The sequence below is a fragment of the Bordetella genomosp. 6 genome, from assembly GCF_002119705.1.
In the GTDB taxonomy this organism is placed as follows: Bacteria; Pseudomonadota; Gammaproteobacteria; order Burkholderiales; family Burkholderiaceae_B; genus Bordetella; species Bordetella bronchiseptica_F.
This window is the reverse complement of record NZ_CP021107.1, coordinates 392542-618972: the sequence shown is the minus strand read 5'-3', so window position 1 is coordinate 618972 and position 226431 is coordinate 392542. Positions and strand designations below refer to the sequence as shown.

Sequence of the window (226431 nt, the reverse complement as noted above, 5' to 3'; positions counted from 1 at the left end):
CGTGGCCGGCGCCACCACGCGCACTTCGGGCACGCCCAGCGTGGTCAGGGCGTGGATGTCCGAGCGCGCCACCCGCGAATGCAGCACGTCGCCGACGATGGCCACCGTCAGCTGGTTGAAATCGCCCTTGTGGTGACGGATGGTGTACATGTCCAGCAAGGCCTGCGTGGGATGCGCGTGGCGGCCGTCGCCCGCGTTGATGACATGGACATGGGGCGCCACGTGCTGCGCGATCAGGTACGGCGCGCCGCTGGCGCCGTGGCGCACCACGAACAGGTCGGCCTGCATGGCCGACAGGTTGGCGATGGTATCGAGCAGGGATTCGCCCTTGGACGTGGACGACGCGGCGATGTTCAGGTTGACCACGTCGGCCGACAGGCGCTTGGCGGCGATCTCGAAGGTGGTGCGCGTGCGGGTGGAGTTCTCGAAGAACAGGTTGAACACGCTTTTGCCGTGCAGCAGGGGCAGCTTGGGGAATTCCTGCCCGGACGCCGGCACGAAGGTGGCGGCCAGGTCGAGGATCTGCTCGATGATGCGGCGCGGCAGGCCTTCGGTGGACAGCAGGTGGATCAGTTCGCCGTGGCGATTGAGTTGGGGATTGAGCATGGGCAGCGGCAGGTCAGGGCTGCGGCAGGGTATCCAGGTAACGTTGCAATATGACGGCCGCGGCGACCGCATCGTCGGCGGCATGCGTGCCCAGCAGCTGCTGGGCCTCCATGCTGGAGCCGCGCTCGTCGACCAGCTCGACCGCCAGGCCGAAGCGACCATGCAACTGGTTGGCGAAGCGGCGCGCCCGCGCGCTGGCGGGCTGCTCCTGTCCGTCCAGGGTCAGCGGCAGGCCCACCACGGCGCGCTGCGGCTGCCATTCCTGCAGCAGCTGGCCGATGCGGCCAAAGCGCGCCGCGCGCGTCTCCGAGAAAATGATCTCCAGCGGGCGCGCCTGGCGGGTCAGGGTATTGCCGATGGCAATGCCGATCTTCTTTTCGCCGAAATCGAACGCCAGCAGGGTTTCCTCAGGCATGGCCGGCGCCGCCCGCCAGCATCACCGGGTCGACGCCCAGCAGCTTGAGCGCGGCCGGGTAGCGGTCTTCGGGCGCGACATCGAAAATGATGTGCGAGTCGGCGCCCACGCTCAGCCATGAGTTCTGCGCCATTTCGCTTTCCAGCTGGCCGGCGCCCCAGCCGGCATAGCCCAGCGTCACCAGCATGCGGGCCGGGCCGTTGCCGTCGGCCACGGCCTGCAGCACGTCGCGCGAGGTGGTCAGGGCCAGCTCGCCGAGGTTGATGCTGGAGGTGTATTCGCCCGCCGGCGCGTGCAGCACGAAGCCGCGGTCGGTCTGCACCGGCCCGCCGAAAAACACCATTTCATCCTTGACCGGGCCGATCTCCAGCTTGAGATCGATGCGTTCGAACAGCGTCGCCAGCGTCAGGTCGGTCGGCCGGTTGATCACCAGGCCCAGCGCGCCGCGCCGGGTGTGCTCGCAGATGTAGATGACCGTGCCGGCCAGGCTTCCCTCGACCACGCCGGGCATGGCCAGCAGGAACTGATTGGAGAAATTGGTCGACAGCTCGTCGTCGTCCGGGATGTCGTCGGCGTCTGGGCGATGTGAGTCGGTCATGGCAGCCCCCTTGGTAGCGGGTGGTCGGGACAGTCGCGGCAAGCCGGCGAAGGCGGCCGCGGGCGCGGCCAGCACGGCCTGGCGTGCTCAGATTTCCATCAGTTCGAAATCTTCCTTGCGCGCTCCGCATTCCGGGCAGACCCAGTTAGGCGGAACGTCTTCCCAGCGGGTGCCGGGGGCAATTCCTTCATCGGGCAGGCCAGCCTCTTCGTCGTAGACCCAACCACAGATAAGACACATCCAAGTACGCATAGTTCTCTCTTGCACTGCCGCCGCTTGCTCCGACCTCCGGGGCAAGTCCGTCAAGCATCCATTAGAATGGGCACATCTTACCGAAACACAACCGGGAGCGTCTGAGCTAGCTCAAGATGCGGCCCGATTACCCCTTTTTCGCCGTCGTTCCTGTCTTGGACTCCGTTACGCCTCCCCTCGTTCTCATTATCGGCCCCGTGGATCCGTCCGGCGCCGATGGCCTGCCCGCCGACGCGGTCAGCTGTGCCCGCCTGGGCTGCCACGCCCTGGCCGCGGTCACCGCGTTGACCGTGCAGGACACGGCCGGCATCGAAGAAGTCCACCCGGTCGCTCCCGAATTGCTCGACGACCAGGCACGCTGCCTGCTGGAGGACATGTCGGTGCAGGCCATCAAGGTCGGCGCGCTGCTGTCGGCCGAGGCAGCCAGCGTGGCCGCGCAGATTGCCGCCGACTACAGCCATGTGCCGCTGGTGCTGCACCTGGGCCAGCGCACGCCGCTGCCGCAGGACGCCGCCGACCAGGACGACGCCGACGACCTGCTGGCCGCCACGCTGGAGCTGGTGCTGCCGCAGACCGACCTGGTCGTGGTCGAGCACGTGCGCCTGGCGCAGTGGCAGGCCGACGGCAGCATCGACACCAGCGGCGCCCCCTCGCCGGCCCACGCCTTGCTGGCCGGCGGCGCGCAATGGGCGCTGGTGCTGGGTTCGCCGGTGCGTCCCGGCCACCAGGCCAACATCCTGGTGGGACCGGACGGCCAGACCAGCACCTGGCCGTGGCAGGCGCCCCCCGACCGCAACGGCGACACGGGCGGCGTCGCCGCCATCGCCGCCGCCGCCATGCTGGCGCAGGGAATGGAAATGCCGCGCGCGGTGGAACAGGCCCTGGCGCATGCCGAACGCACCATCGCCGCCAGCTTCCTGCCCGGCATGGGGCGCCGCCTGCCCAACCGCGTGGCCCGGTCATGAAGACGCTGCGCTTTCCCGCCGGGCTGTATGGCATCACCCCCGAATGGGACGATACCGACCGGCTGCTGGCGGCCGTGCGCGCCGCGGCGGCCGGCGGCATGACGGCGCTGCAATTGCGGCGCAAGCTGGCCGACGAGCGCCTGCGCGCGGCGCAGGCGCGCGCGCTGGCGCAGCTGTGCCGCGAACTGGGCGTGGTGTTCCTGGTCAACGACCACTGGAAGCTGGCCCTGGACGTGGGCGCCGACGGCGCGCACCTGGGGCGCGACGACGCCGACCCGGCCACCGTGCGCGCCCAGGCGGGCGCCGGCCTGCTGCTGGGCGTGTCCTGCTACAACGACCTGCGGCGCGCCGACGCCCTGCTGGCCGCGGGGGCCGACTACGTCGCCTTCGGCACGGTATTCGCCTCGCCCACCAAGCCCGAGGCCGTGCACGCGCCGCTGCAAACCCTGACCGAGGCCCGCGGCCGGGTGCTGGCCTGCCCCGCGCCGCGCCCGGCGGTGGTCGCCATCGGCGGCATCACGCCGGCCAACGTGTCGCAAGTGGCCCAGGCCGGGGCCGATTCGGCCGCGGTCATCAGCGGCCTGTTCGAGGCGCCCGACATTCAGGCGGCCGCGCGCGCATGCGCCGCGGCCTTCTCCGTCAACCCCTAACCCTGCCGTATTCGCCATGTCCACCAACGCCGAACTCTTCGATCGCGCCTGCCGCAGCATTCCCGGCGGCGTCAATTCGCCCGTGCGCGCCTTCCGCTCCGTAGGCGGGACCCCGCGCTTCATCCAGCGCGCGCAAGGCCCTTACGTCTGGGACGCCGAGGGCAACCAGTACATCGACTATGTCGGTTCCTGGGGCCCGGCCATCCTGGGCCACGCGCACCCCGAAGTCGTGCGCGCCGTGCAGGAAGCGGCCGTCCACGGCCTGTCGTTCGGCGCGCCCACCGAAGCCGAGGTGGAGCTGACCGAAATGCTGATCGCCCGCCTGCCCTCGCTGGAGCAGGTGCGCCTGGTCAGCTCGGGCACCGAAGCCACCATGACGGCCATCCGCCTGGCGCGCGGCGCCACCGGCCGCCACAAGATCATCAAGTTCGAGGGCTGCTACCACGGCCACTCCGACAGTCTGCTGGTCAAGGCCGGCTCGGGCCTGCTGACTTTCGGCAACCCCAGCTCGGCCGGCGTGCCGCCGGAATTCGTCGCGCACACCCTGACCCTGGAATTCAACAACCTGGCCGCGGTGGACGCAGCATTCAGCCAGCACGGCGCCGAAATCGCCTGCGTGATCGTCGAGCCGGTGGCCGGCAACATGAACCTGATCAAGCCGGCCGAAGGCTTCCTGGCCGGCCTGCGCGAACTGTGCACCCGCCATGGCGCGGTACTGATCTTCGACGAGGTCATGACCGGTTTCCGCGTCGGACCGCAAGGCGTGCAGGGCCTGACCGGCGTGCGCCCGGACCTGACCACGCTGGCCAAGGTCATCGGCGGCGGCATGCCGGTGGGCGCCTTCGGCGGCCGCGCCGACCTGATGGCCCATATCGCCCCGCTGGGCGGCGTCTACCAGGCCGGCACGCTGTCGGGCAACCCGGTGGCGGTGGCCGCCGGCCTGGCGACCATGCGCCTGATCGGCGAGCCTGGGTTCTACGAACGCCTGTCGGCCCAGACCGCGCGCCTGGCCCAGGGGCTGCAGGAGCGCGCGCGCGCGGCCGGCGTGCCGTTCTCGGCCGACGCCATCGGCGGCATGTTCGGCCTGTACTTCGGCGACCGCGTGCCCGCCTCGTTCGCCGAAGTGTCGGCCTGCGACACCGAGGCTTTCAAGCGCTTCTTCCATGCCATGCTGGAGCGCGGCGTGCACTTCGCGCCGTCCGCCTTCGAGGCCGGTTTCGTTTCGGCCACGCACGATGACGCCGTCATCGACGCCACCCTGGAAGCCGCCGAGCAGGTGTTCGCCGCCCTGCGCGCCTGATCCCGCGCCACGGGCACGCCCCGGCCCATCGGATTGTTACGGTCCGATGGGCTTCGTTTTTTTGTCCTGGATCAAAAAAATCAGTGACATAGCGTGAAATCCAGGGAAACCCCGGCTCGATTGATTTCACGATCTATGGCTTAATATAACTCGATATTTCCACATATTACCCACCTATGAGATCGCCGACCGGCCCTGCCCCGATGCGCGGCAGCGGGCCGGATCCGGAGGAACAGACATGACCATCGCAAATGCGCTCCAGCTCGAGCTGGACGAGGCGACGTGCGTCCTATCGGCCGCCTATGCCCCGACTGGCGAGAACGACCCGCTGCCCACCTGGGACACGCTGGTGGCGGCCGTACAGGCGCGCGGATGGCCGGCCACGGTGCTCGACCAGATCAGCGCCATCGTGTTCATCGAGCAGTGCCGCGATACGGCCGGCCCGGTCGAGGCCTGCATCGGCGAAGTGCGCAACGGCGCGTTCGAGCTGGAAGTGGCCGAAGACCGCATGAGCGCGCGGCTGAGCCTGCGCCCGCCCAAGGGCGGCAAGCCGGTCGGCGAACCCGACCTGCTGGCCGGCCTGCAGGCGCACGGCATCGTGCATGGCCTCATCCCCGAGGCGCTGCGCCAGGCCCTGGAGCGCGGCGCCTGCGAGGACCTGGAGATTGCACGCGGCACCGCGCCCCAGGCGGGCGAGCCGGCGCGCTTCGAAAGCCTGCTGGATGCGCTGAAGACCCGCCTGAGCGAAGATGACGAGAACGCCATCATCGATTACCGCAACCTGGGCAACCTGACCCTGGTGTCGGCCGGCACGCCGCTGATGCGCCGTACCGCGGCGACCCCGGGCCAGCCGGGCACCGATGTGCTGGGCGGTCCGGTCGCGCCGCCGGCCGTGGCCGACCCGCCCTTCGCCCCCAAGCTCAATGGCGTGGAGATCGATCCGGAAGACCCCGGCCTGCTGCGCGCGGCCATCGCCGGCTCGCCCATGCTGGTGCAGCATGGCGTCACGGTCAATTCGCTGGTGGAAGTGCCCGCGGTGGACCTGAGCTCGGGCAACATCGATTTCGAAGGCACCCTGCGCGTCAAGGGCGACATCACCGCCGGCATGCACGTGCGGGTATCCGGCGATGTCGTGGTCAACGGCACCATCGAGGCGGCCCACGTCGAGGCCGGCGGCAACGTCACCGTCAACGGCGGCATCATCGGCAGCGCCGAAGGGGTCGCGGACAGCCGCGGCGGCAACCGCATGGCCCGCATCGCCAGCGGCGGGTCGGTCAAGGCGCGCTTCATCGACAACGCGGAAGTGCGCGCCGAGAAGAACGTGGCGGCCGAACGCGAGATCCGCCAGAGCACGGTGACCGCCGGCGAAACCATCACCGTCGGCCCGCCGGGCTCGCAGCAGGGCGTGATCACCGGCGGCACGGCGCATGCGTACAAATCGGTGCACGCCGGCACGCTGGGCTCGATGGCCGGCATTCCCACCGTGGTGCGCGCCGGCCTGAATCCGCACGCCAACGCCAAGCGCGCCGCGCTGGAGACGCGCACGCGCGAGCTGGAAGAGGAAAAGGGCAAGCTGGAAAAGCTGATCCTGTTCCTGCACAACAACCCGGCCAAGAACGTCAACAACATGAGCGAACGCGCCCGCCAGACGCACGCCAAGATCAGCGCCGACCTGGTGGACCTGCAGGCCGAGGACGCGCGCCTGGCCAAGGAGCTGCAGCCCCTGGAAACCGCCATGATCGTGGCCTCGCGGCGCTTCTTCGGCGGCGTGACGCTGCACCTGGGCGTGAAAGTGACCGAATTCCTGGAGGACCAGGTCGGCGGCAAGGCCGTGCTGGAACAGGGCGAGCTGGCGATCCGCTGACGGGACGGGCAGTGGGGTGCCTGCCCCCACGGGGACAGGCGCCCGAACCGCCGTGTCAGGGAATCACGGCGGTGACTTCGATTTCGACCTTGGCGCGGTCCTCGATCAGGTCGGCGACCTCTACCGCGGTCATCGCCGGGAAATGGCGGCCGATCAGCTCGCGGTAGTGCCGGCCGATTTCCGGATAGGACGCCACGTACTCCGCCTTGTTCTTGACGTACCAGGTCATGCGCACGATGTGCTGCGGCCCGGCGCCGCCCTCGGCCATGATGGCCAGGATGTTGACCAGGGTCTGGCGCACCTGCTCGGCGAAATCATCGGTCTCGAACTGCTGCTGGCCGTTCCAGCCTACCTGCCCGCCGATGAACACCAGCCGGGAGCCGACCGCCATCTCGGTCAGCGTGCCGTTCGAATAGCCTCGCGGCGCGAGCCAGTCCGGCGGTTGCAGAATTTTCATGTCATGGATCCTCGTGTAAAGACGTTATGCGTCCCGCGCCCGCGGCGACAGGAACGCCTGCATGCGGGCGCGCAGGTCATCGGGCAGCGGCGTCGAGCGCATGCTGCGCAGGTCCACCGTGACGATGGTCAGGTCGGCCGACAGCCGCAGGCGTTCGTCCGGCCCCAGAAACCGCACATCCGCGCGAAACGACGCTCCCCCGATGCGCCGCACGCTCAGCTCCTGCCGCAGGCGTTCGTGCCAGCGGCTGGGCGCGCTGAAATCGCACTGCACCGACGCCAGCGGCGTACCGATATGGCGCTCCACGTGCAGTGCATGAAACGGCAGGCCCATGCCCTTGTCGAACCATTCTTCGACAAAATCATTGATCATCTCGAAATAGCGCGGATAGAACACGATGCCGGCCGGGTCGCAATGCCGGAACCGCACCTCCACCTCGCTGACGAACGGCGCGGCCACTTCAACCCTCCGCCGCCATGCGGCGCAGCGCGAAACGCTGCAGCTTGCCCGTCTCGGTGCGCGGCAGCGCATCGACGAACTCGATGGCGCGCGGATACTTGTACGGCGCGATGTTGGCCTTGACGAAGGCCTGCAGCGCCGCCGCCAGCGCATCGTCCGGCTCGTAGCCGGGCTTGAGCACCACATAGGCCTTGACCAGCTGTCCCCGCTCGTCGTCCGGCGCGCCCACCACCCCGCACTCGGCCACCGCCTCGTGGCGCAGCAGCGCGTCCTCGACCTCCGGGCCGGCGATGTTGTAGCCCGCCGAGATGATCATGTCGTCGTTGCGCGCCTGGTAGAAGAAATAGCCGTCGTCGTCGCGCAGGAACGTGTCGCCCGGCAGGTTCCAGCCTTGCTGGACGAAGCGCTGCTGGCGCTCGTCGGCCAGGTAGCGGCAACCCGTGGGACCCTTGATGGCCAGCCGCCCCACCGTGCCGTTGGGCACCGGGCGCATCTGCTCGTCGACCACCTCGGCCACGTAGCCCGGCACCGCCTTGCCGATGGCGCCCTGGCGGACCTCCTCGGGCGGACTCGAGACGAACACATGGATCATCTCGGTGCCGCCGATGCCGTCGATCATCTCGATGCCGGTGGCCTGCCGCCACAGCTGGCGGGTGGCGTCGGGCAGGGCCTCGCCGGCCGACACGCTCTTGCGCAGCGACGAGATGTCGTACTTGGGCGCGAGCGCAGCCATCTGGCGATAGAAGGTCGGCGCGGTAAACGAGATGGTGGCGCGAAAATCGTGGATCAGCGCCAGCAGCGTGTCGGGGCTCAGCTTCTCGGCCAGCACGGCGCTGGCGCCCACGCGCAGCGGAAAGCACAGCAGTCCGCCCAGCCCGAAGGTGAAGGCAAGCGGCGGAGTGCCGCAGAAGATGTCGTCGGGCCCCGGCTTGATGACATGGCGCGGGAACAGGTCGCACATGGCCAGCACATCGCGATGGAAATGCATGCAGCCCTTGGGCGCGCCGGTGGTACCGCTGGTGAAGGCGATCAGGCACACGTCGTCGGAGGCCGTGTCGCAGGCCTGGAAATCCTCCGGCTTGGCCGCGGCCCGCGCGTCCAGCGCATCGGGCGCGTCATCGTTGAACAGCATGACCTGGCCCAGTCCGGGGCAATAGTGCTCGTGGCCCGGCGCGGCGCAGTGCAGCGCCTCGTCCTTGAGCCGGGCATCGCACAGCACGGCCTGCACCTGGGCCTTCTCGATGATCTGCCTGAGCTCCTTGGCGCGCAGCAGCGGCATGGTGGGTACGGTCACCATGCCGGCCTTGATGGCGCCCAGCCAGGCGGCGGCCATCATCGGGTTGTTGGGGCCGCGCAGCAGCAGCCGGTTGCCCGGCACCAGGCCCATGTCCTCCACCAGCACGCGGGCGATACGGTTGGTCAGCGCCTGCAGCTGGCCGTAGGTCATGGTCTCGGCCCCCTCGCCCTGCCGCCAGCGCAGCGCCACGCGTTCTCCATGGCCCTGACGCACCATGGCGTCGACCAGCTCGACGGCGCAATTGAAGCGCTTCGGATAGGCCACGTCGGGGCCGTCGAGCAGGAACTCGGGCCACTCGCTTTCGGGCGGCAGGTTGTCGCGCGCAAAGCTGTCCAGGTGTGCGGAGGGTTCCATGGTTGTTTCCCCTGTGTCGATGGTGTGGATCTCGCCGCGCTCAGGACTTGAGCAGTTCCCGGGCGATGATCAGTTTCTGCACTTCCGTGGCGCCCTCGTAGATGCGCAATGCCCGGATTTCGCGATAGAGGCGCTCAATCGTGGCGCCCGCCACCACGCCCGCGCCGCCGAACATCTGCAAGGCTCGGTCGATGACCGCCTGGGCCGATTCGGTGGCCGTCATCTTGGCCATGGCCGCCTCCCGCGTGGTGCGCGCCTCCTGCACGTCGCGCATCCATGCGGCGCGGTAGGTCAGCAGCGCCGAGGCATCGACGGCGGTCGCCATGTCGCCCAGCGCGGCCTGCGTCAGCTGCAGGTCGGCCAGGGTCTGGCCAAACATGCGGCGCCCGCGCGCCCGCGCCAGGCCCTCGTCCAGCGCCCTGCGCGCAAAACCCAGCGCGGCGGCAGCCACCGAAGCGCGGAAGATGTCCAGCGTCATCATGGCCAGCTTGAAGCCCTGCCCCGCCTCGCCCAGCCGCCGGGACGCCGGGACGCGGCAGTCGGCAAAGCGCAGCCGGGCCAGCGGATGCGGCGCGATCAGGTCGATGCGCTCGGCGATCTCCAGCCCCGGCGTGCCGGCATCGACCACGAACGCGCTGATGCCGCGCGCGCCGGGCGCCTCGCCGGTGCGCGCGAACACGCAATAGAAATCGGCGATGCCGCCGTTGGATATCCAGGTTTTCTCGCCATTGAGCACATAGCTGTCGCCGTCGGCGCGCGCCTCGCAGGCCAGCGCCGCCACGTCGGAACCCGCGTCGGGTTCGGACAGCGCGAAAGCGGCGATCGCCTCGCCGCGCGCCACGGGCGGCAGGTAGCGCTGACGCAGCGCATCGCTGCCCATCAGCGAAATCGCGCCGCTGCCCAGCCCCTGCATGGCGAACGCGAAATCGGCCAGCCCATCGTGGCGCGCCAGCGTTTCGCGCACGATGCACACCGCGCGCGAATCGACCTTGGGCAGGCGCCCGCCCCAGCTGCCTTGCGGCCCGGCCGGCACGGCGTATTGCAGCCAGCCGGCCTGGCCGAGGCTGCGCACCAACGCGCGGCAGGCGGCGTCGGTGTCGCGATGATCGATGGCCGCCAGCGCCGGTCCGCACCAGGCCTCCAGCTCGCGCGCCAGTTCGCGGTGAAGGGGATCGAAGAAGGGCCAGTCCTGCCAGGATAGATCGGGCATGCCTCAGTCTCCCTCGAACACCGGCTTGCGCTTGGCCACGAAGGCGTCATAGGCGCGGCGGAAATCCCGCGTCTGCATGCAGATGGCCTGCGCCTCGGCCTCGGCCTCGATGGCTTCGTCCACGCCCATGTTCCATTCCTGGTGCAGCAGCTTCTTGGTCACGCCATGCGCGAAGGTCGGACCGGCGGCCAGCTGTTCGGCCAGCGCCCGCGCCGCGCCCGGCAGCTCGGCCGGATCGTGCAGCGCATTGAAAAAGCCCCATTGCAGGCCCTCGTCGGCGTTCATGGCGCGGCCGGTGTACAGCAGCTCGCTGGCGCGGCCCTGGCCGATCATGCGCGGCAGCAGCGTGCAGGCCCCCATGTCGGCGCCGGCCAGCCCCACGCGCGTGAACAGGAAGGCGGTGCGCGCCGCCGGCGTGCCCAGCCGCATGTCCGAAGCCAGCGCCATCATCGCTCCGGCGCCGGCGCACACCCCGTCCACCGCCGCCACGATAGGCTGCGGGCAGGCCCGCATGGCCTTGACCAGGTCGCCCGTCATGCGGGTGAAGTCCAGCAGCTCGGGCATGCTCATGCGCGTCAACGGCCCGATGATCTCGTGCACGTCGCCGCCCGAACAGAAGTTGCCGCCCGCGCCGGTGAGCACCACCACCTTGATGTCGGTGGCGTAGACCAGACCGCGGAACAGGTCTCGCAGCTCGGCATACGAGTCGAACGTCAGCGGGTTCTTGCGTTCCGGCCGGTTCAGCGTGATGACGGCGATCTTGCCGTCGTCGGACACCTGCCACAGGAACGTGCGCGCGGCGTAGCCGGCGTACGGACGCTTGTGGTGCTTCATGGTGTGGACTTCCTCGGATTGCGTCATTTCGTCTCCGTTTTCGGGTTCTCAGCCAGTCATGACTTCGCCGCCATCGACGGCGATGGCCTGGCCATTGATGGATGCCGAGGCGGGCAAGGTCAGCCAGGCCACGGTTTCGGCGACTTCGTCGGGGCTGACCAGGCGTCCTTGCGGATTGCGTTCGGCCAGCGTGGCGCGCGCCTGGGCCTCGCTCAGGCCGGTCTTCTCCACGATGTTGGCCACCGCGCCGCGCACGATGTCGGTTTCGGTGTAGCCCGGGCAAACGGCGTTGACCGTGACGCCCTTGCGCGCCGTCTCCAGCGCCAGCGCGCGGGTCAGGCCCACCACGCCGTGCTTGGCGGCGCAGTAGGCGCTGACGTAGGCGTAGCCGATCAGGCCCGCGGTGCTTGCGACGTTGACCACCCTGCCCCAGCCGCCATCCAGCATCCCCGGCAGGGCCGCCTGGATGCAGTGGAACGTGCCGGTCAGGTTGACCGCCAGCATGTTGTGCCACAGCGCCTCGCCGGTGCGGTCGAAGCGCTGGCTGACCGCCTGGCCGGCGTTGTTGACCAGGATCGCGACCGGCCCCAGTTCGCGCGCGGCCTGCTCGAACGCCGCGCGCACCGAAGCGGCGTCGGCCACGTCGGCGCTGACGGTCTGCACCCGGCCGGCGCGCGCCAGCTGGTCGGCGGCGGCATCCAGGGCGCCGCCGTCGCGGCCCAGCAGGGTGACGCTGGCGCCGCGCGCCAGCAGCGCGCGGGCGCAGGCCAGCCCGATGCCGCGCGCGCCGCCGGTAACCAGGGCGTGTTTGCCGGCCAGCGCCTGTGTGGATGTGCTCATTTGATGTCCAGTTGCGCCAGCATCGCGGCGCGTTCGAAATTGGTTTCGAGCTGCCGCTTGCCGGCCACGTACTGGTCGGGCCAGCGCACGTCGCGGTAGCCCACGCGGGCCGCCTCGCGCAGCGTCCAGGCGGCATCGGCCAGGTGCGGGCGCGCCAGCGCGCACAGGTCGGCGCGGCCCGAGGCGATGATGCCGTTGGCGTGGTCGGCCTCGAAGATCGCGCCCACCGCGATGGTGGCGATGCCGGCCTCGTTGCGCACCCGGTCGGCGAACGGCGTCTGGTACATGCGGCCATACACCGGCTGCTGGTCGGGGCTGACCTGCCCCGACGAGCAATCGATCATGTCCGCGCCCGCGGCCTTGAAATGGCGGGCGATTTCGACCGCGTCGTCGGCGGTGATGCCGCCCTCGACCCAGTCGTGCGCCGAAATCCGCACCGACATGGGCAGGTCGGCCGGCCAAGCCTCGCGCACGGCGCGGAACACTTCGAGCGGATAGCGCAGGCGATTTTCCAGGCTGCCGCCATACTCGTCGCCGCGCTGGTTGGTCAGCGGCGAAATGAAGGACGACAGCAGGTAGCCGTGGGCGCAATGCAGTTCCAGCCAATCGAAACCGGCCTGGGCGGCGCGCCGGGCGGCGGCGGCGAAGTCGTCGCGCACGCGGTCCATGTCGGCGCGCGTCATGGCGCGCGGCGTCTGCGACACGCCGGGCAGGTACGGCAGCGCCGAGGCCGACAGCAGCGGCCAGTTGCCCTCGGGCAGTGGATGATCGATCTGCTGCCAGCCCAGCTGGGTCGAGCCCTTGCGGCCGGCATGGCCGAGCTGGATGCCGATGCGCGCGGCGCTGTTGCCGTGCACGAAATCGACGATGCGGCCGAACGCATCGGCCTGCTCGTCATTCCACAGACCCGGGCAGCCCGGGGTAATGCGCGCGTCGGGCGAGGTGCAGGTCATCTCGACCATCACCAGCCCGGCGCCGCCCAGGGCGCGCGCGCCCAGGTGCACCAGGTGGAATTCGCCGGGCACCCCGTCGACGCAGGAGTACATGGCCATGGGCGAGACCACGATGCGGTTGGCCAGCCGCACGCCGCGCGCCTGGAACGGCGTGAGCATGGGCAGCGGCGCCTGCGCGCCCGGCGCGGGCCCGGCCCCCGCCCGCTCGGCGATCCAGGCCTCGTATCCCTGCAGCCAGGCGGCATCGCGCAGCCGCAGGTTCTCGTGCGAGATGCGCTGCGAGCGGGTCAGCAGCGAATAGGCGAATTGCTCGGGCTCCAGATTGGCGTAGCGCTGCACGTTCTCGAACCATTCCGTCGAGTTGCGCGCCGCATTCTGGATTTTCAGCACTTCCACGCTGCGCACGTCTTCGTAGTGCTGCAGCGCGTCGCGCAGGTCGCCGCGCCGGCCGTCCAGGCAGCGCGCCAGCTCGATGGCGTCCTCCAGCGCCAGCTTGGTGCCCGAGCCGATCGAAAAGTGCGCCGTGTGGGCCGCGTCGCCCATCAGCACCACCGGCACGTCGCGTTCGCCGCGCGGCGTCTGCAGGCGGTTCCAGCGCACCCAGTGCGGGCAGATCACGCGCGGGAAGCGGATCCAGATGGCCGAGCCGCGCATGTGCCTGGCGTTGCTGATCAGGCGGTGGCCGTCCAGCCACGGCGCGAACAGCCGCTCGCAATAGGCGATGCCGTCTTCCTGGCTCATGCCCTCGATGCCGGCGGATTGCCAGGTTTCCTCGGGGGTTTCGACGATGAACGTGGACAGTCCGTCCTCGAAGCGGTAGGCATGGGCCTGGAACCAGCCGTGCTCATTCTGCACGAAGGCGAACGTGAAGGCGTCGAACACCTTGGTCGTGCCCAGCCAGACGAAGCGGCAACGGCGCTGGTCGATGTCGGGCTTGAAGGTGTCGGCGTAGCGGGTGCGCACCACGCTGTTGATGCCGTCGGCGGCGATGACCAGGTCGGCGTCGTAGTCGCGCGCCAGCGCCTGGTCGTCCTGCACGAAGGTCTCGAAAACCAGCTTGACGCCGACCTCCTCGCAGCGGGCCTGCAGGATGTTGAGCAAGCGCTTGCGGCCGATGCCGATGAAACCGTGGCCGCTGGTGCGGATGCTGCGATCCTTGTAGTGGATCTCGATGTCGTCCCAATGGTTGAACGCATCGCCGATGGTCTTGGCCGATACCGGGTCGGCCTGGCGCAGGTTGTCCATGGTGGCGTCGGAGAACACCACGCCCCAGCCGAAGGTGTCGTAAGGGCGGTTGCGCTCGATGACGGTCACTTCGTTGGCCGGATCCTGCAACTTCATCAGCAGGCCGAAATACAGGCCGGCGGGGCCACCGCCCAGGCAGACTATCTTCATCGCGTTACACGCTCCGTGGCAGGCGCCGCCCCGTCCCGCGCGGACGCGCCTGATATGTTCAACCCTTGATAGTTTAGGCTTGAAATATATACCCATGGGGCGGGCTTCGCAAGACGGGTTTCCCGCAGGGACGGGCCGTCCCCAAAAGCACTGCGCCGGGCAGGCCGGCGCAGGAAGGAAAACGGTCGGGCAACGCGGCCGCGCCTACACTCCCAGATAGCGTTCCCACAGGCCGCGATCGGCGTCCAGCGCGGCGGAATCGCCCTTCCAGACCACCTTGCCGCGCTCCAGGATGACATGGTGGTCGGCCAGGCTGAGCAGGCGTTCGACATATTTGTCGATGACCAGGATGGTCTGGCCGGCTTCGCGCAGCCGCGCCAGGCAGGCCCAGATTTCCTCGCGGATCCTGGGGGCCAGCCCCTCGGTCGCCTCGTCCAGGATCAGCAGCCGCGGGTTGGTCACCAGCGCGCGGCCGATGGCCAGCATCTGCTGCTCGCCGCCGGAGAGCTGGTTGCCCATGTTGCCGGCGCGCTCGCCCAGGCGCGGGAACAGCTCGAACACGCGCTGCGGCGTCCAGGGCTGGCCGATGGACGGATTGCGCGCCGCCACGAAGGCCGTCAGGTGCTCGCGCACCGTCAGGTTGGGAAAACACTGGCGCCCCTCCGGCACGATGGCCAGGCCGGCGCGCGCGATGCGGTCCGGGCTCCAGCCGCCGATCTCCTGGCCGGCGAACCGCACCGAGCCGGCGCGCAACGGCAGCTGCCCGAACAAGGTTCGCAACAGCGTGGTCTTGCCCATGCCGTTGCGGCCCAGCAGCGTCACCACCTGGCCGGCGCCGATCTCCAGGTCCACGCCGAACAGCACCTGGCTGGCGCCATACCCGCTTTGCGCGGCGTTCACTTTCAGCATCGGGCGCCCTCCAGCGCGGCGGTCTGCTCCTCGTCGCCGAGGTAGGCCTGGCGCACCTCCGGATTGGCGCGGATCTGCTCGGGCGTGCCGGTGGCGATCACCCGGCCGTACACCAGCACCGAGATGCGGTCGGCCAGCCGGAACACGGCCTGCATGTCGTGCTCGACCAGCAGCATGGCGGCCCGGCCGCGCAGCGTTTCGATCAGCTCGGTCAGGCGCAGGGTTTCGTCCGGCCCCATGCCCGCCATGGGCTCGTCCAGCAGCAGCACGCTGGGGCGGGCCGCCAGCGCCAGGGCGAACTCGACCTTGCGCTGTTCGCCGTGCGGCAGCGTGCCGGCCGGACGATGCAGCATGCCGGTGTCGATGGCGCACTGGCGCGCCAGTTCGTGGGCGGCATCGTAGAGTTCGCGCTCGGCCGCGCGCGGGCGCCAGAATCGGAAACTGCTGCCGGCGTGCGCCTGCACGGCCAGCAGCAGGTTGTCCAGCACGCTGAACGACTTGAAGATATTGGTGATCTGGTAGGAGCGCGACAATCCGGCGGCCACGCGCTGGTGCGCATTGAGCGCGGTGATGTCGCGCTCGCCCACTTTCAGGCTGCCGGCATCGGCCGGCAGCGTGCCCGACAGCAGGTGGATCAGCGTGGACTTGCCCGCGCCATTGGGGCCGATCAGGGCGTGGATCTCGCCCGGCGCCAGGGTGAGCGAAACGCAGTCGGTGGCCACCAGCGCGCCAAAGCGCCGCACCAGTCCGTCGGCCCGCAGCGCGGGGGAAGCAGCAGGCGCGTTCATGTTCCGGCCCTCGTCGAATCGGCGCCGGCGCGGCCGGCGAACCAGGGGCCCACCAGGCCCACCAGCCCGCGCGGCGCGCCCAGCACCACGCACAGCAGCAGCACGCCCAGCGGCAGGTGCCAGTACTCGGTCCATTGGCGCAACACTTCTTCCAGCACCAGCATGACCACGGCGCCGGCCACCCCGCCGTAACGCAGGCCGATGCCGCCGACCAGCACCATGATCAGCAGGTTGGCCGATTGCGTCCAGTGCATGAGACTGGGCGAGATGAACAGGTTGTGGTTGGCCAGCAGGGCGCCGGCCAGCCCGGCCACGGCGCCGCTGATGACGAACGCCGTCAGCTTGAGCCGGTACACCGGGTAGCCCAGCGCCTCCATGCGCGACTCGTTCTCGCGTATGCCCTGCAAGGCGGCGCCGAAGCGCGAACCGACCACGCGGCCGAATACCGCCATGAGCACGGCGAACAGGACCAGCACCAGGTAATAGAAAGTCAGGTCATTGGCCAGGTCCAGCCCGGGCAGCGTGGAATGGCCCGACAGGTTCAGGCCGTCCTCGCCGCCGTACTGGCGCAGCGAGATGAACACGTAATACACCATCTGGGCGAAGGCCAGGGTGATCATGATGAAGTACACGCCGCGCGTGCGCAGCGAGATCGCGCCGGTGACCCAGGCCAGCGCGCCGGCCAGCGCGATCGCCGCCGGCCAGGCCAGCAGCGCCGAGGTGATGCCGGCCGCCCCCAGGATGCCGACGGCGTAGGCGCCGGCGCCGAAGAAGGCCGCATGCCCCAGCGCCACCATGCCGCCGTAGCCCAGGATCAGGTTGAGGCTGGTGGCCGCCAGCGCGTAGATCAGTATGCGCCGCACGAACGAGATATAGAAATCCAGGCCCAGCGCCGGCGCAACCAGGGGAAACAGCGCCAGCGCGGCCAGCAGGGCCAGCGTCCACAGAGTCGATCTATGCATGGTTCACCCGCGCGCCGGAAACAGGCCGGCCGGCCGGAACACCAGCACTCCCGCCATCAGGACATAAATCGCGATGGCCGCCAGCGTCGGCCCGACGCTGGAAGCCACGGCGGGCGGAAACACCTGGCGCAGCAGCATGGGCAGGAAGGCCCGGCCGGCGGTGTCGACCATGCCGACCAGCAGCGCGCCCACGAAGGCCCCGCGAATCGAGCCGATGCCGCCGATGACGATGCACACCAGCACCAGGATCAGGATCTCCTCGCCCATGCCGATCTGCACCGCGGTCACCGGCCCCAGCAGCGCGCCGGCGACCGCGGCCAGCATCGCGCCCAGCACGAACACGCCCAGGAACAGCAGCGGCACGCGCACGCCCATCAGGGTCGCCATCTGGCGGTTGGAGGCGCCGGCGCGCACCAGCACCCCGGCGCGCGTACGCGTCACGAACCAGTACAGGCCGGCGGCGGCCGCCAGCCCGAACACGATGATCATCAGCCGGTAGGCCGGGTACAGCAGGTCGGGCAGCAGGCGCACCGGACCGGACAGGGCGGCCGGCATGTTGAGCATGACGGGCGCCGGCCCCCAGATCATCTTGACCAGGTCATTGGCGATCAGGATGATGGCGTAGGTGCCCAGCACCTGGGCCAGGTGGTCGCGCACCGCCAGCTTGCGGATCAGCGTGAGTTCGAGCACCACGCCCACCAGGCCGGTGGCCAGCGCGGCCACCAGCACCGCCGCCGTAAAGGACCCCGTGCGCTGCATGGTTTCGGCCGCGACATAGGCGCCGGCCATGTACAGCGAGCCGTGCGCCAGGTTCATGATGTCCATGATGCCGAACACCAGGGTCAGGCCGGCGGCAATCAGAAACAGCATCAACCCGAACTGCAGACCGTTCAGCAACTGCTCGACGATCAACGTAAACGTCATGAAACACTACCCCCGCGTCGCTCACGCCCGGACGGGCCGCCCGCGAGCCTGTTTGGCCGGCGGCGGCCGCCCGCGCGGCCGCCGCCCCGGCCTGTCCTAGAGTTTGCAGTCGCCGACGTAGACGTCCTGGTACTTGTCGAACACCTTGCCGGTCAGCTTGTTGGTGATGCGGCCGCTGCCGTCCTTCTCGACCACGCGCGCGTAATAGGCCTGGATCGGGTAGTGGTTCTTGCCGTAGGTGAAGCTGCCGCGCACCGACGGATAGTCGGCCTTCTCGAGCGCCTTGACGATGGCGTCGCGGTCGGAGGCCTTGCCGCCGGCCTGCTTGACCGCCGCGTCGATCGACATGATCACGTCATACGCCTGGGCGGCGTACACCGACGGATAGCGGCCGTTGTATTCCTTGCGGAAGGCCTCGACGAATTTCTTGTTCTGCGGAACGTCCAGGTCATGCGCCCACTGCGCCGTGTTGACCATGCCCAGCATCGGTTCGCCCACGGCCTGGATCACGTCCTCGTCGGCCGAGAAGCCCGGCCCCACCAGCGCGGTGCCCTGCGCCAGGCCGGTCGAGACGAATTGCTTGACGAAATTGATGCCCATGCCGCCCGGCAGGAAGATGTAGACCGCATCGGGCTTGGCGGCGCGGATCTGCGCCAGCTCGGCCGCGTAGTCGATCTGGCCCAGCTTGGTGTAGAGCTCCTCGGCCACGGCGGTCTTGTAGCCGCGCTTGAAGCCGGTCAGGGCGTCCTTGCCGGCCGGATAGTCCGGGGCCATGATGAACACCTTCTTGTAGCCGCGGTCGGCGGCCACCTTGCCGGCGGCCTCGTGGAAGGCGTCGTTCTGGTACGAGTTGCCGAACCAGAACTTGTTGCACTGCGCGCCCGCGTACTGGCTGGGGCCGGGGTTGTTCGACAGATAGGGAATCTTGGCGGCGAACAGCGCGGGCCCCACGGCCAGCGCCACGTTCGAGCCGATCGGGCCGGTGAAGAAATCGACCTTTTCGCGCTGGATGTAGCGCGTCACCAGCTGGCGCGCCTGGTCCGGGTTGCCGCCCATGTCGGTCTGCAGGAATTCGGCCTGCTGGCCGCCCAGCTTGCCGCCCAGTTCCTTGATGGCCAGGTTGAATCCATCGCGCGCCTCGGCGCCCAGCGCCGCGAACGGTCCGGAAATATCGTTGGCGATGCCGACCTTGATCGGATCGGCGTTGGCCAGGCCGGGCGCGAGCGCCAGGGCAGCCAGCAGGGAAGGGATGAGACGCATGGTGGAAGCTCCTTGCGCTTGGCGCGCGGCAGGTGTGTTCTTATGAGACGTTCGATTCGGATGCTTCAGTGCGCAGCCCGCCGCCGGCGCGACGCACGGACCCACAGCCCCGCGCGCCCGAGGCCGCCGCGAGAATTTGCGGCAAGGAACTGGCGTGCGTCATAGTTTAGGTTTAAAGTATTCCGCAAAACAAGTCTAGGGTTTTTCCCAATAAACCACGCCATGGCCGCCATTATCTACCGTCATTACGATCGCGCTGCGCTCGATGTGCAATACAACGCACGCGCGACAGTACCCGACATCCAGCCGATTCTCAAGCGCTATGCCGAGGCCAGCCAGCAGGCGCGCGACGCGCTGCCCTGCACGCTGGACGTCCCCTATGGCGACCATCCCGACGAACTGCTCGACATCTTCCCCGCCGACGGCGTGCGCGCCGCCCCGGTGCTGGTCTACATCCATGGCGGCTACTGGCGCGCGCTCAACAAGAGCGATTCGTGCAATATGGCGCCGGCCTTCACCCGCGCCGGCGCGCTGGTGGTGGCGGTCAACTACTCGCTGGCGCCGGCCGTCACCCTGGACCGCATCGTCGACCAGAACCGCCGCGCGCTGGCCTGGATACACCGCCATATCGCCGAGTACGGCGGCGACCCGGCCCGCATCACGATCTGCGGCAGTTCGGCCGGCGGGCACCTGGTGGGCGCGCTGCTGGCCGGCGGCTGGCACGGGCAATACGGCGCGCCCGAGGACATCGTGCACAGCGCCGCCCCGCTGTCGGGGCTGTTCGACCTGCGCCCGCTGGTGCACACCCATATCAACGAATGGATGCGCATGAGCCCGGCCGACGCCGAGCGCAACAGCCCCGCCCTGCACATGCCGCGGCGCGGCTGCCCCATCGTGGTCAGCTACGGCGAAACCGAGACCGACGAATTCAAGCGCCAGAGCGACGACTTCCTGCGCGACTGGCAGGCGCTCGGCTACCCGGGCCGCTATATCCCCATGCCCGGCACCAACCATTACGACATCGTGCTGACCCTGAACGAGCCCGCCAGCGCGCTGACGCAGGCGATCTTCGCGCTGATGGGCCTTGCGCCCCCGCCCACCCCCTCTATCCGCTGAGCCATGATCGACACTCCCGACCTGGAAACGCGCGCCGCGCCCGAGGACCATCACGCGCTGCGCCTGTGGCTGCGCATGCTGACCTGCTGCAACCTGATCGAATCGGAGATCCGCAGCCGGCTGCGCACCGAGTTCGACACCACGCTGCCGCGCTTCGACCTGATGGCGCAGCTGCAGCGCGCGCCCAAGGGCATGAAGATGGGCGAACTGTCGCGCCACATGATGGTCACCAACGGCAACATCACCGGCATCACCGACCAGCTCGAAAAGGAAGGACTGGTGGTGCGCACCAAGGTGGAAAGCGACCGGCGCAGTTCGGTGCTGAAATTGACGCCGCAGGGCAAGCGCACCTTCGCCCGCATGGCGCGCGCGCACGAAAGCTGGGTCACCGGCATGCTCGACGACCTGCCCGAGGCCAGCCGCCACGCCATGTACAAGGCGCTGGGCGAACTGAAACTGCAGGTGGTGGCCCATCGCGCGCTGGCCCAGCGCGACGGCGCCTCGTGACAGGCCGGCCACGCCGGCGCCGGCCCGGCGCATAATTCGACCATGATTCCCCTGTCCGTTCCTGGCGGCAATTTCTACCTGGCAATGGCGCTGTCGCTGTTCTGCCTGAGCACCCTGCTGACCTGGGCGGTCACGCTGGCCGCCAACCGCGGGGCGCGCCGCTGGCTGGCGGCGCACCGCCGCCTGGGCCCGGCGCTGATGGTGCTGCTGGCGCTGGCCGGCGCCGTCTTCCCCTACCAGCATTTCAGCCAATGGCGCCAGGCGCAGCGCGAGGCGCGCGAACTGGCCGCCCGGCGCGCCGTGCTGGAGGCCGCCCGCCGCGTCGATGGCATCGACATGCCGGCCGGCACCGAGCTGCGGCTGGCCGAACCGGGCCGGCTGGACAGCTTCCAGGACGCGGACTTCCCGGTCCCGGCGCGCGTGGCCGGGCTGCGCGTCACGCGCCTGGTTCGCCACGGCGCCGCCCCGGACGGCAGGCAAGGCTGGTCGGTCACGCTCGACGGCAACCAGCGCATCGATGGCTGGCTGTGCTCGCGCGGCCACCAGGTCGAATTGGCCGTGCGCGATGGCACGCCCGCCTTCGCCGGCTGCCACCTGGCCGCCGGCAACGAGGTCGGCGGCGCGGCCGTGCCGCCCGGCGCCTGGGTGGCGGCACGCCCGTCCGGCCCGTGGCTGCTGCGCACCGAAGGCAGCGACCCGCTGGACGTCGGCCAGTTGCCGCTGCTCAAAGTGGACATGACGCTCGACGCCCGGCTCCAGGTGGCCAGCTTCGAAGGGCTGCTGGCGCGCGAGCTGACCCTGGGCGAGATGACCTACCCCACCGGCACCCGGGTGGCCAGCGCGCCGGCCGGCCTGGCGCGGGCGCAGCCCGGCGACCTGCTGTTCAGCCCCTCGCGCGGGCGGGCCGCCCGGCGCGCGGCGGGCGCCGAAATCGTGGCCGGCAAGTCGGTGCTGCAGGCGCCCGACGGCACGGTGCGCGCGGTGCTGGCCAACCGCGACGCGGGCGTGCTGGATTTCGCCGCCGTGCGCATGGCTCCCTAGCAGTAGTGGGATAATAGCCAGCTTCAGACGCCGCCCAAGGCGCCACCCTGCCCTATGAGACGAAGTCATGGCCGTTAATCTGCAGATTCCCTCCGAATCCGAAATCCTTCCCGTCGCCGGTGTCGAGATCGGCGTGGCCGAAGCCGGCATCCGCAAGGCCGGCCGGCGCGACCTCACGGTGTTCCGCCTGGCGCCGGGCAGCACGGTGGCCGGCGTGTTCACGCGCAACCGCTTCCGCGCCGCGCCGGTGCAGGTCTGCGAAGCGCACCTGGCCCAGGGCGGCCCGATCCGCGCCCTGGTCATCAACACCGGCAACGCCAACGCCGGCACCGGCGCGCCCGGCCTGAAGAAGGCCCAGGACACCTGCGCGGCGCTGGGCAAGCTGCTGGACGTGCCCGCCGAACAGATCCTGCCGTTTTCCACCGGCGTGATCCTCGAACCGCTGCCGATGGACCGCCTGACCGCCGGCCTGCCGGCCGCGGTGGCAAGCCTGCGGGCCGACGGCTGGTACGACGCGGCCCACGGCATCATGACCACCGATACGCTGCCGAAGATCCATTCGCGCCGCGTGGACATCGGCGGCAAGACCGTCACCATCACCGGCATCAGCAAGGGCGCCGGCATGATCCGGCCCAACATGGCCACCATGCTGGGCTTTCTGGCCACCGACGCCGGCATCGCCCAGCCGCTGCTGCGCAAGCTGGCCATCGAGCTGGCCGACGTGTCGTTCAACCGCATCACGGTCGACGGCGACACCTCCACCAACGACTCGTTCATCCTGATCGCCACCGGCCAGGCCGGCGTGACGGTCGACAGCGCCGGCGACGCGGACTATGCGGCCCTGCGCGATGCGCTGGCCGCCGCCGCCACCGACCTGGCGCAGAAGATCGTGCGCGACGCCGAGGGCGCCACCAAGTTCATGACCATCCGCGTCGAGGAAGCCGGCAGTACCGAAGAGGCCCTCAAGGTGGCCTACGCGGTCGCGCACTCGCCGCTGGTCAAGACCGCCTTCTTCGCCTCCGACCCCAACCTGGGCCGTATCCTGGCGGCGATCGGCTATGCCGGCATCGACGACCTGGACGTCTCGCGGCTGCGCCTGTGGCTGGGCGACGTGCTGGTGGCCGTCGACGGCGGCCGCAACCCCGACTACCAGGAGGCCGACGGCCAGCGCGTCATGAAGCAGGCCGAAATCGTGGTGCGCATCGCGCTGGGCCGCGGCCAGGTGGCCGACACGGTATATACCTGCGACTTCTCGCACGAGTATGTCAGCATCAACGCCGATTACCGTTCCTGAACCGGAACACCCCGGCGCGCATGGCCGCGGCGCACGCCGCCCGGCCGCCGCGCGCCCGCAAGCCCCGTCTGCAGCGCGCGGCACCATCCCCGCCCGCGCGCCTGCCGGCCCACCGCGCCCTATCCCGCGGCGCGGTGCCGGCGTCATCGAGCAACCGTAAACGCGGCGTCCCGCCGGGCGCCGCCGCCAAGGAACCGCAGTGACCGCAACAGACCTCACCCCCCTCCTCGCCCGCGCCGAGCGCGTGCTGGCGCAACTGGAAGCCTGGCTGCCGCCGGCGCCGCCCGACATCGACTGGTCCGCCCACGCCTACCGCTGGCGCAAGCGCGGCTCGCGCGGCTGGCTGGACGCCGTGCGCCACGTGGCGCGCATCGAGCTCGACGACCTGCAGCACATCGAGCGCCAGAAAGACATCATCGACCGCAACACGCGCCAGTTCCTCGAATCCAAGCCGGCCAACAATGTGCTGATGACCGGCGCGCGCGGCACCGGCAAGAGTTCGCTGGTCAAGGCCATGCTGGCCGCCTACGGCGAGCGCGGCCTGCGCCTGATCGAAGTCGACAAGTCCGACCTGGGCGACCTGGCCGACATCGTCGAACTGGTGGCGGCGCGGCCCGAACGCTACATCGTGTTCTGCGACGACCTGTCGTTCGAGGAAGGCGAGGCCGGCTACAAGGCGCTGAAATCCGTGCTCGACGGCTCGGTCGCGGCCTCGGGCGACAACGTGCTGATCTACGCCACGTCGAACCGCCGCCACTTGATGCCGGAATACATGAGCGAGAACCTGGCCGCCAAGCACCAGCCCGACGGCGAGATCCACCCCGGCGAAACCGTCGAGGAGAAAATCTCGCTGTCCGAGCGCTTCGGCCTGTGGCTGTCGTTCTACCCGTTCAAGCAGGACGACTACCTGGACATCGTCTACCACTGGCTGCGCGAATTGAACTGCCCGGCCGACCAGATCGAGGCCTCGCGCACCGAGGCCTTGCAGTGGACGCTGGAACGCGGCTCGCGCTCCGGCCGGGTCGCCTATCAGTTCGCGCGCGACTGGGCCGCCCGCCATGTCTGAAAAAATCGTCGATGTCGCCGCGGGCCTGATCCTGCGCCCGGATGGCCAATTGCTGCTGGGGCAGCGCCCCGAGGGCAAGCCCTGGGCCGGCTGGTGGGAGCTGCCCGGCGGCAAGCTGGAGCCGGGCGAAACCGTGCTGCAGGCCCTGGCGCGCGAACTGCATGAAGAACTGGGCATCCGCGTGACCGAGGCGCACCCATGGGTGACCTATGTGCACGTCTACCCGCACACCACCGTGCGGCTGGCGTTCTGCCACGTCACCGGCTGGGAAGGCGAGCCACGGGGGCTGGAAAACCAGCGCCTGGAATGGGTCGACCCGGCGCGCGCGCACGAGGTCGGCGACCTGCTGCCGGCCACCCTGCCGCCGCTGCGCTGGCTGCAGTTGCCCACCGCCTACGCCATCGGCGCCATCGGCGCGCCGGCCGGGCTGGCCGATTTCACCGCGCGGCTTCAGGCTGCCCTGGAGGGCGGCCTGAAGCTGGTGCTGCTGCGCGAGCCCGACTGGCCGGGCGGCGCCGATGCCTCCTCGCTGCGCGAGGCCATGCAGGCCATCCTGGCGCAATGCCGCGCCGCCGGTGCGCGACTGCTGGTCAGCAGCCGCCATCCGCAGGCCTGGTGGAGCGAGGCCGACGGCGTGCACCTGACGGCGCGCGACGCGCAGGCGCTCAAGCAGCGCCCGGCGCTGCCCGAAGGCGCGCTGGTGGGCGTATCCGCCCACGGCCACGCCGAGATCGTGCACGCGCGCGACCTCGGCGCGGATTTCGCGGTGCTGGGCCCGGTGCTCGCCACCGCCAGCCACCCGGGGCAGGCGCCGCTGGGCTGGTCCGGCTTCGCGGCCGGCATCCGCGACGCCGGCCTGCCGGTCTACGCGCTGGGCGGCCAGTCGCCCGCCACCCTGGCCGAGGCGCGCCTGCACGGCGCGCACGGCATCGCCGGTATCCGCGGGCTGCTCTGACGCAAGAACGCTAGGGCGCGGACGGCGCGGACGGCTCGGTCGCCGCGCTGGCCGCCGCCTCGGCCGGCAGGCCCTGCCATCCGCCGCCTAGCGCCGCGATCAGCTGCACGCTGGCGTTGAGCCGGCTGCCCAGCAGGCTGATGGCGTTGCGCTCGGTATTGAGCGCGGTGGTCTCCAGCACCGCCACGCTCAGGTAGTCGATCAGCCCCTGCTCGTACTGGTTGCGCGCCAGGCGCAGCGATTCGCGCGCGGATTCGAGCGCGTTGCGCTGCACCTGCTGCTCGTGCTCCATCACGCGCAGCTGCACCAGGTAATCCTCCACCTCGCGCAGCGCCGTCAGCACGCTCTGCCGGTAGGCAGCCGCCTGCGCGTCATAGGCGGCGCGGGCCTGTTCGACGCGCGCCGAACGCGCCCCGCCGTCGAACAGCGTCATGGCCAGCGCCGGGCCGAGCGTCCAGAAGCGCGCCGGCGCGGTCAGCCACTCGGCGAACTGGCCGCTGCGAAAGCCGCCGGTGGCCGACAAGGTCAGGTCCGGGAACCAGGCCGCCTGCGCCACGCCGATCTGCGCATTGGCGGCGGCCGCGCGCCGCTCGGCGGCCGCCACGTCGGGCCGGCGCTCCAGCAGCTGCGACGGCAGGCCCGCCGGAATGTCCGGCAGTCGCTGCGCGAACGGCTGCGCCGGCAGGGCGAAGCGCGAGGGCGCCTGCCCCATCAGCACCGCGATGGCATGCTCGAACTGCCCGCGCTGCCAGTCCAGGTCGATGGATTGGGCCCGCGTGTTCTCCAGCTGGGTGCGCGCCACCGCCACGTCCGACTTGCCCACCACGCCAGCCTCGTAGCGATTCTGCGTCAGGCGCAGCGAGCGCTCGTAGGCCTGCACCGTGGCGTCGAGCAGGCGCTTCTGTTCGTCGAGCACGCGCAACTGCAGGTAGTTCTGCACCAGCGCGGCCTGCGCGCTCAGCCGGGTGGCGGCCAGGTCCGCGGCGCTGGCCTGCGCTTCGGCGCGGCTGGATTCGACCTCGCGGCGCACCCGGCCCCACACATCGATTTCCCAGCTGACCGACCCATTGAGCGAATATTGGTTGCCGACCGAGCTGCCGTTCGAGCCGGCGCCGCTGCCGCCGCCCGAGCCGGAACGCGTCACGTCGGCCCCCGCGCCGATGGTGGGGAAGAAGCCGGCGCGCGCGTTGCGCACCAGCGCCTGGGCCTGGCGATAATTGGCCTCGGCCTGCGCCACGGTGTAGTTGCCCTGGTTCAGTTGCCGCACCAGGCCGTCGAGCACCGGGTCGCCGTAGACCTGCCACCATTGCCCGCGCGCGCGCTCGTCGCCCGGTTGCGCGGGCGTCCAGCCCGGCTGCGGCGCGGCGGCCTCCTCCTTGTAGGCGGCGCCCACGTCGATGGCGGGGCGCTGGTAGTCGGGCCCGACCGCACAGCCGCCCAGCGCCGCGCACAAAGCCGCCGCGGCCAGCCGGCGGCGCGGCAAAACGGAGAATCGGAAACCAGGCATACGAATCATGGGCGGGTGGGATCAGGAGCGGACCGCGCCGCGCGCCGGCGCGCGGCCCACAGGCGGAAACGGTCCAGGTACAGGTACACCACCGGCGTGGTGTACAGGGTAAGGATCTGGCTGAGCACCAGGCCGCCCACGATGGTGATGCCCAGCGGCCGGCGCATCTCCACGCCCGGCCCGCTGGCCAGCATCAGCGGCAAGGCGCCGAAAATGGCCGCCATGGTCGTCATCATGATGGGACGGAAACGCGTCAGGCAGGCACGCAGGATCGCCGCGCGCGCGTCCAGGCCATCGCGCCGCTCGGCCTCGAGCGCGAAGTCGACCATCATGATGGCGTTCTTCTTGACGATGCCGATCAGCAGGAACACCCCGATCAACGCAATCAGGGTGAACTCGTGGCCGAGCAGCATCAGGGCCAGCAGGGCGCCGATACCCGCCGACGGCAGCGTGGACAGGATGGTCAGCGGGTGCACCAGGCTTTCGTACAGAATGCCCAGCACGATATACATCGTGACCAGCGCCGCCAGGATCAGCCACGGCTGGCGCGCCAGCGTCTTCTGCAATTCGGCCGCCGTGCCCTGGAAGCCCGCCTGGATCTGGTCCGACGGCAGGCCGATGCGGGCCACGGCCGCGTCGATCGCGGCGGTGGCCCGGTCCAGCGACACGCCGGGCGACAGGCTGAACGAAATCGTATCGGCCACGAACAGCCCCTGGTGGCTGACCGACAGGGGCGCGTTGGCCACCTTCAACTGCGCGAAGGCCGCCAGCGGCACGCGCTGGCCGTCGGCCGCGATCACGTGCACCTGCTTGAGCGATTCGATATCCTGCGCGAAGCGCGGATCCACGCCCATGACCACGTGGTACTGGTTCAGCGGCCCGTAGATGACCGAGACCTGGCGCTGGCTGAACGAATTGTTCAGCACCGCCGAAATGGTGGCCATGCTCACGCCCAGCCGCGTGGCGGCATCGCGGTCGATCACCAGGTCGATCTGGCGCCCCTTGTCCTCGACATCCGCGTCCACGTCGGTAATCTCGGGCAGCGCCGCCATGGCCCGCTGCACCCTGGGCATCCATTCGCGCAGCAGCGCCAGGTCGCCGGACATCAGCGTGTAGTCGTACGAGCCGGAACTCTGCCGCCCGCCGATGTGGATATCCTGCTGCGCCACCAGGAACATGCGCGCGCCCGGTTCGTTCTGCAGGCGTCCGCGCAGCCGGTTGATGACCGTGTCGGCGCTGACGCCGCGCTCGTCGAGCGGCTTGAGCTGGATCTGCATGAAGCTGGAATTGCTGCCGCCGCGGCCGCCCGCGTAGGCCGTCACGCTCTGCACCGCCGGGTCGGCCAGGATGACCTTGCGGAAGTACTCCAGCTTGGGCACCGTGGCCTGGAACGACGTGCCCTGGTCGCCGCGGAAGAACCCCAGCAGTTGGCCGGTGTCCTGCTGAGGAAAGAAGCCCTTGGGCACCACCATGTAGAGATACACGTTGAGCCCGATGGTGGCGGCCAGGATCAGCATCATCAGCCGCGCATGCGCCAGCGCCCAGCCCAGGCTGCGCTCGTAGCCGCCCTGCATGCCGCCGTACAGCCGCGTCCAGAGGCGCCCGGCGCGCCCGGGCGGGCGCGGCGAGGCCGGTTCGGCGCGCAGCAGGCGCGCGCACATCATGGGCGTGAGCGTCAGCGACACCACCAGCGACACCAGGATGGAGGCCGACAGGGTCACGGCGAACTCGCGGAACAGCCGCCCCGCCACGCCGCCCATCAGCAGGATGGGAATGAACACCGCCACCAGCGAGAGGCTCATCGACAGCACGGTGAAGCCCACCTCGCGCGAGCCGCGCAGCGCCGCGCGCATGGGCGTGGCGCCGCGCTCGATATGCCGCATGATGTTTTCCAGCACCACGATGGCGTCGTCGACCACGAACCCGGTGGCCACGATCAGGGCCATGAGCGAAATGGTGTTCAGCGTGTAGCCGCACAGATACATCACGCAGAAAGTGCCGATCAGCGATACCGGCACCGCCACGCTGGGAATGAAGGCGGCGCGCAGCCGGCGCAGGAACAGCAGCACCACCAGCACCACCAGGCCCACCGCGATGACCAGCGTCAGCTCGGCCTCGTGCAGCGAGGCGCGGATGCTGGGCGTGCGGTCCTGCGCCACGGTCAGGTCCACGTCGCCCGGCAGCAGGGCCGCCAGCTGGGGCAACTGGGCGCGCACCGCGTCGACGGTCTCGATGATGTTGGCGTCGGCCTGGCGCCGCACGATCATCAGGATGGCCTTGCGGTCGTTGTAGAAGCCGGTCTGGTACAGGTCCTCGACCGAGTCTTCCACGGTGGCCACGTCGGACAGGCGCACCGCCGCGCCGTCGCGCCAGGCCACGATGAGCGGCCGGTACTGCTCGGCGCGGTCGAGCTGGTCGCTGGCCATGACCTGCCAGTGGTACCGGTCGTTCTCCACCATGCCCTTGGGGCGGTTGGCGTTGGCGCTGGCCAGCGCCTGGCGCACCTCGTCGAGCGACACGCCGCGATTGGCCAGCGCGCCCGGGATGAGGTTGACGCGCACCGCCGGCAGCGAGCTGCCGCCCACCGTCACCTCGCCCACGCCGTTCACCTGGGCCAGTTTCTGCGCGACGATGGTCGAGGCCAGGTCGTACAGCTTGCCCTGGCCCAGCGTGGCCGAGGTCATGGCCAGCGTCATGATGGGCGCCGCCGACGGATTGGCCTTGTGGTACGTGGGGTTGCTGCGCAGGCTGGTGGGCAGCAGCGAGCGCGCCGCGTTGATGGCGGCCTGCACGTCGCGCGCCGCGCCATCGACGTCGCGGCTGAGGTCGAACTGCAGGGTGATGCGGGTCGACCCCTGCGAGCTGCGCGAGGTCATTTCGGTCACGCCTGCGATGCTGCCCAGCGAGCGCTCCAGCGGGGTGGCCACGCTGGAGGCCATGGTCTCGGGGCTGGCGCCGGGCAGGCTGGCCGACACCGAGATGGTCGGAATGTCCACCTGCGGCAAGGGCGCGACCGGCAGCAGGCGGTACGCCAGCAGTCCGGCCAGCACCACGCCCAGGCACAGCAGCGTGGTGGCCACCGGACGGACGATGAACGGCGCCGACAGAATCATGGCGTCTGCCGCGCGGCCGCGCCGGCGCCGCCGCGACGACGCGCCAGGCGGTCAAACATGAGGTAGATCACCGGCGTGGTGAACAGCGTCAGCACCTGGCTGACGAGCAGCCCGCCCACCATGACCAGCCCCAGGGGCTGGCGCAGCTCGGCGCCGGTGCCGGTCGAGAGCATCAGCGGCAGCGCGCCGAACAGGGCCGCCAGCGTCGTCATCAGGATGGGCCGAAAGCGCAGCAGCGCCGCCTCGTGGATGGCCTCGCGCGGCGCCATCCCGCGCTTGCGCTCGGCCTCCAGGGCGAAGTCGATCATCATGATGGCGTTCTTCTTGACGATGCCGATCAGCAGGATGATGCCGATGATGCCTATCATGTCCAGGTCGGTGCCGCTGATCAGCAGGGCCAGCAGCGCCCCCACCCCGGCCGAAGGCAGGGTGGACAGGATCGTGATCGGGTGGATATAGCTTTCGTACAGGATGCCCAGCACGATGTACATGGTGACCACCGCCGCCAGGATCAGCCACAGCGTGCTGTCGAGCGAATTCTGGAACGCCAGCGCCGCCCCCTGGAAGCGCGTGTCGATCGCCAGCGGCAGGCCGATCTCGGCCTGCACCGCCGAGATCGCCTCGACCGCGCCCGACAGCGAGGCCCCGGGCGCCAGATTGAACGACACCGTGGTCATGGGGAACTGGTCGAGCCGGTTGACCGCCAGCACCGTGCGCCCTTCGGAAATGCGCGCCACCGACGACAGCGGCACCTGCGCGCCGGAAGCCGTCGGCACATGGATATGGTCCAGCGACTGGGGCGATTGACGGAACTGCGGCAGCACCTCCAGCACCACCCGGTACTGGTTGGACTGCGTGAAGACGGTGGAGATCAGCCGCTGGCCGAACGCGTCGTAAAGCGCCTCGTCGATCACCGCGGCGGTGATGCCCAGCCGCGAGGCGGCGTCGCGGTCGATCTCGACCCAGGTCTGCAGGCCCTGGTCCTGCAGGTCGTAGGTGACGTCGGCAAGCTGCGGCACCTGGCGCAGCCGGTCCACCAGCTTGGGCGCCCACTCGCTGAGCACGGCCAGGTCGGGGTTGGACAGCGTCATCTGGTATTGCGTGCGGCTGACGCGGTCCTCGATGGTCAGGTCCTGCACCGGCTGCATGTACACCGTCAGGCCCAGGTCGGCCCCGCCATGCAGCGCGTCCTGCAGGCGCGCCATCACGGTCTTGAGGTCGCCGCTGCGCTCGCTCTGCGGCTTGAGGGCGATCTGCATGCGGCCGTTGTTCAGCGTGGGGTTGCTGCCGTCGACGCCGATGAACGAGGACACGGCGGCCACGTCGGGATCCTGCACGATGATGCGCGCAGCCTCCTGCTGGCGTTGCGACATGGCGGCGAACGAGATGGTCTGCGGCGCCTGCGTGATGGCCTGGATCAGCCCGCTGTCCTGTTGCGGGAAAAAGCCCTTGGGCACCACGATGTACAGCAGCACCGTCAGCGCGAAGGTGCCCAGCGCCACCAGCAGCGTCAGCGGCTGGTGGCGCAGCACCACCTGCAGCATGCGGTCGTAGCCGGCGATGACGCGGTCGATCAGCGCGCCGGTGGCCTGGTGGAAGCGCCCATGGCGCTGCTCGGACTCGGGCCGCAGCAGGCGCGCGCACATCATCGGCGTCAGCGTCAGCGACACCACCAGCGAAATCAGGATCGCCACGGCCAGCGTCACCGCGAACTCGCGGAACAGCCGCCCCACCACCTCGGTCATGAACAGCAGCGGAATCAGCACCGCGATCAGCGAGAAGGTCAGCGAAATCAGCGTGAAGCCGATCTGCGCCGCGCCCTTGAGCGCCGCCTGCAGGGGCGTCTCGCCCTCCTCCAGGTGGCGCGCGATGTTCTCGATCATGACGATGGCGTCGTCGACCACGAACCCGGTCGCGATGGTCAGCGCCATCAGCGTCAGGTTGTTGATGCTGAAGCCGGCCAGGTACATGATGCCGAAGGTGCCGATCAGCGACAGCGGCACCACCACGCTGGGAATCACGGTTGCCGTGAGGCTGCGCAGGAACAGGAAGGTGACCAGCACCACCAGCCCCACCGCCAGCAGCATCTCGAACTGCACGTCCGCCACCGAGTCGCGGATGGTCTGGGTGCGGTCGGCCACCACCACCAGGTCCAGCGTGGCCGGCATGGCGGCGCGCAGCTGCGGCAGCAAGGCATGGATGCGGTCCACCACGTCGATCACGTTGGCGCCGGGCTGGCGCTGCACGTTCAGCAGGATGGCGGGCTTGTCGCCCACCCAGGCGGCCTGCCGGATATCCTCGGCGCCCTGCACCGCGCGCGCCACGTCGGACAGGCGCAGCGGCGCATCGTTGCGGTAGGCGATGATCAGGTCGTTGTAGTCGGTGGGCGACTTCAGCTGGTCGTTGGCGTTGATGGTGGTGGAGCGCACCGGCCCGTCCAGGTTGCCCTTGGGCTGGTTGACGTTGGCGCCGACCACGGCCGTGCGCAGGTCCGCCAGGCTCAGGCCGGCCGAGGCCAGGGCCTGCGGATTGACCTGCACGCGCACCGCCGGGCGCTGCCCCCCCGCCACGCTGACCAGGCCCACGCCGGGAATCTGCGACAGCCGCTGGGCCATGCGCGTATCGACCAGGTCGCGCACCTGCGGCAGCGGCATGGTGGGCGAGGTCACCGCCAGGGTCAGCACGGCCGCGTCGGCCGGATTGACCTTGTTGTAGGTGGGCGGCACCGGCAGATCGTTGGGCAGCAGGTTGGAGGCCGCGTTGATGGCCGCCTGCACCTGCTGCTCGGCCACGTCCAGCGACAGGTCCAGGCTGAACTGCAGCGTGATGACCGACGCCCCGCCGGAACTGGTGGACGACATCTGGTTAAGGCCCGGCATCTGGCCGAACTGGCGCTCCAGCGGCGAAGTCACCAGCGACGTCATCACATCGGGGCTGGCGCCGGGATACAGCGTGACCACCTGGATGGTCGGGTAATCGACCTCGGGCAGCGCCGACACGGGCAGCAGCCGATAGGCGATCAGGCCGGCGATCAGGATCGCCACCATCGACAAGGCGGTGGCGACCGGCCGCAGGATGAACAGGCGCGACGGGCTCACGGCGTCCGCCTGGGCGCCCCGGTATTGACCGGCGCGGCCGCTTCCGGCGTGGTGCCGGTCACGATGTCTATCCTGGCGCCGGCGCGCAGCCGGTCCATGCCCTCGACCACGACCTTGTCGCCGGGCTGCAGGCCTTCGTTGACCGCGACCCAGTCGCCGTTGATCGCGCCCAGCTTGACCTGCCGCACCGCCACCGTGCCATCGGGCTGCGCCAGGAACACGAAGGCGCCGGCCGAGCCCTGCTGCACCGCCGCGTTGGGAATCGCGGTCATGCCGCTGCGCGTCTCGACATACAGGCGCACGTTGACGAACTGGTTGGGAAACAGCGCCTCCTCGGCGTTGTCGAAACGCGCCTTCAGCTTGACCGTGCCGGTGGCCACGTCGATCTGGTTGTCGACGGTCTCGAGCTGGCCGCTGGCGATGCGGCGCGTGTCGGCGCGGTCGTAGGCCTCCACCGGCAGCTGCCGCCCGGCGCGCAATTGCTGCAGCACCTCGGGCAGCTGGGTTTCGGGCAGCGTGAAGACCACGGCGATGGGCTGGGTCTGGGTGATCACCACCAGGCCATTGGCGTCGCCGCTGGAAATCAGGTTGCCCTGGTCCACCTGGCGCAGGCCCAGGCGGCCGGCGATGGGCGCGGTGATGCGCGAGAAATTCAATTGCAGCCGGGCGCTGTCCACGGCCGCCTGGTCGCTCTTGATGGTGCCCTCGTACTGGCGCACCAGCGCCGCCTGCGTGTCGAGCTGCTGGCGGGCGATCGAATCCTGCTTGTAGAGCGTCTGGTAGCGCTGCAAGTCGCGGCGCGCATTCTCCAGTTGCGCCAGATTCTGCTGCTGCTGGCCCTGCGCCTGCGCCAGCGCCACCTCGAAAGGCCGCGGATCGACCTGCGCCAGCAGGTCGCCGGCCTGGACGTGCTGGCCTTCCTGGAACGCCACCTTGACCAGTTCGCCATCGACGCGGCTGCGCACCGTCACGGTGTTGTAGGCGGTCACCGTGCCCAGCGCCCGCAGGACGATCTGGATATCCTGGGTGCGGGCTTCGCCCACGCGCACCGGCACCGCCATGTTCATCATCGAGGCCGGGCCGCCGCGCATGGCGCCGCGGCCGCCGGGCCGGCCCTGCTGTCCGCCCGTATCCTTTGGCCACAGCCACCAGGCCAGGGCCAGCACGGCCAGGACGGCGATCGCGGCTGCGATCAGGCGGCGGCGCCCCTGGCGGGCAGGCGGCGCAACGGAACGGCTTTCAGGCATGAGGTATCCGGCAAGACGGCAAGGAGCCGCTATTTTCCACCAGACCGGCGCAAACTGGCCGTTTTCCGGGCGCTGCTGAAATAGACCGCAACAGGATTCGGCGCCCGCGCGCCCGCGATCACGGGCTGCCCGGCCGGGACGGGGGCCATGCGGCCCGCGCCGGCTCGCGCCGGCGGGCGGTCAGGAGCTGCAGAGCGACATCTGGAACGCCACGTCGCGCGACACCTGCTGCGGCTTGACCTCGCCATCCTGGGTCGAGAAGCGTATCCAGACCATGTACTTGTTGGCGCTGATCTCGGGAAAGACGCCGAGGCTGGGCTCGACCCAGACGCGCAGCAGATGGTAGACCTTGCCGGCCAGCATCTGCTGGTAGCCGCCCTGCTCGGCCACGATATCGGCGCGCCGCCCGGATTCGCGCAGCAGCCGCAGCGCCATGGACAGGCCCGCATGCAGGGGCAGCAAGGGGGCCAGCCAGCCTTGCAGGTCGGCGCAGCGCACCGACTCGGGCTTGTTCTGCCAGGCATGGTAGGACGGCATGTCCACCTGCGTGGCGCCGCCCGGCACCGCCAGCCTGCCGCGCAGGCTGACCAGCCATTCGTTCTCGCGCAATGCCTGGCCGGTCTTGCCCTGCGCCGCCAGCGCCCCCACCACGCGCTCCATGTCGCGCAGCATGGCCTCCAGCGCATCCTGGGCCACGCCGGGATGATCGCGCAGCCCCACCAGGGCCATGCGCTGGCGCTCCAGGTCCTGCAGCACCGCGCCCTTGATGTCGGTGCGCTCGCAGGCATCGAGCAGGTCGAACAGCGAGGAGACGGCGATCTGGTGCAGCCGGGCGTCGCCCTCGCGCGCGAAGAAGAACAACCTGTCGAACAGGTACTCCAGACGCAGATAGGCCCGGATACGTTCGTTGAAAGGGTATTCGTACAGAATCACGCTTGCCACAGGCCCGTCGGTGATCGGCCCGCGGGCCGGGGTTATTCAGGGGTGCCGGCCGCCTTGCCGCCTGGCTGGCTGGCCGCGCCCGCCAGCGCGAGCCAGCGGTCGTGCAGAGTTCTTGCCCGCGCGCGCAAGGTATCGGGCGAAGTGGCGCCATCGTTGACGATGACATCGTCAGCGGCCTCCAGCCGGGTTGCCCGCGCAGCCTGTGCCGCCATGATACGCCTGATGGCCGGCTCCGTCAGCCCGCTGCGTTTCCGCACCCGGGCGATCTGCGTGGCCGGATCGCAATCGACCACGCAGATGCGGTCGACCCGGTCGCGCCAGCGGCCGGATTCGACCAGCAGGGGCACGACGAAAACCAGGTACAGGCCGCGCGCCCGCGCGGCGGCCTGCTCGGTGTGCCGGCCGATCAGCGGGTGCAGCACGGCTTCGAGGCGGCCGCGCGCCGCGGGTTCGCGAAACACCAGGTCGCGCATCCAGGCGCGATCCAGCGCGCCGTCGGCGGCCACCGCCTGCGGGCCGAACTCGCGCTCGATGGCCGGCATGGCCGCGCCGCCGGGCGCGGTCAGCGCATGCGAAATCTCGTCGGCGTCGATGACGCAGGCGCCCCATTCGGCCAGCATGTCGGCCACGCGGGACTTGCCCGAACCGATGCCGCCGGTCAATCCGATCTTGTACATGCCCATCCTCAATAGAACTGCAGCCAGGCGGGCCGGCCCGCCGCCAGCAGCATCAGGATACCGCCGACCGCCAGGTAAGGACCGAACGGCAGCGGCTGCCCGCTGCCGATCCGCCCGGCCAGCCGCAGGCTCCAGCCCACCAGCACGCCCGCCAGCGAGGCCCCCAGCAGCAACCACGGCAATGCTCCCAGCCCGAGCCAGGCGCCCAGCGCCGCCATCAGCTTGAAGTCGCCATGGCCCATGCCGTCGCGCCCGGTCAGCAGGCGGAAAAAATGGAAGATCACCCACAGGAACAGATAGCCCGCGGCCGCGCCCAGCACGGCCAGCGGCAGCGGCGCCAGCGCGCCGTCCAGGTTGACCAGCAGGCCGGCCCAGACCAGCGGCAAGGTCACGGCGTCGGGCAGCAGGCTGTGTTCCAGGTCGATCCAGGCCAGCGCCAGCAGCGCGCCGGTCAGGCCCATGGCGGCCAGCGCCATCGGCGTGGGCCCGAAGCGCCAGGCGCAGGCGGCAAACAGCACGGCCGCGGCCAGCTCGAGCATGGGATAGCGCAGCCCGATGGGCTGCCCGCAATGCCCGCAGCGGCCGCGCTGCAGCAACCAGCCGGCCAGCGGAACGGCGCGCCAGCCACGCAAGGCGGCCTGGCACGAAGGGCAGTGCCAGGCCGGCCGCCACAGGCCATAGCCGGATTCGGCGCCGCCGTCGTCCTCGCGCATGGCCATACGCCATTCGCGCTCCATCATGCGCGGCAGCCGATGCGCCACCACGCTGAGCCAGCTGCCGGCCGCCAACCCCAGCAGGGCGGCCAGCACCACGTTCAACGCCGGATCGAGCGGAAAGACATGCCACATGGCGCCAGGAAGAACACGGAAAGGAAGGACAAGGAGGGGACGCGGCGGACGCCCGGCACGCCCGGGACCGGAAGGGTCGGGCGGCAGCGCGATGCCGCAGGCGGCATTATTGCGGCGCGCCCCGATTTGCACAAACGCCGCACTTGCGCGCGCAAAGCCGCGGCAATGTATCGGATCTTCTCATAAGTGCGTAGAATCGCAGTTACAGAACAACCAACCGGACACGCTGCCATGTCTGCCCAACTCGATACGCCCGCGCTTCGTCTCAATACCCGTTTTGCGACCGGAATCGTACTGGCAGGCACCCTGGCGCTGGCCGGCTGCGCGCAACAGCGCAGCGCCGGCTATTACGACCCGCCCGGCGCCAGCACCATCACCGACGCCCAGTACCAGGGCCAGGCGGCCGGCTATCGCACGGTGGTGCACGCGCCGTCGCAACTGCAGATCGAGCTCAAGCCCAACCAGCCCGCGCGCCAGCAGAACGCCCAGGCCCAGGCGCAGGCCGGCCAGCAATCCACCGAGGACGGCACGGCCGTGCCCGAAGGCCAGGCGGCCCCGCAACCGCAGCCCGAAACGGCCAGCCCCAGCGCGCAGGCCATCATCCCGCAGGCGCAAACCTACCAGGGCACCTTCCCGTGCTTTGCCGCCGGCCTAGCTTGCGAAGCCCAGCGCGTCACGCTGACCCTGGCGCCCAACGGCCGCTGGCGCAGCCGCACCAACTACCTGGACAAGCAGCCCCAGGCCAGCGCTCCCGTGTCCGAGCAAGGCTGCTGGGACGCCACCCAGGAACGCCCGCCCCGCGTACTGCTGCTCGACGGCAGCGGCAACATGCGCGCCGAACTGGTCATGACCGCCAACAACGTGCTGCGCGTACGTTCGGTGGGCGGCCGCACCCCCAACCTGAACTACAACCTCACCCGCCAGCCCGACCTGGACGCCATCGCCGAGCTCGACAAGCAGGCCGCGCCCAAGTGCCCCTGATGCGGCGCTGATGCGCCGCCGGCAGGCCCGCCACGCGCGCAGCCCGCCCGCTGGCGGTGCGACCCACGGGTATCGAAACCCGCAGACTCAAGACTCCCTGGCCGGGGCAGCCCCCTGCCCCGCCACGGACGTGGCCGCGCGCCGGTGCGGGCACATGCGGCATGCCAGCTCGAACGCGTTGCGCACGCCCAGCTTGCGGAAGATGCGCGCGCGATGCGCTTCGGCGGTACGCCGGGAAATACCCAGATCGATGGCGATGACCTTGTTTGCCTTGCCCGCCGCCAGATAGGCGGCCACCTGGCGCTCGCGCGCCGTCAAGGCGGTTGGCGGCGGCCGAGCCCCGGCGCGGCCGCGAACCGGCGGCGCGATCGGATGGCAGAAGGATGCAACGGGTTGAGCCGACGGCGCGGATGAGGCGTTGCCAGGCATGGGGAGCATGGGACCTCCTTTGCAAACTACGATTGCAGTGCAGTCTGCCATGCCCGGCCTGTGCCGATAAGCTGTGAAATTTGACAGGATCGGCCGCGGCGGCGGCTCAGAACTCCAGGTTGTCGATCAGCCGCGTGGCGCCCAGCTTCGCGGCGGCCAGCGCCACCAGCGGCTCGCCGGCGCTCATCTCGGCCACGTCGGGAGCCTTCAGGTCGCGCTGGCGGCGCACCGCCACGTAGTCGACCTTCCAGCCGCGCTCGGCCAAGGCCTGCGCGGCCACCCGTTCGAGCGCGGCCGGGTCCTGCTCGCCGCCGGCGCGGCGCTGCGCGATGCCGCGCAGCGTCTCGTACAGCACCGGCGCCTCGGCGCGCTCGGCCTCCGACAGGTAGCGGTTGCGCGAGGACAGCGCCAGGCCGTCATCGGCGCGCACGGTCTCGTGGGCCAGGATTTCCACTGGCAACTGCAATTGCCGGCACATGTTGCGCACCACCATCAGCTGCTGGTAGTCCTTCTTGCCGAACACCGCCACGCGCGGCTGCACACAGGCCAGCAGCTTCATCACCACGGTGCACACGCCCGTGAAAAAGCCCGGGCGGAACTCGCCTTCCAGGATGTCGCCCAGGTCGTCGGGCGGCAGCACGCGGTAGTTCTGCGGCTCCGGGTACATCTCGCGCTCGTCGGGCGCGAACACCAGGTAGACGTCGCGGTCGCGCTCCATTTTCGCGACATCGTCGGGCAACGTGCGGGGATAGCGGTCGAAATCCTCGTTCGGGCCGAACTGCAGCCGGTTGACGAAAATACTGGTCACCACCGGGTCGCCATGCTGGCGCGCCAGCTTCATGAGCGCCAGGTGTCCCTCGTGCAGGTTGCCCATGGTGGGCACGAACGCCACGCGGTTCTGGCCGCGCAGCTGGTCCCGCAGGTCCTGGATGGTGTGTACGACTTTCAAGGGGATTCTCCGGAAGGGCCGGGTCGGAATGGGAGGTGGCCGGCCGCCTTACGCGGCGGCGGCCACGCTGGCGTAGGCCAGGCGCACGTAGATGGGCGCGTAGGGCTCGGCCTGGGTGATGTCGAGCAGGGATTCGCGGGCCAGTTCGAGCATGGCGATGAAGTGCACGACCACCACGGCCACCGGGGCGCCCTCGTTGATGCGTTCGAGGAACAGCTCGCCGAACTCCATGAAGCGCACGTCGTTCAGGCGCCTCAGGATGTGGGTCATGTGGTCGCGCACCGACAGCTGCTCGCGCGTGATGTGGTGGTGCTGGTTCAGGCGCGCCCGCTTCATGATGTCGACCCACGCGGCGCGCAGGTCGTCGACGCTGACGTCGGGCAGCATGCGCTCGACGCTGATCTCGGCCACCGCCTGGCTGCGCACGAAATCGCGCCCCAGCTGGGGCAGCGCGTCCAGCTTCTGCGCCGCCAGCTTCATCTGCTCGTACTCGAGCAGGCGCCGCACCAGTTCGGCGCGCGGGTCCTCGGGTTCTTCGCCGGTGTCCGATTTCTTGACCGGCAGCAGCATGCGCGACTTGATCTCGATCAGCATCGCGGCCATCAGCAGGTACTCGGCCGCCAGTTCGAGGTTGTGGACGCGGATCTGCTCGACATACGACAGGTATTGCCGCGTGACATCGGCCATCGGGATGTCGAGCACGTTGAAGTTCTGCTTGCGGATCAGGTAGAGCAGCAGGTCCAGCGGCCCCTCGAACGCCTCCAGGAACACTTCCAGCGCGTCGGGCGGAATGTAGAGGTCGGTGGGCAGCTGGAACAGCGGCTCGCCGTACAGGCGCGCGAACGCCACGCTGTCGACCACGTCGGGCGTGCTGTCCACCTGTGGCTCCACGAGCGCCGCCAGGTCGTCGCCGGAAATCGAGGCGTTATGTGCCATATGCGCCGCGCACGGGCCCGTGGGTATCAGTCGGCCTGATACACATAGGGCTTCTGCGGCACGCGGGCGGCGCGAAAGCCTTCGAGCAGCTCGGTGTTCTGCGCCTTGTCCCACAGGCGGGCGCGGCCTTCGCGCTGGCGCTGCTCGGTGTCCGGATGCGCGGTCTTGTATTCCTTGAGGAAGCGGGTGATCTCGGATTCGTAGTTTTTGGCCATGACAACAGCTTCAGCAGGTTTCAGATAGGGGGAGTTTACTTCAGGCGGGCCCCGGGCCGGCGTTACAATCGATTGACGCCCCTTGCGTCCCCCAGACATGTCCGCAGACCCCGCCACAGCCGCCGCGCCCCCTCCTCTCGCCGACCCGGATACCGCCCGCGCCGCCCGCATGATTCCCTTCATCGTGGGATGCGCGCTGTTCATGCAGATGCTGGACTCCACGGTGGTGGCCACCGCCCTGCCGGCCATGGCCGCGGCGCTGGGGTCCACGCCGGTGCGCCTGAACGTGGCGATCACGTCGTACCTGCTGGCGGTGGCCGTGTTCGTGCCCATCAGCGGCTGGGCCGCCGACCGATTCGGCGCGCGCCGCGTCCTCATCGCCGCCATCGCCCTGTTCACCCTCAGCTCGGTGGGTTGCGCGCTGTCGCAGAACCTGGGCCAGCTGGTGGTCGCGCGCATCGTCCAGGGCATGGCCGGCGCGATGATGGTGCCGGTGGGCCGCATCATCCTGCTGCGCACCGTGCCCAAGCAGGACTTGCTCAAGGCCATGTCGTTCCTGTCCATCCCGGCGCTGCTCGGCCCGGTGATCGGCCCGCCGGTCGGCGGTTTCATGGTCACGTACATGTCGTGGCACTGGATTTTCCTGATCAATATCCCGATCGGCATACTGGGCATCGCGCTGGTGCTGCGCTTCGTCAGCGAAATCCGCGAGGAGAACGCCCCCCGCCTGGACCTGCCCGGCTTCCTGCTGAGCGCCATCTGCCTGGCGGCGCTGGTCAGCGCCTTCGAGGCGCTGGGCCACGGGCTGCTGCCGCCGCTGGAGCTGGGCGCGCTGATCGCCGCCGGCCTGTTGTGCGGCGTGCTGTACGTATGGCATTCGCGGCGCGTCGAACACCCCATCCTGGACCTGTCGCTGCTGCGCACGCCAACCTTCGCCATTTCGGTGCTGGGCGGCAACCTGTGCCGCTTCGCGGTGGGCGCCGTGCCTTTCCTGCTGGCCATGCTGCTGCAGGTCGGCTTCGGCCTGTCGCCGTTCGCCGCCGGCATGATCACCTTCGCCAGCGCCGCCGGCGCGCTGCTGATGAAATTCGTGGCCACGCCCATCGTCACCCGCTACGGGTTTCGCCGCGTCCTGACGATCAACGCCATCCTCACCGGCCTGTTCATCGTCGCCTGCGCCGCCTTCACCCCCGTGACGCCGGCCTGGGTGATGATCGCCGTGCTGCTGGCCGGCGGTTTCTTCCGCTCGCTGCAATTCACGGCGGTAAATACGCTAACCTATGCCGATATCGGCCCCGAACGCATGAGCCGCGCCAGCAGCTTCGCCGCCATGGCGCAGCAGCTCGGCATCAGCCTGGGGGTCGGCGTGGCGGCCGTCACGCTCAACGTCAGCATGGCGGCGCGCGGCGCCGCCTCGCTGGCGATCGGCGACGTGGTGGTCGGCTTCATGGTGGTCGGCGCGCTGTGCATGCTTTCGGTGCTGTCGTTCCGCCGCCTGGCGCCCTCGGCCGGCGCCCAACTTCAGAACGTCAAGGCTCCCCGTGACGGCAAATGAATTCATCCTGGCGCTGGACCAGGGCACGACCAGCTCCCGCGCCATCGTGTTCGACCGCGCCGGCACCGTGCGCGGCATGGGGCAGCGCGAATTCCGCCAGCACTACCCGCGGCCGGGCTGGGTCGAGCACGACGCCGGCGAAATCTGGCAAAGCCAGCTCGAGGTCGCGCGCGAGGCGCTGCGCAACGCCGGCGCCAGCGCCGCCGACCTCGCCGCGCTGGGCATCACCAACCAGCGCGAGACCACCCTGATCTGGGAGCGGGCCACCGGCCGCCCGCTGGCCCGCGCCATCGTCTGGCAGGATCGCCGCACCGCGGCAATGTGCGAAAAGCTGCTGCATGACGGCCACGGCCGGATGCTGCAGGAGCGCACCGGCCTGGTCGTCGACGCGTACTTTTCCGGCACCAAGCTGGCCTGGCTGCTCGATCATGTGCCGGGCGCGCGCAAGATGGCCGAGCGCGGCGAACTGGCCTTCGGCACGATGGACACCTGGCTGGTCTGGCAGCTGACCGGCGGCGCCGTGCACAGCACCGACCCGAGCAACGCCTCGCGCACCATGCTGTTCGACCTGCATACCCAGGACTGGTCCGATGACATCCTGGCCCTTTTGAACATTCCGCGCGGCATATTGCCGCGCATCGCCCCCAGCAGCGCGCGCGTCGGCGAAACCCTGCCCGAGTGGCTGGGCGGCTCGATACCCATCGCCGGCGTGGCCGGCGACCAGCAGGCCGCCACGTTCGGCCAGGCCTGCTTCATGCCTGGCATGGCCAAGAACACCTACGGCACCGGCTGCTTCATGCTGATGAACGTGGGCGACGCGCCGGTGGCCTCGCGCCACAACCTGCTGTCCACCGTGGGCTGGAGCCTGCCGGCGGGCAACGCCAGCCACGTCACCTACATGGTGGAAGGCGGCGTGTTCATGGCCGGCGCGGCGGTGCAATGGCTGCGCGACGGCCTGGGCATCATCCAGCGCTCGGCCGACATCGAGGCCCTGGCGGGCAGCGTGGCCGATACCGACGACGTATTCATGGTGCCGGCCTTCGCCGGCCTGGGCGCGCCGCACTGGGATCCCTACGCGCGCGGCACGCTGGTGGGCATGACGCGCGGCACCACGCGCGCCCACATCGCGCGCGCCACGCTCGAATCGATCGCGCTGCAAAGCGCCGAACTGCTGTCGTGCATGAACGCCGACAGCGGCATCCCGCTGTCGGAGCTGCGCGTCGACGGCGGCGCGGCGCGCAACGACCTGCTGATGCAGATGCAGGCCGACCTGCTGGGCGTGCCGGTGGTGCGCCCGCGCGTGCCCGAATCCACCGCGCTGGGCGCGGCCGGCCTGGCGGGCCTGGCGGTCGGGTTCTGGTCGGACCTGGACGAGTTCGGCGCCCAATGGCAGGCCGAGCGCACCTTCGAGCCGGCCTGGCCGGCCGATGTGCGTGAAGCCCGCATGCAACGCTGGCGCCAGGCGGTGGAGCTGTCGAAGGGCTGGTCGCGCCCCGCCGCCAGCCGCGCCTGAAGCGCGGCGCCGGCGCCTCAGAAAGACGGCTTGACCACGGCCAGCAGCACGATCGCGGCGCTGGCGAAGAACACCACCGCGCCGCCCGCCGCCAGCCACGCCGGCGCGCCGGCGGCGGGGCTGGCCAGCTGGCGGCGCAGCACCAGGCTTTGCGCTCCATGCAGCACGGCCAGCAAGCCCACCAGGGCCAGCTTGACGCCCAGCCACGGCTGTCCGAACCACCCGGCCATCGAAGCCAGATAAAAGCCGCACCCCACCCCCACCGCCATGGCGGGAGCAATCAGCCACCGGTTGCAGCGCGCCAGGCCCTGCGCGAAACGGCCGGGCGCCTGGCCCGGGCGGACCGGAAACGCGGTGACCGAACTGAGCACCAGCAGCCCCAGCGTCCAGCCGGCCACGGCCACCACGTGCAAGATCTTGATCCAGGAATACAACATGGGTACGACGGCCGGGGCCCGCGGGCGCCCGGCCGGCCTTGCGGCATCAGTTCAGGCTGGCGCCCGAGATCTTGACGATTTCCTGGTATTTGGCCATTTCCTGCTTCACGAATGCGGCGAAGGCGTCGGCCGTCATGGGCTCGGCCTCCGACCCCATGGTCAGCAGGCGCTGGCGCACGTCGGGTAGGCGCATGGCGTCGGCATAGGCCTTGTTCAGCCTGGCCACCACGTCGGCGGGCGTGCCGCCGGTGGTGAACACGCCGAACCAGGTGCCCAGGTCAAAGCCCTTGACGCCGGCCTCCTCCACGGTGGGCACGTCGGCCAGCAGCGAGGAGCGCTTGGCGGTGGTCACGGCCAGCGCCTTGACCTTGCCGTCCTTGATCAGGGGCGCGGCGGCGGCCAGGTTGTCGAACATGAAGTCCGACTGGCCCGACAGCAGGGCCAGCTGGGCCGGCGCGGCGCCCTGGTAGGGGATGTGCTCGGCGGCGATGCCAGCGCGCGCCTTGAGCAGCTCGCCGGACAAGTGGCCGGCGCTGCCGTTGCCGCCCGAGCCGTAGTTCAGGCGGCCGGGGTTCTTCTTGGCATAGGCCAGCAGGTCGCCCAGGTTCTGGATGTTGTTCTTCTCGGCGAACTCGAGGTTCATGACCAGCACGTTGGGCACCGAGGCCACGATGGTGACCGGGGCGAAGTCCTTGACCGGATCATAGGGCAGGTTGGCGAACAGCCACGGGTTGATGGCATGCGTGGCGACCGCGCCCATCACCAGCGTATAGCCGTCCGGCGCGGCCTTGGCCACCAGGTCGGCGCCGATGTTGCCGCCCGCGCCCGAGCGGTTTTCGACGATGATGGGCTGGCCCAGGGATTCGCGCACTTTCTCGGCCAGCAGGCGGGCCATGGAATCGAGCGGGCCGCCGGGCGGGTAAGGCACCACGAAGCGCAGCGGCTTGGTGGGGAATGCGTCGCCCTGCGCAACGGCCGGAACCGTCCACGACAGGCCTGCCGCCACGGCCAGGGCCCCGCCCAGCAGGGCGCGGCGCGTGGCGGAAACGAACGAATGGGAGCGGGACATAAGCGGGTCTCCTGTGCTTTTTGGCGTCTGTGCGGCCCGTAGCATACTCCAGTGCCCCGCCGGGCGATCCGGCGGAAAGCCCGGCGCCCGCGCCGTTTTCCGCCGCTTTGGTCCGTCGCCTCAGTGCAGGATCTGGCTCAGGAACAGCTTGGTGCGTTCGTTCTGCGGATTGTCGAAGAACTCGTCGGGCGTGTTCTGCTCGATGATCTCGCCACGGTCCATGAAGATCACGCGGTTGGCCACCTTGCGGGCAAAACCCATCTCGTGCGTGACGCACAGCATGGTCATGCCGCTTTCCTGGGCCAGCCGCACCATCACGTCCAGCACTTCCTTGACCATCTCGGGGTCCAGCGCCGAAGTCGGCTCGTCGAACAGCATGATCTTGGGGTTCATGCACAGCGAGCGCGCGATGGCCACCCGCTGCTGCTGGCCGCCCGACAGTTGCCCCGGATACTTGGTGGCCTGCTCCGGGATGCGCACCCGCTCCAGGTACTTCATGGCGGTGGCCTCGGCCTCGGCGCGCGATTTCTTCAGCACCCAGGTCGGGCCCAGCGTCAGGTTCTCCAGCACGGTCAGGTGCGGGAACAGGTTGAAGTGCTGGAACACCATGCCGACATCGCGGCGGATCGCCTCGATGTGCTTGAGATCGTTGGTGAGCTCGGTGCCGTCGACGATGATGTGGCCCTGCTGATGCTCTTCCAGCCGGTTGATGCAGCGGATCATGGTGGACTTGCCCGAACCCGACGGGCCGCATACCACGATGCGTTCACCCGGCGCGACGTCCAGGTTGATATTGCGCAGCACGTGGAACTGGCCGTACCACTTGTTCACGTCCTGCATGCGAATGATGGCATCCGTCACGGATGTACTCCCTCAATGGCGCCGGCGCCCGTGCTTCGGGGCGCCGGCAAGTTGCTAGCGTTGATGGCCGGTCGCCAGGCGGTGCTCCAGCGCCTGGCTGTACTTGGACATCGAGAAGCAGAACACGAAGTAGATCAGGGCGATGAACACATAGGCCTCGACCCCGAAGCCGCGCCACGCGGCATCCGACAGCGCGGCCTTGGCGGCCAGCGTCAGGTCGAAGATGCCGATGATCACGACCAGCGACGTATCCTTGAACAACGCAATGAAGATGCTGACCAGCGGCGGGATGACGATCTTCAGCGCCTGCGGCAGGATCACCTTGCGCATCTGCTGCCAGTAGGTCAGCCCCAGCGAGTCCGCCCCTTCGTACTGCCCCTTGGGAATGGCCTGCAGGCCGCCGCGCACGGTCTCGGCGATATAGGCCGCCGCGAACATGATGATGGCGATCTGCGCCCGCAGCAGCTTGTCGATGGAGAAGCCCTCGGGCAGGAACAGCGGCAGCATCACCGACGACATGAACAGCAGGCTGATCAGCGGCACGCCGCGGATCAGCTCGATGTACACGACGCACAGCGCCTTGATGGCCGGCATGCGCGAGCGCCGGCCCAGGGCCAGCAGCACGCCGAACGGAAACGCCAGGGCGATGCCGAAGGTGGCCAGGATCAGGGTCAGCGGCAAACCGCCCCAGCGCGCGTTCTCGACGTAGGTCAGGCCCAGCACGCCGCCCCACATCAGCACCGCGACCGCGCTCAGGCCGACGATCCAGACCAGCGCCAGGCTGGGCTTCCAGAATCGGCGGATGCCGCTGCACACGATCACGGCGATCAGGATGACGGTGGCCAGCAGCGGCCGCCACTGCTCGTCGTACGGATAGGTGCCGAACAGGATCAGCCGGTGCTTCTCGACGATGAAGGCCCAGCAGGCCCCGCTCGACTGGCGGCATTCCTGCGCCGAGGTGGCGGTGAAATTGGCGCCGATCAGCGCCCATTCGACCAGCGCCGGCACGGCCATCAGCACCAGCCATGCCAGCAGCACGGTGGCCAGGATGCTCAGCGGCGAGGAGAACAGGCGGGTACGCAGCCAATGCCAGACGCCGGTCTGGCCGGACGGGGGAGGCAGCGCCTCGCCGGGGGTATGCGTAGTACTGCTCATGTCAACGCTCCACCAGCGCGATGCGCTTGTTGTACCAGTTCATGAATATCGAGATCGTCAGGCTGACCGTGAGGTAGGCCCCCATGATGATCAGGATGCCCTCGATGGCCTGGCCGGTCTGGTTGAGCGTGGTGTTGACCACCGAGACGATATCCGGGTAGCCGATGGCCACCGCCAGCGAACTATTCTTGGTCAGGTTGAGGTACTGGCTGGTCATCGGCGGGATGATGACGCGCAGCGCCTGCGGCAGCACCACCAGGCGCAGCACCTGGGCGCGGCGCAGTCCCAGCGACCCGGCGGCCTCCCATTGCCCCTGGTTGACCGCCTGGATGCCCGAGCGCACCACTTCGGCGACGAAGGCCGAGGTGTAGATCACCAGCCCGGCCAGCAGCGCCGCGAACTCGGGCGACATGTTCAGGCCGCCCTGGAAGTTGAAGCCCTTGAGCGCCGGCATGTCCAGCGCCAGCGAGGCGCCGCTGGCCAGCCAGCCCACGATGGGCAGCCCGATCAGCAGGGCAATGGCCGCGCGGCCCAGCGGGAATATCCGGCCGGTGGCTTCCTGGCGCTTGCGGCTCCAGTGGCCCAGCACGATGATGGCCACGATGGCCAGCGCCAGCCCGCCCAGCATCCAGTCCAGCGCGTTGCCTTCCAGGCTGGGTACGCGCACGCCGCGATTGGAGATGAACACGCCCGGCAAGGGGTTGTGCGCCTGGCGCGGCCCCGGCATGTTCTCGGTGATCAGCGCGTACCAGAAGAACAGTTGCAGCAGCAGCGGCACGTTGCGCATGACTTCGACATAGATCGAGGTCAGGCGCGCGACCAGCCAGTTCTTGGACAGCCGGCCGATGCCGATGAGGGTACCCAGCAGGGTGGCGAGCACGATGCCGATGACGGCGACGCGCAGCGTATTGAGCACGCCGACCAGGATTGCGCGGCCATACGTGTCTGAAGGGGAATAGGCGATGGGCGTCTCGCCTATCGCGAAACCGGCCTCGCGGTCGAGGAATCCGAAACCCGTGGCGATATTGCGCACCGACAGGTTGTGCAGCGTATTGGAAACCAGAAACCACGCCACCAGCGCAACCACGACCAGCGCGACGATCTGGTAGACCACGGCGCGCACGCCGGGATCATTCCAGTTGAGACGACGTCGCGGTGCCGGAATCGGGGCGTTTCGATTGGTAGTCGTCATAAATCAATCTACAGAGTCGGACGTTCGGCCGGCGCGGACGCGCCGGCCTGCCTTGCGCCCGCTCGCATGGACCGGGCCAGGGCGGCCCCATGGCCCCCTGGCCCGCCTCAGGAGCGGATCAGCGCACCGGCCAGCCGTACATCAGGCCACCCTGCTTGTACGAGGCATTCAGTCCACGTTCCAGCTTCATGGCGCTGCTCTTGCCGAGCGTGGCCTCGAAGCTCTCGCCATAGTTGCCGACCTGCTTGATGATGTTGAAGGCCCACTTGTCGTCCACGCCCAGGTTCTTGCCCATGCCCGGCGTCACGCCGAGAATGCGCTGGATGTTGGGGTTGGAGCTCTTGGCCATTTCGTCGACGTTCTTGGACGTGATGCCGTATTCCTCGGCCTCCAGCATGGCGTTGAGCGACCAGCGCACGACGTTGAACCACTGCTCGTCGCCCTGGCGCACCATCGGCCCGAGCGGCTCTTTCGAGAAATCCTCCGGCAGGATGATGTAGTTATCGGGCTTTTCGAGCGTGGTGCGCGTCGAGGCCAGCTGCGACTTGTCGGTCGTGAAGGCGTCGCAACGGCCCGCCGAGAAAGCGCGCACGATCTCGTCGTACTTGTCGATCACGACAGGCTTGAACTCGATCTTGTTGCCGCGGAACCAGTCGGCCAGGTTCAGCTCGGTGGTCGTGCCGGGCTGCACGCAGACGGTGGCGCCGTTGAGCTCCTTGGCGCTCTTGACGCCCAGTTCCTTGGACACCATGACGCCCTGGCTGTCATAGTAGTTGACGCCCACCCCGATCAGGCCCAGCGTCGTGTCGCGCGTCAGCGTGACGGTGGTGTTGCGGGTCAGCACGTCGACCTCGCCGGACTGCAGCGCGGTGAAGCGTTGCTGCGTATTGAGCGGCGTGACCTTGAACTTCGACGCATCGCCGAACATGGTGGCGGCGATGGCGCGGCACATGTCCACGTCCAGCCCTTTCCATTCACCCTTGCTGTCGGCGATCGAGAAACCCGGGATCCCGGTCGATACGCCGCATTGCACAAAGCCCTTCTTCTTCACGTTGTCGAACGTGGCGCCTGCGTGCGCGACCGACCCCGCGGCAAACAGGGCCGCGCCGGCAGCGGCCAGCTTGAGCATCTTCATGTGTTGATCTCCTGTTAGGACAACATCGAATACGCGAGGCCTCGTAGACCAACGCGCTTGGGCGGATGGTAGCGTTCGGATTAATTTGGGGACATGGGGGAAATCCCTTTTAGGGTAATTCACGAAAACGGGGACATCTGTTTGAGATGCGCGTCCCGTGCGCATGGGTAGGCGTCCATGCGGCGGCGCGCCATTTGCGGCGGCTATCTTGCAGGACGGCACGGGCGCCGGCGGTCGGGCCGGCGCGCCGGCAGGCCGGCCGCCTGTCGCGAATTGTCATCGCCGGGCGGGCGCGCGGGGTTACTATTGCGACTTCTTCCCATACCTCGCCATGATTGAATTCCAGCACGTCTTCAAATCTTACGGGCGCGGCCGAAATATCCTGGCCGACATCAACTTTCGCATCAGCGCTGGAGAGTTCGTCTTCGTGTCCGGGCCGTCGGGCGCCGGCAAGTCGACACTGCTCAAGCTGATCGGCGGCCTGGAGCCGCCGAGCCGCGGATCCATCCAGGTCAACAACCAGCGGCTGGACAAACTGCCCGGCCGGGCCCGGCCGTATCTGCGGCGCGCCGTGGGGGTGATCCTGCAGGACACGCACCTGCTGTATGACCGCAGCGCCTTCCAGAACGTCATGCTGCCCCTGGCGGTGACCGGCCAGGCGCCCGATTCGGCCGCCGCGCGCGCCCGGGCCGCCCTGGACAAGGTCGGCCTGGCCGGCAAGGAAGATCTCAACCCGATCGAACTGTCGGGCGGCGAACAGCAGCGCCTGGCGATCGCCCGCGCCATCGTCAACCGGCCGGCCATCCTGATTGCCGACGAACCGACCGCCAACCTCGACCATGACAACGCGCAGCGCATCATGAATGTGTTCCGCGACTTCAACCGCGTCGGCGTCACCACGCTGATCGCCTCGCACGACCAGGACCTGATGGCCCGCTACGCCACGCGCACGCTCAGCATCGAACACGGGCGCTTCCACGACACGCACGGAGGCCAAGCATGAAGGCCTGGCTGCGACAACACCGCTACGCGCTGGCGATCACCCTGCGCCGGCTGGCGGCCCAGCCGTTCTCGTCGCTGGCCAACCTGCTGGTCATGGCGCTGGCGCTGGCCCTGCCGCTGCTGGGCAGCGCCATCCTGGTTTCGGTCCAGCCCCTGGCGCGCCAGGTCTCGGTCACCCCCGAGCTGACCGTATTCATGCAGACCCAGGCCCCCGCCGCGGCGGCCGGCGCGGTGGCCGAGCGCATCGGCCGCGACTACGCCAGCCAGATCGCCGCGGTGCGGGTGGTGCCGCGCGACCAGGCGCTGGCGGCGCTGCGCGACAACCCGGCCTGGGAGCAGGCCCTGGCCGTGCTGCCCGGCAATCCGCTGCCCGACGCGGTGGTGGTGACCCTCGCCGACGGCGAGAACCTGGCCGGGCGCGCCGGCGCGCTGGCGCAGGATTGGGGCAAATGGGACGGCGTGGACCAGGTGCAGCTGGACAGCGCCTGGGTGCAGCGCCTGGAGGCGCTGCTGCGCTTTGCCCGCATCGGGCTGGCGTTCCTGGCGGCGTGCGTGGCGGTGGTGGTGCTGGCCACCGTGTTCAATACCGTGCGCATGCAGGCCATGACCCAGCGCGAGGAAATCGCCGTGGCGCGCCTGGTGGGAGCGACCGAATCCTTCGTGCGCCGCCCGTTCCTGTACCAGGGCGCCCTGACCGGCGCCGTATCGGCCCTGATCGCCATCGGCGCGGCGGCCCTGGCGCTGACCCCGCTCAACGACGCGCTGCTGGGGCTGGCGCGCAGCTACGGCGCCGAATTCGCCCTGCACCTGCCCGGCCTGCCCGTGCTGGCCGCGGCCGTCATCGCCGCCGGCGTGCTGGGCGCGCTGTCGGCGCGCTGGTCAGTGACCCGCAGTACGCGCTTTTAAGCCCCTTGTTCCGCCGAAAGCGGCTGCGCATTCCCGGGTAAAGTCCAGACTTGCCCGGGAAACCGGGCTCGCGCCTAAAAAGGGACACCCCCATCCGCGCGAACGCAAAAAATTCACTTGTATGTCGATTTTTTGCAAGGAATAATCACAATTTGAATAAAACTTCGGCGCGCCCGGCTTCGTGCCCGCCGGCCGAGCCCCTGCCCTACCATGCCTGCCCGACTTGATGCCCGCGCCACGCGCCGCTATTTCGATAGCGCGTTCGACAGTCCGGCCGTCAAAATCCTGCCGAACGAGTATTACGTCACGAACGGCGAGGACGTCATGCTGTCGACCGTGCTGGGTTCCTGCGTGGCGGCCTGTATCCACGATCCGGTGATCGGCGTGGGCGGCATGAACCACTTCATGCTGCCCGAAGGCGACATCCACTCGCCGGCCTCGGCCACCATGCGCTATGGCGCCTTTGCCATGGAAGTGCTGATCAACGAACTGCTCAAGGCCGGCGCGGTCCGCGAGCGCCTCGAAGCCAAGGTGTTCGGCGGCGGCGCGGTGCTCAGCGCCATGCAGCTGATGAATATCGGCGAGCGCAACGGCCAGTTCGTGCTGAACTACCTCAAGACCGAGGGCATCCCGGTGCGCGCCCAGGACCTGGGCGACGTCCACGCCCGGCGCATCAATTACTTCCCCCGCGACGGCCGCGTCATGGTGCGCAAGATGGCGCCGCACCACCAGAAGGCCGAGGCGTTGATCGCCCAGCGCGAAGCCGCGGCCGCCCGGACCGTCCAGGCCGAAACCCGCGCCGCCCCGCGCGTGGAGCGCTTTACACGTCCCGGCGGCATGCGCGTCGAGCGCTTCGACACGCCCAGGCGCCGCGATCCGGTGGGCGCGTAGCGCCCCCGCATGAGGGTGCCTGTCCCGGCGGGGACAGGCACCCTTGCCAGCCCCGCGCTGGCCACGGTCAGGCGGCGCGCACCCCGCCGCCGATCGGCACCACCGAGGCGCTGAATTCGCGCATCAGTTCGGCGCGGCGCACGTCGGCGCGCGCCATGGCCGCCTCCTTGATGTGGCCATAGCCGCGGATTTCCTCGGGCAGGCTGGCCAGCGCGACGGCGTGCTCCAGGTTGCCGCGGTTCAGCTTGGGCAGGATGGCGCCCAGCTGCTCGCGGTATTGCTCGATCAGCGCGCGCTCGGCGCGCCGCTCGGCCGTATGCCCGAACACATCGAATGCCGTCCCCCTCAGGAAGCGCAGGCGCGCCAGCACGCCGAACAGGCGCAGCGTGGCCGGGCCATAGCGGCGCTTGACCAGATGCCCTTCGCTGTCGCGCTTGGAGAACAGCGGCGGCGCGAGGTGGAAGTTCAGTTTCCAGTCGCCTTCGAACTGCGCGTCGATGCGCTTGAGGAACTCGCCGTCCGAGTACAGGCGCGCCACTTCGTACTCGTCCTTGTACGCCATCAGCTTGAAGTAATAGCGCGCCACCGCCTCGGCCAGCCGCGTGGTGCCGGTGGCGGCCTGCTCGGCCGCGGCCACCTGGTCTACCAGGTCCTGGTAGCGCCGAGCATAGGCTTCGTTCTGGTACTGCGCCAGGAACTCGCGGCGGATCCGCGCCAGCTCGCCCAGCTCGCCGGCCGGACGCTTGAAGTCCACCACGGCGCCCTGTCCGCGCTTGACTTCGACGATGCCTTCATCGCTTGCCGCCTGGCCCTTGCCGATCAGCGCCTGCACCTGCGCCAGGTCGTGGGCGGCGCGCCGCCCCCAGGCGAACGCGGCCAGGTTGTTCTCGACCTGCTGGCCGTTGAGTTCGATGGCGCGCTGCATGGCGGCCTCGCCCAGCGGCAGCCAGCCCTTCTGGTAGGCATAGCCCATCATCAGCGGGTTGGCGTAGATCGCGTCGCCCAGCAGGCCCACCGCCAGTTCGGCGGCGTCGATGGTGGCCACGTTGCCCGCCCCGCACGCCTTGGCCAGGTCGGCCTGCAGGTTGGAGCCTGGCAGGGTCCAGTCCGGGTCGTGGACGAAGGCGGCCGTGGGCGCCACGTCGCTGTTGAGCAGCGTATGCGTGCGGCCCGGGCGCATGCGGGCGATGGCCTCGGGGCTGGTGCCCACGACCAGGTCGCCGGCCAGCACCAGGTCGGCTTCGCCCATGGCCACGCGCGTATTGAGCAGCTCGCCCGGCGTGGGGGCCAGCACGACGTGCGAATACACCGCGCCCCCTTTCTGGGCCAGGCCCGCCATGTCCAGCACCGAACAGCCCTTGCCTTCCAGGTGCGCAGCCATGCCCAGCAACTGGCCGATGGTGACCACGCCGGTGCCGCCCACGCCGGCGATGAACACGCCGTAGTGGCCGGCCAGCCCGTCGGCGCGCGGCGCCGGCAGGCCCTGGTCGATGGCGTCGCGCTGCGCCAGCGCGCGCGGCTTGCGCAGGCGTCCGCCCTCGACCGTGACGAAACTGGGGCAGAAGCCCTTCAGGCAGGAATAGTCCTTGTTGCAGCTGGACTGGTTGATGGTGCGCTTGCGTCCGAACTCGGTTTCCAGCGGCTCGACCGACAGGCAGTGCGACTTCTCGGAACAATCGCCGCAGCCCTCGCAGACGCGCTCGTTGATGACCACGCGCAGCGCCGGGTCCGGATAGGCGTTGCGCTTGCGGCGGCGGCGTTTCTCGGTGGCGCAGGTCTGGTCGTAGACCAGCACCGACACGCCGGGATAGGCGCGCAGTTCCTTCATGACCGCGTCCAGTTCATCGCGGTGCCTGACCGGCACCCCCGGCGCCAGATCGGTGACGTGGCGGTACTTCTCCGGTTCGTCGGTGACGACGACGATCTTCTCGATCCCTTCGGCGGCCATCTGGCGCGTGATCATGGGCACGCTGATCGGACCGTCGACCGGCTGGCCGCCGGTCATGGCGACGGCGTCATTGAACAGGATCTTGTAGGTGATGGGCACCTTGGCCGCCACGGCGGCGCGGATCGCCAGCAGGCCCGAGTGGTAATAGGTGCCGTCGCCCAGGTTGGCGAATACGTGCTTTTCCTCGGTGAACGGCGCCTGGCCCACCCAGGGCACGCCCTCGCCGCCCATCTGGGTGAACACCTGGGTGTTGCGGCCCATCCAGGTCACCATGTAGTGACAGCCGATGCCGGCCATGCCGCGCGAGCCCTCGGGCACGCGGGTGGAGGTATTGTGCGGACAGCCCGAACAGAACCACGGCTTGCGGTCCACCACCAGGCGCGGGCGGGCCAACGCCTGCTCGCGTTCGGCAATGAAATCCAGGCGCGCCTGGATGCCGGCGCGCACGTCCTCGGGCAGCTCGAAGCGCAGCAGGCGCGCGCCGATGGCCTTGGCCACCATGGCGGGCGAGAACTCGTAGTGCGCCGGCAGCAGCCAATTGCCCTGCGGCACCGACCACTCGCCGCCGTCCTTGTCGTCGAACTTGCCCACCACCCGCGGGATCTTCTTGCCGGTGCCGATCCAGCTGAACAGCTCTTCCTTGAGCTGGTACTCGAGCACCTGGCGCTTTTCCTCGACCACCAGGATCTCGTCGAGATCCTCGGCGAACTGCTGCATGCCGGTGGCCTCCAGCGGCCACACCATGCCCACCTTGAACAGCCGCAGCCCGATGCGCCGGCAGATTTCCTCGCTCAGCCCCAGGTCGGCCAGCGCCTGGCGCGTATCCAGGTAGGCCTTGCCAGAGGTCATGATGCCGAAGCGCGCCTGCGCGTTGGGCACCTGCCACATTTCGCGGTTCAGGCGGTTGGCGCGGGCGTAGGCCAGCGCGGCGTACAGTTTATAGTCCAGCAGCCGCGCCTCCTGCTGCAGCGGCGTATCCGGCAGGCGGATGTTCAACCCGTCGGGCGGCAGCTGGAAATCCTCGGGCAGCACGATGCGCGTGCGCTCGGGGTCGACCTCGACCGAGGCGGACACCTCGACGATGTCGGTGATGCATTTCATGCCGACCCACACCCCGGCATAGCGGCTCATGGCCCAGCCATGCAGGCCGTAGTCCAGCACTTCCTGCACGCTGGCGGGAAACAGCGCCGGGATCATGCAGGCCTTGAGGATGTGGTCGCTCTGGTGCGGCAGCGTGGAGGACTTGGCCGGGTGGTCGTCGCCGGCCACCACCAGCACGCCGCCATGGCGCGAGGTGCCGGCCGCGTTGGCGTGCTTGAAGACGTCGCCGCAGCGGTCCACGCCCGGCCCCTTGCCGTACCACATGCCGAACACGCCGTCGTACTTGGCGCCCGGGAACAGGTTGACCTGCTGCGAGCCCCACACGGCGGTGGCGGCCAGGTCCTCGTTGATGCCGGGCTGGAATTCGATGTGGTGCTGCTTCAGGTACTTGGCGGCCTTCCACATGTTCTGGTCGACCCCGCCCAGCGGCGAACCCCGGTAGCCGGACACGAAGCCAGCCGTGTTCAGCCCGGCGCGCTCGTCGCGCACGCGCTGCATCATCGGCAGGCGCACCAGCGCATGGATGCCGCTCATCCAGGCGCGGCCGGTGGTCAGGGTGTATTTGTCGTCCAGATGTACGGACTCAAGCGCCGCGCGCTGCGCGGGCGTCAGAGGGGCATTCATGTCTACTCCATTTGTAAGGGGTGTCCGAACCAGCCACGCGCTCAAGCCCTTGTGAGGCAACGGCAACAGATCCGGGCGCGTCTACGCCTTTCTTCTTTTCCCTCTTTGTACCCGGCCCGACCCGTCCCCGCAATAGGGCAATGCGATAATGGCGCCCATGGACTTCGCCTCCCGCATCACGGCCTGGCAGGCCCGCCATGGCCGCCACGATCTGCCCTGGCAGAACACCCGCGACCCCTATCGCATCTGGCTCTCGGAAATCATGCTGCAGCAGACGCAGGTGGCGACGGTCATCCCGTATTACCTGCGCTTCCTGGAACGTTTTCCCGATGTGGCCGCCCTGGCGGCGGCGCGCCAGGAAGATGTCATGCCCTACTGGGCCGGCCTGGGCTACTACGCGCGCGCCCGCAACCTGCACCGCTGCGCGCAGGAAATCATGCAGCGCTGCGGCGGCCGCTTTCCGCCGCGCGCCGAAGAGATCGCCACCCTGCCCGGCATCGGCCGCTCCACGGCCGCGGCCATCGCCGCCTTTGCCTATGGCGAGCGCAGCCCCATCATGGACGGCAACGTCACGCGAGTCTTCACGCGCCACTTCGGCATCGAGGGCGACCCCGCCCGCCGCGCGGTCGAACAGCAGCTGTGGGCGCTGGCCGCGGCCCAGGTGCAGGCCGCGCCGGATCTGGACATGCCCGGCTACACGCAAGGGCTGATGGACCTGGGCGCGACGCTGTGCACGCGCGGCAAGCCGGCCTGCGAGCGCTGTCCGGTGGCGCGGTCCTGTATCGCGCGCCGCGACGGGCGCCAGGCCGAGCTGCCCACGCCCAAGGCGCGCAAGGCCATCCCCGAACGCAGCACGGCCATGCTGGTGCTGCACGGCCCGGACGGCATCCTGCTGCGCCTGCGCCCCGCGCCGGGCATCTGGGGCGGCCTGTGGAGCCTGCCCGAATGCGACCCGGCCCACGACCCGGGCGCGGCGGCCCGCGAACTGGGCCTGCAGGCCGAGGCGCCGGTCGAACTGGCCGCCTTCGCGCACACGTTCACCCACTACCGGCTGCACGTGCGGCCCTGGTACCTGACGGTGCGCGGCGCGGCGCTGCGCCAGGCGGCCACGCCCGAACGCTGGGTCAGCCCCGCCGAACTGCCCGCCACCGCGCTGCCCGCGCCGGTGCGCAAGCTGCTCGACGGCCTGCTGGCCGCCTTGCCCGCGCCGCCGCGCCAGGCGTAGCGCTGACGCGCCCTACGAGGGCAGCAGCATCACCAGCTTGAGCTCGGGGTGCGTGGCAAGCCTGAAGGTAATCTGCTGCAGGTCCTGGCGCCCGCTGCGCGGGTGCTGGAACTCGCGCAGGCCGCCCTCGCGCTCGACCACGGCGTGGCGCGTCCACCAGTGCGCGAAGACCGGGCTGGCGCGATTGAGCTCGTCGAGCAGCGCGACCACGTCGGCCTCGTCGAGGTGGGCGCCCGCGTCGGCGCGAAACTCGGCCACCACGCGGCGCGCGCGCTGGTCCCAATCGACCACCAGTTCGCGCGCGGCCGGGTCCAGGAAGATGTAGCGCAGCAGGTTGGGCTGCGCGTCGCGCAGCGGCCAGTCGTCGAACAGCTCGCGCATGGCGGCGTTGCTGGCCAGCACGTTCCAGGCGCGGTCCAGTGCGTAGGCCGGCGCGTCGATGGCATCGACGCAGGCCTGCAACGACACGGGCGCATCGCCGCCCTCGTCGCGCGGCTGCTGGGGGTCGGCGCATTCGGCCAGCTCGAACAGGTAGGCGCGCTCGGCGCGCGCCAGGTGCAGGACGTTGGCGATGCGCGCCCATACCGCGGGCGATACGGTGACCTCGCGGCCCTGCTCGATCCACGTGTACCAGGTGACGCTGATGTCAGACAGCTGCGCCACTTCTTCGCGCCGCAGGCCCGGCGTGCGGCGCCGCGAACCGGCCGGCAGCCCGGCCATCTGCGGCGTGATGCGGGCGCGCGCGGTACGCACGAATTCGCCCAGCGCCTGCCGGCGCCGGGCCGAGCCTTCGTGGGCGGCCAGATGGGTAGCACTGTTCATACCAGGATGAGCAATAGGCTTGTACGCGTATCGGAAGCCTTCTATCTTACTCGTGCCGCATCCGCGGCCCCTGCCTACCAAGGATTCCCATGTCAGCCACCCCCACCCACGACGCCGCCGTCGAACGCCAATTCAGCCCCCGCGCCAGCGCCTACCTGACCAGCGCCGTCCATGCCCAGGGCGAAGACCTGCAGCAGATGGCCGCCATCGCCCGCGAACACCCCGGCGCGCGGCTGCTGGACCTGGGCACCGGCGGCGGGCACGTCAGCTTCCATGTGGCGCCACATGTGGCCGAAGTGGTGGCCTATGACCTGTCGCAGTCCATGCTGGACGTGGTGGCCGGCGAAGCCGAGCGCCGCGGCCTGGCCAACCTGCGCACCTGTCGCGGCAAGGCCGAGGCGCTGCCGTTCGGCGACGGCGAATTCGACCTGGTGATGAGCCGCTACTCCACCCATCACTGGGAAGATCCGGGCCAGGCCCTGCGCGAAGCCCGCCGCGTGCTCAAGCCCGGCGGCATCGCGGTGTTCGCCGACGTCGTCAGCCCGGGCGAAGCCCTGCTCGACACCTGGCTGCAGACCATCGAAGTGCTGCGCGACACCTCGCACGTGCGCGACTATTCGGCCGCCGAATGGCTGCGCATGGCCGCCGAGGCCGGACTGGTCACGCAAGGCCTGACCGCGCGCCGGCTGCCGCTGGAATTCACCTCGTGGGTCGAGCGCATGCGCACGCCGCCCGAGCTGGTGGCGGCGCTGCGCGCCATGACGGACATCGCGCCGGCGCCGGTGCGCCGGCACTTCGCCATCCAGCCCGACGGCTCGTTCACCAGCGACACGCTGACGCTGGTGGCGGTGCGCCCGGCCTAGCACAGACCCGCGCCGGGCGGGCCTCGCTAGCCCAGGTTCGGCGCCAGGGTGCGGCGCACGTCCTCTTCGGCGCGGCCGCTGCGCGCCACGTAGTCGGCCAGCTGGTCGGCGCCGATGTTGCCCACGTTGAAATACTGCGACTCGGGGTGGCTGAAATAGAACCCCGAGACGCTGGAGGCCGGGAACATGGCGTAGCTGTCGGTCAGCTCCATGCCGACGTCCGCGGCGTCCAGCACGCGGAACAGGTCCGTCTTGACCACGTGCTCCGGGCAGGCCGGATAGCCGGGCGCCGGCCGGATGCCGCTGTACTTCTCGGCGATCAGCTCGTCGTTGGACAGCGCCTCGTCCGCCGCGTAGCCCCACAGGTCGCGGCGCACGCGCGCGTGCATGCATTCGGCGAACGCCTCGGCCAGCCGGTCGGCCAGCGACTTCAGCATGATGCTGGAATAGTCGTCCAGCGCCGCCTGGAACTCGGCCTCTTTCTTTTCGATGCCCAGGCCGGCGGTCACGGCGAACATGCCGATGTAGTCGACCAGGCCGCTGTCGCGCGGCGCGATGTAGTCGGCCAGGCACTTGTTGCTGACGCCTTCGCGCTTGACGCCCTGCTGGCGCAGGTTGCGATAGGTGAACAGCACTTCGCCGCGCGTCTCGTCCGCGTAGACCTCGATGTCCTCGTCATTGACGCGGTTGGCCGGATAGAAACCGACCACGCCGCTGGCGGTCAGCCAGCGCCCGTCGATGATGCGCTTGAGCATGGCCTGGCCTTCCTCGTAGACCTTGCGCGCCTGCTCGCCCACCACCTTGTCGTCCAGGATGGCGGGGAACGGGCCGAACAGGCTCCAGGTCTGGAAGAACGGCCCCCAGTCGATATAGCGCGCGATCTCGGCCAGGTCGTAGCTCTTGAAGGCGCGCCGGCCCAGGAACTTGGGGCGCGGCGGCTGGTAGCCTGACCAGTCGATCTGCGGGCGCGCCGCGCGCGCCTCGGCCAGCGACACCAGCGGCACCGCCTTGCGGTTGGCGTGGCGGCGGCGCACGTCCTCGTACTCCTGCGCCAGCTCCGCCAGATAGGCCGGCGCCTGGTCGGACATGAGGTTGGTCGCCACGCCGACCGAGCGGCTGGCGTCGGGCACGTAGATCACGGGGCCGTCGTAGTTGGGCGCGATCTTGACCGCCGTATGGACCCGGCTGGTGGTCGCCCCGCCTATCATCAGCGGCATGGCGCGTTCGCGGAAATAGGGGTCGCGCTGCATTTCGGAAGCCACGTAGGCCATCTCTTCGAGGCTGGGCGTGATCAGGCCCGACAGGCCGATCATGTCGGCGTTCTCGTCCTTGGCCTTCTGCAGGATCTGGGCGCACGGCACCATCACGCCCATGTTCACGACTTCGAAGTTATTGCACTGCAAGACCACCGACACGATGTTCTTGCCGATGTCGTGCACGTCGCCCTTGACGGTGGCGACGACAATCTTGCCCTTGGCGCGCACATCGCCGCCCGCCGCCGCGATCTGGCGCTTTTCCTCTTCGATGAAGGGAATCAGGTGCGCCACCGCCTGTTTCATCACGCGCGCCGACTTCACCACCTGCGGCAGGAACATCTTGCCCGCGCCGAACAGGTCGCCGACCACGTTCATGCCATCCATCAGCGGGCCTTCGATCACTTCGATGGTGCGCCCGCCGCGCGCGGCGACCTGCTGGCGCACTTCTTCGGTGTCCTCGACGATGAAAGTGGTGATGCCATGCACCAGGGCATGCGCCAGGCGCTGCTCGACCGCGCCGGTGCGCCAGGTCAGGTCTTCTTCCTTCTTCGCGCCCGAGCCCTTGACGGTCTCGGCGAACTGGACCAGCCGCTCGGTGGGCGAGCGCTCGTCGGACGGGTCGGCGCGGCCCACCGGCTCGGGGCGGTCCAGGATGACGTCCTCGACCAGGTCGCGCAGGTGCGGCGCCAGGTCGGCGTATACGCCCAGCTGGCCCGCGTTGACGATGCCCATCGTCAGCCCCGCCTCGATGGCGTAGTACAGGAAAACGGTATGGATCGCCTCGCGCATCGGCTCGTTGCCGCGGAACGAGAAGCTGACGTTCGAGATGCCGCCCGAAATGCGCGCGTGCGGCAGGTTCGCGCGGATCCAGCGCGCGCCTTCGATGAAATCGACGGCGTAGTGATTGTGCTCGTCGATGCCGGTGGCCACCGCGAACACGTTGGGATCGAAGATGATGTCCTCGGGCGGGAAGCCTTCTTCCTCGACCAGGATACGGTAGGCGCGGCCACAGATTTCCTTGCGGCGCTCCAGCGAGTCGGCCTGCCCCTGTTCGTCGAAGGCCATGACCACCATGGCCGCGCCATAGCGGCGGCACAGCCGCGCATGGTGGCGGAACGGCTCCTCGCCTTCCTTCATGGAAATCGAGTTGACCACGGCCTTGCCCTGCACGCACTTCAGGCCGGTCTCGATCACTTCCCACTTGGAGCTGTCGATCATCACCGGCACCCGCGCGATATCGGGCTCGGACGCGATCAGGTTGAGGAAGCGGTGCATGCAGGCCACCGAATCCAGCATCGCTTCGTCCATGTTGACGTCGATGATCTGGGCGCCGTTCTCGACCTGCTGGCGCGCCACGGCCAGCGCCTCGTCGTATTTCTCCTCGCGGACCAGGCGGGCGAACATCTTGCTGCCCGTCACGTTGGTGCGCTCGCCCACGTTGACGAACAGGGTCTCGTCGTCGATGTTGAGCGCCTCCAGGCCCGACAGGCGGGTCTTGACCGGCACCTCGGGCACCGCGCGCGGCGTCAGCGAGGCCACCTTGCCGGCGATGGCGCGGATGTGCTCGGGCGTGGTGCCGCAACAGCCGCCGGCCATGTTGACCAGCCCGGCCTGGGCGAACTCTTCCAGCAGGGCCGAGGTATCGGCCGGCGTTTCGTCAAAACCCGTCTCGGCCATGGGATTGGGCAGGCCGGCGTTGGGGTAGACGCACACGTAGGTGTCGCAGATCTTGGACAGCTCGGCCACGTACGGACGCATCAGCGCCGCGCCCAGCGCGCAGTTCAGGCCGATGGTGACCGGCCGCGCATGGCGCACCGAGTTCCAGAACGCCTCGACGGTCTGGCCGGACAGGATGCGGCCCGACGCGTCGGTCACGGTGCCCGAAATCATCACCGGCAGGCGCACGCCGCGCGCCTCGAACACTTCCTCGACGGCGAAGATGGCCGCCTTGGCATTGAGCGTATCGAAGATGGTTTCGATCAGGACGATGTCGATGCCGCCGTCGAGCAGGCCATTGAGCTGCTCGACATAGGCCGCGCGCAGCTCGTCGAAGGTGACGTTGCGCGCGCCCGGGTCGTTGACGTCGGGCGAGATGGACGCCGTCTTGGGCTGCGGCCCCAGCGCCCCGGCCACGAAGCGCGGATGCTCGGGCGTGCTGTAGGCGTCGCAGGCGGCGCGCGCCAGGCGGGCCGACTCCAGGTTCATCTCGTAGGCCAGCTCCGGCAGGTCGTAGTCGCCCTGGGCGATCGACGTGGCGCCGAAGGTGTTGGTCTCGATCACGTCGGCGCCGGCCTCGAGGTACTGCCGGTGGATTTCCGAGATCACGTCCGGGCGCACCAGCGACAGCAGTTCGTTGTCGCCCTTGAGATCCTTGTGGTGCTCGGCGAAGCGCTCGCCGCGGAAATCGGCCTCGCCCAGCTTGTAGCGCTGGATCATCGTGCCCATGGCACCGTCCAGGATCAGGATGCGCTGGTCCAGTTGGCGGACGAACTCGCCGCCATGCGTGTAGGCGGACAGCGGGAAGGGGATACGGGGATAAGGCACGGTTTGTCCTGGGATGGGCGCGCGGTGTGGCAAAAAGGCAAGAAACGACCCAAAAATCAAGCTGACATGGTAACAAAATGGGCATTTCCCTGCCCCGCGGTGATACAGTTCTGGCCCCGAACCGGTGCTTTCGGCAAGTACGCTTGCGCGGAAGGTAAACGGGAAACAGGAAGGCCCTGCCCAGCCTGTGCTGCCCCCGCAACGGTCCCCACGGCGCGCGACGCGCCGTGGCAGCCCGATACCGGCCGGTTCGACAGCGAGGATGCGCCGCCCGCGGCCATGCTCATTTTCGTGAACGACGTGCGGGGTCGCGCGTCACACTGAGAACCATCCGTCATGAAATCCCGTTCACTCCGGCGCTGCGCCGGTGTCCTGGCCTGTGTCGCTCCGTTGACCGGCCACGCCCAGACCGGCGCCACCGCCGGCCAACCCATCCCCGAACTCGATCCCGTCGTCGTCACCGCCGCGCGCTCGCCCCAGCTGCTCAGGAATGTGCTGGCCGACGCCAGCGTGATCGAGCGCGATACGCTGGCGCGCGCCGGCCAGTCCAGCCTGGCCGAAGTGCTGGCGCAGCAGCATGGCATCGAATTCGCCGACAGCGGCGGCCCGCAAAGCGTCACCAGCCTGTTCATGCGCGGGGCCAACAGCAACCAGACCCTGGTCCTGCTCAATGGCCAGCGCATCAACAACGCCAACGGCGGCGGCATTGCGCTGAACGCGCTGCCGCCGGAGGCCATCGAACGCATCGAGATCGTGCGCGGCGCGGCCAGCAGCCTGTACGGGGCCGACGCGATCGGCGGGGTGATCAACATCATTACCCGCGAGCCGGGCGACAAGCCGCTGTCGGCCTATGCCAACGCCGGCTACGGCACCTACGGCACCAGCCGCTACGACGCCGGCGTGTCGGGCGCGGCCGACGGCTTCAGCTACAGCCTGTCCACCGGCTATGGCCAGAGCCATGGCTTCAACGCCACCAACCGCCGCTCGTTCTCGTACAACCCGGACAAGGACAGCTACTACCAGAACTACGCCACCGGCACGCTGGGCTACGAATGGCGCCCCGAGCAGAAAGTGGTGGCGCAGGTCTACCGCAGCCGCGTCAACGGCGGCTACGACGCCTCGGCCTCGTACGACTACAACGACCGCTACATCCAGGACCTGCAGGCCTATTCGCTGGCCAGCGAAAACCGCCTGACCCGCTACTGGAAGAGCACGCTGCGCGCCGGCTACGTGGAAGACAGGAACGATTCGCGCGCCGAAGGCATGTTCGAAGACACCAATACGCGCTTCCGGACCCGCCAGATGCAGTACGTGTGGCAGAACGACTTCACGCTGGCCGCCGGCCAGACGCTGACGCTGGCCTACGAACACCTGGACCAGCGCGCCGACGGCCAGATGAGCACCCCCACCGGGATCGGCAACTACACCGAGACGCGGCGCCACGTGAACTCGTACACCGGCGTGTACCTGGGCGATTTCGGCCGCCACCACGTGCAGGCCAGCCTGCGCAACGACAACAACTCGCAGTTCGGCAGCCACACCACCGGCGGCCTGGCTTACGGGTTCGACCTGACGCCCAACCTGCGCGCCACCGTGGCCGCCAACACGGGCTTTCGGGCGCCGTCGTTCAACGACCTGTACACGCCGACCAGCGCGTTCGGCTATCGCGGCAACCCCGACCTCAAGCCGGAAGAGTCGCGCAACGCCGAGATCGGCCTGAAATACCAGGACGAGGACAGCGAACTGGGCTTGGTGTACTACCAGACGCGCGTCAAGAACCTGATCCAGGTGACCGACGACTTCAGCACGGTCGAGAACGTCGGGCGCGCCCGCCTGCAAGGCTTCACCATCAGCGGCGCGCACCGCTTCGGCAACACGCGCCTGCGCGCCAGCCTGGACCTGAGCAACCCGCGCAACGAAGACACCGGCAAGCAATTGCTGCGCCGCGCCCGCACGGTGCTGCGCGCCGGCGTCGACCATCGCTTCGACCGCCTGCTGGTGGGCGCCGAGTGGTACGCCTCGGACGAGCGCTACGACTACGGTGTCCCCGAGGAAAAGCGCCTGGGCGGCTACGGCCTGGTCAACCTGACCGCGGCCTACGACCTGAGCCGCAACATGCAGGTGCAGGTGCGCTGGAACAACGTGCTCGGCCAGCGCTACACCTTGGCCGACGGCTACAACACGGCCGGCTCGAACGCCTTCGTCAACCTGTCGTGGCGCATGTAGGCAGGCCCGCCATGTCCCCCGCCCGCCTCGCCCCGCGCCTGGCCGCCCTGACCGTGGCGGCGCTGACCGCGCTGGGCGCGGCCGGCGCCGCGCCCGTGCGGGTGGTCGACGACCAGCGGCGCACCGTCGAGCTGGCCCAGCCGGCGCGCCGCGCCATCGTGCTGGCGCCGCATGCCGCGGAACTGGTCTACGCGGCCGGCGCCGGCGACCGCCTGGTCGGCGCGGTGCGCGGCACCGACTACCCGCCCGCGGCGCGCCAGCTGCCCAGCGTGGGCGACGCCATGCAGCCGGACCCCGAACGCATCGCCGTCCTGCGACCCGACCTGCTGATCGGCTGGCAACCAGCCGCCGGCGCGGCGCTGGCCCCGATCGCGGCCCGCCTGGGCGCGGCGCTGTACTACAGCGATCCGCGCACCCTGGCCGATATCCCGGCCGCCATCGAGCAGCTGGGACGGCTGTTCGGCACCGAAGCGCAGGCCGACGCCGGCGCGGCCGCCCTGCGCGCGCGCCTGGCGGCCCTGGCCGCGCGCTACGCCGGCAAGGCGCCGGTGCGGGTGTTCGTGCAGGCGGGCACCGACCCGCTGTTCACGCTCAACGACCAGAGCATCGTCGGCGACGTGCTGCGCCTGTGCGGCGGCGTGAACGTCTACGGCCAGGCGCCCATCCTGGCGCCCCAGGTCACGCTGGAAGGCGTGCTGGCCGCGCGCCCGGACGCCATCGTGGCCGGCGTGGACGGGAGCGCCGACGCGGCCGCCACCCTGCGGGCCTGGCAGGCCGCCGGCGTGCCGGCCGCCCTGCGCGGCCATCTCTATGGCATCGATGCCGACAGCCTGTATCGCCCCACCGCCCGCCTGATCGACGCCGCCGAGCAGCTGTGCGCGCGCCTGGACGAGGCGCGCGGCTAGCGCCCGCGCCGCCGGCCAGCCCCGGGGTGCTTTATCATTGGCCCTACCGCCGCAAACATTCTTGCGGACGCGCGCCTGCGCGCCCGCCCACCGAAGCATCGCCATGACCACTGAAGACACCCTCACCATCGCCGGCCGCGTCTACCAATCGCGCCTGCTGGTCGGCACCGGCAAATACCAGGATTTCGCGCAGACGCGCGCCGCGCTGGACGCCAGCGGCACCCAGATCGTCACTGTCGCCATCCGCCGCACCAATATCGGCCAGAATCCGGACGAGCCGAGCCTGCTCGACTTCGTGCCGCCGTCGCAGTTCACGCTGCTGCCCAACACCGCCGGCTGCTACAGCGCCGACGACGCGGTGCGCACGCTGCGCCTAGCCCGCGAGCTGCTCGACGGCCACGACCTGGTCAAGCTGGAGGTGCTGGGCGACCCGCAGAACCTGTTTCCCAACATGCCGGAAACCCTGAAAGCCACCAAGACGCTGGTCGACGACGGCTTCAAGGTCATGGTGTATTGCACCGACGACCCCATCCAGTGCCGCATGCTGGAAGACCTGGGCGCGGTCGCGGTGATGCCGCTGGCCTCGCTGATCGGCTCGGGCATGGGCATCCTGAACCCCTGGAACCTGCGCCTGATCATCGACCAGAGCAGCGTGCCGGTGCTGGTCGACGCCGGCGTGGGCACCGCCTCGGACGCCGCCATCGCCATGGAGCTGGGCTGCGACGGCGTGCTCATGAACACCGCCATCGCCGGCGCCCGCGATCCGGTGCTGATGGCCAGCGCCATGCGCAAGGCGGTCGAGGGCGGCCGCGAGGCCTACCTGGCCGGCCGCGTGCCGCGCAAGCTGTACAGCGCGGCCCCCAGCTCGCCCACCGAAGGCCTGATCGCCGCAGTCAAATGAGCCACCCCACCTCTTCGGCGGCGCCGCGCGGCGAGCGCCGGATCCCCCACGCGCTGAGCATCGCCGGCGTCGACCCGTCCGGCGGCGCCGGCGTGCTGGCCGACGTCAAGGCCATGAGCGCCCTGGGCGCCTACGGCTGCGCCGTCATCGCGGCCATGACCGCGCAGAATACCCAGGGCGTGACCGGCATCTCGCCGGTGCCGGCCGAGTTCGTCGGCCTGCAGATCGACACGCTGTTCGCCGACGTGCCCATCGACGCCGTCAAGCTGGGCATGCTGGGCCAGGAGGCCGTCACCCTGGTGGTGGCCGAAAAGCTGGCGCGCTGGAAGCCCGCGCACCTCGTGCTCGACCCGGTCATGGTGGCCAAGAGCGGCGACCTGCTGCTGGAGCGCCGCGCCGTGGGCGCGCTGCGCGAGACGCTGGTGCCGCTGGCCACGCTGCTCACGCCCAACCTGCCCGAGGCCGGCGTGCTGCTGGACGAACGGCCGGTCGAGACACTGAAGGAAATGCGGCGCGTCGCCGAGCGGCTGCGCAACCGCATGACCCACGCGGGCCAGCGCTGGGTCATGGTCAAGGGCGGCCACCTGCCCGGCAGCGAGACCATAGACCTGCTGCACGACGGCGACCGCATGATCGAACTGCCGGGCCACCGCATCGAAACGCCCAATACGCACGGCACGGGCTGCACCCTGTCGGCCGCCCTGGCGGCCCTGCTGCCCCAGTGCCAGGACGTGCCCGAGGCGGCCCGCCGGGCCAAGGCCTACCTGACCGAAGCCATCCGCCAGGCCGACCGCCTGCAGGTCGGCGGCGGCCACGGGCCGGTGCATCATTTCCATGCTTGGTGGTAGTGCCGGCCGAATCGGTACAATGGTCTGTTGACTCCCCTCTATTTGGTTTCCGATTTTCCGTCATGAATGCTTCGACCCTGCCCGACGTAGAACAAGCCCGATTCAACATGGTGGAACAGCAAATCCGCCCCTGGGACGTGCTCGACCCCAAGGTGCTGGACGCCCTGTTCGCCGTGCGCCGGGAGTTGTTCGTTCCGCCGGCGCTACGCGCCCTGGCCTTCTCCGACCTCGAAATCCCGCTTGAAATCAACGCGGCCAACACGCGCCAGAACATGCTGGCCCCCAAGATCGAGGCGCGCCTGGCCCAGGAGCTGCTGCTGCAGCCGACCGACTGTGTGCTGGAGATCGGCACCGGCTCGGGCTACCAGGCCGCCCTGCTGGCGTACCTCGCCCAGCAGGTGACCACGGTCGAAATCGACAGCCGCCTGGCCACCTTCGCCCAGCAGAACCTGCAGGTCAACAATGTGACCGACGTCAAGGTCGAAACGGGCGACGGCCGCAATGGCTGGGGCTCGACCGAATACGACGCGATCCTGGTCACCGGTTCGGTTCCGGTGGTGCCCGACGCCCTGAAATACCAGTTGCGCGTCGGCGGCCGGCTGGTCGTCATCGTCGGCCAGGCGCCCATCATGACCGCCTACCGCATCACGCGCACCACGGCCGCCAGCTTCGAGACCGTCTCGCTGTTCGAGACCGTCATCAAGCCGCTGCGCGGCACCACCGTATCCCAGTTCAAATTCTGAACCATGCGTATCGGGCGGGTTGCGGCGTTGCTTACCTTGGCCTGCGCCGCGAACGCCAGCGCGCAGGACCTGATGCAGGCCTGGCGGGCCGGCCTGTCCAACGATCCGCAATTCGCCGCGGCGCGCGCCGCCTACCGGGCGGGCCAGGAAAAGCTGCCGCAAGCCCGCGCCGGACTGCTGCCTGCCCTCTCGGGCGAAGCCGGCGGCCTGTATAACGAAAGCCGCACCACCCACGGCCTGGGCGTGTCGCACAGCGGCGGGCGCGGCACCTGGGACCTGGTCCTGACCCAGCCGCTGTTCGACTGGTCGCGCTGGCAGCGCTTCGAGCAATCCAAGCTGGTCGTGGCCGACGTCGAAGTGCAGTTGCAGCAGGCCTTCCAGGACCTGATGCTGCGCGTGGCCGATGCCTATTTCGGCATCCTCACCGCCCAGGACGCGCTGGCCGCCACCGAGGCCGAGAAGGCCGCCGTCGCCGAACAGCTGGCCGCCGCCAAGCGCACCTTCGAGCTGGGCAACGCGACCATCACCGACACCTACGAAGCCCAGGCGCGCTACGACCTGGTCGTGGCCGAGGAGCTGCGGCAACAGAACGACCTGCAGACCCAGCGCGACGCGCTGTCGCGCATCATGGGCGAGGCGCCCGGCGCGCTGGCCGAACTGCCGCCAGGCATACCGCTGCCGGCGCCGCAGCCGGCGCGCCTGAACGACTGGTCCACGCAGGCCGAGGCCTCGGGGCTGGACGTGCTGCGCGCGCAGCTGCAGACCCGCATCGCCAGCCACGAAATCCAGATCGCCCGCAGCGGCCACATGCCCACCCTCAATCTGCGCGCCAGCAGCGGCAGCGCGACCGATGGCGTACTGCAGGGCACCGGGCCGGGCCGCCCGATCGAGAACACCGTCGGCGTGACATTGTCGATCCCGCTGTATGCCGGCGGCGGTATCTCCTCTCAGGTAACAGAAAAAGTCCAACTGGAACAAAAGGCCCGCCACGACTTCGAGAACGCGCGGCGCCAGGCCGTGCAATCGGCGCGCCTGTACTACAACGGCGTCTTGACCGGGCTGGCGCGCGTGCGCGCGCTGGAAGCGGGCGAGAAATCCAGCCGGGCCGCCGTCCAGGCCAACCAGACCGGCTACGAGCTGGGGGTGCGCATCAACCTGGACGTGCTCAACGCGCAGCAGCAGCTGTACGCCACCCAGCGCGACCTGGCGCAGGCGCGCTACGGCGCCCTGCTCGACAGCCTGCGCCTGAAAGCGGTAAGCGGCATCCTCTCCGAAACCGACCTGGACGCGGTCAACCGCCTGCTCCGGCTGCCACGCAACTGAACCGGCGCGCCCGCAAGAAGGCGCTCAGCCCTGGCGGATCTTGCCCAGCAGCGCGGTGGTGGAACGCTGGAAATCGAACGGAATCGCCACCGCCCGGCCGCCCCAGCTCTTGACCAGGGCCGTCTCCGGCAGGGTATCCATGTCGTAGTCGCCGCCCTTGACGATCAGGTCGGGACGCAGCTCGCCGATGAGTTCCTGCGGCGTGTCCTCGTGAAAGGAAGTGACCGCATCGACGCAGCCCAATGCCGCCAGCAGCGCGGCGCGGTCTTCCACCTGGTTGAGCGGCCGGTCGCTGCCCTTGCCCAGGCGCCGCACGGACTCGTCCGTATTGACCGCCACCACCAGGGTCGCGCCCAACTGGGCGGCCTGGTCCAGATAGGTGACGTGGCCGCGGTGCAGGATATCGAACACGCCGTTGGTGAACACCAGCGGACGCGGCAGACGGCCGGCGGCCACGGCGGCAACCAGCTCGGCGCGCGACAGGATCTTGGATTCGAAACGGGCGGAAGACATGAAAGGAATTGTACTCGGGAGCCTGTCCCCGCATGGGGACTGGCTCCCGCTGACTTCTCGGGCGCCTGTCCCCGCATGGCAACCGGCTCCCGCTGACTTCTGACGTCTCGCGTGCCTGTCCCCGCTGGGACAGGCACACCGCTCTACGCCATGAGCGGTTGACGACCAAGACGGCATATCCGCGAGACAGGCGCCGCTTACGCCCCGGCCAGCACCAGCCCTTCCTGCGGGGCCAGCACGCGGCCGGTCTGCTCCTTGCGGTATCGGTTCAGGTCCTTGACGCTGTCGAACTGGCGATCGAGCAGCTTGGACAGGATGTGCAGGATGCGGGTGGCGACCTTGCCCTCCCAGATGCCGTCGAAACGGATCTGGGTGTCGAGCCAGTGCTCCAGCCAGCCCGGCTCGGGCAGGCGCGACTGCACCGTGTCGTTGGGGAACAGGGCCTTGTTGACGTGCAGGTTGGTCGGATGCATGGCCTGCGCGGTGCGGCTGGCCGAAGCCATCAGCACGCCGATCTTGGCGAACGACTGGCGGGCCTGCAGGCTGGTCTGGTCGCCACGGTCGTGCAGCGCGCGCCGCATGTACTGCAGGTAGGCGCCCGCATGGCGCGCCTCGTCCTTGGCGACCGTGCGGTAGATCGCCTTGATCACCGGCTCGGTGTGCCAGTCGGCGGCGCAGCGGTACCAGTGGTTCAGCCGGATCTCGCCGCAGAAGTGCAGCATCAGCGTCTCCAGCTCCGGCGCCGGATCGAACTCGAAACGGACCTTGTGCAGTTCCTCTTCGGTCGGCATCAGTTCCGGCCGGAAGCGGCGCAGGTACTCCATCAGGACCAGCGAGTGCTTCTGCTCTTCGAAAAACCAGACCGACATGAACGCGCAGAAATCGCTGTCGCCGCGGTTGTCGCGCAGGAACATCTCGGTGGCCGGCAAGGCCGCCCACTCGGTGATGGCGTTCATCTTGATGGTGTGGGCTTGCTCGTCGGACAGCTTGCTGCCGTCGAAGTCGTCCCATGGGATATCGGACGCCATATTCCAGCGCACCGCTTCCATGGTTTTGAAGAGTTCAGGGTAAAGCATAGTCGGCCCTTGTTCAGAATTCCCGCTTGGGGCTCATAGGATGGTGAAAATCGGTTCGGGTCGGCCACGGACCGGGCGAGTTCTAGTAGTTATCGCCGGTTAGCGCGAAGCTGTAATGACAGTTCGGTGACGAAACCATGACAGGAGGACTCAAATCATGATGCGCTACCGGTTCAAGGCCCACAGGGCCACGGCCACCGCCACGGCCAGCACCGCGGTCAGGGCGGCCGTCAGGCGATTGCCCTGCTCCTGGGCGCGGCGCAGGCGGTTCATCTCGGCCAGCAGGTGCGGCGTCAGGTTGGGGCGGCTGAGATGCTCATGCACCAGGCGCGGCAGCGATGGCAGCATCTGCGACCATTGGCCGGCCTCCTTGGCCAGGCTCTGGCGCAGCCCGGTCAGGCCGATGCGCTGCCGCATCCAGTGCTCGAGATAGGGCTTGGCGGTTTTCCAGAGATCCAGGTTGGGATCGAGCTGGCGCCCCAGGCCTTCGACGTTGAGCAGGGTTTTCTGCAACAGCACCAGCTGCGGCTGGATCTCGACGTTGAAGCGGCGCGAAGTCTGGAACAGCCGCAGCAGCACCTGGCCCAGCGAGATCTCCGCCAGCGGACGGTCGAAATAGGGTTCGCACACCGCGCGCACCGCGCCTTCGAGCTCTTCCTCGCGGGTTTCGGGCGGCACCCAGCCCGACTCGATGTGCAGCTGGGCCACGCGGCGATAGTCGCGGTGGAAAAAGGCCAGGAAATTCTGCGCCAGGTAGTTCTTGTCGAACTCGGACAATGAACCCACGATGCCGAAGTCCAGCGCGATGTAGCTGCCCAGCGTCTGCGGCGCATCGGACACGTAGATATTGCCCGGGTGCATGTCGGCGTGGAAGAACCCGTCGGTGAAGACCTGGGTGAAGAAAATTTCCACCCCGCTGCGCGCCAGTGTGGGGATATCGATGCCGGCGGCGCGCAGTCGGTCGACCTGGCCGACCGGGATGCCGTACATGCGCTGCATGGTGAACACGGTGCTGGCGGTGTACTCCCATACCACCTCGGGAACGATCAGCATCTCGCCGCGGCCCGACTCCGGGCCGAAGTTGCGCCGCAACTGGCTGCAATTGGACGCTTCGCGCACCAGGTCGAGTTCGTCGTGCAGGTATTTGTCGAACTCGGCCACCACCTCGCGCGGCTTCAGCCGCCGGCCGTCGGCGCCCAGGCGCTCGATCACGCCGGCCACCACGCGCAGCAGCGCCAGGTCCTTTTCGATGACGTTGAGCATGCCCGGACGCAGCACCTTGACCGCCACCTCGCGGCCGTCGTGCAGCACGGCGAAGTGCACCTGGGCGATCGAGGCCGAGGCCACCGGGTCGACCTCGAACTGCGCGAACAGCTGCGCCGGCGGCGCGCCCAGCGCCGCCTCGATGCTGGCTGCCGCCTGCGCCGACGGAAACGGCGGCACGCGGTCCTGCAGCAGCGCCAGCTCGTTGGCGATATCGGCCGGAATCAGGTCGCGGCGCGTCGACAGCACCTGCCCGAACTTGACGAAGATGGGCCCGAGCGACTCCAGCGCCATGCGCAGCCGCACGCCGCGCGGCGCGCGCGGCCGGGTACCCAGCCGCATGATCCGCAGCAGGCACGTGGCCAGCGGATGGTTCAGGCTCGACAGCACCAGCTCGTCGAGCCCATACCGCAGGGAAACCAGCATGATGCGCAGCAGGCGCAGGAACGTCAGCATGGCGTTCATGCGCCCCGCCTTGCGTCCAGGCGGGCCAGGCGCGCTTCCAGCGCCGCCGCCGAACGCGCCAGCGCGTCGCTGTCGGCGCCGAACCGAGCCAGGTCCAGGCGCCATTGCTCCCATTGCGGCCGGCCCACCAGCACCGCGCTTTCCTCGGCCAGGTATTCGGACACGTTGCGGGCCAGCCGGCCGCCGGCCTCGCGGGCGCCGCCCGCCAGCGCGCGCACGCCGCCCAGCAGGCGCGCCGCCGGGATGTCGCCGACCACGCGGGCCAGCTCGTCCTCGGCGTCCCAGCGCAGGTCGCGGGCCAGGTCGGCCACCACCTGCGCCAGCGCCGCATCGCCCGAAATATGTGTCAGCTCGGCGAAATCGGCGCGTCCGTCGCCAGGCAGCAGGCGCGCCAGGCTGAAGGACTCGGCCGCCGACAGCGTGACGTTCGGCACCACCGCAGAATCGGCCTCCTGCAGCCGTCCCTCGCTATCGATGGTCAGCGACAGCGCGAACCCGCCCAGCGCGAACCGCACGGTCTTGCCGGCGTGGCGCGCCAGCCGGTCGCGCGCCCAGGATTCGCGTTCGAGCAACGCGTTCAGCGCGCGCGCGGCGATCCTCGGCAAGGTGGGCAGGGCAGCAAAAGGCAGCATGGAATCGACAGGCGCGGACCACCCGCGGGGTGTCCGCAGCAACAAAGACAAAAGCGCAGTGTAACGGGTTCAAAAGCACCGTGTGCCGGCCGGCCATTGATGCCGCGCAAGACCGGTCCATAAGCGAACCGGCCCTGGTGGGCCGGTTCACGGTGCGGCCCGGCCGTCGGGCCAGGGCGCGGGGCCGGTTCGCGCGGGAACCGGCCCTGGCCATCCCGCCGTGGCGGTCAGCTGGCGTGTTCGACCGGAATCTGCTGGATGCCTGCCAGCAGCCAGCCGCCGTCGGCCGGCTTGAACAGGTTCCAGACTTCCTCGAAGCGGAATGCCTCGGTGCCCGGGGCTTCGCGCAGCATGCCGGAGAAGCGCACGCTGGCCAGGTGGCCATCGGAAACCGTCTCGATGCCGAGCAGCTCGGCGTTGAGCAGCACCACTTCGGTCTTGTTGGCGGCGGCGCCGCGCGCTTCCAGTTGCGGCTTGAGCTCGCTGATCAGGTCGTCGGTCAGGAAGTCGCGCAGGCTTTCCACCTCGCCGCTGTCCCAGATGCCCTGGATGCGCACGAACTGGTCCTTGGCTTGCTGCAGGAAGCGCGGCGTGTCGAAATCACCCGGGATGAACCAGTTGCCGTCCTCGCCGGCCTTGGGCAGCGCGGCGGGCGCCGCGGCTGCGACCGGCGCCGCGGCGGGTTGCTGGGCGGGCGCCGGGTTCAGGCTTTCGCGCCACATGGGCTGCTGCGACGGCTGGCCGGGACGGCTGCCGCCGGCCGCGCCGTAGGCGCCCTGCATGGCCTGGCGCGGCGCGCCGCCGCGCAGGCGGCGCACGATGAAGATGACGGCGAACACCACCAGGGCGATCAGCAGCATGCTGGCCATGAACTCGGCAAACGCGCCGGACAGGCCCAGGTGCGACAGCAGCGCGGCCAGGCCCAGGCCGGCGGCGATGCCGGCGATGGGGCCGAGCCAGCGCGACATGCCGCTCTTGGCGGCGGTGCCCGCGGCAGCGGTGCCCGCGGCGGCGGTAGCCGGACGGGCGGCGCTGGTGGCGCCGGCGGTGGTGCCCGTCCCGGCGGCCGGCGGCGTTACCGCCTGGCGTTGCTGGGTGATATTGGTGGATTGGCGGCCAAAGCTGGAGCCGCCGCCCATGCGGCGGGCCTCCGCGTCAAACGACGCGCCCACCATCGCCGTGCCGGCGACGGCGACCAGCGCCATGGCGCAAAATCGGGAAAAACGGGATCGGGACATGCTTTTGTGCTCCTCGCGTACGCGCCGTCGCCCCCCCGCGGGAGCGGCTGGAAAGGCCCCGGTTGGGGCCAGCGCGGCAAACCTTACAGACAACTGAACAATCTAAGCATAACGGACAAGCCGGCACGCCACAAGTTCCCCGTGGCGCCGCATGGGATGTGCGTTTCAGCCCAGCCGCACGCCTTCGTGCAGGGCGGCCACGCCGGCCGTCAGATTGAAGTATTGGACGCGGTCCAGCCCGGCATCGCGCAGCATGCCGGCCAGGGTTTCCTGGTCGGGGTGCATGCGGATCGATTCGGCCAGGTAACGGTAGCTGGCCTCGTCGTTGGCGACTTTCTTGCCCATCCACGGCAGCACATTGAAGGAATACCAGTCGTAGGCCGGCGCCAGGGGCTTGGCCACGCGCGAGAACTCCAGCACCAGCAGCTTGCCGCCCGGCTTGAGCACCCGGGTCATTTCGGCCAGGGCGCGATCCTTGTGGGTCATGTTGCGCAGGCCGAAGGCCACGCTGACCCGGTCGAAATACTGCGACGGGAACGGCAGGCGCTCGGCGTCGCAGACCGCGGCGGGCACCAGCATGCCGCTGTCGGTCAGGCGATCGCGGCCCACGCGCAGCATGGATTCGTTGATATCGGTCAGCCAGACTTCGCCGGTGGGGCCGGCGCGCTTGGCGAAGGCGCGCGCCAGGTCGCCCGTGCCGCCGGCGATGTCCAGCACCTTCATGCCAGGCCGGACCGCGGCGCGACCGATCGTGAAAGCCTTCCAGACGCGATGCAGGCCGGCCGACATGAGGTCGTTCATGACGTCGTAGCGCGAGGCGACCGAATGGAATACTTCGGCGACCTTGCGCGCCTTGTCGGCCTCGGGCACGGACTGGAAGCCGAAATGCGTGGATTGCTCGCCCTGCGGCGCCGATTCGGGCTGGGAATGAGGAGTTTGCATGGTGAAGTCCCGGTATATGGTCCAATGGTAGCCGATCGGAAGCGGCCCGCCGCCGTGGACGGCCCGGCCCGGATATGGCCACGGTCACATACGTGAAATATTGCGGCCATACTATCGCAATGTTCGCGCCGCGCCGGCGCATGCCGCGTATCCACTGCCTACCATGTCCAGCACCATTCTTGTCGTTGAAGACGAACCCGCCATCCAGGAACTGATCGCCGTGAACCTTTCGTTCGCGGGCCACAAGGTCCTGCGCGCGTTCGACGCCGAGCAGGCCCAGACCCTGATCCGCGCCGAGTTGCCCGACCTCATCCTGCTCGACTGGATGCTGCCCGGGGCCTCGGGCCTGTCGCTGGCCCGCAAGCTGCGCGACGAAGAGCGCACCCGCGCCGTCCCGGTCATCATGCTGACGGCCAAGGGCGCCGAACAGGACAAGGTCGACGGCCTGGAAGCGGGCGCCGACGACTACATCACCAAGCCCTTCTCGCCCAAGGAGCTGATGGCGCGCATCAAGGCGGTGCTGCGCCGCCGCGCCCCGCAGCTGACCGACGACATCATCGACGTCGCCGGGCTGAAGCTGGACCCGGTCACCCACCGCCTGTCCGGCCACAGCCAGTCGCTGTCCATCGGACCGACCGAGTTCCGCCTGCTGCACTTCTTCATGACCCACCCGGAGCGGGTGTTTTCCCGCTCGCAGCTGCTCGACCAGGTGTGGGGCGACCACGTGTTCGTGGAAGAGCGCACGGTGGACGTCCATATCCGCCGCCTGCGCAAGGCGCTGGAACCCAGCGGCCATGACGTGCACGTCGAGACGGTGCGCGGCAGCGGCTACCGGTTTACAGCCCAGGTGCCGGCGCGCTAAAAAACCGCACGATGATCTGGCTGCGCACCCTTTTCATGATCGCCTTCTGGGCGGTCACGGCCCTGCTCGCCCAATGGCTGATCGGCGATCCGGCCGGCTGGCTGCTGTTCGGCGCGGCCATGGCGGTCATGCTGCTGTGGCGCAGCTGGCGCCTGCATCTGGTTTCGCGCTGGGCCCATGACCCCGACTCGGCGCCGCCGGCGGCCGTCGGCCCCTGGGACGACATCCTGGCGCCGCTGTATCGCTACACGCGGGCGCGCGCGCGCGAGCTGGCCGAAACGCGCGAAACCATGCAGAGCATGCTGGCCGCCGCCCAGGCGCTGCCCGACGGCGTGGTCACGCTCAACGAAGACTTCCAGATCGACTGGGCCAACCGCATGGCGCGGCGCCACCTGGGCCTGCGCCTGCCGGCCGACCGCGGCCACAACCTGCTGAACCTGCTGCGCGCGCCCGAGTTCGTCGCCTATGCGCATCGCGGACACTGGCCGGAACCCATCCTGGTGCGCCTGAGCCTGAACGGCCAGGAGCGGGTCATGATGATCCAGCTGGCCGGCTACGCCAGCAACCAGCGCCTGCTGATTTCCCGCGATGTGACCCAGATCGAGCGCCTGGAAACCACCCGGCGCGACTTCGTCGCCAACGTCTCGCACGAGCTGCGCACCCCGCTGACGGTGCTGGCCGGCTTCCTGGAGACGCTGCGCGAACTGCCGGCCGAGGCGCTGCCCGCCGAGCAGCGCGACCAGTACATGGCCATGATGCACGAGCAGGCCCGGCGCATGCAGGCCATCGTGGAAGACCTGCTGACCCTGTCCACGCTCGAATCCTCGCCCGAGGCCGACCCGCTGGCGGTCGATGTCGGCGCGCTGCTGCGGACCGCGCGCCAGCAGGTCGAGGCGCTGTCGAACGGCCGGCATGCGTTCGAGTGGGATATCGAGGAAGGGCTGGATGTGCTGGGCAGCGGCACCGAGCTGGCTTCGGCCCTGTCCAACCTGCTGACCAACGCGGTGCGCTACACCCCCGACGGCGGGCGCATCGCCGTGCGCTGGCGACGCGGCGCCGATGGCGAGGCGCTCTACAGCGTGCAGGACACCGGCATCGGCATTCCGGCGCGCCATCTTCCGCGCCTGACCGAACGCTTCTACCGGGTCGACCGGGGCCGCTCGCGCGCGGCCGGCGGCACCGGCCTGGGCCTGGCCATCACCAAGCACATTGCCATGCGCCACGACGCCGACCTGCTGATAGACAGCGAGCCCGGCAAGGGCAGCACCTTCACGCTGCGCTTTCCGGCCGAGCGCGTGACCGGCGACGACCCGGCCCGCTGAGGCGGCGGACGATCCAGCGCATAATGCAGGATCCCGACATCCTGCATCCGCCCCCATGCGCATCCTCGTTATCGAAGACGAGCCCAAGCTGGCCGACTACCTGCACAAGGGCCTGTCCGAGCAAAGCCATATCGTCGACGTCGCGCGCGACGGCATCAACGGCCGCCACCTGGCGCTCGAAGGCGACTACGAACTGGTCATCCTCGACGTGATGCTGCCCGACATCGACGGCTTCGCGGTCCTGGCGGCGCTGCGCGCGGCCGCGCGCAACACGCCGGTGCTGATGCTGACCGCGCGCGACCGGGTCGAGGACCGCGTGCGCGGGCTGGAAGGCGGCGCCGACGACTACCTGGTCAAGCCGTTCGCGTTTTCCGAGCTCCTGGCGCGCGTACACGCGCTGCAGCGGCGCGGGCGCAGCCAGGAGTCCACCCTGCTGCGCCTGGCCGACCTGGAGCTGGACCTGGCCAGCCGCAAGGCGCAGCGCGCCGGACGCCGCCTGGACCTGACCGCCAAGGAATTCTCGCTGCTGGCGCTGCTGCTGCGCCGCCAGGGCCAGGTCCTGTCGCGCACCACGCTGGCCGAGCAGGTCTGGGACATGAACTTCGACAGCGACACCAACGTGATCGACGTCGCCATCCGCCGGCTGCGCGGCAAGCTGGACGACCCCTACGAGGCCAAGCTGCTGCATACCGTGCGCGGCATGGGCTACGTGCTGGAATCGCGTTCGCCATGAGGCTGCGCGCGCCATCGATGCAGCGGCGGCTGACGCTGTGGCTGGGCGTCATCGCCCTGCTGGCCTCCAGCATGGCCGGGGCGCTGCTGTTCTGGACGCTGAAGCAGGAAGTGCAGCGGCAGGAGATCACCGAGGCGCGCGGCAAGGCCGAACTCATCGAGCACCTGGTGGGCATGCAGTCCCATACGCCGCAGGCGCTCAGCGACATGCTCGACGGCATCCAGGCCGGCCATGGCCACCTGGGCATCTGGATCACCAGCCCGGACGGCACGCTGCGCTATGGCAACGCCGCGCCCGAGGTGCTGAGCGCCACGGGCGGCGACGAAGTGCTGCTGCGCAACGCCGACGACACCCGCATGCGCGGCGTGCGATTGACGCTGCCGGGCCCGCCCGAGGCCGGCGCCACGCTGACGGTGGCGGTCAACACCCTGGCCAACGCGCGCTTCCTCTATGCCTATGGCACGGCGTTGCTGCTGATCTGCGCGCTGTGGATCGGCGCCACCGTGGTGCTGGCCGCCTGGGCCGTGCGCCGCACGCTGGCGCCGGTGCGGCGGCTTTCCGGCCAGGCGGCCAGCATCCAGCCCGAGCACCTGGACGTGCGCCTGCCGGTCATGGGCATCGACCGCGAGCTGAGCGACCTGGTGGCCTCGTTCAACCGCACCCTGGACCGCCTGCAGGAGGCGTACCAGCAGATGGAGGGCTTCAACGCCGACGTCGCGCACGAGCTGCGCACGCCCCTGGCCACCCTGATCAACGGCGCCCAGGTCACGCTGTCGTCGCCCCGCTCGGAAGAGGAGCTGCGCGAAGCGCTGACCTCCCATCTCGAAGAGCTCGAAGACCTCAAGACGCTGGTCAACGACATGCTGTTTTTGGCGCGCGCCGACCGCGGCGAGCAGGCCGCCGACCTGGCGCCGGCGCGGCTCGAACAGGAAGCCCTGCGCGTGGCGGAGTATTTCGAAGCCACGCTGGAGGCGCAGGCGCTGCAGGTGGCGGTGCAAGGCAGTGCCACCTGCGCCGCCAACCCCGGGCTGGTGCGCCGCGCCCTGGCCAACCTGCTGGCCAACGCGATACGCGCCACGCCGCGCGGCGCCACCATTACCGTGCGCTGCGCCGCCCTGCCCGACGGCGCGGCGCGCCTGACGGTGCACAACCCGGGTCCGCCCATCCCGGCCGCGGACCTGCCGCGCATCTTCGACCGCTTCTTCCGCAGCGGCGGCGCCCGGCCGCCGCGCGGCGAAGGCCACGGCCTGGGCCTGGCCATCGTGCGCGCCATCGCGCGCATGCACAACGGCGGCGTGACGGCGGCCAGCGGCCCGGCGGGCACCGAGATCGGCTTCTCCCTCGGGGCGCGCTCCGCGCAAGATGACAAACGCGTAATCCGGGCGACAGACTGAGGTCAGCCCCGCCCTGCTATCGTCGGCCCGACTTTCGCGCCCCCGCACGCGTGCTACGCTTGGCCGGCGCGTTCCCGCCCCTTGAACTTCCCGTACACAGGCTTTCATGTCCCACGTATCCACGCTTCGCCGCGCCCTGCTGGGGGCCTTGCTCCTGGCGCCGGCCGCGGCCCTGGCCAACACATCGATCCCCATCGAAGTCTGGCGCACGCCCACCTGCGGCTGCTGTGAAGACTGGCTGCAGCACTTGCGCGACAACGGCTTCGAAGTCCGCGCCCACATGGTCGACGACACCGCGCCGGTACGCAGCCAGGCCGGCATGCCGGCCAGGTATGGCTCGTGCCACACCGCGCGCGTGCAGGGCTATACCGTCGAAGGCCATGTACCGGCGGCCGACATCCGTCGCCTGCTGCGCGACAAGCCGCGCGCCGTGGGACTAACCGCGCCGGGCATGCCGATCGGCTCGCCCGGCATGGACGGCCCGGCCTACGGCGGGCGGCGCGACGCCTACGATGTGCTGCTGGTGCAGCCGGACGGCTCGGCCCGGGTGTTCCAGGCGTACCGCTGACGCGCGTTTCGCCACAACGGCGCAATGGGCACTGCCCGGGCGCCGCCCGATCTGGTCCACAATGAGGGAGTTTCCAACCCTCGTTGTACAGGCACACCAACATGGCCCAGATTGTTCTGTTCGAGAATATCCACCCCAGCGCCCGCGCCGTCTTCAGCGCGGCCGGCTATACCGACATCGCCGCCCACGCGGCGGCGCTGCCGCCGGGTGAGCTGCGCGAGGCCCTGCGCGGCGCCGAGGTGGTGGGTATCCGATCGCGCACGCATCTGGACGCCGACCTGCTGGCTGCCAATCCGGACCTGCGCGTGGTGGGGTGCTTTTGCATCGGCACCAACCAGGTCGACCTGGACGCCGCCATGATGCGCGGGGTGCCCGTCTTCAACGCGCCGTTCTCCAATACCCGCTCGGTAGCCGAGCTGGTGCTGGGCGAAGCCATCCTGCTGCTGCGCCGGATCCCCGAAAAGAACGCCCGCGTCCACCTGGGGCATTGGGACAAGAGCGCCGCCGGCGCCTACGAGGCCCGCGGCAAGACGCTGGGCATCGTCGGCTACGGCAACATCGGCTCGCAGATCAGCACCCTGGCCGAGGCCATCGGCATGCGCGTGGTGTTCTTCGACGTCGAGGCCAAGCTGCCGCTGGGCAACGCGCGCGCCGCCGCCTCGCTGGTCGAGCTGCTGGAGCAGGCCGACGTCGTCACCCTGCACGTGCCCGGCGGCAAGTCCACCCAGAACATCGTCAACGCCGACACCCTGGCGCGCATGAAGCGCGGCGCCATTCTCATCAACGCCTCGCGCGGCACGGTGGTCGACATCCAGGCGCTGCACGGCGCGCTGGCCAGCGGCCACCTGGCCGGCGCGGCCCTGGACGTGTTTCCCACCGAGCCCAAGAGCGCCGACGAGCCCCTGGCCAGCCCGCTGATCGGCATGCCCAACGTCCTGCTCACCCCGCACATCGGCGGCAGCACGCAGGAATCCCAGGAAAACATCGGCCGCGAAGTGGCCGAGAAACTGGTGCGCTTCCTGCAGGCGGGCACCACCAAGAGCGCCGTCAACTTCCCCGAGCTGTCGTACCAGGCGCCCGTGGGCGGCTCGCGCATCATCCACGTGCACCGCAACGCTCCCGGCGCGCTGGGCGCGCTGGACAACCTGATGGCCCAGCACGGCCTGAACATCGTCAGCCAGAGCCTGCAGACCAAGGGCCAGATCGGCTACGCCGTCACCGACGTCGACGGCGACGTCACCGACACCGTCCTCGCCGACCTGCGCAGCCACCCGGTCACCGTGAGGTGCGAAAAGCTGTAACCCCTGGCGCCAGTCCCCGAACGGGGACTGGCACCAGCTGACTTCTCGGTGCCTTGTATCTTTCCTCCGGTGGTGATTAGCTATCACCACCGCGCGCCGATGACCGCGAGTTGGTGCCCAAAGCGAGGACTTTGTGGGACAGATAGCGGCTCGGTTGCGCACTGCTGGGCCGGCGAAACACTGGACGGTATCGTAGGGCGAGGACCCTGTATGTACAAGGCAAGTGGGCGCAGTGGCTGACAGCAGTTTGTTATCTGCAGGAGGCCAAGTCCATGTTTTTTATAGGTATTGATGTATCGAAGGCTAAGCTGGATTGCACGTTGCTGACGGCTCAGTCTGATAAGCGTAAGACCAAGGTGGCGGCCAACAGCGCCGCGGGCGTGAAGGCCCTGCTGGCGTGGTGCGCCAAACACGGCGCACAGCCAGCGCAGTTGCACGCCATCCTGGAGCCCACGGGGCTGTATCACGAGCAAGCGGCCACGGCGCTGCACGATGCCCAGGTCCGGGTCTCTTTGGTCAATCCCGCCCAGGCTCGGGACTTTGCCAAGGCCTTGGCGATGCGCTCCAAAAATGATGCGCTCGACAGCTACGTTCTGGCACGCTATGGACAGACGCTGAGCCCGGCGCTGTGGCACCCGGCGCCCTTGCATGCGCGCCAACTGCGCGCCTTGTTGACGCGACGCGAGGCGCTGGGCAAGGATCTGCTGCGTGAGCTCAATCGCAAGGAGAAGAGCCAGTTCAGCCCTTCGGCGCCCTTGGTCGATGGCTCCATCGACAAGGCCATCGCGTTTCTGCGCGAACAGCTCAAACAGATCGAGCGGGCGATCGAGCAGCACATCGACAACCACCCCGATCTCAAGCAAGACCGCGAGCTGCTGAACTCCATCCCCGCCGTCGGGCCTCAGGCCGGCAACGCCATCCTGGCCGTCATGCACAATCGGCGTATCGACTCCGCCCAGAGCCTGGCCGCCTACCTCGGGATTGTCCCCGTGCAGCGCCAATCCGGCAGCAGCCTGAACGGCCGCGCACGCCTGTCCAAAGCCGGCCCGGCCCAGGTGCGCGCCACGTTGTACATGGCGGCCCTGGTGGGCACCCGCCACAACCCCCACATCCGTGCTCTCTACCAGCGTCTGCTCAAAGCGGGAAAAAGCAAAAAGGCCGCGCTGGGCGCGGCCATGAGAAAACTGGTGCATCTGTGCTTCGGGGTCCTCAAAAACCGCATCCCCTATCAGCCCAATTACGCCATGAACGCTTGACGGCCAAGACGGTATCTGTCCCCGAAGGGGGACTGGCACCGCCGAATCTACGCCTCCCCGAAACTCACCGCCGCCCGCAGGCATTGCGCCAACCGTTGCGCCAGCGGCGACTGCCCCAGCGGCTGGCGCACGATGATGCCGATTTCGCGGGCAAAGCGGACCTGGTCGTCCAGTTCGAGCAGGCGCAGCCCGCGCGCATCCAGGTGCCGCGTATGCGGCAGCAGGGCCACGCCCAGTCCGTGGCGCACCAGGTTGGCGATGGCGTCGATTTCGTCGAGTTCGATGGCTTCGCGCACATCCAGCCGGTGCCGCTTCAGGAACATGTCCACCAGCCGGCCGCCGAACGAGGCGCGGTCATAGCGGATGAAGGGCTGGCCGGCCAACAGGTCGCGCCAGGGCGCGTCCGGCGCCGCCTCGGGCACGGCCAGCACCATGGGCTCGCGCAGCAGGGGCTGCCATTCCAGCTCCGGCGGCAGCGCGAAGGGCGGCCGGATCAGTACCGCCAGGTCGACTTCGCCGGCGTCGACGTGGCCCAGCAGCGTAAGCGACACACCCGGCACGATGCGCACGCGCACATCCGGGTGTTCGGCGCGCAGGGCCGCCAGGGCCCGCACCAGCAGATCCTGCTGCACCGACGCAATCGCGCCCACGCGCAACAGGCCGCTGACCCGGCCGGCGCCGGCCATCCCCACCACGCGGTCGGCCATGGCGACCAGCGCCTCGGCCTGCGGCAGCAGGCTGCGGCCATGATGGTTCAAGGTGGCCGACTTGCCGGTCCGTTCGAACAGCGCCACGCCCAGGTGTTCTTCCAGGCGCTTGATCTGCGCGCTGACGGCCGACTGGGTCAGGCCGAGCTGGCGCCCGGCCCCCGTGAAGGTGCCGCCGCGCGCCACGGCGATGAAGGTTTTGAATTCGCGGATCACGATCGATTTTATTGATGCTCAGCCCGAATATTTATCGTTTTTCTATCACAAAAACAACTAATACACTATGCCCTGAATCTTCAATGCCATCAGGAGCCCTGCATGTCCGCCCCGTCCCCCATTCCTCCGTTCCACCTCGCCTTCCCGGTTCGCGACCTGGCCGAGGCCCGTGATTTCTATGGCGCCTTGCTGGGCTGTCCGGAAGGGCGCAGCTCGCCCGAGTGGATCGACTTCGATTTCTACGGCCACCAGATCGTGGCCCACCTGGCGCCCCAGGAATGCGGCTCGGCCGCCACCAACGCGGTGGACGCGCACAACGTGCCGGTGCGCCATTTCGGCGCGGTGCTGTCCATGGGCCAGTGGGAAGCCCTGGCCGGCAAGCTGACCGATGCCGGCACCGAATTCGTGATCGAACCCTATATCCGCTTCAAGGGCGAGGTGGGCGAGCAGGCCACCATGTTCTTCCTCGATCCGTCGGGCAATGCACTGGAATTCAAGGCCTTCAAGAACATAGAATCCCTGTTTGCCAAGTAACTTCCTTCGCAGCAGGTATTGCCGTTGACCGAATCGCCCCCGCCTCCTTCATCGGCGCCCGCCGGCTGGCGCATCCTGCCGCAGGGCGACCGGTGCCTGATCGTGTGGTTCGGCGACCGGATCGACGCCGGCATCGGCCGCGCCTGCCTGGCGGCGGCCGGCCTGCTGCGCGCCGCCGGCCTGGCGGGCGTGACCGACGTGGTGCCCTCGTTCGCGGCGGTGGCGGTGCACTATCGCCCCGGCCCGGACGGCGCGCCCGACCATGCCACGCTGGCGGCGCGGGTTGAAAGCCTGCTGGCCGGCGGCATCCCGGTCGACGACAGCGCCGGCCGGGAAATGGAAATCCCCGTGTGCTACGGCGGCGAGCATGGCCCCGATCTCGAAGAGGCCGCGCGCGCCGCGGGCCTGACGCCCGAAGCGCTGGTCGCGCTGCATGGCGCGCCCGGCAGCATGGTCTACATGCTGGGCTTCGCGCCCGGCCATTCCTATATCGGCGTGCACGACGCGCGCCTGGACCTGCCGCGCCGCGCCACGCCGCGCACGGCGGTGCCGGCCGGCTCGGTCGCCATCGCCAACCGGCAGACCGTCATCTATCCCGCGCGCCTGCCCGGCGGCTGGAACATCATCGGCGCCACGCCGCTGAACCTGTTCGACCCGGCCCGCGAACCCGCCGCGCTGCTGCAACCCGGCGACCGCATCCGCTTCGTGCCGGTCGACGCCGCCGAGTTCGATCGCCTGCGGGAGGCGCAATGAGCCTGGCCGTCATCAAGCCCGGCATGCTGTCGACCTTCCAGGACGGCGGCCGCCACGGCTACCAGCACCAGGGCATTCCGGTGGCCGGCGCCATGGACGCCCGCGCGCACCGGCTGGCCAACCTGCTGGCCGGCAACGCCGCCGACACCGCCACGCTGGAGATCACCGTGGCCGGCCCCACGCTGCGCTTCGAGGCGCCGGCCTGCGTGGCGCTGGGCGGCGCCGACCTCGGCGCCACGCTCGGCGGCCTGCCCGCGCCCGTGCTGCGCCCGCTGGTGGCGCGCGCCGGCGACGAGCTGTCCTTCGCCCGGCCCGGCCAGGGCGCGCGCGCCTACCTGGCGGTGCACGGCGGCTACGACCTGCCCATGGTCATGGGCAGCCAGAGCACCTACCTGCGCAGCGCCTTCGGCGGCCACCACGGACGCGCCCTGGCCAGGGGCGACCAGGTAAGCCTGCGCCGGCCCCTGGCCAACGACGCGGCGCGCCTGGACGAGCTGGCGCAGCAGCTGTGGCAACTGCGCTTCTATCTTCCCGCCACCCTGAGCAGCCCGCCGCGCGACGTGCTGCGCATATTGCCCGGCCCCCACTGGGAGGCCTTCGACGCCGCCTCGCGCCAGGCCTTGCTGGACCAGCCTTTTCGCATCGGTGCGCAATCCGACCGCATGGGCTATCGTCTGGAAGGGCCGCGGCTGCGGCTGTCCGAGCCGCGCGAGATGCTGTCGGAGGCCACCTGCTTCGGCACCGTGCAGGTGCCGGCCGACGGCGCGCCCATCGTGCTGATGGCCGACCGCCAGACCACCGGCGGCTATCCCAAGCTGGCGCAGGTCGCCACGGTGGACCTGCCGTCGCTGGCGCAGGCCATGCCGGGGCAGGCGCTGCGCTTTGCACTCATGGAGCTTGAGCAGGCGCAACGGCTGGACGCGGCCCGCGAAGCCGCCTTCGCCCAATTGACCGATCAACTCGACGCCTTGCGCGGCCTGCTGCGCGACTTCCAGGAGCCCACGCCATGAATCCCGCCATCGACCTGAACTGCGACATGGGCGAAAGCTACGGCGCCTGGCGCATGGGCAACGACGAAGCCGTGCTGCGGTTCGTCACCTCGGCCAATATTGCCTGTGGCTTTCATGGCGGCGACCCCTCCACCATGCGCCAGACCGTCGCCGCGGCGCTGGCCCATGGGGTGGCGCTGGGCGCCCACCCCAGCCTGCCGGACCTGGCCGGCTTCGGGCGCCGCGCCATGCAGATCACCCCGCAGGAAGCCTACGACCTGGTGGTGTACCAGGTCGGCGCGCTGGCCGGCGTGGCCGCTTCGCAAGGCGCGCGCCTGCACCACGTCAAGGCGCACGGCGCGCTCTACAACATGGCGGCCAGGGATGCGGCGCTGGCGCGCGCGATCTGCCAGGCGGTGCGCGATGTCGACAGCGACCTGGTGCTGTACGGACTGGCCGGCAGCGCCTTGATCGACGCCGCCCGCGCCAGCGGCCTGCGCGCGGCGCAGGAAGTGTTCGCCGACCGGACCTACCAGGCCGACGGCCAGTTGACGCCGCGCAGCCAGCCCGACGCCATGATCACCGACCTCGACCAGGCCGTCGCCCAGGTGCTGGGGATGGTGCGCGACGGCAGCGTGCGCACCCCGGGCGGGCAGACCGTGGCGCTGCAGGCCGACACGCTGTGCATCCACGGCGACCAGCCCGATGCGCCGGCTTTCGCCCGCGGCATCCGCCAGGCGCTCGAGCGCAACGGCATCGCCATCCAGGCGGCGTAAGGCCGCCGCGCGCAGCGCCGTCATGCGTACGGCAGGACCGAGGTCATCTCCAGCAGGGCGGGGCCGACCTCGTTTTCCAGCTGGCCGGGCTTGACGAACTGCGCGCCGAGCACGCAGTTGAATACATAAAGCTCGCCGCCGGACGACGGCCGGTAAGGCACGCCGACCGTCGCGACGTCCGGCCGGTATTCGCCATGCGAATAACAGAACCCGTGCCGGCCCCAGAACTGGATCATCTCCAGCGCCGATTCGCCCCAGCGCTCCCAGTGCTCGGGGGTCTTCACGCGGATCTGGTTGAACAGCGTATTGCGCTCGTCCGCGCTGCACGCGGCGAGATAGGCGCGGCCGTTGGACGTGGCGATGATGGGATGCGACATGCCGATGTCGGAGTAGCGCTGCGCGCGCAGTGAGCGCGACCGGCTGGTCTCCACATAGACCATGCTCAGGCGCTCCCGCATGCACAGCGACACCGAGCAGCCCAATCGTTCCGCCAGTTCGCGCATCGGCGAGCGCACGACCTGCCGCAGCGCGATATTGGCCAGCAGCGGATAGGACAGCGTGAGAACGGCGTTGCCCAGCTGGAACTTGCCGGACACAGGATCGACCTTGAGATAGCCCAGTTCGATCAGCGTGTAGGTATAGCGCGACACCGTCGGCTTGGACAGCCCCGACAGCTCGGACAACTGGCGGTTGCTCAGGATCGCCGCCTCCGGCGTGAAGCACCTGAGCAGTTGCAGGCCATGGGCCAGCGTGCTGGCGAATTGCCGGTCCCGCGCGGGGCGGCTTGCTTTCGGCGCGCTCATTTTCGTCTCCTGTGCCGCCCCGGATGTTCCGCATGTCAAAACAGTGTGCAGCATAGCAAGGTTTGTCGCCCATTCTAAACAGGCCGGATTAGCATTCGGGCCTTCGAGGAGACAAACCATGAAAACATTCAGCTTGCTGCGCCGTATCGCCACGATTGCACTGCTCATGGCGGCCTCGTCGGCGCAGGCCGATACCTTCCCCAGCCGGCCGATCCGGCTGATCGTACCCTTCGGCCCCGGAGGCATCACGGACCTCATCGCACGCCAGGCCGCGCTGGGCATGGCGGAGAAACTGGGGCAGCCGGTCATCATCGAGAACAAGCCCAGCGCCGGCCACATCGTGGCCATGCAGACGGTGGCCCAGGCCGCGCCCGACGGCTACACGATACTGCTGGGCTCGAACACCGGCTTTACGGTCGCCCCGCACATGTACAAGAACCTGCCCTTCCGGATCGACACGCTGCAGCCGATCGCGCCAATCAACACGGCGCCCACCGTGCTGCTGGCCAGGCCGGACTTCCCCGCCAACAACCTGACCGAGCTGATCAAGTACATCAAGGACAACCCCGGCAAGCTGAACTATGGCTCGTTCGGCATCGGCACCAGCGCGCATCTGGGCATGGAGATCATGAAAAGCGACCTGGGCCTGAACATCATGCACATTCCCTACCGCGGCGATGCGCAAGGCCTGCTGGCGCTGAAGGCCAAGGAAGTGGACATCGCCTATATCACGCTGTTCTCGGCCCAGGCGCGCATCCGGGCCGGCGAATTCAAGGCGCTGGGCGTGCTGCAGAACGACCGCCTCTCGGCCTTTCCCGACATCCAGACCACCGTCGAGGTCGGCTCGAAGAACTCGGGCATGCCGGTCTGGATCGCCTTCTTCGCCCCGCCCGGCACGCCCGACGCGGTCATGCGCAAACTGGAAAGCGCCACGCGCTCGGCCAGCACCGCGCCCGCGTTCGTGGAATTCCTGCACAACAACGGCGTGGAGCCCTGGAATCCATCGAACCAGGAGCTGATGCGCTTCATCCAGGACCAGCTGACCCGGTCCGGGCCCATCATCCAGGAAATCGGCCTGCAGCCCCAATAGGGCGACCGCGACCGCGCGACGGCCCGGCCGGGCCGTCCCACCCCCACACAACAGGACAAGATTATGCGAGTCATCATCGCAGGATGCGGTATTGGCGGCGCCGCGCTGGCCGCCGCCCTGGAAAAGTTCAAGATCGACCACATCGTGCTGGAACAGGCGCCCCGCCTCGAAGAGGTCGGCGCGGGCGTACAGCTCAGCCCCAACGGCGTGGCCGTGCTGCAGCACCTGGGCGTGCACGAAGCATTGAGCAAGGTCGCCTTCGAACCGCGCGAGCTGCTCTACCGCGACTGGCAATCGGGCAAGGTGCTGATGCGCAACCCGTTGATGCCGACCATCAAGGAGCACTTCGGCGCGCCCTACTACCACGCGCACCGGGCCGACCTGCTCGGCGTGCTCACCGAGCGCCTGGATCCGGCCAAGCTGCGGCTGGGCTGCAGGATCGTCGACATCGAACAGGACGCGCGGCACGTAACCGCCACGCTCGCCGACGGCACCCGGATACAGGGCGACATCCTGGTCGGCGCCGACGGCATCCACTCGCTGGTGCGCGGCCGCTACTTCCAGGCCGACCAACCCCAGGCCTCCGGCTGCATCGCCTGGCGCGGCATCGTCGACGCGGACGCCGCCCGGCACCTGGACATCTCGCCCAGCGCCCATCTCTGGCTCGGGCCCGAGCGCAGCGCCGTCATCTACTACGTCTCGGGCGGGCGCAAGATCAACTGGATCTGCATCGGCAGCCGTCCGGGGGACCGCAAGGAGTCCTGGTCGGCCACCACCACCGTGGACGAGGTGCTGCGCGAGTATGCCGGCTGGAACGAGCAGGTCACCGGGCTCATTCGCTTGACCGACAAGCCCTTCGTCACCGCGCTGTACGACCGCGCGCCGCTGGACTCGTGGATCAACGGCCGCATCGCGCTGCTGGGCGACTCCGCCCACGCCATGCTGCCCTACCACGCCCAAGGAGCGGTGCAGAGCATGGAGGACGCCTGGGTGCTGGCCCGCACCCTGCAGCAGTGCGGCGGCGATATCGCGTCCGCGCTCGAGCGCTACCAGTCCTTGCGCAAGGAGCGCACGGCCCGCGTGCAGGCCCAATCGCAACTGGCGGAAAAGCGCTTTCACATGAGCGACCCCGAGCAGGTCGCGCGGCGCAACCAGAAGTTCCTCCACTACGACGCCCAGTATCAGGGCACCTTCCTGCCGCAACAGGAATGGCTGTTCGGATACGACGCCGACAAGGCGGCCCTGGGCACCGACGACGCCTGGCGCGCCCTGCGCGCCTGGTAACCCGACACACGAGAGCAACCATGAACAACTCCGACTCTTTCGAACTCATCGAGTACCATGCGGCCGACGGCGTCGCGCGCATCGCCCACAACCGCCCGCAGGCCCGCAACGCGGAAAGCCAGGGCTTGCTCGAAGAACTGGACCGCGCGCTCGGCCTGGCCGTGCGCGACGCCTCGGTCAAGGCCATCGTCATCTCCGGCAAGGGCGACCACTTCTCGGCGGGGCACGACCTCAAGGAGGCCGCGGCCAAGCGCAGCAACTTCACGGTGGAGCAGCGCTGGGAATTCGAGGAGCGCTACTACCTCGGCTACGCGATGCACATCTACGACTGCCCCAAACCGACGATCGCGCAGGTAAGCGGCGCATGCATCGCGGGCGGATTCATGGTGGCCAACATGTGTGACCTCATCGTCGCCTCCGATGACGCGTTCTTCTCCGACCCGGTCTGCCAGACGCTCGCGACCGCGGCGGTCGAGGTCATGATCCACCCGTGGGTCATGGGGGCGCGCAAGGCCAAGGAATTCCTGTTCCTGGGCGAACGCATGAGCGCGCGGGAAGCGCTGGCCATCGGCATGGTCAACAAGGTCGTCGCGCGCGCCGACCTCCAGGCCGAAACCGACCGCATGGCGCAGCGCATCGCCGCGTGCGACCCGTTCGCGCTGCGCCTGGTCAAGCGCTCGATCAACCGCGGCCTGGAAATGCAGGGGTTGCGCAGCGCCATCGACGCGCATTTCGACACGCACCAGCTCAGCCATCTGTCGGAAGGCTTCAACCGCGCGCGTGCCCAGGGCCTGGGCAATGCCATCCAGGCGGCCGCCGCCGGCAGCCGCTGACGGCCATGGCGTCCGCACAGCTCGAAACGCTCCTGGCCCAGGTCCGGCGACTGTACGCCGGCTGGGACCAGGACGCGGACATCGCGCGGATACGGCGCGACTGGGACGCTTTCTTCGGCGCCGTGCATCTGCCCGCGCGCGTCACGCCGGTCGATGCCGGCGGTGTCCCGTGCCATTGGATAGAAGCCCCGGAATCGAGCCGCGATCGCGTGATCGTGTTCATCCATGGCGGGGGCTACCAGATCGGCTCGCACCGCTCGCACCACAACCTGATGGCGCGGCTGTCGGGTCGTTCCGGCCGGGCGGTGCTGAGCATCGGGTACCGCCTGGCGCCGCAGGCGCGCTGTCCGGCCGCGCTGGAGGACGTCGACGCGGCCCATGCCTGGCTGGCCGGCCAGGGCTGGGCCGCGCGGCAGACCGCCCTGTGCGGCGACTCCGCCGGCGGCGCGCTGGCCGTGCTGCTGCTGGCGCGGCTGCGCGAGCGCGGCGCCGCGTTGCCGGCCGCATGCGCCGTGATGTCGCCATGGATAGACCTGCAGGCCCGGGGCGAGAGCTACGCCGCCAACGCGGCGTCCGATCCCATCGCCAACCGCGCCACCGTGCTGCGCATGGCGCGCGCCTACCTCGGCCGCGACGGCGATCCCGAGGCGCCCGCCATCTCGGCGCAGCACGCCGACCTGCGCGGACTGCCGCCGCTGCTCGTGCAGGCCGGCTCGGCCGAGGCGCTGCTCGACGACGCGCGGGCGCTGGCGGCGCGCGCCGCCGCAAGCGGCGTCGCGGTACGCCTGAGCGTATGGCAGGACATGCCGCACGTGTTCCAGCTTTTCGCCGCGCGCCTGGATGCCGCCGACGCCGCCATCGCGGAACTGGCGGATTTCATCAATCACCCATTGCGCGCCGTCCGCGGCGACGCCGAGCCCCATCATGAAACAAGCACTTGAGCACATCAAGGTCGTGGACCTTACCCGCGTCCTGGCCGGCCCCTGGGCCACGCAGATCCTCGCCGACATGGGCGCCCGCGTCATCAAGATCGAACGCCCCGGCGCGGGCGACGACCTGCGCGGCTGGGGGCCGCCGTTCCTGAAGAACGCGGACGGCGAGGAAACCACCGACGCCGCGTACTTCCTCAGCACCAACCGCGGCAAGCAGTCCGTGACGCTGGACATCTCCAGCGCCGAAGGGCAGGAGATCGTCCGCCAACTCGCCAAGGACGCCGACGTGCTGGTCGAGAACTACAAGGTCGGCACGCTGGCGCGCTTCGGCCTGGACTACGAGTCGCTGCGCAAGATCAATCCACGGCTCGTCTATTGCTCGGTCACCGGCTTCGGCCAGACCGGCCCGCACGCCCACCTGCCCGGCTACGACTACATCTTCCAGGGCATGGGCGGCCTGATGAGCATCACCGGCCTGCCCGACGCCGAGCCCGGCGGCGGCCCGCTCAAGACCGGCATCCCGATCACCGATGTCGTCACGGGCATCTACGCCTCGACGGCGATCCTGGGCGCGCTGGAGCACCGCAACCTCAGCGGCGAGGGACAGGCCATCGACATCTCGCTGCTCGACTGCCTGGTGAACGTCACCGGCTGCGCCGTCATGAATTACTTCCTGTCGGGCAAGATACCGGAAAGACTGGGCAACACGCACTCCAACATGGTTCCGTACCAGGTGTTCCGCTGCAAGGAAGGCGACGTGATCGTGGCGGTGGGCAACGACACCCAGTTCGTGACCTTCGCCGGATTGATCGGCATGCCCCAGCTTGCCACGGACAGCCGCTTCTCGACCATGGCGCAGCGCAGCCGCAACCGCGAAACGCTGATTCCCATCATCGCCCAGGCCATGCTGGCGCGCCCCATGCAGGAGTGGGTGTCCCTGCTCGAAGCCGCCAACGTGCCGTGCGGTCCCATCAACAATCTGCAGCAGGTGTTCGAAGACGCGCAGGTGCGGCACCGCGGCCTGAAGCTGTCGCTGCCCCATGGCTCGGGGGTGGACGCGCCCGGGGTCGCCAGCCCGATCCGCTACTCGGCCACGCCCATCGCCTATGGCAGGGCCGCGCCCTGCCTGGGGGAACATACGGAAGAGGTGCTGCAGACGGAACTCGGCATGGCGCCGGCGGCGATCGGCGCGCTGCGCGCGCGCGGCATCGTGTGATGCCCGCGCCGGCCGTGGCGCGCGCGCCTCTCGCACCGGCATGCTGCGCATGCGCTGGGCGTTCCGAGGATGTCCTGAGAGAGGGAAAGCCTACGCGACGCGCAGGCGGCCGTCGCCCGGCTCGTCGCCGGCGTCGCCCGCCCATTGCTCGTAGGCGCTGAGGATGCGCGGCAGCATTTCGCGCACCAGCGCGTGCGCCTGCCGGGCCGCGCCGGCCAGATCGCGCTGCGCCAGCGCCGGGACGATGCCGCGGTGGTACTGGTCCGCGGGCGTGGCCGCCAGCGTGCGGCGCACCAGGTTGTAGCGCAGCGGCTCGACCTGTTCGTATAGGCGGCTCAAGGTGTCGGCAAGCGGAACATTGCCGGTGAAGCGCGCGCTGGCCAGGTAGAAGTCGCGCAGCGCGCCGATATAGCCGCGCACGTCTTCGCCGGCCTGCGCCTGCGCGATGCGCGCCTCGTGCCGGCGCAGGTCATCGAGCAGGGGCGAGAGGTCGGCGGCCTCCGACAATTGCATAATGCTGTAAGCCTCCAGTTCGGCGTACAGCATGTAGACCTGCCGGATCTCGGTCTGGCTGTAGCGGCGGATGCGGAAACCCTTGCGCTGCAGGTGCACCACCAGCCCGCCGCGCTCGAGCAGGCGCAAGGCCTCGCGAATCGGGCTGCGGCTGGTGCCGAAGCGCTGTTCGAGATCCTGTTCGCGCAGGGGCTGGCCCGGCCTGAAGGTGCCGTCGACGATGAGTTCCCGTATCTGCTCTTTCAGGAAGTACGGGATCGTGGCGGGCGCTTTGACGTCCAATCTGAATTCCTTGGCCGTGGGGCGCCGGAGTTTGCAATTATAAGAAGATACTAGATAAACATTGAAACATAAATAGCGCAATGCGGCGCCCTGGATCCGTCCCGCGGGGCCGTGGCCCCGCGGGATCGCGGCGTCAGACCAGCACGCGCTCGATGCCGCCCGTGTTGGCGCGGCGCACGTAATCCTCCATCCAGGTTTCACCCAGGATGTGACGCGCCATCTCGACGACGATGTAGTCGGCGTCCATGCCGGTCTCGCCTTCATAGCGCGACAGGCCTTGCAGGCACGACGGGCACGAAGTCAGGACCTTGACGTCGCCGCTGAAGCCGTCGGCGCGCATGGCGGCCTGGCCACGGTCCAGTTCTTCCTGCTTGCGGAAACGCACCTGGGTCGACACGTCGGGGCGGCTCACCGCCAGGGTGCCCGACTCGCCGCAGCAGCGGTCGCTCTTCTGGGCGCCCTCGCCCACCAGCGAACGCACGGTCTTCATCGGATCCTGCAGCTTCATGGGGGTATGGCAGGGGTCGTGATACATGTAGCGCACGCCCTGCACGCCATCCAGCTTGATGCCTTTCTCCAGCAGGTACTCGTGGATGTCGATCAGGCGGCAGCCGGGGAATATCTTCTCGAATTCATAGCCGGCCAACTGGTCGTAACAGGTACCGCAGCTGACCACCACCGTCTTGATATCCAGGTAGTTCAGCGTATTGGAGACACGGTGAAACAGCACCCGGTTGTCGGTGATGATCTGCTCGGCCTTGTCCGTCATGCCGTTGCCGCGCTGCGGATAGCCGCAGCACAGGTAGCCCGGCGGCAGCACGGTCTGCACCCCGGCATGCCACAGCATGGCCTGGGTGGCCAGGCCCACCTGGGAGAACAGCCGCTCCGAGCCGCAACCCGGGAAGTAGAACACCGCCTCGGTATCGGCCGTGGTCGTCTTGGGGTCGCGGATGATCGGGACGTAGTTGGCGTCCTCGATATCCAGCAGCTTGCGCGCGGTCTGCTTGGGCAGCCCGCCCGGCATCTTGCGGTTGACGAAGTGCACCACCTGTTCGCGCAGCGGCGCGCGCCCGACCGTGGCCGGCGGATGCGCGGCCTGCTTGCGCGAGACGCTGGCCAGCAGGTCGTGCGCGGCGCGCTGCACCTTGTAGCCCACGCCCACCATGGCCTTGCGCGTCGCGTTGATCGCGGCCGGATCCTTGGCGTTCAGGAAGAACATGGCCGCGGCCGTGCCCGGGTTGAACGATTTGCGGCCCATGCGGCGCAAGAGCGCGCGCATGTTCATCGACACATCGCCGAAATCGATGTCCACCGGACAGGGCGTATAGCACTTGTGGCACACCGTGCAGTGGTCCGCCACGTCCTCGAATTCTTCCCAATGCTTCAGGCTGATGCCGCGGCGCGTCTGTTCTTCGTACAGGAAGGCCTCGACCAGCAGCGAGGTGGCGAGGATCTTGTTGCGCGGCGAATACAGCAGGTTGGCGCGCGGCACGTGGGTCGCGCACACCGGCTTGCACTTGCCGCAGCGCAGGCAATCCTTGACCGAATCGGCGATCGCGCCGATGTCGCTCTGCTGCATGATGAGCGACTCGTGCCCCATCAGGTTGAAGCTGGGCGTCCAGGCATGGCGCAGGTCAGCGCCCGGCATCAGCTTGCCGGCGTTGAAGTGGCCGTTGGGGTCGACGCGCCGCTTGTATTCCTGGAACGGCGCCAGCTCGGCCTCGGTCAGGAACTCGTACTTGGTCAGGCCGATGCCGTGTTCGCCGGAAATCACGCCATCCAGGTCGCGCGCGATCTGCATGATGCGCTCGACCGCCTGGTTGGCTTCGCGCAGCATGCCGTAGTCGTCCGAGTTGACCGGAATATTGGTGTGCACGTTGCCATCGCCGGCGTGCATGTGCAGCGCCACGAACACGCGGCTCTTGAGCACGCGGGCGTGGACGGCGACCAGCCCATCGAGGATCAGCTTGCCGGCGTTGCCCGAGAATATCCCCTGCAGCGCCGGCAGCACCTCGGTCTTCCACGAGATGCGCACCGTGTGGTCCTGCACCACGTCGAAGACGCGGGCCTGCGGCTGCGCCTGCACGCGCCCGGCCAGCGCCTCGCGCTGGGCGGCCATGTCCAGGCCATCGAGTTCGGGCAGCGCCTGGGCCAGCGGCAGGTCCAGGTTGTCCAGCAGCCATTGCCAGCGCCGGCGCGTGCGCGCCAGATGCTCGATGGCCTGGCGCGTGCGCTCGGCCAGCACCTCGGCGCGGGTCAGCGCGACATCCTCGGCGTCTTCCACCTTGCCCATGGGCAGCGGCTCGGCCAGATAGGCGTCCAGCTCGTCGAGCAGGCGCAGCTTGTTGCGCGTGGACAGCTCGATGTTGATGCGTTCGATGTGATCGGTGTACTCGCCCATCCGATCCAGCGGAATCACCACGTCCTCGTTGATCTTGAAGGCGTTGGTGTGGCGGGCGATGGCAGCCGTGCGCGAACGGTCCAGCCAGAATTTCTTGCGCGCCTCGGCGCTGACGGCCACGAAGCCTTCGCCGTGGCGCGTATTGGCCAGGCGCACCACTTCGCTGGCGGCGGTGGCCACCGCGTCCTCGTCGTCGCCGACGATGTCGCCGATCAGCACCATCTTGGGCAGCATGGCGCGCTTGCTCTTGGTGGCATAGCCCACCGCGCGCAGGTAGCGTTCGTCCAGGTGCTCCAGGCCGGCCAGGATGGCGCCGCGCGCCTTGCCCTCGCCGTCCAGGTAGCCCTTGACCTCGACGATGGACGGGATGGCGTCGCGCGCCTGCCCGAAGAACTCCATGCAGACCGTGCGCGTATGGCGCGGCATGCGGTGCAGCACCCAGCGCGCCGACGTGATCAGGCCGTCACAGCCTTCCTTCTGCACGCCCGGCAGGCCTGCCAGGAATTTGTCGGTCACGTCCTTGCCCAGGCCGGCCTTGCGGAACTTGCGTCCCTCGATATCCAGGCGCTCGGTACGCAGCAGCTTCTCGCCGGGCTTGCCGGCGCCGTCGAACCATTTCAGTTCGAAGCTGGCCACGTCGACGTCGTGGATCTTGCCCAGGTTATGCGCCAGCCGGGTCACTTCCAGCCAGTTGCCGTCCGGATCCACCATGCGCCACCAGGCCAGGTTGTCCAGCGCGGTGCCCCACAGCACGGCCTTCTTGCCGCCCGCGTTCATGGCGATGTTGCCGCCCACGCAGGACGCCTCGGCCGAGGTCGGATCGACGGCGAACACGAAGCCGGCGCGCTCGGCGGCCTCGGCCACCCGCTTGGTGACCACGCCGGCGCCGGCGTGGATCACCGCGGCCGGCTCGGTCAGGCCCGGCAGCACACAGGACTCGACCTCGCCCAGGGTCTCGAATTTCTCGGTATTGATGACGGCCGACTTCCAGGTCAGCGGGATCGCGCCGCCCGTGTAGCCCGTACCGCCGCCGCGCGGCACGATGGTCAGGCCCAGCTCGATACAGGCGCGCACCAGCGCGGCGATCTCGTCCTCGGAGTCGGGCGTGAGCACCACGAACGGGTATTCGACCCGCCAGTCGGTGGCGTCGGTAACGTGCGATACGCGCGACAGGCCATCGAACTTGATGTTGTCGCGCGCGGTGATGCGGCCCAGCACCCGCTGCGCCTGGCGGCGCAACTGCGCGGTCTGGTCGAACTGGCCCTCGAACGCGGCCACCGCCGAACGGGCGCGCGCCAGCAGCTCGACCACCTTGGCATCGCGGCGCGGATCATGGCCAGCCTCGGTCACGGCGGCCGGCTCGCGGCGCTTGTCGATCTCGCCCAGGCGGTGGTGCAGCGCCTCGATCAGCAGCTTGCGGCGCTTGGGGTTGTCGAGTAGGTCATCCTGCAGGTAGGGATTGCGCCGTACCACCCAGATATCGCCCAGCACCTCGTACAGCATGCGCGCCGAACGGCCGGTGCGGCGCTCGCCGCGCAGGTCGCTGACCAGCTGCCAGGCGTCTTCGCCCAACAGGCGGCTGACGATCTCACGGTCGGAGAACGACGTGTAGTTGTACGGGATTTCGCGCAAACGCGCGCCGGGTGCGGGCGGTATCGCCGCGGTCAGGATTTGGCTGGCGAGGGGGGCGTTCATGGAAGCAACAAGAGGGGCCCTTAAAGAGCCATTTTAAGACATTGGCAACTCAATCTCCCGAATACCCCCACATCTACGCGCAAAACCGCGCCAGATATGGGCCGGAAGGCCGATGGCGCATTGTTACATATGGAATTCCGGCAGCGCCCAGAGCAAGGCGCCGGTCAGCAGCGCATAGCGCAGAAACTTGCCAATGGCCATGTAGGCCACGCAGGGCCAGAAGCTGAGCCGCAGCCAGCCGGCCACCGCGCACAGCGGGTCGCCCACCGCAGGCAGCCAGGACAGCAGCAGCGCCGGCGGCCCCATCCGGTGCAGCCAGATTCGCGCGCGCGCGTTCCAGCGCCCGCCCAGGCGCGACTGGAAGCCGTCCTGCCGCTCGTGGGGGTGGCGGGCGCGCCAGCGCTCGACGGCGCGGTGGGCCCACAGCCCCATGTAGTAGCTGATGGCCCCGCCAGCCGTATTGCCGACGGTCGCCACCAGCACGGTAGGCCAGAACATATCGGGCGCCAGCTTGACGAATCCGTACACCGCCGCCTCCGACCCCAGCGGCAACAGGGTGGCCGACAGCAGGCTGACGAGGAAAACCGCGCTCAGGCCGACCTTGGGCAGGGCCAGGAGAGCAAGCAGCCAGTGGACGGCATCGAGCAGGCTTTGTTCCATGATGGCCGGTAGTGTAGGGCCAGCCGGCCGGAATGTCCCTGTGGTAATCTGCCCGACGCCTTTTTTCCCGCGCCGCCTTCCCGCCATGTCCACCGACTACCTCAAACGCATCCTGACCTCCAAGGTCTACGACGTCGCCGTCGAATCGCCGCTGGAGCGCGCGCCGCTGCTGTCGCAGCGCATCGCGAACAACGTGCTGCTCAAGCGCGAGGACACCCAGGCGGTCTTCAGCTTCAAGCTGCGCGGCGCCTACAACAAGATGGCCAACCTGACGCCGGCGGCGCGCGGCCGCGGCGTGATCGCGGCCTCGGCGGGCAACCATGCCCAGGGCGTGGCCCTGGCGGCCACCAAGCTGGGCTGCCGCGCCGTCATCGTCATGCCCACCACCAGCCCGCAGGTCAAGGTGGACGCCGTGCGCCGGCTCGGCGGCGAGGTCGTGCTGGCCGGCGACAGCTTCACCGACGCCTACGAACACGCGCAGCAGCTGGAAAAAAGCGAAAAGCTGACCTTCGTGCATCCCTTCGACGATCCCGACGTGATCGCCGGCCAGGGCACGATCGGCATGGAAATCCTGCGCCAGCATCCGGGCGAGATCGAGGCGATCTTCGTGGCCATCGGCGGCGGCGGCCTGATCGCCGGCGTGGCCGCCTACATCAAGCAGCTGCGGCCGGAAATCAAGATCATCGGCGTGCAGACCGAAGACTCCGACGCCATGGTCCGCAGCGTGCGCGCCGGCCGGCGCGTGCAGCTCAGCGATGTCGGCCTGTTCTCGGACGGCACGGCCGTCAAGCTGGTGGGCGCCGAAACCTTCCGGCTGGCGCGCCAGTACGTGGACGATTTCGTGGTGGTCAATACCGACGCGATCTGCGCGGCCATCAAGGACGTGTTCCAGGACACCCGCAGCGTGCTGGAGCCCGCCGGCGCCATGGCGGTGGCCGGCGCCAAGCAGTACGCGGCCGAGCACAAGCTCAAGGGCAAGACCCTGGTCGCGGTGGCATGCGGCGCCAACATGAATTTCGACCGGCTGCGCTTCGTTGCCGAGCGCGCCGAAGTGGGCGAAATGCGCGAAGCGGTGTTCGCCGTCACCATGCCCGAGCAGCGCGGCAGCTTCCGCCGCTTCTGCGAGCTGGTCGGCAACCGCAGCGTCACCGAGTTCAACTACCGCATCTCCGATGCCGAGCGTGCGCACGTCTTCGTGGGCGTGCAGGTCTCCACGCCGGCCGAGCCCGAAAAGATCGCCGCCAACTTCCGCCGGCACGGCTTCGACACCCTGGACCTGACGCACGACGAACTGGCCAAGACGCACCTGCGCCACATGGTCGGCGGACATTCGGCGCTGGCGCGCAACGAACTGCTCTACCGCTTCGAGTTTCCCGAGCGCCCGGGCGCGCTGATGCGCTTTCTCAATGCCATGAACCCGGACTGGAACATCAGCCTGTTCCACTACCGCAACCAGGGCGCCGACTACGGCAACATCCTGATCGGGATCCAGGTTCCGCCCACCGACAAGAAACTGTTCAGGAGCTTCGTCGCCGAACTGGGCTACCCGCACTGGAACGAAACGGACAACCCGGCGTACAAGCTGTTCCTGTAGGCCTGGGGAAGGGGGTGCCTGCCCCCGGACGGGAGCTGACATCCGCGGCGAGGTGTGCCTGTCCCCACTGGGACAGGCACACCGCTCTACGCCATGAACGGTTGACTGCCAAGGCGGTGCCTGTCCCCGCAGGGACAGGCACCAAAAATTCGAAGTTTGCGGGAGCCAGTCCCCTTCGGGGACAGGCTCCCGAGTATCAGAATCTATGCCTGATCCCCATCGCCACGGCCGTGTCCTTGGCGTCGCGCTGGAATGCATAGTTCTTGCCGTACGAGGCGTAGGCGTACAGGTTGGTGCGCTTGGTGAAATCGTACGTGTAGCCCAGGCTGTAGACGTTGAACGTGGCGTCGTCGCCGGTCAGCTTGTCATTGTTGGGCGTGGCGCGCTGCCATGAGCCGAACACCGCCGAGCGGCCCAGCGGAACGGTGGCGCCGATCATGTACGAATTGGCGCGAAAACCGTCGGCCAGCATGAACGAGCTCAGCTTGTTGAACCCGTCGGGCGTGCTGCCCATGTTCTGGCCCACGAACCAGCCGTCGCGCGTCTGGCCGAAGGCCGCGGCCAGCTTGACCACTTCGAAATCGTAGGTGCCGCCGATGGCGTACTGCTGCACCCGCGCATCGGACTTGCCGCCGGGGCGGTCGTCGTTGGGATTGAAGCGGTCGTACGTCAGGGCGAGGTTGACCGGACCGTTCAGGTACTGCAGGCCGGTGGTCAGCACGCGGTTGTTCCCGGCGGTGGCGAAATTGCTGTCGTCGTCCAGCGTGTCGTCCGCGTTGAACGAGTAGCCGACGCCGAACTTGAAACCATCCAGGCTGGGCGTCTGGTACAGCACCATGTTGTCCAGGCGCATGGTGTTGGCGGCGCTGAACGTCGTACCCATGTTCGCCGAGTTGTAGCTCACCGAGAACGGATCGATCGAGCCGAAGAACTTCGAGGCCAGGTTGGTCTGGCGGCCGAATTCCAGGCGGCCCCACGAATCGCTGTCCAGGCCCACGGTGGCCTGGCGGCCGAACAGCCGGCCGCTTTGCAGCGAGTTGCCGTTGAGCGGGCCGAAGCCGGCCTCCAGGTTGAACACGGCGCGCAGGCCGTCGCCCAGGTCTTCGCTGCCGCGCAGCCCGAAGCGCGAGCCGCTGCTGACGCCTTGCACCGTGCCGATGCGGCTTTGCGATTGGCCCTTGAACTTGACCTGTTCATAGCCGAGGCCGGCATCGATGAGGCCATACAGCGTCACCGAGTCGGCCGCCTGCGCGGCGCCGGCGAAACCCGTCGCCAGCGCCACGGCCAGTAGTGTTTTTTTCATAGCAGTTCCCTACGGATGGCAAGAAAGACATGCGCTTCGCACGAAGCACCGCCAACAGTGTCCGGCCTGCACCCGAGCGGAGAAACCCCTACTTCGGGGAACACTTTCCCATCAGTGGAAGAATGGACCGGAAAGGCAGCCGCGGCCGCCGGCCCTTGCCCTGCCCTGCGCGGGCGCGGCGGGACGTCGCGCCTTACTTGGCGGGCGGGTAGTCGAGTTCGCCGAAGGTGACTTCGCCGGCGGCCTTGGCGGCGGCCAGCTCGGCGCGCACCTGTTCGCGCGTCTTGCCGGCGGCGGGCGCGGCAGCGGGAGCGGGATAGTCCAGCTCGCCGAACGTTACCTGTCCGGCGGCCTTGGCCGCTTGCAGTTCGGCCGCGACGTCGGCGCGGCTCTTGCCGGCGGCGGGCTCGGCGGCGGGCGGGTAGTCCAGCTCGCCGAACGTCACCTGCCCGGCAGCCTTGGCGGCAGCCAGTTCGGCGCGAACCTGTTCGCGGGTCTTGCCATCGGCGTGGGCGGCGGACATGCCCGCAAGCGTAACGGAAACCATGAGTGCAGTGGCCAGGGCGTGGCGTTTCATCGACTTCTCCAATCTTAAATGTTGTTCAGTGCCGTGTGGGGCAATGTGTCAACGCAATGACGACCGGAGAAGTATCAGCGCTTCGAGCCTAAGTAAAAACCCTTATTTTGGCGAACTTCATTCCATGGACGGGATAATGATTAAGCAAGATGTATGTTCGCACCAATTATCATGGCGGGACTCGCGCCGCGCGCATGCGATGGGCAAGCCCACCCGCCGGCGGCATAAGAACAGAGGTCCAAGATGGATATCCAGCTCAACGATATCGCGCTCTTCGTTGAAGTGGCCAAGCGCAAGAATTTCAGCCACGCGGCCGAAGCCCTCAACATCCCCACCTCCACGCTGTCGCGCCGCGTCAGCGAGCTGGAGCGCGGCCTGGGCATGCGCCTGCTCAACCGCAGCACCCGTCGCATCGACCTGACCGAAGCCGGCGCCCTGTATTTCGAGCGCTGCCGCCATATCGTCGAGGAAGCGCGCGTGGCGCACGAGCAATTGCAGGACATGGCCGCCCAGCCCAAGGGGCGGCTGCGCATTTCGCTGCCCACCAGCCTGGCGCAACTGTTCCTCACCGACGTGATACCGGAATTCCGCAGCCTGTATCCCGACATCGAATGCGACTTCGACCTCAGCATGCGTCCGGTCGACCCCATCAGCAATCCGTTCGACCTGGTGCTGCGCTTCGGGCAGCAGCCCGACTCCAGCCTGGTCGCGCGCCAGATCGTGCTGATGACCCAGCACCTGTACGCCGCCCCGCAATACCTGGCCCTGCATGGCGAACCGCGCGTGCCGGCCGACCTGGGGCATCACGAATGCCTGCGCCCCTCCATGAGCGACGCGTTCTCGTACTGGGTGCTGCAATCGGGCGACAAGGTCGAGCGGGTGCAGGTGTCGGGCCGGCTGGCGGCCAACAACATCGGCATGCTGGGCCGGCTGGCTGGCCAGGGCCTGGGCATCACGCCGCTGGTCATGAGCGACAGCATGACACGCGCCATCAGGCAGGCAGGCCTGGTGCGCGTGCTGCCCGACTGGGCACTGACGCCGATCCCCTTGTTCGCGCTGATGCCTTCGCGCATGGTGCCCGCCAAGACACGGGCCTTCCTGGATTTCATCCAGCCGCGCCTGAACGCGGCCTGAGGCGGCGCGCGCTCAGTCGCCTTCCTGGTACTGGCACACGGTGTACAGCGGCGTGCCCGTGGCCGTGATCTGGGCCGAGCCGCCCAGGTAAGGCAGGTCAATGATGGCCGCGGCCTCGACCACGTTGGCGCCCAGGCGCTGCAGCAGCTTGATGGCCGCCAGCATGGTGCCGCCGGTGGCGATCAGGTCGTCGACCAGCAGCACGCGCTGCCCGGTGCGCACCGAATCGGTATGCATCTCGACCGCGGCGTTGCCGTATTCCAGCGAATATTCTTCGGCCACGGTGCGGTACGGCAGCTTGCCCTTCTTGCGCACCGGCACGAAGCCGAGGTTCAGTTCGTGCGCCAGCACCGCGCCCACGATGAAGCCGCGCGCATCGACGCCGGCCACCAGATCGAGGCGCTGGCGCATGTAGCGATAGACGAACAGGTCGATCAGGACACGGAACGTGCGCGGATCCTGCAGCACGGGCGTGATGTCGCGAAACGTCACGCCGGGCGTGGGCCAGTCGGGGACGCTGCGGATGGTGCGCCGGACCAGTTCGGCGTAATCGGTCTGCATGGTGAACGTCCCAGGAAACAAAAGCAAGGCGAACTATAACCGCGCGCCGATGCTTAGGCCAGTCACATGGGCGCGGCGCGCCGCAGCCGGCCCGCTTGCAGCGTGTACACCATATCGACCGTGCCCGGCGGCAGGCGGGCATGGGTGGCGAGCACCACGGTACGTCCCTGCGTGGCGCGCGCCAGGTCCGCCAGCAGTTCGGCCTCGGTGGCCGCGTCCAGGCCCGCGGTGGGCTCGTCCAGCAGGATGGCCGACGCGCCGGTCAGCAAGGCGCGGGCCAGGCAAAGGCGGCGCGCCTGGCCGGCCGACAGGCCCGCGCCGGTCTCGCCTATCCACGTATCGAGTCCTTGCGGCAGGCCGCGCACCACGTCGCCCAGGCGCGCCGCGTCCAGCGCGCGCCACAGCGCCGCGTCGTCGGCCTGCGCGTCGCCGATCAGCAGGTTGGTGCGCACCGTGCCGAGAAACAATGGCGCATCCTGCGACAGCAAGGCCACGCGGCGATGCAGCTCGGCCTGCGCGCACTCGCGCACATCGCAGCCGGCGTAGCGTACGGCGCCGCGCTGCGGATCCTCCAGGCGCAGCAACAGTTGCAGCACGGTCGACTTGCCGGCGCCGCTGGCGCCGACGATGGCCACGCGTTGCCCGGGCGCCACGCGCAGGCAGGCGCCGTCGAGCACCGGATGCGCCGCGGCATCGGGCACGGGATAGGCGAATGTCACGTCCTCCAGCGCCAGCTCGCCGACGGGCGGCAATGCGCGCGGCGCGGCCGGATCGCGCAGGTCGGGTTCGCGCGCGGCGATCTCACCGATGCGCGCGGCGGCGGCCACCGCCGCCCCCAGGCGCGACACGCCGCGCATGACCGGGCCGGCCACTTCGAAGATGCCGATCGTCGCCAGCAGCAACCCCGCCAGCAAAGGGCCGCCCAGTTCGCCCGCCGCCAGTCCGTCCAGCCCGAACCACAGCACGGCCAGCACCGCCGCGCCCGCGGCAACCTGCACCAGCCACTGACCGCGCGCGGCGATGCGCACCTGCGCGGCGCGCGCCCGGGCCGACTGTTCGCACGCGTCGGCGAACTGCGCGCGCGCCTGGGCGCCGGCGTGCAGGGCCGCGATGTCGGCATGGCCTTCGACCGCGTCCAGCGTGGCCGCGCGCAAGGCCGCCGCGCTGTCCTGCACCGCCGCGCCGGGCCGGCGGCCGGCGCGCGCCAGCCACCAGGGCGCCACGGCGCAGGACAGCAGCAAGGCCGCGGCCGCCACCAGCGCGGCGGCCGGAATCCAGGCCCCCATGACCGCCGTCAGGATGGCGCCGCCGGCCAGCGCCACCGCGATCGGCGCCAGCACGAACAGGAACACCGTATCCAGCGCGTCGACATCGCTGGTCAACCGCGCCACCAGGTCGCCGCCGCGGTAGCGGGCCAGCTGGCGCGGCGTCAGGCGCACCAGCGAGCGGAACACCGAGGCCCGCAGATCGGCCAGCAGGCGCAGCGTGGCGGCATGGCCGGCCACCCGCTCGCCGTAGCGCGAGCCGATGCGGATGAAGGAGAGGCCGCGCACCAGCGACGACGGCACGAACAGATTGAACACCGCGCCCGCGCCCGCCAGCGCCGCCCCGGTAAGAAACCAGCCCGACACCCCGAGCAGGCCCACGCCCGCCGCCACGGTCAGCAGCGACAGCGCCAGGGCCAGGGCCAGCGCGCCCTTGCGGCGCGCGTACAGGCGGAACAGTAAACGCCACAGACTCATGCCGGCTGCAACTCCCGCAGGCGGCCCTGCTCCAGCGCCCACTGCCGCGGCAGGCGCCGCGCCACGGCGTCGGCATGCGTGGCCAGCAGCAAGGTGCGCCCCCGCGCGAAGTCCAGGATCTCGTCGAGCACGCGCGCCTGCGTCGCCGCGTCCAGGTGGGCGGCAGGCTCGTCCAGCAGGATCAGCCCGGGGTCGCGCAGGAACAGGCGCGCCAGCGCCACGCGCTGCGCCTGGCCTCCCGACAGGCCGTGGCCGCGGCTGCCCAGCGGCGTATCCAGGCCGCGCGGCAAGGCCTGCGCGAACTCCATGACGCAGGCGCGGCGCGCCGCCTCCTCGACTTGCGCGGCGCTGGCGCCGGGCCGCGCCAGGCGGATGTTGTCGGCGATCGAGCCAGCGTACAGATAGGGCTTTTGGCCGATCAGCACCACGCGTTCGCGCAGCGCGGCTTCGTTCCAGTCGGCCAACGGCATGCCGTCCAGCGCGATGGCGCCGGCGCCGTCGCGCAAGCGCGCCAGCAACTCCAGCAAGGTCGTCTTGCCGGCGCCGCTGGCGCCGCGCAATGCGACGTGCGCGCCGGCGTCCAGCTGCAGGGCGGCCTCGCGCAGCACCGGCGCGGATCGGCCCGGCTGCGTCACGGTCAGGCCGCTCGCGGCCAGGCGCGCCGCGCCGCGCCCCGCGGCCGGCGCATGAGCCGGCGGCGCGGCCGCCGCCTCGGGCGTGGGCAGGCCGTCGAAGGTGCGCGCGATCTGCGCCACCGCGGCGCGCGCGGCCGCCCGGTCGTGGTAATGGGCGGCGAATTGGCGCAGCGGCCCGTATACCTCGGGCGCCAGCAACAGGCAGAAGAACCCGCCCTGCAAGGTCAGCACCGATGCCCGCACGTCGAGAAAGCCCAGGTAGGTCAGGCCGATGTAGACCGCCACGCCGGCCACGCCCAGCGCCGCGAAGAACTCCAGCACGGCCGAGGACAGGAAGGCGATGCGCAGCACCGCCATCGTGCGCTGGCGCAAGGCGTCGCTGGCCGCCACGACCGACTGCGCCTCGGCCTCGGCGCGGCCATACAGCTTCAGCGTGGCCAGGCCGCGCAAGCGGTCGGCGAAGAAACCCGACAGCCGCGCAAAGGCCTGCAGGTGGCGGCGGCTGGCCGCCTCCGCCCCCCACCCCACCAGCGCCATGAACAGGGGGATCAGCGGCGCGGTCACCAGCAGCAGCAGGCCGGCGATCACATCGACCGGCAGCACCACGACCGCGAAGGCGACCGGCAGCACCGCCGCCGCGCCCATGGCGGGCAGGTACTTGGCGAAGTAGGCATCCAGCGCCTCGACCTGTTCGACCATGGCGCTGGCCAGTTCGCCCGAGGCGCGCTGGCGCGACCATTGGGGGCCCATGGCCAGCAGGCGCGCGAACAGCGCCTCGCGCACCTGGCGCTTGATGCGCTCGGCCGCCGCGGCGCCGGCGCGCTCGCCCAGCCAGGCCAGCGCGGCGCGTGCCAGCATGAGGGCGGCGATCGCGACAATGGGGGTGGCCAGCTCGGCGCGTGGCGCGCCCTGCACGATGGCCTGGTCCAGCACGCGGGCCAGCAGCCAGGCCTGGATGACCAGCAGCACGCCGCCGACCAGCGGAGCGGCGGCGGCCACCGCCAGCGGCACGCGCGCCGCGCGCGCCCTCACCGCCAGCCAGCGCGAATGCTCGCGGGGCGGCTTGTTCAGCGCGGCGGCGGGATCATGCTCGATACCGGAAGCGCCGCTCACTCGTCAGCCGGCGTCTTGTAGGGATCGTGCGCATGGCCTTCGCGCAGCTCGAACCACATCGCATTCAGGATGCCGAACGCACACGCCAGGCTCAGGCCAAGAATCCAAGAGAAATACCACATGACTGGCTCCTGATCAGTACGAGTTGGGCGTGCCGTCCACCGAATCCTCGGTGACCTTGCCCCGCATGACGCGATACACCCAGGCCGTATAGACCGTGATGATCGGCAGGAAGAACGCCACCGCCAGCAGCATGATCCACAGCGTCAGCAGGCTGGACGACCCGTCCCAGACCGTCAGCCCGGCGCCGGGCCGGCTCGACGACGGCATGATGAACGGAAACAGCGCGAAGCCGACCGTGAGGATGATGCCGGTGATCGACGCCGACGAGGCGAGAAAGGCGAGGACGTTGGCGCGCGCGCTGAGCAGCAGGCAGGCCAGCAACGCGCCGCCCACGCCCAGCGCCGGGGCGATCCAGGTCAACGGCCATTTCTCGTAGTTGGCCATCCAGCCGCCGGCCTGCACCTCCACGGTCTTGAGCATGGGATTGGACGGCGCATGCATGTCCACCGCGCTGGTGATCACGTGCCCGTCCAGGCCATACGCCACCCAGAAGCCGCCCGCCACGAACAGCGCGGCCGTGGCCAGCGCCGCCAGGCGGCCCCAGTTGCGCGCGCGCGAGGACACCGGGTCATGCGTGCGCCAGGCCAGCAGCACGCCGCCATGCATCACCATCATCGCCACGCTGACCAGGCCGGCCAGCAGCGCGAACGGCTTGAAGAGCTGGTAGAAATGGCCTTCGTATTCGGGCCGCAGCGTCGCCGCGTCGAAGCCGAACGGCACGCCGAGGATGATGTTGCCCATCGCCACGCCGAACACCAGCGCGGCCACCACGCCGCAGAAGCACAGCACCGCGTCCCAGCGGCTGCGCCAGCGCGTGCCCTCCATCTTGCTGCGGTACTTGAAGCCCACCGGCCGCAGGATCAGGGCGACCAGCACCAGCATCATGGCCAGGTAGAAACCCGAGAACGACGCCGCGTACAGCAAGGGCCAGGCCGCGAAGATCGCCCCGCCGGCGGTAATCAGCCAGACCTGGTTGCCTTCCCATACCGGGCCGACCACGTTGAGCACCACGCGCCGCTCGACATCGGTCTTGGCGACCAGCGGCAAGAGCGCCGCCACGCCCAGGTCGAAGCCGTCCATCACGGCGAAACCGATCAGCAGCGCGCCCAGCAGCAGCCACCAGAGCACGCGCAGGGTGGCATAGTCGAAAGGAATCAAGCTATCCATGTGCGTTCTCCCCCATCAATACGCATCGACGGCCGCCTGGACCGGATCGGCGCGCCGGCCGGCCGGCTCGCTCGCCTCGCCTTTCGGCCCGGCCTTGACGGCATGCAGCATCACCTTGACGCCGATCACCAGCAGCACCGTATAGAGCACCAGGAAGATGGCCAGGCTGATCGCCAGGTCCGTGATGGTCAGGCCGGATGCCGCGTAGTAGGTCGGCAGCACGCCCTCGATCACCCAGGGCTGGCGGCCATACTCGGCCACGAACCAGCCGCTCTCGATCGCCACCCATGGCAGCGGCAGGCTCCACAACGCCACCTTGAGCAGGCCGGGCCGGCTGTCGAGCCGCCCGCGCGAAGCCAGCCAGAACGCCACGCCGAAGAACAGGATCAGGTAGAAGCCCACCGCCACCATGACGCGGAACGCCCAGAACAGCGGCGCCACGTTCGGCACCGTGTCGAGCGCCGCCTGCGCGATCTGCTCGTCGGTGGCCTTGGACAGGTCGGGCTGGTAGCGCTTGACCAGCAGGGCGTAGCCCAGGTCCGGCCAGGTGCGCTCGAACAGCATGCGCGCGTCGACATCCTTGGGATTGGCACGCACGCGCTGCAGCGCCTCGTAGGCGGTGATGCCCTCGCGGATGCGCACCTCCGCGCGCCGCACCAGGTCGTCGATGCCCAGCAGCGGCGTGGTCAGCGAGCGCGTGCCGATCAGCCCCATGACGTATGGAATGGAAATCGCGAACTCGTTCCTGCGCTCTTCCTGGTTGGGAATGGCGATCAGGTTGAACGAGGCCGGCGCCGGCTCCGTATGCCACATGGCCTCGATGGCCGCGATCTTCATCTTCTGGTGTTCGGTGGTGAGGTAACCGCTTTCGTCGCCCAGCACCACCACCGACAGCGCCGACGCCAGGCCGAAGCTGGCCGCCACCGCCATCGAACGCTTGGCCAGGTCGACGTGGCGGCCCTTGAGCAGGTACCAGGCGCTGATCGACATCACGAACATCGCGCCCGCCACGTAGCCGGCGCTGACCGTGTGCACGAACTTGGCCTGCGCCACCGGGTTGAGCAGCACGGCGGCGAAGTCGGTCATTTCCATGCGCATGGTGTCCGGATTGAACATCGCGCCCACCGGGTTCTGCATCCAGCCGTTGGCGATCAGGATCCAGAGCGCCGAAAAGTTGGTGCCGAACGCCACCAGCCAGGTCACCACCAGGTGGCCGACCTTGGACAGGCGGTTCCAGCCGAAGAAGAACAGGCCGACGAAGGTGGCTTCGAGGAAGAACGCCATCAGGCCCTCGAGCGCCAGCGGCGCGCCGAAGATGTCGCCGACGTAATGGCTGTAGTAGGACCAGTTCATGCCGAACTGGAACTCCATGACCACACCGGTGGCCACGCCCAGGGCGAAGTTGATGCCGAACAGCGTGCCCCAGAACATCGTCATCCGCTTCCAGATCTGGCGGCCGGTCATGACGTACACGCTTTCCATGATGGCCAGGATGAACGACAGGCCGAGCGTGAGGGGAACGAACAGGAAGTGGTATAGCGCGGTCGCGGCAAACTGGAATCGCGACAGGTTGACGACATCGAGGTCAATCATGGGGACGCTCCCAGACGGTGGGCCGGCCCGGACAGCCGACATGGCCTCCCGGCTCGCTCGCAGGCCATGATAAGGGCGTTACGTACAACTTCATAGGGATGATCCTCAACAAACAACAGCCAGATTCAATCCTTGCCGCGCAGTTTGCCGGCAAAACCCAGCACTTTCTGCACTTTTGAACCCAGTTTCATGAGGTTCTGCAGCGTTTCGGGCGGCAGGCGCTGCACCTCGTCGAACCATCCCGTGGACAGCTCGATCAGCTCCAGCATCTCGTGCATGCGCTGCTGCGCATAGGCTTGCGCCTCGTCGGCGGGCCGCTCCAGCAAGGTGTCGCGCAACAGTGTGAGGGTGGGATCGATTTCGCGCTTGCGCTTCTCTTCCATCAAGATGCGGAAGATTTCCCAAACATCCTTGGGAGTCTCGAAATAATCGCGCCGGTCGCCGACCTGATGCACCAGCTTGACTAGCCGCCACGATTGCAGCTCCTTCAGGCCCATGCTGACGTTGGAACGCGAAAAGCCCAGCGCCTCGGCGATATCGTCGGCATGCAGGGCCTTGGGCGACAGGAACAGCAGGGCATAGATCTGCCCCACGGTGCGGTTTACGCCCCAGCGGCTACCCATTTCGCCAAAATGCAGCACGAACCGTTCGGTTTGGGGAGAAAGCGCCACGACAATATTTGTTACCCTGATTTCAGAAATTCCTGAAATTATCGAACGTCATGAAAGAAAAGGCAAGACCGTGGCGGCGGCCTTGCCGGTCCGTCGCGCAAATGAAAACGCCGCCTGACGGCGGCGTTTGCCTGCGCAGGCGGTCTTCAGGCGCCTACGCGCACGCGCACGGCCTGCGACACGCGCGCCGCCTTGGCCCGCGCCTGGTCCACGTCGTCGGCCACGGCCAGCCCCACGCCCATGCGGCGCTTGGCGTAAGCCTCGGGCTTGCCGAACAGGCGGATGTCGGTGCCGGGCTCGGCCAGCGCCTGCGCCACGCCCTCGAAGACCACGCCGCGGGCATCGACCCCGCCGTAGATGACGCTGCTTGCGCCCGGCTGGCGCAGGCGCGTGTCCACCGGCAGGCCCAGCAGCGCGCGCGCATGCAGCTCGAATTCGTTCTGCACCTGGGAAATCAGGGTGACCATGCCGGTATCGTGCGGACGCGGGCTGACTTCGGAGAACCAGACCTGGTCGCCAGCGACGAACAGCTCCACCCCGAAAATGCCCAGGCCGCCCAGGTCGCCGGTCACGGCCAGGGCGATCTCGCGCGAGCGCTGCAGCGCGGCCGGCGACATGGGATGGGGCTGCCAGCTCTCGACATAGTCGCCATCCACCTGGCGATGGCCGATGGGTTCGCAGAACTGCGTCACGATCTTCCCGTCGGCGCCGCGGGCGCGCACCGTCAGCAGGGTGATCTCGTAGTCGAACTCGATGAAACCCTCGACGATCACGCGCCCGGCGCCCACGCGCCCGCCCTCCTGGGCGTAGCGCCACGCGGCGGCGACGTCATCGGCCGAGCGGATGACCGACTGGCCCTTGCCCGACGATGACATGACCGGCTTGATCACGCAGGGATAGCCGATGCCGCCGTCGATGGCCTCGCGCAGCGCCTGCTCGGTATCGACGAAACGGTAGGGCGAGGTGGGCAGGCCCAGGGTCTCGGCGGCCAGCCGGCGGATGCCTTCGCGGTTCATGGTCAGGTGGGCGGCGCGGGCGGTGGGCGTGACGCGCACGGCGCCTTCGTCCTCCAGCGCGACCAGCAGGTCGGTGGCGATGGCCTCGATTTCGGGCACGACCACATGCGGGCGCTCCTGCTCGATGACCCGCCGCAGCGCCTGCGGATCGGTCATGGAGACGACGTGGGCGCGATGCGCCACCTGGTGGCCCGGCGCGTCGGCGTAGCGGTCGACCGCGATGACCTCCACCCCCAGGCGCTGCAGGGCGATCACCACCTCCTTGCCAAGTTCGCCGGCGCCCAGCAACATGACGCGGGTAGCCGTTGGAGACAGCGGGGTGCCGAGAACCGGCGCGGGAAAGGTGGACATGACGACGGGCCTGCCTGAAAGGAAAAAGGGCGCAAAAAGGAGCCGCCAGCATGCCATAGGGGCCCGGACCCGGCAACTTGACGCAGTGCGATTAAAATCCGCCCCATGAGCGCTCATCCCGACCCTACGCCCGAGGCCATTCTCGCCTCGGCACGCCGCACGCTGCAGACCGAGGCGCAAGCCATTGCCGACCTCGCCGCCCGGCTCGACGACAGCTTCGTGCAGGTCGTCGGCATGCTGCTGGCCTGCCGCGGACGCGTCGTGGTCAGCGGCATAGGCAAGACCGGGCACATTGCCCGCAAGCTGGCCGCCACCCTCGCCTCCACCGGCACGCCGGCCTTTTTCGTGCACGCCGCCGAAGCGATCCATGGCGATCTGGGGATGATCACCCGCGACGACGTCCTGATCGCGATTTCCTACTCCGGCACCGGCCAGGAGCTGCTGACCATCCTGCCGGTGGTGCGCCGCATGGGCGCGGGGCTGATCGCCATTACGGGCAACGCCGAATCCGAGCTGGCCCGCCTGGCCGACGTGCACCTGGACGCCAGCGTGTCCCAGGAGGCCTGCCCGCTCAACCTGGCGCCCACCGCCAGCACCACGGCGGCGCTGGCCCTGGGCGACGCCCTGGCGGTCGCCTGCCTGGAGGCGCGCGGCTTCGGCCGCGAGGATTTCGCCCGCTCCCACCCTGGCGGGGCCCTGGGCCGCCGCCTGCTCACCCATGTGCGCGACGTGATGCGGCACGGGCCGGCGCTGCCCATCGTCGCCGAAGACGCCCCCCTGCCCCGCGCGCTCGAGGAAATCTCGGCCAAGGGCATGGGCATGACGGCGGTCGTCGATGCGCGGCGCAAGCCCGTGGGCATCTTCACCGACGGCGACCTGCGCCGCCTGATCGAGCGGGTCGGCGACATCCGCAGCCTGACGGTGGCCGACGGCATGACCCGCGCTCCGCGTACCATCGGGCCTGACGCGCTGGCCGCCGAGGCCGCGCAGCAAATGGACGACCGCCGCCTGAACCAGATGCTGGTGGTGGACACCGCCGGCGTGCTGATCGGCGCCCTGCATACTCACGACCTGATGGCAGCCAAAGTAGTATGACCAAGAACTCTACCGTTTCCGTGCCGCACCCCGCCGAAGCCCTGGTGCTCGCCCGCATCCCCGCCTCGGTGCGCGAACGCGCCGCCGCCGTGCGCCTGATGGTCTTCGACGTCGACGGCGTGCTGACCGATGGCGGCCTCTACTACGGCGAGCACGGCGAAATGTTCAAGCGTTTCCACGCGCTGGACGGGCACGGCCTGCGGCTGCTGATGGAAGGCGGCCTGAAAGTGGCCCTGATCACCGGCCGCTCCGGCCCCATCGCCGACCGGCGCGCCGCCGAGCTGGGCATCGCCGAAGTCCTGCAGGGCGTACGCGACAAGGGCGGCGCCCTGAGTGAACTTGCCCAGCGCGTGGGCGTCCAACTCAATCAGACCGGCTATATGGGCGACGACATCATCGACCTGCCGGCCATGCAGCGCGCCGGCTTCGCCGCCAGCGTCGCCAATGCGCCGGGCTACGTGGCGCAGGCCGCCCACTGGGTATCCAGCCAGCCGGGCGGCCAGGGCGCGGCGCGCGAATGCTGCGACCTGCTGCTTGCCGCCCAGGGCCGCCTGGGCGCCTTCCTGGGCACGCCGGCCCTGCTCGGGCCCGGCGCCATCCAGTAACCGTTATCAGGCATGAAAGAACGCTTTCCCTCGCTGATCGCCTTGTTCCTGCTGCTGGCGCTGGTCGTCGGCACGTGGTGGGCGGCCGACTATGCGCAACGCGCCGTCCAGGTCGATCCGCCGCGCCGGATGACGCACGAGATGGACTCGTGGGCGCGCAATTTCGTCATGCTGCGCACCGACGTCCAGGGCCGCCCGATCAACCGCCTGGAAGGCGTCTATGTCGAGCACTTCCCCGACGACGACTCCTACCACGTGACCACGCCGCGCGCCATCGGCCAGCAGGCCGGCAACCCGATCACCATCGGGGTATCGAAAACCGCCATCATGGAACAGGGCGGCCAGCGCATCGTCATGAACGGCGACGCGCACGTGCACCGGCAGCCCGACGCCCGCAACGAGACGCTGGACGTACGCAGCCAGCAGCTGATCCTGCTGCCCGACGAAGACGTGGTGTTCACCGACCTGCCCGCCCAGGTCAACAAGGGCAACTCCCGCATGAACGGCACCGGCATGCATTACAACAACAAGACCCGGCAATTGCGCGTGTCGGCGGCAGCCGACGTCGAAATTGCAGGAACCGAGGGGCGCAAGCGGCAATCCACCGAGACGCCCGCCAACTCCAACCAGAACAAACCATGACCCACCAGAGGCTTTCCCTTGCCCCGCTGCGGTTGTGCAGCATCCTGCTGCTGGCCGCGGCCGGCGCCGCGCAGGCGCAGTCGCAATCCGGCCAGGCCGCGCCGGCCGAAGAGCCGAGCACGCTGATCCTCTCGGACACGCTGCATTACGACGACATCAAGCGCCAGAGCATCTTCACGGGCAACGTCGTGCTCACGCGCGGCCTGATGACGCTGACCTCGGACAAGCTGGAAGTCAACGAGGACGCCGCGGGCAACCAGTTCGGGGTCGCCACGGCCGACAAGGGCAAGATCGTCACCATCCGCCAGGATCGCCCTGAGACCTTCGAGCTGATCGAGGGCAAGGGCCTGCGCGCCGAATACGAAAGCAGCAAGAGCCAGTTCGACCTGATCGGCCAGGCCATCGTCACGCGCTATATCTGTGGCAAACCGTTCGATACGATTCGCGGCGACCGGGTGCGCTACAACGAGAAGACCGGCATCTACCAGGCGCAGGGCGGCCCGAACTCGTCGGCCGCGGGCGGACGCGTGCGCTCGCTGGCCGAACCGCGCGCCAAGGCCGACGCCGCGATCGCGGAATGCCGCGCCAAGAAGCAAGCGCCCAGGAAGCCGCAGTGAGCCGCGCCCCCCTCTCCTATCACGTTGCACGATGACCGACTCCCAAGCCACTCTGTCCACCGCCACCGCTGCCGGCGCCGCCGGCAGCCTGCGCGCCACCGGGCTGCGCAAGACCTACAACGGCCGCACCGTGGTGCAGGATGTCTCGCTGTCGGTGGTCAGCGGCGAGGTGGTGGGCCTGCTCGGGCCCAACGGCGCAGGCAAGACCACCAGCTTCTACATGATCGTCGGCCTGGTTCCGGCCGACGCCGGCCGCATCGAGATCGACGGCTCGAACATCACGTCCATGCCGATCCACAAGCGGGCGCGCATGGGCCTGTCGTACCTGCCCCAGGACGCCTCGGTGTTCCGCCGCCTGACGGTGGAGCAGAACATCCGCGCCGTGCTGGAGCTGCAGCTCGGCCCCAACGGCAAGCCGCTGCCCGAGGCCAGGATCCGCGACAACCTCGAGGCCCTGCTCGAGGAACTGCAGATCGGCCATATCCGCGCCAACACCGCCATTTCGCTGTCCGGCGGCGAACGCCGCCGGGTCGAGATCGCGCGCGCCCTGGCCACCAGCCCGCGCTTCATCCTGCTGGACGAACCCTTCGCCGGCGTCGACCCGATCGCCGTGATCGAGATCCAGCGCATCGTGCGCTTCCTGAAGGGCCGCGGCATCGGCGTGCTGATCACCGACCACAACGTGCGCGAAACCCTGGGCATCTGCGACCGCGCCTACATCATCAGCGAAGGCAAGGTCCTCACCGATGGGCACCCCGACGAGATCGTCGGCGACCCGGCCGTGCGCCGCGTCTATCTGGGCGAGCATTTCCGCATGTAAGCGGGGGCTGCGCCCCGCCTTCTCGGGGAAAGCCCTAGGCCCTTCGCGCGCCCCTCCGGGGCCGCCATCAAACGTACACAATCTTGCGCTAGCGCAACTTGAATTGGCCAATAGAGTCTATACACTAGTACTCAAGGATCCCGCACGCGGATCCACTTGCCCTACAGGAGGACGCCCCCCAATTACCCGCGCTCATGCGCACCCTTTTTTTCTCTTTTCGGAAGGAGAGCAGACTATGAACCTGAGCATCTGCGGTCGTCACCTCGACGTCACCCCGGCAATCCGGGAATATGTCATGAACAAGCTGGCGCGAGTGCTGCGGCATTTCGATCATGTTATCGATACCCAGGTCATGCTTTCGGTAGAGCCCCTGCGGCACAAGGCCGAAATCACCATGCGTCTGCGCGGCAAGGATATCCATTGCGAAGCCGTCGACGAGAACCTCTATGCAGCCATCGATCTACTGGTCGACAAAATAGACCGCCAGGTCATCAAGCACAAAGACAAGGTTCAGAGCCACTCCGCCGAGTCCGCAAAGCGACAAGCCGCTGCGCTGGCCGCGCAGCAACCGTAGTCCCGCGCCTTGCGAACGCTCGTAGCGTGAGCCTGCCCCCATCGTGATCCGGACCACCGGATCCACTCGCGACCGATGTCCCAGGAAGTACTCCGCGGGACATCGGCAAGCAAATCCCCCCCACCTGTCCCCCAATTGCTCTTCGTCATGCCGCGTTGCATGCGTGCGCCCGCCCTGCCACAATCGCCCGGTTCGGACTATGCTTGCGCAGTCCCTGCAAGGCAGGAAAGGCAACGATTTTTTGCACTGCGACATATAACCATATAATGACCCGCATGAATCACTTGTCGCGCATCCTACCCGCCGGCAATGTCGTGCTCGACATGCTCGCCACGAGCAAGAAACGGGCGTTCGAACAGGCCGGCCTACTTTTTGAAAACCATCACGGATTGGCCCGCTCGGTCGTGTTCGATAGCCTCTTCTCGCGTGAGCGGCTGGGCTCGACAGCGCTGGGCCAGGGCGTCGCCGTGCCGCATGGCCGGGTCAAGGGCCTGGACCAGGCGCTGGCCGCGTTCATACGCCTGGCCCAGCCCATCCCCTTCGACGCGCCCGACGGCCAGCCGGTTTCCATGCTGCTCTGTCTGCTCGTTCCCGAAGCCGCCACGCAGCAGCACCTGGACATCCTGGCCGAACTGGCCCAGCTCATGTCCAACAAGCCGCTGCGCGAAGCGCTGGCCAGCGAAACCGATCCGGCCGCGGTGCACCGCATGCTGACCACCGGCCAACTCTGACGCCACGCGAAACTTGCCATGCTTACGGTCCAGGAACTGGTCGACGACAACGCCGACAAAATCCCCTTCAGCTGGATCGCCGGCCATGACGCCGCCGACCGGGCCATTCCCGACGACGGCATGGCCGCCGCCGACCTGGTGGGCCACCTGAACCTGATCCACCCCTCCCGCATCCAGGTGTTCGGCCAGGAAGAACTGGCGTACTACACGCGTTTCGACCTGCGCCGCCGCATGCACCACATGGACGAGCTGCTGATCGGCGGCGTGCCGGCCATCCTGCTGGCCGACGGCCTGACGCCGCCGCAAGACCTGGTCGACCAATGCGCGCAGCACCAGGTGCCGCTGCTGTCCACGCCCGTGGCGGCGGCGCAGCTGATCGACCTGCTGCGTATCTACCTGGGCAAGAAGCTGGCGCCCACCACGACCGTGCATGGCGTCTTCCTCGACGTGCTGGGCCTGGGCGTGCTGATCACCGGCGAATCGGGCCTGGGCAAGAGCGAACTGGCGCTGGAGCTGATTTCGCGCGGCCACGGCCTGGTGGCCGACGATGCGGTCGAACTCTCGCGCACCGCCCCTGGCGTGATCGAGGGCCATTGCCCGCAACTGCTGCAGAACCTGCTGGAAGTACGCGGCCTGGGCCTGCTCGACATCCGCACCATCTTCGGCGAGACCTCGGTGCGCCGCAAGATGCGCCTGAAACTGATCGTGCACCTGGTGCGGGCCACCGCGCAGGACAAGTTCGAGCGCCTGCCGCTGCAGGACATCACCCAGGACATGCTCGGCCTGCCGATCCGCAAAGTCATGCTGCAAGTGGCGGCCGGCCGCAATCTGGCCGTACTGGTCGAAGCCGCCGTGCGCAATACCATCCTCAAGCTGCGCGGCATCGACACGCTGGGCGAATTCATGGAACGCCAGGCCATGGCGATCCTGCAAAGCAGCAAGTAACACCACGGTGCCTGTCCCCGCAAGGGGGGACTGGCACCCGCCCCAGGGCATCGAACCCCGCCCTACCGCCCCGCTCCGCTCTCCCGCGTGCGCTTCACATCCTGCGGCGTGACCGCGCCAGCCTGGTTGCCCCAACTGTTGCGCACGTACGAAACCAGCATGGCGATGTCGTTGTCCGGCAGCGCCTGCGCGAACGGCGGCATGCCATGCGGGCGCGGGTTGGCCGCGGTCGCCGGCGCGAAGCCGCCATCGAGCACCATGCGTATCACGTTGGCCGGTTCGGCCGCGATGACGCTGGGGTTGCCGGCCAGCGCGGGCCAGGCGGGGAAACTGCCCTTGCCATCGGCCTGGTGGCACTGCGCGCAACTCTTGCTGTACATCTTCCCGCCCAGTTCCATCACGGTCGCGGACGGGGCGCCGCGCCTGGCGGGCGGCTGCGCCGCGGCCGGCAAGGACTTGAGGTAGGCGCCGATGGCCAGCGCGTCGTCGTCGCTGAGATATTGCGTGCTGCCCAGCACCACTTCGGCCATGGGCCCGGCCACGGTCGAATGCGGCGCGATGCCGGTCGTCAGCAACGCGGCGATATCCTGCGCGCTCCAGTCGCCCAGGCCGGTGCCCGGCTGGCCGGTCAACGGCGGCGCGTACCAGCCCAGCCCGTCGATCATGCCCCCGCCCAGCGCCTCGGCGGCGCGGGTGGCCCCCAGGCTGTTGCGCGGCGTATGGCAGGCCGCGCAATGGCCCAGCCCTTCGGTCAGGTAGCGCCCGCGATTCCACTGCAGCGACTGCCCGGGATCGGGCTGCGGCCCACCCGGCTCGAAGTACAGCGCCCGCCACGCCGCCAGCAGCAGGCGCTGGTCGTACGGCGACTCGAGCGCGTGCGGCCGGCTCGGCTGGCGCACCGGTTCGACCGTGCGCAGGAAGGCGTACAGCGCATCGGCGTCGGCGCGCGTCATGCGGGTGTACTCGGTGTACGGGAAGGCCGGATACAGCAGCCGCCCGTCGGGGCCTTTGCCGTTGTGCAGCGCCTGCCAGAAATCGTCGGCGCTCCAGCCGCCGATGCCGGTCTCGGCGTCGGGCGTGATGTTCGGCCCGTACAGGGTGCCGAACGGCGTGGGGATGGGCGTGCCGCCCGCGTAGGCCTGCCCGCCGCGCGCGGTGTGGCAGGCCATGCAATTGCCCGCTCGCGCCAGGTAGCGCCCTTGCTCGACCAGTTCGTCGGCCGATCCGGTGGCCGGCGCGGCCTGCGGGCCGGCGGGCACGTGGTCGCGGGTGCCCAGCCAATACAGGGTGGCGGCGGCGGCCAGCAGGGCCAGGATGATAACGACGAGGACGCGCTTGACGATCTTCATGGCCGCCTCCTCAATGCCCCGCCTGGCTGCCGCACTCCAGCGGCAGCGCCAGCGAGCCGGCCGGTTGCGGCGTGTACGGATGCCCCACCGGCTGCCCCGCCAGCCAGGCCGACACCGCGCCGATATCCTCGGGCGTCAGCTTGAGCGAGACCTGCGCCATGCAGTCGGGCGCGGCGGCGCGCCGCAGGCCGTTCTGCCAGCTGCCGATCTGCGCCACGAGGTAATCGCGCGGCAGGCCGAGCAGGCCCGGGATGGCCGGCGCGACGCCGGCCAGCGATGCGCCATGGCAGGACGCACAGGACGGGATGTCGCGGGCCGGGTCGCCTTCGCGCACCAGCAGGCGGCCGCGCTCGACCAGGGCGGCCGAGGCTTCGATGCGCGCCGGCGCCGGATAGGGCACGTCCTGCCCGGCGAAGTACGCCGCCATCTCGCGCAGGTACGCATCGGGCAGGCCGTCGAGCAGATGCTCCATGGGCGGATACTGGCGCCGGGCGTCGCGAAAGTTCAGCAACTGGTGGTAAAGATAATCCTGCGGCTTGCCGGCCAGGCGCGGATAGTAGCCGTCGGGGCCGGCGCGGCCCTGCTCGCCATGGCAGGCCGTACAGGCGGCAACCCGGGCGGCCATGGTGTCGGGCCGCAGCACGGCCTCGCCCTGGGCCGCGGCCTGGGACATCGCCAGCATGCCGGCGGCCGCGGCCAGCGCGCCACACGCGGCGCGCCAGGCTCGCATTGCAATACGCAAATCGGATTTGAAGGCTAACATCGGACTGTCGAAGTTGACGCGGGCCCGGCCCGCCGGAACGTCGGCCGCTTGGCCGCCTGCCAGGATACCCGCCCGCCCGCCATCGGGACAGGCGCAGATCCGGCAGCCGAGACCATAGCAGATGCCGGCTGGCGCGCACGGGCGATCGAATTCCATGCCACAATCACAGCCATGTTGAGAGTCGTCCTTATTACCGGCATTTCCGGCTCCGGCAAGTCGGTCGCCCTGCGCCTGCTCGAAGATGCGGGGTTCACCTGCATCGACAACCTGCCGGTGCGCTTTCTGGCCGAATTCATCGCCAATGCCCGCGATGACGCCATGGAACGGGTCGCCGTCGCCATCGACGTGCGCTCACCCGGCGAACTGGCCGAACTGCCCGATGTCATCACCGCCTCGCGCGCCATGGGCACCAGCCTGAGCGTGATCTTCCTCGACGCCAACACCGATACGCTGGTGCAGCGCTATTCCGAGTCGCGGCGCCGCCATCCGCTGACCGACCGGCTGGCGCGCGGCGGCAAGACCCCGTCGCTGGCCGAGTGCATCGCGCTGGAGCGCGAGCTGATGGCGCCGCTGCGCGACCAGGAACATGTCATCGACACCTCGGATCTCACGCCGGGCCAGTTGCGCGCCTGGATCCGCGACCTCATCCAGGCCGACCGGCCGCCGCTGGTGCTGACCTTCGAATCGTTCGCCTACAAGCGCGGCGTGCCCAGCGACGCGGACCTGATGTTCGACGTGCGCTGCCTGCCCAACCCCTACTACGATCGCACCCTGCGCCCCCTGACCGGCCGCGACGAGCCGGTGGCCACCTGGCTGGGAGGCTTCGATATCGTGACCCAGATGATCGACGATATCGCCGCCTTCATCCGCCGCTGGCTGCCCCAGTACACGCAGGACACGCGCAACTACCTTACCGTCGCCATCGGCTGCACGGGCGGCCAGCACCGCTCGGTGTACGTGGTCGAGCAGCTCGCGCGGCGCTTCTCCGACCACGACCCGCTGCTGGTGCGCCACCGCACCCAACTGCCCGACGACCCCGCATGATCCGTTCGCGTCCGCTTGCCCTCCTGTCGACACTGCTGCTGGCGCTGGCCATCGCAGGCTGCTCCACGCCGGGCAAGAAACGCGGCGGCTACTACAAGGACGACGGCCCCGACGCCAACCCGCCGTCCAACCTCGACAACATACCCGACGCGACGCCGCGCCTCGAACCGCTGGCCAGCGGCCCGAACCGGCCCTATGTGGTGTTCGGCAAGCGCTATGTGCCCGACACCAGCGAACGCCCGTTCCGACAGCAGGGCCTTGCCTCCTGGTACGGCAAGAAGTTCCATGGCAACTCGACCTCCAACGGCGAGTCGTATGACATGTACGCCATGACGGCGGCGCATCCGACGATGCCGATTCCCAGCTACGCGCGCGTCACCAGCAAGCTCAATGGGCGCACGGTCATCGTGCGGATCAACGATCGCGGGCCGTTCCACAGCGACCGCATCATGGACCTGTCCTATGTGGCGGCCCACAAGCTGGGCATCATCGGCCCGGGCAGCGGGCCCGTCACGGTCGAGCGCATCCTGCCCGCCGAGATCCTCGCCATGAATGGCGGCACGCCGGCGCCGCGGCCCGGGTCCGCCCCGGCAAGCGGGGCGCTGCCCATTGCCGCGCCCAGCGCGGCCGCCGCCGTCGAACTGCCCGCGGCGACGCAACTCGCCTCGAACGCGCCAACGCCGACGCCACCGCGCCCGGCCACGGGCGCGGATAGCGGCGGCATCTACCTGCAACTGGGCGCCTTCAGCCAGCCAGCCAACGCCGAATCGCTGGTCAGCCGCATCAACGGGCAACTGGATCCGGCCAGCGGCATTCCGCCGGCGGTGGTCGAACAGGCCAACAACCTGTATCGCGTACGCATCGGCCCCTACGCCACGCGCGAGGCGGCGCTGGGCGCGGTACAGCCGGTGGCCGACCGCACCGGCATCCTGCCCAGCCTGAGCGCCACGCCCTAGACGGCGCCGAAAGGCAGTTCCATCTGCGTGGTGGAAACGCGGCGCGCACGCGCGGCGCGGCTCAGGTAGCGGTGCCCCTCATGGGCCAGCAGCGCCTGCTTGCGCGGCAACCCGCCGCCGAAACCCGTCAGCGATGTGTCATGGCCAATGATGCGGTGGCAGGGAATCAGGATGGAAATCGGATTCCTGCCCACCGCGCCGGCCACGGCGCGGGCCGCCTTGGGCCGGCCGACGCGCCGCGCCAGTTCGCCATAGCTGATGGTCGCGCCGAAGGGCAGCTCCAGCAGCGCCTGCCAGACCTGGCGCTGGAATGGCGTGCCCTCGGGCTGCATGGCCACCTCGAATTCGCGCCGCTGGCCCGCGAACCATTGCTCCAGCTCGGCGGCCGCCTGCCGCAACGCCGGATGCGCGGCGTCCAGCGTCCAGCCCGCGGCGGCCGGGCAATCGCGCTGGTCGACGAACCAGGCGCCGCACAGCGCCTGCGCGCGCGCGGCCAGCCGCATCGGCCCAAGCGGCGTATCGGTGTCGCAGTAGAGGATATCCGTGGCCTGTTCGCTGGGCGGATTCATGCCTGCTCCTTGCGCGCCAGCGCCCGTGCGTACAGCACATCGCGCGCCAGCCCGGTCACCTTGGCCGCCACCCGCGCGGCATCGCGCACCGACAGCGACTCCAGCAACGCATCGAGCAGCGCATCGGTGCGCGGATCGGCCGGATCGGCTTCGTCGTCCTGGGCGCCCGGCGCCTGGTGCACGATCAGCACGAACTCGCCCTGGCCACGGTGCGCGTCGGCGGCCAGCCAGTCCGCCGCCTCGCCCAGCGGCAGCGTGGCGATCTCCTCGAAGCGCTTGGTCAGCTCGCGGGCCACGGTCAACAGCCGGGCCGGGCCGCCGGCCTCGCGCAGGTCGGCCAGCGTGGCGGCCAGCCGATGCGGCGACTCGAACATCACCACCGGCGCCGGCAGCGCGCACCACTGGCGCAGCCAGCGCTGGCGCGCCACGGCCTTGGCGGGCGGGAAACCGGCGAACGCGAACGCGGGATTCTCGTCCGAGGTCGCCCCGCTGCCCATCAGCGCCGCGATCACGGCGCTGGGGCCGGGCACCGGCACCACGGCATGGCCGGCCTCGCGTACCGCGCGCACGATGCGCGCGCCCGGATCGCTGACCGCCGGCGCGCCGGCATCGGACACCAGCGCCACGCGCTGGCCCTGGGCAAGCCGTTCGCAGATCGCCTGGGCGGCGCTGGCCTCGTTGTGGCGATGCGCCGCCATCAGCGGCGTGGTCACGCCCCAGGCGTCCAGCAGCGTGCGGCTGGCGCGCGTATCTTCGGCCGCGATCACATCGGCGCGCACCAGCGCCTGCCACGCGCGCAGGCCCAGGTCGCCCAGGTTGCCGATGGGCGTGGCGATCACGTACAAGGTAGCCGCCGGCCAGTGCTGCGCGGCCACCCGGTCGGCCACCCGGCTCCAGGCGTCGCCCGGGGCCGGCGATAGGACATCTTGATTCATTGCATGGTGCTGCGACGGTGAAAACTGTGCCAGTGTAGCCCTGCCCCGCCCCTTGCGACGACCGCCATGACCGACACCGCCACCCGCCTGGCCTTCGAGCGCGCCGCCCAGGCCCAGCGCCGCCTGCGCCACCGCCCGCCGCCCCCGCCGCGCACCGGCGCCGGCGGCTCGCCCACGCAGCGCCGCGGGCAGGCGCACGAAAGCGCCGCCCTGCGCTGGCTGGCCACGCAGGGTCTGCGGCCGCTGGCGCGCAACCTGCGCTGCCGCGCCGGCGAGATCGACCTCGCCATGCGCGACGGCGGGGTGCTGGTACTGGTCGAAGTGCGGGCGCGCGCCCACGCCGGCTATGGCGGCGCGGCGGCCAGCGTGGGCGCGTCCAAGCAGGGCCGCCTGGCGCGCGCGGCGGCCCTGCTGCTGCCCGGACTGCTGCGCCGCCACTGGCCCGGCGCGCCGCCGCCGGTGCGCTTTGATGTCGTGGCCTTCGAGGCGGGTCGTCCGCGCTGGCTGCGCGGGGCCTTCTGGCTGGCCGAGCACGGCCCGGCGCGGAGGCGCCGCGGGCAGGATACGGAGGGCTGGCGCGTGAGATAATGCGCGCCATGGATATGACCTCTCGCATGACGTCGCACTTTCGCGATGCGATGGCGCTCTGCGAACAAAGCGCGGATGCGCTGGCCGCCCCCCTGGCGGCCGCGGTAGACCTGCTTTTCGCAGCCCTGGCCAACAATGGCAGGATTCTGGCGTGCGGCAACGGCGGCTCGGCCGCCGATGCCCAGCATTTCATCGCCGAACTGGTGGGGCGCTTCGAGCGCGAACGCCTGCCCCTGGCCGGCATCGCCCTCAATACCGACACCTCCATCATGACGGCGGTGGGCAACGACTACGGCTTCGACGAGATCTTCGAGCGGCAGGTCCATGCGCTGGGCCAGCCCGGCGACGTGCTGGTGGCGATCTCGACCAGCGGCAATTCGCCCAATGTGGTGCGCGCCATGGAAACCGCGCGCGAACGCGAAATGCATGTCATCGCGCTGACCGGCAAGGGCGGCGGGGTCATGGGGGAACTCATCACCCCGCACGACGTCCATCTCTGTGTGCCGCACGACCGCACCATGCGCATCCAGGAAGTCCATATCATCTTGCTGCACGCCCTGTGCGATGGCATAGACGCCCTTCTACTAGGAGACACCGAATGATGCCCGACGCCAAAACCGCCGCCCGCCCCCTGCTGCTGGCCGCCGCCCTCTCGGCCGCGGCGCTCACGCTGTCGGCCTGCGCCCCGCTGGTCATCGGCGGCGCGGCGGCCACCACCGCGGTCGTCGTCACCGACCGGCGCACCTCCGGCGTCCAGCTCGAAGACCAGAACATCGCCTTCAAGGCCGAAAGCCAGATCGCGCAGAAACTGGGCAATACCGCCCGCGTCAATGCCATGGTCTACGGCGGCCACGTGCTGCTGACGGGCGACGCCCCGACCGAAGAGGCCAAGGCGCAGGCCACCTCCATCGCCCAGTCGATCGAGAACGTCAAGGCGGTCACCAACCAGTTGACGGTCGGCCCGGCGGCCGATTTCAGCACTCGCTCCAACGACACCTGGCTGACCTCCAAGGTCAAGACGGCCCTGATCAACACCAAGTACGTGCCTTCCGGCACCATTTCGGTGACGACCTCGCGCGGCGTGGTCTACCTGATGGGCAAGGTCACCCAGGCCGAGGGCGACTACGCCGCCAACGCGGCCGCGGGCGTGGGCGGCGTGGTCCGGGTCGTCAAACTGTTCGAAACCATCAGCCGCGAAGAGGCGATCCGCCTGTCGGGTTCGGGAACCAAATCCGGCGAGGGCTCGTCTGATGGTACGGCCCCGCAGAAGGCGCCGATCGAATCGGGCGCCGCACCCGCGGGCGGCGGCAGCAGCGGCGTCGAAGCCATACCCATCAAATGAAGAAAATCGCGCTAGTCCTGATCATTGCGGTGGCCGCCGGCATTGGCGGCTGGTTCATGTGGCGTCCGGCCCAGACCGCGCCGGATGTCGCCTTCACCACGCTCGAAGGCCAGAAAATCACCATGCAGGACCTGCGCGGCAAGGTCGTGCTGGTGAAGTTCTGGGCCACCAGTTGCGTCACCTGCGTCAAGCAGATGCCCGACAACATCGCCAACTACAACCAGTACCACCCGCAGGGCTACGAGACCATCGCGGTCGCGATGAACTACGATCCGCCCAATTACGTGCTGAACTTCGCGCAAACGCGCAAGCTGCCCTTCCCTGTGGCCCTGGACACCAGCGGCGAGCTGGCGCAGGCGTTCGGCAACGTCCGCCTCACGCCCACCGCCTTCCTCATCGACAAGCACGGCCAGATCATCAAGCGCTACCTGGGCGAGTACGACAAGGCCGAATTCCAGGCCACGGTGCAGAAGGCGCTGGCCGGGTAAGCGCCGGGGCATTGGTGCCTGTCCCCGCGGGGACAGATACCGTCTTGGCAGTCAACCATTCATGGCGTAGAGCGGTGTGCCTGTCCCAGTGGGGACAGGCACACGCTGCCGCAGATGTCAGTCCCCATGCGGGGACAGGCACCCAAAGGATCAGAAGGCCGGGACGACCGCGCCCTTGTACTTCTCGATGATGAACTTGCGCACCGCTTCCGAGTGCAGGGCGTTGACCAGCTTCTTCACCGCCGGGGCGTCCTTGTTGTCGGGGCGGGCCGCGACCAGGTTGGCGTAGGGCGAGTCGGCGCCTTCGATGAACAGGGCGTCGCGCGTGGGCACCAGGCCCGCTTCCAGCGCGTAGTTGGTGTTGATCAGCGCGAGATCCAGGTCATCGAGCGAACGCGGCAGCATGGCGGCCTCCAGTTCGCGGAACTTCAGCTTCTTCGGGTTCTCGGCGATGTCGATCGGCGTGGCGACGATGTTGGCCGGATCCTTCAGCTTGAGCAGCCCCTGCTTCTGCAGCAGCAGCAAGGCGCGCCCGCTGTTGGACGGGTCGTTCGGGATGGCGATGGTCGCGCCGTCCTTGAGTTCTGCCAAGCTCTTGATTTTCTTGGAATAACCGCCGAAGGGCTCGACGTGGACCAGGCCCACCGACACCAGATCGGTCTTGCGGTCCTTGTTGAAGGTGTCCAGGTACGGCTGGTGCTGGAAGAAATTGGCGTCGAGCTGCTTGTCGGCCAGCTGCAGATTGGGCTGGACGTAGTCGGTGAACACCTTGATGTCCAGCTCCACGCCTTCCTTGGCCAGGACCGGCTTGACGACCTCGAGGATCTCGGCGTGCGGCACCTGGGTGGCGCCAACGACCAGTTTTTCCGCCTGGGCGGCGCCGCCGGCCAGCAGGAGGGCCGACGCCAGCAGGGCCGACCGGACAAAGTTGATACGCATATGTAGCCTCTTGATGGGTGGTTCGCGGGCCTCGGCCCCGGCCGGATGCCGGCCTGGCGCGCGGAAAACGGCGCCGCCGTTGCAAAAACGCCCCCAAATGTACCTGAATGAAGCCTATTTGTCGGGCATATGGACATGGGTTGGCCGCATAAGCCCGCAGCGAATACTACAATCGGCCGTATGCTTGGCGCTGCCCCCGTGGCCTGGCGCCTGGCTGTCCTTTCATCCCACTTTTATATTCAGTCCGTATATTTGTTGCCATGACCGACACCCCCGACCCTGCCGCCGTCCTGTCTCCCGCTGTCAAGGCGGCCGTGCTCTCCGAAGCCCTGCCGTATATCCGACGATTCCACGGCAAGACCATCGTGGTGAAGTACGGCGGCAACGCGATGACGGAAGAACGGTTGCAGCGCAGCTTCGCCCACGACGTGGTGCTGCTCAAGCTGGTCGGCCTGAACCCGGTGGTGGTGCATGGCGGCGGTCCGCAGATCGACGACGCGCTGCGCCGCATCGGCAAGCAGGGCACCTTCGTGCAAGGCATGCGCGTGACCGACGCCGAGACCATGGAAGTGGTCGAGTGGGTGCTGGGCGGCCAGGTCCAGCAGGATATCGTCATGATGATCAACGAGGTCGGCGGCAAGGCCGTCGGCCTGACCGGCAAGGATGGCATGCTCATCCAGGCCACCAAGAAGCTGATGGTCAACAAGGACGACCCGAGCCAGCCGCTGGACATCGGGTTCGTCGGCGACATCACGCGCGTCGAGCCGGCGGTGGTCAAGGCCCTGCAGGATGACCAGTTCATCCCGGTGATCTCCCCGATCGGCTACGGCGAGGACGGCACCGCGTACAACATCAACGCCGACGTGGTCGCCGGCAAGATGGCCGAGGTGCTGGGCGCCGAGAAGCTGCTGATGATGACCAACACGCCGGGCGTGCTGGACAAGGGCGGCAAGCTGCTGCGCAGCCTGTCGGCCCAGACCATCGACGAGCTGTTCGCCGACGGCACGATCTCGGGCGGCATGCTGCCCAAGATCTCGTCGTCGCTGGACGCGGCCAAGAATGGCGTGAATTCGGTGCATATCGTCGACGGCCGCGTGCCGCACTGCCTGTTGCTGGAAATCCTCACCGACCAGGGCGTGGGCACGATGATCAGCTCGCATTGATGCTGGCGCGCCGGTATCTGCTGCGGCCGGCGGCGCGCCTGCGCCGCTCGCGCCGCATCGCCACGGCCGCGCCCGAGCGCCTGTGGCTGTTCGACCTCGACAACACGCTGCACGACACCTCGCACGCCATCTTCCCGCTCATCGACCGCGGCATGACCGAGGCGGTGGCCGAGACGCTGGCCGTGGACGAAGCCACCGCCAACCGGCTGCGCGCCGAGTACTGGCGGCGCTATGGCGCCACCGTCATCGGCCTGGTGCGCCACCATGGCGTGGACGCCGACGCGTTCCTGCATCGCAGCCACAACTTCGAGGTCGCGCCGCTGGTGCGCGCCGAGACCGCCCTGGCCGACAAGCTGCGCCGGCTGCCGGGCCGCAAGGTGCTGCTGACCAACGCGCCGCAGCACTACGCCCGCGCGGTGCTGCGCCACCTGGGGCTGCTGCGGCAGTTCGACAGCATCTGGGCCATCGAACAGATGCGCATGCACGGCCAGTTCCGGCCCAAGCCGTCCGATGCCCTGCTGCGCTACGTGCTGGCGCGCGAGGGCGTGCCGGCGGCGCGCGCCGTGCTGATCGAGGACACGCTGGACAACCTGCGCAGCGCGCGGCGCGTCGGCCTGCGCACCGTGCACGTGTTCCATCCGGGCACCCCGTTTGCCCGCGGCCATCGCCAACGCCCTGGCTATGTGGACTTGCGGGTAAACTCGGTCAGTGATTTGCTGTTGCGTCGTCGCCCGCTGCGCGGCTGACGACGGGTTCCCTACTCCACCTCCTGTCAGCCTGCCCCTAGGCCCTTCCATGGCGAGCAAACCCGGCGAGAGAAAGACCCAGATCCTGCATACGCTTGCGGAGATGCTCGAACAGCCGCACGCGGCACGCATCACCACCTCGGCCCTGGCCGCGCGCATGCAGGTCTCCGAGGCCGCCCTGTACCGCCATTTCGCCAGCAAGGCGCAGATGTTCGAAGGGCTGATCGAGTTCATCGAAACCAGCATCTTCACGGTGGTCAACCAGATCGCCGTCTCCGAACCCTACGGCATGGGCCAGGCGCGCAAGACCGTTTCCATGCTGCTGGCGTTCGCCGAGCGCAACCGCGGCATCACGCGCGTACTGACCGGCGACGCGCTGGTGACCGAGGACAACCGGCTGCAGGAGCGCATCAACCACATCAACGACCGCATCGAGGCCTCCCTCAAGCAGTGCCTGCGGGTCGCGGTGTCCGATGGCGCGCTGCCCGCCGACGCCAATATCGCGGCCCATGCCAGCCTGCTGACGCACCTGGTGCTGGGCCGCTGGCTGCGCTATGCGCAAAGCGGCTGGCGCGTCGCTCCCACCACCCACCTGGAGGAGCATCTGCGGCTGGCGCTGGGCTGAGTCGCGGCTTACACGGCCTTCGGCGCAATCGCGCGACGACGCCGGCCATGCCCCAAGGCGCAGTGGCTTGCCCCCGGCAAGGGGCGGCCAGCATAATGCCAACGGCACGTCGCCACAAGCGCAACAAAACGTTGCCTTGATGCACATCAATACGGGTTTTCCGCAGTTCTGTCACGATTGTTGCGTAAATCTGACCTCAACCGGAGAAGCAAATGACCGCGCCAGCCGCTGTCCCTGCCCCGCAATCCCCCCCGAAAGTCAAGATACCGATAGGCCTGATCGCCGGCATCGTCGCCATGGTGGCGGTGCTGCTGCTTCCGCTGCCGGCCGAGCTGCCGCCGGCCGGCCACCGCATGCTGGCCATCCTGGCCTTCGCGGTGGTGGTGTGGATTACCGAGGCCGTCTCGTACGAAGCCAGCGCCATCATGATCACCACCCTGATGGCGTTCCTGCTGGGCACCGCGCCCAGCGTCAAGAACCCCGAGGTGCTGTACGGCACCTCGGCGGCCATCAGCATGGCGCTGACCGGGTTCTCCAACTCGGCGCTGGCGCTGGTCACCGGCGCCCTGTTCATCGCCGCCGCCATGACTTTCACCGGGCTGGACAAGCGCATCGCCCTGGTGACGCTGGCCCGGGTGGGCACCAGCACGCGGCGCATCCTGCTCGGCGCCATCGCGGTCACCATCGTGCTCAGCCTGGTCGTGCCCAGCGCCACCGCGCGCAGCGCCGCCGTGGTGCCCATCATGCTGGGCGTGATCGCCGCCTTCGGCGTGGACAAGCGCTCCAACATCGCCGCCGGCATCATGATCATCGTGGCCCAGGCCACCAGCATCTGGAACGTCGGCATCCAGACCGCCGCGGCGCAGAACCTGCTGACCGTTGGCTTCATGGACAAGATGCTGGGCGAGCGCGTGGCATGGTCCGACTGGCTGATCGCCGGCGTGCCCTGGTCGCTGCTGATGTCCGCGGTGCTGGTCGTCGTGGTGCTCAAGCTGCTGCCGCCCGAAAGCGATGCCATCGCCGGCGGCAAGGAGGCCGTCGAAGCCTCGCTGCGCGAACTCGGTCCCATGACCTCGGCGCAGAAACGCCTGATGCTGGTCTCGATCATGCTGCTGCTGTTCTGGTCCACCGAGGGCAAGCTGCACAGGTTCGACACGACCTCCACCACCTACTTCGGCCTGGTGCTGCTGATGCTGCCGCGCTTTGGCGTCATGACCTGGAAAGACGTGCAGACGCGCATTCCGTGGGGCACGGTGATCGTGTTCGGCGTGGGCATCAGCCTGGGCACGGCCCTGCTGACCACCCAGGCCGGCCAGTGGCTGGGCGCCCAGGTCGTGGCGCACACCGGCCTGGACCACCTCGGCCCCCTCGGGATCTTCGCCATCCTGTCGGCCTTCCTGATCCTCATCCACCTCGGCTTTGCCAGCGCCACCGCGCTGACCTCGGCGATGCTGCCCATCCTCATCGCGGTGCTGCAGACGCTGCCGGGCGATTTCAACCGCCTGGGCATGACCATGCTGCTCGGCTTCGTGGTGAGCTACGGCTTCATCCTGCCGATCAACGCGCCGCAGAACATGGTGGCCCTGGGCACCGAAACCTTCACCGCCAAGCAGTTCGCCAAGGTCGGCATCCTGCTGACCATCGTGGGCTACCTGCTGATGCTGCTGATGAGCGTCACGTACTGGCGCTGGCTGGGCTGGATGTAAGGAGCGCGCCATGAAACTCCCGATTGCCCAGGCCATCGCGTTCGGCCAGCGCCTGCTGACCGCCCAGGGGGTGCCGGACGACATCGCCCGCGACGTCGCCGAGCACCTGGTCGAATCGGACCGGGTCGGCTACACCAGCCACGGCCTGTCCATCCTGCCCAATTACCGCCGCGTGCTGGCCGAGGGCTTCGTCAAGGCCGACGGCCGCGCCAAGCTGCTCAACGACCGCGGCGCCATGCTGGCCTTCGACGGCGACAACGGCTTCGGCCAGCACGTCGGCAAGGCGGTCATGCAACAGGCCATCGAGCGGGCCCGCCAGTACGGCCAGTGCATCGTCACGCTGCGCCGCACGCACCACCTGGGGCGCATGGGCTACTACGGCGAAATGGCCGCCGAGGCCGGGCTGATCCTGCTGGCGTTCACCAACGTCGTCAACCGCCCGCCCACGGTGGCGCCCTACGGCGGCGCGCAGGCCTGCCTGACCACCAACCCGCTGTGCTTCGCCGGCCCGCTGCCGGGCGGCCGCCCGCCGTTCCTGGTGGACATGGCCACCAGCTCGATCGCGGTCAACAAGGCGCGCGTGCTGGCGGCCAAGGGCGAGCCGGCCCCCGACGGCGCGCTGATCGACGCGCAGGGCAACCCGACCAGCGACCCGAACGCGCTGTTCGCCGACCCGCCCGGCGCGCTGCTGCCGTTCGGCGGCCACAAGGGCTACGCCATGGGCCTGGTCGCCGAACTGCTGGCGGGCGTGCTGTCGGGCGGCGGCACCATCCAGCCGGAACATCCCCGCAATGGCGTGGCGACCAACAACATGTTCGCCATCCTGCTGGACCCGCAAGTGGACTTCAACGCCGACTGGCGCACCCAGGAAGTCGGCGCCTTCATCGACTACCTGCATGCATGTCCGCCGCAACCCGGCGTGGACCGCGTGCAGTATCCGGGCGAATATGAGGCGATGAACCGCGCGCGCCATGCCGAGGCCATCGAGTTCGAAGGCGCCATCTGGGACAGCCTGGCCAGGCTGGCGCAGGACCTGGGCGTAACCGACGCCCTGCCGGGCGCCTGAGGCCGCGCCCCGGCCGCCGGCTCAGGCCGGCGCGGGGCGGCGGCGGCTGATGCTCATGAGGATGCCGCAGGCAATGCCCATGGTCAGCAAGGCGGTGCCGCCATAGCTCATGAACGGCAGCGGCACCCCCACCACCGGCAGGATGCCGGTCACCATGCCGACGTTCACGAACACATAGATGAACATCATCATCGTGATGGCGCCGGCCAGCAGGCGGCCGAACTGCGACGTGGCCCGCGCGGCGATCGCCAGGCCGCGCGCCATGAACAGGCCATACAGCACCAGCAGCGCCACCCCGCCGTACAGGCCGAACTCCTCGGCGTACACGGCGAAAATGAAGTCGGTGGTGCGCTCGGGGATGAAATCCAGGTGGGTCTGCGTACCCTGCATGTAGCCCTTGCCGTACAGCCCCCCCGACCCCACCGCGATCATGGACTGGATCGTATGGAAGCCCTTGCCCAGCGGATCCGAACTGGGGTTGAGCAGGGTGCAGACGCGGTGCTTCTGGTAGTCGTGCAGCACCACCCAGTCGACCTCCGGCTCGCACAGCTGGTCTTCGTAGTAGATCAGCGTGCCGATGGCGATGATGCCGGCCAGCAGGCAGGGCACCAGCAGCTTGAACGACAGGCCCGCGAAGTAGATGACGAAGAATCCCGCGCCGAACACCAGCAGCGCGGTGCCCAGGTCGGGCTGCAGCACGATCAGGACGAAAGGCGCGGCCAGCATTGCGGCGGCCACGAAGAAATCGCGTATCCGCACTGCCCCGTCGTGGCGCTGGAAATACCAGGCCAGCATCATGGGCACGGCGATCTTCATCATCTCGGACGGCTGGATGCGCGTGACGCCCAGGTTGAGCCAGCGCGTCGCGCCCTTGCTGGTCTCGCCGAAGAACTCGACCCCCAGCAGCAGGATCACGCCCAGCACATAGAAGGGCAATGCCAGCTTCATCAGCGTATTGGGCGGCACCAGCGCCATCGCCCACATGGCCGCGAAGGCGATCAGGAAATTGCGCGACTGCTCGGCGAAACGCCAGTCGGTGCTGCCCACCGCCGAATGCATGACGGTCAGCCCCAGCAGGGTGAACAGGATCAGGATCAGCAACAGCGGCCAGTCGAAGGCGGTGAACACGCGTAGCAGGATCAGGCCCAAGCGTTTCATTGGCGGCGCTCCTGCATGGGACCATCGGTGGCGCCCAGTTCCAGGGCGGCGGCCTCGGGCTCGGCGGCGACCGGCTTGGCGCCGGCCCGCACCACCGACGGCGCGTCGGCCCGGCCGAGCCAATTGTCGAACAGGGTGCGCGCGATGGGCGCCGCGGCGCTGGCCCCCCAGCCGGCGTTCTCCACGATCAGGGCCACGGCGATGCGCGGCTGCTCGACCGGCGCGAACCCCATGAACAAGGCGTGGTCGCGCAGGCGCTCGTCGATGGCGCTGGCGCGATACTGCCCGCCGCGCAGGCTGAATACCTGCGCGGTGCCGGTCTTGCCGGCGGCCTGGTAGGGCGCGCCGGCGAAAGCGCGCCGCGCCGTGCCGGCGCGCACCACGTCGGCCATGGCGCGCTTGATCACGTCGACGTTCTCCTGCTTGAGGGCGATGCGGTAGTCGGGCGCGATCTCGGTCGGATTGACCGAACCCGAGCGCGAGTCGCGAATGGCGTGCACCAGGTGCGGCCGCCGGTACAGGCCGCTGTTGGCCAGGGTCGAGGTGGCCTGGGCCAATTGCAGCAAGGTGAACGAGTTGTAGCCCTGTCCGACCGCCACGGAAATCGTTTCGCCGGCATACCAACGCTGGCGATCGCGGTCCTTGTAGGCCTTGCGCTTCCACTCGGTGGACGGCAGCACGCCGGCCTTCTCGCCTTCCAGGTCGATGCCGGTGATCTGCCCGAAACCGAACTGCTTGGAAAAATCGTGCAGCGCGTTCACGCCGATCTCGGGGCCGAGCGAATAGAAATAGGTATCGGACGACACCACGATGGCGCGGTGCATGTCCGTCATGCCATAGGCGGCGCCGCCGGCGTTGCGGAACTTCTGGCCGCCGAACTCGAAATAGCCCGGGTCGGGCATGCGGTCGGTGGCGCGCCGCTTGCCCAGCTCCAGCGCGGCCAGGGCCACGAACGGCTTGTAGGTCGAGCCGATGGGATAAGTGCCGTACAGCGGCCGGTTGATCAGCGGATGGTCGGGCGACTCGTTCAGGCGGCGCCAATTCTCGACATCGATGCCGTCGACGAACAGGTTGGGGTCGAACGAGGGCTGCGAAACGAACGCCAGCACTTCGCCGGTGTCGGGATCGAGCGCCACCAGCGCGCCGCGCCGCCCCTCGAAGGCCTGCTCCGCCAGCTTCTGCAGCTCCAGGTCGATCGACAGCATGATGTCCGAGCCCGGCACCGGGTCGATGCGGCGCAAGGTGCGCATGGGGCGTCCGCCGGCCGTGACTTCGACCTCCTCCAGGCCGGTGCGGCCATGCAAGGCGGCTTCCCAGGTTTTCTCTATGCCCTTCTTGCCGATGACGTCGGTGCCGCGGTAATTGCCCAGCTGGCCGGCCTTGTCCAGCTCTTCGATGTCGTTCTCGGCGATCCGGCCGATGAAGCCGACCACGTGCGCCGCGGCCTCGCCCTGCGGATACTCGCGCACCCAGCGAGCGCGCAATTCGACGCCCGGAAACTCGAACGAATGCGCCGAGAACCAGGCGGCCTCGGTGTCGTTGAGATTGTTGCGCAGCTGTAGGCTGGCGTAGCGGCTGGATTCGCCGACCCGGCGCTTGAAGCGGCGCTGGTCGGACGGACTGATGTACACGACCCGCGCCAGGCGGTCGAACAGCTGGTCCAGGTTGCCGGCCTGGGCCGGCACGACCTCCAGGGTATAGGTGCGATAGTTGCGCGCCAGCACTTCTCCGTTGCGGTCCAGGATCTCGCCGCGCCGCGGCGGGATGGGCACGACAGCGATACGGTTCCTGTCCGCCCGCTCGGAGAAACCCTCGTAGCGGTCGACCTGCAGGTACCAGAACCGGCCCGCCAGCACGCCGAAGCAGGCCAGCGCGAACAGGCCGCCCACCCACGCGCGCAGGCGAAAGCGCTGCTTCTGCTGCTGGCCGGTTTTCTTGAATTCGAACATGCGCCCGCCCGGATCAGACGGCGGAAGATTCGACGTCGTCGTAGCGTCGCTGCGGCATGTGCAGCACCCAGCCGGCCAGCGGCCAGATGGCGGCGGTCAGGCCGACGCTCACGGCCCATTGCCAACCCGGCCACTTGCCCGCCAGCCAGGCCAGGATGATCTGCGTGACCAGCTGGGCCACGAAGAACACGGGCAGCATATGCATGGCCTGGCTCCAGAGGTCGAAGCGCTGCAGGCGGCGGTGCAGCGCGATCGCCCCATAGGCCGTCAGGGTGTAGGACAGCGCGTGGCCGCCCAGCAGGCCGGCGTCGTGGACGTCGAGCAGCAGCCCGAACACGAAGGCGGTCAGCAGGCCCACGCGGCGCGGCTCGTGCACGCACCAGAAGGCGATGACCAGCACCAGCACGTCGGGCGAGCCCGGCCATTGCCGCCAGGGCAGCAGCGACAGCAGCCAGACCAGCAGCACCGTGCCCCACACGAAGACGCCGTGCGCGGGGCGCGCCAGGCGTTCGGGTTCGACGTTGCTGGGCGTGCCCAGCTTGCGTCGAGCCGGGACGGAAACCTTAGTCCGTTCCATCGACATCGGCCTCCTGGCGGTTGGATTCGGCCTGGTCCACATCGACCTGCAGGACCAGGAAATGGCGGTAGCGCTCGGGATGCGCCAACGGCTCGCCCAGGGCGCGCGCGAAGCCTGAAGCGGTATCGCGCTCGACCGAAGCGACCTTGGCCACCGGCAGCCCGGCCGGGAACAGCCCCCCCACGCCGCTGGTGACTATGGTATCGCCAACCTTGATGTCGGCGTTGGCAGCCAGATAGCGCACCTCGATCACGCCGGGGGTATTGGCGCCGAAGGCGATCAGCCGCAGGCCGTTGCGCAGCACCTGCACCGGAATCGACACGCGCTCGTCGGTGACCAGGGCGGCTTCGGCGGTCATGGGGGTGACGCGCACGATCTGGCCGACCACGCCGCCCTCGTCGATGACCGGCATGCCGGGCGCCAGGCCCGACTTGGCGCCCTTGTTGAATACCAGGCGCTGGTGAAACGCGTTGGGCGGCTCGTACAGCACCTCGACCACCACCGCCGACTGCGCGACCGTGTCGGTCACGCCCAGCAGGCGCCGCAACTGGGCGTTCTCGGCGGCCAGCTGCGCCGCGTGCGTGGCCACCTGCGCCAGCTCGATGCGCTGACGCTGCAGGGCTTCATTCTCGCTGCGGATGAGGCTGGCGGCGTTGATCCATTCATCGACCTGCTGCACCAGGTCGCGCGGCGCCATGACGGCGCGCTGGAAGGGATACAGCGCCACCGAGACGGCGCGCCGCACCGGTTCGAGCACGCGCAGCTGGGAATCCACGATCAACAGGGCCAGCGCCAGGATGACCAGCACGGCCAGCCGCACCTCGGCCGGCGGGCCGCGCCGAAACAGCGGAGGGGTCGCTTGTCGTTGCATGGATAATCAGCCCGGGCCTGCCGGCCCGCAGCTGCTTCGCGGGCCGGGCCGGCCTGCTGCGTGCAGGCCGCCGGGCCGCGAGACAGGCTCAGTCGTTGATGAAGATGGCGCCGAGTTTCTCAAGATGCTCAAGCGCTTCGCCGCAGCCGCGCACCACGCAGGTCAAGGGGTCGTCCGCCACCACCACCGGCAGGCCGGTTTCTTCCTGCAGCAGGCGATCCAGGTCGCGCAGCAGCGCGCCACCGCCGGTCAGGGCGATGCCCTTGTCGGTGATGTCGGCGCCCAGCTCGGGCGGCGTCTGTTCGAGCGCGATCTTGACGGCCGAGACGATCTGGTTGAGCGGATCGGTAAGCGATTCGAGGATCTCGTTGGACGAGACCGTGAAGCTGCGCGGCACGCCTTCGGCCAGGTTGCGGCCCTTGACCTCGATTTCGCGCACTTCGGAGCCGGGGAACGCCGAGCCGATTTCCTTCTTGATGAGTTCGGCGGTGGGCTCGCCGATCAGCATGCCGTAATTGCGGCGGATGTAGTTGACGATGGCCTCGTCGAACTTGTCGCCGCCGACGCGGACCGACCCCTTGTACACCATGCCGCCCAGCGAGATGACGGCCACTTCGGTCGTGCCGCCGCCGATGTCGACCACCATGGAGCCGCTGGCGTCCGAGACGGCCAGGCCGGCGCCGATGGCCGCGGCCATGGGCTCTTCGATAAGGTAGACGTGGGAGGCGCCGGCGCCCAGCGCCGACTCGCGGATGGCGCGCCGCTCGACCTGGGTCGAGCCGCACGGCACGCAGACGATGATGCGCGGGCTGGGAGCCAGCATATTGCGCGGGTGCACCATGCGGATGAACTGCTTGAGCATCTGCTCGGTGACGGTGAAGTCGGCGATCACGCCATCCTTCATGGGGCGGATGGCTTCGATGTTGCCGGGAACGCGGCCCAGCATCTGCTTGGCCTCGTGGCCGACGGCCTGGATGATTTTCTTGCCATTGGGCCCGCCTTCGTGGCGGATGGCGACGACCGAGGGTTCATCCAGCACGATGCCCTTGCCGCGGACGTAGATCAGCGTATTGGCGGTACCGAGGTCGATCGCCATATCGCTGGAAAAGTAACTGCGCAGGAATCCGAACATGGGAGCTCAGCTAGATTCAGGAGTGGGGAGGCATGCTGCGGGAACGCCGACGCCGCCTCGACTGACAGGAGGCTGGCCCGACCGCAACGATTAAACCGTGAATCATAACTTATAATTTCCCCGGAAATAGCGCATAAATGCGGCCTATTCAAGCTTTGTAACGCCTTCGGCCTGTGCATACTGCCAGGTTCCCTTCCTCCGCTACGCCCTCGATTTTTTCCGGTATTCCCCATGGCGCTCAACGAACAAGACGTGGCCCGCATCGCCCGGCTGGCCCGCATCGAACTGACCCCCGACCAGCGTGGCCGGGCCCAGGCCGAACTCAACGGCATCCTGCACCTCATCGAGCGCTTGCAGGCGGTCGATACGCAGGGCGTCGAGCCGCTCGCGCACCCCTTGTCGGCCCACGAGGACATCACCCTGCGCCTGCGCGAGGACGCCGTCAGCGAGCAGGCCACCGAGGCGCGCCGCGCCGAACTGCTGGCCAACGCCCCCGAATCGGCCGACGGCCTGTTCCTGGTCCCGAAAGTAATCGAATAGTCATGACCCAATCCGCCCTGCATACCGAATTCGGCGGCATCGCCGCCCTGCGCGACGCCCTGGCCCAACGCCGGGTCAGCGCGGTCGAGCTGGCGCAAAGCGGCCTGGAGGCCGCCCAGGCCGCCAGCGGCCTGAACGCCTTCCTGCACATCGACCCCGACCTCACGCTGGCGCAGGCCCGCGCCGCCGACGCCGCCCTGGCCGCCGGCACGGCCGGCCCGCTGGCGGGCATCCCCATCGCCCACAAGGACGCCTTCGTCACCCGCGGCTGGCGCACCACCGCCGGCAGCAAGATGCTGGCCGGCTATGCCAGCCCGTTCGACGCCACCGTGGTCGAGCGCCTGGCCGAAGCCGGCGCGGTGTCGCTGGGCAAGCTGAACTGCGACGAGTTCGCCATGGGCTCCGGCAACGAAAACTCGGCCTACGGCCCGGTGCGCAACCCCTGGGACGCCCAGGCGGTGCCCGGCGGCTCGTCGGGCGGCTCGGCCGCCGCGGTGGCCGCCCGCCTGGTGGCCGCGGCCACCGGCACCGACACCGGCGGCTCGGTGCGCCAGCCTGCCGCCCTGTGCGGCGTCAGCGGCATCAAGCCCACCTACGGCACGGTGTCGCGCTACGGCATGATCGCCTTCGGCTCCAGCCTGGACCAGGCCGGCCCGCTGGCGCCCAGCAGCCGCGACCTGCTTGAACTGCTGGACGTCATGACCGGCTTCGATCCGCGCGACGCCACCAGCCTGCAGGCCTGCGACGGCCAGGCCAACGAAAGCGGCCGCGTGCGCCGCGGCTACGACGCCGCCCAGGCCGGCTACGACGCGGCCGGCAGCCAGCCGCTCGAGGGCCTGCGCATCGGCGTGCCCCAGGAATACTTCGGCGCGGGCCTGGCCCCCGACGTGGCCGCCGCGGTCGAGGCCGCCCTGGCGCAGTTCGAACAGCTGGGCGCGGTGCGCGTGCCCGTGTCGCTGCCGCGCACCGAGCTGGCCATCCCCGCCTACTACGTCATCGCGCCCGCCGAGGCCTCGAGCAACCTGGCGCGCTACGACGGCGTGCGCTACGGTCACCGCGCCGCCCAGTATGGCGATCTCAACGAGATGATCAGCCGCTCGCGCGCCGAAGGCTTCGGCGACGAGGTCAAGCGCCGCATCCTGATCGGCACCTACGTGCTGTCGCACGGCTACTACGACGCCTACTACCTGCAGGCGCAGCGCCTGCGCCGCCTGATCGCGCAGGACTTCCAGCGCGCCTTCGCCGGCCAGTGCGATGTCATCATGGGGCCGGTGTCGCCCACCGTCGCCAAGAACATCGGCGACAACCGCGACGACCCGACCGCCGACTGGCTGGCCGACGTCTACACGCTGGGCGTCAGCCTGGCCGGCCTGCCGGCCATGTCCGTGCCCTGCGGTTTCGGCGGCCCGGACGGCCGCCGGCCCGTCGGGCTGCAGATCATCGGCAATTACTTCGACGAAGGCCGCTTGCTGGCCTTGGCCGACCGCTATCAACAAGTCACCGACTGGCACCAGCGCGCGCCGGTCCAGCAGGACGCCTGACCATGAACTGGGAAATCGTCATCGGCCTGGAAACGCACACCCAGCTTTCCACCGACTCCAAGATCTTTTCGGGTAGCAGCACGCGCTTTGGCGCCGCCCCCAACACGCAGGCCAACGCGGTCGACCTGGCGCTGCCCGGCAGCCTGCCGGTCATGAACCGCGGCGCCGCCGAACGCGCCATCCTGTTCGGCCTGGCCGTCGGCGGCAAGGTCGCGCCGCGCTCGGTCTTCGCCCGCAAGAACTACTTCTACCCCGACCTGCCCAAGGGCTACCAGATCAGCCAGTACGAGCTGCCGGTGGTCGAGGGCGGCACGATCTCGTTTTTCGTCGGCGAGGAAGAAAAAACCGTCAACCTGACGCGCGCCCACCTGGAAGAGGACGCCGGCAAGTCGCTGCACGACGAATTCAGCCTGGCCAGCGGCGCGCCGGCCAGCGGCATCGACCTCAACCGTGCCGGCACCCCCTTGCTGGAAATCGTCACCGAGCCCGAAATGCGCTCGGCCGCCGAGGCCGTGGCCTATGCGCGCGCCCTGCACAGCCTGGTGGTCTGGCTGGGCATCTGCGACGGCAACATGCAGGAAGGCTCCTTCCGCTGCGACGCCAACGTCTCGGTGCGCCCGGTGGGCCAGAAGGAATTCGGCACCCGCACCGAAATCAAGAACGTCAACTCGTTCCGCTTCCTGGAGCGCGCCATCCTGTTCGAGGCGCGTCGCCAGATCGAGCTGATCGAGGATGGCGGCACCGTGGTGCAGGAAACCCGCCTGTACGACGCCGACCGCGACGAAACCCGCAGCATGCGCAGCAAGGAAGACGCGCACGACTACCGCTACTTCCCGGACCCCGACCTGCCGCCGCTGGTCATCGGCCAGGACTGGGTCGACGCGGTGCGCGCCGGCATGCCCGAACTGCCGGCCGCCCAGCGCGCCCGCTTCGAGGCCGACTACGGGCTGCCCGCCTACGATGCCGCCCAGTTGACCGTCAGCCGCGCCATGGCCGGCTACTTCGAGGCGGTGGCGCGCGCCCTGCCGGCCGGCCAGGCCAAGCTGGCCGCCAACTGGATCATGGGCGAAGTGGCGGCCACCCTGAACCGCGAAGAGAAGGACATCGACGCCGCGCCCGTATCGGCGGCCGCCCTGGCGGGCCTGATCAACCGCATCATCGACGGCACGATTTCCAACAAGATCGCCCGCGACGTATTCGCCGCCATGTGGGCGGGCGAGAACGGCGGCGACGCGGACGCCATCATCGAAGCGCGCGGCCTCAAGCAGATCAGCGACAGCGGCGCCATCGGCGCGATGATCGACGAAGTCCTGGCGGCCAACCCCGCCATCGTCGAGGAATACCGGGCCGGCAAGCAGAAAGCGTTCAACTCGCTGGTCGGCCAGATCATGAAGGCCGCCAAGGGCAAGGCCAACCCGCAGCAGGTCAACGAACTGCTGAAGGAAAAACTGGGCTGACCCCTCGGGAGCCTGTCCCCGCGGGAACAGGCTCCCACCCCTACACCCCGTACTTGCTCCGGTACGCCTGCACCGCCTCGCGGTGCTGGGCGAATTGGGCGTCGTCCTGCAGCAGGGTCATGATGTCGGCCAGGGAGGCGATGCTGACCACCGGGACACCGTAGGTGCGCGCCACGTCCTGCACGGCGGAATGCGGCGACAGGGCGTCGTCGGGGCCGGCGCGTTCCATGCGGTCCAGGGCGATCAGCACCGCGGCGGGCTCGGCGCCGGCGGCGCGGATGATCTCGACCGATTCGCGCACCGAGGTGCCGGCGGTGATGACGTCGTCGATGATGACGACCTTGCCCGTCAGCGGCGCGCCCACCAGGGTGCCGCCTTCGCCATGGTCCTTGGCTTCCTTGCGGTTGAACGCGAACGGCACGTCGCGCCCGGCCATGGCGGCGTGCCCGGCCAGCGCCACCGACGTGGCGGTAGCCAGCGGGATACCCTTGTAGGCCGGGCCGAACAGCATATCGAACGCCACGCCGGAATCGAGCAACGCCTGCGCGTAGAAGCCGGCCAGCGCGCCGACCGAGCGGCCCGAGTTGAACAGGCCGGCATTGAAGAAATAAGGACTGATACGGCCGGACTTGACCTTGAAGCTGCCGAAACGCAGCACGCCCTCGTCGAGGGCAAAACGGACAAAATCAGCGGCAGTGGAGGCGGAGGCGGACATACGTGCGATGGGCGAAATGGCAAACCCCGCCATTATCCGCGAATCGGCCTGGCGGCGCAGCGGCGCCGCGCCTCGGTTAAAGTTTCATTCTTGCGCCGGCCCGCAAGGGGCCGCGATGACCGATTCAGGAGCCAGCCTTGCTGCGTATCACCTCGCTCAACCTCAACGGTATCCGTTCCGCCTTCCGCAAGGGCCTGCAGCCCTGGATGACCGCCCACAACGCCGATGTGCTGTGCCTGCAGGAGATCAAGGTCTCGCATGACGACCTGACCGACGACCTGCGTCACCCGCCCGGCTATACGGGCCACTTCCACCACGCCGAGAAAAAGGGCTACAGCGGCGTGGGCATGTACCTGCGCGCCAGCGCCGAGCGCGTGGTGGCCGGCTTCGATTGCGAGGAGTTCGACGCGGAAGGCCGCATCCTGCGCGCCGACTGGAAGGACCTGTCGGTCATCAGCGCCTACCTGCCCTCGGGTTCGAGCGGCGACGAGCGCCAGCAGGCCAAGTACCGCTTCCTGGACCAGTTCGGCCCGTGGCTGGACGGCCTGATGGCCGAGCACAGGAAGACCGGACGCGAATTCGTCATCTGCGGCGACTGGAACATCGCCCACAAGGAAATCGACCTGAAGAACTGGAAGGGCAACCAGAAGAACTCGGGCTTCCTGCCCGAAGAGCGCGCCTGGCTGACCGAAGTCTTCGACCGGCGCGGTTTCGTCGACGTCTTCCGCAAGCTGGACGAGCGGGCCGACCAGTACACCTGGTGGAGCAATCGCGGCCAGGCCTGGGCCAAGAACGTAGGGTGGCGCATCGACTACCAGATCGCCACCCCCGGCATTGCCGAACGCGCGCGCGCCACTTCCATCTACAAGGACGAGCGGTTTTCCGACCACGCCCCGTTGACGGTGGACTACGACATCGCGCTGTAACACGGTTGTGATGCGTAAAGGCCTCAAAAAATAAAGGGGACGCATAAAGGCGAAAATTTCTTCGCCGGCCAGGGCGGAGCCCGCAATGCGCATGCTGCGACGCCGCAAATAGTCATCCCGCCCTGGCGACTGGCGCGGAAAATAAATGGGGACATAACTTAAAAGCCCCATTTCATGCGCTTCTCCGAGAATTCCGGCCTGCGGATGCCGGGATGCGGGCCATTCCTCGCAATAATACGTCCCCAATAATATGGCCTGGTGGCAAGCCGCGCCAGCACTGGCTTTGCGCCCGATTTCGACTTTTCGTCTGACGAATTTTGGCCCACAATTGCGCACCAAAAGTGTGCAACCGCGCACCACTTTCTTACGCTTTTGCACCGCAACACAACGCGCTGCACCATCGCCATGCATTGCCAGGAGGCAGTATCTTGAAATTGCAGAGTCTGGACGACTTCCTGCGCCGGGTTGCCGCGCGCGATCCGCAACAAGCCGAGTTCATGCAGGCAGTCCAAGAGGTCATGCTGAGCCTCTGGCCCTTCATCGAGAAGCACCCGCACTACGCCGAACACGCCCTGCTGGAGCGCCTGGTCGAGCCCGAACGCGTGATCCAGTTCCGCGTCTGCTGGACCGATGACCAGGGCCGGGCCCAGGTCAACCGCGCCTTCCGCATCCAGCACAGCTCGGCCATCGGCCCCTTCAAGGGCGGCATGCGCTTCCACCCGACGGTCAATCTGTCGGTGCTGAAGTTCCTGGCTTTCGAACAAACCCTGAAGAACGCCCTGACCACCCTGCCCATGGGCGGCGGCAAGGGCGGCTCCGACTTCGACCCCAAGGGCAAGTCGGACGCCGAGGTGATGCGTTTCTGCCAGGCGCTGATGCTGGAACTGCACCGCCACCTGGGCCCGGACACCGACGTGCCCGCGGGCGATATCGGCGTGGGCGCGCGCGAGGTCGGCTTCATGGCCGGCATGATGAAAAAGCTGTCGAACTCGGCGGCCAGCGTATTCACCGGCAAGGGCCTGTGCTTCGGCGGCAGCCTGATCCGCCCGGAAGCCACCGGCTACGGCACGGTCTACTTCGCGCAGGAAATGCTGCAACGCGCCGGCCTGTCGTTCGACGGCATGCGCGTGTCGGTGTCGGGCTCGGGCAACGTGGCCCAGTACGCGATCGAGAAAGCCATGGCGCTGGGCGCCAAGGTCATCACGATCTCGGACTCGTGCGGCACGGTCATCGACGAGGCCGGCTTCACGCACGAGAAGCTGCTGGCCCTGATGCACATCAAGAATGACCTGCGCGGCCGCCTGGACGCCTACGCCAGCCAGTTCGGCCTGCGCTACGAAGCCGGCGTGCGCCCGTGGCACGTGCCGGTGGATGTCGCCCTGCCGTGCGCGACCCAGAACGAGCTGGACGAAAACGACGCCCGCACGCTGATCCGCAATGGCGTGAAGTGCGTGGCCGAAGGCGCCAACATGCCCGCCACCCTGGAGGCCGCCAAGGCTTTCATCGCGGCCGAAGTGCTGTACGCGCCGGGCAAGGCCAGCAACGCCGGCGGCGTCGCGGTGTCGGGCCTGGAAATGAGCCAGAACTCGGCCCGCCTGCCCTGGACGCGCGAGCAGGTCGACGCGCGGCTGCATGCCATCATGCGCGACATCCACGAAAACTGCGTGCGCCATGGCCACGGCGCGGGCAACTACGTCAACTATGTGGATGGCGCCAACATCGCCGGCTTCGTCAAGGTCGCCGACGCCATGCGCCAGCAAGGCCTGTACTGATGCGAGGCGGCGCCGCCGCGCCCCGGCGCGGCGGCATCAATGCCAGTCGCCGCGGTATACGAACTTCGGCATCTGCCAATTGAACCGCAGCGCCAGCAGGCGAAACGCCAGCCCGACGACCAGCGCGACAGGCACCGATACGCTGGCGGACACGCCCTGGCCGTACATGGCCAGGTACAGGCCGCCGGTCACGGCCGAAACGCTGGCGTAGAGTTCGCTGCGAAACAGCAGCGGAATATCGTTGCACAGCACGTCGCGCAATACACCTCCGGCGCACCCGGTGATCATGCCGCTGACCAGCACGATGGTCAGCGGCATTTCCATTTGCTGGGCCACCTGGCAGCCGATGACGGTGAACGCCACCAGGCCGACGGCGTCCAGCAGCAGGAACAGGCTGCGCAGGCGCCGCAGCGCGCGCGCCCCCAGCGCCGTCAGCAGCGCGGCGCCGGCGGTCATCCACAGGTATTCGGGATGGGCCACCCAGCTCAGCGGATAATGGCCCAGCAGCACGTCGCGCAGCGACCCGCCGCCCAATGCGGTGACACAGGCGATCACGCAGACGCCGACCCAATCCATGTCGCGCCGGCCGGCGGCCAGCGCCGCCGTCATGGCCTCGGCCACGATGGCCACCAGGTAGAGCGAGTACAACAGCAGGACGGACGGATCTGGCGGCATGGCGGCGGCGCGGACGAAAAAATGGACAACGCTGGCATTGTATTGACAACGCCGCCGGCCGGATGGCCCGTACGGCCCGCTTGACTGCGATCAAGGCGGCCGGCGCGGCTTTGCGGGACAATGGACGCTCCATCCCGCCGGCACGCCCCGTGCGGGAACCAGGCCTCGACCACGACCAGGAGACGCCGCATGCAAGCCCAGACCGCCCCCATCCTGCTTGCCACCGACCTGAGCGCGCGCAGCGACCGCGCGCTGGACCGGGCCCTGATGCTCGCCGCGCAGGCGCAGACCAGCCTGGTCGCGCTGCACATCATGGAACCCACCAATACGCCGCTGACCACGCCGGTGTGGCGCCGGCTGAGCGCCGACCACAAGCAGCTGGCCGAACGCCGGCTGGCCGAGGACCTGGCCGATGCCCCCGTGCCGACCTCGGCGGTGGTGCGCAGCGGCGAAACCGTCCCGCTGATCCGCGAGACGGCCGAGCACTTCGGCTGCTCGCTGATCGTGACCGGCATCGCGCGCGAATCCACCCTCAGCCGCCTGCTGCTGGGCACCACGGTAGAGCGCCTGGCGCGCCAGGCCAGCCAGCCCGTGCTGGTGGTCAAGGCGCGGCCGCGCAAGCCGTACCGCGACGTGGTCGTGGCGACCGACTTCTCCGAGGGCTCGCGGCAGGCCCTGGTGGCCGCCCTGCAGGTGGCCGGCGACGCCCCGCTGACCCTGTTCCACGCCTATGACGTCCCGTTCGGCAAGGATGCGCCCGAAGACGCGGTGGTGCGCAGTTTCTACAACGACGCCGCCCAGAAGGCGCGCGCCTTCCTGGACGGCACGCCGGAACTGGCCGGACGCCCCGCGCCCGAGCTGGTGCTGGAAAGCGGCCAGCCCGAGACACTGCTGTCGGAATACGTGTTCAACCGCCGCTGCGACCTGGTGGTGACCGGCACGCACGGCCTGACCGGCATCCTGCGCACCGCCATCGGCAGCGTGGCCGAGAAACTGCTCGAAGCCCTGCCCTGCGACGTGCTGATCGTGCGGCAGTCCGGCTCGGACGGCGGCTGACCCGGGCAGGGGCGCCTGTCCCGCAGGGACAGGCGCCTATCCGCCGGCGTCCGCCGCGAAGCGCCGGAACTCCTCCTGCAGGAACTCCACCGCCACGCGCACCTTGGCCGAATTCTCCAGCCGCGACGGATAGACGGCCCAGATGTTGGCGTCCTGGCGCCACTGCGCCAGCAGGGGCACGAGCAGCCCGTCGCGCAGCAGCGGCGCGACGTCCCAGTGCGAGCGCAGCACGATGCCGCGTCCGTCCACCGCCCAGCGCACGGCGATCTCGCCGTTGTTGGCCGACAGCGGCCCGGTTACCTTGATGGCGCGGCTTTCGGCGCCGGCGCGCAGCGTCCAGACCCCGAACGGGTGATCGCGCTCCTTGATGACCAGGCAATCGTGGCCAGCCAGCTCCTCGGGCGTGCGAGGCGCCCCCCGGCGCGCCAGGTAGTCCGGCGCGGCGCACAGCAGGCGGTGATTGTCCGCCAGCCGCCGCGCGATCAGGTGAGGGGCGATATCGTCGCCCACCCGCACATCCAGGTCGAACCCCTCGCTGGCCACGTCGACCAGGCGGTCGAACACTTCCAGCCGCACCTGCAGCGCGGGAAAGCGCTCGACCAGGCGCGAGAGCATCGGGCCCACCACGTTGCGCCCGAAGCCGAAACTGCAGCTGACGCGCAGCAGGCCGCGCGGCACGGCGCGGGTGGCGGCCACCTCCTGCATGAGCTGGTCCACGTCGTCGAGCACCCGCTGCGCCCACAGGAAGACCCGCTCGCCTTCGCGCGTGACGCTGACCCTGCGGGTGGTACGGTGCAGCAGGCGCACGCCCAGCACGCCTTCCAGCACCCGCAGGCGCTTGCTGACGTAGGCGGTGGACACGCGCAGCTCCTCGGCCGCCGCGGCAAAGCTGGACAGGCGCGCCACGTGCAGGAATACGCGCAGGTCTTCGTTGGCCGGGATATTGTTCACGATTCGTTGACGATCAATTCACAATCAACTCATTGTAGTCATTCCGTCAACACCGGAAAATAGTAGGTATCGTTTTTTCCGTCGGAGCCCGCTCATGTCTTCCCAACGTACCTATCGCATCGCAGCCATCGCCGGGGACGGCATCGGGCGCGAAGTCATGCCCGAAGGACTGCGCGTGGTGCGCGCGGCCGCGCGCCGCTTCGGCCTGGACCTGGAAATCGTCGCCTTCGACTGGGCCCACTGCGACTACTACCGCGAGCATGGACAGATGATGCCCGACGACTGGAAAGCCCAGCTGTCCGGCATGGACGCGATCTACTTCGGCGCGGTGGGCTGGCCCGAAACCGTGCCCGACCACGTGTCGCTGTGGGGCTCGCTGCTGAAGTTCCGCCGCGAATTCGACCAATACATCAATCTGCGGCCGGTACGCCTGTTCGAGGGCGTGCCCTGCCCCCTGGCCGGCCGCCGGCCCGGCGACATCGACTACCTGGTGGTGCGCGAGAACACCGAGGGCGAGTACACGTCGGCGGGCGGCGTCATCTACGAAGGCACCGAGCGCGAAATCGTCATCCAGGAATCGGTGTACTCGCGCTATGGCGCCGACCGCGTGCTGCACTACGCCTACGCGCTGGCCGACAGCCGCCCACGGCGGCGCCTGACGGTCGCCACCAAATCGAACGGCATCGCCATCAGCATGCCGTGGTGGGACAAGCGCGCCGACGCCGTCGGCCAGCAATATCCCGGCGTGGCGGTGGACAAGCAGCACATCGACATCCTGTCGGCGCGCTTCGTGCTGCAGCCGGACCGCTTCGACGTGGTGGTGGCCTCCAACCTGTTCGGCGACATTCTCTCGGACCTGGGCCCGGCCACCACCGGCACCATCGGCCTGGCGCCCTCGGCCAACCTCAATCCCGAACGCAGGTTTCCGTCGCTGTTCGAGCCGGTGCACGGCTCGGCGCCGGACATCTACGGCCAGAACATCGCCAATCCGGTCGCCATGATCTGGTCCGGCGCCCTGATGCTGGACTTCCTGACCGAAGGCGCCGGCGCCGGGCGCGCCGCGCACGATGCCATCGTGGCGGCCATCGAACAGGTGCTGGCGCACGGGCCGCGCACGCGCGACCTGGGCGGCGCCGCCTCGACCGATGCCATGGGCGAGGCCATCGCCGCCCGGCTGGCCGGCTGAGGCCAGGCCGGCCGTGCGCGCCCGCGGCTAGGCGCCCACCAGCGCCGCCCGCGCGGCATCCACGGGGGCATCCCCTTCCATGATGACGATGCCGCCCTTGCCCGCCGCGGCCGTGGCGTGCGGCCCCGCCGGCTGGCGCAACGGCGCGATCATGGTGCCGGCGGCCTTGCCGTCCGCGCCGGTGCGGAAACTGGCCACCGGCGTCTTGACGCCGTTCAGATAGACGTTGTAGACGGTCCCGGATTTCAGGCCGAACAGGTTGACCTCCAGGGCGTCGACCAGACCCAGGTTGCGCAACACGACGAACCCGCGTCCTTGCTTGCCTACCGGCTTGAGCGCGATGTTGACCGGATCGCCATTGACGCGCGGCACGAGGTTCTGGTCGCCCTTGCCTTGCGCGACCACGCCCGACACGAAAGCCAGGGCCTGCGGCGCCTGGCCCACGGGCACGCGCTTGACGACCTTGTTGGTCGCCGTATCGATGACATCGAGCGCATCGCCGTTCTCCAGGCCGACGTAGACGCGGCTGCCGTCATCGGACGTCCAGATGCCGTGCGGCAACGCGCCGGTGGGAATGGTGGCGACCAGCTTGGCGGGCTTGCCGGTGGTGTACACCTTGACCGCGTTCTCCCCGCCGATGGTGACGTACGCATAGGTCTGGCCGGCCACCGGCGCGAAGGCGATGTGGTTGGTGATGAAGCCGGTGTCCATCACGCCGGTGACCTGCAGCGACTTCGTGTCGATGCGCGTCACCTTGCCCACATCCTTGTGGGTCATCCATATCTCGCTGTGGTCCGGCGTGATCTGCAGGAAGGGCGAAAACGGGCTGACGACGTCGATCTTCTTGATGATCTTGTGCGACTTGACGTCGATCACGTCCACCGACGGCGTGAAGCTGGACACCACGAAAGCCAGCTTGCCGTCCGGGTGGAAGATCACCATGCCCGGCCCCAGGTTGGTCTGGATGCGGCCGGTCTCCTTGAAGGTCTGGGGGTCGATGACGGAGATATAGTCTTCGCCGCGCACCACGACCCAGGCCTCCTTGCCGTCCATGGTGAAGAATCCTTCGTGCGGCGAACGTCCCAGGTAGGTGACGCCCTTGACCTTGTTGGTGGCCGTATCGATGAAGGTCGCCGAATTCGAGCCGTTGGAGACGACCAGCAAGGTCTTGTGGTCGGGCGAAAAGCCCATGCCATGCACGTTGATCTGGCCCTTGTACAGCGGCGAGAGCAGTTCCGGCCGTGCGTTGCCAAGGCGGATCTGGCCAAGCAGCGTATTGGTGGACGGGTCGACCACCGAGACTGTGTTGCTGTTCTGGTCGGCGGTATAGACGCGGTCGTGCGCGCTGGGCAGCGACCAGGCGGCGCCCGCGTGCAGGGTCAGCGCCGCCAGGGCGTAGAGGGGATAGGCTTTCTTCATGCGGATTTCACCTGTTTGCGTGTGCGGAATGGAAAGCCCCGGGGATGCAAGAACCCGACGGGCTGGGAGGCCTATTTGCCGGCCGCGGCGGCGTGGCGGTCCAGCCATGCCTGCATGACGCGGATTTCGTTCTGCTGCTCCGTGATGATCCCCAGCGCCAGGTTGCGCACCTCGGGATCCTCGGTGTAGAGCAGGACCGCCTTGGCCATGTCCACCGCGCCCTGGTGGTGCGGCATCATCATGGTCATGAAGTCATGGTTGGCCTCGCCGTTCATGGGCGCGCGCAGCATGCCCTCGTCCATGACCGCCATGGCGTCGTCCATCAACGCCGGAAATGGCTTGGCGGTGCTGGCGACAAAGACTGCGGGCGGCGCGGATGGGTCCGCGCCATGGTGGCCGCCGTGCGCGCTGGCGTACCCGCCGGCCAGGCACAGCAGCAGCGCGGCCACGGTGCGGCCGGCGCGCGCGGGAAACGGGCCTTTCAACGTGAGTTGCATGAACGTGCTCCAGAAAAAAAACGCGAAGGATCAAGCCTGGCGATCGCGCGCCGAAGGCCGCGATCCCTGTCCATCGTAGGGATGCCGCGCTATCGGCAGCATGGCTTTTGCATGACATTTGCGTCATGAACCGCGGGCATCGAATTGCTAACATGAACGCTCATCGGCGGAGCGTGCTATGGCTATCCTCGTCATCGAAGACGACCTCAAGACTGGCGACTACCTGAAGAAGGGCCTGCTGGAATCGGGCTATTCCGTGGATCTCGCCCGCAATGGCGTCGACGGCCTGTACCGGCTGCGCGAGCAGCGCTACGACGTGCTGGTTCTCGATGTCATGCTGCCGGGCAAGGACGGCTGGCAGGTCATCGAAGAGGTACGCAAGGACTCCGACGTGCCGGTCATCTTCCTGACCGCGCGCGACCATGTCGCCGACCGCATCAAGGGCCTGCGGCTGGGCGCCGATGACTACCTGGTCAAGCCGTTCTCGTTCGCCGAGCTGGTGCTGCGCATCCAGACGATGCTGCGCCGCGGGGCGGCGCGCGCGGCCGAGACGCTCCAGGTCGCCGACCTGCGGCTGGACCCGGTGCGGCGCAAGGTAAGCCGCGGCGGCGCCAACATCGTCCTCACCAACAAGGAGTTCATGCTCCTGCACCTGCTCATCAGAAGGCATGGCGAGGCCCTGTCGCGCACCATCATCGCCTCCGAAGTCTGGGACATGAACTTCGACAGCGACACCAACGTGGTGGACGTGGCCATCAAGCGCCTGCGCGCCAAGGTCGACGCGCCCTTTCCGCGCAAGCTGATCCAGACGGTGCGCGGCATCGGCTATGCCCTGGCGGAGCAGCCTTGAAGCGCTGGCCGCTGGATTCGCTCACGGTACGCACCGCGCTGTCGTTCGCCGTGGTGTCCTGCCTGGTCGTGTCCGGGCTGGGCCTGTACCTGTATTCCTCCGTCAGGCAGGCGCTGGAAACGCGCGCGGACTACACCCTGGTCGGCCGGGTCGAGCGCTTTCGCAACATGCTGCACGACCTGTACAACATCCGGCAGATGGAGCAGCGTCCCGCGCTGTTCGAGAGCATGCTCGGCAACGAGCGGGACGTGCGCATCTTCCGCCGCCTGGGCGAAGCCCCTTTCATCGCCGTCAATCCCGACGGCATGGTCCCGCCGCCGATGACGCCGGTGCCGGTGGGCCGGGATATCACCATCGAGTCGCTGCACAGCGGGGAGCGCCCGGACGGCGTGCGGGTGCGATGGGTGTCGGCCCTGGCGGAGATCGGCGAGGATGGCGGCACGGTCGAAGTCACGGCCGCCTACGTGATGAAGCAGGAGTCGAACATGCTGTCGGCATACCTGCTGCGCGTGGTCGTCGCCATCGTCCTGACCATCCTGCTGACGGCGTTGATCGGCTTCGCGCTGCTGGTTCGCGGGTTCAGGCCGCTGGCGGCGATGAGCGCCCGCGCCACCGAGATCTCGCCGGCCAACCTGGCCGCGCGCCTGCCGGAGCGCGACGCGCCGGCGGAGCTGCGCGGCCTGGCGCGCAAGTTCAACGCCATGCTGGACCGCCTGCAAGCGGGCTACGAACACCTGTCGCAATTCTCGGCCGATCTCGCGCACGAGATCCGCACGCCGGTCAATGTGCTGATGGGGCAGACCCAGGTCGCCTTGCGCCAGCCGCGCGGCACCGAGGAATACGAGCTGTTGCTGGAGTCCAATCTGGAGGAGCTGGGCCGCCTGGCGCATATCGTCGAGAACATCCTGTTCCTGTCGCGCGCCAACCACGACGGCGCGGCCGTCGAGTACGCCTGGCTGGCGCAATCGGCCGAACTGGAGAAGATTGCCGAATACTTCGAAGGGCTGGCGCAGGAACGCGGCATGCGCTTTGCCATCGAGGCCAGCGGCCGATGCCGGGCCAATCCCATCATGTGGCGGCGCGCCGTCAACAACCTGGTGGTCAACGCCGTGCGCTACGGGCATCCGGGCAGCTGCATCCTGCTTGGCGCCAGCGCCGATGCCAACGGCGCGACGGTCGTGGTGGAGAACGTGGGCGCGCCGGTCTCGCAGGAGGAGGCCAACCGGATGTTCGGCCGCTTCTACCGCAGCGACAGATCCCGCACCGCCAGCACGGAATCGAACGGCCTGGGCCTGGCCATCGTCAGCGCCATCATGGGCATGCATGGCGGCAGCGCCAGCGCCACCGCGCTCGACGACGGACGCATCCGCTTTACGCTACGTTTTCCGCCGGGCCCGGCCGCCACCGGCTGAAGCCGGCGCCGCCTCGGATTCGCGCAGCAAGGTCCAGAGGCGGTCGATGGCATCCGGATAATTCGAATGCGTATTGCGGTACAGGCCCAGTTGCAGCGTCACGGGCTGCAGGTACTCCTCGCGCGCCTCGAGCATGACCAGCGCGCCGGCCTTCACTTCCCGCTCGACCAGGCTCAATGGCAGCCAGGCCATGCCCAGCCCCGCCAGGACCATCTCCTTGACCCCGGCGAGAAACACCGATTCGTGGACGATCTCGACCTTGCAGTGCTGCAGCAGCGCCGTGAACGACTGCTCGTACATGACCCGCCCCAGGAAGCTGTCGGGCGGAAACGCCAGCAGGCTCAGCGGCTTGCCGCGCCGCGGGGCATGCAAGGCCCGGCCATTCCTGGCAGGCGCGCTCAAGGGCACCAGGACCTCCTGGCCTGCCGGCAGGCGCAAGGACGCGGGCACCAGCCGGTACAGCGCATCGTTCCTCTCCTCCATGCACAACAGCAGGTCGGCCTCGCCGCGCAGGAACAGCGCCACGCAATCGTCGCGGTTCTCCGAGCGCACGCTGAACTCGATGCGCGGACTGTCCTGCTCGCCGAGCAGGGTCAACAGGGCTGGCAGCCGCGACATGGTCAGGGAGTGCTGGGTCGCCAGCACGAGGCGCGCCAGGCCGTTCTGCTCGGATTGCATGCGCGTGCGCAGCTGGGCCATGTCGCGCAGCAGCATGCGAAAGCCCGGGATGTGGCGCTGCGCGACAGGCGTCAGGCGCAGCGTGGGACTGCGCCTGTCTATCAGCTCCAGGCCCAGCCAGCCTTCCAGCTGCTGTATGCGGCGCGAGAAGGCCGGCTGCGTGACGTTGCGCAGTGCCGCGGCCCGGGAGAACGTCCCCGCGTCGACCAGGGTCAGGAAGTCTTCTATCCACAGTTGTTTCATCGCATGGCCTTTCGTGTGCGCCGACCCGTTATGCAAAAAAAGTATGCGGCGCTAAGAACATAGCATTGGGCAGCGCGGCGGGCCCATGCCTAAGATGATCAGCACTGTTCGTCCCGCACTGTCCATCCCGGAGCCAAAGATGCTACATCTTGCCAAGTTTCCCCGCATAAAACTCGGGCACTTCCCCACCCCGCTCGAATTCATGCCCAACCTGACCCGCCACCTGGGCGGACCGAACCTCTACATCAAGCGCGACGACTGCACCGGCCTGGCCACTGGCGGCAACAAGACGCGCAAACTGGAGTTCCTGGTGGCCCAGGCGGTTGCGCAAGGGGCGGATACGCTGATCACCCAGGGCGCCGTCCAGTCCAACCACGCGCGCCAGACCGCCGCGGCCGCCGCGCGCGTCGGCATGAAGTGCAAGATCCTCCTGGAAGAACGCGTCCCGCATCCCGACGATGACTACTCCCATTCCGGCAACGTCATGCTCGACGGCCTGATGGACGGCGAGATCGTCGCGCGCCTGCCCGCCGGCACCGACATGCAGCAGGCCATGGAAGACCTGGCCCGCGAACTGGCCGGGCGCGGCAGCAAGCCCTACGTCATCGCCGGCGGCGGTTCGACCCCGGTCGGCGCGCTGGGATACGTGGCCTGCGCGCAGGAACTGCTGCACCAGTCCTTCGAAACCGGGCTGCGCATCGACCATGTCGTGCACGCGACCGGCAGCGCCGGCACGCAGGCCGGGCTGGTGGTCGGGCTGCGCGCGGGCAACAGCGGCGTTCCGGTCTACGGCATCAGCGTGCGGGCGCCCAAGCCCAAGCAGGAAGAGAACGTCTGGAAGCTGGTGCAGTCCACGGTCGATTACATGGGCCTGCCCGCCAGCGCGGTGGAACGCGCCGACGTGGTGGCCAATTCCGACTACGTCGGCGAGGGATATGGCATCTCCACCGACGCGATGATCGAAGCGGTGCACATGACCGCCGCACTGGAAGCCATCCTGCTGGACCCCGTCTACTCGGGCAAAGGCATGGCCGGCCTGATCGGGCTGATCCGATCGGGTCATTTCAAGCAGGGCGAGAACGTAGTGTTCGTTCACACGGGAGGCGCAGTAGGCCTGTTCGGTTACCGCCGCGCATTCGAAGGCCTGCCTCCATTGGCCGCCTAGGCTGTCCGCCCGGACAGCCTGGCATTCAACACAGGGGCGCCATCTCCTGATCGCGGCCGGCAGAGCCGCAGGCGCCTCACAGGAGACAAGAAAATGAAGATACGTACGGTATTTCTTGCCGCGCTCGTCGGCGTCGCGGCAACCGCGCCTGTCCATGCCGAGGGCCGCCTCGACAAGATAAAGTCCTCGGGCACCATCACCATCGGGCATCGCGACGCCTCCATCCCGTTTTCATACCTGGACGACAAGCAGAAGCCGATCGGCTACTCGATGGAAATCTGCGAAAAGGCGGTCGACGCCATCAAGACCAAGCTGGGCATGGCGCAGATCAAGGTCAACCTGGTGCCGGTGACCTCGTCGACGCGCATCCCGCTGGTGGCCAACGGCACCGTGGACCTGGTCTGCGGCTCCGCCACCAATACCGTGGAGCGCCAGCAGCAGGTCGCGTTCGCGCCGACCACCTTCGTAACCGCGACGCGCTTCGCGGCCAAGAAATCGTCCAACCTCAAGAAGCTGGAAGACATGAAGGGCAAGACCGTGGTCTCCACGGCCGGCACCAGCAATATCCGCTGGCTGACGCAGGCCAACGAAAGCGATGGCCTGGACATGCGCATCATCCCCACCAAGGACCACCCCGCCGCCATGCTGACGGTCGCCAACGGCCGGGCCGCCGCGTTCTTCATGGACGATGTGCTGCTGGCAGGGCTGGTCGCGACCGAGCGCAAGCCGGACGAGTGGATGATCAGCGAGGACACCTACACGGTGGAGCCTTACGCGCTGATCCTGCCCAAGGATGATCCCGCGTTCAAGAAGGTGGTCGACGACACCGTGACCGGCATGATGCGCGATGGCAGCCTGGCAAAGCTGTACAAGAAGTGGTTCGAATCGCCGATTCCGCCGCGCAACGTCAACCTGCACCTGCCGATGAGCGCGGCGCTGCAGCGCGTCATCGCGAATCCGACCGATTCGGCGGACCCCGCCAACTATCGTTGAGCGCGGACCCGCGCACGGCGCGAGCGCGGGCCGGGGCCAGCCCCGCGACCCGCGCTCCCGGACGCGGCGAACGCGGCATTTGCCGCGTTCGCCGCGTCCGCCGTGCCGTCCCGCCTGCGCAGCCAGGATACAACCATGAACTACAACTGGAATTGGCATATTTTCCTTGAAATGTCGCCGACCGGCGGCATCTACCTGGGCACGCTGCTGACCGGCATGGCGTGGACGCTCGGCACCGCGGCGCTGGCCTGGATCCTGGCGCTGAGCATCGGCGTACTGGTCGGCGTGGCCCGCACGACACGGATGAAATGGGCCCGCGTCCTGGGCGCCGCCTACGTCGAGTTCTTCCGCAACATTCCGCTGCTGGTGCAGATGTTCCTCTGGTACTTCGTCGTGCCCGAGATCCTGCCGGTGCGGCTTGGCGATGCGATCAAGAGCATCCCGCCGCCATGGGGCATCTTCATCCCGGCGGTCCTGTGCCTGGGCTTCTACACCTCGTCGCGGGTAGCCGAGCAGGTGCGCGCCGGCATCGAGTCGCGTCCCGCCGGCCAGCGCATGGCGGCCACCGCGCTGGGCATGCGGCCAAGCCAGGTGTACCGGTACGTGCTGCTGCCCACCTCGTTTCGCATCATCCTCCCGCCGTTGACCTCCGAACTGCTCAACCTCATCAAGAACACCTCGGTGGCATTCACCATCGGCCTGCTGGAGCTGGTCGGCGCGGCCCGCTCGATGCAGGAATTCAGCTTTCAGGTTTTCGAGGCCTTCGCCGGCGCGACGCTTTGCTACTTCCTGCTCAACCTGATCGTGCTGCGCGCAATGCGATACATTGAAACGCGACTGGCCGTGCCGGGCTTCATGGGCCCTGCCTCCGTCACCACAAAACTGGCTCCGACATGAACGAATTCGACTTCGACGTCATAGGACGCTCTCTGGGATACCTGTTCCGCGACGGCATGGTGTTCACGCTCAAGCTGACGTTCCTGTCCACGGCCATGGGGCTGGCGCTGGGAACCCTGCTGGCGATGTGCCGCCTGTCGGGCATCAAACCGCTGAGCGCGGTCGCCGCCGCGTACGTGAACGGGCTGCGCGCCCTGCCGCTGATCCTGGTCATCTTCTGGTTCTACTTCCTGGTGCCCTACATAGGCGGCTGGCTGACCGGCGCCGGCAGGCCGCTGCAGGTGGGCGGCTTCACCTCGGCCCTCATTACCTTCACCCTGTTCGAGGCGGCGTATTTCTGCGAAATCATGCGCGCGGGCATCCAGTCCATTCCGCGCGGCCAGACTTCGGCCGCCTACGCCATCGGGCTCAATTACTGGCAGACGATGGCCTATGTGGTCCTGCCCCAGGCGCTGCGCAACATGGCGCCGGTCCTGCTCACCCAGACCATTGTGCTGTTCCAGGACACGTCGCTGGTCTATGTGCTGTCCCTGACCGACTTCCTGGGAGCGGGCATCAACGTCGCCCAGCGCGACAACCGGCTGGTCGAGATGTACCTCTTCGTCGCGGCGGTGTACTTCGTCATGAGCTTCGCGGCATCGCGATTCGTGCACTACCTGCAGCAACGCAACACTATGGCCGCGTAAGCGCGGCGCGGAACAGGACGTCCCATGATAGAAATCAAGAATGTCAGCAAGTGGTATGGCGCGACGCAGGTGCTCAATGACTGCGTAACCAGCGTGGCCAGCGGCGAAGTCGTGGTCGTCTGCGGCCCTTCGGGCTCGGGCAAATCGACGCTCATCAAGACCGTCAACGGGCTGGAAGTCTTCCAGAAGGGCGAGATCACCGTCGACGGCGTTTCGGTGGGCGCGCCCGATACCGACCTGCCCCGCTTGCGCACCCGCATCGGCATGGTGTTCCAGGGGTTCGAGCTGTTTCCCCATCTTTCGGTCATGCGGAACCTGATGCTGGCCCAGGTGAAAGTGCTCAAGCGTTCCGAGGACGAGGCGCGCGCGCACGCCGTCGCCTTGCTCGAACGCGTCGGCCTGCAGGCGCACCAGCACAAGTATCCCGGCCAGCTGTCCGGCGGGCAGCAGCAGCGGGTCGCCATCGCCCGCGCGCTGGCCATGCAGCCCATCGCCATGCTGTTCGACGAGCCCACCTCGGCCCTGGACCCGGAAATGGTCAACGAAGTGCTCGACGTGATGATCGACCTGGCGCGCGAGGGCATGACCATGATGGTGGTGACGCACGAAATGGGGTTTGCCCGCAAGGTCGCCGACCGCGTCATCTTCATGGACGCCGGCAGCATCGTCGAAGACTGCCGCAATGAAGACTTCTTCCAGAACATGGAGCAACGCTCCGCGCGGGCGCGGCAGTTCCTGTCGAAGATCATTTCCCACTGACCGCCATGACTAGCGACGACGACAAGCAATTCGAGGGGCGCTTCCTGGGCGTGCTGGGCGGCATGGGGCCGATGGCCGGCGCCAGCTTCATGCAACGGCTGGTGGCGCTGACCGAGGCCGCCTGCGACCAGCAGCATGTGCCGGCCATCCTGTGGAACGACCCGCGCGTGCCGGACCGGCCCGCCGGGCAAGCCGGACTGGGCGCCGACCCGCTGCCCTGGATGCGCCACGGCATGCGGCGGCTGGAGCAGGCCGGCGCCGCGGCGATCGCCATCCCCTGCAATACCGCTCACGTCTGGTATCCGCAACTGGCGCAAGCAGCGGCCGTGCCCGTCCTGCATATCGTGCAGGCGGTGCTGGACGATCTGCGGCGCCAGGGCATCCATGCGGGCCGCATCGGCCTGCTGGCCACCGCCACGACGCTGCGCCTGGGCCTGTACCAGCACGAAATGCAGGCGCAAGGCTACGAACCGGTCGTGCCGCCTGCCGGGCTGATAGATGGCCTGTGCGCGCAATCGATACGCCTGGTCAAGCAGAACCTGCTGCCGCAGGCATTGCCGCCGGCGCTGGCGTGCGTCGACAGCCTGCGCGCCATGGGCGTGGACGCCATCGTGCTGGGGTGCACGGAGTTGCCGCTGGCGCTGCCGCACGCGTTGCGCGCGGAACTGGGCGTCGCGATGACCGACTCGATCGACGCGCTGGCGCTGGCCGGACTGGCCTGGTATCGGGGCGGCGGCTGAAGGTCCGCCCGCCGGACTGCCGGGCGGGGCGCGCTCGCGGGCGCCCCGCCGCCGCATCAGAAGATGTGGCGAATCCCCACCGCGGCGCCGATCTGCTTGTCGTCGCCCTGGATTTCGCCGGTGGCGGCGTCCTTGACCTTGTTGTAGTCGATGGTACCGTATACCTGCGTGCGCTTGGACAGCGCGTACTCGGCCACGCCGACCAGCGCGTAGCGCTTGCCCTTGTCGCCTTCCTCGACCAGGTTCTTGCTGGTGTCGTAGTACGCGGCGCCCGTCAACGCCCAGCGCGGCGTGGCCTGCCAGGTCACGCCGGCGAAGTAGCCGTTGTCCTTGCGCTCCAGGCCGTTGTCCGGCAGGCTGGTATTGCCCATCACGGCATTGACGAAGCCGGTTTCATCGCGGCCGTTGAAGTAGCCGATGAATACCTTGGCGGTTTCGAACTTGTACGAGGCGTTGAGGTTCCAGACGCGCTGTTCGTAGTCGGAGTTGCTGGCCGAGTGCGTCAGCATGTAGCCGCCGCCGATCGAGAACGGGCCGGTCGTATAGGCCAGCGTGCCGCCATACTGTTCGCCCAGCTTGTGGTCCTCGAAGCTGTCGCTGAACGCATACGACAGGATCACGTCGAACCCGGCCAGCTTGTCGTTGCGATAGCGCACCGAGTTGGAGCTGCGCGCGCGCGACATGGCCACCGGCAGCCACGAATTCTGCGCATAGTTGCCGACGGTCAGCGGATCGTAGGAGTCGGCCAGGATCGTGAACAGGGGCGTGTCCTGGCGACCCAGCGAGATCGCGCCGATCTCGCCGCCGTCCAGGCCGACGTAGGCGTGGCGGTTGAAGAAGCTGTCGGGATCGGAGCGCTCGCCGTTCTGGACGTTGAACCCGCTTTCCAGGCGGAAGAAGGCCTTCATGCCATCGCCCAGGTCTTCCACGCCGCGCAGGCCCCAGCGGCTGTTGGAGATGGCGCCGTTTTCCATCGACACGCGGCTGTTGCCGTTCTCGTTGCCCGTGCTCAGGTAGCGGACGCTGACATCGGCAATGCCGTACAGCGTGACGCTGGTTTCGGCCTGGGCCGCGCCCACGAACATGCCTGCCAGCGCGACGGCTGGGATCAGTCGCTTCATTTTCAGTCTCCTCTTTTTCGGACGTGAGTTGCCCGAATTGTTATCAGTACCGCCACTGCGGGCGGCTTGCGCGGGTAGCGCAAGGCCGTAACCTTAGCACCATCGCGACGCTCAGCGCGCGGTTTGGGCGTCCAGCTCGTCGATAACGTTGCGCCGCAGCCGCAGCAACCATAACCCGGGCAGCGCGATGAGGACGGTGACGATGAAAAAGCCCGGCCAATCCAGCCACTCGACCAGCACCGGCGTCAGCGGCCCGGCCAGGTAGGTGCGGCCCACCGCGGCCAGCGCCGACAGCAGCGCGAACTGCGTGGCCGAGAACTGCTGGCGGCACATCGCCATCAGCAGCGCCACGAAGGAGGCCGTGCCCAGGCCGCCGCACAGGTTCTCGACGCCGACCGCCAGGCCCATCAGGTAGAGGTTCTTGGGGCTGACGGCGATCAGCCAGTAGCCCAGGTTGGACACCGCCTGCAGCAGGCCGAACGCCATCAGCGAGCGGTACAGCCCCCAGCGGGTCATGATGGAGCCGCCGGCCAGCGCGCCGACGATGGTGGCGGCCAGGCCCAGCACCTTGTTGACGGTGCCGACCTCGGTGGCGCTGAAGCCGGCGCCGCGCAGCAGGAACGTGGTGGACAGCGCGCCGGCGAAGGCGTCGCCCAGCTTGTACAGGACGATCAGCAGCAGCATGTCGATGGCGCCGCGCCGGCTGAAGAACTCGCGAAAGGGTTCGATCACCGCCGCGCCGAGGTCGCGCGGCGGGTTGGCGGGCCGCTCGGGTTCGGGCGCCCATAGCGTGCCCAGCGCGCACGCCAGCATCAGCCCGCCCATCAGCACGTAGGTGTTGCCCCAGCCCAGCCAGCGATCGGCCACGATGAGCGCCAGGCCGCCGGAGACGATCATCGCCAGCCGGTAGCCCATGACCCGCATCGCGGCCCCGGCGCCGCGCTCTTCCTGGCGCAGCACATCGGTGCTGTAGGCGTCGAAGGCGATGTCCTGCGACGCCGACAGGAAGGCCACCAGCACCGCCATCAGGGCCAGCGGCAGCAGGGCCGAGCCCGGCGACAGCATGCCCATCACCATGATGGCGGCGGCCAGCAGCACCTGGGTCAGCAGCATCCAGCCGCGGCGCCGCCCCAGGAACGGCGGCACGTAGCGGTCGATGAGCGGGGCCCAGAGGAACTTCAGCGTATAGGCGGTGCCGGCCAGCGTCAGGAAGCCGATGCTCTGCAACGAGACGTTCTCGACCGTGGCCCACGCCTGCAGGGTGCCGCTGCTCAGCGCCAGCGGCAGGCCGCTGGCAAAGCCCAGCACCAGCAGCGGGGCCACGCGGCGGTTGGTATAGACCTTGGTGGTTTCGGTCGCGGCGGTAATGGCGGATCTCCCGTGGAACGACCGGTAGGCGCGCCGGTCCTGCTAGCGGATAGTAGCAATCCGCGCCGGCATCCGGATGTCAGGACGCAGCGAAACGATACAGTGCCAATGTGCTGCGCCAACTGGGGAATACGCGAATTTCCCGGCCCTCGTTGAACGTGGCGCGCTGCAGGATGCGTAGGCCCAGGGTGCCGGCCAAGTCCTCGAAATCACGCAGCGTGCAGAGGTGGATGTTGGGCGTGTTGTACCACTGGTACGGCATCTGGCCGGTCACGGGCATGCGGCCGCGCAGGATCGACCAGCCGTGCGGCCAGTACCCGAAGTTGGGAAACGACACCACGCCATGGCGCGCCACCCGCGCCATTTCGCGCAGGATGTGCTCGGTGCGGTGCATCGACTGCAGGGTCTGCGACAGCACCACGGTGTCGAACTGCTGGTCGTCGAACAGCGCCAGGCCGTCCTCCAGGTTCTGCTGGATGACCTCGACGCCGCGCTGCACGCAGGCGATCACGTAGTTGTCGTCGATCTCGACGCCGGCGCCGCGCACCTGGCGGTGATCGCGCAGGTACGCCAGCAGCGCGCCGTCGCCGCACCCCAGGTCCAGCACGCGCGAGCCGGGTTCGATCCAGGCGGCGATGCGCGCCAGGTCGGGCCGCAGGGCGGCGGGTTCGAAACGGGCCGAAACGGGGCTCATGCGGGATTTCCCTCCGGCGCGACGGCGCCGTTCAGGCCCAGTTCGCGCGCAATCCGTTCGTAGTAGCCGCGCACCACCGCGTGATAGCGCGCATCGTCCAGCAGGAAGGCGTCGTGGCCGTGCGGCGCGTCGATCTCGGCATAGGTGACCGGGCTGCCGTTCTTGAGCAGCGCGCGCACCATTTCGCGCGAACGCTCGGGCGGGAAGCGCCAGTCGGTCGAGAACGACACCAGCAGGAAGTCGGCCGTGGCCGGCGCCAGCGCGCGCGCCAGGTCGCCGCCGGTGGCGCGCGCCGGGTCGAAATAATCCAGCGCGCGGGTAATCAGCAAATAGGTATTGGCGTCGAAATAGCGCGAGAACTTCTCGCCCTGGTAGCGCAGGTAGGACTCGACCTCGAATTCGACGTCGTAGCCATAGCGATAGGCGCCGTCGGCGGCCGGCTCGCGGCGCGTGCGGCCGAATTTCTCGGCCATGTCGTCGTCGGACAGGTAGGTGATATGGCCGATCATGCGGGCCACCGACAGGCCGCGCCCCGGCACCGTCCCGTGCGCGTAGTAGTCGCCGCCGTGGAAATCAGGGTCGGTGATGATGGCGCGCCGCGCCACCTCGTTGAAACCGATGTTCTGCGCCGACAGGCGCGGCGTGCTGGCGACCACCACGCAATTGGCCACCCGCTGCGGGCAGGTGATGGCCCAGCTCAGGGCCTGCATGCCGCCCAGCGAACCGCCCATGACCGCGGCGAAGCGCTCGATGCCGAAATGGTCCGCCACGCGCGCCTGGGCGCGCACCCAGTCCTCCACGGTCAGGACCGGGAACGCGGCGCCCCAGGGGCGGCCGGTGGCCGGATTGATGCTGGCCGGCCCGGTCGAGCCGAAGCACGAGCCCAGGTTGTTGACGCCGATGACGAAGTAACGATTGGTGTCGACCGGCTTGCCGGGCCCCACCATGTTGTCCCACCAGCCGACATCCTTGGGATTGTCGGCGGACACGCCGGCCACGTGGTGCGAGGCATTGAGCGCGTGGCAGACCAGGACGGCGTTGGTGCGCTGCGCGTTGAGCGTGCCGTAGGTCTCGACGGCCAGCTCGTAGCCGTCGAGGGTCTGGCCGCTGGCCAGCGGCAGCGGCTCGTCGAAACGCAGGAATACGGGGGCAACGATGCCGGCGGAGCCAACGGCCGAGGGCGTGGCGGCGGCAGGGACGGCGGCCGTGGCAGGCAGCGCCGGATTCAGGACAGGACTGGTCATTCAGACCTCTTTAGCTGGATTTATAAGAGGCGCCCGCAAGCGGATCAGGCAAATCGGCGCCGAACAATGTGCGCAATTCTAGCACTGGCCGGAATCCGATGTTCGTGGCAGCATCGATATCTGCGATGCCTGCCGCGACGCGGCGTGTTTCCGGGACCTTCCGATGGCCCATATCTACCTGGACGAACTGCAGCACCTGGCCGCCGCCGCGCTGGCGGCGGCGGGCGCCAACCCCGAGATGGCCGAGAGCACGGCGCGCGCCCTGGTGCACGCCGACAGCCAGGGCCTGGTGGCGCAAGGCGTGGCGCGCGTGCCCGGTTACGCCGCCCACCTGCGCACAGGGCGCGCCAAGGGCGCCGCCCGCCCCAGGCTGGCGCGCGAGCACGGCGGCACGGCGCTGATAGACGCGGGCTCGGGCCTGGCCTATCCGGCCTGCGCCCTGGCGGCCGCGCAGGCCACCGAGCGGGCGCGCCAGCACGGCGTGGCGTTCGTGGCGGTGGTCAACAGCCATCATTTCGGCGCCGCCGCCTACCACCTGGAGGCCATCGCCGCCGCCGGCATGGTGGGCCTGGCCGTCGGCAACTCCCCGGCGGCCATGCCGGCCTGGGGCGGCCGGCGTCCGCTGCTGGGCACCAACCCGGTCGCCGCGGCCTTCCCGCGCCGCCGCGCCGCCCCGCTGGAAATCGACCTGACGCCGGCCGAAGCAACGCGCGGCCAGCTGATGATCGCCGCGCGCGACGGCGATCCCATTCCGGAAGGCTGGGCGCTGGATGCCGAAGGCCGGCCCACCACCGACCCGCGCGCCGGCCTGGCCGGCACCATACTGCCCGCCGCGGGCGCCAAGGGAACCATGCTGGCGCTGATCATCGAGCTGCTGGTGTGCAGTCTCTCCGGCGCGCAGTTCGGCTTCGAGACCGAATCGCTGTTCGACGACGAGGGCGGGCCGGCGCGGCTGGGCCAGGCCTTCCTGGCCATCGACCCGGCGGCGCTGGCCGGCACCGACACCTACCTGGAACGCGTGGAAACCCTCATCGAGGCCATGCTCCACGACGATGGCGTGCGCCTGCCCGGCGAACGCCGTACCGCGCTGCGCAAGCTGGCGCTGCAGCATGGCGTGGACATTCCCGACACGCTGCTGGCGCAATTGCGCGGCATGTGCGGCGCGGGCTGAGCCCTACTGGCGCGTGAACCACAGCAGGGCCGGCGCCAGCAGCAGGAACACCACGGTCGACACCAGCACCGCGCCCGCGGCGATATCGCCGACGTCGGTATAACGGCGCGCATACATGTAGCTGACCACGGCGCAGGGCATGGCCATCTGCAGGGCCAGGGCCCCGGCCAGCAAATCCGGCAGGCCGAGCAGCCACACCACCGCGTAGCCCGCCGCCAGTCCGACCGCCAGACGCAGCCCGGCCACCACCGCGCCGGCGCGCATGCCGTTGGCGGGAATCAGCGCCAGCGCGTGGCCCAGGCTCAGCAGCATCAGCGGCACCGTCACCGCCCCCAGCATGCGGCTGGTCGCGACCAGCCAGTCCGGCACCGGGATGTCCAGGGCGCGCAGGCTCACGGCGGCCACCGAAGCCAGCAGGACGGGGCTCTTCCAGCTGCCGGGCGTATTGGCGCCGGGCAGCATGCGCACGGCGATCGTGTGCGTCACGAATGAGTTGACCGCGAAGAACGCCACCGCCGCCGACAGCCCGGCGTCGCCGAATGCCAGCTGCGACACCGGCAGGCCGAGATTGCCGGCGTTGGGCACGAAGGCGGTGGGCAGCAAGGTGCGCACCGGCAGGCCGAACAGCCGCAGCAGGCCGGCGCACGCCAGCGCGCAGGCCAGCAGCGCCAGCAGCGAGGCGCCGGCGATGGCGAGCAGCGCGCGGTCGTCCAGTTGCGTGGTGACGAAGGTATGGAACACCAGCGCGGGGGTGGTCACCGTGGTGACCAGCATGGTGATGAACGTACCGCCGAAAGGGTACTCGCGCTTGGCCCAGTAGGCGCCGATTCCCGCGCACGCCAGCAGGGGCAGCAGCAGCACGACGGCGGACCAGTAGAACTGTACGACGGCAAGCATGGACGACGCTGGGCCTATTCAGGAATGGATAAGCGGCCTGATGCCGCCACGAATCGAGACTTGGCATGCCGGCGCGGCGCGCCGCATGATGGCCGGCCGCCCCTCATGGGCAGAGACGGGGTCCGTCATGCCGCAACGCACCATCCTCACCCCGCGCGAGCTGGACTGCCTGCACTGGTCGGCGCTGGGCAAGACCAGCTGGGAAACCGCCCGCATCCTGGGCATCGCCGCGCGCACGGTCGATTTCCACCTGGCCAATGCCTGCGCCAAGCTGGCTGTCGCCAACCGGCGCGCCGCGGTCGCCCGCGCCGTGCAATGCGGGCTGCTGCCCGCACTCACCGCCGCAGCTCCACCGCGCCGATGAATTCGCGCGCCCGCTCGGCGGGCAAGGTCTGGCGGGTGCCGGCGGCCACCGCCTCGATCAGCATGTCGTCGGTCACCCACACCCGCGCCAGCAGCCAGTCGTCGCGCTCGCCCGGCGGGGCATGGATTTCGATGTCGGCGCCCGGCGCCGGCAGCGGGTCGGGCGGCTGGGCTCCCAGGTTGGCGTACAGCGAGCGCGCCAGCGCCTCGCCCAGCGCACGCCGGCGCGCCGGGTCGGCCGCCACCTCGGGCGGCAGCGGCGCGTGGCCGATGGCGAATACCGCCTGCTCGACCCGCGCGGAGGTCAGCGAAAACCGCAACGGCACCTCGGCCAGGGCCAGATCGCGGGTGTCGGTCTGCACCCGGCCGGGGAAAGCCGCGCGCACGCGGCCATCGGCCACGTCGATCTCGCGCCAGTTGTAACTGGGCGAACAGGCGGCCAGCAGCAGCGCTGCGCAGCCGGCCTGCCACAGGATGCGCACGCGTTTCTTGAGCATGAAACGAAACAGCGTTGAAATCATGGGTGTATGGGTTCGCTATCGACCTGCAGAGGCCTGAAATTGTCGCCGATTTCATTTACGCCCGCCGCGGACGGCATCCGCCTGGCCAATTACGCCTGGCCAGCGGCCCCGGACGTGGCCGCGCCGCTGCCCGGCCCGGGCATGCCCAGCATATACCTGCTGCATGGGCTGAGCGAGCACGCCGGCCGCTACGAGCGCCTGGCCGGCTGGCTGGCCGCGCGCGGCTGGCGGGTGGGCGCGCACGATCACCGTGGCCACGGCCTGTCGGGCGGCCCCCCGGCCGGCCTGGCCCGGCCCGACGACCTGGTGCGCGACGCCACGCAGCGGCTGCTGGACTGGACCCGCGACTGCGGACGCCCGCCCATCCTGCTGGGCCACAGCCTGGGCGCGCTGGTGGCGGTGCGGGTGGCGCAACGGCAATGGGCGCCGCTGGCCGGCCTGGTGCTCAGTTCGCCGCCGTTTCGCCTGCGCATCCCGGCCTGGTCGCGCCCGGCGCTGACCTGGCTGGCGCGCCGCCAGCCCGAGCTGCGCGTGCCGCACGGGCTGGCACCGGCCTGCATTTCGCATGACCGCGCGGTCGTGGCCGCCTACCGGGCCGACCCGCTGGTGCGGCGCTGCATCACCGGGCGGCTGGCCCTGTTCATCGACCAGGCCAGCCAGGCCGCCCTGCGCGACGCGCCGCTGCTGCCATGCCGCACCCTGCTCCAGGTGGCCGGCGCCGACCGCATCGTCGCCCCGCAAGGCAGCCGCGCCTTCGCCGAGGCGGCGCCGCCCGCCCTGCTGACGCTGCGCTGGTATCCGGACGCCTGGCACGAGATTTTCAACGAAACGCCGGCCATCGCCGCCCCGGTCTATGCCGACCTGGACCGCTGGCTGGCCGGCGCCGCGACATCTTTATCCCGGGCCCCGATCAGGGCTACCTCGGCACGGACGGCCATCACCCCGTAAAATCCGCGATCCACCCGGAAAAAAGAAACGCCCGTGACCGATACCGCTGCCCAACGCCACCACCGCCTGCAAGCCCATGCCGACCTGCTGACGCAGACCCTGCGCGGCATCGAGAAGGAAGGCCTGCGCGTGGACCACCAGGGCGTGCTGGCCCGCACCGCCCACCCTGCCGGGCTGGGCGCGGCGCTGACCAACGAACACGTCACCACCGACTACTCGGAAGCGCTGCTCGAACTCATCACCGGCACCCATACCGACGTCGACAGCCTGCTGGGCGAACTGCGCGACATCCATCGCTACGTCTACGGCGTGCTCGAGGGCGAATACATCTGGAACCAGTCGATGCCGGCCACGCTGCCGCCCGAGGCCGACATCCCCATCGCCTGGTACGGCACCTCGAATACCGGCATGCTCAAGCACGTGTACCGGCGCGGCCTGGCCGAACGCTACGGCAAGACCATGCAATGCATCGCCGGGGTGCACTACAACTTCTCGCTGCCCGACGCGCTGTGGGACGTGCTCCAACCCGATGCGCCGACGCCGCAGGCGCGCCGCTCGCGCGGCTACATCTCGCTGATCCGCAACTTCACCCGCTATTCCTGGCTGCTGATGTACCTGTTCGGCTCGGCGCCGGCGCTGGCGCGCGAGTTCATGCGCGGACGCGACCACCTGCTCGAAACGCTCGACCCCTCCACGCTGTACCTGCCCTACGCCACCAGCCTGCGCATGAGCGACCTGGGCTACCAGAACAAGGCGCAGTCGCGCCTGAAGCTGTGCTACAACGACCTCGACACGTTCCTGGGCCGCCTCTACGAAGCGGTCACCGAACCCTGGCCGGCCTACCAGGCCATCGGCACGCGGCGCGACGGCCAGTGGATCCAGCTCAACACCAATGTGCTGCAGATCGAGAACGAGTACTACTCCAGCATTCGCCCCAAGCGCGCCACCGGCCGCTGCGAGCGCCCCATCACGGCCCTGGCCGAGCGCGGCGTGCAGTATGTCGAAGTGCGCTGCCTGGACATCGACCCGCTGGCGCCCGAAGGCATTTCCGCCGAAACCGCGCGCTTCGTCGATGCCTTCCTGCTGTTCTGTGCCACCTCGGACAGCCCGTTCTTTCCGGACAACGGCTACTGCCAGCGCAGCGCCGACAACTTCGCCGTCGTCGTCAAGGAGGGCCGCAAGCCGGGCCTGATGCTGGACCGCGAGGGCCAGGCCGTCAGCGTGCCGCAGTGGGGCCACGAGCTGCTCGACCAGATCGCGCCCTACGCCGCCCTGTACGACCAGGCGCTGGGCGGCGATGCCTACGCCGCTGCGCTGGCCGCCCAGCGCGCCAAGCTGGACCAGCCCGACCTGACCCCGTCGGCCCGGGTGCTGGCCGCCCTGCGCGAGGGCAACGTATCGTTTCACGACTATTCGCTGGACCTCAGCCGCCGCCACGCCGACGCGCTGCGCGCCCAGCCGCTGCCGGCCGAACGGACGCAGGCCTACACCGAGGCGGCGCGCCAGTCCGTCGCCGAGCAATTGCGCCTGGAGCAGTCCGATACGGTCGATTTCGACACCTACGTGGCGCATTACCACGCGGCCTTGAAAAACCCGCTGCCTTCGACGGCGTCCTGACAGGCGTATCGTTATGGCTGGGCCGGCGCCGCACGCCGGCCCGGCACCTTCCTACCGGAGGCACTATGTTTCGCCTTGCATTCCTGTTCGCGGCCGCCGCGCTGGCGACCGGCGCCGCCGCGGCCGAACCGGCGGTCCGCACGGTCGAGTCGGTCGACCTGGCCCGCTATGCCGGCAAATGGTACGAGATCGCCCACTTGCCCATGTTCTTCCAGCGCCAGTGCGTGGGCGACACCACCGCCGAATACACGCAGAACGCCGACGGCTCGCTGGCGGTGAACAACCGCTGCCGCACCAAGGACGGCAGCATCGACGCGGCCTCGGGCACCGCCACCGTGGTCGAGGGCAGCGGCAACGCCAAGCTGGAAGTCTCGTTCTTCAAGCCCTTCAAGGGCGCGTACTGGATCATCGGGCTGGATCCCGACTATCGCTGGGCGGTGGTCGGCTCGCCCGACCGCGACAACCTGTGGATCCTGTCGCGCAGGACGCAACTTGCGCCAGCCGACCTGCAGGATGCCCTGGCGGTAGCCAAGGCGCAGGGCTACGCGCTCGACGAGCTGCGCTACACCCCGCAACAGCGCTAGGCCCGCCGGCCATCCTCGCGCGGACCCGCCGCGTAGTCGCGGGCCAGCCGCACCACCGTCACGCCCGGCTTGAGCTGGCGCAAGGACGGCATGATCAGCGTACAGCGGTCATAGGGCGTGACGATGGGCCGGCCATCGGCCCAGCCGATCGGCGTTCCCGCCTGCTCCAGCGTTTCCAGGCCCTGCCAGGCCTGCGCGAAGCGCAGATCCATCGACGGTGCGACCACCGCGTCGGTCACCTCGAGCACGCGCTGCCCCGCCGCGGGCGGCGCCAGCCACCCGGCCGGCAGGTCGCCGGCATCGACCGCACCGGCCGCCAGCAACAGGCGGCCCATCATGTCGCGCGCCACCTCGCGTGCCGCCGGCTCGCCGTGGAAACCGCATTCGATCAGCAGCGCGCAGGCGTCGGCGCCGGGATCGCCGAAACGGCCGAAATCGCGCATGCGCACGCCGTCCTTGTGGCCGGCGTCGACCACGACATGGCGCGGCGCGCCCAACTGGCGCGCCAGCGCGATGTTGCGCGGCAGGACGCCGGTCAGCAACAAGGGTTCGCCCGGCTCGTGCATCGAGTGCAGATCCAGCAGCCAGTCGGCCCGCCTCACCCAGGGCGCGAGCGCCAGCGCGCGCCGGCGTTCGCGCGTGCGCGGCTGCGCCAGGCGCGCCTCGCTCCAGACGCGGTTCATGTCTTCGTCGACGAAGCGCGCGGCGTCATGGCGGGCCGCGTCGAAGGTATCGAAGGCGTCAAGATTGCACAACGCCAGCGTCAGGCTGCCGCGGCGCGGCCGCAGTCCCGCCGCCAGCGCGTCCTTCAGCGCCCAGGCGCCGCACAGTTCATTGCCATGGACCAGCGCCGAGACCATGACGGCGCGGCCCGGCCGGCCGGAATCGAAGTGCCAGACGCCGGGCGTGCCGGTGTTGCCGACGCGCTCGGCGGAAAGATCGGGAACGGAAAGCTGGAACTGCATGGACGGTGACCGCGGGATCAATGGTTGGATTATTGGGCTTCGATCCTGGCGGCCTGCACCAGGGCGCCGTACTTGCGGGTCTCGGCCTGCTGGAACTGCGCCGGATCGAGGCCGGGCTGGGCCAGTTCGCCGCCGGCTTCCTGCATCTTGCGGCGGAACTCCTCCGACTTCAGCACGTCGGCCAGGGAGGCCCGCAATGCGTCGGCCACCGGCGCCGGCAAACCGGCCGGCCCGTAGAGGGCGAACCAGACGCTGATGTCCACGCCCTCGAAGCCCGGGGTTTCAGCCAGCGCGGGGATGTCGGGCGCCACCGGCGAGCGCTTTTTCTCGGTCACGCCCAGCGCCACGACCTTGTCCGAACGCACCTGCGGCAGCCCGGACGACAGCACCAGCATGCCGTAATCGAGCTGGCCGCTCATCAGGTCGGTCACCAGCGGCGCCACGCCGCGGTACGGCACGTGCTCGGCGCGGGTCCGGGTCGACTGGTTGACCATTTCGCCGGCCAGGTGCAGCGTGGTGCCTACGCCGGACGAACCGTAATTGAACGAACCGGGCGCCGCGCCGCGCAGCGTGCGCAGGTAATCGGCGGCATTGTTCACACCGGCGCTCTTCGAGGCGGCCAGCAGCATGGGCTGCGAGGCGATCACGCCCAGCGCGGTGAAATCCTTGGCGCCGTCGTACTTGACCGCCTTGTTGATCATGCCGGCGATCACCATCTCGTTGGTCGAGCCCAGCAGGAGGGTATAGCCATCGGCCTGCGCGCGCGCCACGCGTTGCGCGCCAATGGTGCCGCCCGCGCCGCCGACGTTCTCGACCACCACGCTCTGGCCGGTCTGGCGCGCCAGCGCCTCGCCGAACAGGCGGGCGGTCAGGTCGACGCTGCCGCCGGCCGGATAGCCGACGATCAGCGAGATGGGGCGGTCGGGATAGCCAGCGGCGACGGCCGAAAGGGGCGCGGCCAGGGCCGTGCCGATACACAGGGCGGCCAGCGCGCCGCGCAATGCATGCGATTTCATGTTTTTCCCTTGAGGTATCGACGGACCGTGGCCCGCCGCTTGTTATGAATGACTGCGCGCCATCATTCTGCGGGGCCGGCATGGCGACCCATGTGCCGAAGCGGCACATGGCCGTGCCAATACGGTTCGCGGTTCGGCAGGCCAGGCTAGCGGCCGCGCTGGGTGCACTCCCAGACCGCCTCGGCCAGTGCCGACAGGCGGGTGCGCGGCCGGTACAGGCGTACCTCGAAGGCGATTTCCTCGGCCCGCCCGCCCAGCGCGGCCAGGGCGCCGCGCCGGCAATCGCCGGCCACCATCGACCAGGGCAGCCAGGCGATGCCCAGCCCCTTCTGCGCCATGCCGTGCGCGGCATCGAGGGAATCGCAGCGCACGAACGGCGCCAGCGCATAGGGAAAGGTCTCGAGCCGGTCGCCGGCGATGCGCGCCATGGCCAGTCCGCCCGAATACGTGATCAGCGGCGCGGCCGGCCCGCCTTCGCTCAGGGTGTGGCGCGGGCGGCCGCGCGCATCGGCCTGGCACACCGGCACCAGCTTGTCGATGCCCAGCGTCATGTAGCGGAACCGCCCCGGCGTCAGTTGCACCGACAGCGCCGGATGCTCATAGCAGCACACCAGGTCGACACGGCCCTGCTCCAGCAGCGCCGCCATCTCCTGCATCACGCCGGTGGACAGCTCCACCTGCGCGCCGTCGCCCAGCAGGCGCGCGGGGCGCTGGCGCAGCCGCGCTATCCAGTCGGCCACCAGGGTGCGCGCCAGGCTGCGGCCGGTGCCGATGCGCAAGACGCGCTCTTCCTGGCGGCCGGCGCTGCGCAACTGTTCGCGCACCCGGTCCACCTGCTCGACGACCTGGCCGGCCGCCTGCAGCAAAGCCTCGCCCTGCGCGGTCAGCGCCACCGGCGTGCGGCCGCGCTCGACCAGCGGCGCGCCGGCCCAGGCCTCCAGCGCGCGGATGCGCCGCCCGAAGGCCGGATGCGTGACGTGGCGCAATTCGGCCGCGCGCACGAAGCTGCCGGTCTGCGCCAGCGCGATCAAGTCTTCGAAGAGTTTCAGGTCGGACATGGAAAACCGCCGCACAAGTCGCCGCGCCGATACAATCGGCCTCTGATCCGGCACCACGCCGGGCCCATCGCGCAGCCGAGTGCTCTTGTAGCATGCGAAGCGCGCGCCAACCCCTTACGGAGACATCATGAGCGTGCCCACCGCCGCCAAACGCATCACCACCCGCCAATTGCGCATGCGCACGCCGGACGAGCCCATCGTGGCGCTGACCGCCTACACGGCCCCCATGGCCGGCCTGCTGGATGCGCATTGCGACCTGCTGCTGGTGGGCGATTCGCTGGGCATGGTCATCTACGGCATGGAAACCACCCTGCCGGTCACCGTGGACATGATGATCCAGCATGGCCGCGCCGTGATGCGCGGCTCGCAGCGCGCCTGCGTGGCGGTGGACATGCCTTTCGGCAGCTACCAGGAAGACGAGCGCCAGGCGTATCGCAACGCCGCGCGCATCATGGCCGAGACCGGCGCCAGTTGCGTCAAGCTGGAGGGCGGCGCGGAAATGGCCTCGACCGTAGCCTTCCTGGTCGAACGCGGCATTCCCGTGATGGGCCACGTCGGGCTCAAGCCCCAATCGGTGCACGGCCATGGCGGCTTCCGTACCGTCGGCCGCGGCGCCGAGGCCGAGCAGGTCATGGCCGACGCGCAGGCCATCGCCGCCGCGGGCGCCTTTACGGTCGTCATAGAAGGCACGCTCGAACCCGTGGCGCGCGCCATCACCGAGGCCTTGCCCGTGCCCACCATCGGCATCGGCGCCTCGCCCGCCTGCGGCGGACAGATCCTGGTGTCGGACGACGTGCTGGGCCTGTTCTCGGACTTCACGCCGCGCTTTGTCAAGCGCTACGCGGAGCTGGGCCCCATCATCGAACAGGCCGCCGCGGCCTACGCCAGCGAAGTGCGCGCGCGCACCTTTCCGGCGCCGGAGCACTGCACCGGCATGCCGGCGCCCGACGGCCGCCCGGCCTGAGGCCGCGCACAGGAACCGGCCGCCGTCGCGCGGCTGGCCGGCTCCTCGGGCCGCTCGGACTCCTGCGCACGGCCAAACGGCCAGCGCTGCGGCCTGACGGGAGGCGTGGCGGGAGGTTGATCGGTCATTGCTCAATCCATTGCTATAGATGGGCCGAGCATAGCCGCTATGCGGTGCCATGATTGTCAACAATTGCCAATGATGTGCGCGGATCCTGCAAACCCGCCCGCCGCGCGCCGTAGGATTTTCGCCACAGGCGAACCGGGCCACGGGCCGCGCCCGGCAAGCCGTCCCGCGTGCTACGCGCCGGCGCGGCGCGCCCGCGATAGCAAGACAATATGACAGCGCCATGCGCGCATTGCCCTGGTGAGTGGAAATGTCAATTCGCGCGCGCCGTAACACTCCGGTACATGTAGCGCTCCTAGACTTCGCCGGGTCCACGTTCCAGCACGAACCGTGCGGGACGTGCGTCGGACCTTCTGCAGAAATTTGGGAGCATCACAATGAAGAAAACCTTGCTTGCCGTCGCCCTGGCCAGCGGATTCGCGGGCACGGCGCAAGCCGCCGCCACCAGCGTCACGCTGTATGGCCTGATCGACTCGGGCATCGGCTATGAACAGGTCAAGGGACCCGACGGCTTCAAGCAAAGCCATGTCGGCGCGACCAGCGGCGTCAGCAGCGGCTCGCGTTGGGGCCTGAAAGGCGCCGAAGACCTCGGTGACGGCCTGCAGGCCGTATTCACCCTCGAGGCCGGCTTCAACAACCAGACCGGCAACTCCGAACAAAGCGGCCGCCTGTTCGGCCGCCAGGCCACCGTCGGCCTGTCCAGCAGCTCCTGGGGCAAGCTGGAGTTCGGCCGCCAGACCAACATGGCGTCCAAATACCTGGCTGACATCAGCCCGTTCAGCACCGACTACGGCATGGCCGGCATCGGCAGCACGTTCGGCTCGGCCAAGTCGCTGCGCCTGGACAACATGGTGATGTACCAGTCGCCCGACTTCAGCGGCTTCCGGTTCGGCCTGGGCTATTCGTTCAACGCCGACACCACCAAGGGCGACAACTTCAGCACCAGCGACAATCCGCGCGTGGTGACCGCCGGCGCGAAGTACGCCTCCGGCCCGCTGACCCTGGTCGCCACCTACGATCGCCTCAGCCCCAACCACGCCGCCACCAATGGCGAATCGCAAAGCGTGCAGGAATACGCGCTGGGCGGCATGTACGATTTCGAGGTCGTGAAACTGCACGCGGCGTGGGGCCAGACGTTCGACGGCTGGTTCTCCGGCTATTCGATGGGCACCAACCCCAGCTTCGCCGGCTACAGCAAGCTGCCTTCGCTGGCCTACAAGGACGGCGCCAAGGTCGACTCCCTGATGCTGGGCGCGACCGTGCCGTTGGGCAAGACCAAGGTGTTCGGCTCGTGGCAGCGCGCCGATCCGAAGAACGACAAGCTGACCGGCGGCGACAAGACCTACAACATCTTCGCCCTGGGCGCCACCTATGACCTGAGCAAGCGCACCAACGTATACGCCTATGCCGCCTACGGCGACAACTACGCGTTCCATGACGAGGTGCGCAACACCGCCGTGGCCGTGGGCCTGCGTCACCGGTTCTAAGCCGTTGCATGATGGGCTGGCCCCCCGGGGCCGGCCCCGCGAGGCATGCGAGTCCAGCGTCCTGACGGGTGGTTTTCCCTCTCCGTTATCCCTCCGCGACGGCCTGGACCCGCTGCCGCCCGCCATGCCCCGCTAGGCGAGCCCGCCGGCCTCGCCGGGGCGCGGACAGGTACTGGCCCGCACCATCAGCTGCGGCGCCAGTCGCTCGGACTCCGGGCGCCCTCCCTTGATACGCTCGAGCAGCAGCTCCATGCTGCGATAGCCCATGGCGTGCATGGGCGAACGGATCGTGGTCAGGCTGATCGGCAGCTCGGCGGCCAGCGGCGTGTCGTTAAAGCCCACGATGGCCACATCGTGCCCCGCACGCAGGCCGCGATCGCGCACCGCGCCCATCAGGCCGATGGCCAGGAAGTCGTTGACGGCGAACACCGCCGAGGGCTTGCGGGCGTTGCGAAACAGCTTCTCGCCGGCCAGCCGGCCGGCCCGCGTATCGAACGGTCCGTGCAGTATCCATTTGGCCGGGATGTCCACCCCCTGCTCGCGGCAATAGGCGATGAAGCCCGCGCTGCGGTCGCAGCCGGTGCTGGCGTATTGCTCGCCGGCCAGCACGGCGATGTCGCGGTGGCCCAGCGCCAGCAGGTGCTCGGCCGCCATGCGGCCGCCGGCCACGTCGTCGCAGGTCACGGCGCAATGCGTGCCGAGATGCCGGCTGACCAGCACCATGGGCACGCCGCGCCGGGCGATTTCGTCCAGGAACCGGGTATCGTCGCGGCGCGCATCGGCGAAGATCAGGCCCTCGACCCGGCGGTCCAGCGCCATCTCGCCCAGTTGCCGCTGGCGTGGCGGCGCGTCGCCGGTATTGGCCACGAACGTCAGGTAGCGCGAGTCGGCCGCCGCCGCGTCGATGCCCTCGTAGATCGTGGCCACGACCAGGTCGGACAGCTGCGGCACCAGCACGCTGACCGTGCGCGTTTTCTGGGTGCGCAGGCCGATGGCGTGCGGATTGGGTCGGTAGTTGAGCTGCCGCGCCAGTTCGCGGATGCGCTCGACCGTCTCGGGCGCGGCGGCGTTGCGCGCGTCGTCGTCGGTGCCATTGAGCACGCGCGAGACGGTCGACACATGCACCTTCAGCTGCTGCGCCAGCGAACGCAAAGTGACCGGGGACTGCTTACCTTTCATGTGGCCTTCCTTTTGCGCGCATCATAGCAACATTCCCGTTTTACCCAAACGTTCGGGTAAATACTGAATTGCCAGCCGACGCGCGTGCCCCTACAGTTGCTACCCAAACGTTTGGGTAGAGATCCGTATGGACCATTTTCTGCAGCAACTGATCTACGGCCTGTCCGTTGGCAGCACCTATGCCATGATCGCCCTGGCGATCACGCTGGTGTTCCGGGGCATGGACATCATCAACTTCGCGCAAGGCGAAATCTTCATGGTGGGGGCATTCCTGGGCTACGTCTTCCACGTGGACCTGGGGCTGTCGATGTGGCTGGCCTTTCCGCTGGCCATCGCCTCGGCGCTGGTGTTCGGCTCGTTCCTCGAACGGGTCTTCATGCGGCGGCTGGAAAACAGCAACCAGCTTTCGCTGTTCATGATGACCGTGGCCCTGTTCATCCTGCTGCGCAGCGTCGCGCAGCTGATCTTCGGCTCGTCGGCGTACCGCTTTCCGCCGCTGAGCGAACATGCGGCATCGATCGGCTCGGTACGCATCAGCGACCAGTACCTGATCGTCATCGGCATGACGCTGCTCATCATGCTGCTGCTGTACCTGCTGTTCACCCGCACGCCGCTGGGCCTGTCGGTGCGGGCGGTCGCGCAGGACAAGACCACCGCCCGCATGATGGGCATCAACGTTTCGCGCATCAACAACTTCACGGTGGCGCTGTGCTCGGCGCTGGGCGCGGCGGCGGGCATCGTCTACGCGCCGATCGCGGTGCTGTCGTTCGACATGGGCAACCTGATCATGCTCAAGGGCTTCACCGCCGCGCTGCTGGGCGGGCTGGGCCTGCTGTCGGGCGCGGTGCTGGGCGGAATCATGCTGGGCGTGATCGAGCAGTTCGGCACGCTGTTGATCAACTCCGCCTACAAGGATCTGGTCTCGTTCTCGATCCTGCTGCTCATCATCCTGGTCAAGCCCAACGGCATCCTGGGCAAGAAGCAGATCAAGAAAGTCTAAGCAGAACCAGCCAGAAGGACACCGCATCATGTTTCGTCGCAAATATGGGACCGCGCTTTGCGCGCTGCTCCTCATCGCATTGCCGGCCCTGCTCAACGACCCGTTCATCACCCACCTGGGCGTGCGGGCGGCCACCTACGCCATCGTGGTCATGGGCCTGACCCTGTTCGCCGGCTATACCGGCCAGATCTCGCTGGGGCATGCCGCCTTCTTCGGGCTGGCCGCCTATCTGTCGGGCATGATGGCCAAGGCCGGCGTGCCCTACCTGGTATCGGTGCCAGTCGCCACGGCCGCGGTCGGCCTGCTGGGCTGCCTGGTCGGCATGCTGGTGCTGCGCACCAGCGGCCACTACCTGGCGCTGGCCAGCATCGCAGTCGCGGTCATCGTGCAGGTCATCATCAAGAACAGCACGATCACCGGCGGGCCCTCCGGGCTGACGGCCGTGCCTGCGCCGGATTTCTTCGGCTGGTCGCTCACCAGCGACCTGGGCTATTACTACTACGTGCTGCTGTGCATGTTCGCCGGCTTCGTCATCCTGCGCCGGGTCATCGACTCGCGTACCGGCGACGCCCTGCAGGCCATCGCCAACAACGAGCTGGCGGCCCAGTCGCTGGGCATCCCGGTGTTCCGCTACAAGGTGCTGTCGTTCACCATCAGCACCCTGTTCGCGGCCTTCGCCGGCACCCTGTTCGTGCACTACGATGGCTTCATCGACCCGGACAGGCTGGGCATCCACGTCTCCGTCCTGTTCCTGATCATGACCTTCGTGGGCGGCATCGGCAACATCTACGGCTCGGTGATCGGCGCCTTCGCGCTGACCATCATCGAGGAGTACGCCCAGGAATTCGGCCAATACAACATCCTGGTCTACGGCCTGCTGCTGGCGCTGGTGATCCTGTTCCTGCCCAAGGGACTGGTGGATCTGCCCAACAAGCTCAAATCCCTGCGCGCGAGGTAAGCATGCTTTCCGTCAACAACGTGACCCTTTCGTTCGGCGGCGTCCAGGCGCTCTCCGACGTATCGTTCACCATGCAGGCCAATGTCATCCATGGCCTGATCGGCCCCAACGGCGCGGGCAAGACCTCGCTGTTCAACGTGGTCAGCGGCATCTACACGCCGACCGCGGGTTCGATCCGCTTCGACGGCAAGGAAATCAGCCGCCTGAAGCTGCACCAGATCAACCGCCTGGGCGTGGCGCGCACGTTCCAGAACATCATGGTGTTCCCCGACCTGACGCTGGCCGAGAACGTGATGATCGGCCGCCAGGACCGCACCCGCGCCGGGGTGCTGGCCTCCATCCTGCGCACCCCGGGCGAGCGCGCCGAACGCCGCGCCACCCGCGAGCGCGCGATCGAGCTGCTGTCGTACGTGGGGCTGGCGGGCAAGGCCGACGAACTGGCCTCCAACCTGCCCTATGGCGAACAGCGCCAGCTGGACATCGCGCGCGCGCTGGCCACCGACCCCAGGATCCTGCTGCTGGACGAACCGGCGGCGGGCCTGAACCTGCAGGAGCGCATCGCCCTGCGCAAGCTGATCCTCAAGCTGCACGAGCTGGGCTACACCATCGTGCTCATCGAGCACGACATCAAGCTGGTCATGGGCCTGTGCGAGCACATCGTGGTGCTGGAATACGGGCACAAGATCGCCGACGGCACGCCGCAGGAGGTACAGCGCGACGAAAAAGTGATAGCCGCCTATCTGGGCGCGGGAGCGCAGCATGCTTAAGATCGACCGCATCGACACCTATTACGGCCGCGTGCAGGCGCTCAAGCAGTGCAGCCTGGACGTCGCCGCCGGCGAGTTCGTCACCCTGCTGGGCGCCAACGGCGCGGGCAAGAGCACGCTGCTCAAGTCCATCCTCGGCCTGCAGCCGGTGCGCGGCGGCGCCATCGAGTTCATGGGCGAGCGCATCGACCGCCAGGCGCCCGACGCCATCATCCGCAAGGGCATCAGCATCGTCCCGGAGGGACGGCGCGTGTTCCCGGAGTTCACCGTGGCCGAGAACCTGGTCATCGGCGCACGGGCGCGCCGCTCCACCCACCACGAAATCCAGCAGGACATCGAACGCATCCTGGCGCAGTTCCCGCGCCTGAAAGAGCGCTACCGGCAGAAGGCCGGCACCATGAGCGGCGGCGAGCAGCAGATGGTGGCGATCGGACGCGCGCTGATGGGCCGCCCCAAGCTGCTGCTGCTGGACGAGCCGTCGCTTGGCCTGGCGCCGCTGGTGGTGGCCGAATTGATGGACAAGCTGCGCGAGATCCACGCCGCCGGCGCCACCATCCTGCTGGTCGAGCAGAACGTCACGCTGGCGCTGCAGACGGCCCAGCGCGGCTACCTGCTGGAGACTGGCCAGATCGTCGGCTCGGACGACACCCAAGCCCTGCTGCACAGCGACCTCGTGCGCAAGACCTATCTCGGCATGGACGGCTGATACGCGCCACGCCACTTTCGCCGATGCACGGCATCCCCCCCTTCCCGACTAGAGAGACATCATGATTGCATTCGCTCCCCGCACCCTGGCCGCCGCGTCGATCGCGGCGACCGTCGCCCTGGCCGGCTGCGGCCAGAAGGAAGAACAGGCCGCGGCCGGCGCCACGCCGCTGCGCATCGGCATCATCGAATCCGTGACCGGCCCGGCCGCCTCGTACGGCGACGCCCACAACAAGGGCACCCGCCTGGCCGTCGAGGAGATCAACAAGGCCGGCGGCTTCAACGGCGTCCCGCTCGAAGTGCACGGCGAGGACGACAAGAGCGACCCGGCCACCGGCATCAACGCCGCCAAGAAGCTGATCACCCAGCGCAAGGTCGACGCCATCGTCGGCTCGGCCGCCAGCCTGGTCACCATCGCCTTCTCGAAGGAGAACGAGAAATACAAGGTGCCGCTGGTCAATGGCATGGCCGGCTCGCCCACCATCACCGAGCAGGGCTTCCAGTACACCTGGCGCATCAAGATTACCGACAACCAGCTCGATACCAAGGCGATCGAGCACTACGTGCAGAACAAGAACGCGCGCAAGGTAGCCTTCCTGGCCGAGAACTCGGACTACGGCAAGCCGCCCACCAAGGCAGCCGCCGACCGCGCCCGGGAACTGGGCGCCGAAGTCGTAGCCTACGAGGAATACAACCGCGGCGAAACCGACTTCAAGGCCCAGTTGACGAACATCCGCGACCGCGCCCCCGACGTGCTGTTCGTGCACGGCTACTACACGGAAGGCTCGATCATCGCGCGCCAGATCCGCGAACTGGGGCTGAAGACGCAGCTCATCGTCAACGAAGGCCAGGGCGTGCCCAAGTTCCAGGAACTGGCTGGCGCCGCGGCCGAGGGCGCGGTGTTCCCCACCACCTGGCTGCCGGGCCTGAGCGACGCGCGCTCCAAGCAGTTCGAAACCGCCTACCAGGCGCGCTACAACAGCCTGCCCGGCGCGTTCGACGCCGGCTCGTACGAAGCCGTCTATACCGTGGTGGAGGCCGCGCGCAAGGGCGGCGGCACCAAGCCCGAACAGATCCAGGCCGGACTGGCCCAGCTGCAGGGCTTCGAGACCCTGCTCGGGCCGGTGCGCTTCGACAAGAAGAACCAGAACGACGGCTCGATCCGCCTGGCCCGCTTCAACAACGGCAAGATCGAACCGCTGCAGTAAACCGCGGCGTCCGCCGGCCCGGCCGGCGGACGCAGTCCGCGCCTTGCCTTGCGCCTTACCCGTCTTTCATCAAAATGCTGACCATTGCTGCCCTCGCGTCCGCCTACCGCGCGCGCCAGACCACCCCTTCCGCCACCCTGCGCGACCTGCTGGACCGGATAGCCGCCTCGCCGCTGAACTGTTTCATCAGCGTCGACCCTGAAACCGTCATGCGGCAGGCGGCCGACGCGGACGCCGCCTTCGCCGGCGGCGCCGCCACGGGCGCGCTGCATGGCATCCCCGTGGCCGTCAAGGATCTGATCGACGTCGCCGGCATGCCCACCACCATGGGTTCGCAGCAGTACGCGAACCAGGCAAGCGCCGAACGCGACGCGCCGGTCGTCGCCCGGCTGCGCGCCGAGGGCGCGATCATCGTGGGCAAGGCCAACACCCACGAGTTCGCCTATGGCCCCACCGGCGATCGCTCGTACTTCGGCGCGGTATGCAACCCGCGCAACCCGGCCCACATGACCGGCGGCTCCAGCAGCGGCTCGGCCGCGGCGCTGGGCGCCGGGCTGTGCGCCGCCGCCCTGGGCACCGACACCAGCGCCTCCATCCGCCTGCCGGCCGCGCTGTGCGGCGTGGTGGGCCTCAAGCCCACCTATGACCTGCTGCCGCGCGCCGGCGCCTTCGACCTGAGCCAGACGCTGGACCACGTCGGCCCGATGAGCACCACCGTGCGCGACAACGCCGTGCTGCTGGACGCGCTGGCCGGGCAGCCGGCGCACAGCTACGCGCGCCTGGTTGGCCAATCGGTGCGCGGCCGCACCGTGGGCCTGGCCACCGGGTTCTACCTCGACTATCTGGATGCGCCGGTGCGCCAGGCGCTGGAACAGGCGCAGGAGGCCTTCCGCCAGGCCGGCGCCCGGGTGGTGCCCATCGAAATCGCCCAGGTGCAGGCCATCTACGACGCCCAGCAGCTGGTGCTCAAGACCGAAGCCTATGCGCGCCACCTGCGGGCGCTGACGAGCAACGCGCCCTACCAGGACGAAGTGCGCGCGCGCCTGCTGACCGGCGCCGGCGTGCTGGCGGTCGACTACCTGCAGGCCATGGCGATGCGCGCCGTGGCGCGCCAGGCCTTCGACGAGGCGCTGGCGCAGGTCGATGTGCTGCTATGCCCCACCTGCGGCCTCACCGCCCCGCTGCGCGACCAGCGCACCACCGTGCTCGATGGCCAGGAATACTCCACCACCTGGCTGCTGACCCGCCTGACCGCGCCGACCAACCTGTCCGGCCACCCCAGCCTGTCGGTGCCATTCGGCGCCGACGGCCAGGGGCTGCCCATCAGCATGCAACTGATCGGCCGGCACCTGGACGAGGCCGTGCTGTACCAGTTCGGCCAGGCGCTCGAAGACGCCGCCTGAGGCGCGGCGGCATGCCGGCCCGCGCCGCCGCCCGGCTCAGCCGGCGTCGGGCGCGGCCCAAAGATTGGGCGTCATGGCGTTCGAATAGCCCGACACGAACGCCTTGCTCGCCCCGGTTTGCGGGTCATAGACGCTGCGCCGTATGCGGCCGATATTGCCGCCGTACAAGTGGATGCTGATCGACACCCGGTCGTCGTAGGCATTGCTGACCTGGTGGATATCGCCGATCGACGGCGACACACAGGCCACGTCGCCGGGGCGCAGCACCTTGCCCGGGCCTTCCGGCGCCAGCCGGCCATCGGCGTCGCGCCGGAACGGCTGGTCGGTCTCGGCGCCTCGCAGCATGCCGATCACGCCCCATACCGTGTGGTCGTGCACCGGCGTCTTCTGGCCCGGCCCCCACACGAAACTGACCAGCGAGTAGCGGTCGCGCGGGTCGCCGTACAGCAGATACTGCCGGTAGTACTCGGGATGCGGCTGCGCCATTTCATCGGGCAGCCAGTCATCGTGGGCCACCAGGTCCGCGATCAGCTGCCGCGCCTGCGCCAGGATGGCGCCCTCCTGCAGGCCGGTGCGTTCGACCAGCTGGTCTAGCGCCGCCACGGTGTTGAGCAATCTCGCCTCGGACATGAGCCCCTCCTGTCGGTCTCTTCATTCGAGCACATCGCCCGTGCGGCGTCACCGTGCCCGACAAATACCAAAATATAGGATTTATATTCTGTATATAAGGAAAATAATAAGGAACAGCCTGGTCGGCCGTCAACGGATAAGGCCATCTCTCAACGTATTTCTGGCGTTCCTGGCGAAACCGCCATATTTCCTATTATTTGGGATTCAAATTTCATAATTTGATTTATAAGCCGGCTCTCTGTATTCTGTGCGCGACAGCCCCGGCAGACGAACGCGCGCCGGATCGGCGCTTGCGCTGCAAAGGCATACGACATATGGACAAAACCCTGCTCAAGGGCCTCACGGTCCTCGAAGCCATCAGCCGGCTCGACGGCGCCACGCCCACGCTGGACCAGATCGCCGAAGAAATCGGCCTCACCCGCAGCAATACGCATCGCACCCTGCAGACGCTGGCGCATGCCGGCTATGTGCGGCGCGACCCCGCCACGGGCTCGTACCAGTGCACGCTGAAGCTGTTCGAGCTGGGCGCACGCCAGCTGGCCAGCCTGGACGCGCGCAAACTGGCCCCGCCGTTCATGGGCGAACTGGCCAGGCTGACCAACGAAACCGTGCATCTGTCGGTGCTCGACGGGCTCGACGTGGTCTATGTCGACAAACTGGACAGCCCGCAGCCCCTGCTGGCCTATTCGACCGTGGGCGGCCGGGCCCCGGCCTACGCGGTGGCCACCGGCAAGGCCCTGCTTGCCTGCCAGACGGCCGACTATCTCGACCACTATGGCGCGGCCATCCAGCGGCACACCGAAAACACCCACGTCTCGCTGCTCGCCCTCAAGCAGGAGCTGGCCGACGTGAACCGCATCGGCTACGCCATCAACCGCGGCGAGTGGCGCCAGGGCATCGGCGGCATCGCCGCGCCGATTTTCAATGGGCTGGACAAGGCCGTGGCGGCGCTGGGCATCTCCGGCCCGCTCGAGCGGCTGACGAACCAGAAAATGCGTGAATACGCGCCGCTGGTGCAACAGGCGGCGCGGCAGTTGTCGGCGCACATGGGTTACCGCGGCGGCTATTTCGGCGGCGTCGCCTGAAGCACCAGGAGAAAGAATGAACCAGGAATCCACCCTCGCGGGCGTACGCGTCATCGAAATCTGCAACGTGGCCGCCGGCCCGTTCTGCGGCATGCTGCTGGCCGACATGGGCGCCGACGTCATCAAGATCGAGCCGCCCGGCACCGGCGACACCTTGCGCAGCTGGGCGCCGATCACCGATGGCTACAGCGAGAACTTCGCCTCGCTGAACCGCAACAAGCGCTCGGTCACACTGAACCTGAAGAACGAGGCCGAACGCGACGCGGCCATCGAACTCATCGCCAGCGCCGACGTGCTGATCGAGAACAACCGCCCCGGCGTCATGGAGCGCCTGGGGCTGGGGTACGAAGCGATGCGCGCGCGCAATCCGCGCCTGGTCTATTGTTCGGTATCGGCGTACGGCCAGAGCGGCCCGCGCAGCCAGGAAGGCGGCTTCGACCTCACGCTGCAGGCCATGAGCGGGCTGATGAGCGTCACCGGCGAAGAAGGCGGCGCCCCCGTGAAGTGCGGCGTGCCCGTCTGCGACTTCACCGCCGGCCTGTATGCCGCCTTCGCCATCGCCGCCGCCCTGCGCCGCGTGCAGGCCGACGGCCAGGGCACGCACATCGACGTCTCCATGCTCGGCGCCACGCTGGGCATCGCCGCCCTGCAGACGTCCCAGTATTTCGGCACGGGCGTGGATCCGGTCAAGCTGGGCTCGGCGCACCCGCGCAACGCCCCGTACCAGGTATTCCGCTGCAAGAACGGCTACTTCGGCATGGCCGCCGGCAACAACTCGCTATGGAAAGCGGTCTGCAAGGTCCTCGAACGCGACGACCTGCACGCCGACCCGCGCTTTGCCAACCCCACCGACCGCGCCGAACACCAGGTCGCCCTGCGCGACATCCTGGAGGCCATCTTCGCGGAACACGACTCCCATGCCTGGCTGGAGCGCTTCCGCCAGGCCGGCGTGCCGTGCGCCCCCATCAACAACTACTCCGAAGTGCTGGCCGACCCGCAGGTCGAACACATGGATTGGGTGCAGGATCTCGAACTGCCCAACGGCGTGCGCACCCGCACGTTCGTCTCGCCAGTGCGCTTTGACGCGCGCACGGCCGGCGTCATGCGCCGCCCGCCGGCCCTGGGCGAGCACAACGACGAGATCCTGGCGGGCCTGGCGCCGCGCCAGGCGGGTTGAGCGCCATGTCAGCCCCCGGCCCCCTGACCATCACGCGGCAGCCCACAGCCTGGACTTTCACGCTGTCGCGCCCCGAAAAACGCAACGCGCTGTCGGCCGAACTGGTCGAGGCGCTCATCGACGGCGTGGATGCCGCCCACCGCGAACAAGTGCCGCTGCTGGTGTTCGCCGGCGCCGGCAGGAACTTCAGCGCCGGGTTCGACTTCACCGGCTACGAAGCACAGAGCGAGGGCGACCTGTTGCTGCGCATGGTGCGCATCGAAATGCTGCTGCAGCGCGTGGCCAGCTCTCCCAGCCTGACGCTGGGGCTGGCCCATGGCCGCAGCTTCGGCGCGGGCGTGGACCTGTTCGCGGCCTGCAAGTGGCGTTATTGCACCCCCGAGGCCGGCTTTCGCATGCCCGGGCTGAAGTTCGGCCTGGTGCTGGGCACGCGCCGCTTTCGCGACATCGTCGGCGCCGACCAGGCCATCTCCATCCTGGGCAGCGCCCGCGCGTTCGACGCCGACGAAGCGCGGCGCATCGGCTTCGTGCGCGACTGCGCCGCCCAGGCGCAGTGGCCCGCGCTGATCGACGCGGCCGCCGAAGCGGCCGCCGCGCTCGATCCGGCCACCCGCGCCACGCTGCACCAGGTTCTGCACGCGGGCCACGACGACGCCGATCTGGCGGCGCTGACCCGCTCGGCCGCGCAGCCGGGGTTCAAGGCGCGCATCCGGGACTATCTGGCCCAGTAGGCCCGCCTAGAACCAGATCCGCACGCCCGCCATGATGGCCCGCTCCGAACGGCTCTCGCCTTCCTCGCTGGCGTAGCTGGCGGTCTTGCCGAACTTGCGGCCGAACGAGACGCCCACATAGGGCGCCACTTCGCGCGTGATCTCGTAGCGCAGGCGCAAGGAGAACGACGCGTCGGACAGGCCGGCGCCGATGCCGCGCGCCTTGTCGTCCTTGCCGTACACGCTGGCCTCGATCTCCGGCGTCAGGACGAGCCGCTGGGTCAGCAAGAGGTCGTACTCGGCTTTCAGCGCCAGCGCGGTGCGCCCCGAGCCGCCCACGTAGGCCGTCACCTCGGTCTCGATGTTGTACGGCGCCACGCCCTGCAGGCCGATGGCGCCCCAGTTGCGCTTGGGCCCGGTGCCGAAATCGCGCCGCGCGCCCACTTGCAGGTCCCAGAACGGCGAGATCGTGCGATTCCAGAACACCTCCACCTTGCCGTCGGAGCGGCCGCCGACGCGCTCGCCCTCGCTCTTGATCCACAGCTTGTCCAGGTCGCGTCCCACCCAGAACTGGCCGTCCCATTGCAGGCCCGTGCGCCGGTCGCGGTCATAGGTCATGCCCAGCTTGTCGAACAGCAACTGGCTGGTCGCCATGTCGTCCATCATGTGCGAGTGAATGCCGTAGGCCGAGTAAGGCCGGTCACCCGCGCCATCGCTGCTCGGCAAGGCGCCCATCGCCGGCGTGGGGCCATGCTCCATGGCCGGCGACGGCGCCGCGCCGTGGTCCATCCCCGGCATGGAGCCGTGGTCCATGGCCGGCGCCTGTGCCGCGCCATGGTCCATCCCCGGCATGGAGCCATGGTCCATGGCCGGCGCCTGCGCCGCGCCGTGGTCCATGCCCGGCATCGAGCCATGCTCCATGGCCGGCGCCTGCGCCCAGGCGCCCGCCGCCGCCGCGGCCAGGCCCAGGCCTGCCGCCATGCCGGCCAATCGCTTCCTGTCGATACTGAAATTCGCCATGTTCCGTTCACTCCACGACAACGGCGCGGAACATGCCCGCTTCCATGTGATACAGCAGATGGCAGTGGTAGGCCCAGTTCCCCCTGGCGTCCGCGCTCACGCGGTAGCTGATCCGCTGGGCCGGATTCAGGCTGATCGTGTGCTTGCGCACCTGGAAATTGCCGTCGGGAGATTCCAGATCGCTCCACAACCCATGCAAGTGGATGGGGTGGGTCATCATGGTGTCGTTGACCAGCACGAAGCGCACGCGCTCCCCATACTTCAGCACGATGGGCCTGGCCTGCGAAAACTTCAGGCCATTGAACGACCACATGTAGCGGTCCATATTGCCCGTCAGGTGCAACTCGATCTCGCGCGTCGGCGCGCGGTTGTCCTCGGGCTCGACCATGGAGCGCAGGTCCGCGTAAGTCAGAACCTTGCGTCCGTTGTCGCGCAGGCCGACGCCCGGATCGTCCAGCCGCGTGGTCACGATATCGGGCAGCATGGAGTTGGCCGGGCCGTGCTCGGCGGGATAGGGATGGCTGACTTCCACCATGCCGCCGCTCGCCTCGCCCGAACCGTGCCCCATGGCGGCATGGTCCATCCCGCCCGCGGCGCCGTGGTTCATGGCGCCGCCCTGCAGCCCCGCCGCGCCATGGTCCATGCCGGGCATGTCGTGCGCCATGCCCATGTCCATCATCGTAAGCACCTGCACCGGATCCAGCGCCGGCACTTCGGCCTGCATGCCCTGGCGCGGCGCCAGCGTGGCGCGCGCGTAGCCGGAACGGTCCATCGCCTGCGAGAAGATCGTATAGGCGCGGTCCTCGGCCGGCTCGACGATCACGTCGTAGGTCTCGGCCACGGCGATACGGAACTCGTCGACCTCCACCGGCCGCACCGGCAACCCGTCCGCCGCCACGACCGTCATCTTCAGGCCGGGAATGCGCACATCGAAGTACGTCATGGCCGAGCCGTTGATGAAGCGCAGCCGCACCCGCTCGCCCGGCTTGAACAGCCCGGTCCAGTTGCCGGCCGGCGACTTGCCGTTGGCGAGATAGGTATAAGTGGCGCCCGACACATCCGCCAGGTCGGTCTGGTTCATGCGCATCTGCTGCCACATCAGGCGCTCGTCCAGCGCGCTGGCCCAGCCTTGCTTGCGCGCATCGTCGATCAGGTTCTCGACGGTAGGCTGGATGTAGTTGTAGTAATCGGGCATGACCTTGAGCTTGCGGAACACGCTCATAGGGTCTTCATCGGTCCAGTCGGACAACAGCACCACGTGGTCGCGCTCGGCCCGCACCGGGTCGGCGCGCCTGGGTTCGATGACGATGGCGCCGTACAGGCCTGTCTGCTCCTGGAACCCGGAGTGGCTGTGATACCAGTACGTGCCGCTTTGCCGCACCTGGAAACGGTAGGTGAAGGTCTCGCCCGGGCGGATCCCCGGAAAGCTCAGGCCGGGCACGCCGTCCATCTCCGTCGGCAGCAGGATGCCATGCCAATGGATCGACGTGTCTTCGTCCAGCCGATTGGTCACGCGCAGCGTCACCGTATCGCCCTCGCGCCAGCGCAGGATGGGCGCCGGGATGCTGCCATTGACCGTCGTGGCCATGCGCGCCGCGCCGGTGAAATTGGCCGGCGTGCGGCCGATCTCCAGGTTGAACTCGGTGCCCGACAGGACTTCGGGACGCGCCGCGCCGGGCTGGGCCCAGGCGGGCTGGCGCCACAGCCCCAGGCCCGCCAGCGCGCCTCCGCCCGCCAGGCCCTGTACGAAGCGGCGGCGCTGATTCGAAACTGCTCTGCTCATTGGTGCTTTCTCCCCGGGAGCGCCGCGGCGTCCCGGCTCGTGATTACTTGACGGAAACCGCGCCCTTCATGCCGGCCGGATAGTGCCCGGGCTCGAGACAACCGAAAGCCACGCGCCCCGCTTTGTCGAATTGCCAGACGATCTCGCCGCTCTTGCCGGCGTCGAGCGACACCGAATTGGCTTCCTCGTGGCGCATGCCCGGATCCTTGAGCATCATCTGGTAGTGCGCGCCCAGGTCCGCATCGGTGCCCAGCACCATCTCGTGGCGGATCTTGCCGGAATTGGTCACCTTGAAGCGCACGGTTTCGCCAGCCTTGACCTCGATCTGGTCAGGCGTGAAACGCATGGCGTCGGTCATGTCGACACTGACTGTGCGGCTGGCCCTGGACGCCACGCCGGGTTTGACGATCGCGCTGGCGGCGGCCGGCGCGGCCCCGTGGCCGGCGCCATGGCCGGCGCCATGGCCGGCGCCGTGCGCGCCGGAGGCGGCGGCGCCGAACGAAATCCAGAACGCGGCCGCGGCCACGGCCATGCGCACTGCGCGCACCCTTACTCTCATGTTCGATCCTCGCTGGTCAGACTGGGTCAAGCGGCCACTGTAGTGAGCCGCGACCGTCCGCAAGCTGTCGGGAACATTACTTTTCTGTCATGTCGATGCGGCGCGCATCCATCGCCGCGACCGTGCGGCAAGGCGCACGCCAGCCGAGGCCGCCACGGCGCATGGCCGGCGCGGTCCGGGCCATGGCCGGGAACGGATTTTTCCGGGATTAGGGTGCTGGCGCGGCACGGTGTGCGGCGCTTGCGCATTGCGCCACGCCGTCCGCCTGTTGCGGAAGGTGGCGCCGCGATGGCCGCCAGGGCCTTGGAAACTGGCGCGCCCGACAGGAATCGAACCTGTATCAAGAGCTTCGGAAACTCTCATTCTATCCATTGAACTACGGGCGCGAAGAGGCGACATTGTACCGGACTTTGCGATTCGCGCACGCCCCGCGAGGGCGGCGACAATTCTCACATCGCATGAGCGTTATATAATCCAGCGTTTGCATGCGGGGAGCCCGATTTCGGTGCGCCTTGCTCTGTAGTGATTGGATTGTCTCTTGCCGCCTTCTAGGCGTCCCCCGGTACCCCGATTCGCAGGATTTGGTCATGAGCAACGAGCAGGAACACATCGAAGAACACGTCTCGCCCATCAAAACGCCCAAGCAACTGATCACCACGGTCGTGCTGGCCTTCGTCGTCCCCATCATCATCATCATCATGCTGGTGAATGTGGTCACCTCCGGCACCAAGGTCGGCGCCGGTTCGGATACGCTGGGTGAAGAAGCGGTCGCCAAGCGCATCGCTCCTGTCGCCGGTTTCGAACTGGTCGACGCCAACGCCCCCAAGGTCCACAAGACCGGCGAACAAGTCTTCACGGCCGTCTGTACGGCCTGCCACACCGCCGGCGTCGCCGGCGCGCCCAAGATGGGCGACAACGCGGCCTGGGCGCCGTTCATCAAGGCCGGCTACGACGCGATGCTCAATGTCGCGCTGCATGGCAAGGGCGGCATGCCCGCCAAGGGCGGCAACCCGGCTCTGAGCGATTACGAAGTGGCCCGCGCCGTGGTCTACATGGCCAATCAATCGGGCGGCTCGCTGCCCGAGCCCGCCGCCCCCGCCGAGGAAGGCGCCAAGCCCGAGGAAGCCGCTGCCGCCGCACCGGCTCCGGCTCCTGCCGCCCCGGCGGCCGCCGCGCCCGCCCCCGCGGCCCCCGCTCCCGCCGCCGCGGCGCCGGCAGCCCCCGCCGAACAGCAGGCCGCCGTCAACCCGGCCGGCGAAAAGCTGTACAAGGCCACCTGTTTCGCCTGTCACGCCACGGGCGTGGCCAACGCGCCCAAGTTCGGCGACAAGGCCGCCTGGGCGCCCTACATCCAGACCGGCATGGACGCCATGCTCAAGGTCGCCATGCAGGGCAAGGGCGCGATGCCGCCCAAGGGCGGCGCGGCCACCGCGTCCGAGGACGACATCCGCGCGGCCATCGAATACATGGTCAACGCCGCCAAGTAAGCCGCGGCAGCGCCATGGAAAAAGCCCTTCGGCGTTGCGCCGAAGGGCTTTTTCCATTCTCGGGTGCCTGTCCCCGCACGGGGACTGGCACCCGCTGACTTCTGGCCTGTCCCCGCCGGGACAGGCACCCGTCATGCGCCAACTTCTGCGGGGACTGGCACCGCTTCCCCGCGAACCGCAGCCTCAGCCGTGCAGCAGCGACAGCCCCAGCTGGACGCGGCGCTGCAGCCACAGGCTGGGGCGATAGCGCGGATCGCCGGTGACGCGCTGCATGTTGTGCAGGATCTCCAGCAAGCGGGCGCCGCCCAGCTTGTCGCCCAGCGCCAGCGGGCCGACCGGATAACCCAGGCCCAGCGTCACGGCGCGATCGATATCCTGCGGCGTGGCGATGCGCTGCTGCGCGATATCGCTGGCGATGTTGACGATGCAGGCGACGATGCGTTGCGCCACGAAACCGGGCGAGTCCTCGATGACGCTGACCGGCGCGCCGTCGCTGGCCACCAGCGCATGGGCGTCGTCGCGCCAGTTCGGCGCCGTGGCCGGCGACACCATCAGCGTGCGGCGCCGGCCGGCCTCCAGCGCATACAGCGTATCCAGGCCCACCGTACGCGCGCCGTCCAGGCCCTGGCCTTGCACGCAGGTGGAGACATCCTCGCCATAGGGCGTGACGATGATCAGCGCATCCTGCGGCGGCGTCGCCCCCTCGGCCAGCTCGACCGCCATGCCGCGCAGCAAGGCGCTGGCGCGCGCGTGGCCGTCCGGATGCGCCGGGCTTACCCAGGCACGCAAGCCGGCGCGCAGGGCTGGCGCGGCCGGCTCGGCCGGCACCTGCTTCTGCCCGTCGGGATAGGCGTAGAAGCCTTCGCCGGCCTTGCGGCCGATCAGGCCGCCGGCCAGCCGCACGGTGGTGATGGGCGACGGCCGGAAGCGCGGCTCGTCGAAGAACTGCCGGTAGATCGATTCCATCACCGGATGCGAGACGTCGAGCGCGGTCAGGTCCAGCAGCTCGAACGGTCCCATGCGAAAGCCCGCCTGCTCGCGCATGATGGCGTCGATCTGGTCGAACGGCGCCACGGCCTCCTGCGCCACCCGCAGCCCTTCGGTGTTCATGCCCCGGCCGGCATGGTTGACGATGAAGCCGGGCATGTCCTTGGCCCGCACCGGCGTATGGCCCATGCGCCGCGCCAGTTCGGCCAGCGCGTCGCCCACGGCGGGATCGCTGCGCAGGCCGTCGATCACCTCGACCACCTTCATCAGCGGCACCGGGTTGAAGAAGTGATAACCGGCCACGCGCTGCGGACGCTTGCACGCCGCGGCAATGGCGGTGATCGACAGCGACGAGGTGTTCGAGGCCAGCACGCAATCGGCCGCCACGATTTCCTCCAGCGCCGCGAACAGGTCGCGCTTGACGTCCAGCCGCTCGATCACCGCTTCGATGACCAGCTGGCAATCGGCCAGGTCGGCCAGCGCCGCCGCCGGCGTAACGCGCGTCAGCGCCGCCTGGGCGTCGGACTCGCTCAGCTTGCCCTTCTGGGCCAGCTTGTCCCAGGTCTGGCGCAAGGCGTCGCGCGCCGCCTGCACCGCGGCGGCGTTGGTGTCGTACAGCCGCACCAGCACGCCGGCCTGCGCGGCGATCTGGGCAATGCCGCGCCCCATGGCGCCGGCGCCCACGATGCCGATAGTCTGGATCTCGCTCATTCTCTGCTCCTGCCTCGTTCAAGTATGGTGGACGCCGCGCCCGCCACGCCCGCGCGCGGCGGCGGGCGGCGCCCAGGGTATCGGTCAGCCCTGCCCGGCGGCCAGGGCCTGGATCTCGGCCTCGGACAGCCCGAGGCGCTCGCTGAGCACCTGGCGCGTGTGTTCGCCCAGCAGCGGCGGGGCGCGGCGGTACTCCACCGGGCTGTCGGAAAAGCGCAGCGGGCTGCTGGCGGTCGGCACGGTGCCGGCGCTGGGGTGCGGCAGCTCGCGCCGGATCTGGCGGGCCACCACCTGCGGGTCTTCGAAGACCTGGTCCAGCGTATTGATGGGTCCGGCCGGCACGCCGGCGCTCTCCAGCGCGGCCAGCCAGGTATCGCGCTCGCCGGTGGCCATGCGCTCGGCCAGCAGCGGCACCAGTTCGTCGCGGTTCTGCACCCGCTGCGGATTGGTGGCGAAACGCGGATCGTCGGCCAGCTCGGGCAGGTCGATCACGCGGCAATAGTTGCGGAACTGGCTGTCGTTGCCCACCGCCACGATGAGGTGGCCGTCGCTGACCGCGAACACCTGGTAGGGAACCAGGTTCTGGTGTGCGTTGCCGGCGCGGCGCGGCGCCTTGCCGGAAGTCATGTAGTTGAGGTTCTGGTTGGCCAGCATGGCCACCTGGCAATCGAGCAGGGCCATGTCGATATGCTGGCCCAGCCCGCTGCGGTTGCGCTCGTGCAGCGCGGCCAGGATGCCGACCGTGGAATACATGCCCGTCATCAGGTCGGTCACCGCCACGCCGGCCTTCTGCGGACCGCCGCCGGGCAGGTCGTCGCGCTCGCCGGTGATGCTCATCAGGCCGCCCATGCCCTGGATCATGAAATCGTAGCCGGGGCGGCTGGCATATGGGCCGGTCTGGCCGAAGCCCGTGATCGAGCAGTAGATCAGGCGCGGATTGATGGCCTTGACGCTTTCGTAGTCCAGCCCGTACTTGCGCAGGCCGCCCACCTTGAAGTTCTCGACCAGGATGTCGCATTGCTGCGCCAGCTCGCGCACCAGCTCCGCGCCGCGCGGCGTGGCGATGTCCAGCGCCACCGACAGCTTGTTGCGGTTGGCCGAGAGGTAGTAGGCCGCCTCGGTGGTGTCGTTGCCGGCCGCGTCCTTCAGATAGGGCGGCCCCCAGGCGCGCGTGTCGTCGCCCGCGCCGGGCCGTTCGATCTTGATGACTTCCGCGCCCAGGTCGGCCAGGTTCTGGGTGCACCAGGGGCCCGCCAGCACGCGGGTGAGATCCAGCACGCGAATGCCGGTCAGGGGAGCAGGACGTTGCGACATATCGGTAGAAAGAAAGAGCCAGGGGAAGCAGGCATATTAGCCCCTGGCGCCAGGCGGCAAGTTTTGTTTTCGGCACGTTGTTGTGCGCGGCGCGCACAACAACGCGGCTGTGCTACGCGTACGCCTTGAGGGTTTCGCGCGCGATGACCAATTGCTGGATCTGGCTGGTGCCCTCGAAAATGCGGAACAGGCGGACATCGCGATAGAAACGCTCGACCGCGTACTCGGAGACATAGCCCGCGCCGCCGTGGATCTGCACCGCCCGGTCGGCCACGCGCCCGACCATCTCGGTGGCGTACAGCTTGCTGCAGGCCGCCTCCATCGTCACGTTCTGGCCCAGGTCGCGCTTGCGCGCGGCGTCCAGCACCATCGAACGGGCCGCGTACAGCTCGGTCTGGCTGTCGGCGATCATCGCCTGCACCAGCTGGAACTCCGCGATCGGCTGGCCGAACTGCTTGCGCTCCAGCGCGTAGCGCACCGCATCGCGCACCAGCCGCTCGGCGATGCCCACGCACAGCGCCGCGATGTGCAGCCGCCCCTTGTCCAGCACCCGCATCGAGGTGCGAAAGCCCGTGCCCTCCTGGCCGCCCAGCAGCGCCTCGGCCGGCACCCGGCAATTGTCGAACACCACGTCGCAGGTCAAGGCGCCGGCCTGCCCCATTTTCTTGTCCGGCTTGCCCAGCGTCACGCCCGGCGTGCCGGCCTCGACCAGGAAGCACGAGATCGAATCGGCGCGGCGCTCGGGCGCGGTGCGCGCCATGACCGAGAACAGCCCGGCGACCGGCGCATTGGTGATGAAGCGCTTGGTGCCGTTCAGGACGTAGTGGTCGCCGTCGCGGACCGCGCTGGTGCGCAGCGCCATGGCGTCCGAGCCGGCATCGGGCTCGGTCAGGGCGAACGAGCCGATCAGTTCGCCGCTGGCCAGCTTGGGCAGATAGCGCTGGCGCTGGGCGTCGGTGCCGGCCAGCACGATGGATTGCGAACCGATGCCGATATTGGTGCCGGCCAGCGACCGGAAAGCCGGCGAGGTCTGCCCCAGCTCGAACACCACGCGCACCTCCTCCTCCATGGTCAGGCCCAGGCCGCCGTAATCCGCGGCGATCGACAGGCCGAACAGCCCCAGGTCGCGCATTTCCTGGACGATGGCGTCGGGAATGCGGCCGGTTTCGGCCAGCTCGTTCTCGGCCGGAACCAGCCGGTCGTTGACGAAGCGGCGTACCGCGTCCAGCAACAGGTTCAGGGTTTCATTGTCCAGCGCCATGATGCACCTCGAGGGTATATATAAAGTGGGATGGGCCCGCGCGGCGTCAGGTGCGCAGGCCGTTGAAAAGCAAGTCGTAGTAGCCGGCGGCGATCTGCTCGGCGCTGTCGCCCTGGCCCGGCTTGTACCAGCGCACCATCCAGTTCAGCATCGACAGCACCGCGCGACCGGTGGCCGCCACGTCCAGCCGGCGCAGCGTCCCCGTGGCCATGCCCTGCTCCAGCAGGTCGCGCAGCAGTTGTTCGTAGCGGTCGCGCAATTGCGCGGCGTCGGCGCGCTCGGGCAGCGCCATGCCGGAATAGCCGATCAGCATGGTCACGAATTGCTCGTGATGGCGCGCGAAATAGCGGGCATGCCCCACCATGAAGGCGCGCAGCCGTTCGCAGGCCTCGTCCTGGCGCTCCACCTCGCGGGTCACGGCCTGCAGCAGGCCAGCCAGCGTCTCCAGGATGATGGCGTCGTAGATGTCCTGCTTGGTCTGGAAATAGTGATAGAGGGCGGCCTTGGACACCCCGATGGCCGCGGCCAGGTCGGCGACCGAGCTGTTTTCGTAGCCGCTGCGGGCGAACAGCCGCGCGGCCTCCTCGAGAATGCGCTCGCGCGGCGCGGCCAGCGTGGGCGGGCGGCCGGCGCGCGCGCGCTTCGGGGCAGGGGCAGGTGCATCGGCCATGGCGTTATCCTGGCAGGCGCGGCGCGCCCCCGCCTGCATTGACAGGGGCTGGCCGCTTGCCGTTAAATGGGTTCATCAATTAATTACCGGACGACCGGTAAGTAATTATAGGCACAGATTTCCCCCGCGCTCAACAACCGGAATCGCCCAACATGAACGCACGAGACACCGCCATGCCCCATCCCGTGGTTGCCGAGCTGTACGCCAGCATGACCCTGCCCGTGGTCTGCTCGCCCATGTTCATCGTCTCCAACCCCAAGCTGGCGGTCGCGCAATGCGTCAGCGGCGTCATGGGGTCGTTTCCCGCGCTCAATGCGCGCCCCCAATCGCTGCTGGGCGACTGGCTCGACGAAGTCGAGGCCGGCCTGGCCGAACACCGCCGCGCGCACCCGGACGGCGTCGTGGCGCCGTACGCGGTCAACCAGATCATCCACCAGTCGAACGACCGGCTCGAACACGACCTGGACGTGTGCGCCCGCCACCGGGTGCCCTACATCATCACCAGCCTGCGCGCGCCCGGCGACCTGGTTGCCGGCATCCACGCCTGGGGCGGCAAGGTTTTCCACGATGTCACGACCGTGCGCCACGCCGAGAAAGCCCTGGAGGCCGGGGTCGATGGCCTGATCCTGGTGTGCGCCGGCGCGGGCGGCCACGCCGGCACGCTCAGCCCGTTCGCGCTGGTCTCCGAGGTACGGCGCTTCTACGACGGGCCGCTGGTGCTGTCCGGCGCGATCACCTCGGGCCAGGGCATCCTGGCGGCGCTCGCCATGGGGGCCGACTTCGCCTATATGGGTACGCGCTTCATCGCGACCGCCGAGGCCAACGCCTCCGAGGCCTACAAGCAGGCCATCGTCGACGCGAGCGCGTCCGATGTGCTCTACACGCCCTTTTTCACCGGTATTCCCGGCAACTACCTGAAAGCCAGCATCGTGGCCGCCGGCCTGGACCCGGCCAACCTGCCGACGGCCGAGGCCGCCTCGTCCAATTTCGGCACGACGCGCGCCAAGCCGTGGAAAGACATCTGGGGCGCCGGCCAGGGCGTGGGCGGCATTGCCAGCGTGCTGCCGGCGCGCGAACTGGTCGCGTCGCTGCGCGCCGAGTACGCCCAGGCACAGGCGCGGCTGGGCGCGCGCAAGCTGGGATGAGCAGCCTGCTGACCGAGCGCGACGGGGCCGTGCTCACCCTGACCATCAACCGCCCCGAGCGGCGCAATGCCCTGGATACCGCCACCTACGACGCGCTGGCGGCGCGATTGCGCGCCGCCGACGCCGACGCCGGCCTGGCCGCGATCATCCTGACCGGCGCCGGCGACCATTTCACCGCCGGCAACGACCTGCGCGACTTCCAGGCCGAGCGTCCGGCGGGCGACAGCCCGGCCCTGCGCTTCCTGCGCGCGCTGGTCGACACCGACGTGCCGGTGCTGGCCGCCGTGGAAGGGCACGCGGTCGGCGTGGGCGTCACGCTGCTCCAGCACTGCGATTTCGTCTTCGCGGCCGGCTCCGCCCGGCTGCGCATGCCGTTCGTGGCGCTGGGGCTGTGCCCGGAAGGGGCTTCCAGCCTGCTGCTGCCCCGGCTGGCCGGCATGCGCAAGGCCGCCGAATGGCTGCTGCAGGGGCGCGCCTTCGACGCCGCCGAGGCGCATGCCGCCGGGCTGCTCACCGGCGTCACCGAGCCAGGCCAGGCCCTGGCGGCCGCCCGGGCCGTCGCCGCCGACCTGGCCGCCCAGCCACGCGAAGCGCTGCGTGTGAGCAAGCGCATGCTGCGCCAGGGCGAGCGCGCCGCGATCCACGCCACGCTCGACCACGAAGCCGAACAGTTTCGCGAGCGCCTGCGCAGCCCCGAAGCGCAGCAGGCGTTCGCGCGCTTCTTCAGGAAGTAAACAAACCGCACTCTTGCGCCGCACCGGCGCGGAATAACCAGAGCACGCGTCCGCTTTTCGCTGCAACGCCGGGCAGCTTGCCAGGGGGCAACGCACATAACGCTGATGGACCGGGCGACGCCACGCCAGCACCATCTGGTGCGCGTCGTGGCGATCTCCGCCGGCTCCAGGCCCGGCCTCTTGCGAAGCCGTTCTCTTATCGGAATGACCATGACGCTCGTGTTCAACCACCGCGTCCTGGTCCCTGTGCATCGACGACATCATGGCCGGCGCGAGCCCTTCCCGACCTGCCATGACCACTACCCCTGCCGCAACTTCCGCTCGCCCAACCCTGCGCCGCACTGCGTGCTTCCTCGCCGCCGGCACCCTGGGCATACCTCTCGGCGCCCAGGCCGACTGGAATAGCCAGACCATCAGAAAAACCAGCCAACAGGACCACGGCATCCACATACAGGCCAGCGACGCCAGCAACGCGTCCGCCGCCACCAATATGGACATCGATGTCAGCGGCCGCTACGCCGCCGGCATCCTCATGGAAAAACCCGGCGCGACGCTGACCGTCACCGGCGGCATGGTCAGCTCGTCGGGCACGCTGGTGGGGGCTGTCGGCACCACGCTGCGCGAGATGGCCACCGTCGTCGTCAAGCACGGCACGCTCCTCATGACCGGCACCCGCGTGACCAACAAGAACGAGGGCGCAACGGCAGGCAGCGTGCTGGACGCCAGCGGCGCGGATGCGGCGGTCCACCTGGTCAACGTGCCCTTTGCCGCGCATAGCGCCGGCGTCTCGATTCAGGACGGCGCGCAGGCGACGTTCACGCGCGGCGACATCACCGTCCAGGAAGGATACGGCCTGCATGCCAGCGGCTCGCAGGAGGCGGCCTCGCCCACGCGCGTCGAAATGACCGGCGGCAGCGTCACCAGCAAGTCGACCTCGTCCAGCGCCGTGCGGGTCGGAGGCCACAGCGAGTTCAGCGCGACCAGTACCCGCATCCAGGGCGCTGGAGGCGGCCTGCAGGTCATGCGTGGAGGAAGCGTGCAACTCGATAGCGGCACCATCCAGGATACCGGCCAGGACCCCGCCAATCCGATCGCCGACGGCTGGGTCGGGCTGCGCATCGATCTCGGCCACGCCACGCTGACGCAAACGACAGTCACGGCGCGGCAAGGCGGGGCGGCGCTGGATATCGTCGACGGCACTTTCATGGCCAAAGGCGGGATGCTGGCCGCCCCGAAAGGCGCGGCCATCCGCACCAGCTCGGGCTTCAGCGCCGCCAACCCGTCGGACGCGTCGCAGGCGGCGATCACCCTGCAGGACGGGGCGCGCGCGCAAGGCGCCGTACTGCTGCATCATCGCGGCACGAAGCCATTTCTGTTGACGCTGGATTCGGGCGCCCAGGCCGAGGGCGACATCGTGACGCGGCTGCCCGACGGCGTGCAGGTGGCTCCGCCGCTCGTGCCGCCCATGTACGGCGGCGCGCCGGGCCGGCTCGACATGCGGATCGCCGGCGCCGCGCAATGGCGGGGCGCCACCAGCGTGCTGAACGCGCTGGCCATCGACGCGGGCACCTGGACGCTGACCGCGTCGTCCTCGCTCAAGAAGCTGACGCTCGGCCAGCAGGGCCGCGTCGTGTTCGAGCACAAGGACGGCCACGCCTACAAGACGCTCACGCTCGCAACGCTGGAGGGCGACGGCGGCGAATTCCAGATGAACAGCAATGCCGCCGCCGGCCAATCCGACCAGTTGGTCGTGACCGGCAGCGCGTCCGGCGAGCATCGGCTGCGCGTGCAGGACAGCGGCCACGAACCGGACAATGCCAGGGCCATGACGCTGGTCCGGACCCCTCAGGGCAGCACGGCCGCTTTCAGCCTGGCCAACAAGGACGGCAAGGTCGATATCGGCACCTACCGCTATCAGCTGATGGCCGATGGCAAGGGCAATTGGGCGCTGGCGGAGCCGCCGCCCCCCGCGCCCCCGGTGGAGCCCGAGCCCGCGCCCCCCGCGCCCCAGCCTGAACCACCCGTGCCCGCGCCGCGGCCGCCGGCGGACAGGGAACTTTCGGCCGCCGCCAACGCGGCGGTCAACACCGGCGGGGTGGGCGCGGCCAGCACGCTCTGGTACGCCGAGAACAATGCGCTGTCCAAGCGCCTGGGCGAGCTGCGCCTGAACCCGGACGCCGGCGGCGCCTGGGGCCGCGGCTTCGGCCAGCACCAGCAACTGAGCAACCGCGCCGGGCGGCGCTTCGACCAGAAGGTGGCCGGCTTCGAGCTGGGCGCCGACCACGCGGTGGCGGTGGCCGGCGGGCGCTGGCACCTGGGCGGGCTGGCCGGCTACACGCGCGGCGACCGCGGCTTCACCGACGACGGCGGCGGCCACACCGACAGCGTGCACGTCGGGGGCTATGCCACCTATATCGCAAACAGCGGCTTCTACCTGGACGCGACGCTGCGCGCCAGCCGCCTGGAGAACGACTTCAAGGTGGTGGGCAGCGACGGGCGCGCGGTCAAGGGCAAGTACCGCACCCATGGGGTGGGCGCCTCGATCGAGGCGGGCTGGCGCTTTGCCCGCGCCGACGGCTGGTTCGCCGAGCCGCAGGCCGAGCTGGCGGCGTTCCGGGCCGGCGGCGGTTCGTACCGCGCGGCCAACGGCCTGCGGGTGCGCGACGAAGGCGGCAGCTCGGTGCTGGGCCGCCTGGGCCTGGAGATCGGCAAGCGCATCGAACTGGCAGGCGGCGGGCAGGTGCAGCCCTACCTCAAGGCCAGCGTGCTGCAGGAGTTCAACGGCGCGGGTACGGTACGCACCAACGGCATCGCGCATCGCACCGAGCTGCGCGGTGCGCGCGCCGAGCTGGGCCTGGGCGTGGCCGCCGCACTGGGCCGCGGCCATGGCCTGTATGCCTCGTACGAGTACTCAAAGGGCCCGAAGCTGGCCATCCCGTGGACCTTGCACGCGGGCTACCGGTACAGCTGGTAAGCGAGCAGCCCATCCCCGCGGCAACCGGCGCCCGGCGCCAGTCCTCGTGCGGGGACTGGCGCCGGGCGCCGGAATGGAGCAAGTCCGCGCGGTCATCGGAAATCGGGCGGGCGCTTTTCGCGCAGCGACTTGATGCCTTCGTGTACGTCCGGCCCGCCAAAGCCCATGAACTCCAGGGCCAGCGACGTATCGAACGACGGGCCGGCCATGCGCAGCCAATTGTTCAGTGCGTACTTGGTCCAGCGGATGGCGGTCTGCGAGCCGGCCGCCAGGCGGCCGGCCACCTCGAAGGCCTTGGACAGCAGCTCGGCGCGATCCACGCACAGCGACACCAGGCCGATGCGCTCGGCCTCTTCGCCGCTGACGGCGTCGCACAGCAACAGGTAATACTTGGCCTTGGCCATGCCGCACAGCAGCGGCCAGACGATGGCGGCATGGTCGCCGGCGGCCACGCCCAGCCGGGTATGGCCGTCGATGATGCGCGCGTCGCGGGCCGCTATCGAAATATCGGCCAGCAGCCCCGCCACCAGCCCCGCGCCGACCGCCGCGCCATGCATGGCCGAAACAATCGGCTTGTTGCAGTTGATGATGTTGTAGACCAGGTCGCGCGCCTCGCGCCAGACCCGGGTGCGCACCTCGAAATCGTCGGCCATCTGCTGCACCAGCCCCAGGTCGCCGCCGCCCGAGAACCCATTGCCTTCGCCACGGATCACCACGACCCGGGTCTGGTCGTCGGTATCGATGTCGCGCCACACATCGGCCAGTTCGCGGTGCAGGTGCTCGTCGGCGGTGGACAGCTTGCCGCTGGCGTCCTTGGCGCCCATGACCAGCTCCAGGATGCCCTCCGGATGGCGGCGGATGCGCAAGGCCCGGTAGCGGGCATAGTGTTCGGGGTTGGTATCTGTGTCGCTCATGTTCGTCTCCATCGGGCGTGGCCGGCCGGCCCGGCTTTGGGGCACTATAGTGGAAAGCGGCACCGCCGCCCGCCGGAGTTTCACCGCATGGATACCCTTTCCTCCTCCCTGCCGGCCATCGAGCGCCAGCACCTGCCCGCCCTGTTCGCCGCCCGGCCCACCGACGCCCACAAGGGCAGTTGCGGCACCCTGGGCGTGATCGGCGGCGGCCCCGGCATGGTGGGCGCCGCGCTGCTGGCCGCCCGCGCCGGGCTGAAAGTGGGGGCCGGCAAGGTATTGGTCGGCCTGGTCGCCGACACCCCGCCGCTGCCCTGCGACCCCATGCAGCCCGAACTGATGCTGCGCGATTTCCGCGGCCTGCTGGAAGCGGGCCTGGGCATCGACGCCTGGACGGCCGGCTGCGGCTGCGGCATGGACGCGCTGGCCGCCAACGCCCTGTCCGAACTGTTCCAGCTGCGCGGCGACGCCGCGCTGGTGCTCGACGCGGACGGCCTGAACCTGCTGGCCGCCGGCGCCGTGCAGGCGCGCTGGGGCGATGCCCCGGTCGTCCTCACGCCCCACCCGGCCGAAGCGGGCCGGTTGCTCGGCCTGTCCACCGAGGCCGTGCAGGCGGACCGGCCCGGCGCCGCCCGGGCGCTGGCCGCGCGCTACAACGCCTGGATCGTGCTCAAGGGCGCGGGCAGCATCGTCTGCGACCCAGCCGGCGCCTGCCGGATCAACCGCACCGGCAACCCGGGGCTGGCCACGGCGGGTACCGGCGACGTGCTGGCGGGCATCCTGGGATCCCTGCTCGCCCAGCGCATCGCGCCCGAGCAGGCCGTGCCTGGCGCGGTGTGGCTGCACGGCGCCGCCGCCGACGCCCTGGTGACGCACGGGGTCGGACCCATCGGCCTGACCGCCGGCGAACTGGCAGATAGCGCCCGGCGCCTGCGCAACAGCCGCGCCTAAGTGATTGAAACGGCTGAAAAAGGCGTTTTTGCAACACCCTAGGGTAAACCCTGAATTTCGCTTGCCAAGTACCTAGGGTTTTCCCTATAATGGATTACACCTAGACGAAACGTACTGGAGTAAGCCATGAGCGACCTGACCCTTAGCCACAACGCCCGCCTGACCGATTCGCTGGAGCGTGAACTGCTGCGCGGCGCTATGGAAGACCAATCGAACACCATCCGCCCGCTGGCCGCCGCGAAGGCTGCCGCCGCCGGCATCGGCCGCGGTGTGCGCGCCGTGTTCGCCTTCATCGACGAAGTCAACGAATCGATGAACCGCGCCCGCGCCCAAAGCGCCCACTACACCGGCTCGCAGTGGTAATCGGCTGACCGCCGGTTCCGGCCCGCACGCAGTCACGCGGCCGGAACCGGCCTTGCCACCCGCCGGGCCTGCCTCGGCCGGCGGATGGCAGGCGACGCCGTTGCCTCCCTCGCGGCGCCGCCGCGTTGCGTCTGGCCTGTCTGGCAGACGCAGCGCTTCTTCCGTCCCCCCTTCCCCGCATCCCCCCGCCGACAACATCCCGGGCCCGCGCGCCCATGGGCTGTCGCATCGCGTTGACAACGCGCGATCCGGCTACCGATAATCGCGCCGGTATCCACCCGGAGTTGTCACCATGAAGTTGCGCACCACTTTGGCCCTGCTGGCCGCCAGCGCCGGCCTGGCGGCCGTGCCCGGCAGCGCATCGGCACAGTCGCTGAAAATCGCCCTGTCGTCCGAACCCACGTCCGCCGACCCCCACTATCACAAGCAAACGCAGAACGACGCGTTCTCGGCGCACGTCTACAGTTCGCTGATCGGCCGCGATGCCGACATGAAGCTGGTTCCGGCGCTGGCGACCTCGTGGAAGAACCTGGACGACCTGACCTGGGAATTCAAGCTGCGCGACGACGTCAAGTTCTCCAACGGCAAGCCGTTCACGTCCGAGGACGTGCTGTTCACGATCTGCCGCACGCTGAACAACGAAACCAATGTTTCGCAGTCCTACATGGACACCACCAAGCGCATCGCGGACGTGCAGACGCCCGATGCCCACACCGTCATCATCAAGACGGCCGCGCCGCTGCCGCTGCTGCCGGCCGAACTGGCGCGCTCGCTGCCCATCGTGTGGAACGGCATCGTCGAACACGGCAAGCTGACGTTCAACCCGAAGGAAGGCTGTGGCGTGACCGGCCCGTGGCCGACCGTCGCCGACTTCAACAACGGCAAGGACGCCATCGGCACCGGCCCGTACAAGCTGAAGTCGTACGTCAAGGGCACCGGCATCGAGCTGGAGCGCAATGACAACTACTGGGGGCCGAAGCCGTACTGGAAGGACGTGAAAATGGTGCCGGTACCCAACGCGGGCCCGCGCCTGACCGGCCTGCTGTCGGGCGACTTCGATGTGATCGAAAACCCTGCCGCGCGCGACCTGCCGCGCATCAAGAGCAACCCGCAGTTCGGCTTCGTGGCCACGCCCTCGACCCGCCTGATCTTCTTCCAGCCCGATGTGGGCCGCAATCCCAGCCCGCTGGTCAAGAGCGCAGACGGCAAGAACCCGCTGCAGGACCTGCGCGTGCGCCAGGCCATCTCAATGGCCATCGACCGCAAGACCATCGTCACGCGCCTGATGGACGGCATCGCCACGCCGGCCTACCAGTACATGCCCGACGGCATGTTCGGCGGCGTGCCCAACGCCCCCGAGATCAAGTACGACCCGGAAGGCGCCAAGAAGCTGCTGGCCGAGGCCGGCTACGCAAACGGCTTCGAGCTGACGATCTCCACGCCCAACGACCGCTACGTCAACGACGGCCAGATCGCCCAGGCCGTGGCGCAGTACCTGTCGCGCGTGGGCATCAAGGCCAATGTCGACGCCATGACGGCCTCGCTGTACTTCCCCAAGCGCGCCAAGCGCGAGTTCAGCTTCTCGATGGGCGGCTGGCCGGCTGAAGTCGGCGAAGCCTCGGCGCTGTTCCAGCTGTGGGTGGCGTCGCTGGATTCGCCCAGGAGCCTGGGCACCAGCAACTATGGCGGTTTCTCCAACGCCGAGTTCGACAAGGTGTTCACCGAGGCCCTGGTGACGGTGGACGTGGCCAAGCGCGAGAAGCTGCTGCAGCAATCGACCCAGATCGCGCTGGACAACGTGCCGCTGATCCCGCTGCACTTCGAAAGCAGTATCTGGGCCTTCCGCAAGGGCCTGGCGTACGAGGGCCGCCGCGACCAGTTCACGCTGGCCATGTCGGTCAAGCCCGCCGACCAGAAGTAGGCATGCGGCCGGACGGGCTCGTTCCGTCCGCGCGACAGGGGCGCCGCCATGCGGCGCCCCTACGCATTTCAGCGGGCCGTAGTTGTAACCCCTATACAATTTGAGCCGCTTTCCGGAGTTGCCATGTCCCCGCCCCCCGCCGTCGCCGCCGTCCGCCCGTTCGAACTCGCCTGTCCCAGGCTGGACGCCGAGCGCGTAGGCAACAGCGCCACACCCGGCGTCTGGCACTTCGACGCGGGCCTGCCGGGCCGCCACGTGCTGCTGACGGCGCTGATCCACGGCAATGAGCTGTGCGGCGCCTGGGCGCTGAAGGACGCGCTGGCAGCCGGCCTGCGGCCGCGCCGTGGCAAGCTGACGCTGGCGTTCTGCAACCTGGCGGCGTTCGACCGCTTCGATCCGCTGAACTACGCGCCGGCGCGCTTCGTCGACGAAGACATGAACCGCGTCTGGAGCGCCGACAAGCTGGCGGCGCCCGAAACGCAGGAGCGCCACCGCGCGCGTGCGCTGCTGCCGTGGGTGGAACAGGCCGATTGGCTGCTGGATTTCCACTCGATGAGCAATGCCGACGAACCGCTGCTGCTGACCGGCACGCAAGCGCGCAATATCGAGCTGGCGCTCAGGCTGGGCAACCCGGCCCACCTGGTCGCCGACGCGGGACACGCGGCCGGCGTGCGCCTGCGCGACTACGGCCGCTTCGGCGCCGAAGGCGAGAACGGCACGCGCTCGCTGCTGATCGAGTGCGGCTTTCACGGCGCGCCGGCCAGCCGCGCGGTTGCGCGGGACATCCTGGCGCGCTTCCTGCTGGAGGCCGGCACCCTGGCGGCCGAGGATATCCCCGCCGGCTGGCTGGCCGACGCGGCGCCGCGCCAGCGCGCGCTGCGCGTCACGCATGCGGTGGCCGCGCGCAGCGCGGATTTCCGCTTTGCCCGGCCGTGGCGGGGGCTGGAACAGATTGCGCGCGCCGGCACGGTCATCGGCTGGTCCGATGGCGAGCCGGTCGCCACGCCGTACGATGATTGCGTGCTGATCATGCCCTCGCTGGCGAACCTGCGCCCGGGCGTGACCGTGGTGCGCCTGGCCCAACCCATCTGACCGGCCGGGCCGGCGACGGCCGGACCGGTCTTTCGAAGACCACCAAGGAATCCATAACGTGGCCTTGTTCATCCTGCGCAGGCTCATACAAAGCCTGTTCGTCCTGCTGGCCGTTTCGGTCGTGGTGTTCTTCGCGGTCTACGCCGTGGGCGACCCGATCGAATTGCTGGTCAGCCCCGAGGCCAGCGCGGAGGCACGCCAGGCCATGATCGCGCGCCTGGGCCTGGACCTGCCGGTATGGCAGCAGTACGGCAACTTCCTCTGGCGCGCCCTGCATGGCGACCTGGGCAACTCGTTCGTCCACGGCATTCCCGCCATCTCGCTGATCCTGCAGCGCATCCCGGCCACGTTCGAGCTGGTGCTGGTCGCCATCGTCCTGACCTGTACCATCGGCATCCCGCTCGGCCTGGTGGCCGGCCTGCACCGCGACCAGCCGCTGGGCCGCGGCATCATGGCCACCTCGGTGCTGGGATTCTCGCTGCCCAATTTCTGGCAGGGCATGATGCTGATCCTGCTGTTCTCGGTCTGGCTGGGCTGGCTGCCCGCCTCGGGGCGCGGCGACACCGCCGACCTGTTCGGCGTGCCGCTGTCCATCCTGACGCTGGATGGCTGGTCGCACGTCATCATGCCGGCCATCAACCTGGCGGTCGCCAACGTGGCGCTGGTGCTGCGCCTGACCGCCTCGGGCGTGGCCGAGGCGCAATCGCAGGAGTACGTGAAGTTCGCCCGCGCCAAGGGCATCAAGCCCGGGCGCATCGTGCGCCGCCACATCCTGCGCAACATCCTGATCCCGGTCGTCACCGTGATCGGCATGGAATTCGGCCACCTGATCGCCTATTCGACCATCACCGAAACCGTCTTCGCCTGGCCCGGCATGGGCAAGCTGCTGATCGACAGCGTCTACCAGCTCGACCGCCCCGTGGTGGTGGCCTATGTCATGCTGGTCACGCTGATCTTCGTCGTCATCAACCTGGTGGTCGACATTCTCTACGCCGCGCTCGATCCGCGCGTGCAACTGGTCGCCCCCGCACAGTAGGTCAGACATGGCAAATCCCCCGAGCAACGGCCGCACGCGCATCGTCCACCCCCTGTCGGAGACGCCGCGCCGCGCCCAGATCCTGAAAAAGCTGCACAGCCGCCCCACCGTGCGCGGTTCGGTCATCGCGCTGCTGGCGCTGGTGGCGCTGATCCTGCTGGCGCCGTACTTCGCGCCGCAGAACCCCTACGACCTCGCCAGCCTGAACCTGCTCGACGGCCGCCTGCCGCCGCGCTCGCCCACCATGGACGGCGGCTTCTATTGGCTGGGCACCGACGACCAGGGGCGCGATATGTTCAGCGCCATCCTGTACGGGCTGCGCATCAGCCTGCTGGTGGGCCTGACCGCGGTGGTGCTGGCCACCGCCATCGGCAGCCTGGTGGGCCTGCTGGCCGCCTATGCCGGCGGCGTGCTCGACGCCGTCCTGATGCGCATCGTCGATTTCATCCTCGGCTTTCCCACCATCCTGGTGGCGCTGGTGCTGCTGGCCATGATGGGCCGCGGCGTGGACAAGGTGATCCTGGCGCTGGTGGTGGTGCAATGGGCGCACTACGCGCGCATCATGCGCGGCCGCGCCTTGCAGGAGCGCCGCAAGGAGTACGTCGAGGCGGCCGCCAACCTGGGCTTTCCCGCCTGGCGCATCATGCTGTTCCACCTGCTTCCCAATTGCATGGCGCCGGTGATGGTGTTCGCCACCATCCAGATCGCCAACGCCATCGTGCTGGAAGCCACGCTGTCGTTCCTGGGCGTGGGCGTGCCGGTCACCGAGCCTTCGCTGGGCCTGCTCATCGCCAATGGCTTCCAGTACCTGCTGTCGGGCGACTACTGGATCAGCCTGTTCCCCGGCCTGGCGCTGCTGCTGCTGATCCTTTCCATCAACATCGTGGGCGATCGCCTCCGAGAAAGCCTGGACCCGCGACGAGCATGAAAGAAATTCTCCTGGACGTGCGCGGCCTGCGCACCGCATTCCATACCGAAGCCGGCGCCTGGCCCGCCGTCGACGGCGTCGACCTGGTCGTGCGCCGCGGCGAGATCGTGGGGCTGGTCGGCGAATCCGGCTCGGGCAAATCGGTCACCGGGTTCTCGCTGCTGGGGCTGATCGACCCGCCCGGCGAAGTGGTCGACGGCGAGATCCGCTTCAAGGGCAAGGACCTGCGCAAGCTGAGCGAAGAGCAGATGCGGCAACTGCGCGGCAATCGCATCGCGATGATCTTCCAGGATCCGCTGATGACGCTGAACCCGGTGCTGCGCATCGGCGAACAGATGGCCGAAGCCATCCTCACGCATGAGAACGTCTCGCGCGCCCAGGCCATGGAACGTTGCCGCGAGGCGCTGGAGATGGTGGGCATCCCGTCGCCCGAGAAGCGACTGCGCAGCTTCCCGCACGAATTCTCCGGCGGCATGCGCCAGCGCGTGGCGATCGCCATCGCCATGCTCAACAAGCCTGACCTGATCATCTGCGACGAACCCACCACGGCGCTGGATGTGACCATCCAGGGGCAGATCCTCTACCGCATGCAGGAAATCTGCCGCCAGCACGACACGGCGCTGATCTGGATCACGCACGACCTGGGCGTGGTGGCCGAGCTGGCCGACCGCGTCGCGGTCATGTATGCGGGCCGCATCGTCGAATCGGGGCCGGTGGACGCCGTGCTCGACGCGCCGCGCCACCCCTACACGCGCGGCCTGCTCGAATCGATGCCGGCGCAGACGCAGCCCGGCGCGCGCCTGCGCCAGATCGATGGCATGGCGCCGACGCTGTCGGCGCGCCCATGGGGCTGCGCCTTCCGTCCGCGCTGCCCCAACGCCGTGACGCGCTGCACCGAACAGGCCCCTTCCGTGACTCAGGAAGGTCCGCGCAGCTACCGCTGCTACGTGCCCATCGCCAGCGAGACCGCTACCGCATGACAACCTCAGACCTGCCCGTTATCGAACTGCGCGACGTGCACAAGCGCTTCGAACACCGTCCCGACATGGCCCAGCGCCTGCTTGCGCTGACCGGCAAGCCGCTGGACCGGCGCACCGTGCATGCCGTCAACGGCGTGTCGCTGTCGGTGCGCCGCGGCGAAGTGCTGGGCCTGGTGGGCGAATCCGGCTGCGGCAAATCGACCCTGGGACGGGTCGTTGCCGGCCTGCACCGCGAGAGCGCCGGCGAACTGCTGTACCAGGGCCGTCCGGCGGCGCAACTGCGCGGCGCGGACCGGCTTGCCTATATCCTGGGCGTGCAGATGATCTTCCAGGATCCGCAGGCCTCGCTCAACCCGCGCCAGCGCCTGCGCCAGATCCTGGCCGAAGCGCTCAAGGTGCACAAGCTGGCGCCGCCGGCCGAGATCCCGGCGCGGGTCGACCGCGCGCTGGCGGAAGTGGGCCTGGACCGCGAATACCGCGAGCGCTACTCGCACCAGATCTCGGGCGGCCAGCGCCAGCGTATCGGCATCGCGCGCGCCCTGATGGTGGAGCCCAGGTTCCTCGTCTGCGACGAGCCGGTGGCGGCGCTGGACGTCTCCATCCAGGCGCAGGTCATCAACCTGTTCATGGACCTGCGCGAACAGCGCGGCCTGACGTATCTGTTCATCAGCCACGATCTGGGCGTGGTGCGCCATATTTCGGACCGGGTCGCTATCATGTACCTGGGCAAGATCGTCGAGCAGGCCAGCTCGGCGGAAATCTTCGCCCATCCGAACCACCCCTATACGCAGGCGCTGATGGCCGAAGTGCCCGACGTAGGCCGGCGCGGCCGGGTCTTCACGCCGATCCGCGGCGAGATCCCTTCGCCGCTGGATCCGCCGTCGGGCTGTACCTTCCATCCGCGCTGCCCGCATGCCATGCCGCGCTGCCGCGAACAGGCGCCGGTACTGCGTGAAATCGCGCCAGGCCATGTTTCGGCCTGCCACCTGAACGACACCGCAAGCTGAAGATGAAACCCGCCGACCTGACCAACGCCGACCGTATTGCCCTGGAACTGGGCCACGCGGGCCGCAACGCCATTGCCTACCTGGACGACGACCGCAACGCCGACCGCCCGTTCACGCTCAATACATACCGCCCTTACGGCTACACCCCTGACCGGCCGGTCGTGGTGGTGCAGCACGGCGTGCTGCGCAATGGCGCCGACTACCGCGATTTCTGGATTCCCGCGGCCGATCGCCACAAACTGCTGATCGTCGCGCCGACCTTCTCGGAAGAAATCTGGCCGGGCGTCGAAAGCTACAACAATGGCCGCGCCTACACCGCGGCCGGCAATCCGCGCCACGTCGACGGCTGGACCTACGCCCTGGTGGCGCGCGTGCTGGCCAACATCCGCGCCGCCGAGATCGCGGACTGCGAGAAGGTCTATCTGTTCGGCCATTCGGCCGGCGGCCAGTTCGTGCACCGCCTGATGAGCAGCCAGCCGCATGCGCCGTTCCATGCCGTGACGGCCGCCAACCCGGGCTGGTACACCCTGCCCACCTTCGAGCACCGTTTCCCCGAAGGGCTGGACGGCGTGGGCCTGACCGAAGACCACCTGGCCCGCCTGCTGGCCTACCCCATGACCATCCTGGCCGGCGACCAGGACACCGCCACCGACGACCCCAACCTGCCGTCCGAGCCGGCGGCGCTGCGCCAGGGGCCGCACCGCTATGCGCGCGCGCGGCACTACTACGAAGCCGGCCGGCGCGCCGCCGAGCAACGCGGCCTGCCGTTCGGCTGGCAGCTGCAGGTCGTGCCGGGCATCGGCCACGACGGCCAGGCGATGTCCGAAGTCTGCGCCAGCCTCTGGTTCGACGGCCGCATGCCCGACGCAGCCGAACTGGCCCGCCTGGCCGGCTCGCAATCGGCCTGACCGTCCCCCCTCGATCCGCCCTACCGACTAGACGCCCACGCCATGACGACCACGCTTCCCGACACCGACCAGCTCGTAGCTGGCATCCAGTCCTGGATTCAATGCGAATCCCCTTCGAACTCGCCGGCCGGCGTCACCGCCATGGCGCACCTGGCGGCCGAATACGCGCGCGCGGTCGGGCTGGCCGTGGAGATCCGTCCGCTGAACGCGGAAGTCGGCCCGCTGGTCCACGCCACCAATCGCGCTGCCGGCGATACGCGCCCCGGCGTGCTGATCCTCGGCCATATCGATACCGTGCATCCCGTCGGCACGCTGCGGGACAACCCTTGCCGCATCGACGGCGACCGCCTGTACGGGCCGGGCAGCTATGACATGAAGGCCGGCATCTACCTGGCGCTGTCGGCCCTGCGCGGCCTGCCCAGCCCGGACGCCACCGCCCTGCCCGTCGATTTCCTGCTGGTGCCCGACGAGGAAACCGGCAGCCACGCCTCGCGCGAACACATCGAGCACTACGCGGCGCGCGCCAAGTACGCGCTGGTGTGCGAGCCGGCGCGCCCCAACGGCGGCAAGTGCGTGACCGCGCGCAAGGGCACCGGGATGCTGCGGCTCAACGTCAAGGGCCGCCCGGCGCATGCGGGCATGCAGCACGAGAAAGGCCGCAGCGCCATCCGCGAAATGGCGCACCAGGTGCTGGAACTGGAAAGCATGACCGACTACGAGCGCGGCATCACCGTCAGCGTGGGTACGATCGCCGGCGGCACGGTCACCAATACCGTGCCGGCCCAATGCCGTTGCGTGGTCGACTTCCGCGTGCCCGACATGGGCGCGGCCGAAGACGTGCTGCGCCGCATGCGCAATCTGTGCGCCGTCGGCCCCGACATCGAGCTGGACATCGACGTCGAGCTCAACCGTCCGCCCATGGTCAAGACCGAAGCCGCCACCGCGCTGCTGCAACGGGCGCAGGACTTCGCCGCCAAGGCCGGCTTCGCGCTCGAAGACGCCCCCATGACCGGCGGCGGCAGCGACGCCAACTTCACCTCGGCCATGGGCGTACCGACCCTGGACGGCCTGGGCGCCGACGGCGACGGCGCGCACACCCTCAACGAATACATCCTGGTGTCCACCCTGGCCGCGCGCATGCGGTTCTGGGAATTGCTGCTGAAAGAACTCCACTGACGGCGCGCCTGTCCCTGCAGCGCCAGTTCCGCTGCGGGACCATGGGTGCCTGTCCCGCGGGGACAGGCATCTAGTGTCAGCCCCCCCCGCAGCGCTCCGGCGCCTGCCCCCGTGGGGACAGGCTCCTCGCCAGCCCCTCTGCAGCGCTAGTCCTTCTTCAGCAGCGCCTTCAACATGCCCAGGCGCTCCTTGGGGCTCATGGCGCGGGTGGCTTCGTCTTCCTGTACTTTCGCATCGCCCAGGCCCATCTCCTCGATGAAGCGCGAAGGCTCGCGCACCACGTCCTCGCGCGCGCGGCGGCGCTTCTTGCACCAGCTCAGGTTCAGGCTGCGCTGCGCGCGCGTGATGCCCACGTACATCAGGCGGCGTTCTTCCTGGATGCGCGTGGCCAGGGTCTCGGCGGCGCGCGCCGGGTCGCCGCTGTCCTCGTCGTCCTTGCCCAGGTGCGGCAGCAGGCCTTCCTCGACGCCAGCCAGGTAGACGTGCGGGTACTCCAGCCCCTTGGATGCGTGCAGGGTGGACAGCTTGACCGCGTCCGGCTCTTCCTCCTCGCCGCGCTCGAGCATGGTCACCAGCGCGACGTGCTGCACCAGGTCGAACAGCGTCATGCCGTCCTCCTCGGCCTTGCGCTTGAGCCAGCCCGTCAGCTCCAGCACGTTCTGCCAGCGCGTCTGCGCCGGCCGCTCTTCCAGCATGTCGTACAGGTAGCGTTCGTACTGGATGGCCGAGAGCAGGTCATCGAGGATCTGGCCGGCCGGCTCGAGCGCGCGCGCGGGCTGGCCCTCGACGCCACGCCCGGCGCGCCACTGGATGCGCCGCACGAATTCGGCGAAGGTGCGCAGCGGCTCCAGCTGGCGCGGCGCCAGCAGGCTCTCGAGCCCGGCCTCGTCCACCGCGGCCAGCAGCGAGCACTGGCGCTGCGCGGCATATTGCCCGAGCGTCTGCAGGGTGCTCTGCCCGATGCCGCGCTTGGGCGTGGTCGCGGCACGGATGAAGGCGGGATCATCCTCGTCATTGGCGACCAGGCGCAGGTAGGCCAGGATGTCGCGCACCTCGGCCTTGTCGAAGAAGCTCTGGCCGCCCGAGATGGTGTACGGAATCTTCAGGTTGCGCAGCGCCTGCTCCAGCACGCGGGATTGATGATTGCTGCGATACAGAATGGCGAAGTCTTTCCATTGCGCCTGGCGCTCGAAGCGCGCCGCCGACACTTTCATGGCGATGGACTCGGCCTCGTGCTCGTCGCCGTTCATCGGCGAGACGATGATGGGCTCGCCATGGCCCAGGTCCGACCACAGCTTCTTCTCGAACAGCTTGGGGTTGCGTTCGATCACGTTGTTGGCGGCGGCCAGGATGCGCTGCACCGAACGGTAGTTCTGCTCCAGCTTGATCAGCTTGAGACTGGGATAGTCGGTAGTCAGCTTGGCCAGGTTCTCGATGGTGGCGCCGCGCCAGGCGTAGATGGCCTGGTCGTCGTCGCCCACCGCCGTGAACATGGCCCGCACGCCGGTCAGCAGCTGCACCAGGCGGTATTGGCAGACGTTGGTGTCCTGGTACTCGTCCACCAGCAGATAGCGCACCCGGTTCTGCCAGCGCGTGCGCACCTCTTCGTTGCGCTCGAGCAGTTCCGCGGGAATGCGGATCAGGTCGTCGAAATCCACCGCCTGGTATGCCGCCAGCGTCGCCGCATAGCCGCGGTAGACGGTCACCGCCTCGACTTCGGTGGGCGTGATGGCGGCGGCGGCCGCCTGGTCCGGCGTAAGCAGCGCGTTCTTCCACAGCGAGATGATGGACTGCACCTCGCGCAGCCGGCCGCGGTCGGTGGTCGCCAGCAACTCCTGGATGATGCTCATGGCGTCATCGGCATCCAGGATGGAGAACTGGGGCTTGAGGCCGGCATGAGCCGCCTCTTCGCGCAGCAGGCGCACGCCCAGCGCATGGAAGGTGCTGATGGTCAGCCCCTTGGCCAGCTTCGGATCGACCAGGGTCTTGACGCGCTCGGCCATCTCGCGCGCGGCCTTGTTGGTGAAGGTCAGCGCCACCACGTTGCGGCCCATGTAGCCGCACTCGCGCAGCAGATAGGCCATCTTCTGCGTGATGACGCGCGTCTTGCCGCTGCCCGCGCCGGCCAGCACCAGGCACGGCCCGTCCAGGTACAGCACGGCTTCTTTCTGCGCGGGGTTCAGGCCACTGCCTATCGAGGTATCGCTTGCGGACATGTTCGGTCAGGGTACGGGTTCGAGCGGATGCCGGCCCGCTCAGATCTCCAGCGGATCGACTTCCAGCTGCCAGCGTACGCGCGCCTCGGCGGCCAGTTGCGGCAGGCGGGTCGTCCAGGCCGTCAGGAAGCCCTGCAGGGCGGGGCGGCTGGCGCTTTCGATCAGCAGCTGGGCGCGCTCGACATGGGCCACGCGCACAACGCGCAGCGGCACGGGATCGTAGAGTGTAATCGCGTCCACGCCGGGCCATGGCTCGCCCGTCGCCACGTCGCGGGCGCGCTGCAAGAAGCCCTGCGCCACCGTCAGCTCGCGCGCCTCGGCGGTCAGCAGCGCCTGGTAGGCAAACGGCGGCAACCCGGTGTCCTCCCGCTCCTGCAGGGCATGGCGCGCAAAGCCGGCGTAATCGTGGCGCAACAGGGCCTGGTAGACCGGCTGCTCCGGATAGCCGGTCTGGATCAGGACCTGCGCGCCGGCGGCATGGCGGCCTGCCCGCCCGGCCACCTGCATCAATTGGGCGAACAGGCGCTCGGGCGCGCGGAAGTCGTGCGCGAACAGCATGGAGTCGGCATTGAGCACCCCCACCAGGCCGAGCCGCGCGAAGTCGTGGCCCTTGGCCACCATCTGCGTGCCGACCATGATGTCCACCTCGCCGGCGTGCACGGCCGCGAACAGCGCCTGCGCGCTGCCCTTGCGGCGCGTGCTGTCGGCGTCGATGCGCGCGATGCGCGCCTGCGGGAACCACTCGGCCAGCTGCTCCTCGATGCGCTGCGTGCCGCGCCCCATGGGCTCGAGGTCCTGGTCGCCGCACTCCGGGCAGGCGCGCGGCACCGGCGCCTGGTAGCCGCAGTGGTGGCATTGCAGGCGATAGCCGCCGGCGCCCGGGCCGCGGTGCAGCACCGTGAAGGTCGAGCAGCGCGGGCAATGGCTGACCCAGGCGCATGACGCGCAATGCAGCACGGGCGCATAGCCGCGCCGGTTGAGAAACACCAGCGACTGCTCGCCGCGCTCGAGCCGCTGGCCGATCGCCTCGATGAACTGCGGCGACAGCCCTTGCTTGAGCTGCAGCCGGCGCGTGTCGATCAGGCGAATCTCCGGCAGGCTGCTGGCGCGCGCCCGGCCGGGCAGCGTCAGGCGCAGGTAGCGGCCGCGCTCGGCATGCTGCCAGCTCTCCAGCGACGGCGTGGCCGACCCCAGCACCACCGGGATATCCAGGTCGCGGGCGCGCCAGATGGCCAGGTCGCGCGCCGAATAGCGCAGGCCTTCCTGCTGTTTATAGGAAGGGTCGTGCTCTTCGTCGACCACGATCAGGCCCAGCTCCGGCAGGGGCGCAAAAATCGACATGCGCGTGCCCAGCAGCAGGCGGGCCTGGCCGCGCTGCGCGCGCGCCCACGCCTGCACGCGCTCGCCATCGGCCAGCCCGCTATGCAGGATGGCCACGCCCTGCGGCCCGACCAGCGCCTCCAGACGCGCACGCAAGGCGCCTTCGAGCTGCGGCGTCAGGTTGATCTCGGGCACCATCAGCAGGACCTGCCGCCCCGCCTGCAAGACGCGCGCCGCCGCGTGCAGGTACACCTCGGTCTTGCCGCTGCCGGTCACGCCGTGCAGCAGGACCGGCTGGAACGCCGACAACGCGCCGATGGTATCGACCGCCTGGCGTTGCGCCTCATTCAGTTCGGGCGCCTGGTCCGGCTCGGCCGCCGCCGCCGCCGCTGCCGCGGCGCGCGGCTTGCGCGCGTCCAGGCGCGCCACCGGCCCCAGGCCGGAACGCTTGCCTTGGTAGGCCGACGGCTTGCGCAGGGGCGGCGGCAGCACCGGCAGCATGACCTCGCCCAGCGGGCGCTGGTAATAGTCGGCCGCAAAACGCGCCAGCCGCATCCAGTCGGCCGGCATCGGCGGCAGGTCTTCGAGCGGCTGCTCGACCTCGCGCACCTGCGCCGGGTCGATGGACGGCTGGTCGGGATGGTCGACCACCACCCCGACCAGCTTGCGCCGCCCGAACGGCACGATCACGCGCGCGCCCAGCGGCAATGGCGCTGCGCTGCGGTAATCGAACGGCCCCGGCAACGGGACATCCAGCGCAACGCGCACCCAGACGTCCGACGCATCGGCGGCGGGCCAGGCGGGATCGGCGGAAGACGCGTCGCTCATACTTAAAGTGAATTCTGGATTCTGGCGCTAACCCTGCGGCGCCTCATAGTGATATCCACACAAGTTTCCAACCTGTGGATAACTTTGGGGAAAAAACGCTAACAAGCGTGCGAGCTTTCACGACGGTGCCTGCCTGGCTCTGCTTCATATCTGCAATAAGCTCATATTTTTCTTTTGAATTCATGAGCTTATATATATTTTCCAGACTACGAGGCAGGTTTTGGGGGTTTTCCCGAAACTTTGCGCTGCTGTGCACAACTCGGCACGGCAGCGCCTTCCCCGGCCGTTTGGAAGCGGAGCGTCCACTTACCCCGCATGCAGTGCGCGGCTGTACGTGTGCACTTCGTCGACCAGCTCGCTGACCACCTCCGGCGGGGAGTATTGCGAAATGCCGTGCCCCAGGTTGAACACGTGGCCGCCCTTGCCGACCGGACCGAACGCGTCCAGCGTGCGCCGCGCCTCGGCGCGCACGGCCTGGGCGCCGCCAAACAGGGTCATGGGATCGAGGTTGCCCTGCAGCGCCACCGCGTCGGCCACCCGGCGGCGCGCCGAGCCCAGGTTCACCGTCCAGTCCAGGCCCACGGCATCGCAACCGCATGCGGCGATTTCCTCGAGCCACTGCCCGCCGCCCTTGGTGAACACGATGACCGGCACGCGGCGGCCTTCGCGCTCGCGCGTCAGGCCTTCCACCACGCGGCGCGTATACGCCAGCGAAAACTGCTGGAACAGGCCATCGGCCAGTACGCCGCCCCAACTGTCGAACAGCATCACAGCCTGCGCGCCGGCATCGATCTGCGCGTTGAGATAGTGGCGCGTGGCTTCGGCGTTGATCTCCAGGATGCGGTGCAGCAAATCGGGCCGGCCGTACAGCATCGATTTGATCAGGCGATAGTCGTCGCTGCCGCGTCCTTCGACCATGTAACAGGCGATGGTCCAGGGACTGCCGGCAAAGCCGATCAGCGGCACGCGGCCATCGAGTTCGCGGCGTATCGTGCGCACGGCGTCGAACACATAGCGCAAGCTGTCCATGTCGGGCACCGCCAGCTTTGCCACATCGGACTCATCGCGCACCGGATGGGCGAAACGCGGCCCTTCGCCGGGCGCGAAATCCAGGCCCAGGCCCATGGCGTGCGGCACGGTCAGGATATCGGAGAACAGGATGGCCGCGTCCAGGGGGTAGCGCGCCAGCGGCTGCAGCGTGACTTCGCAGGCGTAGTCGGGATTTTGCGCGAGCCCCATGAACGAGCCCGCACGGGCCCGTGTGGCGTTGTATTCCGGCAGGTAACGGCCGGCCTGACGCATCAGCCAGATCGGCGTGTATGGTACGGGCTCGCGCAGCAGGGCGCGCAGGAACACATCGTTCTTCAAAGGGGCAACAGACACGACTATCCTTGGTGATCGGAAGCCGTGATTTTACTGCCCTGGCAATTTCCTGCCCGCGGGGCGGGAAAGCTGCGTTCAGGCCTCGTCGGCGGGGTCCCAGGGCGGCGCGGTTTCGCAGGGCCACGCGCTGGCCAGGCCTTCGCGATAGGGCCGGGCATCGATGCCATGCTTGCGCATCAGGGCCCAGAACGCGCGCCGGTGCTTGCAGGCCGCGCGCGCCGCCTGGGCCACGTTGCCGCCATGGCGCGCCAGGGCGCCGCGCAGGTAGGCGCGCTCGAAGCGCCCCACCACCTGCGCCTTGGCCTGGCGGAAAGGCAGCTCGCGCTGCGCCGCCATCCGGGTGTCGCCCGGCGCCACGGCATAGGGCGCATGCGGCTGGGCAAGCAGGTACGGGGCGCCTGCCGGCGCATCGGCGGCCTCCGGCATGCCAGGCAGGCGATGGCCGCCGCCCTCGCCCTGATCTGGCGGCGCGCCGGACGCGCGGCCGCCGCCGGGATCTGCGCCCGAAGCCGCGGCGGCCCGGGCGTCTGGCGCCGCCGGCGAAGGGATGCCGCGCCAGGCGCGCGACACCCGGACGCGCAGCTCTTCCAGGCAGGCGGGCGCACGCAGGAAATCCCGCGCGCCCAGCCGCAACAGGTCGGCGATGGCCGGCGCGGTCAGGTCGCGCACCAGTACCAGCACCGGGGTGCTCAATGCCGGGCTGGCTTGCGCCAGCACGATACGCGCCCACCCCAGCGTGGAAGCCTGCACGGGCAGCAGCAGCGCATCGAAGCGGCGCAGGCGCATGGCGGCCTGCCCCAGCGCGAGCCCATCGCGCCCGCCCAACGGGTATTCGTGCAGGCGCAGGCGCTCGGCCAGGCGGGCTTGCGGGCCGCGCGCGGCGGCCAGCCACGCGCCTACCCACGATGGCTGGTCGGGCATGACGAGTACGGCGCAATCCAGAAGTGCACGCATGGCATGGGCCTCATTCACGATGAGCAGGGCCATAGCCTAGCGCGTCGGGACAACGCGCCGCCATTCGCAATCGCCACACTGCGGAGATTGCGCAGGCATGGATCCAGGAGCGCATCAGAAACGACAAAGGCGACCGAAGTCGCCTCTGTCTGCCTGCTGCGGCGGGCAACGCCCGCCGGCAATCAGTGCGTACGGCCCTGGCGCAGCTTGCGCGCGGCCACGGCCTGGGCGGCCAGCATGGCCAGCTCGGCTTCGACCACGGCGATGTCGGCCTTGTCCTTGGCGTTGCGCAAGGCCTCCTCGGCCTTTTCGCGCGCCGCCACGGCGCGGGCTTCATCCAGGTCGGCGGCCCGGATGGCCGTATCGGCCAACACGGTCACGCTGCCCGGCTGCACCTCGAGGATGCCCCCGGCGACGAAGATGTTTTCCTCGCCTTCGTCGGCACGGACGATCTTGACCGTCCCGGGGCGTATGCGCGAAATCAGCGGGGTGTGGCCGGGCAGAATGCCCAGCTCACCCGCCTCGCCAGGCAGCACCACGAACTTCGCCTCGCCGGTGAAGATCGCTTCCTCTGCGCTGACGACATCCACATGCAGGGTAGCCATATCGGATCCTTATTGGAGTTTCTTGGCCTTCTCGAAGGCCTCGTCGATCGTGCCGACCATGTAGAAGGCCTGCTCGGGCAGCGCATCGCACTCGCCTTCGACGATCATCTTGAAACCGCGGATCGTTTCGGCCAGCGGCACGTACTTGCCCGGCGAGCCGGTGAACACTTCGGCCACGTGGAAGGGCTGCGACAGGAAGCGCTGGATCTTGCGCGCGCGGGCCACGGCCTGCTTGTCTTCCGGCGACAGTTCGTCCATGCCCAGGATCGCGATGATGTCGCGCAGTTCCTTGTAGCGCTGCAGCGTCTGCTGCACGCCACGGGCCACCTGGTAGTGCTCTTCGCCCACGACTTGCGGGTCGAGCTGGCGGCTGGAGGAGTCCAGCGGATCCACGGCGGGGTAGATGCCCAGCGCGGCGATGTCACGCGACAGCACGACGGTCGAGTCCAAGTGCTGGAAGGTCGTGGCGGGCGAGGGGTCGGTCAAGTCGTCGGCAGGCACGTACACGGCCTGGATCGAGGTGATCGAGCCGGTCTTGGTCGAGGTGATGCGCTCTTGCAGCACGCCCATTTCCTCGGCCAGCGTAGGCTGGTAGCCCACCGCCGACGGCATACGGCCCAGCAGCGCCGACACTTCGGTGCCGGCCAGGGTGTAGCGGTAGATGTTGTCGACGAAGAACAGGATGTCACGGCCTTCGTCGCGGAACTTCTCGGCCATGGTCAGGCCGGTCAGCGCCACGCGCAGGCGGTTGCCCGGGGGTTCGTTCATCTGGCCGAACACCATGGCCACCTTGTCCAGAACGTTCGACTCTTCCATTTCATGGTAGAAGTCGTTGCCTTCGCGGGTACGCTCGCCCACGCCGGCGAACACCGACAAGCCGCTGTGCTGCTTGGCGATGTTGTTGATCAGTTCCATCATGTTGACGGTCTTGCCCACGCCGGCGCCGCCGAACAGGCCGACCTTGCCGCCCTTGGCGAACGGGCACACCAGGTCGATAACCTTGATGCCGGTTTCCAGCAGCTCGACCGACGGCGACAGCTCGTCGAAACGGGGCGCGGGCTGGTGGATGGCGCGCTTCTCGTCGGAAGCGATGGGGCCGGCTTCGTCGATGGGACGACCCAGCACGTCCATGATGCGGCCCAGGGTGCCGTGACCCACGGGCACCGAGATCGGCGCGCCGGTGCCGGCCACCTGCATGCCGCGGCGCAGGCCGTCGCTGGAGCCCAGCGCAATGGTGCGCACCACGCCGTCGCCCAGCTGTTGCTGCACTTCCAGCGTCAAGCCCTTCTCGGCGAACGAGGAACCCTCGTCGACCAGGGTGAGCGCTTCATAAATCTTGGGCATGTTATCGCGGGGGAACTGAATATCCACCACGGCGCCGATGCACTGAACGATGGTTCCGTTGCTCATGTCGATTCCTTGCTTGATAGCTTTTGTCGGAGTACTACCGGGTTACACCGCGGCAGCGCCCCCTACGATTTCCGAAATTTCTTTGGTGATCGCGGCTTGACGAGTCTTGTTGTAGACCAGTTGCAAGTCACCGATGACCTTCTTCGCGTTGTCCGAAGCAGCCTTCATCGCCACCATCCGGGCAGACTGTTCCGACGCCATGTTCTCAGCCACGGCCTGGTACAGCAGCCCTTCGACGTAACGCTGCAGCAGGTCGTCGATCACGCTCTTGGCATCCGGCTCGTAGATGTAGTCCCAGCTGTAGTCCGACTTGATCTCGGCGGTCTTGGCCAGGGTCTCAACGCCCGACTGGAACGGATCGTCCAAACCATTGGACAGCGGCAGCAGGCGCAGAAACACCGGCTCCTGCCTCATCGTATTGACGAAGCGCGTGGTCGCCACGTACAGCGCGTCGATGCGGCCTTCCAGGTAGTCGTCCAGCTGTACCTTGATGGCGCCCAGCAGGCGGTCGAGGTCGGGCTTGTCGCCCAGCTGCACTTCCTGGGACACCAGCTTGGCGCCGATACGCGTCAGCAGGCCCAGGCCCTTGTTGCCGAAGGCCGTCGCCTGCACCTTGATGCTGCGCTGCTCGAATTCCTTCAGCTTGGACAGCGTCACGCGGCTGATGTTGGTGTTCAGGCCGCCGCACAAGCCCTTGTCGGTCGTCACCAGCACCACGCCGACCGCCTTGACTTCGCGTTCGACCAGGTAGGGGTGGCTGTACTCGGGATTGGCCTGCATCAGGTGCGCGGCAATCTCGCGCACCTTGGTGGCGTACGGACGACCCGCGCGCATCCGCTCCTGCGCCTTGCGCATCTTGGATGCGGCGACCATTTCCATCGCCTTGGTGATCTTGCGCGTGTTTTGCACGCTCTTGATCTTGGTTCGGATTTCCTTGATTCCGGGCATTGCGCTTTCCTGTTGAAACGGCTTGGCGGGTTCAGCCGGGCTGCCCCCGCCCTACCGTAGGATGGGCGGCACGCCCATCGCTACGCCAGACAGTTGCCTTAAAAAGCACCGTGCTTCTTGAAATCCTGGACCGCGGCAGCCAGTTCGGCTTCGTCGTCCTTGGACAGTTCCTTGGTGTCTTCGACGCGCTGGATCAAGGCGGCATGCTTGGCCTTGAGGTGATCCTTCAGCGACTTTTCGAAGGCCAGGATCTGCGCCACATCGACGTCGTCCAGGTAGCCGTTGTTGACCGCGTACAGCGAGACGGCCAGCTCCCACACTTGCAGCGGCTGGTATTGCGGCTGCTTGAGCAGTTCGACCACGCGCTTGCCGCGCTCGAGCTGGCGACGGGTGGCGTCGTCCAGGTCGGAGGCGAACTGCGCGAAGGCGGCCAGTTCACGGTACTGGGCCAGGTCGGTACGGATACCGCCGGACAGCTTCTTGATGACCTTGGTCTGGGCGGCGCCACCGACGCGCGACACGGAAATGCCGGCGTTGATGGCGGGACGCACGCCCGCGTTGAACAGGTCGGTTTCCAGGAAGATCTGGCCGTCGGTGATCGAGATCACGTTGGTCGGAACGAAGGCCGACACGTCGCCCGCCTGGGTTTCGATGATCGGCAGCGCGGTCAGCGAGCCGGTCTTGCCCTTGACGGCGCCGTTGGTGAACTTCTCGACGTATTCCTCGTTGACGCGCGCGGCGCGCTCGAGCAGGCGCGAGTGCAGGTAGAACACGTCGCCCGGGTAGGCTTCGCGGCCCGGCGGACGGCGCAGCAGCAGCGACACCTGGCGATAGGCCCAGGCCTGCTTGGTCAGGTCGTCATAGACGATCAGGGCGTCTTCGCCGCGATCGCGGAAGTATTCGCCCATGGTGCAGCCGGCGTAGGCGGCCAGGTACTGCATGGCGGCCGAGTCCGAAGCGGCGGCGGCGACCACGATGGTGTATTCCATCGCGCCGTGCTCTTCCAGCTTGCGCACCACGTTGTTGATCGTCGAAGCCTTCTGGCCGATGGCGACGTACACGCAGGTGACGCCCTTGCCCTTCTGGCTGATGATGGTGTCGACGGCCACGGCGGTCTTGCCGGTCTGGCGGTCGCCGATGATCAGTTCGCGCTGGCCGCGGCCGATCGGCACCATCGAGTCGATGGCCTTGATGCCGGTCTGCAGCGGCTGCGACACCGAGCGGCGGGCGATAACGCCGGGCGCCACTTTCTCGATGATGTCGGTCTGGGTGGTGTTGATCGGGCCCTTGCCGTCGATCGGGTCGCCCAGGGTGTTGACCACGCGGCCCTTCAGTTCGGGGCCGACCGGCACTTCGAGAATGCGGCCGGTCGTCTTGACCTGATCGCCTTCGGACACGCCGGTGTAGTCGCCCAGAATAACGGCGCCGACGGAATCGCGCTCGAGGTTGAGCGCCACGCCGAACACGTTGTTCGGGAATTCGAGCATTTCGCCCTGCATCACGTCGGACAGGCCGTGGATGCGGGTGATACCGTCGGTCACGGAGACGACGGTACCCTGAGTACGAACATCAGTCGAAGCGCCCAGGCCCTCGATGCGGCTCTTGAGCAGTTCGCTGATCTCGGAGGGATTGAGTTGCATATTGACTCCTGGAATCCTGTTAGTCTCGCCTGCCTTATGCGGCCAGCGTATCGCGCAAGCGGGCCAGTTGGGCTTTTACGGAAGTATCGAGCACCTGGTCCCCGACAGCCACGCGCACACCGCCGATCAGTTCCTGATCGACCGACACGTGCGGCTTGAGCTTGAGACCGAATTTGAGTTCGAGCGCGGCAATCAGCTCTTTTACCTGAGCGTCGCTGAGTTCGAATGCGCTGGTGATTTCCGCCTGCGCCGTGCCTTCGTGACGATTCTTCAGCGCGACGAACTGCGTGGCGATGACGGGCAGCAGCAGCAAGCGGTCGTTCTTGACCAGCAGCTCGATGAAATTGCGGGCGGCCTGAGGCAGCTGCGTCTTGACGAGGCTGGTGAAAACCTCGCTGCGCTGCTTGTCATCCAGACGCGGATCGGCCATCGCCTCGCGCACGTCGGGATTGGCGGCGACCTGCGCCATCTCGCTGACCAGGTCGGCCCACACCGCCAGACCGGCCTTGTCGTCGCGCGCTGCGCCGAAGAGGGCTTCGGCGTAGGGACGGGCAACAGTGGAAAGTTCAGCCATGACGTTCCCGGATTAAAGCTGCGCCTTGAGCTGGTTGAGCAGCTCGGCATGGGCGCGGGCGTCGACCTCGCGCTTGAGGATCTGTTCGGCGCCCTTGACGGCCAGCGCGGCGACGTCGTCGCGCAATGCTTCACGGGCGCGTTGAACTTCCTGCGCGGCGTCCTGGGCAGCCTGGGCCACGATACGGGCGCGTTCGGCTTCCGCTTCACGGCGGGCCTGCTCAATCACCGAAGCAGCCTGTTTCTCGGCTTCGATGATGCGGGCGTGAGTTTCGGATTTGGCAGAAGCCTCGATCAGACTGACGCGCGCTTGGGCTTGAGCCAGATCGGCTTTGCCCTTCTCGGCGGCGGCCAGGCCGTCGGCGATTTTTTGGCGGCGCTCATCGATCGCCTTCGTCAGAGGCGGCCACACGAATTTCATCGTGAACCAGCCCAGAACGAAGAACACGAGCATCTGGAAGAAGATCGTCGCGTTCAGATTCACGGTCGTTCCTTTAACACCTTGCAGCCCCGGCCATCAGAATGACAACCCAGGGCACTCGATACTTTGCCAGTCGGCAACGCGCGCTTGCGCGCCGCCGCCAGCGTCAGGCCCGCCTGTTTCGCCGGCGGGCAATGCCATTAGCCGACGAACGGATTGGCGAAGGCGAACAGCATGGCGATACCCACGCCGATCAGGAACGCCGCGTCGATCAGGCCCGCCAGCAGGAACATCTTGGTTTGCAGGGCGTTCATCAGTTCGGGCTGACGAGCCGAAGCTTCCAGGTACTTGCCGCCCATCAGTGCGATACCGATGCAAGCGCCGATGGCGCCCAGACCGATGATGAGACCGCAAGCGAGAGCAACGAAAGCGACGTTGGTCATGACAACTCCTTGGTTAGAAATCTGAAGTCAGGATTATTGGAAAACAGGTACTGCTCAATGCAAGAAGATCTTGCTAACGGACGCCCGCCACCATGGCGGACGCCGAAAATTTGGGATCAATGCCCTTCGTGCGCCTGGCCGATGTAAACCAGCGTCAGCATCATGAAGATGAAAGCCTGCAGCAGCACGATCAGGATGTGGAAGATTGCCCACACCGAACCGGCCAACACATGCCCAATGCCCAAACCGATGCTGGCGCCGTTAAAGCCCGTCCAGGCGCCGCCCAGCAGCGCGATCAGCATGAAGATCAGTTCACCGGCGAACATGTTGCCGAACAACCGCATGCCCAGCGACACCGACTTGGCGGCATATTCGATCAGGTTGAGCAGCAGGTTGAACGGGGCCAGCACGAGCGAGGCCAGGCCGTGCGCGTGGAACGGCGCGGTGAACAATTCCTTGACGAAGCCGCCCGGGTGCTTGATCTTGATGCCGTAATAGAACATCAGCAGCAGCACGCCCAGCGACATGCCCATGGGCACGTTCAGGTCGGCGGTGGGGAGAATGCGGTGGTAGTACAGCGGGTCGCCGTGCTCGGCGCCCAGGCCGGTCATGCGCCAGATCGAGGGCAGCAGGTCGACTGGCAGCAGGTCCAGCGCGTTCATGAGGATGATCCACAGGAACACGGTCAGGGCCAGCGGCGCCACGAACAGGCGGCTCTTGGCGTTGGTGACGATGGACTTGGCCTGGTCGTCGACCATGTCGACGATCATTTCGATGAAACCCTGGAAGCGGCCCGGCACGCCCGCCGTGGCGCGGCGCGCGGCCAGCCACAGGCAGAATACGACCAGCAGGCCCATCAGGATCGACCAGAACAGCGAGTCATAGTTGATGACGTTGAACTGGGCGATGACGCTTTGCTTTTCGCCAATGTTGTTCAAATGCACCAGGTGGTGCTGAATGTACTCGGACTGAGGCGACGCGCCGCTGGGAGCAGCCATGTGGAACCCTACCCTGTTTGCTGTGTGCCCGTGCCCCAGTGGAGCCGGACTTTTTCACGATGGTTAATATCGCTACGGGCGCTTGCGCAGCATCAATAGCAGGAGATATCCCTTCAGCGTGAAGACCAGGCCCAGCAGGACCGCCGGCCACACCAGCCAGCCCTGCGCCAGCCACGACAGCAGCCACAGCAGTAGCGCCGTCATGAGCAGCTTGAGCAACTCACCGTAGAGAAAAGCAAATGGGTTTGGCCGGGCCGCCCTGACGACGTTGACCAGCAAGCGCAATGCAAACAATGCATTGGGCAAGAAATACGCCCCCGCTCCCGCCAACGCCGACAAACCTGCCGCCGTTCCCGCAACAACCCCCGCGATTGCCGCTGCCACGAGCCCCATGACACCCTGCGCCGCAACGGCCAGGCAGAGCTCCCGGCAAGCTCGCGCATCGAGTGCCGCACGATCAGCGGCGGTAAGTACCAGACTCTTTTGCATGAACTTCCCTGCTCTTGCCAGCAATCCACGACGCAGCTTTTGCCACGCTTTTAGCCCGCAAGCGTCAAACCCGTAGAGT

The 226431-nt window shown here is 68.7% G+C and carries 211 protein-coding genes, 1 tRNA gene and 2 riboswitches (1 of these 214 only partly in view); of the genes, 106 read left to right on the top strand and 106 right to left on the bottom strand.

The features are described 5' to 3' along the window. The 4 genes from CAL11_RS02955 to CAL11_RS02940 all read right to left on the bottom strand — a co-directional run. A protein-coding gene (locus CAL11_RS02955) for an aspartate carbamoyltransferase catalytic subunit (protein WP_086092103.1) crosses the window boundary here: on the bottom strand, window positions 1–606 show its 5' portion. It extends 348 nt beyond the left edge of the window; only the first 606 of its 954 coding nucleotides appear in the window; it begins with the start codon at window positions 604–606; the stop codon falls past the left edge of the window. 13 nt (window positions 607–619) lie between these two features. Then, window positions 620–1021, bottom strand: a complete 402-nt coding sequence (gene ruvX / locus CAL11_RS02950; protein WP_003814967.1) for a Holliday junction resolvase RuvX — start codon at window positions 1019–1021, stop codon at window positions 620–622. Beyond that, window positions 1014–1619, bottom strand: a complete 606-nt coding sequence (locus CAL11_RS02945) for a YqgE/AlgH family protein (protein ID WP_167382441.1) — start codon at window positions 1617–1619, stop codon at window positions 1014–1016. The genes ruvX and CAL11_RS02945 overlap by 8 nt, the downstream gene beginning before the upstream one ends. A gap of 87 nt (window positions 1620–1706) precedes the next feature. After that, on the bottom strand, window positions 1707–1871 hold the full coding sequence (locus CAL11_RS02940; RefSeq protein ID WP_003814980.1) for a rubredoxin: 165 nt from the start codon (window positions 1869–1871) through the stop codon (window positions 1707–1709). A 116-nt stretch (window positions 1872–1987) separates the two neighbouring features. Between CAL11_RS02940 and CAL11_RS02935 the strand changes: the two genes are divergently transcribed. The 4 genes from CAL11_RS02935 to CAL11_RS02920 all read left to right on the top strand — a co-directional run bounded on the left by CAL11_RS02935 (window position 1988) and on the right by CAL11_RS02920 (window position 6650). Then, on the top strand, window positions 1988–2836 hold the full coding sequence (locus tag CAL11_RS02935; RefSeq protein ID WP_033461553.1) for a bifunctional hydroxymethylpyrimidine kinase/phosphomethylpyrimidine kinase: 849 nt from the start codon (window positions 1988–1990) through the stop codon (window positions 2834–2836). Beyond that, complete coding sequence (gene thiE, locus CAL11_RS02930; RefSeq protein ID WP_086092101.1) at window positions 2833–3486, top strand: thiamine phosphate synthase; 654 nt, start codon at window positions 2833–2835, stop codon at window positions 3484–3486. The genes CAL11_RS02935 and thiE overlap by 4 nt, the downstream gene beginning before the upstream one ends. Window positions 3487–3502: 16 nt before the next feature. Then, a complete protein-coding gene (gene hemL / locus CAL11_RS02925) occupies window positions 3503–4786 on the top strand; it encodes a glutamate-1-semialdehyde 2,1-aminomutase (protein WP_086092100.1) in 1284 nt (427 codons plus the stop codon). 238 nt (window positions 4787–5024) lie between these two features. Beyond that, entirely contained in the window at window positions 5025–6650 is a 1626-nt protein-coding gene (locus tag CAL11_RS02920; RefSeq protein WP_033461557.1) for a DUF342 domain-containing protein, read from the top strand. 55 nt (window positions 6651–6705) lie between these two features. Here CAL11_RS02920 and CAL11_RS02915 read toward each other — a convergent pair whose 3' ends face one another. The 12 genes from CAL11_RS02915 to CAL11_RS02860 form a co-directional block, all read right to left on the bottom strand. Continuing rightward, entirely contained in the window at window positions 6706–7107 is a 402-nt protein-coding gene (locus tag CAL11_RS02915) for a RidA family protein (protein WP_033461560.1), read from the bottom strand. Window positions 7108–7131: 24 nt separating this feature from the next. Beyond that, a complete protein-coding gene (locus CAL11_RS02910) occupies window positions 7132–7566 on the bottom strand; it encodes an acyl-CoA thioesterase (RefSeq protein ID WP_086092099.1) in 435 nt (144 codons plus the stop codon). A 1-nt stretch (window position 7567) separates the two neighbouring features. Beyond that, window positions 7568–9217: an AMP-binding protein gene (locus CAL11_RS02905; RefSeq protein WP_086092098.1), complete on the bottom strand. Its 1650-nt coding sequence runs from the start codon at window positions 9215–9217 to the stop codon at window positions 7568–7570. Between the two features lie 40 nt (window positions 9218–9257). After that, the gene (locus tag CAL11_RS02900) at window positions 9258–10427 is read right to left on the bottom strand and encodes an acyl-CoA dehydrogenase family protein (protein ID WP_086092097.1); all 1170 of its coding nucleotides are present in this window, start codon (window positions 10425–10427) and stop codon (window positions 9258–9260) included. A 3-nt stretch (window positions 10428–10430) separates the two neighbouring features. Continuing rightward, a complete protein-coding gene (locus CAL11_RS02895; protein WP_033461566.1) occupies window positions 10431–11288 on the bottom strand; it encodes an enoyl-CoA hydratase family protein in 858 nt (285 codons plus the stop codon). 21 nt (window positions 11289–11309) lie between these two features. Beyond that, window positions 11310–12101: an SDR family NAD(P)-dependent oxidoreductase gene (locus tag CAL11_RS02890; RefSeq protein WP_086092096.1), complete on the bottom strand. Its 792-nt coding sequence runs from the start codon at window positions 12099–12101 to the stop codon at window positions 11310–11312. Beyond that, window positions 12098–14449: a bifunctional salicylyl-CoA 5-hydroxylase/oxidoreductase gene (locus CAL11_RS02885; protein ID WP_086092095.1), complete on the bottom strand. Its 2352-nt coding sequence runs from the start codon at window positions 14447–14449 to the stop codon at window positions 12098–12100. The genes CAL11_RS02890 and CAL11_RS02885 overlap by 4 nt, the downstream gene beginning before the upstream one ends. Before the next feature lie 204 nt (window positions 14450–14653). Then, window positions 14654–15358, bottom strand: a complete 705-nt coding sequence (locus tag CAL11_RS02880; RefSeq protein WP_068927236.1) for an ABC transporter ATP-binding protein — start codon at window positions 15356–15358, stop codon at window positions 14654–14656. Then, window positions 15352–16146 carry an ABC transporter ATP-binding protein gene (locus CAL11_RS02875; protein WP_068927239.1) on the bottom strand — a complete coding sequence of 265 codons (795 nt, stop codon included), beginning with the start codon at window positions 16144–16146 and terminating at the stop codon, window positions 15352–15354. Before CAL11_RS02875 ends, CAL11_RS02880 begins: the two co-directional genes overlap by 7 nt. Next, on the bottom strand, window positions 16143–17108 hold the full coding sequence (locus tag CAL11_RS02870; RefSeq protein ID WP_086092094.1) for a branched-chain amino acid ABC transporter permease: 966 nt from the start codon (window positions 17106–17108) through the stop codon (window positions 16143–16145). The genes CAL11_RS02875 and CAL11_RS02870 overlap by 4 nt, the downstream gene beginning before the upstream one ends. Window positions 17109–17111: 3 nt before the next feature. Next, window positions 17112–18032, bottom strand: a complete 921-nt coding sequence (locus CAL11_RS02865; protein ID WP_033461580.1) for a branched-chain amino acid ABC transporter permease — start codon at window positions 18030–18032, stop codon at window positions 17112–17114. Window positions 18033–18128: 96 nt separating this feature from the next. Then, window positions 18129–19292 (bottom strand): ABC transporter substrate-binding protein, encoded by a 1164-nt coding sequence (locus CAL11_RS02860; protein ID WP_086092093.1) that lies wholly within the window; start codon window positions 19290–19292, stop codon window positions 18129–18131. Between the two features lie 222 nt (window positions 19293–19514). On the opposite strand from CAL11_RS02860, the gene CAL11_RS02855 reads away from it, so the two are divergent. The 6 genes from CAL11_RS02855 (at window position 19515) to CAL11_RS02830 (ending at window position 25271) form a co-directional block, all read left to right on the top strand. After that, window positions 19515–20408: an alpha/beta hydrolase gene (locus tag CAL11_RS02855; RefSeq protein WP_086092092.1), complete on the top strand. Its 894-nt coding sequence runs from the start codon at window positions 19515–19517 to the stop codon at window positions 20406–20408. A 3-nt stretch (window positions 20409–20411) separates the two neighbouring features. Continuing rightward, window positions 20412–20915 (top strand): MarR family winged helix-turn-helix transcriptional regulator, encoded by a 504-nt coding sequence (locus CAL11_RS02850; RefSeq protein ID WP_003815019.1) that lies wholly within the window; start codon window positions 20412–20414, stop codon window positions 20913–20915. A gap of 42 nt (window positions 20916–20957) precedes the next feature. After that, entirely contained in the window at window positions 20958–21956 is a 999-nt protein-coding gene (locus tag CAL11_RS02845) for a hypothetical protein (protein ID WP_086092091.1), read from the top strand. Window positions 21957–22023: 67 nt separating this feature from the next. Then, on the top strand, window positions 22024–23250 hold the full coding sequence (argJ, locus tag CAL11_RS02840) for a bifunctional glutamate N-acetyltransferase/amino-acid acetyltransferase ArgJ (protein ID WP_033461589.1): 1227 nt from the start codon (window positions 22024–22026) through the stop codon (window positions 23248–23250). A gap of 199 nt (window positions 23251–23449) precedes the next feature. Then, window positions 23450–24316 carry an ATP-binding protein gene (locus CAL11_RS02835; RefSeq protein WP_033461591.1) on the top strand — a complete coding sequence of 289 codons (867 nt, stop codon included), beginning with the start codon at window positions 23450–23452 and terminating at the stop codon, window positions 24314–24316. Then, on the top strand, window positions 24309–25271 hold the full coding sequence (locus CAL11_RS02830; protein WP_086092090.1) for a Nudix family hydrolase: 963 nt from the start codon (window positions 24309–24311) through the stop codon (window positions 25269–25271). Before CAL11_RS02835 ends, CAL11_RS02830 begins: the two co-directional genes overlap by 8 nt. 10 nt (window positions 25272–25281) lie before the next feature. Here CAL11_RS02830 and CAL11_RS02825 read toward each other — a convergent pair whose 3' ends face one another. The 7 genes from CAL11_RS02825 to CAL11_RS02795 form a co-directional block, all read right to left on the bottom strand. Beyond that, window positions 25282–26787 (bottom strand): efflux transporter outer membrane subunit, encoded by a 1506-nt coding sequence (locus CAL11_RS02825; RefSeq protein WP_086092089.1) that lies wholly within the window; start codon window positions 26785–26787, stop codon window positions 25282–25284. Continuing rightward, the gene (locus CAL11_RS02820; protein ID WP_086092088.1) at window positions 26784–29891 is read right to left on the bottom strand and encodes a multidrug efflux RND transporter permease subunit; all 3108 of its coding nucleotides are present in this window, start codon (window positions 29889–29891) and stop codon (window positions 26784–26786) included. The genes CAL11_RS02825 and CAL11_RS02820 overlap by 4 nt, the downstream gene beginning before the upstream one ends. Then, window positions 29888–32989, bottom strand: coding sequence for an MdtB/MuxB family multidrug efflux RND transporter permease subunit (locus CAL11_RS02815; protein ID WP_086092087.1), 3102 nt, complete (start codon window positions 32987–32989; stop codon window positions 29888–29890). Before CAL11_RS02815 ends, CAL11_RS02820 begins: the two co-directional genes overlap by 4 nt. Further along, window positions 32986–34236, bottom strand: coding sequence for an MdtA/MuxA family multidrug efflux RND transporter periplasmic adaptor subunit (locus tag CAL11_RS02810; protein WP_086092086.1), 1251 nt, complete (start codon window positions 34234–34236; stop codon window positions 32986–32988). Before CAL11_RS02810 ends, CAL11_RS02815 begins: the two co-directional genes overlap by 4 nt. 180 nt (window positions 34237–34416) lie before the next feature. Then, window positions 34417–35169: a cell division protein ZapD gene (zapD, locus tag CAL11_RS02805; protein WP_033454936.1), complete on the bottom strand. Its 753-nt coding sequence runs from the start codon at window positions 35167–35169 to the stop codon at window positions 34417–34419. A gap of 41 nt (window positions 35170–35210) precedes the next feature. Then, window positions 35211–35861, bottom strand: a complete 651-nt coding sequence (gene coaE, locus CAL11_RS02800; protein ID WP_080699676.1) for a dephospho-CoA kinase — start codon at window positions 35859–35861, stop codon at window positions 35211–35213. A 2-nt stretch (window positions 35862–35863) separates the two neighbouring features. After that, entirely contained in the window at window positions 35864–36703 is an 840-nt protein-coding gene (locus tag CAL11_RS02795; protein ID WP_086092085.1) for a prepilin peptidase, read from the bottom strand. Window positions 36704–36934: 231 nt separating this feature from the next. On the opposite strand from CAL11_RS02795, the gene CAL11_RS02790 reads away from it, so the two are divergent. Then, window positions 36935–37684 (top strand): copper resistance protein NlpE N-terminal domain-containing protein, encoded by a 750-nt coding sequence (locus CAL11_RS02790; protein ID WP_033461606.1) that lies wholly within the window; start codon window positions 36935–36937, stop codon window positions 37682–37684. Between the two features lie 87 nt (window positions 37685–37771). On the opposite strand, the gene CAL11_RS02785 is transcribed toward CAL11_RS02790, so the two are convergent. The 4 genes from CAL11_RS02785 to CAL11_RS02770 form a co-directional block, all read right to left on the bottom strand. Then, on the bottom strand, window positions 37772–38002 hold the full coding sequence (locus tag CAL11_RS02785; protein WP_233500465.1) for a LuxR C-terminal-related transcriptional regulator: 231 nt from the start codon (window positions 38000–38002) through the stop codon (window positions 37772–37774). 217 nt (window positions 38003–38219) lie between these two features. Continuing rightward, window positions 38220–39062, bottom strand: coding sequence for a pantoate--beta-alanine ligase (gene panC / locus CAL11_RS02780; RefSeq protein ID WP_033454943.1), 843 nt, complete (start codon window positions 39060–39062; stop codon window positions 38220–38222). 48 nt (window positions 39063–39110) lie between these two features. Continuing rightward, window positions 39111–39998, bottom strand: coding sequence for a segregation and condensation protein A (locus CAL11_RS02775; RefSeq protein ID WP_033454944.1), 888 nt, complete (start codon window positions 39996–39998; stop codon window positions 39111–39113). Between the two features lie 26 nt (window positions 39999–40024). Beyond that, complete coding sequence (locus tag CAL11_RS02770) at window positions 40025–40213, bottom strand: DUF3460 family protein (protein ID WP_003815055.1); 189 nt, start codon at window positions 40211–40213, stop codon at window positions 40025–40027. 97 nt (window positions 40214–40310) lie between these two features. On the opposite strand from CAL11_RS02770, the gene CAL11_RS02765 reads away from it, so the two are divergent. Next, window positions 40311–41768 (top strand): DHA2 family efflux MFS transporter permease subunit, encoded by a 1458-nt coding sequence (locus tag CAL11_RS02765; RefSeq protein WP_033461609.1) that lies wholly within the window; start codon window positions 40311–40313, stop codon window positions 41766–41768. Beyond that, complete coding sequence (gene glpK / locus CAL11_RS02760; protein ID WP_033461612.1) at window positions 41755–43281, top strand: glycerol kinase GlpK; 1527 nt, start codon at window positions 41755–41757, stop codon at window positions 43279–43281. The genes CAL11_RS02765 and glpK overlap by 14 nt, the downstream gene beginning before the upstream one ends. A 17-nt stretch (window positions 43282–43298) precedes the next feature. Here the strand turns inward: glpK and CAL11_RS02755 are convergent, their stop codons facing one another. The 6 genes from CAL11_RS02755 to CAL11_RS02730 form a co-directional block, all read right to left on the bottom strand. After that, window positions 43299–43718 (bottom strand): CopD family protein, encoded by a 420-nt coding sequence (locus CAL11_RS02755; protein WP_033461614.1) that lies wholly within the window; start codon window positions 43716–43718, stop codon window positions 43299–43301. Between the two features lie 46 nt (window positions 43719–43764). Beyond that, complete coding sequence (locus CAL11_RS02750) at window positions 43765–44787, bottom strand: Bug family tripartite tricarboxylate transporter substrate binding protein (protein ID WP_033454950.1); 1023 nt, start codon at window positions 44785–44787, stop codon at window positions 43765–43767. Between the two features lie 120 nt (window positions 44788–44907). Continuing rightward, window positions 44908–45648 carry an amino acid ABC transporter ATP-binding protein gene (locus CAL11_RS02745; protein ID WP_003815064.1) on the bottom strand — a complete coding sequence of 247 codons (741 nt, stop codon included), beginning with the start codon at window positions 45646–45648 and terminating at the stop codon, window positions 44908–44910. Between the two features lie 54 nt (window positions 45649–45702). Beyond that, a complete protein-coding gene (locus tag CAL11_RS02740) occupies window positions 45703–46803 on the bottom strand; it encodes an amino acid ABC transporter permease (RefSeq protein ID WP_086092084.1) in 1101 nt (366 codons plus the stop codon). Between the two features lies 1 nt (window position 46804). Continuing rightward, window positions 46805–47995 carry an amino acid ABC transporter permease gene (locus CAL11_RS02735; protein ID WP_033454954.1) on the bottom strand — a complete coding sequence of 397 codons (1191 nt, stop codon included), beginning with the start codon at window positions 47993–47995 and terminating at the stop codon, window positions 46805–46807. 118 nt (window positions 47996–48113) lie between these two features. After that, entirely contained in the window at window positions 48114–49130 is a 1017-nt protein-coding gene (locus CAL11_RS02730; RefSeq protein WP_033454956.1) for an amino acid ABC transporter substrate-binding protein, read from the bottom strand. Window positions 49131–49461: 331 nt separating this feature from the next. On the opposite strand from CAL11_RS02730, the gene CAL11_RS02725 reads away from it, so the two are divergent. From CAL11_RS02725 to cheD, 3 genes are all read left to right on the top strand, one after another. After that, window positions 49462–50133, top strand: a complete 672-nt coding sequence (locus CAL11_RS02725) for a cell division ATP-binding protein FtsE (RefSeq protein ID WP_033454957.1) — start codon at window positions 49462–49464, stop codon at window positions 50131–50133. Then, the gene (locus CAL11_RS02720; RefSeq protein ID WP_033454959.1) at window positions 50130–51038 is read left to right on the top strand and encodes a cell division protein FtsX; all 909 of its coding nucleotides are present in this window, start codon (window positions 50130–50132) and stop codon (window positions 51036–51038) included. Before CAL11_RS02725 ends, CAL11_RS02720 begins: the two co-directional genes overlap by 4 nt. A 210-nt stretch (window positions 51039–51248) precedes the next feature. Beyond that, on the top strand, window positions 51249–51929 hold the full coding sequence (gene cheD, locus CAL11_RS02715; RefSeq protein WP_033461618.1) for a chemoreceptor glutamine deamidase CheD: 681 nt from the start codon (window positions 51249–51251) through the stop codon (window positions 51927–51929). A 67-nt stretch (window positions 51930–51996) separates the two neighbouring features. Here cheD and CAL11_RS02710 read toward each other — a convergent pair whose 3' ends face one another. Continuing rightward, window positions 51997–55602 carry an indolepyruvate ferredoxin oxidoreductase family protein gene (locus tag CAL11_RS02710; protein ID WP_086092083.1) on the bottom strand — a complete coding sequence of 1202 codons (3606 nt, stop codon included), beginning with the start codon at window positions 55600–55602 and terminating at the stop codon, window positions 51997–51999. A gap of 148 nt (window positions 55603–55750) precedes the next feature. Between CAL11_RS02710 and mutY the strand changes: the two genes are divergently transcribed. Further along, window positions 55751–56827, top strand: coding sequence for an A/G-specific adenine glycosylase (gene mutY, locus CAL11_RS02705; RefSeq protein ID WP_086092082.1), 1077 nt, complete (start codon window positions 55751–55753; stop codon window positions 56825–56827). A gap of 12 nt (window positions 56828–56839) precedes the next feature. On the opposite strand, the gene CAL11_RS02700 is transcribed toward mutY, so the two are convergent. After that, on the bottom strand, window positions 56840–57649 hold the full coding sequence (locus CAL11_RS02700) for a helix-turn-helix transcriptional regulator (RefSeq protein ID WP_086092081.1): 810 nt from the start codon (window positions 57647–57649) through the stop codon (window positions 56840–56842). An 89-nt stretch (window positions 57650–57738) separates the two neighbouring features. Here CAL11_RS02700 and CAL11_RS02695 point away from each other — a divergent pair, with 89 nt between their 5' ends. Further along, window positions 57739–58512, top strand: coding sequence for a class I SAM-dependent methyltransferase (locus tag CAL11_RS02695; protein WP_086092080.1), 774 nt, complete (start codon window positions 57739–57741; stop codon window positions 58510–58512). 26 nt (window positions 58513–58538) lie between these two features. Here the strand turns inward: CAL11_RS02695 and metH are convergent, their stop codons facing one another. Further along, a complete protein-coding gene (gene metH / locus CAL11_RS02690) occupies window positions 58539–62312 on the bottom strand; it encodes a methionine synthase (protein ID WP_086092079.1) in 3774 nt (1257 codons plus the stop codon). 105 nt (window positions 62313–62417) lie between these two features. Next, window positions 62418–62576, top strand: a riboswitch (cobalamin riboswitch). Window positions 62577–62648: 72 nt separating this feature from the next. Between metH and CAL11_RS02685 the strand changes: the two genes are divergently transcribed. The 6 genes from CAL11_RS02685 (at window position 62649) to CAL11_RS02660 (ending at window position 69258) form a co-directional block, all read left to right on the top strand. Continuing rightward, window positions 62649–64538 carry a TonB-dependent receptor domain-containing protein gene (locus CAL11_RS02685; protein WP_086092078.1) on the top strand — a complete coding sequence of 630 codons (1890 nt, stop codon included), beginning with the start codon at window positions 62649–62651 and terminating at the stop codon, window positions 64536–64538. 11 nt (window positions 64539–64549) lie between these two features. Further along, a complete protein-coding gene (locus CAL11_RS02680) occupies window positions 64550–65443 on the top strand; it encodes a cobalamin-binding protein (protein WP_086092077.1) in 894 nt (297 codons plus the stop codon). Between the two features lie 103 nt (window positions 65444–65546). Further along, entirely contained in the window at window positions 65547–66344 is a 798-nt protein-coding gene (locus CAL11_RS02675; RefSeq protein WP_033455019.1) for a thiazole synthase, read from the top strand. Next, window positions 66341–67192, top strand: coding sequence for a bifunctional hydroxymethylpyrimidine kinase/phosphomethylpyrimidine kinase (gene thiD, locus CAL11_RS02670; RefSeq protein ID WP_033461634.1), 852 nt, complete (start codon window positions 66341–66343; stop codon window positions 67190–67192). The genes CAL11_RS02675 and thiD overlap by 4 nt, the downstream gene beginning before the upstream one ends. 62 nt (window positions 67193–67254) lie before the next feature. Further along, entirely contained in the window at window positions 67255–67935 is a 681-nt protein-coding gene (locus CAL11_RS02665; RefSeq protein ID WP_033454966.1) for a protein-L-isoaspartate O-methyltransferase family protein, read from the top strand. A 3-nt stretch (window positions 67936–67938) separates the two neighbouring features. Further along, a complete protein-coding gene (locus tag CAL11_RS02660) occupies window positions 67939–69258 on the top strand; it encodes a TolC family outer membrane protein (RefSeq protein ID WP_033454968.1) in 1320 nt (439 codons plus the stop codon). A gap of 24 nt (window positions 69259–69282) precedes the next feature. Here the strand turns inward: CAL11_RS02660 and rfaE2 are convergent, their stop codons facing one another. From rfaE2 to ubiE, 6 genes are all read right to left on the bottom strand, one after another. Further along, window positions 69283–69771 carry a D-glycero-beta-D-manno-heptose 1-phosphate adenylyltransferase gene (rfaE2, locus tag CAL11_RS02655; RefSeq protein ID WP_086092076.1) on the bottom strand — a complete coding sequence of 163 codons (489 nt, stop codon included), beginning with the start codon at window positions 69769–69771 and terminating at the stop codon, window positions 69283–69285. A 197-nt stretch (window positions 69772–69968) separates the two neighbouring features. Continuing rightward, the gene (locus CAL11_RS02650; RefSeq protein WP_033454972.1) at window positions 69969–70847 is read right to left on the bottom strand and encodes a ferritin; all 879 of its coding nucleotides are present in this window, start codon (window positions 70845–70847) and stop codon (window positions 69969–69971) included. Between the two features lie 165 nt (window positions 70848–71012). After that, the gene (gene ubiB, locus CAL11_RS02645) at window positions 71013–72575 is read right to left on the bottom strand and encodes a ubiquinone biosynthesis regulatory protein kinase UbiB (protein ID WP_080699678.1); all 1563 of its coding nucleotides are present in this window, start codon (window positions 72573–72575) and stop codon (window positions 71013–71015) included. Next, entirely contained in the window at window positions 72572–73207 is a 636-nt protein-coding gene (locus tag CAL11_RS02640; RefSeq protein WP_033454973.1) for a ubiquinone biosynthesis accessory factor UbiJ, read from the bottom strand. Before CAL11_RS02640 ends, ubiB begins: the two co-directional genes overlap by 4 nt. Window positions 73208–73434: 227 nt before the next feature. Then, window positions 73435–74445: a Tim44 domain-containing protein gene (locus CAL11_RS02635; RefSeq protein WP_086092075.1), complete on the bottom strand. Its 1011-nt coding sequence runs from the start codon at window positions 74443–74445 to the stop codon at window positions 73435–73437. Window positions 74446–74610: 165 nt separating this feature from the next. Further along, a complete protein-coding gene (gene ubiE / locus CAL11_RS02630) occupies window positions 74611–75387 on the bottom strand; it encodes a bifunctional demethylmenaquinone methyltransferase/2-methoxy-6-polyprenyl-1,4-benzoquinol methylase UbiE (protein ID WP_033461641.1) in 777 nt (258 codons plus the stop codon). A 163-nt stretch (window positions 75388–75550) separates the two neighbouring features. On the opposite strand from ubiE, the gene phoB reads away from it, so the two are divergent. From phoB to CAL11_RS02595, 7 genes are all read left to right on the top strand, one after another. Next, on the top strand, window positions 75551–76249 hold the full coding sequence (phoB, locus tag CAL11_RS02625; RefSeq protein ID WP_033454980.1) for a phosphate regulon transcriptional regulator PhoB: 699 nt from the start codon (window positions 75551–75553) through the stop codon (window positions 76247–76249). Between the two features lie 11 nt (window positions 76250–76260). After that, a complete protein-coding gene (gene phoR / locus CAL11_RS02620) occupies window positions 76261–77571 on the top strand; it encodes a phosphate regulon sensor histidine kinase PhoR (protein ID WP_033454982.1) in 1311 nt (436 codons plus the stop codon). A gap of 55 nt (window positions 77572–77626) precedes the next feature. After that, window positions 77627–78304: a heavy metal response regulator transcription factor gene (locus CAL11_RS02615; RefSeq protein ID WP_033461646.1), complete on the top strand. Its 678-nt coding sequence runs from the start codon at window positions 77627–77629 to the stop codon at window positions 78302–78304. Continuing rightward, complete coding sequence (locus CAL11_RS02610; RefSeq protein WP_086092074.1) at window positions 78301–79698, top strand: heavy metal sensor histidine kinase; 1398 nt, start codon at window positions 78301–78303, stop codon at window positions 79696–79698. The genes CAL11_RS02615 and CAL11_RS02610 overlap by 4 nt, the downstream gene beginning before the upstream one ends. 106 nt (window positions 79699–79804) lie before the next feature. After that, the gene (locus CAL11_RS02605; protein ID WP_086092073.1) at window positions 79805–80266 is read left to right on the top strand and encodes a DUF411 domain-containing protein; all 462 of its coding nucleotides are present in this window, start codon (window positions 79805–79807) and stop codon (window positions 80264–80266) included. A 101-nt stretch (window positions 80267–80367) separates the two neighbouring features. Further along, window positions 80368–81567, top strand: a complete 1200-nt coding sequence (gene serA, locus CAL11_RS02600; RefSeq protein WP_086092072.1) for a phosphoglycerate dehydrogenase — start codon at window positions 80368–80370, stop codon at window positions 81565–81567. A gap of 272 nt (window positions 81568–81839) precedes the next feature. Next, a complete protein-coding gene (locus tag CAL11_RS02595) occupies window positions 81840–82823 on the top strand; it encodes an IS110 family transposase (RefSeq protein ID WP_157668840.1) in 984 nt (327 codons plus the stop codon). A gap of 47 nt (window positions 82824–82870) precedes the next feature. Here the strand turns inward: CAL11_RS02595 and CAL11_RS02590 are convergent, their stop codons facing one another. Next, window positions 82871–83746 (bottom strand): LysR family transcriptional regulator, encoded by an 876-nt coding sequence (locus CAL11_RS02590; RefSeq protein WP_086092071.1) that lies wholly within the window; start codon window positions 83744–83746, stop codon window positions 82871–82873. Between the two features lie 102 nt (window positions 83747–83848). On the opposite strand from CAL11_RS02590, the gene CAL11_RS02585 reads away from it, so the two are divergent. Genes CAL11_RS02585 through CAL11_RS02570 form a run of 4 tightly spaced genes read left to right on the top strand, consistent with a single transcriptional unit; the run spans window position 83849 to window position 86798 of the window. Next, window positions 83849–84280, top strand: coding sequence for a VOC family protein (locus CAL11_RS02585; protein WP_086092070.1), 432 nt, complete (start codon window positions 83849–83851; stop codon window positions 84278–84280). A gap of 24 nt (window positions 84281–84304) precedes the next feature. Next, window positions 84305–85033: a 5-oxoprolinase subunit PxpB gene (gene pxpB / locus CAL11_RS02580; RefSeq protein WP_167382439.1), complete on the top strand. Its 729-nt coding sequence runs from the start codon at window positions 84305–84307 to the stop codon at window positions 85031–85033. Then, entirely contained in the window at window positions 85030–86043 is a 1014-nt protein-coding gene (locus CAL11_RS02575; protein ID WP_086092068.1) for a biotin-dependent carboxyltransferase family protein, read from the top strand. The genes pxpB and CAL11_RS02575 overlap by 4 nt, the downstream gene beginning before the upstream one ends. Next, entirely contained in the window at window positions 86040–86798 is a 759-nt protein-coding gene (locus tag CAL11_RS02570; protein ID WP_086092067.1) for a LamB/YcsF family protein, read from the top strand. The genes CAL11_RS02575 and CAL11_RS02570 overlap by 4 nt, the downstream gene beginning before the upstream one ends. 20 nt (window positions 86799–86818) lie before the next feature. Here the strand turns inward: CAL11_RS02570 and CAL11_RS02565 are convergent, their stop codons facing one another. After that, window positions 86819–87601: an IclR family transcriptional regulator gene (locus CAL11_RS02565; protein WP_086092066.1), complete on the bottom strand. Its 783-nt coding sequence runs from the start codon at window positions 87599–87601 to the stop codon at window positions 86819–86821. A gap of 118 nt (window positions 87602–87719) precedes the next feature. Between CAL11_RS02565 and CAL11_RS02560 the strand changes: the two genes are divergently transcribed. From CAL11_RS02560 to CAL11_RS02540, 5 genes are all read left to right on the top strand, one after another. After that, complete coding sequence (locus CAL11_RS02560) at window positions 87720–88691, top strand: tripartite tricarboxylate transporter substrate binding protein (RefSeq protein WP_167382438.1); 972 nt, start codon at window positions 87720–87722, stop codon at window positions 88689–88691. A 63-nt stretch (window positions 88692–88754) separates the two neighbouring features. Further along, window positions 88755–89975: an FAD-dependent monooxygenase gene (locus tag CAL11_RS02555; RefSeq protein ID WP_086092065.1), complete on the top strand. Its 1221-nt coding sequence runs from the start codon at window positions 88755–88757 to the stop codon at window positions 89973–89975. Between the two features lie 20 nt (window positions 89976–89995). Then, window positions 89996–90808: an enoyl-CoA hydratase gene (locus CAL11_RS02550; RefSeq protein WP_033455006.1), complete on the top strand. Its 813-nt coding sequence runs from the start codon at window positions 89996–89998 to the stop codon at window positions 90806–90808. Window positions 90809–90813: 5 nt separating this feature from the next. Then, on the top strand, window positions 90814–91749 hold the full coding sequence (locus tag CAL11_RS02545) for an alpha/beta hydrolase fold domain-containing protein (RefSeq protein WP_086092064.1): 936 nt from the start codon (window positions 90814–90816) through the stop codon (window positions 91747–91749). Continuing rightward, window positions 91733–92956 carry a CaiB/BaiF CoA transferase family protein gene (locus CAL11_RS02540; protein ID WP_086092063.1) on the top strand — a complete coding sequence of 408 codons (1224 nt, stop codon included), beginning with the start codon at window positions 91733–91735 and terminating at the stop codon, window positions 92954–92956. Before CAL11_RS02545 ends, CAL11_RS02540 begins: the two co-directional genes overlap by 17 nt. A 90-nt stretch (window positions 92957–93046) precedes the next feature. Here CAL11_RS02540 and CAL11_RS02535 read toward each other — a convergent pair whose 3' ends face one another. The 3 genes from CAL11_RS02535 to CAL11_RS02525 form a co-directional block, all read right to left on the bottom strand. Then, window positions 93047–93832 (bottom strand): GntR family transcriptional regulator, encoded by a 786-nt coding sequence (locus CAL11_RS02535; protein WP_086092062.1) that lies wholly within the window; start codon window positions 93830–93832, stop codon window positions 93047–93049. A gap of 52 nt (window positions 93833–93884) precedes the next feature. Further along, entirely contained in the window at window positions 93885–97847 is a 3963-nt protein-coding gene (locus tag CAL11_RS02530) for a DUF3683 domain-containing protein (RefSeq protein ID WP_033461664.1), read from the bottom strand. Between the two features lie 123 nt (window positions 97848–97970). Then, entirely contained in the window at window positions 97971–98507 is a 537-nt protein-coding gene (locus CAL11_RS02525) for a YqaA family protein (protein WP_086092061.1), read from the bottom strand. A gap of 85 nt (window positions 98508–98592) precedes the next feature. Here CAL11_RS02525 and ilvA point away from each other — a divergent pair, with 85 nt between their 5' ends. Next, window positions 98593–100101 (top strand): threonine ammonia-lyase, biosynthetic, encoded by a 1509-nt coding sequence (ilvA, locus tag CAL11_RS02520; RefSeq protein ID WP_086092060.1) that lies wholly within the window; start codon window positions 98593–98595, stop codon window positions 100099–100101. A 196-nt stretch (window positions 100102–100297) separates the two neighbouring features. Here the strand turns inward: ilvA and CAL11_RS02515 are convergent, their stop codons facing one another. Together CAL11_RS02515 and CAL11_RS02510 are read right to left on the bottom strand one after the other, a co-directional pair. Beyond that, window positions 100298–101404 carry a porin gene (locus tag CAL11_RS02515; protein ID WP_033461666.1) on the bottom strand — a complete coding sequence of 369 codons (1107 nt, stop codon included), beginning with the start codon at window positions 101402–101404 and terminating at the stop codon, window positions 100298–100300. Window positions 101405–101597: 193 nt separating this feature from the next. After that, a complete protein-coding gene (locus tag CAL11_RS02510; protein WP_068927284.1) occupies window positions 101598–101981 on the bottom strand; it encodes a DUF4148 domain-containing protein in 384 nt (127 codons plus the stop codon). 243 nt (window positions 101982–102224) lie between these two features. Here CAL11_RS02510 and CAL11_RS02505 point away from each other — a divergent pair, with 243 nt between their 5' ends. Continuing rightward, window positions 102225–103115: a LysR family transcriptional regulator gene (locus CAL11_RS02505; protein ID WP_033461671.1), complete on the top strand. Its 891-nt coding sequence runs from the start codon at window positions 102225–102227 to the stop codon at window positions 103113–103115. Window positions 103116–103127: 12 nt separating this feature from the next. Here CAL11_RS02505 and CAL11_RS02500 read toward each other — a convergent pair whose 3' ends face one another. The 8 genes from CAL11_RS02500 to purT form a co-directional block, all read right to left on the bottom strand. Next, window positions 103128–103676, bottom strand: coding sequence for an adenine phosphoribosyltransferase (locus CAL11_RS02500; protein WP_033446416.1), 549 nt, complete (start codon window positions 103674–103676; stop codon window positions 103128–103130). A 62-nt stretch (window positions 103677–103738) separates the two neighbouring features. Then, the gene (gene cydC / locus CAL11_RS02495) at window positions 103739–105418 is read right to left on the bottom strand and encodes a thiol reductant ABC exporter subunit CydC (RefSeq protein WP_086092059.1); all 1680 of its coding nucleotides are present in this window, start codon (window positions 105416–105418) and stop codon (window positions 103739–103741) included. Further along, window positions 105415–107166 (bottom strand): thiol reductant ABC exporter subunit CydD, encoded by a 1752-nt coding sequence (cydD, locus tag CAL11_RS02490; protein WP_086092058.1) that lies wholly within the window; start codon window positions 107164–107166, stop codon window positions 105415–105417. The genes cydC and cydD overlap by 4 nt, the downstream gene beginning before the upstream one ends. Further along, window positions 107163–107288: a cytochrome bd-I oxidase subunit CydX gene (gene cydX / locus CAL11_RS02485; protein ID WP_086092057.1), complete on the bottom strand. Its 126-nt coding sequence runs from the start codon at window positions 107286–107288 to the stop codon at window positions 107163–107165. Before cydX ends, cydD begins: the two co-directional genes overlap by 4 nt. 13 nt (window positions 107289–107301) lie before the next feature. After that, window positions 107302–108456 carry a cytochrome d ubiquinol oxidase subunit II gene (gene cydB / locus CAL11_RS02480; RefSeq protein ID WP_033461681.1) on the bottom strand — a complete coding sequence of 385 codons (1155 nt, stop codon included), beginning with the start codon at window positions 108454–108456 and terminating at the stop codon, window positions 107302–107304. Between the two features lie 15 nt (window positions 108457–108471). Further along, window positions 108472–110091, bottom strand: coding sequence for a cytochrome ubiquinol oxidase subunit I (locus CAL11_RS02475; protein WP_086092056.1), 1620 nt, complete (start codon window positions 110089–110091; stop codon window positions 108472–108474). Between the two features lie 83 nt (window positions 110092–110174). Beyond that, window positions 110175–110720 (bottom strand): GbsR/MarR family transcriptional regulator, encoded by a 546-nt coding sequence (locus CAL11_RS02470; protein ID WP_033461683.1) that lies wholly within the window; start codon window positions 110718–110720, stop codon window positions 110175–110177. Between the two features lie 146 nt (window positions 110721–110866). Further along, window positions 110867–112087, bottom strand: coding sequence for a formate-dependent phosphoribosylglycinamide formyltransferase (gene purT, locus CAL11_RS02465; RefSeq protein WP_086092055.1), 1221 nt, complete (start codon window positions 112085–112087; stop codon window positions 110867–110869). A gap of 105 nt (window positions 112088–112192) precedes the next feature. Between purT and CAL11_RS02460 the strand changes: the two genes are divergently transcribed. The 8 genes from CAL11_RS02460 (at window position 112193) to hprK (ending at window position 118116) form a co-directional block, all read left to right on the top strand. Next, the gene (locus CAL11_RS02460; protein ID WP_086092054.1) at window positions 112193–113182 is read left to right on the top strand and encodes a KpsF/GutQ family sugar-phosphate isomerase; all 990 of its coding nucleotides are present in this window, start codon (window positions 112193–112195) and stop codon (window positions 113180–113182) included. Beyond that, complete coding sequence (locus CAL11_RS02455; protein WP_033461690.1) at window positions 113179–113787, top strand: KdsC family phosphatase; 609 nt, start codon at window positions 113179–113181, stop codon at window positions 113785–113787. The genes CAL11_RS02460 and CAL11_RS02455 overlap by 4 nt, the downstream gene beginning before the upstream one ends. Window positions 113788–113799: 12 nt before the next feature. Further along, window positions 113800–114429, top strand: coding sequence for an LPS export ABC transporter periplasmic protein LptC (lptC, locus tag CAL11_RS02450; protein WP_033461691.1), 630 nt, complete (start codon window positions 113800–113802; stop codon window positions 114427–114429). Further along, complete coding sequence (gene lptA, locus CAL11_RS02445) at window positions 114426–115046, top strand: lipopolysaccharide transport periplasmic protein LptA (protein WP_033461693.1); 621 nt, start codon at window positions 114426–114428, stop codon at window positions 115044–115046. Before lptC ends, lptA begins: the two co-directional genes overlap by 4 nt. Window positions 115047–115077: 31 nt before the next feature. Beyond that, window positions 115078–115866, top strand: coding sequence for an LPS export ABC transporter ATP-binding protein (gene lptB, locus CAL11_RS02440; RefSeq protein WP_086092053.1), 789 nt, complete (start codon window positions 115078–115080; stop codon window positions 115864–115866). Between the two features lie 235 nt (window positions 115867–116101). Beyond that, entirely contained in the window at window positions 116102–116440 is a 339-nt protein-coding gene (hpf, locus tag CAL11_RS02435; RefSeq protein ID WP_003815178.1) for a ribosome hibernation-promoting factor, HPF/YfiA family, read from the top strand. A gap of 275 nt (window positions 116441–116715) precedes the next feature. Further along, window positions 116716–117171, top strand: a complete 456-nt coding sequence (locus CAL11_RS02430) for a PTS sugar transporter subunit IIA (RefSeq protein ID WP_010929966.1) — start codon at window positions 116716–116718, stop codon at window positions 117169–117171. 18 nt (window positions 117172–117189) lie between these two features. Further along, window positions 117190–118116 carry an HPr(Ser) kinase/phosphatase gene (gene hprK / locus CAL11_RS02425; protein ID WP_033461696.1) on the top strand — a complete coding sequence of 309 codons (927 nt, stop codon included), beginning with the start codon at window positions 117190–117192 and terminating at the stop codon, window positions 118114–118116. A gap of 62 nt (window positions 118117–118178) precedes the next feature. On the opposite strand, the gene CAL11_RS02420 is transcribed toward hprK, so the two are convergent. Together CAL11_RS02420 and CAL11_RS02415 are read right to left on the bottom strand one after the other, a co-directional pair. After that, window positions 118179–119465 carry a cytochrome c gene (locus CAL11_RS02420; RefSeq protein WP_086092052.1) on the bottom strand — a complete coding sequence of 429 codons (1287 nt, stop codon included), beginning with the start codon at window positions 119463–119465 and terminating at the stop codon, window positions 118179–118181. A 10-nt stretch (window positions 119466–119475) separates the two neighbouring features. Next, window positions 119476–120228: a c-type cytochrome gene (locus tag CAL11_RS02415; RefSeq protein ID WP_086094502.1), complete on the bottom strand. Its 753-nt coding sequence runs from the start codon at window positions 120226–120228 to the stop codon at window positions 119476–119478. A 171-nt stretch (window positions 120229–120399) separates the two neighbouring features. Here CAL11_RS02415 and rapZ point away from each other — a divergent pair, with 171 nt between their 5' ends. Next, complete coding sequence (rapZ, locus tag CAL11_RS02410; protein ID WP_003815183.1) at window positions 120400–121272, top strand: RNase adapter RapZ; 873 nt, start codon at window positions 120400–120402, stop codon at window positions 121270–121272. Beyond that, on the top strand, window positions 121269–122228 hold the full coding sequence (locus tag CAL11_RS02405) for a septal ring lytic transglycosylase RlpA family protein (RefSeq protein WP_086092051.1): 960 nt from the start codon (window positions 121269–121271) through the stop codon (window positions 122226–122228). Before rapZ ends, CAL11_RS02405 begins: the two co-directional genes overlap by 4 nt. Here the strand turns inward: CAL11_RS02405 and CAL11_RS02400 are convergent. Then, a complete protein-coding gene (locus CAL11_RS02400) occupies window positions 122225–122797 on the bottom strand; it encodes a methylated-DNA--[protein]-cysteine S-methyltransferase (protein ID WP_033461704.1) in 573 nt (190 codons plus the stop codon). The two genes, CAL11_RS02405 and CAL11_RS02400, sit on opposite strands and share 4 nt — an antisense overlap. Then, entirely contained in the window at window positions 122794–123732 is a 939-nt protein-coding gene (gene rsmI, locus CAL11_RS02395; RefSeq protein ID WP_086092050.1) for a 16S rRNA (cytidine(1402)-2'-O)-methyltransferase, read from the bottom strand. The genes CAL11_RS02400 and rsmI overlap by 4 nt, the downstream gene beginning before the upstream one ends. A 66-nt stretch (window positions 123733–123798) precedes the next feature. Between rsmI and CAL11_RS02390 the strand changes: the two genes are divergently transcribed. Genes CAL11_RS02390 through CAL11_RS02375 form a run of 4 tightly spaced genes read left to right on the top strand, consistent with a single transcriptional unit; the run spans window position 123799 to window position 126150 of the window. Continuing rightward, a complete protein-coding gene (locus CAL11_RS02390; RefSeq protein WP_086092049.1) occupies window positions 123799–124320 on the top strand; it encodes a YraN family protein in 522 nt (173 codons plus the stop codon). Window positions 124321–124328: 8 nt separating this feature from the next. Continuing rightward, window positions 124329–124922: a phosphoheptose isomerase gene (locus CAL11_RS02385; RefSeq protein WP_033446211.1), complete on the top strand. Its 594-nt coding sequence runs from the start codon at window positions 124329–124331 to the stop codon at window positions 124920–124922. Further along, entirely contained in the window at window positions 124919–125662 is a 744-nt protein-coding gene (locus CAL11_RS02380; protein ID WP_033466579.1) for a BON domain-containing protein, read from the top strand. Before CAL11_RS02385 ends, CAL11_RS02380 begins: the two co-directional genes overlap by 4 nt. Next, window positions 125659–126150 (top strand): peroxiredoxin family protein, encoded by a 492-nt coding sequence (locus CAL11_RS02375; protein ID WP_033466581.1) that lies wholly within the window; start codon window positions 125659–125661, stop codon window positions 126148–126150. Before CAL11_RS02380 ends, CAL11_RS02375 begins: the two co-directional genes overlap by 4 nt. 150 nt (window positions 126151–126300) lie before the next feature. Here the strand turns inward: CAL11_RS02375 and CAL11_RS02370 are convergent, their stop codons facing one another. Then, window positions 126301–127089 carry a MetQ/NlpA family ABC transporter substrate-binding protein gene (locus tag CAL11_RS02370; protein ID WP_033466582.1) on the bottom strand — a complete coding sequence of 263 codons (789 nt, stop codon included), beginning with the start codon at window positions 127087–127089 and terminating at the stop codon, window positions 126301–126303. Between the two features lie 260 nt (window positions 127090–127349). Here CAL11_RS02370 and argB point away from each other — a divergent pair, with 260 nt between their 5' ends. From argB to CAL11_RS02345, 5 genes are all read left to right on the top strand, one after another. Further along, window positions 127350–128252 carry an acetylglutamate kinase gene (gene argB / locus CAL11_RS02365; RefSeq protein WP_003815193.1) on the top strand — a complete coding sequence of 301 codons (903 nt, stop codon included), beginning with the start codon at window positions 127350–127352 and terminating at the stop codon, window positions 128250–128252. Further along, window positions 128252–128998, top strand: coding sequence for a pyrimidine 5'-nucleotidase (locus CAL11_RS02360; protein WP_033466584.1), 747 nt, complete (start codon window positions 128252–128254; stop codon window positions 128996–128998). The genes argB and CAL11_RS02360 overlap by 1 nt, the downstream gene beginning before the upstream one ends. Window positions 128999–129047: 49 nt before the next feature. Then, the gene (gene slmA / locus CAL11_RS02355) at window positions 129048–129623 is read left to right on the top strand and encodes a nucleoid occlusion factor SlmA (protein WP_033466585.1); all 576 of its coding nucleotides are present in this window, start codon (window positions 129048–129050) and stop codon (window positions 129621–129623) included. A 212-nt stretch (window positions 129624–129835) separates the two neighbouring features. Continuing rightward, window positions 129836–131329 (top strand): DASS family sodium-coupled anion symporter, encoded by a 1494-nt coding sequence (locus tag CAL11_RS02350; protein ID WP_086092048.1) that lies wholly within the window; start codon window positions 129836–129838, stop codon window positions 131327–131329. Window positions 131330–131339: 10 nt separating this feature from the next. Beyond that, window positions 131340–132395 carry an Ldh family oxidoreductase gene (locus CAL11_RS02345; RefSeq protein ID WP_086092047.1) on the top strand — a complete coding sequence of 352 codons (1056 nt, stop codon included), beginning with the start codon at window positions 131340–131342 and terminating at the stop codon, window positions 132393–132395. 21 nt (window positions 132396–132416) lie between these two features. Here CAL11_RS02345 and rodA read toward each other — a convergent pair whose 3' ends face one another. The 5 genes from rodA to CAL11_RS02320 form a co-directional block, all read right to left on the bottom strand. Continuing rightward, window positions 132417–133553 carry a rod shape-determining protein RodA gene (gene rodA / locus CAL11_RS02340; protein ID WP_068927298.1) on the bottom strand — a complete coding sequence of 379 codons (1137 nt, stop codon included), beginning with the start codon at window positions 133551–133553 and terminating at the stop codon, window positions 132417–132419. Beyond that, window positions 133550–135502 carry a penicillin-binding protein 2 gene (gene mrdA / locus CAL11_RS02335; RefSeq protein ID WP_086092046.1) on the bottom strand — a complete coding sequence of 651 codons (1953 nt, stop codon included), beginning with the start codon at window positions 135500–135502 and terminating at the stop codon, window positions 133550–133552. The genes rodA and mrdA overlap by 4 nt, the downstream gene beginning before the upstream one ends. Before the next feature lie 13 nt (window positions 135503–135515). Next, window positions 135516–136079, bottom strand: a complete 564-nt coding sequence (gene mreD / locus CAL11_RS02330) for a rod shape-determining protein MreD (RefSeq protein WP_033466594.1) — start codon at window positions 136077–136079, stop codon at window positions 135516–135518. Next, on the bottom strand, window positions 136066–136950 hold the full coding sequence (gene mreC, locus CAL11_RS02325; protein WP_033466596.1) for a rod shape-determining protein MreC: 885 nt from the start codon (window positions 136948–136950) through the stop codon (window positions 136066–136068). Before mreC ends, mreD begins: the two co-directional genes overlap by 14 nt. 88 nt (window positions 136951–137038) lie before the next feature. After that, the gene (locus CAL11_RS02320; protein ID WP_003815204.1) at window positions 137039–138082 is read right to left on the bottom strand and encodes a rod shape-determining protein; all 1044 of its coding nucleotides are present in this window, start codon (window positions 138080–138082) and stop codon (window positions 137039–137041) included. Between the two features lie 231 nt (window positions 138083–138313). Between CAL11_RS02320 and gatC the strand changes: the two genes are divergently transcribed. Genes gatC through gatB form a run of 3 tightly spaced genes read left to right on the top strand, consistent with a single transcriptional unit; the run spans window position 138314 to window position 141620 of the window. After that, window positions 138314–138622 carry an Asp-tRNA(Asn)/Glu-tRNA(Gln) amidotransferase subunit GatC gene (gatC, locus tag CAL11_RS02315; protein WP_010929772.1) on the top strand — a complete coding sequence of 103 codons (309 nt, stop codon included), beginning with the start codon at window positions 138314–138316 and terminating at the stop codon, window positions 138620–138622. A 2-nt stretch (window positions 138623–138624) separates the two neighbouring features. After that, window positions 138625–140163, top strand: a complete 1539-nt coding sequence (gatA, locus tag CAL11_RS02310; protein WP_086092045.1) for an Asp-tRNA(Asn)/Glu-tRNA(Gln) amidotransferase subunit GatA — start codon at window positions 138625–138627, stop codon at window positions 140161–140163. Between the two features lie 2 nt (window positions 140164–140165). After that, a complete protein-coding gene (gatB, locus tag CAL11_RS02305) occupies window positions 140166–141620 on the top strand; it encodes an Asp-tRNA(Asn)/Glu-tRNA(Gln) amidotransferase subunit GatB (protein WP_086092044.1) in 1455 nt (484 codons plus the stop codon). Between the two features lie 40 nt (window positions 141621–141660). Here the strand turns inward: gatB and pyrE are convergent, their stop codons facing one another. Then, on the bottom strand, window positions 141661–142335 hold the full coding sequence (gene pyrE, locus CAL11_RS02300; protein WP_167382436.1) for an orotate phosphoribosyltransferase: 675 nt from the start codon (window positions 142333–142335) through the stop codon (window positions 141661–141663). A gap of 137 nt (window positions 142336–142472) precedes the next feature. Here pyrE and CAL11_RS02295 point away from each other — a divergent pair, with 137 nt between their 5' ends. Next, entirely contained in the window at window positions 142473–143261 is a 789-nt protein-coding gene (locus CAL11_RS02295) for an exodeoxyribonuclease III (protein WP_086092042.1), read from the top strand. Between the two features lie 428 nt (window positions 143262–143689). Continuing rightward, window positions 143690–145033 (top strand): NADP-specific glutamate dehydrogenase, encoded by a 1344-nt coding sequence (gene gdhA, locus CAL11_RS02290; protein ID WP_086092041.1) that lies wholly within the window; start codon window positions 143690–143692, stop codon window positions 145031–145033. A 36-nt stretch (window positions 145034–145069) separates the two neighbouring features. Here the strand turns inward: gdhA and CAL11_RS02285 are convergent, their stop codons facing one another. Continuing rightward, window positions 145070–145708 carry a trimeric intracellular cation channel family protein gene (locus tag CAL11_RS02285; RefSeq protein WP_086092040.1) on the bottom strand — a complete coding sequence of 213 codons (639 nt, stop codon included), beginning with the start codon at window positions 145706–145708 and terminating at the stop codon, window positions 145070–145072. Window positions 145709–145897: 189 nt separating this feature from the next. On the opposite strand from CAL11_RS02285, the gene CAL11_RS02280 reads away from it, so the two are divergent. Then, window positions 145898–146764: a universal stress protein gene (locus tag CAL11_RS02280; RefSeq protein ID WP_086092039.1), complete on the top strand. Its 867-nt coding sequence runs from the start codon at window positions 145898–145900 to the stop codon at window positions 146762–146764. Between the two features lie 36 nt (window positions 146765–146800). On the opposite strand, the gene CAL11_RS02275 is transcribed toward CAL11_RS02280, so the two are convergent. Further along, window positions 146801–147715, bottom strand: coding sequence for a LysR family transcriptional regulator (locus CAL11_RS02275; protein WP_080699927.1), 915 nt, complete (start codon window positions 147713–147715; stop codon window positions 146801–146803). 94 nt (window positions 147716–147809) lie between these two features. Here CAL11_RS02275 and CAL11_RS02270 point away from each other — a divergent pair, with 94 nt between their 5' ends. Further along, on the top strand, window positions 147810–148901 hold the full coding sequence (locus CAL11_RS02270) for a tartrate dehydrogenase (protein WP_086092038.1): 1092 nt from the start codon (window positions 147810–147812) through the stop codon (window positions 148899–148901). Window positions 148902–148928: 27 nt separating this feature from the next. On the opposite strand, the gene CAL11_RS02265 is transcribed toward CAL11_RS02270, so the two are convergent. Together CAL11_RS02265 and CAL11_RS02260 are read right to left on the bottom strand one after the other, a co-directional pair. Then, entirely contained in the window at window positions 148929–150320 is a 1392-nt protein-coding gene (locus CAL11_RS02265) for a beta-propeller fold lactonase family protein (protein ID WP_086092037.1), read from the bottom strand. 71 nt (window positions 150321–150391) lie between these two features. Next, window positions 150392–150817, bottom strand: a complete 426-nt coding sequence (locus CAL11_RS02260; protein WP_033466618.1) for a DUF305 domain-containing protein — start codon at window positions 150815–150817, stop codon at window positions 150392–150394. A 178-nt stretch (window positions 150818–150995) separates the two neighbouring features. Between CAL11_RS02260 and CAL11_RS02255 the strand changes: the two genes are divergently transcribed. Together CAL11_RS02255 and CAL11_RS02250 are read left to right on the top strand one after the other, a co-directional pair. Then, the gene (locus tag CAL11_RS02255; RefSeq protein WP_033466620.1) at window positions 150996–151667 is read left to right on the top strand and encodes a heavy metal response regulator transcription factor; all 672 of its coding nucleotides are present in this window, start codon (window positions 150996–150998) and stop codon (window positions 151665–151667) included. Next, window positions 151664–153079 carry a heavy metal sensor histidine kinase gene (locus CAL11_RS02250; protein WP_086092036.1) on the top strand — a complete coding sequence of 472 codons (1416 nt, stop codon included), beginning with the start codon at window positions 151664–151666 and terminating at the stop codon, window positions 153077–153079. Before CAL11_RS02255 ends, CAL11_RS02250 begins: the two co-directional genes overlap by 4 nt. Here the strand turns inward: CAL11_RS02250 and CAL11_RS02245 are convergent. After that, the gene (locus CAL11_RS02245; RefSeq protein WP_086092035.1) at window positions 153044–154000 is read right to left on the bottom strand and encodes a LysR family transcriptional regulator; all 957 of its coding nucleotides are present in this window, start codon (window positions 153998–154000) and stop codon (window positions 153044–153046) included. The genes CAL11_RS02250 and CAL11_RS02245 overlap by 36 nt on opposite strands. A gap of 139 nt (window positions 154001–154139) precedes the next feature. Between CAL11_RS02245 and CAL11_RS02240 the strand changes: the two genes are divergently transcribed. The 6 genes from CAL11_RS02240 (at window position 154140) to CAL11_RS02215 (ending at window position 159240) form a co-directional block, all read left to right on the top strand. After that, entirely contained in the window at window positions 154140–155165 is a 1026-nt protein-coding gene (locus CAL11_RS02240; protein WP_086092034.1) for a D-cysteine desulfhydrase, read from the top strand. A 93-nt stretch (window positions 155166–155258) separates the two neighbouring features. Continuing rightward, entirely contained in the window at window positions 155259–156158 is a 900-nt protein-coding gene (locus CAL11_RS02235; RefSeq protein WP_086092033.1) for an amino acid ABC transporter substrate-binding protein, read from the top strand. Between the two features lie 135 nt (window positions 156159–156293). Continuing rightward, on the top strand, window positions 156294–157055 hold the full coding sequence (locus CAL11_RS02230) for an amino acid ABC transporter permease (protein WP_086094501.1): 762 nt from the start codon (window positions 156294–156296) through the stop codon (window positions 157053–157055). Continuing rightward, complete coding sequence (locus tag CAL11_RS02225) at window positions 157052–157741, top strand: amino acid ABC transporter permease (RefSeq protein WP_003817737.1); 690 nt, start codon at window positions 157052–157054, stop codon at window positions 157739–157741. The genes CAL11_RS02230 and CAL11_RS02225 overlap by 4 nt, the downstream gene beginning before the upstream one ends. 24 nt (window positions 157742–157765) lie before the next feature. Continuing rightward, on the top strand, window positions 157766–158500 hold the full coding sequence (locus tag CAL11_RS02220; RefSeq protein ID WP_086092032.1) for an amino acid ABC transporter ATP-binding protein: 735 nt from the start codon (window positions 157766–157768) through the stop codon (window positions 158498–158500). Between the two features lie 5 nt (window positions 158501–158505). Further along, the gene (locus CAL11_RS02215) at window positions 158506–159240 is read left to right on the top strand and encodes an aspartate/glutamate racemase family protein (RefSeq protein WP_086092031.1); all 735 of its coding nucleotides are present in this window, start codon (window positions 158506–158508) and stop codon (window positions 159238–159240) included. 56 nt (window positions 159241–159296) lie between these two features. Here CAL11_RS02215 and CAL11_RS02210 read toward each other — a convergent pair whose 3' ends face one another. From CAL11_RS02210 to metX, 4 genes are all read right to left on the bottom strand, one after another. Further along, complete coding sequence (locus tag CAL11_RS02210; RefSeq protein WP_086092030.1) at window positions 159297–160361, bottom strand: porin; 1065 nt, start codon at window positions 160359–160361, stop codon at window positions 159297–159299. 111 nt (window positions 160362–160472) lie between these two features. Then, window positions 160473–161684 (bottom strand): muropeptide transporter, encoded by a 1212-nt coding sequence (locus tag CAL11_RS02205; protein WP_244172901.1) that lies wholly within the window; start codon window positions 161682–161684, stop codon window positions 160473–160475. A gap of 124 nt (window positions 161685–161808) precedes the next feature. Then, window positions 161809–162423: a methionine biosynthesis protein MetW gene (metW, locus tag CAL11_RS02200; protein WP_033466637.1), complete on the bottom strand. Its 615-nt coding sequence runs from the start codon at window positions 162421–162423 to the stop codon at window positions 161809–161811. Then, window positions 162420–163667 (bottom strand): homoserine O-succinyltransferase MetX, encoded by a 1248-nt coding sequence (metX, locus tag CAL11_RS02195; protein ID WP_033466639.1) that lies wholly within the window; start codon window positions 163665–163667, stop codon window positions 162420–162422. Before metX ends, metW begins: the two co-directional genes overlap by 4 nt. Further along, window positions 163657–163737: riboswitch (SAM riboswitch) on the bottom strand. Its footprint overlaps the gene before it by 11 nt. Window positions 163738–163830: 93 nt before the next feature. Between metX and CAL11_RS02190 the strand changes: the two genes are divergently transcribed. After that, the gene (locus CAL11_RS02190) at window positions 163831–164838 is read left to right on the top strand and encodes an Ldh family oxidoreductase (protein ID WP_086092028.1); all 1008 of its coding nucleotides are present in this window, start codon (window positions 163831–163833) and stop codon (window positions 164836–164838) included. Window positions 164839–164841: 3 nt separating this feature from the next. Here CAL11_RS02190 and CAL11_RS02185 read toward each other — a convergent pair whose 3' ends face one another. Then, the gene (locus CAL11_RS02185; protein WP_033466643.1) at window positions 164842–165735 is read right to left on the bottom strand and encodes an AEC family transporter; all 894 of its coding nucleotides are present in this window, start codon (window positions 165733–165735) and stop codon (window positions 164842–164844) included. Window positions 165736–165862: 127 nt separating this feature from the next. On the opposite strand from CAL11_RS02185, the gene CAL11_RS02180 reads away from it, so the two are divergent. After that, entirely contained in the window at window positions 165863–166099 is a 237-nt protein-coding gene (locus tag CAL11_RS02180; protein WP_033466645.1) for a helix-turn-helix domain-containing protein, read from the top strand. On the opposite strand, the gene CAL11_RS02175 is transcribed toward CAL11_RS02180, so the two are convergent. Then, complete coding sequence (locus CAL11_RS02175) at window positions 166071–166619, bottom strand: hypothetical protein (protein WP_086092027.1); 549 nt, start codon at window positions 166617–166619, stop codon at window positions 166071–166073. The genes CAL11_RS02180 and CAL11_RS02175 overlap by 29 nt on opposite strands. A gap of 114 nt (window positions 166620–166733) precedes the next feature. Between CAL11_RS02175 and CAL11_RS02170 the strand changes: the two genes are divergently transcribed. From CAL11_RS02170 to CAL11_RS02160, 3 genes are all read left to right on the top strand, one after another. Beyond that, a complete protein-coding gene (locus CAL11_RS02170) occupies window positions 166734–167567 on the top strand; it encodes an alpha/beta hydrolase (protein ID WP_086094500.1) in 834 nt (277 codons plus the stop codon). A 33-nt stretch (window positions 167568–167600) separates the two neighbouring features. Next, on the top strand, window positions 167601–169184 hold the full coding sequence (gene gshA / locus CAL11_RS02165) for a glutamate--cysteine ligase (RefSeq protein WP_086092026.1): 1584 nt from the start codon (window positions 167601–167603) through the stop codon (window positions 169182–169184). Between the two features lie 65 nt (window positions 169185–169249). Next, entirely contained in the window at window positions 169250–169768 is a 519-nt protein-coding gene (locus tag CAL11_RS02160; RefSeq protein WP_086092025.1) for a lipocalin family protein, read from the top strand. Here the strand turns inward: CAL11_RS02160 and CAL11_RS02155 are convergent. The 3 genes from CAL11_RS02155 to CAL11_RS02145 all read right to left on the bottom strand — a co-directional run bounded on the left by CAL11_RS02155 (window position 169765) and on the right by CAL11_RS02145 (window position 172807). Then, window positions 169765–170733, bottom strand: a complete 969-nt coding sequence (locus CAL11_RS02155; RefSeq protein ID WP_086092024.1) for a succinylglutamate desuccinylase/aspartoacylase domain-containing protein — start codon at window positions 170731–170733, stop codon at window positions 169765–169767. The genes CAL11_RS02160 and CAL11_RS02155 overlap by 4 nt on opposite strands. 29 nt (window positions 170734–170762) lie before the next feature. After that, complete coding sequence (locus tag CAL11_RS02150; protein ID WP_033466658.1) at window positions 170763–171749, bottom strand: Bug family tripartite tricarboxylate transporter substrate binding protein; 987 nt, start codon at window positions 171747–171749, stop codon at window positions 170763–170765. A 146-nt stretch (window positions 171750–171895) separates the two neighbouring features. After that, a complete protein-coding gene (locus CAL11_RS02145; RefSeq protein ID WP_167382434.1) occupies window positions 171896–172807 on the bottom strand; it encodes a LysR family transcriptional regulator in 912 nt (303 codons plus the stop codon). 127 nt (window positions 172808–172934) lie between these two features. On the opposite strand from CAL11_RS02145, the gene panB reads away from it, so the two are divergent. Both panB and CAL11_RS02135 read left to right on the top strand, forming a co-directional pair. Further along, window positions 172935–173771, top strand: a complete 837-nt coding sequence (gene panB / locus CAL11_RS02140) for a 3-methyl-2-oxobutanoate hydroxymethyltransferase (RefSeq protein ID WP_086092022.1) — start codon at window positions 172935–172937, stop codon at window positions 173769–173771. Between the two features lie 503 nt (window positions 173772–174274). After that, window positions 174275–175384 carry a porin gene (locus CAL11_RS02135; protein WP_086092021.1) on the top strand — a complete coding sequence of 370 codons (1110 nt, stop codon included), beginning with the start codon at window positions 174275–174277 and terminating at the stop codon, window positions 175382–175384. A gap of 132 nt (window positions 175385–175516) precedes the next feature. Here CAL11_RS02135 and CAL11_RS02130 read toward each other — a convergent pair whose 3' ends face one another. Continuing rightward, the gene (locus tag CAL11_RS02130) at window positions 175517–176563 is read right to left on the bottom strand and encodes a LacI family DNA-binding transcriptional regulator (RefSeq protein WP_086092020.1); all 1047 of its coding nucleotides are present in this window, start codon (window positions 176561–176563) and stop codon (window positions 175517–175519) included. 127 nt (window positions 176564–176690) lie between these two features. On the opposite strand from CAL11_RS02130, the gene CAL11_RS02125 reads away from it, so the two are divergent. The 6 genes from CAL11_RS02125 (at window position 176691) to CAL11_RS02100 (ending at window position 182604) form a co-directional block, all read left to right on the top strand. Beyond that, on the top strand, window positions 176691–177563 hold the full coding sequence (locus CAL11_RS02125) for a branched-chain amino acid ABC transporter permease (protein ID WP_033466669.1): 873 nt from the start codon (window positions 176691–176693) through the stop codon (window positions 177561–177563). Between the two features lie 28 nt (window positions 177564–177591). Continuing rightward, complete coding sequence (locus CAL11_RS02120; protein WP_086092019.1) at window positions 177592–178521, top strand: branched-chain amino acid ABC transporter permease; 930 nt, start codon at window positions 177592–177594, stop codon at window positions 178519–178521. Window positions 178522–178523: 2 nt separating this feature from the next. After that, window positions 178524–179288, top strand: a complete 765-nt coding sequence (locus tag CAL11_RS02115) for an ABC transporter ATP-binding protein (protein ID WP_003815287.1) — start codon at window positions 178524–178526, stop codon at window positions 179286–179288. After that, on the top strand, window positions 179281–179994 hold the full coding sequence (locus tag CAL11_RS02110) for an ABC transporter ATP-binding protein (RefSeq protein ID WP_003817775.1): 714 nt from the start codon (window positions 179281–179283) through the stop codon (window positions 179992–179994). The genes CAL11_RS02115 and CAL11_RS02110 overlap by 8 nt, the downstream gene beginning before the upstream one ends. 61 nt (window positions 179995–180055) lie before the next feature. After that, on the top strand, window positions 180056–181201 hold the full coding sequence (locus CAL11_RS02105) for an ABC transporter substrate-binding protein (protein ID WP_086092018.1): 1146 nt from the start codon (window positions 180056–180058) through the stop codon (window positions 181199–181201). Window positions 181202–181275: 74 nt separating this feature from the next. Continuing rightward, window positions 181276–182604, top strand: a complete 1329-nt coding sequence (locus CAL11_RS02100; protein ID WP_086092017.1) for an amidase — start codon at window positions 181276–181278, stop codon at window positions 182602–182604. Between the two features lie 36 nt (window positions 182605–182640). Here CAL11_RS02100 and CAL11_RS02095 read toward each other — a convergent pair whose 3' ends face one another. Beyond that, entirely contained in the window at window positions 182641–183234 is a 594-nt protein-coding gene (locus tag CAL11_RS02095; protein WP_033466677.1) for a cysteine dioxygenase, read from the bottom strand. Window positions 183235–183524: 290 nt separating this feature from the next. Here CAL11_RS02095 and CAL11_RS02090 point away from each other — a divergent pair, with 290 nt between their 5' ends. From CAL11_RS02090 to CAL11_RS02080, 3 genes are read left to right on the top strand one after another with little or no spacing between them, the layout of a single operon-like run. Next, entirely contained in the window at window positions 183525–184319 is a 795-nt protein-coding gene (locus CAL11_RS02090; RefSeq protein WP_086092016.1) for an IclR family transcriptional regulator, read from the top strand. Window positions 184320–184335: 16 nt separating this feature from the next. Next, entirely contained in the window at window positions 184336–185496 is a 1161-nt protein-coding gene (locus CAL11_RS02085) for a CaiB/BaiF CoA transferase family protein (protein WP_086092015.1), read from the top strand. After that, window positions 185493–186227, top strand: coding sequence for an enoyl-CoA hydratase/isomerase family protein (locus tag CAL11_RS02080; RefSeq protein WP_086092014.1), 735 nt, complete (start codon window positions 185493–185495; stop codon window positions 186225–186227). Before CAL11_RS02085 ends, CAL11_RS02080 begins: the two co-directional genes overlap by 4 nt. A gap of 6 nt (window positions 186228–186233) precedes the next feature. Here CAL11_RS02080 and CAL11_RS02075 read toward each other — a convergent pair whose 3' ends face one another. From CAL11_RS02075 to CAL11_RS02060, 4 genes are all read right to left on the bottom strand, one after another. Beyond that, window positions 186234–187187 carry a copper resistance protein B gene (locus CAL11_RS02075; RefSeq protein ID WP_086094499.1) on the bottom strand — a complete coding sequence of 318 codons (954 nt, stop codon included), beginning with the start codon at window positions 187185–187187 and terminating at the stop codon, window positions 186234–186236. Window positions 187188–187233: 46 nt separating this feature from the next. Then, window positions 187234–189009: a copper resistance system multicopper oxidase gene (locus CAL11_RS02070; RefSeq protein ID WP_086092013.1), complete on the bottom strand. Its 1776-nt coding sequence runs from the start codon at window positions 189007–189009 to the stop codon at window positions 187234–187236. 43 nt (window positions 189010–189052) lie between these two features. Next, window positions 189053–189568 carry a cupredoxin domain-containing protein gene (locus CAL11_RS02065; protein ID WP_086092012.1) on the bottom strand — a complete coding sequence of 172 codons (516 nt, stop codon included), beginning with the start codon at window positions 189566–189568 and terminating at the stop codon, window positions 189053–189055. A gap of 311 nt (window positions 189569–189879) precedes the next feature. Next, a tRNA-Arg gene (locus tag CAL11_RS02060) sits at window positions 189880–189954 on the bottom strand. Window positions 189955–190155: 201 nt separating this feature from the next. Here CAL11_RS02060 and CAL11_RS02055 point away from each other — a divergent pair. Then, window positions 190156–191055 (top strand): c-type cytochrome, encoded by a 900-nt coding sequence (locus tag CAL11_RS02055; RefSeq protein WP_167382432.1) that lies wholly within the window; start codon window positions 190156–190158, stop codon window positions 191053–191055. 183 nt (window positions 191056–191238) lie between these two features. Here CAL11_RS02055 and CAL11_RS02050 read toward each other — a convergent pair whose 3' ends face one another. The 4 genes from CAL11_RS02050 to CAL11_RS02035 all read right to left on the bottom strand — a co-directional run bounded on the left by CAL11_RS02050 (window position 191239) and on the right by CAL11_RS02035 (window position 196037). After that, window positions 191239–192753: a 3-hydroxyacyl-CoA dehydrogenase gene (locus CAL11_RS02050; protein WP_086092010.1), complete on the bottom strand. Its 1515-nt coding sequence runs from the start codon at window positions 192751–192753 to the stop codon at window positions 191239–191241. 84 nt (window positions 192754–192837) lie between these two features. Further along, entirely contained in the window at window positions 192838–194067 is a 1230-nt protein-coding gene (locus tag CAL11_RS02045) for a CaiB/BaiF CoA transferase family protein (RefSeq protein WP_086092009.1), read from the bottom strand. 112 nt (window positions 194068–194179) lie between these two features. Then, window positions 194180–195328 carry an acyl-CoA dehydrogenase family protein gene (locus CAL11_RS02040; protein ID WP_033460894.1) on the bottom strand — a complete coding sequence of 383 codons (1149 nt, stop codon included), beginning with the start codon at window positions 195326–195328 and terminating at the stop codon, window positions 194180–194182. A gap of 46 nt (window positions 195329–195374) precedes the next feature. Beyond that, on the bottom strand, window positions 195375–196037 hold the full coding sequence (locus CAL11_RS02035) for a TetR/AcrR family transcriptional regulator (RefSeq protein ID WP_086092008.1): 663 nt from the start codon (window positions 196035–196037) through the stop codon (window positions 195375–195377). A gap of 113 nt (window positions 196038–196150) precedes the next feature. On the opposite strand from CAL11_RS02035, the gene CAL11_RS02030 reads away from it, so the two are divergent. The 3 genes from CAL11_RS02030 (at window position 196151) to CAL11_RS02020 (ending at window position 200851) form a co-directional block, all read left to right on the top strand. After that, a complete protein-coding gene (locus tag CAL11_RS02030) occupies window positions 196151–197143 on the top strand; it encodes an NAD(P)H-dependent flavin oxidoreductase (protein WP_033460900.1) in 993 nt (330 codons plus the stop codon). After that, window positions 197140–197877, top strand: coding sequence for an enoyl-CoA hydratase-related protein (locus CAL11_RS02025; protein ID WP_086092007.1), 738 nt, complete (start codon window positions 197140–197142; stop codon window positions 197875–197877). Before CAL11_RS02030 ends, CAL11_RS02025 begins: the two co-directional genes overlap by 4 nt. 292 nt (window positions 197878–198169) lie before the next feature. Continuing rightward, a complete protein-coding gene (locus tag CAL11_RS02020; RefSeq protein WP_086092006.1) occupies window positions 198170–200851 on the top strand; it encodes an autotransporter outer membrane beta-barrel domain-containing protein in 2682 nt (893 codons plus the stop codon). 92 nt (window positions 200852–200943) lie between these two features. On the opposite strand, the gene CAL11_RS02015 is transcribed toward CAL11_RS02020, so the two are convergent. Beyond that, a complete protein-coding gene (locus tag CAL11_RS02015; protein ID WP_086094498.1) occupies window positions 200944–201765 on the bottom strand; it encodes an enoyl-CoA hydratase/isomerase family protein in 822 nt (273 codons plus the stop codon). A gap of 87 nt (window positions 201766–201852) precedes the next feature. Between CAL11_RS02015 and CAL11_RS02010 the strand changes: the two genes are divergently transcribed. The 10 genes from CAL11_RS02010 (at window position 201853) to CAL11_RS01965 (ending at window position 212124) form a co-directional block, all read left to right on the top strand. After that, window positions 201853–202713 carry an NAD(P)H-hydrate dehydratase gene (locus CAL11_RS02010; protein WP_033460912.1) on the top strand — a complete coding sequence of 287 codons (861 nt, stop codon included), beginning with the start codon at window positions 201853–201855 and terminating at the stop codon, window positions 202711–202713. Window positions 202714–202839: 126 nt separating this feature from the next. After that, a complete protein-coding gene (locus CAL11_RS02005; protein ID WP_086092005.1) occupies window positions 202840–203076 on the top strand; it encodes a hypothetical protein in 237 nt (78 codons plus the stop codon). Between the two features lie 292 nt (window positions 203077–203368). Next, window positions 203369–204997 (top strand): ABC transporter substrate-binding protein, encoded by a 1629-nt coding sequence (locus tag CAL11_RS02000; RefSeq protein ID WP_033460915.1) that lies wholly within the window; start codon window positions 203369–203371, stop codon window positions 204995–204997. 48 nt (window positions 204998–205045) lie between these two features. Continuing rightward, window positions 205046–206089: a succinylglutamate desuccinylase/aspartoacylase domain-containing protein gene (locus CAL11_RS01995; protein WP_086092004.1), complete on the top strand. Its 1044-nt coding sequence runs from the start codon at window positions 205046–205048 to the stop codon at window positions 206087–206089. A gap of 58 nt (window positions 206090–206147) precedes the next feature. After that, the gene (locus CAL11_RS01990; RefSeq protein ID WP_033460919.1) at window positions 206148–207125 is read left to right on the top strand and encodes an ABC transporter permease; all 978 of its coding nucleotides are present in this window, start codon (window positions 206148–206150) and stop codon (window positions 207123–207125) included. 7 nt (window positions 207126–207132) lie between these two features. Beyond that, complete coding sequence (locus CAL11_RS01985) at window positions 207133–208053, top strand: ABC transporter permease (RefSeq protein ID WP_033460921.1); 921 nt, start codon at window positions 207133–207135, stop codon at window positions 208051–208053. Beyond that, complete coding sequence (locus tag CAL11_RS01980) at window positions 208050–209033, top strand: ABC transporter ATP-binding protein (protein WP_033460924.1); 984 nt, start codon at window positions 208050–208052, stop codon at window positions 209031–209033. The genes CAL11_RS01985 and CAL11_RS01980 overlap by 4 nt, the downstream gene beginning before the upstream one ends. Then, window positions 209030–210040, top strand: a complete 1011-nt coding sequence (locus CAL11_RS01975) for an ABC transporter ATP-binding protein (RefSeq protein WP_086092003.1) — start codon at window positions 209030–209032, stop codon at window positions 210038–210040. The genes CAL11_RS01980 and CAL11_RS01975 overlap by 4 nt, the downstream gene beginning before the upstream one ends. Before the next feature lie 2 nt (window positions 210041–210042). Then, window positions 210043–210948 (top strand): hydrolase, encoded by a 906-nt coding sequence (locus tag CAL11_RS01970; RefSeq protein WP_033460930.1) that lies wholly within the window; start codon window positions 210043–210045, stop codon window positions 210946–210948. 42 nt (window positions 210949–210990) lie between these two features. After that, window positions 210991–212124 carry a M20 family metallopeptidase gene (locus tag CAL11_RS01965; RefSeq protein ID WP_086092002.1) on the top strand — a complete coding sequence of 378 codons (1134 nt, stop codon included), beginning with the start codon at window positions 210991–210993 and terminating at the stop codon, window positions 212122–212124. 146 nt (window positions 212125–212270) lie between these two features. Here the strand turns inward: CAL11_RS01965 and CAL11_RS01960 are convergent, their stop codons facing one another. The 13 genes from CAL11_RS01960 to CAL11_RS01900 all read right to left on the bottom strand — a co-directional run bounded on the left by CAL11_RS01960 (window position 212271) and on the right by CAL11_RS01900 (window position 226352). Continuing rightward, window positions 212271–214340, bottom strand: a complete 2070-nt coding sequence (locus CAL11_RS01960) for a UvrD-helicase domain-containing protein (RefSeq protein WP_086092001.1) — start codon at window positions 214338–214340, stop codon at window positions 212271–212273. Between the two features lie 39 nt (window positions 214341–214379). Continuing rightward, window positions 214380–216488, bottom strand: a complete 2109-nt coding sequence (locus CAL11_RS01955; protein WP_086092000.1) for a primosomal protein N' — start codon at window positions 216486–216488, stop codon at window positions 214380–214382. A 306-nt stretch (window positions 216489–216794) separates the two neighbouring features. After that, entirely contained in the window at window positions 216795–217871 is a 1077-nt protein-coding gene (gene hemE, locus CAL11_RS01950) for a uroporphyrinogen decarboxylase (protein WP_033460942.1), read from the bottom strand. Window positions 217872–217946: 75 nt separating this feature from the next. After that, window positions 217947–218825, bottom strand: a complete 879-nt coding sequence (locus tag CAL11_RS01945) for a hypothetical protein (RefSeq protein WP_086094497.1) — start codon at window positions 218823–218825, stop codon at window positions 217947–217949. A gap of 182 nt (window positions 218826–219007) precedes the next feature. Continuing rightward, entirely contained in the window at window positions 219008–219430 is a 423-nt protein-coding gene (locus CAL11_RS01940; RefSeq protein WP_003815341.1) for a F0F1 ATP synthase subunit epsilon, read from the bottom strand. A gap of 9 nt (window positions 219431–219439) precedes the next feature. Further along, complete coding sequence (atpD, locus tag CAL11_RS01935) at window positions 219440–220840, bottom strand: F0F1 ATP synthase subunit beta (RefSeq protein ID WP_033459747.1); 1401 nt, start codon at window positions 220838–220840, stop codon at window positions 219440–219442. 42 nt (window positions 220841–220882) lie between these two features. Further along, window positions 220883–221788: a F0F1 ATP synthase subunit gamma gene (gene atpG / locus CAL11_RS01930; RefSeq protein ID WP_033459750.1), complete on the bottom strand. Its 906-nt coding sequence runs from the start codon at window positions 221786–221788 to the stop codon at window positions 220883–220885. A gap of 98 nt (window positions 221789–221886) precedes the next feature. Then, window positions 221887–223428 (bottom strand): F0F1 ATP synthase subunit alpha, encoded by a 1542-nt coding sequence (gene atpA / locus CAL11_RS01925; RefSeq protein ID WP_033459753.1) that lies wholly within the window; start codon window positions 223426–223428, stop codon window positions 221887–221889. A gap of 34 nt (window positions 223429–223462) precedes the next feature. Further along, window positions 223463–224002 carry a F0F1 ATP synthase subunit delta gene (locus CAL11_RS01920; RefSeq protein WP_033459756.1) on the bottom strand — a complete coding sequence of 180 codons (540 nt, stop codon included), beginning with the start codon at window positions 224000–224002 and terminating at the stop codon, window positions 223463–223465. 12 nt (window positions 224003–224014) lie between these two features. Continuing rightward, entirely contained in the window at window positions 224015–224485 is a 471-nt protein-coding gene (locus CAL11_RS01915) for a F0F1 ATP synthase subunit B (protein ID WP_003815350.1), read from the bottom strand. A 137-nt stretch (window positions 224486–224622) separates the two neighbouring features. Next, the gene (atpE, locus tag CAL11_RS01910) at window positions 224623–224865 is read right to left on the bottom strand and encodes a F0F1 ATP synthase subunit C (RefSeq protein WP_003815363.1); all 243 of its coding nucleotides are present in this window, start codon (window positions 224863–224865) and stop codon (window positions 224623–224625) included. A gap of 116 nt (window positions 224866–224981) precedes the next feature. Next, entirely contained in the window at window positions 224982–225863 is an 882-nt protein-coding gene (atpB, locus tag CAL11_RS01905; protein WP_003815364.1) for a F0F1 ATP synthase subunit A, read from the bottom strand. A gap of 72 nt (window positions 225864–225935) precedes the next feature. Beyond that, window positions 225936–226352: an ATP synthase subunit I gene (locus tag CAL11_RS01900; RefSeq protein ID WP_080699606.1), complete on the bottom strand. Its 417-nt coding sequence runs from the start codon at window positions 226350–226352 to the stop codon at window positions 225936–225938. Between the last annotated feature and the right edge of the window lie 79 nt (window positions 226353–226431).

What these genes read in the sequence shown, in the direction of transcription:
- ruvX (WP_003814967.1), bottom strand. Translation starts at nt 1,021, where the DNA reads ATGCCTGAGGAAACCCTGCTGGCGTTCGATTTCGGCGAAAAGAAGATC.
- CAL11_RS02945 (WP_167382441.1), bottom strand. Translation starts at nt 1,619, where the DNA reads ATGACCGACTCACATCGCCCAGACGCCGACGACATCCCGGACGACGAC.
- CAL11_RS02940 (WP_003814980.1), bottom strand. Translation starts at nt 1,871, where the DNA reads ATGCGTACTTGGATGTGTCTTATCTGTGGTTGGGTCTACGACGAAGAG.
- CAL11_RS02935 (WP_033461553.1), top strand. Translation starts at nt 1,988, where the DNA reads ATGCGGCCCGATTACCCCTTTTTCGCCGTCGTTCCTGTCTTGGACTCC.
- thiE (WP_086092101.1), top strand. Translation starts at nt 2,833, where the DNA reads ATGAAGACGCTGCGCTTTCCCGCCGGGCTGTATGGCATCACCCCCGAA.
- hemL (WP_086092100.1), top strand. Translation starts at nt 3,503, where the DNA reads ATGTCCACCAACGCCGAACTCTTCGATCGCGCCTGCCGCAGCATTCCC.
- CAL11_RS02920 (WP_033461557.1), top strand. Translation starts at nt 5,025, where the DNA reads ATGACCATCGCAAATGCGCTCCAGCTCGAGCTGGACGAGGCGACGTGC.
- CAL11_RS02915 (WP_033461560.1), bottom strand. Translation starts at nt 7,107, where the DNA reads ATGAAAATTCTGCAACCGCCGGACTGGCTCGCGCCGCGAGGCTATTCG.
- CAL11_RS02905 (WP_086092098.1), bottom strand. Translation starts at nt 9,217, where the DNA reads ATGGAACCCTCCGCACACCTGGACAGCTTTGCGCGCGACAACCTGCCG.
- CAL11_RS02900 (WP_086092097.1), bottom strand. Translation starts at nt 10,427, where the DNA reads ATGCCCGATCTATCCTGGCAGGACTGGCCCTTCTTCGATCCCCTTCAC.
- CAL11_RS02895 (WP_033461566.1), bottom strand. Translation starts at nt 11,288, where the DNA reads ATGACGCAATCCGAGGAAGTCCACACCATGAAGCACCACAAGCGTCCG.
- CAL11_RS02890 (WP_086092096.1), bottom strand. Translation starts at nt 12,101, where the DNA reads ATGAGCACATCCACACAGGCGCTGGCCGGCAAACACGCCCTGGTTACC.
- CAL11_RS02885 (WP_086092095.1), bottom strand. Translation starts at nt 14,449, where the DNA reads ATGAAGATAGTCTGCCTGGGCGGTGGCCCCGCCGGCCTGTATTTCGGC.
- CAL11_RS02880 (WP_068927236.1), bottom strand. Translation starts at nt 15,358, where the DNA reads ATGCTGAAAGTGAACGCCGCGCAAAGCGGGTATGGCGCCAGCCAGGTG.
- CAL11_RS02875 (WP_068927239.1), bottom strand. Translation starts at nt 16,146, where the DNA reads ATGAACGCGCCTGCTGCTTCCCCCGCGCTGCGGGCCGACGGACTGGTG.
- CAL11_RS02870 (WP_086092094.1), bottom strand. Translation starts at nt 17,108, where the DNA reads ATGCATAGATCGACTCTGTGGACGCTGGCCCTGCTGGCCGCGCTGGCG.
- CAL11_RS02865 (WP_033461580.1), bottom strand. Translation starts at nt 18,032, where the DNA reads ATGACGTTTACGTTGATCGTCGAGCAGTTGCTGAACGGTCTGCAGTTC.
- CAL11_RS02860 (WP_086092093.1), bottom strand. Translation starts at nt 19,292, where the DNA reads ATGCGTCTCATCCCTTCCCTGCTGGCTGCCCTGGCGCTCGCGCCCGGC.
- CAL11_RS02855 (WP_086092092.1), top strand. Translation starts at nt 19,515, where the DNA reads ATGGCCGCCATTATCTACCGTCATTACGATCGCGCTGCGCTCGATGTG.
- CAL11_RS02850 (WP_003815019.1), top strand. Translation starts at nt 20,412, where the DNA reads ATGATCGACACTCCCGACCTGGAAACGCGCGCCGCGCCCGAGGACCAT.
- CAL11_RS02845 (WP_086092091.1), top strand. Translation starts at nt 20,958, where the DNA reads ATGATTCCCCTGTCCGTTCCTGGCGGCAATTTCTACCTGGCAATGGCG.
- argJ (WP_033461589.1), top strand. Translation starts at nt 22,024, where the DNA reads ATGGCCGTTAATCTGCAGATTCCCTCCGAATCCGAAATCCTTCCCGTC.
- CAL11_RS02830 (WP_086092090.1), top strand. Translation starts at nt 24,309, where the DNA reads ATGTCTGAAAAAATCGTCGATGTCGCCGCGGGCCTGATCCTGCGCCCG.
- CAL11_RS02825 (WP_086092089.1), bottom strand. Translation starts at nt 26,787, where the DNA reads ATGATTCGTATGCCTGGTTTCCGATTCTCCGTTTTGCCGCGCCGCCGG.
- CAL11_RS02820 (WP_086092088.1), bottom strand. Translation starts at nt 29,891, where the DNA reads ATGATTCTGTCGGCGCCGTTCATCGTCCGTCCGGTGGCCACCACGCTG.
- CAL11_RS02810 (WP_086092086.1), bottom strand. Translation starts at nt 34,236, where the DNA reads ATGCCTGAAAGCCGTTCCGTTGCGCCGCCTGCCCGCCAGGGGCGCCGC.
- coaE (WP_080699676.1), bottom strand. Translation starts at nt 35,861, where the DNA reads ATGGGCATGTACAAGATCGGATTGACCGGCGGCATCGGTTCGGGCAAG.
- CAL11_RS02795 (WP_086092085.1), bottom strand. Translation starts at nt 36,703, where the DNA reads ATGTGGCATGTCTTTCCGCTCGATCCGGCGTTGAACGTGGTGCTGGCC.
- CAL11_RS02790 (WP_033461606.1), top strand. Translation starts at nt 36,935, where the DNA reads ATGTCTGCCCAACTCGATACGCCCGCGCTTCGTCTCAATACCCGTTTT.
- CAL11_RS02775 (WP_033454944.1), bottom strand. Translation starts at nt 39,998, where the DNA reads ATGGCACATAACGCCTCGATTTCCGGCGACGACCTGGCGGCGCTCGTG.
- CAL11_RS02770 (WP_003815055.1), bottom strand. Translation starts at nt 40,213, where the DNA reads ATGGCCAAAAACTACGAATCCGAGATCACCCGCTTCCTCAAGGAATAC.
- CAL11_RS02765 (WP_033461609.1), top strand. Translation starts at nt 40,311, where the DNA reads ATGTCCGCAGACCCCGCCACAGCCGCCGCGCCCCCTCCTCTCGCCGAC.
- CAL11_RS02755 (WP_033461614.1), bottom strand. Translation starts at nt 43,718, where the DNA reads ATGTTGTATTCCTGGATCAAGATCTTGCACGTGGTGGCCGTGGCCGGC.
- CAL11_RS02750 (WP_033454950.1), bottom strand. Translation starts at nt 44,787, where the DNA reads ATGTCCCGCTCCCATTCGTTCGTTTCCGCCACGCGCCGCGCCCTGCTG.
- CAL11_RS02740 (WP_086092084.1), bottom strand. Translation starts at nt 46,803, where the DNA reads ATGAGCAGTACTACGCATACCCCCGGCGAGGCGCTGCCTCCCCCGTCC.
- CAL11_RS02735 (WP_033454954.1), bottom strand. Translation starts at nt 47,995, where the DNA reads ATGACGACTACCAATCGAAACGCCCCGATTCCGGCACCGCGACGTCGT.
- CAL11_RS02730 (WP_033454956.1), bottom strand. Translation starts at nt 49,130, where the DNA reads ATGAAGATGCTCAAGCTGGCCGCTGCCGGCGCGGCCCTGTTTGCCGCG.
- CAL11_RS02725 (WP_033454957.1), top strand. Translation starts at nt 49,462, where the DNA reads ATGATTGAATTCCAGCACGTCTTCAAATCTTACGGGCGCGGCCGAAAT.
- CAL11_RS02720 (WP_033454959.1), top strand. Translation starts at nt 50,130, where the DNA reads ATGAAGGCCTGGCTGCGACAACACCGCTACGCGCTGGCGATCACCCTG.
- cheD (WP_033461618.1), top strand. Translation starts at nt 51,249, where the DNA reads ATGCCTGCCCGACTTGATGCCCGCGCCACGCGCCGCTATTTCGATAGC.
- CAL11_RS02710 (WP_086092083.1), bottom strand. Translation starts at nt 55,602, where the DNA reads ATGAATGCCCCTCTGACGCCCGCGCAGCGCGCGGCGCTTGAGTCCGTA.
- mutY (WP_086092082.1), top strand. Translation starts at nt 55,751, where the DNA reads ATGGCGCCCATGGACTTCGCCTCCCGCATCACGGCCTGGCAGGCCCGC.
- CAL11_RS02700 (WP_086092081.1), bottom strand. Translation starts at nt 57,649, where the DNA reads ATGAACAGTGCTACCCATCTGGCCGCCCACGAAGGCTCGGCCCGGCGC.
- CAL11_RS02695 (WP_086092080.1), top strand. Translation starts at nt 57,739, where the DNA reads ATGTCAGCCACCCCCACCCACGACGCCGCCGTCGAACGCCAATTCAGC.
- CAL11_RS02685 (WP_086092078.1), top strand. Translation starts at nt 62,649, where the DNA reads ATGAAATCCCGTTCACTCCGGCGCTGCGCCGGTGTCCTGGCCTGTGTC.
- CAL11_RS02680 (WP_086092077.1), top strand. Translation starts at nt 64,550, where the DNA reads ATGTCCCCCGCCCGCCTCGCCCCGCGCCTGGCCGCCCTGACCGTGGCG.
- CAL11_RS02675 (WP_033455019.1), top strand. Translation starts at nt 65,547, where the DNA reads ATGACCACTGAAGACACCCTCACCATCGCCGGCCGCGTCTACCAATCG.
- thiD (WP_033461634.1), top strand. Translation starts at nt 66,341, where the DNA reads ATGAGCCACCCCACCTCTTCGGCGGCGCCGCGCGGCGAGCGCCGGATC.
- CAL11_RS02665 (WP_033454966.1), top strand. Translation starts at nt 67,255, where the DNA reads ATGAATGCTTCGACCCTGCCCGACGTAGAACAAGCCCGATTCAACATG.
- CAL11_RS02660 (WP_033454968.1), top strand. Translation starts at nt 67,939, where the DNA reads ATGCGTATCGGGCGGGTTGCGGCGTTGCTTACCTTGGCCTGCGCCGCG.
- rfaE2 (WP_086092076.1), bottom strand. Translation starts at nt 69,771, where the DNA reads ATGTCTTCCGCCCGTTTCGAATCCAAGATCCTGTCGCGCGCCGAGCTG.
- CAL11_RS02650 (WP_033454972.1), bottom strand. Translation starts at nt 70,847, where the DNA reads ATGCTTTACCCTGAACTCTTCAAAACCATGGAAGCGGTGCGCTGGAAT.
- ubiB (WP_080699678.1), bottom strand. Translation starts at nt 72,575, where the DNA reads ATGAACGCCATGCTGACGTTCCTGCGCCTGCTGCGCATCATGCTGGTT.
- CAL11_RS02640 (WP_033454973.1), bottom strand. Translation starts at nt 73,207, where the DNA reads ATGCTGCCTTTTGCTGCCCTGCCCACCTTGCCGAGGATCGCCGCGCGC.
- CAL11_RS02635 (WP_086092075.1), bottom strand. Translation starts at nt 74,445, where the DNA reads ATGTCCCGATCCCGTTTTTCCCGATTTTGCGCCATGGCGCTGGTCGCC.
- ubiE (WP_033461641.1), bottom strand. Translation starts at nt 75,387, where the DNA reads ATGCAAACTCCTCATTCCCAGCCCGAATCGGCGCCGCAGGGCGAGCAA.
- phoB (WP_033454980.1), top strand. Translation starts at nt 75,551, where the DNA reads ATGTCCAGCACCATTCTTGTCGTTGAAGACGAACCCGCCATCCAGGAA.
- phoR (WP_033454982.1), top strand. Translation starts at nt 76,261, where the DNA reads ATGATCTGGCTGCGCACCCTTTTCATGATCGCCTTCTGGGCGGTCACG.
- CAL11_RS02615 (WP_033461646.1), top strand. Translation starts at nt 77,627, where the DNA reads ATGCGCATCCTCGTTATCGAAGACGAGCCCAAGCTGGCCGACTACCTG.
- CAL11_RS02610 (WP_086092074.1), top strand. Translation starts at nt 78,301, where the DNA reads ATGAGGCTGCGCGCGCCATCGATGCAGCGGCGGCTGACGCTGTGGCTG.
- CAL11_RS02605 (WP_086092073.1), top strand. Translation starts at nt 79,805, where the DNA reads ATGTCCCACGTATCCACGCTTCGCCGCGCCCTGCTGGGGGCCTTGCTC.
- serA (WP_086092072.1), top strand. Translation starts at nt 80,368, where the DNA reads ATGGCCCAGATTGTTCTGTTCGAGAATATCCACCCCAGCGCCCGCGCC.
- CAL11_RS02595 (WP_157668840.1), top strand. Translation starts at nt 81,840, where the DNA reads ATGTTTTTTATAGGTATTGATGTATCGAAGGCTAAGCTGGATTGCACG.
- CAL11_RS02585 (WP_086092070.1), top strand. Translation starts at nt 83,849, where the DNA reads ATGTCCGCCCCGTCCCCCATTCCTCCGTTCCACCTCGCCTTCCCGGTT.
- CAL11_RS02575 (WP_086092068.1), top strand. Translation starts at nt 85,030, where the DNA reads ATGAGCCTGGCCGTCATCAAGCCCGGCATGCTGTCGACCTTCCAGGAC.
- CAL11_RS02570 (WP_086092067.1), top strand. Translation starts at nt 86,040, where the DNA reads ATGAATCCCGCCATCGACCTGAACTGCGACATGGGCGAAAGCTACGGC.
- CAL11_RS02565 (WP_086092066.1), bottom strand. Translation starts at nt 87,601, where the DNA reads ATGAGCGCGCCGAAAGCAAGCCGCCCCGCGCGGGACCGGCAATTCGCC.
- CAL11_RS02560 (WP_167382438.1), top strand. Translation starts at nt 87,720, where the DNA reads ATGAAAACATTCAGCTTGCTGCGCCGTATCGCCACGATTGCACTGCTC.
- CAL11_RS02555 (WP_086092065.1), top strand. Translation starts at nt 88,755, where the DNA reads ATGCGAGTCATCATCGCAGGATGCGGTATTGGCGGCGCCGCGCTGGCC.
- CAL11_RS02550 (WP_033455006.1), top strand. Translation starts at nt 89,996, where the DNA reads ATGAACAACTCCGACTCTTTCGAACTCATCGAGTACCATGCGGCCGAC.
- CAL11_RS02545 (WP_086092064.1), top strand. Translation starts at nt 90,814, where the DNA reads ATGGCGTCCGCACAGCTCGAAACGCTCCTGGCCCAGGTCCGGCGACTG.
- CAL11_RS02540 (WP_086092063.1), top strand. Translation starts at nt 91,733, where the DNA reads ATGAAACAAGCACTTGAGCACATCAAGGTCGTGGACCTTACCCGCGTC.
- CAL11_RS02530 (WP_033461664.1), bottom strand. Translation starts at nt 97,847, where the DNA reads ATGAACGCCCCCCTCGCCAGCCAAATCCTGACCGCGGCGATACCGCCC.
- CAL11_RS02525 (WP_086092061.1), bottom strand. Translation starts at nt 98,507, where the DNA reads ATGGAACAAAGCCTGCTCGATGCCGTCCACTGGCTGCTTGCTCTCCTG.
- ilvA (WP_086092060.1), top strand. Translation starts at nt 98,593, where the DNA reads ATGTCCACCGACTACCTCAAACGCATCCTGACCTCCAAGGTCTACGAC.
- CAL11_RS02515 (WP_033461666.1), bottom strand. Translation starts at nt 101,404, where the DNA reads ATGAAAAAAACACTACTGGCCGTGGCGCTGGCGACGGGTTTCGCCGGC.
- CAL11_RS02510 (WP_068927284.1), bottom strand. Translation starts at nt 101,981, where the DNA reads ATGAAACGCCACGCCCTGGCCACTGCACTCATGGTTTCCGTTACGCTT.
- CAL11_RS02505 (WP_033461671.1), top strand. Translation starts at nt 102,225, where the DNA reads ATGGATATCCAGCTCAACGATATCGCGCTCTTCGTTGAAGTGGCCAAG.
- CAL11_RS02500 (WP_033446416.1), bottom strand. Translation starts at nt 103,676, where the DNA reads ATGCAGACCGATTACGCCGAACTGGTCCGGCGCACCATCCGCAGCGTC.
- cydC (WP_086092059.1), bottom strand. Translation starts at nt 105,418, where the DNA reads ATGAGTCTGTGGCGTTTACTGTTCCGCCTGTACGCGCGCCGCAAGGGC.
- cydX (WP_086092057.1), bottom strand. Translation starts at nt 107,288, where the DNA reads ATGTGGTATTTCTCTTGGATTCTTGGCCTGAGCCTGGCGTGTGCGTTC.
- cydB (WP_033461681.1), bottom strand. Translation starts at nt 108,456, where the DNA reads ATGGATAGCTTGATTCCTTTCGACTATGCCACCCTGCGCGTGCTCTGG.
- CAL11_RS02475 (WP_086092056.1), bottom strand. Translation starts at nt 110,091, where the DNA reads ATGTCGGCTGTCCGGGCCGGCCCACCGTCTGGGAGCGTCCCCATGATT.
- purT (WP_086092055.1), bottom strand. Translation starts at nt 112,087, where the DNA reads ATGTCCACCTTTCCCGCGCCGGTTCTCGGCACCCCGCTGTCTCCAACG.
- CAL11_RS02460 (WP_086092054.1), top strand. Translation starts at nt 112,193, where the DNA reads ATGAGCGCTCATCCCGACCCTACGCCCGAGGCCATTCTCGCCTCGGCA.
- CAL11_RS02455 (WP_033461690.1), top strand. Translation starts at nt 113,179, where the DNA reads ATGACCAAGAACTCTACCGTTTCCGTGCCGCACCCCGCCGAAGCCCTG.
- lptC (WP_033461691.1), top strand. Translation starts at nt 113,800, where the DNA reads ATGAAAGAACGCTTTCCCTCGCTGATCGCCTTGTTCCTGCTGCTGGCG.
- lptA (WP_033461693.1), top strand. Translation starts at nt 114,426, where the DNA reads ATGACCCACCAGAGGCTTTCCCTTGCCCCGCTGCGGTTGTGCAGCATC.
- lptB (WP_086092053.1), top strand. Translation starts at nt 115,078, where the DNA reads ATGACCGACTCCCAAGCCACTCTGTCCACCGCCACCGCTGCCGGCGCC.
- hpf (WP_003815178.1), top strand. Translation starts at nt 116,102, where the DNA reads ATGAACCTGAGCATCTGCGGTCGTCACCTCGACGTCACCCCGGCAATC.
- CAL11_RS02430 (WP_010929966.1), top strand. Translation starts at nt 116,716, where the DNA reads ATGAATCACTTGTCGCGCATCCTACCCGCCGGCAATGTCGTGCTCGAC.
- hprK (WP_033461696.1), top strand. Translation starts at nt 117,190, where the DNA reads ATGCTTACGGTCCAGGAACTGGTCGACGACAACGCCGACAAAATCCCC.
- CAL11_RS02420 (WP_086092052.1), bottom strand. Translation starts at nt 119,465, where the DNA reads ATGAAGATCGTCAAGCGCGTCCTCGTCGTTATCATCCTGGCCCTGCTG.
- CAL11_RS02415 (WP_086094502.1), bottom strand. Translation starts at nt 120,228, where the DNA reads ATGTTAGCCTTCAAATCCGATTTGCGTATTGCAATGCGAGCCTGGCGC.
- rapZ (WP_003815183.1), top strand. Translation starts at nt 120,400, where the DNA reads ATGTTGAGAGTCGTCCTTATTACCGGCATTTCCGGCTCCGGCAAGTCG.
- CAL11_RS02405 (WP_086092051.1), top strand. Translation starts at nt 121,269, where the DNA reads ATGATCCGTTCGCGTCCGCTTGCCCTCCTGTCGACACTGCTGCTGGCG.
- CAL11_RS02400 (WP_033461704.1), bottom strand. Translation starts at nt 122,797, where the DNA reads ATGAATCCGCCCAGCGAACAGGCCACGGATATCCTCTACTGCGACACC.
- rsmI (WP_086092050.1), bottom strand. Translation starts at nt 123,732, where the DNA reads ATGAATCAAGATGTCCTATCGCCGGCCCCGGGCGACGCCTGGAGCCGG.
- CAL11_RS02390 (WP_086092049.1), top strand. Translation starts at nt 123,799, where the DNA reads ATGACCGACACCGCCACCCGCCTGGCCTTCGAGCGCGCCGCCCAGGCC.
- CAL11_RS02385 (WP_033446211.1), top strand. Translation starts at nt 124,329, where the DNA reads ATGGATATGACCTCTCGCATGACGTCGCACTTTCGCGATGCGATGGCG.
- CAL11_RS02380 (WP_033466579.1), top strand. Translation starts at nt 124,919, where the DNA reads ATGATGCCCGACGCCAAAACCGCCGCCCGCCCCCTGCTGCTGGCCGCC.
- CAL11_RS02375 (WP_033466581.1), top strand. Translation starts at nt 125,659, where the DNA reads ATGAAGAAAATCGCGCTAGTCCTGATCATTGCGGTGGCCGCCGGCATT.
- CAL11_RS02370 (WP_033466582.1), bottom strand. Translation starts at nt 127,089, where the DNA reads ATGCGTATCAACTTTGTCCGGTCGGCCCTGCTGGCGTCGGCCCTCCTG.
- argB (WP_003815193.1), top strand. Translation starts at nt 127,350, where the DNA reads ATGACCGACACCCCCGACCCTGCCGCCGTCCTGTCTCCCGCTGTCAAG.
- CAL11_RS02360 (WP_033466584.1), top strand. Translation starts at nt 128,252, where the DNA reads ATGCTGGCGCGCCGGTATCTGCTGCGGCCGGCGGCGCGCCTGCGCCGC.
- slmA (WP_033466585.1), top strand. Translation starts at nt 129,048, where the DNA reads ATGGCGAGCAAACCCGGCGAGAGAAAGACCCAGATCCTGCATACGCTT.
- CAL11_RS02350 (WP_086092048.1), top strand. Translation starts at nt 129,836, where the DNA reads ATGACCGCGCCAGCCGCTGTCCCTGCCCCGCAATCCCCCCCGAAAGTC.
- CAL11_RS02345 (WP_086092047.1), top strand. Translation starts at nt 131,340, where the DNA reads ATGAAACTCCCGATTGCCCAGGCCATCGCGTTCGGCCAGCGCCTGCTG.
- rodA (WP_068927298.1), bottom strand. Translation starts at nt 133,553, where the DNA reads ATGAAACGCTTGGGCCTGATCCTGCTACGCGTGTTCACCGCCTTCGAC.
- mrdA (WP_086092046.1), bottom strand. Translation starts at nt 135,502, where the DNA reads ATGTTCGAATTCAAGAAAACCGGCCAGCAGCAGAAGCAGCGCTTTCGC.
- mreD (WP_033466594.1), bottom strand. Translation starts at nt 136,079, where the DNA reads ATGGAACGGACTAAGGTTTCCGTCCCGGCTCGACGCAAGCTGGGCACG.
- mreC (WP_033466596.1), bottom strand. Translation starts at nt 136,950, where the DNA reads ATGCAACGACAAGCGACCCCTCCGCTGTTTCGGCGCGGCCCGCCGGCC.
- CAL11_RS02320 (WP_003815204.1), bottom strand. Translation starts at nt 138,082, where the DNA reads ATGTTCGGATTCCTGCGCAGTTACTTTTCCAGCGATATGGCGATCGAC.
- gatC (WP_010929772.1), top strand. Translation starts at nt 138,314, where the DNA reads ATGGCGCTCAACGAACAAGACGTGGCCCGCATCGCCCGGCTGGCCCGC.
- gatA (WP_086092045.1), top strand. Translation starts at nt 138,625, where the DNA reads ATGACCCAATCCGCCCTGCATACCGAATTCGGCGGCATCGCCGCCCTG.
- gatB (WP_086092044.1), top strand. Translation starts at nt 140,166, where the DNA reads ATGAACTGGGAAATCGTCATCGGCCTGGAAACGCACACCCAGCTTTCC.
- pyrE (WP_167382436.1), bottom strand. Translation starts at nt 142,335, where the DNA reads ATGTCCGCCTCCGCCTCCACTGCCGCTGATTTTGTCCGTTTTGCCCTC.
- CAL11_RS02285 (WP_086092040.1), bottom strand. Translation starts at nt 145,708, where the DNA reads ATGCCGCCAGATCCGTCCGTCCTGCTGTTGTACTCGCTCTACCTGGTG.
- CAL11_RS02280 (WP_086092039.1), top strand. Translation starts at nt 145,898, where the DNA reads ATGCAAGCCCAGACCGCCCCCATCCTGCTTGCCACCGACCTGAGCGCG.
- CAL11_RS02270 (WP_086092038.1), top strand. Translation starts at nt 147,810, where the DNA reads ATGTCTTCCCAACGTACCTATCGCATCGCAGCCATCGCCGGGGACGGC.
- CAL11_RS02265 (WP_086092037.1), bottom strand. Translation starts at nt 150,320, where the DNA reads ATGAAGAAAGCCTATCCCCTCTACGCCCTGGCGGCGCTGACCCTGCAC.
- CAL11_RS02260 (WP_033466618.1), bottom strand. Translation starts at nt 150,817, where the DNA reads ATGCAACTCACGTTGAAAGGCCCGTTTCCCGCGCGCGCCGGCCGCACC.
- CAL11_RS02255 (WP_033466620.1), top strand. Translation starts at nt 150,996, where the DNA reads ATGGCTATCCTCGTCATCGAAGACGACCTCAAGACTGGCGACTACCTG.
- CAL11_RS02245 (WP_086092035.1), bottom strand. Translation starts at nt 154,000, where the DNA reads ATGAAACAACTGTGGATAGAAGACTTCCTGACCCTGGTCGACGCGGGG.
- CAL11_RS02240 (WP_086092034.1), top strand. Translation starts at nt 154,140, where the DNA reads ATGCTACATCTTGCCAAGTTTCCCCGCATAAAACTCGGGCACTTCCCC.
- CAL11_RS02235 (WP_086092033.1), top strand. Translation starts at nt 155,259, where the DNA reads ATGAAGATACGTACGGTATTTCTTGCCGCGCTCGTCGGCGTCGCGGCA.
- CAL11_RS02230 (WP_086094501.1), top strand. Translation starts at nt 156,294, where the DNA reads ATGAACTACAACTGGAATTGGCATATTTTCCTTGAAATGTCGCCGACC.
- CAL11_RS02225 (WP_003817737.1), top strand. Translation starts at nt 157,052, where the DNA reads ATGAACGAATTCGACTTCGACGTCATAGGACGCTCTCTGGGATACCTG.
- CAL11_RS02220 (WP_086092032.1), top strand. Translation starts at nt 157,766, where the DNA reads ATGATAGAAATCAAGAATGTCAGCAAGTGGTATGGCGCGACGCAGGTG.
- CAL11_RS02215 (WP_086092031.1), top strand. Translation starts at nt 158,506, where the DNA reads ATGACTAGCGACGACGACAAGCAATTCGAGGGGCGCTTCCTGGGCGTG.
- CAL11_RS02210 (WP_086092030.1), bottom strand. Translation starts at nt 160,361, where the DNA reads ATGAAGCGACTGATCCCAGCCGTCGCGCTGGCAGGCATGTTCGTGGGC.
- metW (WP_033466637.1), bottom strand. Translation starts at nt 162,423, where the DNA reads ATGAGCCCCGTTTCGGCCCGTTTCGAACCCGCCGCCCTGCGGCCCGAC.
- metX (WP_033466639.1), bottom strand. Translation starts at nt 163,667, where the DNA reads ATGACCAGTCCTGTCCTGAATCCGGCGCTGCCTGCCACGGCCGCCGTC.
- CAL11_RS02190 (WP_086092028.1), top strand. Translation starts at nt 163,831, where the DNA reads ATGGCCCATATCTACCTGGACGAACTGCAGCACCTGGCCGCCGCCGCG.
- CAL11_RS02185 (WP_033466643.1), bottom strand. Translation starts at nt 165,735, where the DNA reads ATGCTTGCCGTCGTACAGTTCTACTGGTCCGCCGTCGTGCTGCTGCTG.
- CAL11_RS02180 (WP_033466645.1), top strand. Translation starts at nt 165,863, where the DNA reads ATGCCGCAACGCACCATCCTCACCCCGCGCGAGCTGGACTGCCTGCAC.
- CAL11_RS02175 (WP_086092027.1), bottom strand. Translation starts at nt 166,619, where the DNA reads ATGATTTCAACGCTGTTTCGTTTCATGCTCAAGAAACGCGTGCGCATC.
- CAL11_RS02160 (WP_086092025.1), top strand. Translation starts at nt 169,250, where the DNA reads ATGTTTCGCCTTGCATTCCTGTTCGCGGCCGCCGCGCTGGCGACCGGC.
- CAL11_RS02155 (WP_086092024.1), bottom strand. Translation starts at nt 170,733, where the DNA reads ATGCAGTTCCAGCTTTCCGTTCCCGATCTTTCCGCCGAGCGCGTCGGC.
- CAL11_RS02150 (WP_033466658.1), bottom strand. Translation starts at nt 171,749, where the DNA reads ATGAAATCGCATGCATTGCGCGGCGCGCTGGCCGCCCTGTGTATCGGC.
- CAL11_RS02145 (WP_167382434.1), bottom strand. Translation starts at nt 172,807, where the DNA reads ATGTCCGACCTGAAACTCTTCGAAGACTTGATCGCGCTGGCGCAGACC.
- panB (WP_086092022.1), top strand. Translation starts at nt 172,935, where the DNA reads ATGAGCGTGCCCACCGCCGCCAAACGCATCACCACCCGCCAATTGCGC.
- CAL11_RS02135 (WP_086092021.1), top strand. Translation starts at nt 174,275, where the DNA reads ATGAAGAAAACCTTGCTTGCCGTCGCCCTGGCCAGCGGATTCGCGGGC.
- CAL11_RS02130 (WP_086092020.1), bottom strand. Translation starts at nt 176,563, where the DNA reads ATGAAAGGTAAGCAGTCCCCGGTCACTTTGCGTTCGCTGGCGCAGCAG.
- CAL11_RS02125 (WP_033466669.1), top strand. Translation starts at nt 176,691, where the DNA reads ATGGACCATTTTCTGCAGCAACTGATCTACGGCCTGTCCGTTGGCAGC.
- CAL11_RS02120 (WP_086092019.1), top strand. Translation starts at nt 177,592, where the DNA reads ATGTTTCGTCGCAAATATGGGACCGCGCTTTGCGCGCTGCTCCTCATC.
- CAL11_RS02115 (WP_003815287.1), top strand. Translation starts at nt 178,524, where the DNA reads ATGCTTTCCGTCAACAACGTGACCCTTTCGTTCGGCGGCGTCCAGGCG.
- CAL11_RS02110 (WP_003817775.1), top strand. Translation starts at nt 179,281, where the DNA reads ATGCTTAAGATCGACCGCATCGACACCTATTACGGCCGCGTGCAGGCG.
- CAL11_RS02105 (WP_086092018.1), top strand. Translation starts at nt 180,056, where the DNA reads ATGATTGCATTCGCTCCCCGCACCCTGGCCGCCGCGTCGATCGCGGCG.
- CAL11_RS02100 (WP_086092017.1), top strand. Translation starts at nt 181,276, where the DNA reads ATGCTGACCATTGCTGCCCTCGCGTCCGCCTACCGCGCGCGCCAGACC.
- CAL11_RS02095 (WP_033466677.1), bottom strand. Translation starts at nt 183,234, where the DNA reads ATGTCCGAGGCGAGATTGCTCAACACCGTGGCGGCGCTAGACCAGCTG.
- CAL11_RS02085 (WP_086092015.1), top strand. Translation starts at nt 184,336, where the DNA reads ATGAACCAGGAATCCACCCTCGCGGGCGTACGCGTCATCGAAATCTGC.
- CAL11_RS02075 (WP_086094499.1), bottom strand. Translation starts at nt 187,187, where the DNA reads ATGGCGGCAGGCCTGGGCCTGGCCGCGGCGGCGGCGGGCGCCTGGGCG.
- CAL11_RS02070 (WP_086092013.1), bottom strand. Translation starts at nt 189,009, where the DNA reads ATGAGCAGAGCAGTTTCGAATCAGCGCCGCCGCTTCGTACAGGGCCTG.
- CAL11_RS02065 (WP_086092012.1), bottom strand. Translation starts at nt 189,568, where the DNA reads ATGAGAGTAAGGGTGCGCGCAGTGCGCATGGCCGTGGCCGCGGCCGCG.
- CAL11_RS02055 (WP_167382432.1), top strand. Translation starts at nt 190,156, where the DNA reads ATGAGCAACGAGCAGGAACACATCGAAGAACACGTCTCGCCCATCAAA.
- CAL11_RS02050 (WP_086092010.1), bottom strand. Translation starts at nt 192,753, where the DNA reads ATGAGCGAGATCCAGACTATCGGCATCGTGGGCGCCGGCGCCATGGGG.
- CAL11_RS02045 (WP_086092009.1), bottom strand. Translation starts at nt 194,067, where the DNA reads ATGTCGCAACGTCCTGCTCCCCTGACCGGCATTCGCGTGCTGGATCTC.
- CAL11_RS02040 (WP_033460894.1), bottom strand. Translation starts at nt 195,328, where the DNA reads ATGGCGCTGGACAATGAAACCCTGAACCTGTTGCTGGACGCGGTACGC.
- CAL11_RS02035 (WP_086092008.1), bottom strand. Translation starts at nt 196,037, where the DNA reads ATGCAGGCGGGGGCGCGCCGCGCCTGCCAGGATAACGCCATGGCCGAT.
- CAL11_RS02030 (WP_033460900.1), top strand. Translation starts at nt 196,151, where the DNA reads ATGAACGCACGAGACACCGCCATGCCCCATCCCGTGGTTGCCGAGCTG.
- CAL11_RS02025 (WP_086092007.1), top strand. Translation starts at nt 197,140, where the DNA reads ATGAGCAGCCTGCTGACCGAGCGCGACGGGGCCGTGCTCACCCTGACC.
- CAL11_RS02020 (WP_086092006.1), top strand. Translation starts at nt 198,170, where the DNA reads ATGACCACTACCCCTGCCGCAACTTCCGCTCGCCCAACCCTGCGCCGC.
- CAL11_RS02015 (WP_086094498.1), bottom strand. Translation starts at nt 201,765, where the DNA reads ATGAGCGACACAGATACCAACCCCGAACACTATGCCCGCTACCGGGCC.
- CAL11_RS02010 (WP_033460912.1), top strand. Translation starts at nt 201,853, where the DNA reads ATGGATACCCTTTCCTCCTCCCTGCCGGCCATCGAGCGCCAGCACCTG.
- CAL11_RS02005 (WP_086092005.1), top strand. Translation starts at nt 202,840, where the DNA reads ATGAGCGACCTGACCCTTAGCCACAACGCCCGCCTGACCGATTCGCTG.
- CAL11_RS02000 (WP_033460915.1), top strand. Translation starts at nt 203,369, where the DNA reads ATGAAGTTGCGCACCACTTTGGCCCTGCTGGCCGCCAGCGCCGGCCTG.
- CAL11_RS01995 (WP_086092004.1), top strand. Translation starts at nt 205,046, where the DNA reads ATGCGGCGCCCCTACGCATTTCAGCGGGCCGTAGTTGTAACCCCTATA.
- CAL11_RS01985 (WP_033460921.1), top strand. Translation starts at nt 207,133, where the DNA reads ATGGCAAATCCCCCGAGCAACGGCCGCACGCGCATCGTCCACCCCCTG.
- CAL11_RS01980 (WP_033460924.1), top strand. Translation starts at nt 208,050, where the DNA reads ATGAAAGAAATTCTCCTGGACGTGCGCGGCCTGCGCACCGCATTCCAT.
- CAL11_RS01975 (WP_086092003.1), top strand. Translation starts at nt 209,030, where the DNA reads ATGACAACCTCAGACCTGCCCGTTATCGAACTGCGCGACGTGCACAAG.
- CAL11_RS01970 (WP_033460930.1), top strand. Translation starts at nt 210,043, where the DNA reads ATGAAACCCGCCGACCTGACCAACGCCGACCGTATTGCCCTGGAACTG.
- CAL11_RS01965 (WP_086092002.1), top strand. Translation starts at nt 210,991, where the DNA reads ATGACGACCACGCTTCCCGACACCGACCAGCTCGTAGCTGGCATCCAG.
- CAL11_RS01960 (WP_086092001.1), bottom strand. Translation starts at nt 214,340, where the DNA reads ATGTCCGCAAGCGATACCTCGATAGGCAGTGGCCTGAACCCCGCGCAG.
- CAL11_RS01955 (WP_086092000.1), bottom strand. Translation starts at nt 216,488, where the DNA reads ATGAGCGACGCGTCTTCCGCCGATCCCGCCTGGCCCGCCGCCGATGCG.
- CAL11_RS01945 (WP_086094497.1), bottom strand. Translation starts at nt 218,825, where the DNA reads ATGCGTGCACTTCTGGATTGCGCCGTACTCGTCATGCCCGACCAGCCA.
- CAL11_RS01940 (WP_003815341.1), bottom strand. Translation starts at nt 219,430, where the DNA reads ATGGCTACCCTGCATGTGGATGTCGTCAGCGCAGAGGAAGCGATCTTC.
- atpD (WP_033459747.1), bottom strand. Translation starts at nt 220,840, where the DNA reads ATGAGCAACGGAACCATCGTTCAGTGCATCGGCGCCGTGGTGGATATT.
- atpG (WP_033459750.1), bottom strand. Translation starts at nt 221,788, where the DNA reads ATGCCCGGAATCAAGGAAATCCGAACCAAGATCAAGAGCGTGCAAAAC.
- atpA (WP_033459753.1), bottom strand. Translation starts at nt 223,428, where the DNA reads ATGCAACTCAATCCCTCCGAGATCAGCGAACTGCTCAAGAGCCGCATC.
- CAL11_RS01920 (WP_033459756.1), bottom strand. Translation starts at nt 224,002, where the DNA reads ATGGCTGAACTTTCCACTGTTGCCCGTCCCTACGCCGAAGCCCTCTTC.
- atpE (WP_003815363.1), bottom strand. Translation starts at nt 224,865, where the DNA reads ATGACCAACGTCGCTTTCGTTGCTCTCGCTTGCGGTCTCATCATCGGT.
- atpB (WP_003815364.1), bottom strand. Translation starts at nt 225,863, where the DNA reads ATGGCTGCTCCCAGCGGCGCGTCGCCTCAGTCCGAGTACATTCAGCAC.
- CAL11_RS01900 (WP_080699606.1), bottom strand. Translation starts at nt 226,352, where the DNA reads ATGCAAAAGAGTCTGGTACTTACCGCCGCTGATCGTGCGGCACTCGAT.